Annotated in this window: 209 protein-coding genes and 1 pseudogene (1 of these 210 only partly in view); 145 read left to right on the top strand and 65 right to left on the bottom strand. The window is 73.1% G+C overall.

What is annotated here, in order from left to right:
* The 26 genes from IF30_RS0113525 to IF30_RS41385 form a co-directional block, all read left to right on the top strand.
* Positions 1-626, top strand: partial view of a ParB N-terminal domain-containing protein gene (locus IF30_RS0113525; protein ID WP_051710154.1) — the 3' portion only. It extends 337 nt beyond the left edge of the window; 626 of the gene's 963 nt are visible here — the last part of the coding sequence; the start codon falls outside the window, past its left edge; its stop codon occupies positions 624-626.
* Positions 623-1,312 carry a hypothetical protein gene (locus IF30_RS0113520; protein WP_030236806.1) on the top strand — a complete coding sequence of 230 codons (690 nt, stop codon included), beginning with the start codon at positions 623-625 and terminating at the stop codon, positions 1,310-1,312. Before IF30_RS0113525 ends, IF30_RS0113520 begins: the two co-directional genes overlap by 4 nt.
* Entirely contained in the window at positions 1,309-2,892 is a 1,584-nt protein-coding gene (locus IF30_RS0113515) for a hypothetical protein (protein ID WP_051710152.1), read from the top strand. The genes IF30_RS0113520 and IF30_RS0113515 overlap by 4 nt, the downstream gene beginning before the upstream one ends.
* Before the next feature lie 105 nt (positions 2,893-2,997).
* Positions 2,998-3,330 (top strand): hypothetical protein, encoded by a 333-nt coding sequence (locus IF30_RS0113510; RefSeq protein WP_030236801.1) that lies wholly within the window; start codon positions 2,998-3,000, stop codon positions 3,328-3,330.
* A gap of 199 nt (positions 3,331-3,529) precedes the next feature.
* Entirely contained in the window at positions 3,530-3,769 is a 240-nt protein-coding gene (locus tag IF30_RS0113505) for a hypothetical protein (protein WP_030236798.1), read from the top strand.
* A 112-nt stretch (positions 3,770-3,881) separates the two neighbouring features.
* A complete protein-coding gene (locus IF30_RS0113500; RefSeq protein WP_030236795.1) occupies positions 3,882-4,217 on the top strand; it encodes a DUF1360 domain-containing protein in 336 nt (111 codons plus the stop codon).
* On the top strand, positions 4,214-6,031 hold the full coding sequence (locus IF30_RS0113495) for a hypothetical protein (RefSeq protein ID WP_234322698.1): 1,818 nt from the start codon (positions 4,214-4,216) through the stop codon (positions 6,029-6,031). Before IF30_RS0113500 ends, IF30_RS0113495 begins: the two co-directional genes overlap by 4 nt.
* Positions 6,028-6,240, top strand: coding sequence for a hypothetical protein (locus IF30_RS0113490; protein ID WP_030236790.1), 213 nt, complete (start codon positions 6,028-6,030; stop codon positions 6,238-6,240). The genes IF30_RS0113495 and IF30_RS0113490 overlap by 4 nt, the downstream gene beginning before the upstream one ends.
* Entirely contained in the window at positions 6,233-6,448 is a 216-nt protein-coding gene (locus tag IF30_RS0113485; RefSeq protein WP_030236788.1) for a hypothetical protein, read from the top strand. The genes IF30_RS0113490 and IF30_RS0113485 overlap by 8 nt, the downstream gene beginning before the upstream one ends.
* Positions 6,438-6,653 (top strand): hypothetical protein, encoded by a 216-nt coding sequence (locus IF30_RS0113480; protein WP_030236787.1) that lies wholly within the window; start codon positions 6,438-6,440, stop codon positions 6,651-6,653. The genes IF30_RS0113485 and IF30_RS0113480 overlap by 11 nt, the downstream gene beginning before the upstream one ends.
* On the top strand, positions 6,643-10,527 hold the full coding sequence (locus IF30_RS43485) for a phage minor head protein (protein ID WP_030236786.1): 3,885 nt from the start codon (positions 6,643-6,645) through the stop codon (positions 10,525-10,527). The genes IF30_RS0113480 and IF30_RS43485 overlap by 11 nt, the downstream gene beginning before the upstream one ends.
* 2 nt (positions 10,528-10,529) lie before the next feature.
* Positions 10,530-10,712 carry a hypothetical protein gene (locus IF30_RS0113470; protein ID WP_030236785.1) on the top strand — a complete coding sequence of 61 codons (183 nt, stop codon included), beginning with the start codon at positions 10,530-10,532 and terminating at the stop codon, positions 10,710-10,712.
* Positions 10,713-10,841: 129 nt separating this feature from the next.
* Positions 10,842-12,479 (top strand): major capsid protein, encoded by a 1,638-nt coding sequence (locus tag IF30_RS0113465; protein WP_030236783.1) that lies wholly within the window; start codon positions 10,842-10,844, stop codon positions 12,477-12,479.
* Between the two features lie 84 nt (positions 12,480-12,563).
* Positions 12,564-13,388: a hypothetical protein gene (locus tag IF30_RS0113460; protein WP_030236782.1), complete on the top strand. Its 825-nt coding sequence runs from the start codon at positions 12,564-12,566 to the stop codon at positions 13,386-13,388.
* Positions 13,389-13,398: 10 nt separating this feature from the next.
* The gene (locus IF30_RS0113455) at positions 13,399-13,893 is read left to right on the top strand and encodes a hypothetical protein (protein WP_051710141.1); all 495 of its coding nucleotides are present in this window, start codon (positions 13,399-13,401) and stop codon (positions 13,891-13,893) included.
* A 39-nt stretch (positions 13,894-13,932) separates the two neighbouring features.
* Entirely contained in the window at positions 13,933-17,913 is a 3,981-nt protein-coding gene (locus IF30_RS0113450; RefSeq protein WP_030236778.1) for a hypothetical protein, read from the top strand.
* Between the two features lie 63 nt (positions 17,914-17,976).
* On the top strand, positions 17,977-19,077 hold the full coding sequence (locus tag IF30_RS0113445; protein WP_030236777.1) for a hypothetical protein: 1,101 nt from the start codon (positions 17,977-17,979) through the stop codon (positions 19,075-19,077).
* Between the two features lie 9 nt (positions 19,078-19,086).
* The gene (locus IF30_RS0113440; RefSeq protein ID WP_030236774.1) at positions 19,087-20,964 is read left to right on the top strand and encodes a hypothetical protein; all 1,878 of its coding nucleotides are present in this window, start codon (positions 19,087-19,089) and stop codon (positions 20,962-20,964) included.
* 9 nt (positions 20,965-20,973) lie between these two features.
* Complete coding sequence (locus tag IF30_RS0113435) at positions 20,974-21,513, top strand: hypothetical protein (protein ID WP_030236772.1); 540 nt, start codon at positions 20,974-20,976, stop codon at positions 21,511-21,513.
* A gap of 221 nt (positions 21,514-21,734) precedes the next feature.
* Positions 21,735-24,278: a hypothetical protein gene (locus IF30_RS0113430; protein ID WP_030236770.1), complete on the top strand. Its 2,544-nt coding sequence runs from the start codon at positions 21,735-21,737 to the stop codon at positions 24,276-24,278.
* A gap of 10 nt (positions 24,279-24,288) precedes the next feature.
* A complete protein-coding gene (locus IF30_RS47695; RefSeq protein ID WP_030236767.1) occupies positions 24,289-24,477 on the top strand; it encodes a hypothetical protein in 189 nt (62 codons plus the stop codon).
* A gap of 167 nt (positions 24,478-24,644) precedes the next feature.
* Positions 24,645-25,346, top strand: coding sequence for a hypothetical protein (locus IF30_RS0113420; RefSeq protein WP_030236764.1), 702 nt, complete (start codon positions 24,645-24,647; stop codon positions 25,344-25,346).
* Positions 25,346-26,023: a hypothetical protein gene (locus IF30_RS0113415; protein ID WP_051710131.1), complete on the top strand. Its 678-nt coding sequence runs from the start codon at positions 25,346-25,348 to the stop codon at positions 26,021-26,023. The genes IF30_RS0113420 and IF30_RS0113415 overlap by 1 nt, the downstream gene beginning before the upstream one ends.
* A 3-nt stretch (positions 26,024-26,026) precedes the next feature.
* A complete protein-coding gene (locus IF30_RS0113410) occupies positions 26,027-26,830 on the top strand; it encodes a hypothetical protein (RefSeq protein ID WP_030236759.1) in 804 nt (267 codons plus the stop codon).
* A gap of 36 nt (positions 26,831-26,866) precedes the next feature.
* A complete protein-coding gene (locus tag IF30_RS0113405; protein ID WP_030236756.1) occupies positions 26,867-27,460 on the top strand; it encodes a hypothetical protein in 594 nt (197 codons plus the stop codon).
* A complete protein-coding gene (locus tag IF30_RS41385) occupies positions 27,457-27,834 on the top strand; it encodes a hypothetical protein (RefSeq protein ID WP_037899876.1) in 378 nt (125 codons plus the stop codon). The genes IF30_RS0113405 and IF30_RS41385 overlap by 4 nt, the downstream gene beginning before the upstream one ends.
* 16 nt (positions 27,835-27,850) lie before the next feature.
* Here IF30_RS41385 and IF30_RS0113395 read toward each other — a convergent pair whose 3' ends face one another.
* Complete coding sequence (locus IF30_RS0113395; RefSeq protein ID WP_030236754.1) at positions 27,851-28,123, bottom strand: hypothetical protein; 273 nt, start codon at positions 28,121-28,123, stop codon at positions 27,851-27,853.
* Between the two features lie 149 nt (positions 28,124-28,272).
* On the opposite strand from IF30_RS0113395, the gene IF30_RS0113390 reads away from it, so the two are divergent.
* From IF30_RS0113390 to IF30_RS0113350, 9 genes are read left to right on the top strand one after another with little or no spacing between them, the layout of a single operon-like run.
* The gene (locus IF30_RS0113390; protein WP_030236752.1) at positions 28,273-28,794 is read left to right on the top strand and encodes a hypothetical protein; all 522 of its coding nucleotides are present in this window, start codon (positions 28,273-28,275) and stop codon (positions 28,792-28,794) included.
* Between the two features lie 26 nt (positions 28,795-28,820).
* Complete coding sequence (locus tag IF30_RS0113385; RefSeq protein WP_030236750.1) at positions 28,821-29,042, top strand: hypothetical protein; 222 nt, start codon at positions 28,821-28,823, stop codon at positions 29,040-29,042.
* 56 nt (positions 29,043-29,098) lie between these two features.
* Positions 29,099-33,322, top strand: coding sequence for a hypothetical protein (locus IF30_RS47690; protein WP_051710128.1), 4,224 nt, complete (start codon positions 29,099-29,101; stop codon positions 33,320-33,322).
* A 1-nt stretch (position 33,323) separates the two neighbouring features.
* On the top strand, positions 33,324-34,589 hold the full coding sequence (locus IF30_RS0113375; RefSeq protein ID WP_030236744.1) for a hypothetical protein: 1,266 nt from the start codon (positions 33,324-33,326) through the stop codon (positions 34,587-34,589).
* A 7-nt stretch (positions 34,590-34,596) separates the two neighbouring features.
* Complete coding sequence (locus IF30_RS0113370) at positions 34,597-35,745, top strand: hypothetical protein (RefSeq protein WP_030236741.1); 1,149 nt, start codon at positions 34,597-34,599, stop codon at positions 35,743-35,745.
* A 9-nt stretch (positions 35,746-35,754) separates the two neighbouring features.
* Entirely contained in the window at positions 35,755-36,213 is a 459-nt protein-coding gene (locus IF30_RS0113365; protein WP_030236738.1) for a hypothetical protein, read from the top strand.
* Positions 36,206-37,126 carry an N-acetylmuramoyl-L-alanine amidase gene (locus IF30_RS0113360; protein WP_030236735.1) on the top strand — a complete coding sequence of 307 codons (921 nt, stop codon included), beginning with the start codon at positions 36,206-36,208 and terminating at the stop codon, positions 37,124-37,126. The genes IF30_RS0113365 and IF30_RS0113360 overlap by 8 nt, the downstream gene beginning before the upstream one ends.
* Positions 37,127-37,142: 16 nt before the next feature.
* Positions 37,143-37,364 (top strand): hypothetical protein, encoded by a 222-nt coding sequence (locus IF30_RS0113355; RefSeq protein ID WP_030236732.1) that lies wholly within the window; start codon positions 37,143-37,145, stop codon positions 37,362-37,364.
* Between the two features lie 3 nt (positions 37,365-37,367).
* Positions 37,368-37,754: a hypothetical protein gene (locus tag IF30_RS0113350; protein ID WP_051710125.1), complete on the top strand. Its 387-nt coding sequence runs from the start codon at positions 37,368-37,370 to the stop codon at positions 37,752-37,754.
* A 65-nt stretch (positions 37,755-37,819) separates the two neighbouring features.
* Here IF30_RS0113350 and IF30_RS43480 read toward each other — a convergent pair whose 3' ends face one another.
* Entirely contained in the window at positions 37,820-38,695 is an 876-nt protein-coding gene (locus IF30_RS43480; protein WP_051710122.1) for a hypothetical protein, read from the bottom strand.
* 266 nt (positions 38,696-38,961) lie between these two features.
* On the opposite strand from IF30_RS43480, the gene IF30_RS0113340 reads away from it, so the two are divergent.
* The 3 genes from IF30_RS0113340 (at position 38,962) to IF30_RS47685 (ending at position 40,066) form a co-directional block, all read left to right on the top strand.
* Positions 38,962-39,333: a hypothetical protein gene (locus IF30_RS0113340; RefSeq protein WP_030236723.1), complete on the top strand. Its 372-nt coding sequence runs from the start codon at positions 38,962-38,964 to the stop codon at positions 39,331-39,333.
* Entirely contained in the window at positions 39,330-39,782 is a 453-nt protein-coding gene (locus tag IF30_RS0113335) for a hypothetical protein (protein ID WP_030236719.1), read from the top strand. The genes IF30_RS0113340 and IF30_RS0113335 overlap by 4 nt, the downstream gene beginning before the upstream one ends.
* A 122-nt stretch (positions 39,783-39,904) precedes the next feature.
* Positions 39,905-40,066: a hypothetical protein gene (locus IF30_RS47685; RefSeq protein ID WP_158834969.1), complete on the top strand. Its 162-nt coding sequence runs from the start codon at positions 39,905-39,907 to the stop codon at positions 40,064-40,066.
* A 33-nt stretch (positions 40,067-40,099) separates the two neighbouring features.
* Here the strand turns inward: IF30_RS47685 and IF30_RS0113325 are convergent, their stop codons facing one another.
* Together IF30_RS0113325 and IF30_RS0113320 are read right to left on the bottom strand one after the other, a co-directional pair.
* Positions 40,100-40,651, bottom strand: a complete 552-nt coding sequence (locus IF30_RS0113325) for a GNAT family N-acetyltransferase (protein ID WP_051710119.1) — start codon at positions 40,649-40,651, stop codon at positions 40,100-40,102.
* Between the two features lie 15 nt (positions 40,652-40,666).
* The gene (locus IF30_RS0113320; RefSeq protein WP_030236711.1) at positions 40,667-41,971 is read right to left on the bottom strand and encodes a hypothetical protein; all 1,305 of its coding nucleotides are present in this window, start codon (positions 41,969-41,971) and stop codon (positions 40,667-40,669) included.
* A 674-nt stretch (positions 41,972-42,645) separates the two neighbouring features.
* Here IF30_RS0113320 and IF30_RS0113310 point away from each other — a divergent pair.
* The 17 genes from IF30_RS0113310 to IF30_RS0113230 all read left to right on the top strand — a co-directional run bounded on the left by IF30_RS0113310 (position 42,646) and on the right by IF30_RS0113230 (position 53,135).
* Complete coding sequence (locus tag IF30_RS0113310) at positions 42,646-43,053, top strand: hypothetical protein (protein WP_030236708.1); 408 nt, start codon at positions 42,646-42,648, stop codon at positions 43,051-43,053.
* Positions 43,050-43,610, top strand: coding sequence for an ATP-binding protein (locus IF30_RS43475; RefSeq protein ID WP_051710117.1), 561 nt, complete (start codon positions 43,050-43,052; stop codon positions 43,608-43,610). Before IF30_RS0113310 ends, IF30_RS43475 begins: the two co-directional genes overlap by 4 nt.
* A gap of 235 nt (positions 43,611-43,845) precedes the next feature.
* Positions 43,846-43,989: a hypothetical protein gene (locus IF30_RS47680; RefSeq protein WP_158834966.1), complete on the top strand. Its 144-nt coding sequence runs from the start codon at positions 43,846-43,848 to the stop codon at positions 43,987-43,989.
* Positions 43,986-44,354, top strand: coding sequence for a hypothetical protein (locus IF30_RS0113295; protein ID WP_030236702.1), 369 nt, complete (start codon positions 43,986-43,988; stop codon positions 44,352-44,354). The genes IF30_RS47680 and IF30_RS0113295 overlap by 4 nt, the downstream gene beginning before the upstream one ends.
* Before the next feature lie 503 nt (positions 44,355-44,857).
* A complete protein-coding gene (locus IF30_RS0113290) occupies positions 44,858-45,364 on the top strand; it encodes a hypothetical protein (RefSeq protein ID WP_158834963.1) in 507 nt (168 codons plus the stop codon).
* A gap of 102 nt (positions 45,365-45,466) precedes the next feature.
* Complete coding sequence (locus tag IF30_RS0113285) at positions 45,467-45,691, top strand: hypothetical protein (RefSeq protein WP_030236699.1); 225 nt, start codon at positions 45,467-45,469, stop codon at positions 45,689-45,691.
* Between the two features lie 106 nt (positions 45,692-45,797).
* Positions 45,798-46,322 (top strand): NUDIX domain-containing protein, encoded by a 525-nt coding sequence (locus IF30_RS0113280; RefSeq protein ID WP_030236697.1) that lies wholly within the window; start codon positions 45,798-45,800, stop codon positions 46,320-46,322.
* On the top strand, positions 46,322-46,591 hold the full coding sequence (locus tag IF30_RS0113275) for a hypothetical protein (RefSeq protein ID WP_030236694.1): 270 nt from the start codon (positions 46,322-46,324) through the stop codon (positions 46,589-46,591). Before IF30_RS0113280 ends, IF30_RS0113275 begins: the two co-directional genes overlap by 1 nt.
* A gap of 119 nt (positions 46,592-46,710) precedes the next feature.
* Positions 46,711-47,289: a hypothetical protein gene (locus IF30_RS0113270; protein WP_030236691.1), complete on the top strand. Its 579-nt coding sequence runs from the start codon at positions 46,711-46,713 to the stop codon at positions 47,287-47,289.
* Positions 47,290-47,417: 128 nt separating this feature from the next.
* The gene (locus tag IF30_RS0113265) at positions 47,418-48,401 is read left to right on the top strand and encodes a radical SAM protein (protein ID WP_199807864.1); all 984 of its coding nucleotides are present in this window, start codon (positions 47,418-47,420) and stop codon (positions 48,399-48,401) included.
* Entirely contained in the window at positions 48,394-49,152 is a 759-nt protein-coding gene (locus IF30_RS0113260; protein ID WP_030236684.1) for a hypothetical protein, read from the top strand. Before IF30_RS0113265 ends, IF30_RS0113260 begins: the two co-directional genes overlap by 8 nt.
* A 72-nt stretch (positions 49,153-49,224) precedes the next feature.
* Complete coding sequence (locus tag IF30_RS0113255) at positions 49,225-50,034, top strand: ribonuclease H-like domain-containing protein (protein WP_030236681.1); 810 nt, start codon at positions 49,225-49,227, stop codon at positions 50,032-50,034.
* On the top strand, positions 50,007-50,618 hold the full coding sequence (locus IF30_RS0113250) for an AAA family ATPase (protein ID WP_030236679.1): 612 nt from the start codon (positions 50,007-50,009) through the stop codon (positions 50,616-50,618). Before IF30_RS0113255 ends, IF30_RS0113250 begins: the two co-directional genes overlap by 28 nt.
* Before the next feature lie 38 nt (positions 50,619-50,656).
* The gene (locus IF30_RS0113245) at positions 50,657-51,139 is read left to right on the top strand and encodes an NUDIX hydrolase (protein WP_234322697.1); all 483 of its coding nucleotides are present in this window, start codon (positions 50,657-50,659) and stop codon (positions 51,137-51,139) included.
* A complete protein-coding gene (locus tag IF30_RS0113240) occupies positions 51,132-51,473 on the top strand; it encodes a MazG-like family protein (RefSeq protein ID WP_030236673.1) in 342 nt (113 codons plus the stop codon). Before IF30_RS0113245 ends, IF30_RS0113240 begins: the two co-directional genes overlap by 8 nt.
* Before the next feature lie 361 nt (positions 51,474-51,834).
* Entirely contained in the window at positions 51,835-52,707 is an 873-nt protein-coding gene (locus IF30_RS0113235) for a Bax inhibitor-1/YccA family membrane protein (protein ID WP_030236671.1), read from the top strand.
* An 83-nt stretch (positions 52,708-52,790) separates the two neighbouring features.
* Positions 52,791-53,135, top strand: coding sequence for a hypothetical protein (locus IF30_RS0113230; RefSeq protein WP_030236667.1), 345 nt, complete (start codon positions 52,791-52,793; stop codon positions 53,133-53,135).
* A gap of 142 nt (positions 53,136-53,277) precedes the next feature.
* Here the strand turns inward: IF30_RS0113230 and IF30_RS0113225 are convergent, their stop codons facing one another.
* The 3 genes from IF30_RS0113225 to IF30_RS0113215 form a co-directional block, all read right to left on the bottom strand.
* Positions 53,278-54,219 (bottom strand): hypothetical protein, encoded by a 942-nt coding sequence (locus IF30_RS0113225; RefSeq protein WP_051710114.1) that lies wholly within the window; start codon positions 54,217-54,219, stop codon positions 53,278-53,280.
* Between the two features lie 290 nt (positions 54,220-54,509).
* Entirely contained in the window at positions 54,510-55,730 is a 1,221-nt protein-coding gene (locus IF30_RS0113220; RefSeq protein WP_030236660.1) for an acetyl-CoA C-acetyltransferase, read from the bottom strand.
* 66 nt (positions 55,731-55,796) lie between these two features.
* Positions 55,797-56,891, bottom strand: coding sequence for an SGNH/GDSL hydrolase family protein (locus IF30_RS0113215; RefSeq protein WP_051710111.1), 1,095 nt, complete (start codon positions 56,889-56,891; stop codon positions 55,797-55,799).
* Positions 56,892-57,130: 239 nt separating this feature from the next.
* Between IF30_RS0113215 and IF30_RS0113210 the strand changes: the two genes are divergently transcribed.
* From IF30_RS0113210 to IF30_RS0113200, 3 genes are all read left to right on the top strand, one after another.
* Positions 57,131-58,531 carry a cystathionine beta-synthase gene (locus IF30_RS0113210; RefSeq protein ID WP_030236653.1) on the top strand — a complete coding sequence of 467 codons (1,401 nt, stop codon included), beginning with the start codon at positions 57,131-57,133 and terminating at the stop codon, positions 58,529-58,531.
* A 443-nt stretch (positions 58,532-58,974) separates the two neighbouring features.
* On the top strand, positions 58,975-59,310 hold the full coding sequence (locus tag IF30_RS0113205; protein ID WP_030236649.1) for a hypothetical protein: 336 nt from the start codon (positions 58,975-58,977) through the stop codon (positions 59,308-59,310).
* 186 nt (positions 59,311-59,496) lie between these two features.
* Complete coding sequence (locus IF30_RS0113200; protein ID WP_051710101.1) at positions 59,497-60,777, top strand: L,D-transpeptidase; 1,281 nt, start codon at positions 59,497-59,499, stop codon at positions 60,775-60,777.
* A gap of 12 nt (positions 60,778-60,789) precedes the next feature.
* On the opposite strand, the gene IF30_RS0113195 is transcribed toward IF30_RS0113200, so the two are convergent.
* Positions 60,790-61,152, bottom strand: coding sequence for a cupin domain-containing protein (locus IF30_RS0113195; protein ID WP_030236644.1), 363 nt, complete (start codon positions 61,150-61,152; stop codon positions 60,790-60,792).
* A 146-nt stretch (positions 61,153-61,298) separates the two neighbouring features.
* Positions 61,299-61,964, bottom strand: a complete 666-nt coding sequence (gene msrA / locus IF30_RS0113190; protein ID WP_030236641.1) for a peptide-methionine (S)-S-oxide reductase MsrA — start codon at positions 61,962-61,964, stop codon at positions 61,299-61,301.
* A 137-nt stretch (positions 61,965-62,101) separates the two neighbouring features.
* On the opposite strand from msrA, the gene IF30_RS0113185 reads away from it, so the two are divergent.
* Positions 62,102-63,256 carry a cystathionine gamma-synthase gene (locus IF30_RS0113185; protein WP_030236638.1) on the top strand — a complete coding sequence of 385 codons (1,155 nt, stop codon included), beginning with the start codon at positions 62,102-62,104 and terminating at the stop codon, positions 63,254-63,256.
* Positions 63,257-63,267: 11 nt separating this feature from the next.
* Here the strand turns inward: IF30_RS0113185 and IF30_RS0113180 are convergent, their stop codons facing one another.
* Positions 63,268-63,807: a MarR family winged helix-turn-helix transcriptional regulator gene (locus IF30_RS0113180; protein WP_051710098.1), complete on the bottom strand. Its 540-nt coding sequence runs from the start codon at positions 63,805-63,807 to the stop codon at positions 63,268-63,270.
* A gap of 123 nt (positions 63,808-63,930) precedes the next feature.
* Between IF30_RS0113180 and ilvA the strand changes: the two genes are divergently transcribed.
* The 3 genes from ilvA to IF30_RS0113165 all read left to right on the top strand — a co-directional run bounded on the left by ilvA (position 63,931) and on the right by IF30_RS0113165 (position 67,290).
* Positions 63,931-65,142 (top strand): threonine ammonia-lyase, encoded by a 1,212-nt coding sequence (ilvA, locus tag IF30_RS0113175; protein ID WP_030236630.1) that lies wholly within the window; start codon positions 63,931-63,933, stop codon positions 65,140-65,142.
* Between the two features lie 200 nt (positions 65,143-65,342).
* Entirely contained in the window at positions 65,343-66,431 is a 1,089-nt protein-coding gene (locus IF30_RS0113170) for a daunorubicin resistance protein DrrA family ABC transporter ATP-binding protein (RefSeq protein WP_030236627.1), read from the top strand.
* Position 66,432: 1 nt separating this feature from the next.
* Positions 66,433-67,290, top strand: a complete 858-nt coding sequence (locus IF30_RS0113165; protein WP_030236623.1) for an ABC transporter permease — start codon at positions 66,433-66,435, stop codon at positions 67,288-67,290.
* A gap of 172 nt (positions 67,291-67,462) precedes the next feature.
* Here the strand turns inward: IF30_RS0113165 and greA are convergent, their stop codons facing one another.
* Both greA and IF30_RS0113155 read right to left on the bottom strand, forming a co-directional pair.
* On the bottom strand, positions 67,463-67,963 hold the full coding sequence (greA, locus tag IF30_RS0113160; RefSeq protein WP_030055385.1) for a transcription elongation factor GreA: 501 nt from the start codon (positions 67,961-67,963) through the stop codon (positions 67,463-67,465).
* A gap of 258 nt (positions 67,964-68,221) precedes the next feature.
* Positions 68,222-68,635: a DUF4307 domain-containing protein gene (locus tag IF30_RS0113155; protein WP_030236618.1), complete on the bottom strand. Its 414-nt coding sequence runs from the start codon at positions 68,633-68,635 to the stop codon at positions 68,222-68,224.
* Between the two features lie 240 nt (positions 68,636-68,875).
* On the opposite strand from IF30_RS0113155, the gene mca reads away from it, so the two are divergent.
* Together mca and IF30_RS0113145 are read left to right on the top strand one after the other, a co-directional pair.
* A complete protein-coding gene (mca, locus tag IF30_RS0113150) occupies positions 68,876-69,781 on the top strand; it encodes a mycothiol conjugate amidase Mca (protein ID WP_051710225.1) in 906 nt (301 codons plus the stop codon).
* A 49-nt stretch (positions 69,782-69,830) separates the two neighbouring features.
* On the top strand, positions 69,831-70,022 hold the full coding sequence (locus IF30_RS0113145) for a hypothetical protein (protein WP_030236613.1): 192 nt from the start codon (positions 69,831-69,833) through the stop codon (positions 70,020-70,022).
* 53 nt (positions 70,023-70,075) lie between these two features.
* On the opposite strand, the gene IF30_RS0113140 is transcribed toward IF30_RS0113145, so the two are convergent.
* Positions 70,076-72,340, bottom strand: coding sequence for a catalase (locus IF30_RS0113140; RefSeq protein ID WP_030236611.1), 2,265 nt, complete (start codon positions 72,338-72,340; stop codon positions 70,076-70,078).
* A gap of 502 nt (positions 72,341-72,842) precedes the next feature.
* Between IF30_RS0113140 and IF30_RS0113135 the strand changes: the two genes are divergently transcribed.
* Positions 72,843-74,882 (top strand): thioredoxin domain-containing protein, encoded by a 2,040-nt coding sequence (locus IF30_RS0113135; RefSeq protein WP_030236610.1) that lies wholly within the window; start codon positions 72,843-72,845, stop codon positions 74,880-74,882.
* Positions 74,883-75,072: 190 nt separating this feature from the next.
* Entirely contained in the window at positions 75,073-75,933 is an 861-nt protein-coding gene (locus IF30_RS0113130) for a GNAT family N-acetyltransferase (protein ID WP_030236607.1), read from the top strand.
* Between the two features lie 17 nt (positions 75,934-75,950).
* Here the strand turns inward: IF30_RS0113130 and IF30_RS0113125 are convergent, their stop codons facing one another.
* Positions 75,951-76,913, bottom strand: a complete 963-nt coding sequence (locus IF30_RS0113125; RefSeq protein ID WP_420791142.1) for a hypothetical protein — start codon at positions 76,911-76,913, stop codon at positions 75,951-75,953.
* Between the two features lie 233 nt (positions 76,914-77,146).
* On the opposite strand from IF30_RS0113125, the gene IF30_RS0113120 reads away from it, so the two are divergent.
* The 3 genes from IF30_RS0113120 (at position 77,147) to IF30_RS46580 (ending at position 79,638) form a co-directional block, all read left to right on the top strand.
* Positions 77,147-77,821, top strand: a complete 675-nt coding sequence (locus IF30_RS0113120) for a papain-like cysteine protease family protein (protein WP_030236601.1) — start codon at positions 77,147-77,149, stop codon at positions 77,819-77,821.
* Between the two features lie 8 nt (positions 77,822-77,829).
* Positions 77,830-78,708 (top strand): hypothetical protein, encoded by an 879-nt coding sequence (locus tag IF30_RS0113115; protein WP_037899866.1) that lies wholly within the window; start codon positions 77,830-77,832, stop codon positions 78,706-78,708.
* 309 nt (positions 78,709-79,017) lie between these two features.
* A complete protein-coding gene (locus IF30_RS46580) occupies positions 79,018-79,638 on the top strand; it encodes a hypothetical protein (protein ID WP_030236599.1) in 621 nt (206 codons plus the stop codon).
* Here the strand turns inward: IF30_RS46580 and trhA are convergent.
* Positions 79,609-80,301: a PAQR family membrane homeostasis protein TrhA gene (gene trhA, locus IF30_RS0113105; RefSeq protein ID WP_030236598.1), complete on the bottom strand. Its 693-nt coding sequence runs from the start codon at positions 80,299-80,301 to the stop codon at positions 79,609-79,611. The genes IF30_RS46580 and trhA overlap by 30 nt on opposite strands.
* 285 nt (positions 80,302-80,586) lie before the next feature.
* Here trhA and IF30_RS0113100 point away from each other — a divergent pair, with 285 nt between their 5' ends.
* Positions 80,587-82,428 (top strand): phosphoenolpyruvate carboxykinase (GTP), encoded by a 1,842-nt coding sequence (locus IF30_RS0113100; RefSeq protein WP_030236597.1) that lies wholly within the window; start codon positions 80,587-80,589, stop codon positions 82,426-82,428.
* 155 nt (positions 82,429-82,583) lie between these two features.
* On the opposite strand, the gene IF30_RS43470 is transcribed toward IF30_RS0113100, so the two are convergent.
* Together IF30_RS43470 and IF30_RS0113090 are read right to left on the bottom strand one after the other, a co-directional pair.
* Complete coding sequence (locus tag IF30_RS43470) at positions 82,584-83,144, bottom strand: RICIN domain-containing protein (RefSeq protein WP_051710093.1); 561 nt, start codon at positions 83,142-83,144, stop codon at positions 82,584-82,586.
* A gap of 199 nt (positions 83,145-83,343) precedes the next feature.
* Complete coding sequence (locus IF30_RS0113090) at positions 83,344-84,558, bottom strand: pyridoxal phosphate-dependent aminotransferase (RefSeq protein WP_030236592.1); 1,215 nt, start codon at positions 84,556-84,558, stop codon at positions 83,344-83,346.
* A gap of 261 nt (positions 84,559-84,819) precedes the next feature.
* On the opposite strand from IF30_RS0113090, the gene IF30_RS41370 reads away from it, so the two are divergent.
* Complete coding sequence (locus tag IF30_RS41370; RefSeq protein ID WP_051710091.1) at positions 84,820-85,533, top strand: prepilin peptidase; 714 nt, start codon at positions 84,820-84,822, stop codon at positions 85,531-85,533.
* Between the two features lie 230 nt (positions 85,534-85,763).
* Here the strand turns inward: IF30_RS41370 and IF30_RS0113080 are convergent, their stop codons facing one another.
* Positions 85,764-87,299, bottom strand: a complete 1,536-nt coding sequence (locus IF30_RS0113080) for a chitinase (protein ID WP_030236589.1) — start codon at positions 87,297-87,299, stop codon at positions 85,764-85,766.
* 511 nt (positions 87,300-87,810) lie between these two features.
* On the opposite strand from IF30_RS0113080, the gene IF30_RS0113075 reads away from it, so the two are divergent.
* The 4 genes from IF30_RS0113075 (at position 87,811) to IF30_RS0113060 (ending at position 93,520) form a co-directional block, all read left to right on the top strand.
* The gene (locus IF30_RS0113075; RefSeq protein WP_199807863.1) at positions 87,811-88,605 is read left to right on the top strand and encodes an isoprenyl transferase; all 795 of its coding nucleotides are present in this window, start codon (positions 87,811-87,813) and stop codon (positions 88,603-88,605) included.
* Between the two features lie 247 nt (positions 88,606-88,852).
* Positions 88,853-90,187, top strand: a complete 1,335-nt coding sequence (locus tag IF30_RS0113070; RefSeq protein ID WP_030236583.1) for a PhoH family protein — start codon at positions 88,853-88,855, stop codon at positions 90,185-90,187.
* A 431-nt stretch (positions 90,188-90,618) separates the two neighbouring features.
* A complete protein-coding gene (locus IF30_RS0113065) occupies positions 90,619-91,368 on the top strand; it encodes a transglycosylase SLT domain-containing protein (RefSeq protein WP_199807862.1) in 750 nt (249 codons plus the stop codon).
* Positions 91,369-91,900: 532 nt separating this feature from the next.
* Positions 91,901-93,520 carry an AI-2E family transporter gene (locus IF30_RS0113060; RefSeq protein WP_063752615.1) on the top strand — a complete coding sequence of 540 codons (1,620 nt, stop codon included), beginning with the start codon at positions 91,901-91,903 and terminating at the stop codon, positions 93,518-93,520.
* Positions 93,521-93,602: 82 nt separating this feature from the next.
* Here the strand turns inward: IF30_RS0113060 and IF30_RS0113055 are convergent, their stop codons facing one another.
* Together IF30_RS0113055 and IF30_RS0113050 are read right to left on the bottom strand one after the other, a co-directional pair.
* A complete protein-coding gene (locus IF30_RS0113055) occupies positions 93,603-94,145 on the bottom strand; it encodes an alkyl hydroperoxide reductase (protein WP_030236574.1) in 543 nt (180 codons plus the stop codon).
* A gap of 3 nt (positions 94,146-94,148) precedes the next feature.
* Positions 94,149-94,700, bottom strand: coding sequence for a peroxiredoxin (locus IF30_RS0113050; RefSeq protein ID WP_030236570.1), 552 nt, complete (start codon positions 94,698-94,700; stop codon positions 94,149-94,151).
* A 197-nt stretch (positions 94,701-94,897) separates the two neighbouring features.
* Between IF30_RS0113050 and IF30_RS0113045 the strand changes: the two genes are divergently transcribed.
* Positions 94,898-95,842, top strand: coding sequence for a LysR substrate-binding domain-containing protein (locus IF30_RS0113045; RefSeq protein WP_030236569.1), 945 nt, complete (start codon positions 94,898-94,900; stop codon positions 95,840-95,842).
* 83 nt (positions 95,843-95,925) lie between these two features.
* Here IF30_RS0113045 and IF30_RS41365 read toward each other — a convergent pair whose 3' ends face one another.
* The 3 genes from IF30_RS41365 to IF30_RS0113030 form a co-directional block, all read right to left on the bottom strand.
* Positions 95,926-97,773 (bottom strand): ATP-binding SpoIIE family protein phosphatase, encoded by a 1,848-nt coding sequence (locus IF30_RS41365; RefSeq protein WP_107054389.1) that lies wholly within the window; start codon positions 97,771-97,773, stop codon positions 95,926-95,928.
* A gap of 171 nt (positions 97,774-97,944) precedes the next feature.
* Positions 97,945-98,709 (bottom strand): class I SAM-dependent methyltransferase, encoded by a 765-nt coding sequence (locus tag IF30_RS0113035; protein ID WP_234322695.1) that lies wholly within the window; start codon positions 98,707-98,709, stop codon positions 97,945-97,947.
* 483 nt (positions 98,710-99,192) lie between these two features.
* Positions 99,193-102,153: an AfsR/SARP family transcriptional regulator gene (locus tag IF30_RS0113030; protein WP_030236566.1), complete on the bottom strand. Its 2,961-nt coding sequence runs from the start codon at positions 102,151-102,153 to the stop codon at positions 99,193-99,195.
* A gap of 212 nt (positions 102,154-102,365) precedes the next feature.
* On the opposite strand from IF30_RS0113030, the gene IF30_RS47675 reads away from it, so the two are divergent.
* Entirely contained in the window at positions 102,366-102,647 is a 282-nt protein-coding gene (locus IF30_RS47675; RefSeq protein WP_030236564.1) for a hypothetical protein, read from the top strand.
* A 236-nt stretch (positions 102,648-102,883) separates the two neighbouring features.
* On the opposite strand, the gene IF30_RS41360 is transcribed toward IF30_RS47675, so the two are convergent.
* Positions 102,884-103,102, bottom strand: a complete 219-nt coding sequence (locus IF30_RS41360; RefSeq protein WP_051710089.1) for a hypothetical protein — start codon at positions 103,100-103,102, stop codon at positions 102,884-102,886.
* A 137-nt stretch (positions 103,103-103,239) separates the two neighbouring features.
* Here IF30_RS41360 and IF30_RS0113015 point away from each other — a divergent pair, with 137 nt between their 5' ends.
* Complete coding sequence (locus tag IF30_RS0113015) at positions 103,240-103,998, top strand: GntR family transcriptional regulator (protein WP_030236562.1); 759 nt, start codon at positions 103,240-103,242, stop codon at positions 103,996-103,998.
* Positions 103,999-104,119: 121 nt separating this feature from the next.
* On the opposite strand, the gene IF30_RS0113010 is transcribed toward IF30_RS0113015, so the two are convergent.
* Positions 104,120-105,787 (bottom strand): fumarate hydratase, encoded by a 1,668-nt coding sequence (locus tag IF30_RS0113010; protein ID WP_199807861.1) that lies wholly within the window; start codon positions 105,785-105,787, stop codon positions 104,120-104,122.
* A 146-nt stretch (positions 105,788-105,933) separates the two neighbouring features.
* On the opposite strand from IF30_RS0113010, the gene IF30_RS0113005 reads away from it, so the two are divergent.
* Both IF30_RS0113005 and IF30_RS41355 read left to right on the top strand, forming a co-directional pair.
* On the top strand, positions 105,934-106,776 hold the full coding sequence (locus IF30_RS0113005; RefSeq protein ID WP_324605633.1) for a DUF1707 SHOCT-like domain-containing protein: 843 nt from the start codon (positions 105,934-105,936) through the stop codon (positions 106,774-106,776).
* A gap of 337 nt (positions 106,777-107,113) precedes the next feature.
* Entirely contained in the window at positions 107,114-107,473 is a 360-nt protein-coding gene (locus IF30_RS41355; protein WP_051710218.1) for a WhiB family transcriptional regulator, read from the top strand.
* Between the two features lie 128 nt (positions 107,474-107,601).
* Here the strand turns inward: IF30_RS41355 and glpX are convergent, their stop codons facing one another.
* The gene (glpX, locus tag IF30_RS0112995) at positions 107,602-108,642 is read right to left on the bottom strand and encodes a class II fructose-bisphosphatase (RefSeq protein ID WP_030236553.1); all 1,041 of its coding nucleotides are present in this window, start codon (positions 108,640-108,642) and stop codon (positions 107,602-107,604) included.
* A gap of 212 nt (positions 108,643-108,854) precedes the next feature.
* Here glpX and IF30_RS0112990 point away from each other — a divergent pair, with 212 nt between their 5' ends.
* Entirely contained in the window at positions 108,855-109,391 is a 537-nt protein-coding gene (locus IF30_RS0112990; RefSeq protein WP_234322694.1) for a DUF4245 domain-containing protein, read from the top strand.
* A 70-nt stretch (positions 109,392-109,461) separates the two neighbouring features.
* On the opposite strand, the gene IF30_RS0112985 is transcribed toward IF30_RS0112990, so the two are convergent.
* From IF30_RS0112985 to IF30_RS0112970, 4 genes are all read right to left on the bottom strand, one after another.
* A complete protein-coding gene (locus tag IF30_RS0112985; RefSeq protein ID WP_030236550.1) occupies positions 109,462-110,064 on the bottom strand; it encodes a malonic semialdehyde reductase in 603 nt (200 codons plus the stop codon).
* Between the two features lie 175 nt (positions 110,065-110,239).
* Positions 110,240-110,497 carry an exodeoxyribonuclease VII small subunit gene (locus IF30_RS0112980; RefSeq protein ID WP_051710084.1) on the bottom strand — a complete coding sequence of 86 codons (258 nt, stop codon included), beginning with the start codon at positions 110,495-110,497 and terminating at the stop codon, positions 110,240-110,242.
* 105 nt (positions 110,498-110,602) lie between these two features.
* Positions 110,603-111,838, bottom strand: a complete 1,236-nt coding sequence (xseA, locus tag IF30_RS0112975) for an exodeoxyribonuclease VII large subunit (protein WP_030236546.1) — start codon at positions 111,836-111,838, stop codon at positions 110,603-110,605.
* A gap of 10 nt (positions 111,839-111,848) precedes the next feature.
* Entirely contained in the window at positions 111,849-113,261 is a 1,413-nt protein-coding gene (locus IF30_RS0112970) for an APC family permease (protein ID WP_030236538.1), read from the bottom strand.
* Between the two features lie 109 nt (positions 113,262-113,370).
* On the opposite strand from IF30_RS0112970, the gene IF30_RS0112965 reads away from it, so the two are divergent.
* On the top strand, positions 113,371-114,345 hold the full coding sequence (locus tag IF30_RS0112965; protein ID WP_030236536.1) for a 4-hydroxy-3-methylbut-2-enyl diphosphate reductase: 975 nt from the start codon (positions 113,371-113,373) through the stop codon (positions 114,343-114,345).
* Between the two features lie 130 nt (positions 114,346-114,475).
* Positions 114,476-115,222 carry a polyphosphate--glucose phosphotransferase gene (gene ppgK, locus IF30_RS0112960; protein WP_030236534.1) on the top strand — a complete coding sequence of 249 codons (747 nt, stop codon included), beginning with the start codon at positions 114,476-114,478 and terminating at the stop codon, positions 115,220-115,222.
* 96 nt (positions 115,223-115,318) lie between these two features.
* Here ppgK and IF30_RS0112955 read toward each other — a convergent pair whose 3' ends face one another.
* Positions 115,319-115,798: a DUF6542 domain-containing protein gene (locus tag IF30_RS0112955; RefSeq protein WP_051710083.1), complete on the bottom strand. Its 480-nt coding sequence runs from the start codon at positions 115,796-115,798 to the stop codon at positions 115,319-115,321.
* Between the two features lie 430 nt (positions 115,799-116,228).
* On the opposite strand from IF30_RS0112955, the gene ychF reads away from it, so the two are divergent.
* From ychF to IF30_RS0112940, 3 genes are all read left to right on the top strand, one after another.
* On the top strand, positions 116,229-117,302 hold the full coding sequence (gene ychF, locus IF30_RS0112950) for a redox-regulated ATPase YchF (protein ID WP_030236530.1): 1,074 nt from the start codon (positions 116,229-116,231) through the stop codon (positions 117,300-117,302).
* 177 nt (positions 117,303-117,479) lie between these two features.
* Entirely contained in the window at positions 117,480-117,761 is a 282-nt protein-coding gene (locus IF30_RS0112945) for a type II toxin-antitoxin system Phd/YefM family antitoxin (protein ID WP_030236529.1), read from the top strand.
* Positions 117,758-118,012: a Txe/YoeB family addiction module toxin gene (locus IF30_RS0112940; protein WP_030236528.1), complete on the top strand. Its 255-nt coding sequence runs from the start codon at positions 117,758-117,760 to the stop codon at positions 118,010-118,012. Before IF30_RS0112945 ends, IF30_RS0112940 begins: the two co-directional genes overlap by 4 nt.
* A 274-nt stretch (positions 118,013-118,286) precedes the next feature.
* Here IF30_RS0112940 and IF30_RS0112935 read toward each other — a convergent pair whose 3' ends face one another.
* Both IF30_RS0112935 and IF30_RS50785 read right to left on the bottom strand, forming a co-directional pair.
* Entirely contained in the window at positions 118,287-118,958 is a 672-nt protein-coding gene (locus IF30_RS0112935; protein ID WP_030236527.1) for an HAD-IA family hydrolase, read from the bottom strand.
* 55 nt (positions 118,959-119,013) lie between these two features.
* Positions 119,014-120,155, bottom strand: a pseudogene (locus IF30_RS50785) (dihydrofolate reductase family protein).
* 164 nt (positions 120,156-120,319) lie between these two features.
* Between IF30_RS50785 and IF30_RS0112920 the strand changes: the two are divergent.
* From IF30_RS0112920 to IF30_RS0112830, 19 genes are all read left to right on the top strand, one after another.
* Complete coding sequence (locus IF30_RS0112920) at positions 120,320-121,138, top strand: methyltransferase domain-containing protein (RefSeq protein ID WP_030236523.1); 819 nt, start codon at positions 120,320-120,322, stop codon at positions 121,136-121,138.
* A gap of 212 nt (positions 121,139-121,350) precedes the next feature.
* The gene (locus IF30_RS43465) at positions 121,351-122,826 is read left to right on the top strand and encodes a DUF4190 domain-containing protein (protein ID WP_051710078.1); all 1,476 of its coding nucleotides are present in this window, start codon (positions 121,351-121,353) and stop codon (positions 122,824-122,826) included.
* A 166-nt stretch (positions 122,827-122,992) separates the two neighbouring features.
* Positions 122,993-123,196 carry a hypothetical protein gene (locus IF30_RS0112910; protein WP_030236517.1) on the top strand — a complete coding sequence of 68 codons (204 nt, stop codon included), beginning with the start codon at positions 122,993-122,995 and terminating at the stop codon, positions 123,194-123,196.
* A gap of 18 nt (positions 123,197-123,214) precedes the next feature.
* Positions 123,215-123,697 carry an NUDIX domain-containing protein gene (locus tag IF30_RS0112905; RefSeq protein WP_078891361.1) on the top strand — a complete coding sequence of 161 codons (483 nt, stop codon included), beginning with the start codon at positions 123,215-123,217 and terminating at the stop codon, positions 123,695-123,697.
* A 139-nt stretch (positions 123,698-123,836) separates the two neighbouring features.
* Positions 123,837-126,581 (top strand): SpoIIE family protein phosphatase, encoded by a 2,745-nt coding sequence (locus tag IF30_RS0112900; RefSeq protein WP_107054387.1) that lies wholly within the window; start codon positions 123,837-123,839, stop codon positions 126,579-126,581.
* Positions 126,582-126,904: 323 nt separating this feature from the next.
* Entirely contained in the window at positions 126,905-129,514 is a 2,610-nt protein-coding gene (locus IF30_RS0112895; protein ID WP_078891360.1) for a SpoIIE family protein phosphatase, read from the top strand.
* 92 nt (positions 129,515-129,606) lie between these two features.
* On the top strand, positions 129,607-131,427 hold the full coding sequence (locus IF30_RS0112890; protein ID WP_078891359.1) for an ABC transporter family substrate-binding protein: 1,821 nt from the start codon (positions 129,607-129,609) through the stop codon (positions 131,425-131,427).
* A 237-nt stretch (positions 131,428-131,664) separates the two neighbouring features.
* The gene (gene typA, locus IF30_RS0112885; protein ID WP_030236502.1) at positions 131,665-133,569 is read left to right on the top strand and encodes a translational GTPase TypA; all 1,905 of its coding nucleotides are present in this window, start codon (positions 131,665-131,667) and stop codon (positions 133,567-133,569) included.
* A gap of 432 nt (positions 133,570-134,001) precedes the next feature.
* Positions 134,002-135,636, top strand: a complete 1,635-nt coding sequence (locus IF30_RS0112880) for a peptide ABC transporter substrate-binding protein (RefSeq protein WP_030236499.1) — start codon at positions 134,002-134,004, stop codon at positions 135,634-135,636.
* A 141-nt stretch (positions 135,637-135,777) separates the two neighbouring features.
* Positions 135,778-136,704 carry an ABC transporter permease gene (locus IF30_RS0112875; protein ID WP_030236496.1) on the top strand — a complete coding sequence of 309 codons (927 nt, stop codon included), beginning with the start codon at positions 135,778-135,780 and terminating at the stop codon, positions 136,702-136,704.
* Positions 136,697-137,644 carry an ABC transporter permease gene (locus tag IF30_RS0112870; RefSeq protein WP_030236492.1) on the top strand — a complete coding sequence of 316 codons (948 nt, stop codon included), beginning with the start codon at positions 136,697-136,699 and terminating at the stop codon, positions 137,642-137,644. Before IF30_RS0112875 ends, IF30_RS0112870 begins: the two co-directional genes overlap by 8 nt.
* Positions 137,645-137,663: 19 nt before the next feature.
* A complete protein-coding gene (locus tag IF30_RS0112865) occupies positions 137,664-138,716 on the top strand; it encodes an ABC transporter ATP-binding protein (RefSeq protein ID WP_030236489.1) in 1,053 nt (350 codons plus the stop codon).
* Complete coding sequence (locus IF30_RS0112860) at positions 138,709-139,725, top strand: ABC transporter ATP-binding protein (RefSeq protein ID WP_030236486.1); 1,017 nt, start codon at positions 138,709-138,711, stop codon at positions 139,723-139,725. The genes IF30_RS0112865 and IF30_RS0112860 overlap by 8 nt, the downstream gene beginning before the upstream one ends.
* A 172-nt stretch (positions 139,726-139,897) precedes the next feature.
* Complete coding sequence (locus IF30_RS0112855) at positions 139,898-141,523, top strand: peptide ABC transporter substrate-binding protein (protein ID WP_030236483.1); 1,626 nt, start codon at positions 139,898-139,900, stop codon at positions 141,521-141,523.
* A 108-nt stretch (positions 141,524-141,631) separates the two neighbouring features.
* Positions 141,632-142,558: an ABC transporter permease gene (locus tag IF30_RS0112850; RefSeq protein ID WP_030236480.1), complete on the top strand. Its 927-nt coding sequence runs from the start codon at positions 141,632-141,634 to the stop codon at positions 142,556-142,558.
* A gap of 76 nt (positions 142,559-142,634) precedes the next feature.
* Positions 142,635-143,549, top strand: a complete 915-nt coding sequence (locus tag IF30_RS0112845) for an ABC transporter permease (RefSeq protein ID WP_030236478.1) — start codon at positions 142,635-142,637, stop codon at positions 143,547-143,549.
* A gap of 16 nt (positions 143,550-143,565) precedes the next feature.
* Entirely contained in the window at positions 143,566-144,618 is a 1,053-nt protein-coding gene (locus IF30_RS0112840) for an ABC transporter ATP-binding protein (RefSeq protein WP_030236476.1), read from the top strand.
* Positions 144,608-145,729: an ABC transporter ATP-binding protein gene (locus tag IF30_RS0112835; RefSeq protein WP_051710075.1), complete on the top strand. Its 1,122-nt coding sequence runs from the start codon at positions 144,608-144,610 to the stop codon at positions 145,727-145,729. The genes IF30_RS0112840 and IF30_RS0112835 overlap by 11 nt, the downstream gene beginning before the upstream one ends.
* 163 nt (positions 145,730-145,892) lie before the next feature.
* Complete coding sequence (locus tag IF30_RS0112830; protein ID WP_051710073.1) at positions 145,893-146,942, top strand: ABC transporter ATP-binding protein; 1,050 nt, start codon at positions 145,893-145,895, stop codon at positions 146,940-146,942.
* Positions 146,943-146,975: 33 nt separating this feature from the next.
* Here the strand turns inward: IF30_RS0112830 and IF30_RS0112825 are convergent, their stop codons facing one another.
* From IF30_RS0112825 to IF30_RS0112805, 5 genes are all read right to left on the bottom strand, one after another.
* A complete protein-coding gene (locus IF30_RS0112825) occupies positions 146,976-148,694 on the bottom strand; it encodes an ABC transporter family substrate-binding protein (RefSeq protein ID WP_051710069.1) in 1,719 nt (572 codons plus the stop codon).
* A gap of 120 nt (positions 148,695-148,814) precedes the next feature.
* Positions 148,815-151,208, bottom strand: coding sequence for a peptidoglycan binding domain-containing protein (locus IF30_RS0112820; RefSeq protein ID WP_030236465.1), 2,394 nt, complete (start codon positions 151,206-151,208; stop codon positions 148,815-148,817).
* Between the two features lie 243 nt (positions 151,209-151,451).
* Entirely contained in the window at positions 151,452-151,907 is a 456-nt protein-coding gene (locus IF30_RS0112815) for a DUF6113 family protein (protein ID WP_234322693.1), read from the bottom strand.
* On the bottom strand, positions 151,904-152,812 hold the full coding sequence (mshB, locus tag IF30_RS0112810; RefSeq protein WP_030236458.1) for an N-acetyl-1-D-myo-inositol-2-amino-2-deoxy-alpha-D-glucopyranoside deacetylase: 909 nt from the start codon (positions 152,810-152,812) through the stop codon (positions 151,904-151,906). The genes IF30_RS0112815 and mshB overlap by 4 nt, the downstream gene beginning before the upstream one ends.
* A gap of 31 nt (positions 152,813-152,843) precedes the next feature.
* The gene (locus tag IF30_RS0112805; RefSeq protein ID WP_030062563.1) at positions 152,844-153,038 is read right to left on the bottom strand and encodes a DUF2304 family protein; all 195 of its coding nucleotides are present in this window, start codon (positions 153,036-153,038) and stop codon (positions 152,844-152,846) included.
* Between the two features lie 312 nt (positions 153,039-153,350).
* Between IF30_RS0112805 and IF30_RS0112800 the strand changes: the two genes are divergently transcribed.
* The 5 genes from IF30_RS0112800 to IF30_RS0112780 all read left to right on the top strand — a co-directional run bounded on the left by IF30_RS0112800 (position 153,351) and on the right by IF30_RS0112780 (position 159,223).
* A complete protein-coding gene (locus IF30_RS0112800) occupies positions 153,351-155,531 on the top strand; it encodes a S9 family peptidase (RefSeq protein WP_030236454.1) in 2,181 nt (726 codons plus the stop codon).
* A gap of 215 nt (positions 155,532-155,746) precedes the next feature.
* A complete protein-coding gene (locus IF30_RS0112795; RefSeq protein ID WP_030236451.1) occupies positions 155,747-156,706 on the top strand; it encodes an ABC transporter ATP-binding protein in 960 nt (319 codons plus the stop codon).
* Positions 156,703-157,425: an ABC transporter permease gene (locus IF30_RS0112790; protein ID WP_030236449.1), complete on the top strand. Its 723-nt coding sequence runs from the start codon at positions 156,703-156,705 to the stop codon at positions 157,423-157,425. Before IF30_RS0112795 ends, IF30_RS0112790 begins: the two co-directional genes overlap by 4 nt.
* 8 nt (positions 157,426-157,433) lie before the next feature.
* Complete coding sequence (locus tag IF30_RS0112785; protein ID WP_234322692.1) at positions 157,434-158,855, top strand: sensor histidine kinase; 1,422 nt, start codon at positions 157,434-157,436, stop codon at positions 158,853-158,855.
* 14 nt (positions 158,856-158,869) lie between these two features.
* Positions 158,870-159,223 (top strand): hypothetical protein, encoded by a 354-nt coding sequence (locus tag IF30_RS0112780; protein ID WP_030236444.1) that lies wholly within the window; start codon positions 158,870-158,872, stop codon positions 159,221-159,223.
* A gap of 99 nt (positions 159,224-159,322) precedes the next feature.
* Here the strand turns inward: IF30_RS0112780 and IF30_RS0112775 are convergent, their stop codons facing one another.
* Positions 159,323-159,859 (bottom strand): GNAT family N-acetyltransferase, encoded by a 537-nt coding sequence (locus IF30_RS0112775; protein WP_051710066.1) that lies wholly within the window; start codon positions 159,857-159,859, stop codon positions 159,323-159,325.
* Entirely contained in the window at positions 159,853-160,797 is a 945-nt protein-coding gene (locus IF30_RS0112770) for a MerR family transcriptional regulator (protein WP_030236439.1), read from the bottom strand. The genes IF30_RS0112775 and IF30_RS0112770 overlap by 7 nt, the downstream gene beginning before the upstream one ends.
* Before the next feature lie 64 nt (positions 160,798-160,861).
* Here IF30_RS0112770 and IF30_RS0112765 point away from each other — a divergent pair, with 64 nt between their 5' ends.
* Complete coding sequence (locus tag IF30_RS0112765) at positions 160,862-161,491, top strand: response regulator transcription factor (protein WP_030236435.1); 630 nt, start codon at positions 160,862-160,864, stop codon at positions 161,489-161,491.
* 18 nt (positions 161,492-161,509) lie between these two features.
* Here the strand turns inward: IF30_RS0112765 and IF30_RS0112760 are convergent, their stop codons facing one another.
* Both IF30_RS0112760 and IF30_RS0112755 read right to left on the bottom strand, forming a co-directional pair.
* On the bottom strand, positions 161,510-162,382 hold the full coding sequence (locus tag IF30_RS0112760) for a transglutaminase-like domain-containing protein (protein ID WP_030236432.1): 873 nt from the start codon (positions 162,380-162,382) through the stop codon (positions 161,510-161,512).
* 157 nt (positions 162,383-162,539) lie between these two features.
* Positions 162,540-163,553, bottom strand: a complete 1,014-nt coding sequence (locus tag IF30_RS0112755; protein ID WP_078891356.1) for a GNAT family N-acetyltransferase — start codon at positions 163,551-163,553, stop codon at positions 162,540-162,542.
* A 130-nt stretch (positions 163,554-163,683) separates the two neighbouring features.
* Here IF30_RS0112755 and fdxA point away from each other — a divergent pair, with 130 nt between their 5' ends.
* Together fdxA and dapC are read left to right on the top strand one after the other, a co-directional pair.
* Complete coding sequence (fdxA, locus tag IF30_RS0112750) at positions 163,684-164,010, top strand: ferredoxin (RefSeq protein WP_030061559.1); 327 nt, start codon at positions 163,684-163,686, stop codon at positions 164,008-164,010.
* Between the two features lie 95 nt (positions 164,011-164,105).
* Positions 164,106-165,197 carry a succinyldiaminopimelate transaminase gene (gene dapC, locus IF30_RS0112745; protein ID WP_030236426.1) on the top strand — a complete coding sequence of 364 codons (1,092 nt, stop codon included), beginning with the start codon at positions 164,106-164,108 and terminating at the stop codon, positions 165,195-165,197.
* A gap of 129 nt (positions 165,198-165,326) precedes the next feature.
* Here the strand turns inward: dapC and IF30_RS49255 are convergent, their stop codons facing one another.
* Positions 165,327-166,130: a hypothetical protein gene (locus tag IF30_RS49255; protein ID WP_051710064.1), complete on the bottom strand. Its 804-nt coding sequence runs from the start codon at positions 166,128-166,130 to the stop codon at positions 165,327-165,329.
* Between the two features lie 303 nt (positions 166,131-166,433).
* Complete coding sequence (locus IF30_RS0112735) at positions 166,434-167,519, bottom strand: hypothetical protein (RefSeq protein WP_078891355.1); 1,086 nt, start codon at positions 167,517-167,519, stop codon at positions 166,434-166,436.
* A 166-nt stretch (positions 167,520-167,685) separates the two neighbouring features.
* Here IF30_RS0112735 and dapE point away from each other — a divergent pair, with 166 nt between their 5' ends.
* The gene (dapE, locus tag IF30_RS0112730) at positions 167,686-168,762 is read left to right on the top strand and encodes a succinyl-diaminopimelate desuccinylase (RefSeq protein ID WP_030236419.1); all 1,077 of its coding nucleotides are present in this window, start codon (positions 167,686-167,688) and stop codon (positions 168,760-168,762) included.
* Positions 168,763-168,886: 124 nt separating this feature from the next.
* The gene (locus IF30_RS0112725) at positions 168,887-169,696 is read left to right on the top strand and encodes a TIGR00730 family Rossman fold protein (protein ID WP_051710056.1); all 810 of its coding nucleotides are present in this window, start codon (positions 168,887-168,889) and stop codon (positions 169,694-169,696) included.
* A 43-nt stretch (positions 169,697-169,739) separates the two neighbouring features.
* On the opposite strand, the gene folP is transcribed toward IF30_RS0112725, so the two are convergent.
* Positions 169,740-170,552 (bottom strand): dihydropteroate synthase, encoded by an 813-nt coding sequence (gene folP, locus IF30_RS0112720; RefSeq protein WP_051710213.1) that lies wholly within the window; start codon positions 170,550-170,552, stop codon positions 169,740-169,742.
* A 181-nt stretch (positions 170,553-170,733) separates the two neighbouring features.
* On the opposite strand from folP, the gene IF30_RS0112715 reads away from it, so the two are divergent.
* Positions 170,734-171,174: a DivIVA domain-containing protein gene (locus tag IF30_RS0112715; protein ID WP_063752613.1), complete on the top strand. Its 441-nt coding sequence runs from the start codon at positions 170,734-170,736 to the stop codon at positions 171,172-171,174.
* Complete coding sequence (locus IF30_RS0112710; RefSeq protein ID WP_037899856.1) at positions 171,171-171,764, top strand: DNA-3-methyladenine glycosylase I; 594 nt, start codon at positions 171,171-171,173, stop codon at positions 171,762-171,764. Before IF30_RS0112715 ends, IF30_RS0112710 begins: the two co-directional genes overlap by 4 nt.
* A gap of 60 nt (positions 171,765-171,824) precedes the next feature.
* Here IF30_RS0112710 and IF30_RS0112705 read toward each other — a convergent pair whose 3' ends face one another.
* Positions 171,825-172,625 (bottom strand): enoyl-CoA hydratase-related protein, encoded by an 801-nt coding sequence (locus IF30_RS0112705; RefSeq protein ID WP_030236407.1) that lies wholly within the window; start codon positions 172,623-172,625, stop codon positions 171,825-171,827.
* A 318-nt stretch (positions 172,626-172,943) separates the two neighbouring features.
* Between IF30_RS0112705 and IF30_RS45095 the strand changes: the two genes are divergently transcribed.
* Complete coding sequence (locus tag IF30_RS45095; RefSeq protein WP_014137929.1) at positions 172,944-173,111, top strand: DUF3117 domain-containing protein; 168 nt, start codon at positions 172,944-172,946, stop codon at positions 173,109-173,111.
* 172 nt (positions 173,112-173,283) lie between these two features.
* Here the strand turns inward: IF30_RS45095 and IF30_RS0112695 are convergent, their stop codons facing one another.
* Entirely contained in the window at positions 173,284-173,919 is a 636-nt protein-coding gene (locus IF30_RS0112695; RefSeq protein ID WP_030236404.1) for an O-methyltransferase, read from the bottom strand.
* 288 nt (positions 173,920-174,207) lie between these two features.
* Between IF30_RS0112695 and sigE the strand changes: the two genes are divergently transcribed.
* From sigE to IF30_RS0112675, 4 genes are all read left to right on the top strand, one after another.
* Complete coding sequence (sigE, locus tag IF30_RS0112690; RefSeq protein ID WP_051710212.1) at positions 174,208-174,939, top strand: RNA polymerase sigma factor SigE; 732 nt, start codon at positions 174,208-174,210, stop codon at positions 174,937-174,939.
* Positions 174,940-175,049: 110 nt separating this feature from the next.
* Positions 175,050-175,946: a zf-HC2 domain-containing protein gene (locus IF30_RS43455; protein ID WP_158834960.1), complete on the top strand. Its 897-nt coding sequence runs from the start codon at positions 175,050-175,052 to the stop codon at positions 175,944-175,946.
* Between the two features lie 156 nt (positions 175,947-176,102).
* Positions 176,103-176,537 carry a sec-independent translocase gene (locus tag IF30_RS0112680; protein WP_030236396.1) on the top strand — a complete coding sequence of 145 codons (435 nt, stop codon included), beginning with the start codon at positions 176,103-176,105 and terminating at the stop codon, positions 176,535-176,537.
* Positions 176,538-176,757: 220 nt separating this feature from the next.
* Positions 176,758-177,426 carry a hypothetical protein gene (locus IF30_RS0112675; protein ID WP_030236395.1) on the top strand — a complete coding sequence of 223 codons (669 nt, stop codon included), beginning with the start codon at positions 176,758-176,760 and terminating at the stop codon, positions 177,424-177,426.
* Positions 177,427-177,535: 109 nt separating this feature from the next.
* On the opposite strand, the gene IF30_RS0112670 is transcribed toward IF30_RS0112675, so the two are convergent.
* The 4 genes from IF30_RS0112670 to IF30_RS0112655 form a co-directional block, all read right to left on the bottom strand.
* Positions 177,536-178,696 carry an Mrp/NBP35 family ATP-binding protein gene (locus tag IF30_RS0112670; protein ID WP_030236394.1) on the bottom strand — a complete coding sequence of 387 codons (1,161 nt, stop codon included), beginning with the start codon at positions 178,694-178,696 and terminating at the stop codon, positions 177,536-177,538.
* A 56-nt stretch (positions 178,697-178,752) separates the two neighbouring features.
* A complete protein-coding gene (locus IF30_RS0112665) occupies positions 178,753-179,349 on the bottom strand; it encodes a DUF1003 domain-containing protein (RefSeq protein ID WP_420791141.1) in 597 nt (198 codons plus the stop codon).
* 49 nt (positions 179,350-179,398) lie between these two features.
* Entirely contained in the window at positions 179,399-180,697 is a 1,299-nt protein-coding gene (locus IF30_RS0112660; RefSeq protein ID WP_030236392.1) for a magnesium transporter MgtE N-terminal domain-containing protein, read from the bottom strand.
* Between the two features lie 127 nt (positions 180,698-180,824).
* On the bottom strand, positions 180,825-181,364 hold the full coding sequence (locus IF30_RS0112655) for a hypothetical protein (protein WP_037899855.1): 540 nt from the start codon (positions 181,362-181,364) through the stop codon (positions 180,825-180,827).
* 94 nt (positions 181,365-181,458) lie between these two features.
* Here IF30_RS0112655 and IF30_RS0112650 point away from each other — a divergent pair, with 94 nt between their 5' ends.
* A complete protein-coding gene (locus tag IF30_RS0112650; RefSeq protein ID WP_078891354.1) occupies positions 181,459-182,424 on the top strand; it encodes a DMT family transporter in 966 nt (321 codons plus the stop codon).
* A gap of 3 nt (positions 182,425-182,427) precedes the next feature.
* Here IF30_RS0112650 and corA read toward each other — a convergent pair whose 3' ends face one another.
* Positions 182,428-183,549, bottom strand: a complete 1,122-nt coding sequence (gene corA, locus IF30_RS0112645) for a magnesium/cobalt transporter CorA (RefSeq protein ID WP_030236384.1) — start codon at positions 183,547-183,549, stop codon at positions 182,428-182,430.
* Between the two features lie 451 nt (positions 183,550-184,000).
* Here corA and IF30_RS0112640 point away from each other — a divergent pair, with 451 nt between their 5' ends.
* On the top strand, positions 184,001-184,642 hold the full coding sequence (locus tag IF30_RS0112640; RefSeq protein WP_078891353.1) for a suppressor of fused domain protein: 642 nt from the start codon (positions 184,001-184,003) through the stop codon (positions 184,640-184,642).
* Positions 184,643-184,764: 122 nt separating this feature from the next.
* On the opposite strand, the gene IF30_RS0112635 is transcribed toward IF30_RS0112640, so the two are convergent.
* From IF30_RS0112635 to IF30_RS0112615, 5 genes are all read right to left on the bottom strand, one after another.
* Positions 184,765-185,625, bottom strand: coding sequence for a PHP domain-containing protein (locus IF30_RS0112635; RefSeq protein WP_030236379.1), 861 nt, complete (start codon positions 185,623-185,625; stop codon positions 184,765-184,767).
* 83 nt (positions 185,626-185,708) lie between these two features.
* The gene (locus tag IF30_RS0112630) at positions 185,709-186,347 is read right to left on the bottom strand and encodes a DUF6758 family protein (RefSeq protein WP_063752611.1); all 639 of its coding nucleotides are present in this window, start codon (positions 186,345-186,347) and stop codon (positions 185,709-185,711) included.
* Between the two features lie 304 nt (positions 186,348-186,651).
* Positions 186,652-186,810 carry a hypothetical protein gene (locus IF30_RS47670; protein WP_158834957.1) on the bottom strand — a complete coding sequence of 53 codons (159 nt, stop codon included), beginning with the start codon at positions 186,808-186,810 and terminating at the stop codon, positions 186,652-186,654.
* Positions 186,811-187,188: 378 nt separating this feature from the next.
* Positions 187,189-188,064: an alpha/beta fold hydrolase gene (locus IF30_RS0112620; RefSeq protein WP_030236373.1), complete on the bottom strand. Its 876-nt coding sequence runs from the start codon at positions 188,062-188,064 to the stop codon at positions 187,189-187,191.
* 227 nt (positions 188,065-188,291) lie between these two features.
* A complete protein-coding gene (locus IF30_RS0112615) occupies positions 188,292-190,331 on the bottom strand; it encodes a DEAD/DEAH box helicase (protein ID WP_234322691.1) in 2,040 nt (679 codons plus the stop codon).
* A 698-nt stretch (positions 190,332-191,029) separates the two neighbouring features.
* Between IF30_RS0112615 and IF30_RS0112610 the strand changes: the two genes are divergently transcribed.
* Complete coding sequence (locus IF30_RS0112610) at positions 191,030-191,758, top strand: ferritin-like fold-containing protein (RefSeq protein WP_030236366.1); 729 nt, start codon at positions 191,030-191,032, stop codon at positions 191,756-191,758.
* 6 nt (positions 191,759-191,764) lie between these two features.
* Here IF30_RS0112610 and IF30_RS0112605 read toward each other — a convergent pair whose 3' ends face one another.
* The 3 genes from IF30_RS0112605 to IF30_RS0112595 all read right to left on the bottom strand — a co-directional run bounded on the left by IF30_RS0112605 (position 191,765) and on the right by IF30_RS0112595 (position 193,244).
* Complete coding sequence (locus IF30_RS0112605; RefSeq protein ID WP_030236363.1) at positions 191,765-192,091, bottom strand: hypothetical protein; 327 nt, start codon at positions 192,089-192,091, stop codon at positions 191,765-191,767.
* Positions 192,092-192,225: 134 nt separating this feature from the next.
* Positions 192,226-192,453, bottom strand: a complete 228-nt coding sequence (locus tag IF30_RS0112600) for a DUF3107 domain-containing protein (protein ID WP_030236361.1) — start codon at positions 192,451-192,453, stop codon at positions 192,226-192,228.
* Between the two features lie 131 nt (positions 192,454-192,584).
* Positions 192,585-193,244, bottom strand: coding sequence for a TetR/AcrR family transcriptional regulator (locus IF30_RS0112595; RefSeq protein WP_030236358.1), 660 nt, complete (start codon positions 193,242-193,244; stop codon positions 192,585-192,587).
* A 220-nt stretch (positions 193,245-193,464) separates the two neighbouring features.
* Between IF30_RS0112595 and IF30_RS0112590 the strand changes: the two genes are divergently transcribed.
* From IF30_RS0112590 to moeZ, 5 genes are all read left to right on the top strand, one after another.
* Complete coding sequence (locus IF30_RS0112590; RefSeq protein ID WP_030236357.1) at positions 193,465-194,361, top strand: alpha/beta fold hydrolase; 897 nt, start codon at positions 193,465-193,467, stop codon at positions 194,359-194,361.
* 411 nt (positions 194,362-194,772) lie between these two features.
* Complete coding sequence (locus IF30_RS0112585; protein WP_051710047.1) at positions 194,773-196,377, top strand: DUF3492 domain-containing protein; 1,605 nt, start codon at positions 194,773-194,775, stop codon at positions 196,375-196,377.
* Positions 196,377-197,468, top strand: coding sequence for a hypothetical protein (locus tag IF30_RS0112580; protein ID WP_051710045.1), 1,092 nt, complete (start codon positions 196,377-196,379; stop codon positions 197,466-197,468). Before IF30_RS0112585 ends, IF30_RS0112580 begins: the two co-directional genes overlap by 1 nt.
* 121 nt (positions 197,469-197,589) lie before the next feature.
* Positions 197,590-198,597, top strand: a complete 1,008-nt coding sequence (locus IF30_RS0112575; RefSeq protein ID WP_030236348.1) for an NAD-dependent epimerase/dehydratase family protein — start codon at positions 197,590-197,592, stop codon at positions 198,595-198,597.
* 243 nt (positions 198,598-198,840) lie between these two features.
* Positions 198,841-200,019 carry an adenylyltransferase/sulfurtransferase MoeZ gene (gene moeZ, locus IF30_RS0112570; RefSeq protein WP_030236346.1) on the top strand — a complete coding sequence of 393 codons (1,179 nt, stop codon included), beginning with the start codon at positions 198,841-198,843 and terminating at the stop codon, positions 200,017-200,019.
* Positions 200,020-200,137: 118 nt separating this feature from the next.
* On the opposite strand, the gene IF30_RS0112565 is transcribed toward moeZ, so the two are convergent.
* Positions 200,138-202,972 carry a lysylphosphatidylglycerol synthase transmembrane domain-containing protein gene (locus IF30_RS0112565; protein ID WP_234322690.1) on the bottom strand — a complete coding sequence of 945 codons (2,835 nt, stop codon included), beginning with the start codon at positions 202,970-202,972 and terminating at the stop codon, positions 200,138-200,140.
* 134 nt (positions 202,973-203,106) lie between these two features.
* On the opposite strand from IF30_RS0112565, the gene IF30_RS0112560 reads away from it, so the two are divergent.
* From IF30_RS0112560 to IF30_RS0112545, 4 genes are all read left to right on the top strand, one after another.
* The gene (locus IF30_RS0112560; RefSeq protein WP_030236340.1) at positions 203,107-203,499 is read left to right on the top strand and encodes an MGMT family protein; all 393 of its coding nucleotides are present in this window, start codon (positions 203,107-203,109) and stop codon (positions 203,497-203,499) included.
* An 83-nt stretch (positions 203,500-203,582) separates the two neighbouring features.
* On the top strand, positions 203,583-207,026 hold the full coding sequence (locus IF30_RS0112555) for an ATP-dependent helicase (protein WP_051710042.1): 3,444 nt from the start codon (positions 203,583-203,585) through the stop codon (positions 207,024-207,026).
* Between the two features lie 32 nt (positions 207,027-207,058).
* Positions 207,059-210,322 carry an ATP-dependent DNA helicase gene (locus IF30_RS0112550; protein WP_030236335.1) on the top strand — a complete coding sequence of 1,088 codons (3,264 nt, stop codon included), beginning with the start codon at positions 207,059-207,061 and terminating at the stop codon, positions 210,320-210,322.
* Positions 210,323-210,516: 194 nt separating this feature from the next.
* On the top strand, positions 210,517-211,698 hold the full coding sequence (locus IF30_RS0112545) for a PP2C family protein-serine/threonine phosphatase (protein ID WP_051710039.1): 1,182 nt from the start codon (positions 210,517-210,519) through the stop codon (positions 211,696-211,698).
* Positions 211,699-211,707: 9 nt separating this feature from the next.
* On the opposite strand, the gene IF30_RS41345 is transcribed toward IF30_RS0112545, so the two are convergent.
* The gene (locus tag IF30_RS41345; RefSeq protein ID WP_063752609.1) at positions 211,708-212,679 is read right to left on the bottom strand and encodes an endonuclease/exonuclease/phosphatase family protein; all 972 of its coding nucleotides are present in this window, start codon (positions 212,677-212,679) and stop codon (positions 211,708-211,710) included.
* 183 nt (positions 212,680-212,862) lie between these two features.
* On the opposite strand from IF30_RS41345, the gene IF30_RS0112535 reads away from it, so the two are divergent.
* The 6 genes from IF30_RS0112535 (at position 212,863) to IF30_RS0112510 (ending at position 220,914) form a co-directional block, all read left to right on the top strand.
* The gene (locus IF30_RS0112535; protein WP_030236327.1) at positions 212,863-213,510 is read left to right on the top strand and encodes a PadR family transcriptional regulator; all 648 of its coding nucleotides are present in this window, start codon (positions 212,863-212,865) and stop codon (positions 213,508-213,510) included.
* A 70-nt stretch (positions 213,511-213,580) separates the two neighbouring features.
* Positions 213,581-214,345: an ABC transporter ATP-binding protein gene (locus IF30_RS0112530; protein WP_030236325.1), complete on the top strand. Its 765-nt coding sequence runs from the start codon at positions 213,581-213,583 to the stop codon at positions 214,343-214,345.
* On the top strand, positions 214,342-217,275 hold the full coding sequence (locus IF30_RS0112525) for an ABC transporter permease (protein ID WP_030236323.1): 2,934 nt from the start codon (positions 214,342-214,344) through the stop codon (positions 217,273-217,275). The genes IF30_RS0112530 and IF30_RS0112525 overlap by 4 nt, the downstream gene beginning before the upstream one ends.
* Positions 217,276-217,426: 151 nt before the next feature.
* Positions 217,427-218,830 carry a dipeptidase gene (locus IF30_RS0112520; RefSeq protein ID WP_030236321.1) on the top strand — a complete coding sequence of 468 codons (1,404 nt, stop codon included), beginning with the start codon at positions 217,427-217,429 and terminating at the stop codon, positions 218,828-218,830.
* Positions 218,831-218,902: 72 nt separating this feature from the next.
* Positions 218,903-219,853 (top strand): NAD(+) diphosphatase, encoded by a 951-nt coding sequence (nudC, locus tag IF30_RS0112515; protein ID WP_030236319.1) that lies wholly within the window; start codon positions 218,903-218,905, stop codon positions 219,851-219,853.
* A 221-nt stretch (positions 219,854-220,074) separates the two neighbouring features.
* Positions 220,075-220,914, top strand: coding sequence for a GntR family transcriptional regulator (locus IF30_RS0112510; RefSeq protein ID WP_030236316.1), 840 nt, complete (start codon positions 220,075-220,077; stop codon positions 220,912-220,914).
* Positions 220,915-220,945: 31 nt separating this feature from the next.
* Here IF30_RS0112510 and IF30_RS0112505 read toward each other — a convergent pair whose 3' ends face one another.
* A complete protein-coding gene (locus IF30_RS0112505) occupies positions 220,946-221,203 on the bottom strand; it encodes a mycoredoxin (protein ID WP_030236313.1) in 258 nt (85 codons plus the stop codon).
* Between the two features lie 164 nt (positions 221,204-221,367).
* Here IF30_RS0112505 and IF30_RS0112500 point away from each other — a divergent pair, with 164 nt between their 5' ends.
* The 4 genes from IF30_RS0112500 to IF30_RS50565 all read left to right on the top strand — a co-directional run bounded on the left by IF30_RS0112500 (position 221,368) and on the right by IF30_RS50565 (position 225,307).
* The gene (locus IF30_RS0112500; protein ID WP_078891351.1) at positions 221,368-223,635 is read left to right on the top strand and encodes an ATP-dependent DNA helicase UvrD2; all 2,268 of its coding nucleotides are present in this window, start codon (positions 221,368-221,370) and stop codon (positions 223,633-223,635) included.
* A gap of 282 nt (positions 223,636-223,917) precedes the next feature.
* A complete protein-coding gene (locus IF30_RS43450; RefSeq protein WP_051710035.1) occupies positions 223,918-224,376 on the top strand; it encodes a hypothetical protein in 459 nt (152 codons plus the stop codon).
* Between the two features lie 167 nt (positions 224,377-224,543).
* Positions 224,544-224,912: a WhiB family transcriptional regulator gene (locus IF30_RS0112490; protein WP_420791139.1), complete on the top strand. Its 369-nt coding sequence runs from the start codon at positions 224,544-224,546 to the stop codon at positions 224,910-224,912.
* Positions 224,909-225,307: a hypothetical protein gene (locus IF30_RS50565; RefSeq protein WP_324605632.1), complete on the top strand. Its 399-nt coding sequence runs from the start codon at positions 224,909-224,911 to the stop codon at positions 225,305-225,307. The genes IF30_RS0112490 and IF30_RS50565 overlap by 4 nt, the downstream gene beginning before the upstream one ends.
* 154 nt (positions 225,308-225,461) lie before the next feature.
* Here the strand turns inward: IF30_RS50565 and IF30_RS0112480 are convergent, their stop codons facing one another.
* Together IF30_RS0112480 and IF30_RS0112475 are read right to left on the bottom strand one after the other, a co-directional pair.
* Positions 225,462-226,832, bottom strand: coding sequence for an ABC1 kinase family protein (locus tag IF30_RS0112480; RefSeq protein ID WP_030236298.1), 1,371 nt, complete (start codon positions 226,830-226,832; stop codon positions 225,462-225,464).
* Positions 226,833-227,047: 215 nt separating this feature from the next.
* The gene (locus IF30_RS0112475) at positions 227,048-227,770 is read right to left on the bottom strand and encodes a TetR/AcrR family transcriptional regulator (protein WP_030236297.1); all 723 of its coding nucleotides are present in this window, start codon (positions 227,768-227,770) and stop codon (positions 227,048-227,050) included.
* A 155-nt stretch (positions 227,771-227,925) separates the two neighbouring features.
* Between IF30_RS0112475 and IF30_RS0112470 the strand changes: the two genes are divergently transcribed.
* Positions 227,926-229,494: an MFS transporter gene (locus tag IF30_RS0112470; protein WP_078891350.1), complete on the top strand. Its 1,569-nt coding sequence runs from the start codon at positions 227,926-227,928 to the stop codon at positions 229,492-229,494.
* Positions 229,495-229,725 lie beyond the last annotated feature (231 nt).

Raw genomic sequence — 229,725 nt, 5'->3', positions numbered from 1 at the left:
CCCTCAAGCAGCTGTACGACGCCATCGAGGACGTCGACTGGCGGGCCTACTCCGGCCTGGACGACGACGTGCTCCAGCTCCTCGCCGAAGTCTCCCCCGAGGGCCTGTCGGAGGCGAACCTCGACTTCGCCACCGTGAGCCTCGTGTTCCTGCCGTCCGAGCTCGAAGCGGCCCGCGAAGCCTTCGACCTCGCCCGCCTCAGCCAGAACGTCTCCTGGCTCGCCGCCCGGGCCGACTACGCCCAGACCCTCGACACGCTCGCCTCCACGCACGCCGCCCACAAGGTGGGCAACGTCGCGACCGCGCTCCACGCCATCCTCGCGATCGTCGAGCAGCACCTCACCGACTTGCAGGCCGGCTACCAGACCCCCGCCTGGGAAGCGCTGCACAACGGGCAGGTCGGCCTGGAGACCGTCATCGGAGCCCGCCACCTCCCCGCCACCGCCGCCGTCACGCTGAACAAGGCGATCGCCGCAGCGGAGGGACGCGGCGAGATCCCGCAGGGCAAGGGCTACCTGCTGCTGGAGCGCCTGGCCGGCGAGTACCTGTCCGGCAGCAACTGGGAGCCCAGCACGGTGCCCGCCCAGCCCGACGCCCCCGCCCCGCAGGGTGACGCCCAGCCATGAGCACCGCACAGCCGATCACCCTGACCGCCACCCTGGACCCCTGGGAGCGTCAGCCCGGAGAGTCAGCCCGCAAACACGGGCAATTCGTCACGTACCGGGACCTCGGCCGCGCCCGCACCCTGGTGAAGGCTGCGGAGAAGCTGACACTCGCGCCCGGGCACGTGAGGAACGTCGCGGCGGAGTTCCGCTGGCGCGAGCGCGTCGAGGCGTGGGACCGGCACCTGGACCGGCTCTACGAGGCGACGTGGCTGGAGGAGCGGCGCAAGGCCGCCGAGTCGGACGCGAAGATCTTGGGCGCAGCGATCGGCAAGCTGGCGCAGCGCCTGGGCACCCTGCGGGCCGACGACCTGAGCCCCGGGGACTTCATCCGCCTGCTGGACGTGACCATGCGCCAGCGCCGGGTGCTGTTCGGCGATCCGACGGAGACCATCGCCATCACCGGCGGCCAGGGCGGGAACCCGCTGGCGGCGCAGCTCGCGGCGTTCGCGCAGATGCCGGAGGAGCAGCGCCGCAAGCAGCTCTCGGATCTCGCCGAGTCCGTGAACCGCCGGCTCGCCGCGATCGACGGCGCCGATGACGAGGACGACCAGGTCGCGGCCGTCGGTGGCGGCCAGGCCGACGAGGACGACGAGGAGACGTACCCGGCCGGGCCGGACGGCGACGACGAGGACCAGGGCGCCGAGTGAGGACACGGGACGCCGCCGACGGGCTGGAGCATCTGGACGACGCCACGGTGCTCCAGCGGCTGGAGGCCGCGAAGAGGGCGATGAGCCGGGACCTGCTGCGCGACCCGGTCACCCTGGCACGCGGCCTCGACCCGACGTTCCGGATGCGCCCGCACCTGCGGCTGATCGGCGATGCGCTGGCCGGCGTCACCCGGGGTGAATACGACAGGTTGATGATCTTCACGCCGCCCCAGGTCGGCAAATCGACGTCGGTCGGTGAGTGGTTCCCGTTCTGGTGGCTGTGCCTGTACCCGGCGGACGCGGTCGTGGTGACGTCGTACGGCGACGACCTGGCGCTCAAGCGCGGCAAGACGATCAGGTCGTACGTCGAGGAGTACGGCGACGAGTACGACCTGCGGATGAAGGCCGGGTCCGGGGCGATGCAGGACTGGTCGGTGACTCTCGGCGGCGGCGTCCGCTCGGTGTCGGTCGGCAAGGGCCTGACCGGCCACAGCGCGAACCTGCTGATCATCGACGACCCGCACAAGGATCGCGCCGACGCGGAGAGCGAGGCGTCCCGCACCGCCCTGCACGACTGGTACTCGTCCACGGCCCTCAAGCGCTTGCAGCCGGACCGGAACGCGGTCGTCGGGATCCAGACCCGCTGGCACCCGGACGACTGGGCTGGGCGGCGCCTGGAGGACGAGGGGCGGCTGGAGGACGGCGGCCGGTGGAAGGTCATCCACCTGCCCGCGATCGCGAATCCGAGCAAGTTCGGGCCGGACCCGCTCGGGCGCCGCGACGGCGACCCGCTGCCGCACCCGAAGATCCGCACCAGGGACCGGCGGGCGCTGCTGGCCTGGTGGGCGGACATGAAGAAGACGTCGATCGTCCGGGACTGGCACTCGCTCGCGCAGGGCGACCCGCAGCCGGCCGAAGGCGCGCTGGTGTCGTGGGAGCTGCTGCGGCTGATCCGCGACCACGGCAGCGGGGTGACGCCGCAGAAGATCGCGGTGTCGATCGACCCGTCCGGCGGCGGCCGGGACACCGCGGGCGTCGTCGCCGGGTTCCTCGGCGACGACAAGCGGGTGTGGATCACGCACGACGTGTCGGCGCCGATGTCGTCGGCCGCGTGGTCCACCGCGGCGTGCAAGCTCGCCCACGAGCAGAACGCCTCGATCATCTACGTGGAGTGGAACTTCGGCCGGGACATGGCCGTCCTGGCGATCTCGAACTCGTGGGAGGCGTTGCAGCGGGCCGGGGAGATCCCGGAGACCGAGCTGATGCCGGCGATCCTGCCCGTCCGCGCGAAGCAGGGGAAGCTGCTCAGGGCGGAGCCGGTGGCGCAGCTGATGGTGCAGGACCGGGTGCGGCTGCGTGGGGTGTTCACCGACCTGGAGAAGGAGTGGGCGACGTGGATGCCGACCGACCCGGACTCGCCGGGCCGGATCGACGCCTCGTGCGTCCTGGCGTACGGCCTGATCCCGGAGGCCAACAAGGGCGCGATCGTGCACGCGCCGCTGCCGACCGCCCCGCAGCCGACCGGCAGCGGGCAGCAGAGCCCGGCGGCGGGCCTGTACGGGCGGCGGATCGGCCGGTGACGGGCGGCCGGGGCGCACCCCAGCCCCGGCCCGCGCCTCGCTGCGCCCCCCGGTGCCTGGCTCAACCCCGGGGTGCCGCCCCGCCTGCCGAAGGAGACTGACCGCATGACCGAACACGACAAGACCACCGACCCGACGTGGGCGTACTTCGGGCCCATCCCCGGGCCGGTGACGAAGACCGGGCCGGACGGCAAGACGTACCGCCGCCGCTGGGCCCTCACCGGCAGCAGGCCGACTGTCGCCGGGAACGCGCAGTTCGAGTCGGCGTACGTCCTCGACGACGGCACGGCGGACGGCGAGGTCGTCCACGAGTGGCACGAGGCGGACGGCATGCTCCCGGCCTACCTGTCCGTCACCGGCTGGACGTACTGGTCCTGCCACCTGGCGTACGAGCGGCTGTGGAAGGAGCGGCAGGAGGCCGCGGCGGCGTCCCGGTGACGGCGCTAGGGTCGGCGGCCCGCCCGGGCCTGGAGCGTCTTGGCCGGCTGACCGGGGACGGCGGCCACCGAGTGCGGATCAATCTCGGCGCTTCCCATGGGCACTGGCGTCAAGCCGACCGCCGTCCCCGGAGGCGGGAAGCATAGCGGTCGGCCGGACGCGGCTGTACTCGCTGCGCCCGGCCGGTCACACTGCGGATGTGAAGCTGCCCCGGGTGAAGTGCCCAAGTTGCCCCAAGGACGTCGCGGTTGGGCCGGTCGCCGGACGACCGTCCAAGGGCCGGCTGTGGCGGCACGACGCCCCGGACGAGCGCCGGGTCGGCGGCGTGCTGGTGTCCTGCAAGGAGTCGCTGGAGATCATCGACATGCCGGGCCCCGGGGCGCAGCTGGAGATCCCCGGTGTCGAGCCCGAGCCGGACGAGCCGACGTCCCTGTTCTGACGTCCGATCACGCCCGAATTGCAGCGTGATCGTTCGTTTCTGACGGGATTTCGCTGTTTGCCCTACGATGCCCCCTCGTTTTCGGAGGAACCCGACCCGAGGGGCGAACCCCATGCTGAACCTGGCCGAGCTGGGAGTGCTCGGTTTCGCCTGCTACCGCGGCACCCAGCTGATCGTCCATGACACGATCCTCGACCCGCTCCGGGACCAGGTCATCGACTGGCGCGTGAAGAAGCCCGAGTCGAACGTCCGGGACCTGCTGCTCACCCTGATCTCCTGCGTCTACTGCACCGGATGGTGGGTGGCCGGCTTCCTGCTCGCCACCTACCTGCTCGCCTCCGGCCAGTGGGCGCAGGCCCCCGTTCTCGTCCACGGCATCGAGTGGCTGGCCGTCGCCGGCGCCGGGGTGGTCATCAATCGCTGGGACGACACCCGGAACGACCAGTGAGCGCCCCCACGCGCAAGCCCAGGCCCAAGGCCGAGCCGAAGCGGGCGCCGGTCCCGGTCCGCGTCGAGTCCATGTCGCTGACGGCTGCCGCGGCCCGCTACACCGGCCGGAAGATCAGCCGGGCCAAGCCCGTCGACCAGTCGTGGCAGCTGGCGGCCTGGAGCTACTACCGCACCGTGCCCGAGGTGCGGTTCGCCGGGCGCTGGATGGGCAACGCGATGTCCGGCGTCACCCTGTATGCGGGCTACCGGGCCGACGACGGCTCGATCGAGCGGCTGCCCCCCGAGCACCCGGCCAGCCAGTACGTCGCGCAGATCGCGGGCGGGCCCGACGGCCAGGCCGAGCTGATGGGCAAGTTCGGGCCGCACCTGACGGTCGCCGGCGAGGGCTGGGTCATCATCCTGCCCGCCCCCGAAAGCGCCTCGGTCCAGGACCCGGCGGACCTGTGGCGGGTGCTGTCCGTCAAGGAGGTCCAGCAGCAGTCCGGGAAGCTGACCGCGATCATCGACGGCGAGCCGGTGGAGATCCCGCCCGCCGACCCCGAGGGCCCGCTGGACGACTCGATCCCGGCCGCGATCCGCGTGTGGGAGCCCAGCCCGGACGTCTACCTGGAAGCGGACTCGGCGGTCCGCTCCAGCCTCGACCAGCTCGAATCGCTGGCGCTGCTGAACGCGGCGGTGAAGGCCATCGCGCGCAGCCGGATCACCGGCCGCGGCATCCTGCTGGTGCCGAAGGGCACCCGCTTCCCGACAGCGCCCGGCCAGGCCGCCGCCGAGGACGACCTGATCGAAGTCCTGATGGTGATCGCCGAGACGGCGATCAAGGACCCGGAGAGCGCCGCCGCCACGGTGCCGATCGTGCTGGAGGTCCCGGCCGAGACGATCCCCGAGTTCAAGCTGATCCGCTTCGACAGCGACTTCGACGAACTCGCGATCAAGCTGCGCGACGAGGAGATCCGCCGCTTCGCCACCGGCCTGGAGATCCCCGCCGAGGTGGTCTTGGGGCTCGGCGACGTCAACCACTGGGGCCAGTGGGCTCTGACCTCCGAGGCGATCCGCCTGGGAGTGGAGCCGAAGGCCAAGACGGTCTGCCGCGCGTTCACCACGCAGTGGCTGCGCCCGCTCCTGGAAGCCGACGGCGTCGAGGACGCCGGGCGCTGCCTGGTCTGGTACGACTCCAGCCCGCTGCGGGTGCGCACCAACCGGTCTGAGACCGCGTTGAAGCTGTTCGAGCTCGGCGCGATCTCGGCGGCGGCGCTGCGCCGCGAGACCGGCTTCGACGAGGACGACGCCCCCAACGCCGACGAGATCGCGGCCCGGTCCAAGCAGCCGCAGGACCAGCCGCAGGACCAGGTGCAGGAGAAGGCATCCGGGCCGCTGCCCGTCGACGAAACCACCGCCGAGCCGGACACCCTGCCCGCCTCCGCCGCGACCACCGCGGCGGACATCGACCTCGCCGGGCTCCTCGCCGCCGCCGACGGCCTGATCTGGGGCGCACTGTCGGCCGCCGGCGAGAAGCTGCTCCGCACCCCGGCCTGCCCCCGCTCCGAACGCGCCCAGGCCCGCGAGACGACCCCGGCGGCCCTTCACGCGCTGCTGGCCGTCGACGCCGACCAGATCGACCAGTGGCGGCTCCTCGCCGGGGCGTGGGTGCGCGTCCCCGAGATCGCCAACCGGTACGGCGTCGACCCGGAGTGCCTGACCGCGAGCCTGGACGACTACTGCCGCGAGCTGATCGCCGCCGGCGTCGCCCACAGCTACGACGTCGTCCCGGCCGCGATCGCCACGTGCGCACCCCTGGCGGTGGCCGCGTGAGCGCCCGCCGCCAGGCCATGGCCGCCGTGGTCACCACCGGAACGCCGTGGGAGCTGTGGTGTTCCGGCTGCCGGGCCTTCACCCTGCTGGCCGCCGAGCTGCTGCTCCTCGCGCCCGACGGGGTGTCGGTCCTCGACGTCGTCCAGTGGTGCGAGGTCTGCGACGACCTAGACCACCCGCCCCGCCCGAGGAGGACCGACCGTGCCTGACCGCCCGCCCGAGCAGCTGCACCGCGTTGGGCTGTGCCCGCACTGCGGCGGCCTGGAAGCCACCGTCCTCCAGCGGGTCCCCGGCCTCCACTCGCTGACCATCCACACCGGCCTCGGCACGCAGACCCTCGTCCCGTCTGCGATGTACATCGGCCCGATCCCGGAGCCCTGCCCCGAAGCTGTCCTGGAGGCCCCCGTTGGCGAGTGAGCCCGAGGAGCCGGCCCTCGAAGTCGGCTTGGAGTGGCGGCACCACACCGGCCAGCTGTGCGCGGCGTGCGAGACGGACTCGCTGGACCTCGTCACCGTCGACGTCAGCCTGGGAGACGAGAAGAAGCCCGCCGGAGGGTTCGCGGTGTGCCTGAACTGCGGCGCGACCCCGCACCCCACGATGGAGGTCCCCCGTGGCCAGTGACCGCGAACTGGACCAGGCCGAGCAGCAGATCGCCGACGCCGTCGCCCAGGCGCTCGCCGAGGTCGCCGACGAGTTCGCCGCCGAGCTGCGGAACGCGACGGAGATCGTCGCCGCCCGCTTCTCGGTCTCGCGGATCGCCCGGATGTGGCGCAGCAGGGTCGGCGGCATCATGCGGCGCCTCCTCGGCACCGCGGAGACCGCCGCGAACGACGCCGCCGACTCGGTCGACGCCGAGCTACCCGCTGGCTGGGACGACCTGCCCGGCCGGTACGACGACGGCCGGGCCCTGCCCCGCTCGCTGGGCGACTACGTCACCGTCACCGAGCGGCTGCTGAACTCGGTCGGCGACCGCCTGGCCGCCGCTGCCGCCCGGGACCTGGCCGAAGGCGTCGCCGCCGGTGAGGACGTCGACCAGCTGCGCGCCCGCCTGCGGGAGACCTTCGCCCGCGAGGGGGCGCAGCTCGGCGACGCCCGCGAAGAGCGGATCGCCCGCACCGAGGCCACCCGGGCCTGGAACACCGCGACGGAGGCAGCCGGCCGGGACCTGACCGGCCCGGACCGGCCCCTCGTCAAGCAGTGGATCACCCGCCACGACGAGCGCGTGCGCGACGCCCACCAGGAGACGGACGGTCAGATCCAGCTGCTCGGCGAGCCGTTCACCGTCGGCGGCGTCAGCATGGCCGTCCCCGGCGACCCGACCGCCCCGCCCGACCTCACGATCAACTGCCGGTGCCGGATTGCTTTGGCACCGCAGCCCCGCACGGCCGCCTTCGAAGTTCAGGAGCCCCCTCGGGCGGCGTTTTCAGATCGAAGGGAAACCGATGTGGACCCGGACGTGACCGCTGCCGCCGACGGCAGCCACCTGAGCGGCGCGATGATCGCCCTGATGCCCACCGCGGCCGACGCCGAACGCCTGGCGTTCCCCGGCGGCGAGGACGTCGGCGAGCTGCACCTGACCCTCGCGTTCCTCGGCGAAGGCGCCGACTGGACCCCGGAGCAGCGCAACGAGCTGATCGCCGAGGTCCGCGCCTTCGCCAAGACGGTCGGCGGCACGATCGCCGGCCGCGCCTTCGGCGTGAACCACTGGAACCCGGGGTCGGCCTCCCCGTCGTGGGTGTGGGCCGTCGGCGACGACCGCGACCGCCCGGCCGGCGCCCCCGTGCTGGAGGACGCCCACGACGCCGCCCTGATGGCGTTGGAAGGCACCCACGACCATCCGGAGCTGCCCGTCCAGCACTCGCCCTGGGCGCCGCACGTGTGCGGGATCTACAGCCCCGAGGGCTGGCCGCTCCAGGAGATGACCGACCGGCTCGGCCCGGTCACCTTCGACCGGCTCCGCGTCGCCTTCGCGGGCGAGTACGCCGACATCCCGCTCGGCACCACCGAGGAGGAAACACCGATGGAACCCGCAGACGCCACGGCCGCCGGAATCGAGACCCGCGGCTGGTCCACCCCGGACGACACCGCGTTGGCGTTCGAGAACGAACAGACGGGCGATGGCAGGGTCTTCGCGAAGGGCTCGCTCTACTGGTCCGACGGCCCGTGGCCGCTCCAGTACGCGGAGCAGATGCTCGGCGGCCACGAGGGCGCCGAGCTGATCGGCTCCATCCAGGAGCTGAACCGCACCGGCGACCGGATCGGCGGCAGCGGGGTCCTCTACCCGGCTCGCCCGGCCGCCGCCGACGCGGTGCTGCTCCTCGACGAGGGCGCCCCGCTCGGCGTCAGCGTCGACCTGGACGACGCCGAGGTCGAGTTCGTCGACCGCACCTACAACCCGGCCGACCAGGTCGCGGAGGAGGACGACGGCTGGTACGGCCTGGCCGCCTCCGCGCGCCTCGCCCACGCGAGCTTCCTGCGGCTCGACGACGGCTCGTGGGCGATCACCGCCACCGCGGCCGGCGACTGGACCGCCTCCGGCGTCACCATGTCCCGGACGCAGCACCAGGTGCAGCTCATCACCGGCCCGGACGGGAGGATCAGCGGCGACGCGCTGCGCGCGGCGTTCGGCGGGACCGGCGTCCTCACCCGCCCGACCGGGGAGCCGATCACCGCCTCGGACGTCGAGCTGATGCAGATTCCGCTCCAGGAGGAGCGGGCCCGCACCGCGGCGGCCGGCGACCCCGACACCGACGAGGGCCTGGTCATCCACTCCGAGAAGTCCGGGGACTTCCTGATCCGGGTGACCCGGGCGCGGCTGCGCGGTGCGACCCTCGTCGCGATGCCCGCCTACAACCGGGCCCGGATCGTCCTGGACCCGGTCGGAGAGCTGGCGGCGTCCGCCGTCGGCGACCTGGCCCTGCCGGTCCACGACGACCCCGAGGCCCGCTGGGACGGCCCGGGTGCGCAGAAGCGGATCCTGGCCTACGCGACCGGCGACGACGGCGCGGTGGACCCGAAGAAGCTCGCCGCCGGGTTCCTGTGGCGCGACGACGAGGCGGACCCGGCGACCGCCAGCGCGTACAAGCTGCCGTTCGCGGACGTCTTCGACGGTGAGCTCCACATCGTCCCGGCCGGGGTCTACGCGGTCGCGTCGGTGCTCCAGGGCGGCATGGGCGGCGTCGACCTGCCGGAGAAGGACAGCGACGCCGTCAAGGCCAACGTGGAGAAGCTGTACGCGCGGATCGCCGAGGAGGTCGACGGCGCCCCGGACGCGCCGCCGTGGGTCGAGGAGGAGACCGCTTCGGCCACCGCGGCGGCGGACGACAGCGGCGTCCACGACCAGGTCGTGGTGTTCGTGTGCTCCTCGCCGGTGCCGGTCGGCGCGAGCGACGTCGCGAAGGCCCTGGGCCTGCTGGTGTCCACCGTCCGCAACCACCTCGCCCAGGCCGTCGAGTCCGGCCGGCTGGTGCGCCTGGCGCGCGGCGTCTACGTCGGCCCGTCCAGCCACCCGGAGGGCCCCGTCACCGCGTCCGCCGACATCTCCGACGAGGACCTGGTGGCGTCGGCGTGGACCGCGTTGCAGGGGCTCCCGCCGATGCCCGCTGCCTGGTTCGTCGAGCCGACCGTGGAGGAGCTGCCGCCCGGGTCCGGCGGCGTCCACTACGCGAACGGCCGGATCTACGGCTGGGTCGCGCAGGCCGGAGAGCCGCACGCGGGCATCCCGGGGAAGAAGGTGACGATCGAATCGCTCGGCGAGATCGACCTGAGCCACTTCCTGCGGAAGAAGTTCCCGCTGGACGACGGCGGCAGCGTGAAGGCCGGTGCGCTAACCATGAACGTCGGCCACCACCGCGACGGCGCCGAGTGCGAGACCGCGAGCTGCCAGTTCGACGACACCCGGACCGTGGCGGGGATCGTGACCGTCGGCATGAACGAGCGGGGCATGTGGTTCAGCGGCGCGGCCGGGCCGTGGCTGTCCGACTGGGACCGTCTGGTGTTCGCCGCGTGCCAGCCCAGCTACCACCTGCGGCAGAAGCGGCGGGGCGGCCAGTGGGAGCTGCGCGCGGTGCTGTCCGTGCCGGTGCCCGGGCACTCCTCGCCGCTGCTGGCGTCCGCCGTCGCCGAGCGCTCGAACCTCGCCCTCGCGGCCTCCGCCGTCCTCGCGGACACGGCGGACACCGTGTCCGGACACGTCCCGGACATCCCGGCGGACGTGTCCGCCATCGCCGAGGACATCCACCCTGACCTGGGCGGACACCGTCCGGACACCGTGTCCGGACACGGGGCGGACACGTACGTGTCCGTGTCCGTCGAGGACGTCGCCGAAGTCGTCGCCGCGGCCATGTCCGACCCCGGATTCGTCGACCGTCTCGCCGAGGCCATGGAGCAGCGCCAGGCGGCCCGCGCCGAGGTCGCCGAGCTGGCCGCCGCGCTCGCCCCGATTCGCCAGAAGACCACCGCCGGCATGTCCGGCACCACCGAGAACGGAGTTTGACCATGGCCTGCGGATGCAACAAGGGCGGCAGCAGCAACCAGTGGGAGGTCGTCGCCGACGGCGGCAACGGCAAGGTCCTCTTCCCGGGCGGCACCCAGGCGACGGCGAAGGCGGTCGCGCTCCGCTACCCGGGGAGCATCGCCCGGCCGAAGGGCAGCACGGAGATCGCCCCGAAGACGGCCTGACCGTCGCGGCCCGCGCCGCGCACCTGCTTGACAGGAGCCGCCCCCGGAACCCGGGGGCGGCTACTATTTCCGGGAGCGCTGCTGGTTTTGGGCCGGGCCATCTCTCCGACTGATCTGGAGACACGGCCGATGGACCCGTTCGAGCTCCCCGAGAGCTACAGCGCGCTGACCGACGACGAGCTCGGCGCACTCCTGGACGCGGCGGTCGCCGCGTTCGACTCCCGCTCCAACAGCACCAGCATCAGCCAGGACGACCTGGCCGAGATGCGCGCCATCGCGGCGGCCGTCAACGACATCCGCGCCGAGCAGGCGTCCCGGCTGGACGCGGCGCAGCAGGCCGCCGCCGAGATCGATGCTCTCGCCGCCCAGGTGCGCGGCCAGGCTGAGGAGCCCGCCGCCCAGGTCGAGCCGGAGGCCGAGACGGAAACCGAGGCGACCGCGTCCGACGAGCCCGAGCCGGAGCCGGAAGCGGCGGCGACCGCGGCCGCGACCCCGCCGGCGAGGCCCCGTCTGAACCTCAGTGCGGTCCGCGCGGGCCAGCGCCGCGTCCTCCCCGAGGAGAACAAGCCGGCGACCCGCATCACCGCGTCGGTCGACGTCCCCGGCCACAAGCCGGGCAGCACCATCAACTTCGACGACCTGACCGCAGGTGTCATCGCCCGCGCGAACGCCCTCAAGACCATCAACGGCGGCAGCAGCCAGGTCGCCAGCTACTCGCACCCGTACCCGGACGAGCTGATCGTCACCGACGCCGGCTCCATCCCGGAGGGCACCTCGGTGACCCTCACCGCCTCCAACCAGCGGCGCCTGCCGAAGGGGGACTTGGTCGCGTCCGGCGGCTGGTGCGCGGTGTCGGAGATGGTCTACGACATCGCCGACGTGGCCTGCCCCGACATGCTGTGGGACCTGCCGGAGACGCAGCTCGCCAGGGGCGGTATCCGCTACTACAAGCCGCCGACGCTGGACGTCGCCGCGATGACCTGGGTGCACACCGAGGCCGACGACATCGCGGGCGCCACGAAGCCGTGCTTCAAGATCCCGTGCCCGCAGCCGCTGGAAGTCCGCTGCGAGGCGGTCGGGATCTGCCTGGAAGCGGGCATCCTGACGCAGCGGCACTTCCCGGAGCTCGTCGCCTGGTACCTGCGCAACCAGATGGTCGCGCACGAGATCCGCATCAAGCAGGAGCTGTTCGAGCAGGCCGTGGCCACCGCGACCTCGGTCGCACTGACCGCGACGATGGGCACCGTCTCGGCGCTGCACGGCGCCGTCGCCCTCACCGCGGCGGACATGATCGAGCGTCACTCGCTCTGCGAAGGAACCGCGCTCGAGGTCGTGTTCCCGTGGTGGAGCAGGAACATGATGTTGGCCGACCTGGCGCGCCGGAACGGCGTCGGGCTGGACCAGGTCGACATCGGCATGGTCCAGGACCTGTACACGCCGCTCGGCACCCGGATCCAGTGGGCGCGCGGTCTGACCCCGGCGCAGCCGGGTGAGATCGGCGGCGCGACGCCGGCCACCGCGTGGCCCGACGAGGTCAGCTTCCTGATCTACCCCGCTGGTTCTCTCCAGGCTGGACGTGGCGCGGAGATCAACCTCGGCGTGGTCCACGACTCCGTGAAGTTCAGCAAGAACGACTACACGGCGACCTTCAGCGAGGAGTGCGTCGCTCTCGTGGACAGGTCGGTCGACACCCGCCTCGTCACCGTGCCGGTCTGCGCCGACGGCTCGACCGGTGCGCAGAAGACCCTGTCCTGCCCCGTCGCCTGACGGCCCCGCACGCGGTGCGCCCGGGCCCGGCTCTGCTCCGTGCCGGGACCGGGCGCACCGTCCTGACGACGATGGAGGCCCGCAATGCCCGACGCCGGGCTACGCAAGTACGTGACCGCCGCCCCCGGGGAGCCGCTGCCCTACGGCCTCCTCGGTGGCTGCACCGAGATCATCGACTCCGCCGACCCGCACGAGATGCTGGGCACCGACTGGCGGCCCCTCAGCTGCGCCGACGCGCACGACACCACCTGGTGCCCGCCCGAAGGGGAGCCCGAGCCCGGCGACGTCGTCTACGACAAGCCGGGGACCTGCTCGGCCGCGCCGGTGACGATCGTGTCCGGCACTGAGTGCACGACGATCGGCTACCCGTACGAGGAAGCCGTCGCGCACGTGAAGGAGTCGCTTCGGATGGGCGCCCAGCGCGCCCTGGAGGAGTGGTTCCTGCGCGACGTGCTGTGCCCGATGGCCGAGGACCAGACCCCGGCGGCCGGGGCGGTGACGGTCGCTCAGGGCATCGGGATCCTGGAGACCTGGCTCGGCACCGAGTACGGCGGCGCCGGCGTGCTGCACATCCCGGTCGGCGCCGGCGCGCTGCTGTCCGAGCGCTCCGTCATCATCGGCGTCGACACCGGCGGGCCCCGCACCCTCGCCGGGTCCTGCGTCGTCCTCGGCGCCGGCTACAGCGTCAACGTCGGCCCGCCCGACTGCACCACCGCGGACCCGGGCGAGGCGTGGCTGTACGCCACCAGCCCGGTCCGGGTCCGCCGGGACGAAGTCGAGGTCGTACCGCTCAAGGACGCGGAGAGCGTCAACCTGCGCACCAACGACCGCCGGGTCCAGGCCCAGCAGACCTTCGTCGTCGAGATCGCCTGCTGCCGCGCCGCGGCGGTCCGCGTCACCCTGTGCTGAGGAGCCACCTGTGAGCAGCAACCTGTCCATCCAGCCCGCCGCCGAGCTCCGGCAGCCGTTCGCGGCCTGGGCGGTCGCCCAGCGGCCGAAGCTCCGCACCGTCGGCCCGTCGTCGTTCGGCGTACCCGCCGCACTGTTCGCCGACGTGCCCGAGGAGCTGCTGCTCGGCGCCCTGGTCGACGGGCAGCCGTACGTGCCGCGGCAGGACGCGGCGGCCCCGGCCGAGACGGAGCCGGGCAGCGCGCCGCCCGAGACGGCGCCGGGCGCCGAGCAGGAGTCCGGACCCGGCGAGGCGCTGCCCGAGCTTCCCCCGGAGGCGCACGAGCCCGACGCGGTCCCGCTCGACGGGCCGGACTTCGCGCCGCTGGAGGACGTCCCGGTCGAGGAGCAGCCCGCCACCGAGGACCAGGACGACGCTGCCGAGTTCGTCTGCGCGGACTGCCAGAAGTCGTTCAGCGGCGACCGCGGCCTGGCGATGCACCGCACCCGCGTGCACGGAGGCTGACGTGCCGACGACCCCGCCCAACTCCTCCAGGAGGATGCCGTGACGACTCCGCCGTTCCAGCCGCAGCCGTGCGAGGGAGGGGGTACGGGGGCGGCCGGTGTCGACGTCGAGCAGACGATCCTCTGCGACACCCTGCCGGACGGGACCATTGCCGGTACCGCGATGGCGGTGTGGGAGTACGACGCTGCCGGCGCCCCGATGGGCCCGCCAACCTTCGTGGACCCGGCGACGGGCATCGCGTACGTGGCGCAGGGCACCCTCATGCCGTGCCCTGGCGAGACCGGCTGCCTGGAGCCCGTGGCGTTCCACCGCACGACTACGGCGACGGGGCCCGTCGACCACCCCGGCCGGCAGTACGACATCACGCTGCCGATCAACCCGGGGTTCGCGGTCCAGAGCTTGCAGGTCGACCAGGTCACGAACGCCGCGAACATCGTCTGGGACGTGGCCGACCCGGACGGAGAGCAGTTCCGGCAAGACCTGACCGCCTTCATCGAGGGGCGCGTCCCGGCATCGGCCACGGTCACCATCACGAACCCGAACGCCGGACAGACCATCTGCGGTACCGCCGCGCCGATGCAGATCCACATCGAGTGCCTGCGCCTGGACCAGTCCCCGCCGGACCTGATCGAACTGGTCTACAACGGCGGCCAGGACATGATCATCAACCCGGCGTACAACGAGACGCCGCCGCTCAACCCGCCTGTTTCGCAGGGCAATTACGGCTTCCACCTCCTGGCCCGGCAGGACGACCCCGGGCCGTTCCCCGGCTTCCCGCCGTCCGGCCGGGCGAACTGCACCAACGTCGCGAACTCCGGGTGGGAGACCAACGACGTCGGGCGCACCTTCGAGATCTGGGGCCGGGACGTCGCGGATGGCCAGAGCACGACCCCGACGCCTCGCGGTACCCCGGTCCAGGAGATCACTTCGGACGGGCCGCCGCCCGGTGGCCGCTCGACCATCTGGCAGACCTTCACCGCTCCGGCCTCGGCGAACTTCATCATCCGCGTCGTCCACGGTGCCCGCGACAACGGCGAGCAGCACCGGATCACCCTGGACAACGGCGACACGGACGACGCCCAGAACGGCGACCTGATCGATGACGTCAGCAACCCGCCGTCCGTCACCAACAGCGGTGGCCCGAACCCCTGGACCCAGTTCAGCCAGACGATCCCGCTGACCGGCGGCAGCACCTACACCCTGGCGCTGTCGACGAACAACCCGGTCGGCGGTGCCCGCGGCGGCCTGTTCACCGACATGCGCGCCTACATCGACCGCCCGGACCAGCGCGCCACCGCGACCACGGACGACGACACCTGCGTCGTCACCGTGGACGAGACCACCACCGTCTGCGAAGACGAGCTGTGGTCCCCGATCTGCGAGACCGGGACGATCCACTCGTGGCAGAACGCCGAGACCGGCGCCATCCTGACGAACTCGGCGTTCTGGGGCCAGGCCCCGGCGCCGACCCCCGGCCCGTGCCCGGCCGCCGCGGCCGGCGGCGACGGCGGCTCCGTAGCCGCGAACCTCGTGCACACCTACCCGGTGTGCGCGACGATCGGCGGCGTCCGGACCAACCTCCAGCGCGTCGTCATCACCGACGCCTCCGGCGGGGTGCTGGCGGACTCCTTCGTCGGTCCCGATGGCGGCCCCGTGGCCGCGCCGTCCAGCTACACCATCGGCTCCTGCACGGACACCGCGTTCATGGGCGACCAGGTCCTCTGCGACGACAGCGGGCCCTTCCTGCGCAAGTACGTCCAGGCCGTCAGCGACGTTGGCCAGCCCCAGGTCAAGGCGCACAGCGACTTCACCCTCGACGGAGCGGCGTACACCCCGGTCGGCACGGTCGGTACCTGCGCGGGCGCGGACGTCCTCGGGCCCATCTGTTTCAGCGATCCCGCTACCAGCCTCCAGCGCCAGGGGTTCCTGACCCGGGACGCGGACGGCACCGCCCATGTCTACACCCTGTCCGGCGTCGAGGTCGTCCCGTTCCCGGTCATCCTGATCTGCGCGGAGAGCGCCTTCTTCGAGGAGGTCCTGTGCGACCAGGGCGCGGGCGGGCACCAGTTCCTCCGCCGGTACGTCGGCAGCCCGATCGCCGGCACCAACGACGCCCTGTGGGACTTCGAGCTCGACGGCGTCACGGTCTACGCCCCGGTCGGCCCCGTCCAGCTCTGCCAGCCGGACGCCGCCGACCGCGAGGCGATCTGCTACACCCTGACGTCTACCGGTACGGCCCTGCACGCGGGTTGGGCGCGGCACCAGGACTCGATCCCGGCCACCCCGCAGACCCCGAACGGGATCGGCTTCTTCGACGCGCTCGGCAACGCCCTCGACCCGACCGCGGACGGCTTCACGGTCGTGCCGTGCGCCAGTGGCGGCACCGACGCCGAGGTTGTGCAGCTGTGCGACTTCACGGGCGACCCGCCCGTCATCGCGGCGACGGCGGTCGGCCAGGCACCCAACCCGCCCGGGAACGCCCCGATCCCGGCCGTGGCCGACGTCAACGCCTGGGTGACCGGCGCCTCCCCGTCGCTCACGGTCCCGACGTGGGGGACGAACCCGCCGACCTCGCGGTTCTTCAACGTCCAGTACGCCCTGGTGCCCCCGGGAACCGCGCCGTGCGGGCCGCCGACCACGGTGCACATCCGGCACACGTTCAGCGTCCGGAACACGGGCCAGGGCTCGCCTTCGAGCGGCACGGTGGGCATCAGCCTCCGCAACGGCGCGGCGACCGTCGACTCCCAGACCATCGGCCCGTTCCCGTCCGGTACCACCGTCGCGGTCACGCTGGAGGCCGATGTCCCGTACGCCGACCTCGCCGCCGGGGCTATCACCGTCCACCACTCCTACCTGGTGTGGCAGCCGACCACGCACCCCGAGTACCTGCTGACGAGCTACAGCATGGTCGTCACGGACGCCGCCCCGAACCCGGCGTGCATCAGCGACGAGTCGACGCCGTTCCTGCGGCACTTCGTCTACGGGGTGGACGGGAGCATCGCCGGGCACTACGACACGACGTTTGACGGGTCGCTGTACACCGTGACCGGGACGGTCGGCGTGTGCCAGCCCGCCAGCCCCGGGGACCGGGTCGACGCCGAGTCGCAGATCCTCTGCGACTCCAACGGCACCCGCTTCCTGCGCACCTACGCCTACGACGCGGCCGGCGTCGTCAGCAGCTTCACGGACCGGACCCTCGCGGGCGCAGCGTTCGCCCCGGTCGGCGCGGTCGGCACCTGCGGGACGGGCACGGGCGTCGACAGCGAGTCGTTCATCCTCTGCGACAGCGCGGCCACCCCGAACCGGTTCATCCGGACCTACACCTACGGGACGACCGGCGCGGTCACCGGCTTCACCGACACCACCCTGGCCGGCGCGGCGTTCGTGCCCACGGGCGCGGTCGGGGTCTGCGCCCAGACGGTGCAGGCGGACACGGACTTCGTGGAGGAGGTGCTGTGCGACCAGAACGGCACCGCGTTCATCCGGCTGTTCCGCTTCAACTCGCTTACGGGCGCCCTGGTCTCCACCACGAACACCACCCTGGCCGGTGCAGCGTTCGCCCCGGTCGGCACGGTCGGCATCTGCTCCGACTGCTGCCCGCAGGTCCTCGCCGATGACCTGTGCACCAACACAGGCAGCGGCCGGGCGACGGCCATCCGGAACACCAACGGCACCGTGACGCTGGTCGACTCGGTGACCGGGGCGGCGGTCGCCAACGCGAACATCGTGGCGTGCGTCAACGACGACACGGTCCGCACCCTCACGGCCCAGGCGCGCACCCTCACCAACGGCACGCCGTGGACCCCGGGCGGTGACGTCGCGGGCACGCTCACGAGCCTCACCGTGACGGGCGTCTCCGGCCTGTGGGACCTGGTGGACGCGAACGGGACGGCGGTCACCGGGCTCCCGGCCGGCCTGACGCTCACCTGGAGCGCCCAGGACGACAACACGCTCACGGGCCCGACCAGCATTACCCCGCAGGCCGGGGCGACCGTGATCGCGAACTGGACCCAGCGCTAGGAGCCGGCGCCGGGCGGGACGACCCACGAGGGCCGTCCCGCCCGGTCTAAGAGAGGTGAGCCCATGGCGGTCCCCTGCAACTGCTGCCCCGTGGGGTTGGCCTCTGCGTGCGCGCTGGTCGGCGTCCAGTTCACCGGGGTCGCCGAGACGGCGTCACAGGCCGGATGGACCCAGACGAACCTGGCCCTGACGGCTGACGGCGACACGACCTCGACCGTCAACTCGGGGTACACCACGACGGTCGGGAACACGCCGAGCACGACGCTGCGGGTGGAGTACACCCTCAGCACCCCGCACAACCGGGTGCGGGGCCTCAGGCTGTGGAACCAGGGCGGCAGCCTGCTGACCGACTCCGACGGGCTGAACCGCTTCACCGCCGAGTTCTACGCCGGGGCGACGCTGCTGACCACGGCGACGTTCCAGGGGGTGAACGGCGCGGGTCCCACCACGCACACGCTCCCTCTCGGGCTGGAGCTGACCGGGGTGGACCGGGTGGTCCTGCGCACCCTGGACAAGCAGATCGGCGGGGCGATCGCCCCGCTGTGGCGGGAACTCCAACTCCTCACCTTCGAGCCGGTGTTCGCATGTCGGCGGGGGACCACGCTGGAGTGGTACGACCAGTACGGCAACCTCGTGGCGAACGCGGACGTGGTGTCCTGCGACCAGCCCACGCCGTTCATCACGCCCACGCTCACCATGAACTCCAGCGCCTTCGGGGACGACCCGTCCGGCACGGCGGAGAACATGTGCAACGTCGTGCCCACCCCGTCCTCCGCCACCGGGTGGACGCTCACCGGGGCCTGCTACGACCCGACCACCGGCACGCCGTCCTTCACCTGGAACGGCGTGAGCGCGGTGGAGATGAGCTTCGGCGACAACGGGAACGGTCAGCCCTCCGGCGCCGCCTTCATCTCCTTCACGGCCTCCGGGTCCCCCGCGATCACCTGGCCCACCAACCTGACCGGCATGGACATCGGCGAACAGCGCCTCTCGAACGTCTTCGGGGGCGGACACCGCGCCCGCCTGACGTACGTGTCCGGGCCGCCGCAGTCCGCCTCGTCGGGGACGGTCCGGATGAACGGGGGGAGCACGATCGCCCTGCACTTCAACAACGTGTCGGTGCAGCCCCCGATCCGGTTCCGTCTCGAACTCCTCAACGCCTAAGGGAGAGCGATGTCCACCTCCGGTAGCTTCACCCCGCCGACACAGGCGGCGTGCCCGGGCCCGATGACGGCCGCGGCGCTGCGCGCCCTGCGGGACGCGGGCGGCCTCGACCCCCAGTGCCACTACGTGCTCACGGACTTCACCCAGGGGGCGACCCTGGCCGGCCCGAACCTCGTGGAGCTCCACGCCGTCAACGCCTCCACCCTCGCCCTGGAGGCGAAGGTGTTCACCCCGTACGACAACAACGGGTGGGCGGGCCTGTACGACATCGACCGCGGCGCGGTCGGCCAGCTCATCGAGCTGCGGGACAACCTCAACAACGTCGTCCGGGACTCGACCGGCACGTCCCCGATCCTCGGCACCTTCCCCTGGGGCACCGCGCTGTGGTCGGAGAACGAGTTCGACTCGGTGACGCTGACCGCCCCGGCGACCGCGCGCGTGGTCACCGGCAACCGGGTCGCGAACAGCACGCTGGACATGACCGGCTGGGCCAGCGGCAACATGACCGCGAGCAAGATCGAGAACAGCAGCGTCGTCACCACGGGCAACGTGATGTCGATCACGAACTCGCACCTGCACGGGACGACCGTGACCGGCGCGGCCACCGGCTCCATCCTCATCCAGGCGTCGTCCCGGCTGTTCTCCTCGTCGGTCATCAATGACCCGGGCAGCTTGAAGACGGTCAGCATCGGCACGTCGGACCTACGGGGCGTGACCCTGCGCGGCCAGGCCGGGACCGTCGCGGCCAGCTTCTCGGTCTCCACGTCCAGGCTGCGCGGCGCAGCGGCCGGGGGCAGCATCACCAGCCTCGGTGACACCACGGTCGCCATCACGCGCTCAGACATCGCCTTCGGCATCCTATGGACCGTCGACGGGGTGAACGGCTCCAGCGTCAACGTCACCGACGCGACGATCGACAACATCATCGTCACGCGCGGCCCGGCCGCGGGCCGCATGGACATCACGGCCGGCTACTACACCGGGACCACGATCGACCACCAGGGCAGCGGCACCATCCAGCTCTCCGGGTCCTGGACGAAGAGCGGCACGCTGCGCCTCGCCGCCGGGTCCTCCGGAAGCCTGAGTCTCCAGAACGGCACCCTGGAGAACGGCACGATGGTCGTGACGTCCGTGCGCTCCCTGTCCATGGGCGTCGGTTCCTACGTCGGCGGCCTAGCCACGGTCACCGAGTCCGGCACCACCGCGGCGGCCATCGCCTCAATCGGGGACCGGCTCGACCAGTCCCGGATTGAGGGCGGCGCCCAGGTGACGTTCTCCACGACGACCGGCACGAACGCCAACCAGATCAGCCGATCCGTGGTGCGCGGTAGCTCCGTGGCCGGTGAGGGCGTCATCACGATCACCGGGACGACGGACGGCGCGGTCATCGACGGCTGCGACATCCTCGGCGGCATCGTCACGATCAACAACGCCTCCAGCGGCCTATCCGGGCAGACCGCGTTCACGGACAACCACGTCGACGGCGGTTCCACGATCACCTACACCGGGGGCGACGCGACCGCGAAGCAGGTCCGGAACAACCGGATCGAGGGCCTGTCGACCCTCACCCTGACCGGCCTCACCGGCTCCGCTGGCGGCGGCGTGGGCGACGTCTACGGGATGAGCGTGCGCGGGCAGTCGACGCTGACCGTCGCGGGCGCCCGGGTCGCCGGTCAGCCGGTCCGGGACTGCACGGTTGAGCAGGGCTCGACGCTGAACCTCCCGGCGGGCGGAGCGGCGCAGCGGTGCCGGGTCGCGGGCGGGGCGACGGTCAACGGCGGCGCGTTCGTCCACACCGACACGGAGGTGAGCCTCGTTGCGGTGAAGACGCTGACGGCAGCGAACGCCGGGCGGCTCGCCAACAAGTCCTTCGACGACACCCTCTGAGGGGCCATCATGAGCCTGCACGACACCGACGCGCTGATCGTCGAAGCGTCTACGGCCACGGAGTCCCTGCCGGACCCGACGACCGTCTCCGGCCGGACGCACGACCTCACGAACACCTCCGCCGCCTCCGCGGTGTGGTCCTCGACGGGGGCGACGCCGTTCCTGGTCGACGGCGTACCGACCGCGACGCTGACCGTCCTGGCCGGCCGGGCGCGGAGGGTGCAGTCGGACGGCACCCGGTGGGTCGTCGCCCCGACCGCGGCCCGCCGCGTCTACGCCGGGACGGCCGTCTCGGACGGCTCCGGGAACGCCACCTTCACGTTCACCCCCGCGTTCCCCGCTGCGCCGGTCACGAGCGTCGGCCTGGCGACCACCAACAACAACGTCACCGAGGCGCGCGTCACGGCCCTGTCCGGTGCCTCCTGCACGGTGAACGTCCGTCAGAGTCCCGGCGTGGTGATCCTCGGGATCAGCGTCCTCCAGGTCCCGCAGCCCCTCTCGGGGGCGACGGTCCACCTCCTGGCGATCGAGGCCGGCCAGGGCGTGTGAGCGGCCGGGCGGCCCGGCCTACTCCTCCGGGCCGCCGGGCGGGCCGTCGCTAGACTGGGCGCAGCGCTGCTGGTGCTAGGCCGGGCCTCCTTTCTGCGCACGCCGTAGAGGCGTGAGGGGAGCGCCCCATGGCGACCTGCTGCCGCACTACGTGCTCTTGCGTCCTCCAGGCCGGTAGCCGCGTCACGATCACCGGGAACGGGTCGGCGGGTTCGCCGTACGTGATCAGCGCGGACCAGACGATCGTCCAGGTCACGGACACCGACACGGTGGACATGACGATCAGCGGGAACGGGTCGGCCGGCTCGCCGTACGTCATCAGCAGCGCGGTGAAGCTGGACTCGACCCCGCCCGGCGGCGGGACGAACCTGATCAAGTCGAACGCCGAGGGCCTGTACCTGGAGTGTGCGCAGGTCAGGACGTGCATCTCCGAGGGCCCGGGGATCGACTACAACCCCGCAACCGGTGTGATCTCCGCTCAGATCAGCGGCCTGCCCGGCAACGTGACGACGATCGGCGGAGACGGTGGGATCTACACCGCGTCCTCCGGGCAGCTCTCCGTGGTCGACACCTCCACGGTCGACCACACCCTGACCGGCACCGGTACCGCGGCGAACCCGTACGTGCTGAGCAGCACGGTGAAGCTCAACCCGACCCCGCCCGGCGGCGGGACGAACCTGATCCAGACCTCGGCGACCGGCCTCTACCTGGAGTGCGCGCAGGTCAGGACGTGCCTGAGCGAGGGCCCGGGCATCGACTACGACCCGGTCACCGGCGTCATCAAGGCGCAGATCAGCACCCAGCCCGGGAACACGACGAGCATCGGCCCGGACGGCGGGATCCTCACCCCCGTGTCCGGCCAGGTGACGGTGCAGGACACGAGCACGGTCGACATGACCCTCACCGGCACCGGCACGGCGGCGTCGCCGTACGTGGTGAGCAGCGTCGTGAAGCTGGAGCCGGCCCCGCCGGGCGGCGGCACCAACCTCATCAAGACCGGTGCGAACGGGCTCTACCTGGAGTGCGCGCAGGTCAGGACGTGCATCAGCGAGGGCCCGGGCATCGACTACGACCCGGCCACCGGCGTCATCAAGGCCCAGATCAGCACCCAGGCCGGGAACGTCACCAGCATCGGCCCGGACGGCGGGATCTACACCTCGTCTTCCGGGCAGCTCACGGTGCAGGACACCAGCACGGTCGACCACACCCTCACCGGCACCGGCACGGCGGCGTCGCCGTACGTGCTGAGCAGCGTGGTGAAGCTCGACCCCACCCCTCCCGGCGGCGGCACCAACCTCATCAAGGCGGGGGCGAACGGCCTCTACCTGGAGTGCGCGCAGGTCAGGACGTGCATCAGCGAAGGCCCCGGCATCGACTACGACCCGGCCACCGGCGTCATCAAGGCGCAGCTGTCGGCGGACGGCGGGAACTCGCTGACCTTCGGCACGGACGGCGGCCTGTGGGCCCCGGTCGGTGGCGGCGGCGGCGGGACGATCGTGCAGATCCTCGACACCTCCTCGGTGGACATGGCGATCACCGGCACCGGGGCGGCCGGCGACCCGTACGTGATCAAGTCGGACGTCAGGCTCGACCCGACCCCGCCGGGCGGCGGCACGAACCTGATCAAGCTCAACAGTGACGGGCTCTACCTGGAGTGCGCGCAGGTCAGGACGTGCATCAGCGAGGGCCCGGGCATCGACTACGACCCGGCGACGGGCGTCATCAAGGCCCAGATCAGCACCGACGCGGGGAACACGACCGTGATCGGCACCGACGGCGGCCTGTACACCCCGGCCAGCGGCGGCGGTGGGAGCACCGTCGTCACGGCCGGGGACACCCCGACGGTCGACAACACGGTGACGGGCGCCGGCACCGCGGCGTCGCCGTACGTGGTGAGCAGCGTGGTGAAGCTCGACCCGGCCCCGCCGGGCGGCGGCACCAACCTCATCAAGGCGGGGGCGAACGGGCTCTACCTGGAGTGCGCGCAGGTCAGGACGTGCATCAGCGAGGGCCCCGGCATCGACTACGACCCGGCCACCGGCGTCATCAAGGCCCAGATCAGCACCGACGCGGGGAACCAGACGAAGATCGGCACGGACGGCGGTCTCTTCTCCCCGGCTGCGGCGGCGCTGGTGACCGGTTGCGGCCTTGACGGTGTCGGCACGGCGGCGGACCCGCTCGTCGTCGTCCCGGAGGCCGGCCAGGAGGCGTGGTCGGCTACCTGGACCTGCGACGCGCCGACGCACTCGACCCTCAAGTGCGACCCGACCACGGGCAAGCTGTGGACCCCGCCGGAGCACTACTCCGCCGAGGACCACATCTACGTGGACCACTTCACCGGCGGGTTCCTCACCCCGATCGGCCCGTCCGGCGGCTGGAGGCTGGTCGACGCGGGCGCGAACCAGCAGTTCAACCTCCCGGCGAACTTCGTCGGGAACGACTGCCGGACGTACGGCTACGTCGTCGGCAACACCGGGAACTTCGACATCGAGTACACCACCGGCAGCGTCTTCGACGTCGGGCTCGTCGTCGTCCAGGACGGCAACGTGTCCGTCCGGCCGCTGTGGGGCGAGCTGAGCAGCGCACCGAACGGCCGGCGCATCCGCCGCAACGGCAACGTCTACGTCACGAACTGGAACATCCCGGCGGGTACGCCGTCCTCGATCGCGATCTACCCGGCCGTCAACGTGACGTCCGGTCAGATCACGCGGATCAACCAGTGGACCTCGGACGCCTTCATCATCTACACCACGAACACCCCGTAAGGAGGCCCCGATGGCGGCCAAGTTCTACGTCTCCGAGAGCGGCACATCCCTGATGCGCACCGGCGGCGTCCTGCCGGTGCCGGACGGCTGGAGGGAGATCAGCGAGGAGGAGTACCGGGAGCAGCAGGCGGCGGCCGGGCTGGAGCCGCCGGTGGTGAACCTGGCCGGCGTCCTCGCGGGCCTTCCCGCGAAGGAGTAGCCGAAGGGCTGCTGAGAGGGCGTCGGGGGCCGCCCTGACGCCCTCTCAGCACGTCCACCGCCCTGCGGCCGTTCCTGCCCCCTCCGGGCCCGCTGCGCCCCCTATGCTGGGTGGTAGCGCTGCTGGTTCTGGGCCGGGCCTACCAACACTCACCGTTGGAGGGCCCCATGGGTTGCCCCTTGACCGCGGAAGCGAGCACCATCCGCCTCACGAAGGTTGACGGCTGCGGCCGTCCTGTCTGCGCCAACGACTCCGGGTACGTGTTCGACTGCTTCTCGACGCTCGCGATGAACGTCAACACCACGGACGGCACGGACATCGAGTACAAGGCGGCGAACGGCCGCCAGTGCGGCTTCAAGCGCGGATGCCCCACGTTCAACGGCTACGACCTCGAGTTGCACTTCTTCTCGCTGGCGCCGGAGTTCATCGACATCGCCACCGGGAACCCGGTGTACTTCGGCTACGACGGCAAGCCGATCGGGTACGACGACTGCTCGGTCCAGTGCAACTCCGGTTTCGCGCTGGAGATTTGGACCGAGGTCATCAGCGACGAGTGCGCGGTGGGCGCGACCGGGCAGTGGATGTACTTCCTGCTGCCGTGGGTGACCAACGGCCTGCTCGGGGACATCGAGCTCGGCAGCGAGGCGGTCGACCTCACCCTGACCGGTGCGACCCGGGCGGGCGGGAAGTGGGGCGTCGGCCCCTACAACGTGCAGGCCAAGGACGCGGCGAACACCGCGGGCACGATGCTGACGCCGCTCGGCTCGACCTGCCACCGGCGTACCTTCCTGACGACGATCGCCCCGCCGGCCGCGGTCTGTGACTACGTGGCCGTCACCGGCGGCGTCTGCCTTACCCCGGTGCCGTAGTGGCCCGGGCCAAGACAGCGGCGGCTCCGCGCCGTCCGGACCTCGTCGTCCCGGTCCGGGTCGGGGCCGCCCCCGAGCTGCTGCGGTACGCCGCGCGCTCGTGGGCGGCCCACCTCCCGCACGACAGCCTCTTCGTGGCCGGCCGGTGGCCGGGGTGGCTGGCCAACGCCGTCTTCCTCGACGCGGACCCCGACGCCGGCACCGCGGGGGTGCTGCGGGCCGCCGTCGAGGACTCGGCAATCTCGGACCCGTTCCTCTTCGCCGGGCCGGGCACGGTCACCCTGACGCCCCTGGGCGGGGACGTGCCGGTGATGCACGGCGGCCCGGCCCGCGACGTCGAGGACCAGGCCGAGACCGTCGCGCGCCTCGCCGAGCTCGGCCACCCGGACCCGGTTGTGTACGAGAACGGGCTGCTCCTGGTCGACAAGGCGGGCGCCCTGGCCGCCCTCGACGCGGCGCAGGGCCTGGCCCGCCCGTACGTGCGCACCCTGTACGGCAACCTGGCCGGCCTCGGAGGGGAGCCGGCCGGGAAGGCCGTCGTCGAGTACCGCGGGCCCAGGTTCCCGCTGGACGCGCCGGTCCTGTCGGTCGGCACGGACGCCTTCCGGCACGGGTACGTGGGGGCGTTCCTCCGGGAGGCGTTCCCGACGCCCAGCCCGTACGAACTGGAGGTCTGACGGGTGCTCCAGCCTGACGTGTGCTCACCGTGGCCGGTGAAGCTGTGCTGCGACACCGAGGGTGTCGAGCAGGCCGACATCGACCGGTGGACGGCAGTCGCCTCGCAGATCCTGTTCCGGCTGTCCGGCCGCCGGTGGGGGCCGTCGTGCCCGTACACGGTCCGGCCGTGCCGCCGTTCCTGCCTGGACGACTACCCGCTGACCGTCGGCTGGAGCCGGGGCATCGTGGGCACCCCGTGGATCCCGTACATCGGCACGGACGGGGCGTGGCGGAACGCCTCGGTCTGCGGGTGCTCCACGGACTGCTCGTGCGGCGAGCTGTGCGAGCTCTACCTGCCCGGGCCGGTGTACGACATCGTCTCGGTGCAGGACGGCACGGTGGCGCTGGAGCCGGAGGCGTACCGCGTCGACAACGGCAGCCTGCTGGTGCGCACCGACGGGGCGTGCTGGGACGGCTGCTACGACCTCGCCGCCCCGTGCGGCACCGAGGGGACGCTGTGCGTCACCTACCGGGTGGGGCTGCCGCTGGACGAGTCTGCGATCGCCGCCGTCAGCGAGCTGACCTGCCACCTGCTCAAGGGCTGCGGCGGGAAGGGCTCGTGCGGCTGCCGCGCGAACCAGAACGTCACGCGGATGGTCCGGCAGGGCGTCGAGATCGAGAAGGCCGACCCGACGCTGATCTACAGCGAGGGCCGGACCGGCCTGGCCGTCGTGGACATGTGGCTCGCGGCGGTGAACCCGTACCGGCTCACGTCCCCGAGCCGCGTCTACTCGCCGGACTTCAAGCGGCCCCGGCTGACGACCTGACCGGGGTGTTCCCGGCCCGACCGAAGGAGTCCCCTGGTGGCTCTGCCCGTGCTCGCGATCCACGAGCTGACGGAAGCCGTCCTCGGCTGCGTCTGCGCGGCCCTGGAGGCCACCTCCGCCGAGGTGGAAGGACAGCCTGGCTGCCCCGACTGCCGGACGTGCGTCGTGCCGGGCCAGGTGGCGTGGGACGGCTGCGAGGACCCGTGCACGGGCGACACCGGCGGGCAGCTGTCGGTCAGCGTGGTGCGGCTGTACCGGTCGACGCTGGAGGACTTCCCGACCGAGACCTCGATCGTGCTGGGCGTGCGCGGCTGCGTCCCGCCGCAGATCACCGCCGTCGAGCTGGCCGTCACCCTGCTGCGCTGCGCCCCGTCGGTCACGGAGGAGGGCTGTCCGCCGTCGTGCGATGAGCTGGCGGCGGCGGCGAAGGTCCTCCACGTCGACGAGGCCACGGTCTACAACGCGATGCTGTGCTGCCTGCCGGACACGCTGGGCCTGCCGCGTGCGCGCAGGTTCTCCGTGGGTACGCAGAAGACGGTGGGCCCGCAGGGTGGCTGCGTCGGCCTGGAGCAGCGGGTGACGGTGGCGCTGGTCGACTGCGCGTGCCCGGCGGAGACGGAGGGGCCGTGAGCGTTGAGGTGACGATCGATCAGGGCCGGATCGCCCGGTTCCTGCGGCTGCGCGGCGGCCTGGCGGAGAAGCGCCTGCGGGCGCGCACCGAGCGGGTCGCGGCCATCGCCCGCCGCGAGGCGCCGGGGACGATGCCGGCCTACATCGAGACGCGGGTAGACGAAACGCCCCGCGGCCTGCAAGGCGTCGTGTCGTGCGACCACCCGGCGACGCTGTTCGTCCTGAACGGGACCAGGCCGCACGTCATCCGGCCCCGGCGGGCGAAGGCGTTGCGGTTCGAGGTGTCCGGCCACGTCGTCTTCGCGGCCCGGGTCAACCACCCGGGCACCCGGGCGAACAACTTCCTGGGGCGGGCACTGCGCGAGGGCGCCTGAGCTGCTGGGCCACCCCTCAATCGGTGGGGTAGTTCCACTCCTCTTCGGTGGTGTAGAGCTCGGCGAACGGATGGCCGGCTTCCTTGCGCAGCCTGTGCCGCTCGCCGGCCCACCACGCCTCATCCCGGGTGATGAACGCGCCGCGAGAGTGCCCGCCGCACTCGCAGCGCCAGTAGTGCCAGGTCCGAATGCGGGGCGTGGGCGCCGGCCTGCGGGCTGCCGTGCGCCGCTGCGCCGCCACCCCGGCGGCCACCAACCCGAGGACCGCGCCCGCCAGTTTTCCGATCACGCCTGGACGGTAGTGGCGGCCGGGGCGACGGGGCAACAGCTGAGGCCAGGAGCGAAGCCCGGGGGTCGGGCGTCCGACCGCTACCCTTTCCGGTGCACGTCTGCTGGTTGTGGGCCGAGGCGATGCACGCGGGAGATGAGGAGCCACCCGTGGCCACGCGCACCTTTGCCCTGAACACCGTCCCCCATGTCGCCGAGATCGGGCCGCACAAGCTCAGCTTCGAGCCCGAGGTCTACGGCGACGAGTTCCTGGACGCCTACGAGAAGCTGCGGAACTCGCAGGCCGAGCTCGGCGTCGACCTGAACGACCTGGGCAACGTCGAGCCGGCGAAGCTCCGCCAGGTCGTCGGCTCGCTGCGGGTGTTCCTGGCGAGCCTGATGCTGCCGGAGTCCGCCGCGGTGTTCGCCCGGTGGGACGTCGTCGCCGGCGGGGTCGCCGTCGGCTCGTACAGCGAGCCGGGCCTGGCGGCGAAGGCGGCGGCCGAGCAGGAAGGCGCGACGGTGAAGGACGAGTCGCTGCGCCTGCCGGACCGCGTCCTGGTCGAGCTGCTGGAGTGGGCGGTCGAGCTGTACGGAGGCGGGGCGCGCCCTACTGGGTTGTCCAGCGGCTCTGCGCAAGCATCGCCGAGTCGTGGGACTCGTGGGAGGGCGGCCTTGCCCTCCAGGGGGTAGACGTCCACGCCTGGCCGCTGCGGGTCATGTTGTCGGCGGCCGAGGTGTCGATGGACCAGGGCGCCGAGGACGACGCGCAGCGCAAGCGCAACCGGGCGAAGCTCTGGCAGCCGCCGCACGGCTTCCGCCCGCCACCCGGTCAGCGCGTGCGCGTCCCAGGCTCGGGCATGACCGCGAACCGCGCCCAGCAGCTAATGCAGGAGATGGCGGCGGAGGACGCACGGGTCGCCGGGATGCGCACCCGCTAATCTGGGATCGCCGCTGGTGCTAGGCCGGGCAACCGATCGCTCACGCGAGGTTGCCAGTGGCCACCGAAGAGGACTTCGGAGTCGGCGTCGTCCGGATCGTCCTGGACGACTCCGAGGCCGTCGCCGACGCCCGAAGCCTCGGGCAGCGGATCCAGCGAGCCCTCGACCGCAGCACCCGCGGCATCGGTGCCGCGATCCGCAGCAACATCGAGCGCGGCCTGCGGGCCGCGATCTCGGTCCCGATCGTCCCCGACGTCGAGAGCTTCGCGGCGGCGATCGAGCGCAGCACCAGGACGCTGGCGGCCGTCTCCATCCCGGTGGTGCCGGACGTCGACCGGTTCGACACGGCGCTGCGGCGGGCGCTGGTCACCGGCGACGAGATTCGGGTCCGAGCGGTCCCGGACGTCGACCGGTTCGACGCCGAGCTACTGCGGGCGGTCTCCAACGGAGACCAGTTCGAGGTCCACACCGTCCCGGACCTGGACGGCTTCGAGACGGCCCTCCAGCGGGGCCTGCGCTCCCTCCGGGACGCCGTTGTCTCGGTCATCCCGGACGTCGACGGGTTCGACGCCGAGCTCCGGGCAGGGATCGGCCGCCTGGCCGACGCGCAGGTCAACGTCGCGCCGGACTTGTCGGGCTTCGACGCCTCGCTGCGCGCCGGGCTCAGCGGCTTGCCGGACGCCACGGTCAACGTCGCGCCGGACCTGTCGGGCTTCGACGCCGCGTTGCGCGCCGGGCTCAGCGGCTTGCCGGACGCGCAGGTCAACGTCGCGCCGGACCTGTCGGGCTTCGACGCCTCGCTGCGCGCCGGACTGACCGGCCTCCCGGACGCCACGGTCAACGTCGTCCCGGACCTGGCCCGGTTCGACGCCGCGCTGCTCAGCGGCCTGCGGTCGATCGACAGCATCGACATCCGGGTCGCGCCGGACCTGACCGGCTTCGACACGCGGGTGCGGGCCGCGCTCGCCGGCGACGACATCTCGATCCGCGTCGTTCCGGACCTGAGCCGGTTCGATGCGGCGCTGCTCGGCGGCCTGCGGGGGCTGGACAGCATCAACCTGCCGGTGGCGCCGGACATGTCCGGCTTCATGGACCGCGTCCGCGCGGCCGTCGCCGACGAAGAGGTGTCGATCCGGGTCGTCCCGGACATGTCCGGCTTCGACCGGCGGGTACGGGAGCACAACGCCCCGGACGTCCAGGTGAACACGGACGTCGACCGCGACCGGTTCTCCCGGGCGCTGGCGGGGCTGAGTGGCATCGCCTCCCGGGCGGGCACCGCGCTGGCCGGGCTGCTGCGGTTCGGCGCGGTCGGCATCGCGGCCGCCGGCGCCGCGCAGGGCGTTGCGAGCCTGGTGGCTGCGCTGGCCCCGGCGGCCGGGATCATCGCCGCGGCCCCGGCGGCGATCATCGGGTTCCAGGCCGCCCTGGGGACGCTCAAGCTCGCGGTGCTCGGCGTCTCCGACGCGCTGTCGGCGGCGCTCACCGGCGACACCAAGGCGTTCGAGGAGGCCATCAAGGGCCTTGCCCCGGCGGCGCAGCAGGCGGTCACCGCGGTCCGCTCGCTGGCGCCGGAGCTGAAGGCAGTTCAGCAGGCCGTCCAGCAGTCGTTCTTCGCCCAGTTCGCCGGCGAGATCGGCGGGGCGATCAAGAACCTGCTGCCGTTGCAGTCCGGCCTCCAGGGCATCGCAACGGAGTTCGGCAAGGCCGCCCAGGAGGGCTTGAAGTTCGCGGCGTCGCAGCAGGCGCTGTCCTCGTTGCAGGGGATCCTCCAGGGCACGCGGGACGCCGTCGGCGGGCTGCAGGGGGCGATCCAGCCGGTCGTCAGCGGCCTGCTCAACGTCGCCTCGGTGGTGGCCCAGGCGTTCGGGTCGGAGCTCGGCTCGGGCATCAACGGCCTGGCCACCAGGTTCGGGGACTTCCTGAACCGGATCGCGTCGGGCGGGCAGGCCGTGGCGTGGGTCGACGGCGCGCTGAACGTCTTCGGCCAGCTCGGCGGGATCCTCCAGAACGTCGGCGGCATCCTGTCGAGCGTCTTCGCGGCGGCGAACTCGTCGGGCGGCGGGCTGCTCGGCAACATCCAGAAGATCACCGCGAGCTTCGCGGAGTTCGCGAAGTCGGCGTCCGGCCAGCAGGCGCTCAGCAACGTCTTCGGGACGATCGCCCAGATCGCGGCGCAGCTCGGGCCGATCATCTCGGCGCTGGTGGCGCAGCTCGGCGGCATCGCCCCGGCACTCGGGCCGATCTTCACGTCGCTGGGCCCGGCGCTGGTCTCGCTGGTCAACTCGCTGGGCCCGGCGCTGGCCGCCATCGCTCCGGCCCTGGCGACGATCGGCGGCGCCCTCGCTACCGGGCTGGCCGCGATCGGCCCGAGCCTCGGCCCGGTCGGCGTGGCGATCGCGGCGATCCTGACCGCGCTGGCGCCGCTGCTGCCGCTGCTCGGCCAGGTCGTCGCGGCCGTGGCCACGGCGCTGGCCCCGGCGCTCCAGCTCCTGGTCGGCCTGTTCGCCCCGATCATCTCGGCGCTGTCCGGCGCCCTGCTGCCGATCCTGCCGCTGGTGGCGCAGGCGTTCGCGCAGCTGGTCACCGCGCTCCAGCCGCTGGCGACCGGGATCGGCCAGGCCGTGGCGCAGGTGATCGCCGCTCTGGCGCCGGTGCTCACGTCGGTGGCGCAGCTGCTGGTGCGGGTCGTCGCCGCGGTGACTCCGCTGATCACCGCGCTGGTCGGCGCGCTGCTGCCGGTCCTCCCGCCGATCATCGAGGCGTTCAACGCCCTGGTGCAGGCGCTGCTGCCGGTGCTGCCGCCGATCGCCTCGCTGGTCGAGGCGCTGGCGCCGCTGCTGGTGATGGTCGTTCAGCTCCTGGCGCCGGTCCTCCAGGTCGCGGCGGCGTTCGTCGGCTGGGTGGCCATCAAGGCGGCGGTGCCGTACATCCAGCTGGTCGTCAGCGAGTTGACGTTCCTGGTCAACGGGATCACCTCGGTCGTCCAGTTCATCACGGCGCTGCCCGGCCAGGTCGCTTCGGCGTTCTCCTCGCTGTCCAGCTCGGCGGGCTCCGCGCTGGACTCCACGGTCGCGTTCTTCCAGGCGCTGCCGGGCCGGATCGTGGCCGGCCTGGCGACGCTCGGTGGGCTGCTCGGCGAGTTCTTCACCGGCGTCGGCGCGACGATCTCGACGGCGGTCTCGACGGCGATCGACGCGGTGGTGGCGTTCTTCGTGGCGCTGCCGGGGCGGATCGTCGCCGGCCTGGCGGCGCTGCCCGGGCTGCTGGTCGACGCCTTCGTCAACGCGATGGCGGCGCTGGGCATCGCGCTGCTGACGGCCCTCGCGGCGGTGATCTTCCTCTTCTACAACCTGCCGATCAAGATCGCCGACGCGCTGGCGTCGCTGGCGATCACGCTGGTGACGCTGTTCGTCGACGCCTTCAACGCGACGGTCACGGCGATCGGCAACTTCATCACCGCGACGATCGCGTTCTTCACCGCGCTGCCGGGTCAGATCGTGGCGGCGGCGACCAGCCTCGGGGTGTTCCTGCTCTCGGTGTTCACCAGCGCGTTCAACTCCGCGACGGCGGCGACGACGTCGTTCATCAACTCGACGATCGCGTTCTTCGTGGCGCTGCCCGGCCGGATCGTCTCGGCGGTGGCCTCGCTGGCCGGGCTGCTGTCGGGCCTGTTCACGTCGGCGGGGAACTCGGCGATCAACGCGATCAGCTCGTTCATCAACAGCGCGGTGTCGTTCTTCTCGGGCCTGCCGGGCCGGATCGGCTCGGCGCTGTCGTCGATCGGATCGCAGATCGCCTCGGCGTTCTCCTCGGCGGTGAGCTCGGCGACGAGCGCGGTGAACGGGCTGATCAGCTCGATCGTGTCGCTGTTCTCCACGCTGCCCGGGAAGATCATCAACGCCTTGGGCGACATCGGCTCGCGGATCGTCTCGAAGATCAAGTCCGGCCTTCCGGCTGCGGTCCGGGCGGTGCTGCCCTTCGCGAACGGCGGCATCGTCACGAGCCCAGTCGTCGGCTTGGTCGGCGAGGCCGGGCCGGAGGTCATCATCCCGCTGTCCCGGCCGCAGCGGGCGGTCGAGCTGGCGGCGCAGTCCGGCCTGCTGAGCCTCCTGGCCAGGCAGGGCGCGATCGGGCCACCGCGGCGGGCGGGCGGGTCGTCGGGCGGGCCGGCACCGGTCTCCAACGTCACGCACAACTGGCACATCAACAGCAGGGTCGACGACTCGGCGGTCCTGGCTCAGCACCTGTACGGGCGCGTGGCCCGAGCAGCGGGGGTGTGACGTGATCTTCGACTATGCCGACTTCGCCTGCACCGAGATCATCAACTCGGTCCGGGCGACGACGTACGCGCAGCTCTACTGCCTACCGATCGAGTGCGACGCCTGCCCCGAGCTGCCGTGCGCGCTCGACCACGGCGACCTGACGAAGGACCCGTACACGCCGTACGTCGACCCGGCGACGGACGAGGCGCCCTGGTACGACGAGGCGGTGCCGGAGTCGGCGAACGTCCTGGGCTTCATGGGCCTGGACGTCACGGGCTTCCAGAAGTCCACGATCTCGCGGACGCCGATCCCGCTGGTCGGGGACGGCTCGGCACTGGGCATCGCGCGGCGTGCGCACCGGATCATCACGTACACGGTGCTGATGATCGTCCGGGACGAGTGCGCGCTGGAGTACGGGCTGTCCTGGCTGGCGGCCTCGCTGTCCGGCTGCTGCGACGACGGGTGCGTCGGCTCCACCCTCGGCGTCTTCGCCTGCTGCCCGACGTGCGAGGGCTGCGACTCCATGCGCTACCTGTACAACGTCGGGCTGCTGGAGGGCCCGGACGTCGAGTCCCTGGAGTACCTGACCGACGGCATCCTCGCCCGAGTCACCTTCTCGCTGATCGCCGGGACGCCGTGGATCTACCGGAACCCGCTGACCGTGAGCGAGACGTGGCACGACCTCACCGCGGGCACGACGGTGGTCACGGACCCGGACGCGGCCTACGACGACTGCGTGCAGCCGGCCGACTGCTTGGAAGACCCGGAGTGCCCGTCGCCGACGCTCCCCAACCGGGTGCCGATCCCGGTGGACCCCTGCTACCCGACCGGCACGGACACCTTCCTGCGGACGGTCATCTCGATCCCGGTGACCGACGTCCCGAACCGCCTGGACATGGTCCCGGTGCTGGAACTCGAGGTCGGGTCGACGGACCTGCGCCGCATCGTCGTCCGCTTCCGCGCGTCGCTCACCGGGACGGACTGCAATGACCCGCTCGCCGACCCGTGCGGGATCTGCACCGACCTCCAGACCCCGTACCTGCCGGCCGGGTCGGTCCTCACCGTCGACGGCCGGACGCAGCGGGCCGAGCTGGAGTGCTCCACCGCCGGGATCGGCTCCGCCACGGCGCACCCGCCGCTGTACGGGGCGCAGGGTGGCGCGTTCCAATGGCCGGTCTTCGGGTGCCCGGAGGGCATGTGCATCGAGATCCTGACCACCAAGGCGTCGACCGGGGCGGGCACGCGGGCGCGGGTGCTGATGGTGACCCGCACGGACGCGGGGTGATGCGGCGATGACCGGCGTGCTCGGGTGTCCTCAGCAGTACTCGGCGGTGATCCACTGGCGGGGCGGCTCCAGGCCGTTCACCTCGCCCGGGGTGTCCGGGCTGACCGGGCTGGCGTGGAACCGGACGATCAACGACACCAGCGAGGCGTTCATCACGATCGCCAAGGGCCGGGCGCCGGACTGCTGCGGGCAGCTCGGCGACATCGAGCCGTACATCCACGAGCTGAGCATCTACCGGGACGGCGACCTGGTGTGGCAGGGCCCGGTGACGCGCACCGTGGAGTCGCGGGACACCTTCCGGGTGGAGGCGAAGGACGTCACCGAGTGGCTGAACCGGACCATGAACACGGAGGTGCTGCGGTACGTCAACGTCGGCGACCCGGCGAAGCCGGCCGCGCCGGTGCAGCAGATCGCGGAGTCGATCATCTCGCTGAACGTCAACAACGTGGTGTTCAGCTTCCCTCCGGACTGGTGCAACATCATGCCGTTCATCGTCCGCAACGACTCCGCGACCATCACGCGGTTCGAGAAGGACGGCTCCGATGACGCCTCGATCTGGATCGTGCCCGTCCTCAAGATCATGAATGAGGAGCTGGTCCCCCGCGGCCTGGAGTACACCACCGTGGGACGGCGGATCATCCTGGGGCGGCCGCAGCTCGCCGGTGACCGGGCGCAGGCGACGCTGACGCTCGATCACATCGCGGGCGACGTCGAGATCATCAAGGACGGCGCCTCCGGCAGCGCGATCATGTGGGCGACCAACCAGACCCGGGACGACCTCACCGACGCCGCCTGGGGCGTGTCCGGGTTCCTGAACACCCCGTACGGGCGGCTCGACTCCCTGGTGTTGTCGCAGGCGGAGAACATGTCCGGCTACGACCTGCTCCAGCTTGCCCAGGCGTCGCAGGTCGGCCGGTACCCGGTGCCGATCGGGCTCAGCGTGCCGAACGGCTCCCGGCTCACCTCGGACGCCCCGGTGACGATCGATCAGCTGGTGGCCGGCTCCCGCTTCAACGTCATCACGACCGGCATGTGCAGCAACGTCACGGTGGCCTACCGGCTGACCGACGTCGACGTGGAGTGGGGCGACTCCGGCGAGCAGGTCGCCGTCAGCTTCGTGCCGCTCGGCAACGACCCCGCACCCCCGACCCCGTAGGAGGACCAGGTGGCTCCGCAGTCCATCCAGCGCGCCGTCCAGCGGCCGGTGCAGGCCGCGATGGCGGCGCAGCGCGCCCTCGGCCGGGCGGTGACGACCAACGTCGGCGACACCAAGCCGCCACACGGCGTAGCGATGCTCAACGGCCAGTACTACCGGGTCGACCTGAGCGGGCCGGTGCCGAAGCTCGTGCCGTGCGATCCCATCGGCCTGCCGAAGCCGGCCGAGGAGGGCGGCGGACAAGATCCGGACACGGTGTCCGGACACGACGGACACGACGCCCCGGACACGGCGGACACCCTTGCCGACGTGGCCGGTGACCTGCACGGACACCGTCCGGACACGGTGTCCGTGGACGTGTCCGTAGATGTCCGGGCGGACACGGGCGCGGACAGCCCGGAGGACTTGGGGGGCACGGCGTCCGGACAGTGTCCGGACAGCGAGAAGGAGGTGCACGGCGATGAGTGACCCGCTGAGCGCAGACCGGTTCCTGGCTGCGCTGCGTGACGAAGGCTTGGACGTGGTCGAGGGCCCGTCCTGGCGGACGTGGAACCGCAACGCCAAGGGACCGTGGGGCCCGGTGAACGGGGTGGTGATCCACCACAGCGTCACCCGCGGCACCGACCAGACGGTGCAGATGTGCCACGACGGGTACGAGGGCCTGCCCGGGCCGCTGTGCCACGGCGTGATCGCGAAGTCCGGGGTGGTGTACCTGATCGGCTACGGCCGGACCAACCACGCCGGCCTGGGCGATCCGGCCGTGCTGGACGCGGTCATCGCGCAGCGCTCCCTGCCGGTCGACACCGTCGCCACGGTCGACGGGAACAGGCACTTCTACGGGTTCGAGTGCGAGAACCTGGGCGACGGCCGGGACCCGTGGCCGGAGGCGCAGCTCGACGCGATCGTGAAGGTGTCGGCGGCGCTGTGCCGGGCGCACGGCTGGAACGCCGCGAGCGTGATCGGCCACAAGGAGTGGCAGCCGGGGAAGATCGACCCGTCGTTCGCCATGGCGCCGATGCGGGACCGGATCGCGGCCCGCCTCGGGCAGGGCGGCCCCCGGCGTGGGACGCCGACCCCGGCCCGCCCGCAGGTGTCCCTATCGAAGCTGATCGAAGCTGCCCGGACGAACCCCCAGATGGCCGGGACGCCGGTCACGTACGCCGGCGTCGTGACGGTCGAGGCCGCCCTGGTCGACGAGGGCCTGCTGTCGAAGGTCTTCCAGGACGGCCACTACGGGACCAGCACGGTGACGGCGATGTCCGGCTGGCAGGAGCGCTGCGGGTACCGCGGGCGGGCGCCCGGCCAGGCCGCCGACGGCATCCCCGGCCGGGACTCGCTGACGAAGCTCGGCGCGAAGCACGGCTTCGACGTCGTCAACTGAGAGAGAGGGGAATTCCATGGCCAAGCACCGCGTGGAGACGAAGGTCAAGGCGGGGGCGGCCTTCGCCTACTTGGGAACGACCGGCCTGCTCGCCGTGCTCGCCGAGGCGCAGGACAACGCCCGGCTGCTCGACTGGATGCCGGACAGCATCAGCCCGTTCATCCTGTCGATCATCCCGGGGACGGCCGCGTTCGTGGCCGGCTGGAAGGCCCGGCACTCCCCGCGTCAGGAGGAGTGAGCGGTGGACAGCACCGGAGTTCCGGCGGTGGATGTCTTCCTGATCTGGGGTGGGGCGCTCACCCTCGCCGCGGCGGTCGGTGCCCTCGCGTGGAAGGCCGTACGCGGGGCGCTGCGCCTCGGCGGGAAGATCGAGCAGTTCATCGACGACTGGAACGGCGAACCCGAACGGCCGGGCGTCCCGGCCCGCCTCGGCGTGATGGAGCGCGTCGGCGGGATCGAGGACCGGATGGCCGGGATCGAGAACCGCGTCGCCCGGGTCGAGGAGCAGATGAACCCGAACCACGGCAGCAGCCTGCGGGACGCGGTCGACCTGGCAAACCGCCGCCTCTCGCAGCTCTGCCCGGCCGAGGCCGACTGCGACCCGCCGCCGGCACCGTCGGCTCCCTGAGCGGACCGCCCGCCCCCATGGCTCCGGGGGCGGGCGGTCCTTTCGTTCGTGGCTGTCCGCCACGGTCACCGGCACATCACGTACAGGTCGGCGCTGGAGGGGTCGTAGAAGGTGCTGGCCTGGGCCCACCAGCCGTCGCGGACGGCCCCTTCGCGGGCGAGGGCGGGCCTGGTCGAGGTCAGGGCCGCGGTGTCGCCGTTCGCCGAGGCTCCGCCGCCCATGACGGTCTTGCCGGTCGGGCAGGCCAGGAGGCCGCCGACGGGATTGTTAGAGGTGGTGGTGTGGCTCGCGACGGTCATGTACTGGACCGGGGCGGCGCAGAGCGCGTAGGTGGTCATGTCGGCCGTGATGGTCTGGTCGTTGTAGCCGCCGACGGCCCACTGGTTCGGCAGGCCCGTGGTGACCGGGGCGGGGTAGGACTTGCTCAGCCCGGTGTAGCCGCCCATGACCTCGCCGCCGCCGCCGGTCACGATCTTGCCTGCCGGGCAGGTGAGGGTGCTGGTCTGGCCCCGGGGGACGGGCGTCTCGCCCTTCGTGAGGACCTCGTATCCGGACGGGCGCTCGGCGCAGACCGCGTACACCGTGACGGTCAGGGGGTCGGAGGTGTAGGTGCGCGCGTTCGCCGTCCAGCCGGTCGCATCGCCGCGCTCGATGACGGGGAAGCTCCCGACCAGGGACAGGGTGTCGCTGCCCGGGTTCCAGCCGATCGACGCCTCCCCGCCGCCGCCGATGGCGACGGTGCCGGGCGGGCAGAACACCATCTGCCGCTCGAAGTTGTCGACCTTGCCGGTCTGCTTCACGACCTGGAGTCCGTAGAGCGGGGCGCCGGGGGCCTGCGGGCCGTCCGCGTGCGCGGCCTGCCCGGGGCCGGCCACCACGAGCAGCATCCCGGCCGCGACCGCCGCCGTGGCGGCGGACCTGAGCCTCTTCAGTGCACGCATGAGATCTCTCCAGTTGAAGGGTTTTGCACAACGGCAAGTGATCATGCCATGACTCTCTGCACTCAATTCACTGTTCGATTGAGCGCGGGGTGCAGCCGGTGACAGCCGTCAGCGCGACCAGGTCACTTCGGTGGCCGCCCGTCCCGGCAGGACGAACATGACCGAGTCACCGGCGAATACGCGGCGGCCCGCGCCGGTCCTTCGTCGGCGGCGGTCGGGCGGTTTGTGCCATCCTGTCCGGCCGTAACCGCGAGGAGGATCTACCGATGACGTCTCTGCACCTGGGTCCCGAGGACTACGAAGGGGTGGTCCACGACCACACCGGGCGGATCAGGCTGGACTTGACCGATGCCGGCACGCAGCGTCTTGCTGGGGCGGTCCGGCAGTTCGACGCGGCGCGGCGAGAGCCGGGGCAGCGTGCGGAGTGGCTGCGGTCGCTGCCGGACGTGGAGCTGGTCGAGCTGGCGACCGGCCGGTGGGGCGGGCCGGAGGACGACGTCCTCGAGGAGGCGGTGCGCCGCCTCCAGGTCCTCGCGGAGAAGCTGCGCCCGGCGGTGGACGCGGTGCGCGCGGTCGGCCTCGTGGACCAGGCCGCCGAGGAGCCGGAGACCCGCGGCGCCGCAGGGGGCGAGGCGTGAGCATCCTCGGGGGCGACGCGCCCTGCCTGCCGCAGCCGGAGTTCCCGTACCCGCTCGGCCACGCCAAGGCCGGGTGCGTGCGCTGGTCCTGCCCCGAGCGGTGCGGCTGGCACCACGACGAGTGGCCGGGCCTGGAGCCCGGCCGGATCGAGCTCCCCGCCCGCCCCGGCGCGGCCGAGGGACAGACGCTCGGCGAGGCGCTGGCGGCGTACAGCCCGGAGGAGATCAGCCAGTCCCTCACGGCGTCCGCCAACCGGCGCGAGGCGGCCCGCAGGGAGCGCGTGGCGGCCGCTCTGGAGGAGCATCGGCGAACCGTGCACAACGATCACGCTTCGGGGGCAGACTCGTTGTCACCCCAGCCGGTCAACCCCCCATCGGCTGGGCACCGCGGTGCCCTGCCGGTCTCCCCCCCATCGGCAGGGCACCGCCATGTCGGGGGTGCGCTGTGAGGCCGTACACCGTGGCGAACCGGCGCCCGTACCCGCGGCTGGACCGGGCCCGCCGCCAGATTGAGCGTGTGGCCCGGCTGCGGCCGTGCCCGATGTGCCAGCACCCGGAGCGGGAGCACGCGGTGGAGGGTGAGCACCGGGTGTGCAGCCGGGGCGAGGGCGTGCGGATCTCCTGCCGGGTGTGCGCGGAGTTCTGGGCCCGGATGCCGGTCGTCGCGGCCTTCACCGAGTTCGCCCGGGTGCTGTCGACCCCGCCGCGCCCGAGTTCCTTCGTCCTGTCCTGACGGGTGGTGAGCCGGCGGGCGCTGTCCGCCGGCTCAGAGGGTGATGGGCCGGAACATGGAGACGTAGCGGGGCGAGCCGGGGTGCTGGATGATCCCCATCTTCACGTAGCCCCACCGCTCGTAGAGGGCCCGCACCCGGGGGTGCTCCTCCTCGACCAGGAGGTGCACTCGCTCCTCGGGGCGGTGCGACAGCAGCTCCTCGTGCAGGGTGTGGGCGATGCCGGTCCCCCTGAACTCAGGGAGGACCATGATCTCGCAGAACGCGAACGTCCTGCTGTCGGTCTCCGTGAGGTCGGCGCCGGGCTCCGTCTCGATCAGGCCGCCCCACTGGTAGTCGGCGGTGCGGGCGAATCCGTAGGCGTAGCCGATCGGCCGGCCGTCGACCTCTCCGAGGGTGCAGCCCCAGCGCGGACTGGCGGTCTGGCGGCGGAGGCGGCCGGTGAACGCCTCCATGGTGAAGAACTCGTCCCCGGCCTTCTCCTCGGCGTAGATCCGGTCGTAGAGGTCGAGCAGTACCGGCTCGATCTCGGGCAGGTCCTCGGCGGTGTAGTAGGTGACGGTCAGGGTCGGTCCGGGGGCGGCCACGTTGCTGCTCCTGTCCTATGCGGCGGTGACGGTGTCGTAGCGTTCCACGAAGGCGGTCCCCTCGGGAAGATCCATCCCGGACAGCTTGTCCCGGACCGTGCCGAGGTGGACCGCCCAGCGGGGGCAGTTGACGGTCGGGTAGAGGTCGAGCGCTTCACCGGCCATGCTGATCCCGCGCTCGACCTGGCCGTCGGCGATGTAGCACTGCGCGAGGTGGACACTCGTCGCGAACTGGTTCCGCCGGAACCCCGGGGGGCGCAGCGCCATCGCCTGCTCTTCCTGGCGCGCGGCCTTGTCGGGCTGGCGGAGGCTCATGTACGCCAGCGCCCCGGCCGACAGGACCTCTCCGGCGCCGACGAAGGCGAGCCACGGGTGGACCGGGTCGGGGCCGACTCGGTCGAGGACGGTCTCGGCCTTCGCCAGGGCGTTGCCGGTCTGTGCCTTCTGCCCGGAGGCGGCGTAGCCGAGGGCGAGGCGGCCGTGCAGGAGGGCGGTCAGCCGGTGGTCGCGGCTGTTGCGGGTCGCGTCGAGCGCCAGGCGGGCGATGGTGATGGTCTCGGTCGCCCGGCCGAGGGCCCAGGACTGGCGGGACATGTACGCCCAGATGCGGGCCTGGAGGTGCTTGTCGCCGGAGAGGAGGCCGGCGCGGAGCCCGCTGTCGAAGTTGCGGCTTGCGCGCTCCTGGTCGCCGCTGTCGAACGCGAACCACCCGGCGCTGGCGTGCAGCTCGCCGATGACGCGGTACAGCGCTTTCTCGACGTTCGGCCCGTAGAGGCACCGGGCCATCGCGCCCTCGATCTGCCGGACGAACTCCTCCGCGATGTCGGCCAGCTGGTCGCCGCCGTAGAGGTCGTCCACGGCGTGCAGCTTGGTGATGGTCTCGCGGATTCTCTCGACGTCGCTTGCTCCTATCCGGCCGCCGCTCGGTAGCGGGGCGAATGCGAAGCTGATCAGGTTGCCGGTTGCGGCGAGCATGAAGGAGCGTCGGCGCACGTGGTCCTCCTCCTGGTCGGGGGTGTCCACAAGCAGCGTAGAGGTCGGCTGGAACGCCGCAAGATCACGCAGTCTTTTACCCGAAAGCGTGAAGCCCAAGGCGTCGCCGGACAGGTTGAACACGTCCATCAGGCCGACGAGGGAGGGGACGCGCGGCTGCGCCGTCTCCCCGGACAGCCAGCGGCGGACCTGTCGGCCGGTGGTGTTCCCCGGCTTCTCGAACAGCCTCTCCTCTGCGGCGTTGACCGCCTTCGCCACGTCCTCCGCGGACAGCTTGGCGCTGTCCATCAACCCTCTGAGCACGTCGTTCGGGCGGACCTCTGCCATGGGCGCTCCTCAGTCCGGGAAGGCGACCCCCTCGCCATCCTCGTGCCGTCCCCCCGCTCGGAAATGTCCTAGGGGCGTGAGGACAGCGCCCCCAGAATGTCCTATCCCCGGTTGCGTGACTACCAGTTCACTGAATGTCAGCAGCCGGTGAGCAGCACGAGGAACATCGCACACCGGTCGCTCCGCACCCCCGCAACGGCGCGGTGGTACGGTCCTGCGCCCCGCCCGGGGGCCTCACGGTTCCTGGGGGCGTTTCCACACTGACGCCGCCTCGGCGGCCCACCAGGAGGTACAGGCCCATGAGCAACAACAAGCACGGCAGCGGGAACAACGACCACCAGACCGACGGCGGCGAGGGCGGCAACAACGACAGCGCCGGTAGCTCGGCCGGCGGCGACGAGTAGTCAGCCCCGCACGTAGCAGGGCCCCGGGCGCACCCCTTCGTCGAGCGCCCGGGGCTCTCCCCCCTCGCGGAAGAGTCAGCGCCCCTGACCGCCGAGCGTCCCCCGACGTGACCGGCTGTCAGACCAGGCGGGCACCCGCACGAGCTTCACCGCGGGCCCCGGATTCCCAGTGGCGCACCACGCTCCCCTCCGAGCTGCCGAGCACGGCCCCACACCCCTGTAGGGACCGGGCACGGCGACCGACTGTGTCGTCCACACAGGAGCCTCCCCATGCGCACCGCCGTCACCTACCTCTGCACCAGCGACACCCTCAGCCTGGACCTCCTCACGGGATGGTGCGAGCAGCGCGCCACCTCCGAGAACATCCCGGTGTCCGAGAACATCGTCGACACCGACGAACTCCTCCCGGCGGCCGAGCGCCCCGGCTGGCAGCGCGTGATGGCGCTCGTGGCTGGCGGCGACGTCGTGATGGTCGTGACCCTCGACCGCACGATGCTCTCCATCTGCCGCAAGGGCTGGGACGACTTCGCGGGTGAAGTCGCCGCGCACAGGGCCGTTCTGATTACCCATCGGACCCCCGTGCCGCCGATCCCGCCCTCGGACGGGGTGCGGAAGCTCCCGCCCGCCCCTGCGGCTCCCCCCGCGCTGGAGCGGGTCGACGCCGGGGCGCAGCGGTGAGCGGGCGGAGGGGGCGTCTCGGCCGGGTCTACCGCCTGGCGATCGACGCGACGGACCCCGACCTTGAGGTACGTCTCGGCGTCGTCGGCCCGGTGCGGGAGAAGCTGGACAACACGCTCAAGGACTGGGGCATCGGGCGCGCCGACCGCGGCGACATGATGTGGATCGCGCACGAGCTGGTGGCGAACGCGCTCCGGCACAGCCCGCCCGGCCGGCATCTGGTGAGCCTGTTCCTGTTCCCCGGGGGCGACCGCCTGGTGGTGGCCGTCCACGACGGCAGCAGGGCGAAGCCGTACCTTCCGGCGGACGCGGTCGGCAACGACGGTGCCGAGTCCGGCCGAGGCATGCTTCTGGTCGCCGGGCTCGCCGAGAAGTGGCAGGCCGACCTGACCCCGCACGGGAAGAAGGTGTGGGCGGTGCTGGCCCTCCAGCAGCCGGTGCCGCCGCTGAACCTGGCGTCGATCACGTCGCAGGCCGTACGGCGTGCGGCCGTCATCGCCGCGGTGGCCAGCACCTCCCGCTTATGCGCGGTCCGGCCCAGCCGGGCGGTCGCGTAGGCACCACAGCCCCCGGGGACTCGTGCCCCCCGGGTGTCCGCCGGTCCCGCCCGGCGGACGATCGGCGCGCTGCCGAGGCGCGCCGGGCCTCCCGTCCTCATGGGTCGGGTGAGGGAGGCCGCCACGGAGACCCCGCGGGCGGTGACGCCTCCCGCCGGCGGGGTCTCTGCCCAGCTCCTCCCCGATCTGACCGACGACACGGACCGGGGAGTCCCAACCTGCTTCGGAGGACGTCGTGCAGCCCACCCCTGACGAGCCGATCCGGCTCGACTCCCCGGCCGGCGCCGCGGCGCTGGACCGTGTGAGCCAGCTCGCCCGCGACGCGGGCCCTGGTGAACTCGCTGACGGCCTGCCCGTGCCGCCGGTGGTGGCAGCGTGAGGGGCCGCTGGGCGTACCGCAAGGCGTACAGCCCGACCCTGCGCGCCTACTTCTCCCGCGAGGAGAGGGACTTCGGCCAGGAGGTCGATGCGCAGGTGGAGGCGGAGGATGCGGCCCTGGAAGCGTCCGTCGCGTTCCTGCACGGCCAGCCGGAGGCGCTGGAGGCAGGCCGGCTGCTCCTGGCCGAGCTGGAAGGCGCGAAGGCGTCGATCCGGGCGGTGACCGAGACGTACAAGAACGAGCGCGAGAAGTTGGCCGCGCAGGCCGACGAACTGCTCGCCCTCGTTACCGGCATCTTCGCCCAGCTGCAGCAGCAGGCGGGCCACGGCCACGGCCGCCGCCCGCGAGGGCACGGCCACCACTGAACTTCCCCGTCCGGGGCGCGAACAGCACGCCCCGGACGGGGAGCACTACCCCGCGGCTTCCGCCGCGGTGCATACCCCGGGCCCGGTCTTCGCCCGGGGAGCGGGAGCTGCCTCGGTCTCCTCCATCTACGGGGCAGCTCCCGCCGTGAACTCCCCGCCCTGCTGCTGGGCGGGGGAAGGCCGGCTGACACTCCTGCCCCGGTCCCCGCTGCCGGGACGCGCACCACTCCCCGCTCGTCCCGGGGAGCCGCGGGCAGGAGCGGCGGCGGGCCGCCGCGCCGCACCCCGTTCCGCGAGTGGCTGCGGGTACGCGCGGCACCCCGGGTTCCCTCCCCGTCCACGGCGGGGCGCGGGGAGGGGCCCCGGGACGAACCCGGTGGCCGGGCCGTCCGGCCACCGGGGGCAGCCGCGGCCTGACCCTCCGCCAGGGACAGGCCGGGCAGGACGAACAGTCCCAGCCGAGGAGGTCGGCAGCGCCGACCCGGTGTGAAGTGGAGTGGGAAGTGCGCACCACCGACAGCAAGATGCTCGACATCGCTCCTGTCGACCCCGCCCTCCTGCTCTGGCGCGAAGACCAGATGGTGCCCCTGTACGACCGCATCCCCGACAGTTACCTCGCGGCCATCGCGCACCGGGGCGTGCGTGAGGTGTCCCTCGGCGTCGGCTCCGGCTCCGACGTCGTCCTGCACGCCATGGGCAAGGCGTTCGATCGGGCGACCGTCGCCTCCGTCACCCGCCGCCTCCTCACCGCCGGAATCGTCGTCACCGCGCATTTCGCCGTTGGCCACCCGAACGAGGAGGACCGGGACTGGAAGTGCACCACCAACCTGATCGACCACCTGGTCGCGGCCGCCGATAACCGTCCCGGCTGCTTCCGCGCCACCGCCGTCCCCTACGCCTCCCACCTCGCCGCCCGCCCCGCCGTCGCCCGCCGCTGCGCCTCCATCACGAAGGCGCAGCGGGCACGGGACCGCGCGGCCGCCTACATCCCGGCGGATGCCAGGTGGTGAGCGGCCAGCAGAGCTCACGGAAGCGGCACCGCCCCCGGCCCGGGGCGGCAGGCACACCGGGTGCCAGCGGGCCGACCGCCACACCGACCGAACGGAAGTGCCGTGTACGTCAGCAACCTCGTCCTGTTCGCCGTCTGCCTGTACTACCTCGTCACCGGGTTCTCCTTCACCCGCGGACGGCCGCTGAACCCCGCCCCGGAGCGGCCGGAGGCCGAGCGCCGCGGCCGCCTCCTCCACGTCCGCGTTCGGGGCAGCCGGATGGTCGAGGTGTGGGTGCGGCGCTGGCCGCCCGGCTTCCAGGTCAACGTCACCGACATCAAGCCGTGAACCCGCTACCGGCCACCGCGGCCTGACCATCCGCCACCCACAGACTTCCGCTGCCACCGGCGGCGGAGCAAGCCCGGCGACGGACGCCGGGACGAAGGAGGGGACCATGACCACAACCATCGACAGCGGCCGCGCCGCATGGCGGGCCGGACGGCCCGTCGGACTCGGCACCAACGCCCTCGTCGTGCAGACCGGCCCGGACGGCGCCGCCCGCTATCTCCTCATCAACCGGGCGCGGAAGGCCGGTGACCCAATGGGCATCCCTGGCGGGAGCGTGGAGGAGGGGCAGGCTCCGCGCGACGCCGTCACCGCGCACCTGGCGCAGAAGGTCGGCATCACCGCCTCGGCCGGCCTGCGTCTCCTCGGCACCGACCACACCACCGCGCGGCCCGGACAGGGCCAGGTGGAGCGGCACAACTGGTTGTACGGCGTCTCGGTCCCGGCGGACGCCGTGCCCCAGCTCGCCCCGACCTCCGGGTACGACCGGATGCAGTGGGCGACCGAGGAGGAGGCGCGCGGGCTGCTCACCGGCAACTCCCTCGCCCGCTTCACCCACGTCCTGGCGGCGTGGAACACCGGTACGCCGGTCGAGCTGCGCGACAGCAAGCCGCTCCCGGGGGTCGTGGCGTAGTGGGCCGGAAGAAGGCCGAGGAGCCCAAGGACCAAGGCCAGGGCGAGGAGCGCACTTTCTCCGTCACCGGCCTCGTCCGCAGCCTCAACAAGCCTGCCAAGCCCATCGCCGGCCTCGTCCGAGCGTCGAGCCCGGAGGAGGCCCGGCAGAAGGGACAGCGGGCCCTGGAGAGGAAGGCCGGCGCGAAGGTCGAGATGGGCAGCGTCCGCGAAGGCGGCAGCGGCGGCCCGGTCGAGCCGCAGAAGCCCAGGCGCTGGGGACTCTTCTGACCCCCCGCACGCACACCCCCGCCCGCCGCGCGAAGCCGCGTCCGGGCACCAGCACCGACTGACGATCCAGCACGTCCGGCCCGGGCCACGGCGGCCCGGCCGGAGGAGGAGAGAGAACGATGCCCGAAGACCCGCGCGGACGCGGCCCGGTGGACCGGCCGCCGATCGTCGACGCCGAGGGGCTACGCACCGCGCTGGAGCTGCTCGGCTACACCCTCCCGGACGGCATGACGTTCAGCAGGGCCCGGCTGCTCGGCATGCTCCGAACCTGGGTCGAACTGATCGCGCTGTTCGACCTTGACCGCGTGGACGTGGACGAGGCCCGCATGGGCACGATCCACGCCCTGGTCTCCGGGGCGTCCTGGGCTCGCGGTCGCACCCCGTTCTGGACCCCGGTCACCCAGACGTCGCCCGGCACGAACGCCGACGCGAACCTCCTGTACGGCGAGCTGATCCACCACCGGCTGAACTCCACTCTCCTCGACCTGGAAGAGCTGGCCCCGAAGGAGGACATGGAGCTGAGCTTCCAGCCCGCCGTCCTCTCCCTGATGCGCGCCCTGTGCAGCATCGTCCCCTTCGCCAACCGCCCCGGCTACACGACCACTTGGGCCGAGGTCGGCAAGGCGGCCAAGGCCGCGCTCAAGCACCTGGCCGCGGGCCGGCAGACCCTCCACTACGTGGCGAAGCGGACGACCTGACCGTCCCCGCCTCGCACTCGAACTCCCGCCAGGCGCCGCTGACACTGCGGCGGACTGGCGGGCCGCCAGCCGCGGCGGTCGCACCGCCGGACCGCCACGCACCGCCCACCCATCCGGAAGGAATGAACGTGACGACCAGCCTCGGTCTCCCCATCGTCCCGCAGCGCACCAGCACCCCCGTCGGCACCAGCGGCATCAGCTTCGGCGCGGGCCACCACTTCACCGCCGACCCCACTCTCGACCTCGACGCCCTGGTGGCCGCCTCCACGGTGCCGCTGTCCGTGATCGTCCAGGTGACGAAGCGCTGCAACTTCGACTGCTCGTTCTGCTCCGAGACGCTCCAGCTCCCCGACCCGTCCCTCGCCCAGCTCGAAACCATGTACCGCCACCTCGCGGGCGTCGGCCGCGTCTTCCTCTCCGGCGGCGAACCGCTCTTGCGCGAGGACTTCGGCGACGTGGTGGACATGTTCGCCGAGGGCCACGTGCTGGCCGTCCCCACCAACGCGACCAAGGGCATCCAGCACGCGAAGCGGATCGCCGGGAAGATCGCGTTCGCCAACATCGGCCTGGAGGGGCCGAGGGCGACGACCAACCGCGTCCGGGGCGACTACGACCAGGTGATGGCGGGCGTGCGCGCCCTCCAGGAGGCCGGGATTCCGCTGTCCCTGTCCGCCGTCGTCTACCGCTCCACCCTCGACTCGCTCCCCTTCACCTACCAGATCGCGGACGTCCTCGGCGCGGGCAAACTGAAGCTGATCATGCCTCTGCGCAAGGGCAACGCGCTCGACCTGGACGAGAACGAGTTCATCACCGAGGACGAGGCCGGCAACCTCTTCGACCGCCTCACCGCGCTGCGCTCCACCCACCAGTGGAGCCCGGCCCTGCGGCTGACGACCTGGACGCCGGAGAACGAGGGGCACATGATCGTGGTGGAGCCGACGGGCGCCGCGTCCGCGTGGCCCGTCTACGACGCCAAGGACCTGTTCGAGCCGCTGGGGAACCTCCTGGAGGAGCCGGTCACCGAGATCTGGGGGCGCTACCGGTTCAAGCGCAACCACTACGCGAAGTACCTCGGCCGCTCGATCCGCACCGCGGGGGCGACCCGTGCTTGACCTCACCAATCTCGGCTGGCCCGACACCCCTTACGGTGCGGGCAAGCGCCCCTTCCCCCGTGCCGTTCACCTCCTCACCGGCCTGGCGGTGCAGTGGGCGGACAACGGTTCCGAGGCTCTGCCCGTGGCTGCCGCCGCGGTCTTCCTCCCTGTTCACCGCACCGCTGCCCTCCCTCTCGCCACCCAGACCTTGAACGTCGGCTACCGGGTGGTGGTGGCACAGGAGGACGGCGAGGCGCCCGCCCTCGTCGCCTTCCTGGATGGCGTCCTCGTGCAGGGCCGGCGGCACTCCGCGGGTCTCGCCTGGCACTCCTACGCCGACGACCGGGACGCCCTCACCCGCCACGCCTCCGGCCGGATGCCCGGCATCACGGCGGTGGGCGAGGGGTGGGCCGACCGGACGGTGCGCGAGCGCGGCACCGCGTGGCTCACGGACACGGCCCACGACCTCGGTGTCCCCGGGTGGACCCTGGATCGGGCGATGGAAGCGGAGCGGGTGGAGTGCCCGACGGGGACCAGCGGCATCCTCTCCGCCCCTGCCCTCCAGTTCGCCTACGACCGCGCACAGTACGACCCGGCGGCGGCCCTGGATCTCGGCGCCTCCGCCCTGCACCAGGCGCTCGCCGTCGCCCTCCTCGGAGCCCGGGCCCGGGAGCGCGCCCGCTGGGAGGAGCCCCTGTCCGTCCCGGCTGTTCTGCGCAGCGTGGCCTGGGACCACTTCCCTGCCCTCGCTGAACCGGCCGGCCGGTAGCCCGTGCGCGAGTAGCGTCACGTGCGGTGCCCCAACTCCGGGGCACCGCACCACCCATGGAGAACACGACCCGTGATCGTCACCACCAACCTGCCTGACCCCCTGCGCCTGCCCGGCCGCCGTACCGGCACCGTCCGCGTCGCCTCCCTCGACGCGGAGTGGACGAAGAACCGGCGGATCAAGAACGGGAACAAGGTCTTCTGCTACTCGCTCGTCTGGCTCGACCTGCGCCCCGGCGACGAGCAGCCGCTCACCGCCGCACCGTTCCACTACCTCTCCGCCTACGTGGAGGAGACCGAGGAAGCCGCGGCGCTGGTGCAGCACGCCGCCCGCACCGTCCGCGCCGCCCTCGACACCTCCGATCTCCTGACCGGCCACCAGCTCTGCGCCGACCTCGCTGTCCTCAACACCGAGCACGCCACGGACGAGGTCACCCGGGCCCGGGAGGTGTGGCACCGGCGCCGCGCCCCGGCCGAGGACGACGTCCGGCTCCTCGACACCCGCTACGACGCCGGGCACCTCCTCACCGACCGCTCCCGCCGCCTGGTCGACGTCTGCACGGAGTTGGGCCTCGACGTCACCCAGCCAGAGCTGCGCGGCACCTCCATGACCGCCCTGCACCGCCGCTGGCTGGAGAAGGGCGACCCGCAGGCCCGGGAGCGGATCTCGGTGCTCAACCTGCGCCACTCCCTCTCCACCGCCCTCGTCGCCGCCCGAGCCGAGCAGATCACCGCCTGGCCGACTGCCGGCCTCAACGTGAACCAGCTCCTCGCCGACCAGCTCCTCGCCGACCGCGCCGACGAGGCGTGGCCCTGGCTCAACTCGCCCACCTTCACCGGACTCCTGGGGGAACCATGTCCATCCGCACCTGCACCGTCGTAGCCGTCGAGGGAACCGCGGCCGCCGGGAAGACCACGCTGGTCCACGCCCTCACCTCCTACTACCGCGAGAGGGGGGTCAACGTGGCGTGCACCGGGGAGCCCGCCCGGGTGAACCCGTTCCTGGAGGAGATCGTCTTGCACGGCCAGGGGACCTTCGACCTCACCGCCGAACTCGACGCCTTCGCCGTCCAGCTCTCCACGATCCTGCGCGGATCGCGGCACCACACCCTGCTCATCACGGACAAGACGCCGGCCAACGTCCTCGCGTACGCCCGCCTCGTCCTCGACCGCACCGACCCGGTGAACCACGCGGTCATCGCGTCGATGGAGGCCATGTGCCGGGCCTGGATGCCCGCCTCCGTCGACTTGATCGTCCACTGCCGCGACCGGTTCGACCAGCGCTCCGGCGGCGACCGGATGCGGGAGAAGGTGATCGACCTCCAGGACGCAACCGCCGCGGCCGTCCATGAAGCCTGCGCCGCGACCGGCGTGAAGATGGTGGATCTTCCGACATCCTTGGACACACAGTCCCGGGTGCGGTGGATCGCCGACCGGGTGAGCGAACTGGGGCTCCTCGCGGCCTGACCCCGCCCGGGCCCCGCCCGTACGGAAGGCGCAGCGCGGTGGCAGCACCCCAACTCCCGGTTGTCGACGTCATGGTGATTCTCGAACGCGACGACGGCCAGGTCCTCCTGGCCGAGCGGGCGAACACCGGCTACGGCGACGGGATGTTCAACCTCCCCTCCGGCAAGGTCGAGGAGGGGGAGAGCGTCACGGAGGCCGCCGTCCGAGAGGCGGAGGAGGAGGTCGGGGCGGTCATCGACCCCGACGACCTCCGCACCGTCCACGTGATGCACCACCGCGCGCCGGAGGGGCACACCCGCATCGGCTGGTTCATGGCCACCAGCAGGTGGAAGGGCGAGCCGGTCAACCGTGAGCCGGAGAAGTGCGCCGGCCTGCTCTGGGTCGAACCGTCCGCTCTCCCGGAGAACACGGTGCCGTACAACGCCGACGGCATCACTGCGTACGTGAAGGGCGAGCCGCACAGCGTCAACGGCTGGCCGGATGCCCCGTCCGAACCGCACGAGAGGAACTGGCATGGATGAAGACCCGGCGTGGAAGCAGGTGGAGTCGCTGGTCGGCTGGCTGGACGACGCGGTCCCTGCGGGGATGTCGCGTAGCGAGGTCCAGCTACTCCGCATCCTCAAGATCACCGAAGAGGCCGGCGAGGTCGCCGAGGCGGTGACCGGGGCGATGGGTGGCAACCCCCGCAAGGGGCGGTCTCACACCTGGGAGGACGTCCAGGAGGAGCTGGCCGACGTCGTCGTGACCGCCATGGTCGCGCTGCACACCGTCTCCGGGGACGGGGAGACCGCGCTCAACGACAGGTTGCGTCGCCTCGTGTCCCGGGCGGGCCTGGCGCCCGGGCCGACGACCTGATGACGCTCCCGATCCGGCCCCGGCGGTTCTCCGCCGGGGCCGTTGTGCTGCCGGGACTCGGGAGCCGACCGCGAGCCGCGTGGGCGGTTTCCGGCCAATCATCAGAGGCGGCGTCTGGAATGCCGGGCCGATTCGGGGAGATGCGGGGAGATTCGCGCAGGCCACGGCATCGCCGCAGGTCAGAGGGGGCGACCTCGGCGGTTCGAGTCCGGCTCCGGGCACCGACCGACGGCGGGGGCTCCGACGGCGCCCCCGCCGGGCGTCGTTCACCGGATCCTCCTCGCGGCGTATCCCGGAATTTTTGCCAAGCCATTACCCTTGTACGCGGGGCGGTGCAGTGCCGCCACGGAGGGAATGAGCAATGAGAAGCAGCAACCCGGTCTTCTCGCGGGAGGGGTCCTTCTCCCGCGACTCCGGCTACGCGGGTTTCGGCAGCACCGCGCAGGCCGGGGGCCCGCCCGGCGCCAACCCCTACGCCGGCACCCCGTACGCCCAGCAGCCGCAGGGCCAGGGCTCGCTGACCGACGACCAGCTGTACCTGATGTACAACGGCCCGACGGCCGGCCCGGCGGCCACCGGGCGGATGACGCTCGACGACGTGGTCGCCCGCACCGCCATGACGCTGCTGACCCTCGTCGCGGCCGGGGCCGTGGCCTGGTTCGCGCTGCCGTTCGAGAACTACGGGTACGCGGCCGCGGCCTCGGTGGTCGCCTTCGTCGTCTACCTGGTCATCGCCTTCAAGCGCAGTGTCAGCCCGCCGCTGATCCTGGCGTACGCGGCTCTCCAGGGCTTCGCGATCGGCGCCGTGTCGCACGTCTTCAACACGGTGCTGAACGGCATCGTGATCCAGGCGGTGCTGGGCACGGCGGCGGTCTTCGGGGCGATGCTGTTCGCCTACAAGAGCGGCCGGATCCGGGTCACCCCGCGCTACACGAGGATCGGCATCGCGATCGCGATGGGCTTCGTGCTGCTGATGCTGGTCAACCTGGTCGCGATGGCGTTCGGCGCCGACATGGGGCTGCGCTCCGGCCCGCTGGGCGTCGTGGTCGGCCTGGTCGGCATCGGTCTGGGTGCGTTCTTCCTGTCGCTGGACTTCGCGGCGATCGAGGAGGCCATCGCCCAGGGCGCGCCGCAGCGCGAGTCGTGGCGGGCCGCCTTCGGGCTCACCCTGTCGCTGGTCTGGATCTACGTCGAGATGCTGCGGCTGATCGCGATCCTGCGCGGCGACGACTGACGCACCCCGCCGTGAACCACTGCCGCCGGGCCCCGGAGCGACTCGCTCCGGGGCCCGGCGGCTTTTCGCCTAGGCTCGCTGCCATGCATGACGTAGAGCCCCTGGTCGAAGCCGTCGACTCCCTGGCGGACCGGTTCCGCTCCCTGCCGCAGAGCAAGCTGCTGGGCGCCGTGCCCGGACACGAGTCGCGGGCGGCCGCCGCGCTGGAACTGGCCCGGCGGTTGGCCGCGCTGGCGCTGGTGGCGGAGGGCGGGCCGGCGCGGGAGTTCCCGGACGCCGGGGCCTTCGCGGTGGGGGACCAACTGGCCGTCGCCGGGCACGACCTGGCTGCCGCGCTCGCGGCGCTGCCGGACGGGCCGGCCGCGGCCGGCGAGGTGCTGGCAGCGGCGGTGGCGGCGGTGCGGGAGACGGCGGCGCTCTGCGCCTGACGGCTGCCGCGGCCGGACGCGCCGAAGGCCGGCCGGGTCGGTAACCCCTTGACCCGGCCGGCCTTCGGCGCGCTGTGCGGTGCTGCTGGTGCGGTGCGGTGCGGTGCGGTGCTGCTGGTGCGGTGCTGTTCGTGGTCCGGCGTCAGATGCTGGCGACGACACGGTCCGCGAGCACGTAGACGGCCTCGTCGTCGGTGGAGAAGGTCAGCGAGTACGAACCGGAGAAGCGCGAGCCGCCGAGCAGTCGGACGTGTTCGCCGGCACGGACCGCGTCGATCAGCCGGTAGGCGGCCTCCCGGTCGCCCGGGGCCACGCAGAGGGTGGTGCCGTCGGCGAAGCCGTACACGTCCAGGGTGCCCAGCGGGCCGGGGCGGACGTCGATCAGTGCGACGGCCTCTTCGGCGAGGGCGGCCAGCCGGGTGTCGGTCCACTCGCGGGACGGCGCCTGGCTCGGCACGAAGTCCGGGTGCGAGGGGTGGCGGCGCGGGTCGGGCGCGGCGACCGGGACCTCCTCGGCGACCGGGTCGGGGTCCAGCAGCCCGGCCTCCAGGCCGGTGGCCAGCAGGTCGGCCTCGCGGCGGGCCCTGGCGTCCTTCGTGGTCTCGCCCACGGGGTGGCCGGGGCGCAGCGGTGCGCCGCCGTCGGTGCCGGGCTCGGCCGGGCCGGTGCCGTCCTCGCCGATCAGGTCCTCCAGCGCGGAGCGCAGCGCCTCGCCGAACTCCGGGTCCATCGTCCCGGCGTTGTCGGCGGCGTCCTGCGGGCCGGTGGGGCGGGGGAAGAAGAGGGGCCATTCCTCGGCGCCGGAGAAGGCGCCGAGGAACGGGGAGTCGAACAGCGGCGCGTCCTCGGCGGCGCGGGCCTCCTGCTCGGCCCAGAACGCCCGGGCCTCGGTGATCTCCCGCTCGCGGTCGGCGGCGAGGGCCTCGGTGACGGCCCGGCGTATCGCGGCCTCGTCGACCGGCGCGGGCACGGCCGGGGCCGCGGCCCGGGCGTCCAGCCGGCGGGAGAGCCCGCGCAGGCGCAGCAGGACGGCGGTCGACATGGTGATCAGGACCAGCAGCAGGATGGTGTAGACGGCGCTCACGGAACGTACTCCTAGCGAGGAGCGGAACGGGGTTACGTCTCCACACTGCCGCATGCGGGGGAGTTACCGCAGTGGCGAATGTCCAATTCGTCCGTGACTTTCGCTCTTGTCCCCAAATTGTTAGGTAACACCGTTATACGCAGAGGAGTTGATCCGCTCCGCAGTGTCGATTTCCGGGCCGGAAATGAGCGAAAAGAGAGCCGGATCGACCTCGCGGTGTGATCCGGCCCTCAATTACGCACTGTCACTCCAAATGGGTGGTCCAGACCCTTCGGAGGGTGGCGGGGAGGTCAGCTGAGGCGCTCGATGACCATCGCCATGCCCTGCCCGCCGCCGACGCACATGGTCTCCAGGCCGAACTGCTTGTCGTGCCACTGCAGGGAGTTGATCAGCGTGGTGGTGATCCGCGCGCCGGTCATGCCGAAGGGGTGGCCGACCGCGATGGCGCCGCCGTTGACGTTCAGCTTGTCCAGGTCGACGCCGAGGTCGCGGTAGGAGGGGATCACCTGGGCGGCGAAGGCCTCGTTGATCTCGACCAGGTCGATGTCGTCGATGGTCAGGCCGGCCCGCTTGAGCGCCTGCCTGGAGGCCTCGACCGGGCCGTAGCCCATGATCTCGGGGGAGAGCGCGCTGACACCGGTGGAGACGACCCGGGCGAGCGGGGTGATGCCGAGCTCGCGGGCCTTGGTGTCGGACATGATGACCAGCGCGGCCGCGCCGTCGTTCAGCGGGCAGCAGTTACCCGCGGTCACGGTGCCGTCGGGGCGGAACACCGGCTTCAGGCCCGAGACGCCCTCCACGGTGACGCCGGCGCGCGGGCCGTCGTCCGCGCTGACCACGGTGCCGTCGGGGAGCGTGACCGGGGTGATCTCGCGCTGCCAGAAGCCGGCCTCGATGGCGGCTTCGGCGAGGTTCTGGGAGCGGACGCCGAACTCGTCCTGCTCGGCGCGGGTGATGCCCTTGAGCGCGGCCAGGTTCTCGGCGGTCTGGCCCATCGCGATGTAGGCGTCCGGCAGCAGGCCGTCCTCGCGCGGGTCGTGCCACTCGCCGCCGCCCTGCTCGGCCCGCTTGGCGGTGCGGGCCTGCGCCTCGTCGAAGAGCGGGTTCATGGTGCCCGGCATGCCGTCCGAGGTGCCGTTCACGCTGCGCGAGACGGTCTCCACGCCGGCCGAGAGGAAGACGTCGCCCTCGCCCGCCTTGATCGCGTGCAGTGCCATCCGCGTGGTCTGCAGCGACGAGGAGCAGTAGCGGGTGATGGTGGCGCCGGGGAGGTAGTCCATGCCCATCTGGACGGCCACGATGCGGGCCAGGTTGTGGCCCTGCTCGCCGCCGGGCAGGCCGCAGCCCAGCATCAGGTCGTCGATCTCGCGCGGGTCCAGCTGCGGCACCTTGGCCAGCGCGGCCTGGATGATGTGGGCGGTCAGGTCGTCCGGGCGGACGTCCTTGAGCGAGCCCTTGAAGGCCCGGCCGATCGGCGAACGGGCGGCGCTGACGATGACGGCTTCGGGCATGGCGGGCTCCTCGCTGGGTGGCGGCGGCGGACCTGGCGTCCGGGAGGAAAGTTACCGCCTGGTAGGTCAGGCGTCACCCGCAGCAGCGTGTGAGCTGGCCGACGTATTCCCGGGCGCTCCGGGGGCGTCCGGAGGCGGCTCGGGGTGGAGCCCTCCCACCGGGCCCGAGCCGGGCAGCCCGACCCGCAGGCGCCGGCGCAGCAGGGCCCAGCGGTGGCCCGCACCCTCCGCCTCGACGGCCGCCACCTCGGTGCCCGCCCGCCCGGCCGCCGCGGCGGCGGCCACCGCGACCGGCAGCACCGCGTCGCCCGGGAGCGGCGCGCTCGGGCGCTCCTCCTCGGGCCAGAGGCCGAGCGCGGCGCAGACCGAGGGCAGCACGGCCATCGCGGCCGTCGCGTAGCCCTGGGCGGAGGGGTGGTAGCGGTCGGCGGCGAACATCTCCGGGCGCGCGGCGAACTCCGGGCCCAGCAGCGAGCCCAGCGAGACCGTCCGGCCGCCCGCCTCGACCACCGCGATGGTCTGCGCGGCGGCCAGCTGCCGGCTCAGCCGCCGGGCCACCCAGCGCAGCGGCGGCCGCACCGGCTTGATCGTGCCGAGGTCCGGACAGGTGCCGACGATCACGTGGCAGCCGTTCGCGCGCAGTGCGGCGACGGCCTCGCCGAGCTGGCGGACGGCCAGCTGGGCCGGGCTGTGCCGGGTCACGTCGTTGGCGCCGATCATGATCACGGCGACGTCCGGGTGGTACGGCAGCGCCTGCTCCAGCTGGCCGGAGAGGTCGGCCGAGCGGCCGCCGGAGCGGGCCACGTTGACCAGCCGGACGGGGCGCTCGGCCACCGAGGCCAGACCGGCGGCGAGCAGGGCGCCCGGGGTCTCCCGGGCCCGCGCCACCCCGAGGCCGGCCCCGGTGGAGTCCCCGAGGACGGCCAGCACCAGCGGCGGCTGCGGGGCGGCCGCGACGTCCGCGAAGTCCTCGCCGTACACGCCGTCCGCCCTGGGCGGGACGGTCTCCAGCGCGCCGATGGCCTGGATGGCGAGCTTGCTCTCGGTCAGCAGCAGGCCGACCACGCCGACGCCGAGCAGTCCGAGCCCGCCGCCGCCGTACGCCGCCGCGGTCGCGATCCGCCGGGCCACCCGGGCCCGCGAGTCCTGTGCGCCTGGCATCCGGCACCCCCTTCACGTCCTCCTGCCGCCCCTCCCGGGGGCGTACTCCCCTCCTACCCGCGCCGGGGGCGCGAGTACCGGCGGGGGTGGGCCATTGGGGGAGGCCGCGGGGGCCGGGCGGGAGTACGGGGGAGGGCCGGTGGGGGGAGGTGGAGAGGAGGGAGCGCTGGTGCGCGTGCCACGGCCTAGGCTTTGCAGTACCGAATGCACTCGCATGCCCAAAGACCGGGAGGACCCCCGTGCGGTACCACAACTCGATCATCGACCTGGTCGGCAACACGCCGCTGGTCAAGCTGAACAAGGTCACCGAGGGCATCAGCGCGACCGTGCTGGCGAAGGTCGAGTACTTCAACCCCGGCGGCTCGGTGAAGGACCGCATCGCGATGCGCATGATCGAGGCCGCCGAGGCCTCGGGCGCCCTCAAGCCGGGCGGCACCATCGTCGAGCCGACCTCCGGCAACACCGGTGTCGGCCTGGCGATCGTGGCCCAGCAGAAGGGCTACAAGTGCATCTTCGTCTGCCCGGACAAGGTCTCGACCGACAAGATCAACACTCTTCGCGCGTACGGCGCCGAGGTGGTCGTCTGCCCGACCGCCGTCGCCCCCGAGCACCCGGACTCCTACTACAACGTCTCCGACCGCCTGGTCCGGGAGACCCCGAACGCCTGGAAGCCGGACCAGTACTCGAACCCGGACAACCCGGCCTCGCACTACCACTCCACCGGTCCGGAGCTGTGGGAGCAGACCGACGGGAAGATCACCCACTTCGTGGCGGGCGTCGGCACCGGCGGCACCATCTCCGGCACCGGCAACTACCTGAAGGAGGTCTCGGGCGGCAAGGTCAAGGTGATCGGCGCCGACCCGGAGGGCTCGGTCTACTCCGGCGGCACCGGCCGGCCGTACCTGGTCGAGGGCGTCGGTGAGGACTTCTGGCCGACCGCCTACGACCGCGCCGTCGCGGACGGCATCGTCGCCGTCTCCGACAAGGACTCGTTCCAGATGACCCGCCGCCTGGCCAAGGAGGAGGGCCTGCTGGTCGGCGGCTCCTGCGGCATGGCCGTGGTGGCCGCGCTGGAGGTCGCCCGCGGGCTCGGCCCGGACGACGTCGTCGTGGTGCTGCTGCCGGACGGCGGCCGCGGCTACCTGTCGAAGATCTTCAACGACGACTGGATGGCCGACTACGGCTTCCTGCCGTCGTCCACCGACGAGGCGCACATCGGCGAGGTGCTGGCCCGCAAGGAGTCCATCGAGCAGGGCGGCGTCCCGCAGTTCGTCCACATGCACCCGAACGAGACGGTCGCCGAGGCGGTCCGGGTGCTGCGCGAGTACGGCGTCTCGCAGATGCCGGTGGTCTCGCCCGGGGCCGGGCACCCGGACATCATGGCCGGCGAGGTGATCGGCTCGGTGGTGGAGAAGCTGCTGCTGGAGGGCATCTTCGCCAAGGAGATCGAGCTGAGCGACACCCTGGACAAGGTGATGTCCAAGCCGCTGCCGGTGGTCGGCTCGGGCGAGACCGTCACCAACCTGATGACCGTGCTGGAGAAGGCGGACGCGGCCGTCGTGCTGGTCGAGGGCAAGCCGCAGGGCATCGTCACCCGCCAGGACCTGCTGGGCTACCTGACCGGCCGCAGCGCGCACTGACGCACGGTCACCTCGGGGGCCCCGCGGGCGGATCCGCAGGGTTCGCGCACGGGCGAAGTGGTACACCGGCGTCACCTGCCCGCATCACGGGGTTAACACGGCTCCGGCATGGTTGTGGTCAACGGCAGGACGCCGAACGAGGCGACGGCAACCGTCCGGGAGCGGCTCCCCGGGCGACCGCGGTCGGCTCGGACACATCGGGCGGCCCTGACCCGGCCGCTGTGTCCTCCCTCCGCGGGAGGCGCCGTCGTCCCGCCCCTGTCCGGCTCCGGCCGGTCACAGGGTGCGGCGGCTCCCGCGGCCGCACTGCGCCGTACGGCGCGTCCCCGTGGCTCCCGGGTGGGGGAGCCCGAGCGGGGAAACGGTGGGGCCGGCCCTCTTCGGGGGGCCGGCCCCACCGGTGCGTCCGCCGGGCGGCCCGTGCTTCCCGTACGCTCGCACGCATGACCAGCACTGAAACGACCGACCAGGACGCCCCCCGCTACGTCCGGGTCAAGATCGAGCTCATCGCGGAGATCACCGACGAGGGCGCGCTCAAGGCGGCGGCCCTGCAGGCGGTGGCCGAGGACGAGTACCTCGACGACGAGGAGCGCGCCCAGTCCGTCGAGGCCATCGAGGTGGACCCGTCGGGTTCGCTCGCCCACTTCATCGACCCCGTCGCCCTGCTCGGCGAGGTCCCCGGGGTGGATCTCGCCTCGGCGACCTGGGAGTCGGCGCGGACCGAGTTCGACCCGGAGAGCGAGGAGTGGGACGAGTACACGGTGGACGCCGCCGAGTGACGGCCGTGTGCCGTGACGGCTCGTGAACGCCCGGTCTGCTCCTGGCAGGCCGGGCGTTTTGTCCATGTTCAGTGGGAAGTTGGGTCATCTCATACGATCGCTTACCCTTCGGTGGTGGAACCGTGAACGGGCGGATTGCGTTTCTGTATCCGTAAATGCCCGGGATGATCAGCAGGGAGACGCGACGTGACGGCACGGGACGGTCAGGGGCGAGTGGCGGGGGGCAGCTGGAGCCGACGTGGTGTCCTCGCAGGACTGATCGGGGCACCCGTGCTCCTGCTGGCGGCCTGCAACGACAACAGCGGCACCGGCGGCAGCGGCGGCAGCGGGTCCGGCGGCAGCGCGAACGGCACCCCGGGCGGCTCCGGCGGCGGCACCACCGCCCCGAAGACCTCGGCCGCCGTCATCACCGTCACCCCCGCGGACGGGGCCTCCGCCGCCAGCTTCAGCGAACCGGTCAAGGTCACCGTCACCAACGGCACGCTGAGCAGCGTCAAGGTCACCGACTCCGCCGGCAAGGAACTGGCCGGCCAGCTCTCCGCCGACAACACCAGCTGGACGTCGGCCGCCGCACCGGCCAGCGGTACCAAGTACGCCGTCGCCGCCACCGCCTTCGACAAGGACAAGCTGGAGGCGGACTCCAACGCCGTCTTCACCACGGCGACCCCGGCCAACACCTTCGTCGGCTACTTCACCCCCGAGGACGGCTCGACGGTCGGCGTCGGCATGCCCGTCTCGATCAACTTCAGCAAGCCGGTCACCGACCGCAAGGCCGTCCAGCAGGCGATCACCGTGACGGCGGAGCCGGGCGTCGAGATCGTCGGGCACTGGTTCTCCAGCACCCGCCTCGACTTCCGGCCGCAGGAGTACTGGGCCAAGGGCACCGTGGTCACGCTCAAGCTCCGGCTCAAGGACGTCGAGGGCGCCAAGGGCGTGTACGGCACGCAGTCCAAGGACGTCCGCTTCACCATCGGCCGGGCCCAGACCAGCGTCGCCGACCTGGCCACCAAGAAGCTCACCGTCACCACCGACGGCCAGGTCAGCGCGGTCTACAAGATCTCCGGCGGCTCGCCCGAACACACCACCTGGGGCGGCAAGATGGTGATCTCCGAGCAGTACACCCAGACCCGGATGAACTCGCAGACCGTCAACCTCGGCAGCGAGTACGACATCGCCGACGTGCCGCACGCCCAGCGCCTCACCACCTCGGGCACCTTCATCCACGGCAACTACTGGTCCCCGTCGTCGATCTTCGGCGGCCAGAACACCAGCCACGGCTGCGTCGGCCTGCAGGACGCCAAGGGCGCGCAGGACACCGGCACCGACGGCTACAAGTTCTACAAGTCCTCGATGGTCGGCGACGTGGTCGAGGTCGTGAACTCCGGTGACAAGACGGTCGCCCCGGACAACGGCCTCAACGGCTGGAACCTGAGCTGGGCCGACTGGAAGGCCGGCAGCGCCGTCTGACCGCCGGACCGGTCAGCGCTTCGCGTAGTCCGCGAAGCCCTGCCAGTCGACGATCACGCACCGCTCGTCGCCCACCACCCAGGCGTCGTGCCCGGGCGGGCAGAGCATGAAGTCGCCGGGGCCGAACTCGTCCTGCTGGCCGTCGTCCATGACGATCTTCATGCGGCCGGAGATCACGTACCCCAGGTGGGGCGCCTGACAGCTGTCGGTCCCGGCGATCGGCTTCACGTGCTCGGACCATCGCCACCCCGGCTCGAACACCGCCCTGCCGACCGGGCCGGCGTCCAGGTTGACCAGGCGCAGCTCGCCCTTGTCCTGCTCGAACGGGCGGACTTCCTCGGGGGCGTCGAAGCTCTTGCGGACCAGACCGGACATGGCGCACTCCTCTCCACGAGGAACGGCCCGGACGCCGACAGGCGGCCGGGCCGCCCCTGCTGGTCCTTCCAGTCTGCGCCCGGTTCGGGGCGCGGTCACGTGGGGTGGCCGCGCCCCGGAGCCGGCGGCGCCCGCCGGATCCGCGCTCAGCGCCGGGTGCGGGCGACGCCGATCGGGCAGGAGGCGCCGGTGCCGCCGAGACCGCAGTACCCGTTGGGGTTCTTGGCCTCCGACAGGTACTGCTGGTGGTAAGGCTCGGCCGGGTGGAACGGGCCGGCCGGGGCGATCTCGGTGGTGATCGGGCCGTAACCGAGCGCGGTCAGCGCGGGCTGGAAGGCGTCCCGGGAGGCCGCCGCGGCCTCCGCCTGGGCGGGGGAGTGGGTGTAGACGGCCGAACGGTACTGGGTGCCCACGTCGTTGCCCTGGCGGTTGCCCTGCGTCGGGTCGTGCGCCTCCCAGAAGGTCTTCAGCAGCCGCTCGTAGGAGACCACCGCCGGGTCGTACACCACCCGGACCGCCTCGGTGTGCCCGGTCAGCCCGCTGCACACCTCCTCGTACGTCGGGTTGGGCGTGTAGCCGCCCTGGTAGCCGACCAGCGTCGTCCAGACGCCGGGCAGGCGCCAGAACGTCCGCTCGGCACCCCAGAAGCAGCCCAGCCCGAAGTCGGCCACTTCGAGGCCCTCCGGGTAGGGGCCGAGCAGTGGGTGGCCGAGCACGGTGTGCGGCTCGCGCAGCTCGAAGGCCGGGGCCGCCCGGCCGGGCAGCGCCTGGTCGGCGGGGACGAGCGAGGTCTTGTGGCGGTTGAACAGCACGGCCTGCTCCTGCGGGTAGGGAGGGTTGCCACGGATTCAACGCGCGGGGGCGCCCGCGGATTCCGGCGGCGGCCGTTCCCGGCCGCCGTTACCCGTTCCGGCGAGCGCGCCGACGTACGGCCATTAGGCTCGGAGCCATGACCGAGCACCAGCTTCCCCAGGGCTTCGAGACCCTCGCCATCCACGCGGGTCAGGAAGCAGACCCCCAGACCGGGGCCGTCGTCACGCCGATCTACCAGGTGTCCACCTACAAGCAGGACGGGGTGGGCGGCCTGCGGGGCGGCTACGAGTACAGCCGTAGCGCCAACCCGACCCGCACCGCGCTGGAGGAGTGCCTCGCGGCGCTGGAGGGCGGCGCCCGCGGCCTCGCCTTCGCCTCCGGCCTCGCCGCCGAGGACACCCTGCTGCGGACCATCCTCAAGCCGGGCGACCACATCGTGATCCCCAACGACGCCTACGGCGGCACCTTCCGGCTGTTCGCCAAGGTGCTGACCCGCTGGGGCGTCGAGTTCTCCGTGGCCAACACCCAGGACCTCGCCACCGTCCGCGAGGCGCTGCGCCCCAACACCCGCGCGGTGTGGGTGGAGACCCCGTCCAACCCGCTGCTGGGCATCACCGACCTGGCCGCGCTCGCCGGGATCGCGCACGACGCCGGCGCGCTGCTGGTGGTCGACAACACCTTCGCCAGCCCGTACCTGCAGCAGCCGATCGCGCTCGGCGCGGACGCGGTCGTGCACTCCACCACCAAGTACATGGGCGGCCACTCGGACGTCGTCGGCGGTGCGCTGGTGCTGGCCGACGCGGCCCTCGGCGAGGAGGTCGCGTACCACCAGAACGCGATGGGCGCCGTCTCCGGCCCGTTCGACGCCTGGCTGGTCCTGCGCGGCATCAAGACGCTGGGCGTCCGGATGGACCGGCACAGCGCCAACGCGGAGAAGGTCGCCGAGCTGCTGGCGAGCCACCCCAAGGTCAGCCAGGTGCTCTACCCCGGCCTGCCCGAGCACGCCGGCCACGACATCGCCGCCAAGCAGATGAAGGCGTTCGGCGGCATGGTCTCCTTCCGGGTCGCGGGCGGCGAGGAAGCGGCCGTCGAGGTCTGCAACCGCACGCAGCTCTTCACCCTCGGCGAGTCGCTGGGCGGCGTCGAGTCGCTGATCGAGCACCCGGGCCGGATGACCCACGCCTCGGCGGCGGGCTCCCCGCTGGAGGTGCCCGCCGACCTGGTGCGCGTCTCCGTCGGCATCGAGTCGATCGACGACCTGCTGGCCGACCTCAAGCAGGCGCTCGGCTGAGGCTCCCGGCGTTACCGCCGGTCCGGCTGACCCGGCTGACCCGGCTGACCCGGCTGACCCGGCTGACCCGGCTGTCCCTGCTGGTCCGCCGTGTACGACTCCATCGCGTGGTTGAAGCGGGTCAGCAGGGCGCAGAACGCGTGCTGCTCCTCCGGCGGCCAGTCGGCCACCAGGCGGCGGGTCAACTCGGCCCGCCCGTCGCGGACTTCGTCGAGCCGGCCGGCGCCGCGCGAGGTCAGCGCGAGCCGGACGGCGCGGCGGTCGGCCGGGTCCTGCACCCGGCCGACCAGCCCGGCCGCGACCAGCGGAGCGACCTGGCGGGTCACCGTGGAGGAGTCCACCCCCAGGGACTCGGCCAGCGCCTTGACGTTGGCGGGCCCGTGCCGCTCCAGCCGGTCGAGCAGCAGGTAGGCGGCCCGGTCCAGCGTGCCGACCCCACCGCCGGAGGCTCGGACCTGTTCCATGCGGCGCGCCAACACCGCGAGCTGGTACTGGAGTCGGGTGTGCACGGGGTCGGTGCGGTCGGTGGCCTGGGGCGAGGTCGTCGTCATCGCGGCTCACGATCGTCGTGCGGTGAGGGAGGCTCAGAAGCAGCAGCGTACGCGGGCTCGGCGGGCCCGGGAACAGGCCCGGCGTCCCCGGTTGCCCGGGCCGGGGCCTCTACCCTTGGCGGCATGCACACCTGGCCGATCACCCTCGACGACGTCCGCGGCGCCCAGAAGATGCTCGCCGGGATCGCCCGGGTGACCCCGATGGAGGGCAGCCGGCACCTGTCCGGACTGATCGGCGCGCCGGTCCACCTGAAGTGCGAGAACCTGCAGCGCACCGGCTCGTTCAAGCTGCGCGGGGCGTACGTGCGGATCGCGGGACTCTCACCGGTGCAGCGGGCCGGCGGCGTGGTGGCGGCGAGCGCCGGGAACCACGCCCAGGGCGTGGCGCTGGCGGCCTCGCTGCTGGGGGTGCGCTCGACGGTGTTCATGCCGGTCGCGGCGCCGCTGCCGAAGATCGCGGCCACCCGTGAGTACGGCGCCGACGTGCGGCTGCACGGCGCGACCGTGGACGAGGCGCTGCAGGCCGCGCAGCGCTTCTCGGAGGCGACCGGGGCGGTGTTCATCCACCCCTTCGACCACTGGGACGTGGTCACCGGCCAGGCGACCGTCGGGCTGGAGATCCTGGAGCAGTGCCCCGAGGCGCGGACCATCCTGGTCGGCGTGGGCGGCGGCGGACTGCTCGCCGGGATCGCGGCGGCGGTGAAGCCGCTGCGGCCGGACGTGCGGGTGGTCGGGGTGCAGGCGGCCGGTGCCGCCGCGTACCCGCCGTCGTTGGCGGCCGGGCGGCCGGTGTCGCTGGAGCGCTTCGCCACGATGGCCGACGGGATCATGGTCGGGCGCCCGGGGGACATCCCCTTCGAGGTGGTCAACACGCTGGCGGACGGCATCCGCACGGTCTCCGAGGACTCGCTGTCGCGGGCGCTGCTGCTCGGCCTGGAGCGGCTGAAGCTCGTGGTCGAGCCCGCCGGGGCGGCCCCGATCGCGGCGCTGCTGGAGCAGCCGGACTCCTTCGAGGGCCCGGTGGTGGCGGTGCTCTCCGGCGGGAACATCGACCCCCAGCTGATGCAGCGGGTGCTGCGGCACGGGCTGGCCGCGGCCGGGCGCTACCTGTCGCTGCGGGTGCGGCTGGCGGACAAGCCGGGCTCGCTGGCGGACCTGCTGGGCGAGCTGACCGGACTCGACGCCAACGTCCTGGACGTGGCGCACGTGCGGACCGACCCGCAGCTGGGGCTGACCGAGGTCGAGGTGGACCTGCACCTGGAGACCAAGGGGCCGGAGCACTGCTCGGCGGTGGTCGCCGAGCTGCGGGACGCGGGGTACGTCGTCTCCCGCTAGCCGTCCGCCGCGACGGGTGGTGTCAGTCCCCCCTGACAGGATGGCGGAGCGATCTCCCTTGACGCGATATAACGCGTGCTGGAAAACTCGCGATACATCGCGTGTGAGTCCCGCGGGTCGAGAACCGAGTCGCCCGGGTGCCCGAGAACGGGGCAGAGTGGGACAGATCGCTCCATACGTCCGAGGAGATGAGGCAGGCCATGGCGCCAGCCATCCAAGCCGAGAACCTGGTGAAGACCTTCGGCGACGTACGAGCCCTGGACGGCGTCAGCCTCGACGTCCCCGAGGGCACGGTGCTCGGGCTGCTCGGCCCGAACGGCGCCGGGAAGACCACCACCGTACGGGTCCTCACCACCCTGCTCCGCCCCGATTCCGGCCGTGCCGTGGTCGCCGGCGTCGATGTGCTCAAGCACCCCGAGCGGGTCCGCAGCCTGATCGGCCTGTCCGGCCAGTACGCGGCCGTCGACGAGTACCTGACCGGCTTCGAGAACCTGACCATGGTCGGCGAGCTCTACCAGATGCGCACCCGCGCCGCGAAGGCCCGCGCGCTCGAACTGCTGGAGTGGTTCAACCTCACCGAGGCCAAGGACCGCACCGCCAAGACCTACTCCGGCGGCATGCGCCGCCGCCTGGACCTCGCCGCCGCACTGGTCGTCCGCCCGCCCGTGATGTTCCTGGACGAGCCGACCACCGGCCTCGACCCGCGCAACCGGCTCGCGCTCTGGGAGGTCATCGAGACCCTGGTCGAGCAGGGCACCACCCTGCTGCTCACCACCCAGTACCTGGAGGAGGCCGACCGGCTCGCCCACGACATCGCGGTGGTCGACCACGGCCGGGTGATCGCCCGCGGCACCGCCGACCAGCTCAAGGCGCAGATCGGCGGCGAGCGGATCGAGGTCGTGGTGCACGAGCCCGGCCTGGTCGCCGACGCGGTCGCCGCGCTGTCCGGCTACGCGCTGAGCGAGCCCTCGGTGGAGAAGAACACCCGCCGGATCACCCTGCCGATCAGCGGCGGCGCCCGGGTGCTCGCCGACGCCATCCGCGAACTCGACGCCCGCGGGATCGAGATCGACGACATCGGGCTGCGCCGGCCCACCCTGGACGACGTCTTCCTCACCCTCACCGGCCACGTCGCCGAGCAGGAGGGCGAAGGCGGCGAGGACGGCCCCAAGGGGCGCGGCCGGGGCGGCCGGAGCGGCGCCGAGGGCAAGGGAAAGCCCGGCGGCGCGGAGGACTCCGACGGCCAGGGCCCCGACCAGCAGGCCGTCGCGGCCGGGAAGGAGCGCTGAGATGAGCAGCGCCACCGAGCACGCCATCGGCGCGGCGGTGCCCCGGCAGCGCCGGGGGCTGTCCGCCACCCTGCACGACTCCTGGGTGGTCGCCAAGCGCAACCTGCGCCGGATGACCCGCATCCCGGAGATCGTCGTCTTCGGCCTGATGCAGCCGGTCATGTTCGTGCTGCTGTTCTCGTACGTCATGGGCGGGGCGATCCAGATCCCCGGGACGGGCTCCGGCTCCCACACGTACATCCAGTACCTGATGGCCGGCATCTTCGCCCAGACCGTCACCTTCGCCACCGCCGGGGCCTCGGCGGGCATCGCGGAGGACATGACCAAGGGCCTGGTGGACCGCTTCCGCTCGCTGCCGATGGCCCGCTCGGCGGTGCTGGTCGGCCGCACCCTGGCGGACCTCGTGCAGACCGCGTTCATCGTGGTCGTGCTGGGCCTGGTCGCACTGCTGGTCGGCTGGCGGATCCACGACGGGGTGCTCAACGCGCTCGGCGCCTTCGGCCTGCTGCTCCTGCTCGGCTACGCCTTCTCCTGGATCGGCGCGCTGATCGGACTGTCGGTGCGCAGCCCCGAGGCGGCCACCTCGGCCGGGCTGATCTGGCTGTTCCCGCTGACCTTCGTGTCCAACGCCTTCGTGCCGGTCAGCTCGATGCCGGGCTGGCTGCAGGGGATCGCGTACTGGAACCCGTTCAGCGCCACCGTGCAGGCCTGCCGGGTGCTGTTCGGCAACCAGGTCGGGCCGGTGGACGAAGCCTGGCCGATGCAGCACGCGGCGCTGGTCTCGGTGCTCTGGTCGGTCGTCATCACGGCGGTGTTCTCGTGGCTCGCGGTGCGCAAGTACCGCTCGTCCACGGCCTGAGCCGAAGCTGCTGCCCGGGCCGAAGCGCTGCCCGGGCCGGGCCGGCGCCTGAGCCGAAGCGCTGCCCGGGCGGGGCCTGAGCCGGGTGCCGCTTCCGCTGCGGGGTGAACGCGGGAGGGCGGCCGCGGAGTCCCAGGGACTCCGCGGCCGCCCTCGGGCAGTGGGGGCCGGATCAGCCGGCGTGCGGCACGACCTTGACGATCTTCACCATGGCCGGCTTGCCGTTCGGCAGGTCGTAGGTGGCCTCGTCGCCGATCTGCTTGCCGTCGATCGCGCGGCCCAGCGGCGACTGCGGGGAGTAGACGTCCAGGTCGTCGGCGCCCGCGACCTCGCGGGAGGCGAGCAGGAACTCCATGAGGTCGTCCTCGTCGCCGTCGAACGCGACCGTGACGACCATGCCCGGGGCCACCACGCCGGAGTCGGCCGGCGCCTCGCCGACCTTGGCGCGCTCCAGCAGCTGGGTCAGCTGGCGGATGCGCAGCTCGTACTTGCCCTGCTCCTCCTTCGCCGCGTGGTAGCCGGCGTTCTCCTTGAGGTCCCCCTCCTCGCGCGCCGCCTCGATCTTCTGGGCGATCTCGATGCGCCAGGGCCCGGTCAGATGGTCCAGCTCGGCCTTGAGCTGGTCGTAACCGGCCTGAGTGAGCCAGGTCACGTTTTCACTGGTCTGGGTCACGGGTGCTCCTCGTAGGTGCTGGGGCTGTGCTGAGGGTGTGAGTCGTCAGCAGGGTTGGTGGTGATATCGGTCTCAACTACAAAGCAACGCCCGCTCCCGTACCATCCGGTGCGGAAGGGGCGAAACCACGAGCCTAACAACTCCTGCCGACAAGCGGGAGAGGCGCCGACGCGACATCGACGGGGGTGTTGCGCCTCGGTGTCCAGGACGAAACGGGGACCTTCTACGGATGCCCGCTCGCCGGAGCGAATATGCGGCCTACCGGGCCGGCGTGCAGCCCAGCAGTTCGGCCGTGGTGCCGCGGGACGTCGTGCGCAGGGTGACCACCGCGTCGTAGCTGGAGCCGGCCGCCGGGACGGGGAAGTCGGCCACCCCGACCACCGCGTGGTCGTCGCCCTGCGAGCGGACCGTACAGGTGCCGGCCTGCCCGTCGCTCTTGCTCACCGTGAGGTGCAGGCGGACCTCGGAGTCGGAGAGCACCTGGAAGGTCGGCACCGAGCCGTTGATCTTCGTCTCGCGCAGCAGGTAGGAACCGCCCAGCCAGGCGACCACGCCCAGGCCCAGCACGCCGCAGACCGCTCCGACCACCTTCAGGCGGCGGTCCGAGTCGCGGTCCCCGCTCCTGCCGTAGCGCCCCTCGGGCAGCGTGGCGGCGGTGGTCTCTGCAGTCATCGGACTCGTCCTTCCCTGGGGAGGGGCCGCGCGGGGTGGAACGGGGGAATGCGGCGCTCCTCCAGTCCGTCACTATAGGAGGGGCACGCCCGCGGCCGGTCCGGCGGGGGCAGGGCTCGGCCGTGTCGGCGACATCCGCGGGCCGGCCCCGCGGCGACGCGGTCCCGAAGTGAGCGGTTCGTACGGTGGGCAGACCCGGACTTCGCGGAACGCCCGAGGATGTGGAAGGAACGCAAGGCGTTGACTGAGCAGTTGCGACTGATGGCGGTGCACGCCCACCCGGACGACGAGTCCAGCAAGGGCGCGGCCACCATGGCCAGGTACGTCGAACAGGGTGTGGACGTGCTGGTGGCCACCTGCACGGGGGGCGAGCGCGGGTCGGTCCTCAACCCCAAGCTCCAGGGGGATCCGTACATCGAGGAGAACATCCACGAGGTCCGGCGCAAGGAGATGGACGAGGCGCGGGCGATCCTCGGCGTCAAGCAGGCCTGGCTGGGCTTCGTGGACTCCGGCCTGCCCGAGGGCGACCCGCTGCCCCCGCTCCCGGAGGGCTGCTTCGCCCTGCAGGACGTGAAGGAAGCGGCCGAGCCGCTGGTCCGGCTGATCCGCGAGTTCAAGCCGCAGGTCGTCACGACCTACGACGAGAACGGCGGCTACCCGCACCCGGACCACATCATGACCCACAAGATCACCATGCTGGCCTTCGACGCCGCGGGCGATCCGGACGCCTACCCCGAGGCCGGTGAGCCCTGGCAGCCGCTCAAGCTGTACTACAACCACGGCTTCCCCATGGGCCGCATCCGGGCGCTGCACCAGTACCTCACCGAACACGGCCACGACTCGCCGTACGGCGAGTGGATCGAGGGCTGGGAGAAGAGCGGCCGCAAGGAGCGCGAGATCACCACCCGGGTCCGCTGCGACGACTGGTTCGAGACCCGGGACCGCGCGCTGATCGCCCACGCCACCCAGATCGACCCGGACGGCCCGTGGTTCCGCGTCCCGCTGGAGGTCCAGCGCGAGGTGTGGCCCACCGAGGACTACGAGCTCGCCCGTACCCTGGTCGACGTGGACCTGCCGGAGGACGACCTGTTCGCCGGCCTGCGCACCCCCACCCTGGCGGCCGAGGCCGCAGACACGCGCGACTGAACCACCCCCCGATGGCCCGGCTCCCCGTGAGCCGGGCCACCATAGAGATATGAGTGCCCCCGTGAACCTCGTCCACCTCGCCGCTGACCTCGCCGTCGACGACGCCAAGGTCACCCCCGGCCTCCTCGGCTTCGTCGTCTTCGCCGCTCTCGGCGTGGCCACGTGGTTCCTGGTCAAGTCGATGAACCGGCAGTTCAAGAAGGTCGACTTCGTCGAGGAGCCGGAGGCTCCGAAGGAGTGACGCCCGGCCGCCGGGGCCCGGGCCGGGCGCACCGGTGAGACCCGACCGGACTCCTACGGCCGGGCACCGGGAACCGGGAAGCGGTCCCACACGCGGTGGGCACCCAGGAAGCCGACGAGGCCGGCCAGCACCTCGTCCAGATCCTCGCTCGTCAGGACGCCGGGAGCCTGGGGGTCGACGCCCGCAGCCGCCCACACGGCACGGGCGGCGGGGTGGCCGCCGACCGGCTTGGCATGGCGGTAGGCCTCGTTGACGAGCAGCGCCACCCGGGAGTCGACCGGCGACGACCCGTTGGACTTGGCGTCCCGTGCGCCGTGGTCGTCGGCCCCCGGCGCCGGCGCGCCGAGGACGTAGAGCGCGTCGAACTCCACCGAGCGGGCGGCGGCGAACGTGCGCTGGACCGGGAGGTCGTCGGCCAGGGGCGCGGCGGTGGGCGCGATGATCAGGGGCGTCATCCCGGCGCCGCGCACCGCATCCCGGGCCGCCCGTACGACGCCCGTGTCGCCGGTGGAGTCGGTGACGATGCCGACCACGCGGCCGTCGGCCGGCCAGGACGCGCCGAGCTGCGAGAGGGCGGGGCTGGGCCGCAGGTCCGGTGCCGGGGCGGTCGGCTCGGGAGCCGGCAGGCCGAGCCCCGCGGCCACCTCCGCGCACAGGGTGGGGTCGATGTTGGCGAGCACGCCCAGCGTCCGCTCCCTGATCGCCACTTCGTACACCTTGGACAGCTCGAAGGTGTACGCGGCGATGACGTGCTGCTGCTCGACCGCGGTGAGGCTGAGCCAGAACTGACGCGGCTGGCTGAAGTGGTCCGCGAACGACGCGGGGGCCTCGCGCACCTTGGCCGCCGCGGCGACCGGGGTGGGGTACTCCACGAACGCGTGCTCGCCGGCGCCGGCGAAGAACGGGCAGCCGCCGTCCAGCGAGTTCGGCTTGTAGGGGGCGACCCCGCTGTGGACCGCGTCCTGGTGGAACCCGTCGCGCAGCATGTCGTTGACCGGCGCGTGGGTGCGGTTGATCGGGATCTGCGCGAAGTTCGGGCCGCCCAGACGCGTGATCTGGGTGTCGAGGTAGGAGAACAGGCGGCCGCTCAGCAGCGGGTCGTCGGTGATGTCGATACCGGGAACGAGGTGCCCGGGGTGGAAGGCCACCTGCTCCACCTCGGCGAAGAAATTGGTCGGGTTGGCGGTGAGCGTCATCAGCCCGATCGGCCGGACGGGGGCCAGCTCCTCGGGCACGATCTTCGTCGGATCGAGCAGGTCGATCCCTTCGAACGTCTGCTCCGGGGTGTCCGGGAAGGTCTGGATACCGAGCTCCCACTGCGGGAACGCGCCGGCCTCGATCGCGTCGTAGAGGTCACGCCGGTGGAAGTCCGGGTCCATGCCGCCGATCAGCTGCGCCTCCTCCCACACCAGGGAGTGCACGCCCAGCTTCGGCTTCCAGTGGAACTTCACCAGCGTGCTCGCGCCCTCCGCGTTCACCAGGCGGAAGGTGTGGACGCCGAAACCCTCCATCATCCGGTACGAACGGGGGATGCCGCGGTCGGACATGTTCCACAGCGTGTGGTGGGTCGCCTCCGTGTGCAGCGACACGAAATCCCAGAACGTGTCGTGCGCGCTCTGCGCCTGCGGGATCTCCCGGTCCGGGTGGGGCTTCGCGGCGTGCACCACGTCGGGGAACTTGATCGCGTCCTGGATGAAGAACACCGGGATGTTGTTCCCGACCAGGTCGAAGACGCCCTCCCCGGTGTAGAACTTCGTGGCGAAACCGCGGGTGTCGCGCACGGTGTCCGCCGAGCCGCGCGAGCCCAGCACGGTGGAGAAGCGCACGAACACGGGCGTCTCGACGCCCTCGGCCAGGAAAGCGGCCTTGGTGACCGCCCCGGCCGTGCCGTAGCCGCGGAACACGCCGTGCGCGGCGGCGCCGCGGGCGTGCACCACCCGCTCGGGGATCCGCTCGTGGTCGAAGTGCGTGATCTTCTCGCGCAGGTGGTGGTCCTGGAGGAGGACCGGACCGCGCGGGCCGGCCTTCAACGAATGGTCGCTGTCCGACACGCGGGTGCCTTGAGCCGTGGTCAGGTAGCCACCGCTCTGCGACCGCACGTCCGCCGCCCCGCCACCGCGGCCCGTCGCCGACACGACGGTGGGTGCGCCCTGGTCGGGCTTGGGCGGCAACGGCGCGCGCGGCTCGGTGGGCTCCGCCACCGGAACCGGCTCCGCACCGGGCGCCCCCGGCACCTCCGGCCGTCCGCGGTCCTTCCTGTCGGACACGGCGTCAGCCACGGTGTCCACCAGCTTCTGCACGGGGTTGGACTTGGTCATTGGTCCTCCGGATCCAACAGCGGTCCACCCGCATCAGGGGGCGGACCGTTCGGCTGCATACACACACGCGACGTCGGCGCAGTCGGCCGACTCCAAACGGCGGCAACCGCAGCCAAGGGCCCTGGGCTGCCGACGACCGTCTGCCCGGACCGAGGGGCCCTACACGCCTCGACCGATCCGCCGACCGCGGCGCCCGACCCGGGTGGGCAAGAGGCCTTCCCCAGCATCGGCGGCCGTGGCAGGTGCCGCGACGCGGGGCGCCGTTCGGCCTAGCCGCCCCGGGTGCCGGTCGGCCTGGGTGTCCAACGGTTTCGGGGGTGAGCCGTCCCGGGGGTGAGCCGTTCCGGGTGTCAGCCGTTCCGGGGGTGAGCCGTTCCGGGGGTGCCGCCGAGGCCGGGCTCGGCGGGCGCGCCTTCGGCCCAGGGGTGGAACCCCGCCGAAGGGACCACGGGTTCGTGGGGCTTCACGGGCTCGGCCGGGCGGCATGAGTAGGGTGGACCGTATGAACCGGCTGGCTGGTGTGACCTCGCCTTATCTGCTTCAGCACGCTGACAATCCGGTCGACTGGTGGCCCTGGGGACCGGAGGCTTTCGAGGAAGCGCGACGGCGGAACGTGCCCGTGCTGCTGTCGGTCGGCTACGCCGCGTGCCACTGGTGCCACGTGATGGCGCACGAGAGCTTCGAGGACGCCGGGCTCGCCGGGTACCTCAACGAGCGGTTCGTCGCGGTCAAGGTCGACCGGGAGGAGCGGCCGGACGTCGACGCCGTGTACATGGAGGCGGTGCAGGCCGCCACCGGGCAGGGCGGGTGGCCGATGACGGTGTTCCTCACCCCCGACAAGGAGCCGTTCTACTTCGGCACCTACTTCCCGCCGGAGCCCCGGCACGGCATGCCGTCCTTCCGGCAGGTGCTGGAGGGCGTGGACGCGGCCTGGCGGGACCGGCGGCAGGAGGTCGCCGAGGTCGCCGGGCGGATCCGGGCCGACCTCGCCGAACGGGCCGCCGTCTACTCGGCCGGAGCCCACCACCCGCCCGGCGAGAGCGACCTGCACCAGGCTCTGGTGACGCTCAGCCGGGAGTTCGACCAGGCCCGCGGCGGCTTCGGCGGTGCCCCCAAGTTCCCGCCGGCCATGGTGCTCGAGTTCCTGCTGCGCCACCACGCGCGCACCGGCTCGGAGGCGGCCCTGGAGATGGCCGTCCGCACCGGCGAGGCGATGGCCCGCGGCGGCATCCACGACCAGCTCGGCGGCGGCTTCGCCCGGTACGCGGTCGACGCCGGCTGGGTGGTCCCGCACTTCGAGAAGATGCTCTACGACAACGCCCTGCTGCTGCGCGCCTACCTGCACCTGTGGCGGGCCACCGGATCCGCGCTCGCCCGCCGGGTCGCGCTGTCGACGGCGGACTTCATGCTGCGCGAACTCCGCACGCCCGAGGGGGCGTTCGCCTCGGCGCTGGATGCCGACAGCCTGGACGAGGAGACCGGGAAGACGGCCGAGGGCGCCTACTACGCGTGGGAGCCGGGGCAGTTGGTCGACCTGCTCGGCCCCGCCGACGCGGCCACCGCCGCCCGGCTGTTCGCCGTCACCGCCGAAGGAACCTTCGAGCACGGCACCTCCGTCCTCCAACTCCTCAGCGAACCCGAGGACTTCGCCGAGTACGAGGCGATCCGCGCCCGGCTGTTCGAAGCCCGTGCGGCGCGGCCCGCACCGGCCCGGGACGACAAGGTGGTCGCCGCCTGGAACGGCCTCGCCATCGCCGCGCTCGCCGAGACCGGCGCCCTGCTGGAGCGGCCCGACCTGGTCGACGCCGCCGAGCGCGCCGCCGACCTGCTGCTCGCCGTCCACCTCACCCCCGACGGCCGACTGCTGCGTACCTCCCGGGACGGCCGGGCCGGCGCCAACGCGGGCGTGCTGGAGGACTACGCGGACACCGCCGAGGGCTTCCTCGCGCTGTACGCGGTCACCGGCGCGACGGAGTGGCTGCAACTGGCCGGCGGTCTGCTCGACACCGTCCTCAAGCACTTCACCGACGTGCCCTCCGGCGCGCTCTACGACACCGCCGACGACGCCGAGGAACTGATCCGCCGCCCGCAGGACCCGACCGACAACGCCACCCCCTCCGGCTGGACGGCCGCCGCCGGCGCCCTGCTCACGTACGCCGCGTACACCGGCTCCGACCGGCACCGGACGGCCGCCGAGCGGGCCCTCGGCGTGGTCGGCGCGCTCGCCGGGCGGGCGCCGCGGTTCATCGGCTGGGGCCTCGCCGTCGCCGAGGCGCTGCTCGACGGGCCGCGCGAGGTGGCCGTGGTCGGCCCGGCCGGGGATCCGGCCACCGCGGCGCTGCGGCGGGCGGCGCTGCTCGGGACGGCGCCCGGGGCGGTCGTCGCGGTGGGAGAGCCGGGGGAGCGCGAGGTGCCGCTGCTGGCGGACCGGCCGCTGGTCGGCGGGGCGCCCGCGGCGTACGTCTGCCGGCACTTCACCTGCGACGCGCCGACCACCGACCCGACGGCGCTGGCGGAGCGGCTGGGCGCGGCGGTCGGGTAGCGGCGGGCAGCTGACCACCCGGGCAGCCGAGCAGCCGGGCAGCCGGGCAGTCGGGCAGACGCGTAGCCGGGCAGACGCGTAGCCGGCAGTCGCGTAGCCGGGCAGCCGGGCATCGGGCAGACGAGTGGACGGCGGTCGGCGGGGCGAATAATCGTTGGCGGGCGCGGCCGGGCCGGGGCGAACATGGGCCATGACCTGGACTTTCAGTACGTCCCTCGACGAGTTCCGGGAGCAGGCGGGTGCCTTCCTCGCCGCCCGTCCCGCCGCGAACACCGTCCTGCTCACCGTCACGCACCGGCTGGCCGAGGCCGGGCTGGACGTGTTCGGTCCGCGACCGGTCTTCGGCTGGTGGCGGCCGGCGGAGGGCGCGCCGGTCGGCGGGGCCTTCCTGCAGACGCCGCCGTTCGCCCCCCGGCTCTCCTTCATGCCGGAGGAGGCGGCCGAAGAACTGGCCGTCGGGCTGGCCGCCGCCGGGCCCGGGTTCGCCACGGTGACCGGGGTCGGTGGGGCGGCGGACACGGTCCGCGCCTTCGCGGCGGCCTGGACGGCCGCCACCGGCACCGGACAGTCCGTGCGCGTCGAGGAACGGCTCTACCGTCTGGGCGGGTTGACCGGGCCGCCGCGTCCGCCCGCGGGCCGCCACCGGCTCGCCGAACCGGCCGAGCGCGAGCTGGTGATCCGCTGGTACGAGGAGTTCCTGGCCGAGGTCGAGGTGATGCTGCCCGACGTGCCGCGGGCGGTGGACGACAAGATCGCGGTCGGCGGGCTCCACCTGTGGGAGGACGGGGGCAGCCCGGTCGCCCTGGCGGGCAGCAGCCCGGTGGTCGCCGGGATGTCCCGCATCGGCCCGGTCTACACGCCCGCCGAGCACCGGGGCCGCGGCTACGGAAGCGCCGTCACGGCCGCCGTCTCCGCGCACCTCCTCTCCCGGGGGGTGGAGGAGGTGCTGCTCTACACCGACCTCGGCAATCCGACCAGCAACTCGATCTACCAGCAGATCGGCTACCGGCCGGTGGAGGACTGCCTGGTCGTGGACTTCCTGACGCGGTAGGGGGATTCCCGGCCACTTCACTCCCAGTCCCAGCGGATGCCCAGGATGCACGGCCGCAGCGCGGTGGCGACCAGGTGGACGCAGTGGTGGCCGTCGAGGGTCAGCTCCTCGGTCTCGTAGGGGGCCCCGCCCGGGGAGTGGAGGGCGAAGCGGTGGCAGCGGACGGGCAGGGCGGCGGGGTGGAAGGTGACCTGGAGGACGTACTGGCCGGCCCCGGAGTTGAAGCCGCGGACGTACTCGCAGCTGGGCTCGGGGGAGGGCGCGTCGTCGAAGCCGTAGCCGAGCAGGTGGGTGTCGCCGGCGCGGAGCCGGCGGTCGAGGAGGAGTTCGGCGGCGAGCAGGTGGTGGGCCCGGTCGCGGCGGATGCGGCCGGGGCGGCAGTTCTCCTCGGCGCGGACGCCGACCAGCCCGATGTCGCTGCCGGGGTCACCCTGGTAGAGGGCGAGGTAGCGGTCGATGCCGTCGCGGTGGGCGCGCAGGGCGTGCTGGGAGTCGCGGCGGGTGAGCCGGCGGTCGGGGCCGAGCCGGATGCGTTCGATGTGGGTGACGGTGTGCAGGCCGGTGTCGCGCGGCCCGGCGAGGGCGGTGAGCAGATCGTCGACGGCGGCGGCGGGGGAGATGAGGTCGCGGTAGGGCCGGACGGGCGGCCCGGCGGGGGTGGCGAGGGCGGCGCGGCGGGGGCCGAGCAGCCGGGTGAGGGAGTGCTCGGGCAGGTCGAGGACGTCCTCCAGGGTGGCGACGGCGCGCAGTGATTCGGGGCGTTCGGGCCGGCGTCGGCCCTGCTGCCAGTAACTGAGGCTGGTGAGGCCCACGTTGACGCCGCGCAGGGCGAGGCGGCGGCGGATCCGGTGGAGGGTGAGGCCCCGAGCGGCGATGGCGGTGCGCAGGGCGAGGTGGAAGGGGCCGGTCCGCAGGGCGGCGGCGAGGTCGGCGTGGTCGGTGCGGTGGATGACGGCCTCCTGGGTGGGGGACGCGGGCAGACCGTGTTTGACCGTGAATATTCACATCCGGACGGTGGTTTGTCACCGGTCCGGGCCGGTGACGCGGGGGTTCGCCGGATGGCGTTCACATCTGCGCCCGGCCGTTCACACCCGGTCCGGGCCGCCGCCAAAGCCGTTGACCGGCCTCCGACAACGGCGCCATGCTCGGGGCGCGATCCGGACCGCGCCCCCACACAGCACCTCGCTCCATTCGCGCAAGGAGGCATCCCCACATGCCAGTTCCACGGATACGGCTGCGCCGCGCGGTCTCGCTGCTCGCCCTCGGCGTGCTGGGCCCGGCGCTCACCGCCGCGGTCGCGACGCCTGCGGTCGCCGCCCCCGCCCAGGACCGGGCCCCCCACCAGGTCCGGGCCTCCCACCAGGTCCGCCAGGCCGCCGCGCCCGGCAGTACGGCGGACCTCGCCGGCACGTACAAGAAGCTCAACATCACCATGCAGCAGCAACAGCAGACCAACTGGTGCTGGGCGGCGAGCGGGAACACCATCGCCACCTGGTTCGGCTACGACTACAGCCAGAACCAGTTCTGCAACGCTGCGTTCGGCCGAGCCACCGACTCCGGCTGCCCCAACAGCCAGGCCACGCTGGCCGACGTGCAGAACGGGCTGAGCCGGATCGGCATCACCCCTGGCTCGTACGTCACCGGCTACCTGCGCTACACCACCGTGCAGGCCGAGGTGGACGCGAACCGGCCGGTCGAGACCCGCATCCAGTGGAGTTCGGGCGGCGGGCACATGCACGTCGTGTACGGCTACGACACCGGGAGCAACTGGATCTACTGGGGCGACCCGTGGCCGTCCAACTACCGCTACAACTGGGCGGATTACTGGTACTACGTGAACAACGACACGTTCTCGTGGACCCACTCCCTGTACCGGATCGGCGCGTGAGGACGACCATGACCGAGTTCACCAGCCTCCGTCGCGCCGCCGCCGGCGCCCTGCTCACCGCCGGCCTCGCGCTGGCGCTCGCCCCGGCCGCGCACGCCGACGCCCCGGCCGCCCCGGCCGGCGCCCCGGCCCCGCTGGCCGCCGACGACCTCGCCCAGGCCCGCAGTGCCGTCCAGGCCCCCGCCGTCCTCGACAAGGTCGGCCACTTCTTCGCCCGTAAGGGCGTCCCGCCGACCCAGCAGCTCACCATCGGCGCCGCCGAGGAGGCACGGGCGGCGAGCGCGTCGGCGCCGCGACTGGCCGGCGACACCGTGCCGGTGTACGTCCTGGACCCCGGCTTCGTGGCCGGCACCCCCGGTGCGCCGGTGGCGAAGGCGGAGTTCACCGCCAGCAAGGTGGTCGCGGCGGACGGGCAGACCGCCTCGGTCTGGACCGTCCGGCAGGGCGACGCCTGGCGGGTGGTCAACATCGCCTCGGGCGGCGACGAGAGCGACTACGCCGCGAAGGCGGCGAGCAACGGTGGCACCGCCTTCCGCGAACCGCAGGTCAACGCCTGGTACGTGGTGCGCGACGGCCGGGTGCTGCCGTTGGACGACGAGGCCACGCGCTCGGTGGGCGCGGGCGGGGTGTCGCTCGCCGCGTACCAGCAGCTGGTGCACCAGCGGTACGGGGACAAGCTGCCCGGCTCGGCCTACGACCGGGCCGGCGAGGGCGGCGGCTACCGGGCCGACGCCGAGCCGCAGCCGGTGGTGGCGGCGGCGGCGGAACCGGCGGCGGGCGGCGGTTCGGCGCTCCCGGCCGTGACGGCGGCCGCCGCCCTGGGCGCCACCGCGCTGGTCGGCGCGGGCGCGGTCCTGCGGCGGCGGACGGGCGACCGCCGCGGGTGACGGCGAAGCGGGGCCCGGCCGAGCGGGCCGGGCCCCGCTGCCCCACCCGCGGGGCCACGTGCCGGCCCGGGCGGAGCGCCTGGGTGGACGGTTGACACCAGAGAGTGATGTGTCCTCGAAGTGCTCCTGCCGCACGAGGAATTGACGCAACGTTGATCTGTCGTTCGCTGCCCTGGGGCAGTCGGAGGTGACTGACGGTAGATAGGATGTGGCAATCGGTCAGTGCTGGCCGACGTGTGCCGAGAGCGGGAGAAGGGGTGGGGCGGCGGGAGCCGACCACGAGCCCGGCACCGGGAAAGGGGAGCCGAAGTGGCCGACACGGATGACAAGCAGGCGGGTGCCCAGGCGTGGGGTGCGGCGGCCGTGGTGGCCTCCGCACTGGCCGTGGTCGCGGCCTATCTGATCAACGGCGCCGCGCTGGTCCTGGCGGTCGCCGGGGTCGAGACCGTGCTGCTGATGGTCTACGTCGGCCGCCGCTGGCGCGCGCTGCACGGTCGGCCGCCCCTGGTCCGGCGCCGCCCGCGCCGCGGGATCCCGGACGCCGCGCACTGCGAGCGCTGCCGCCGGGCCCGTGAGGCGCTGGACGCCCGGCAGGCGCGGGGCCGCTCCGCCCGCCCGGTGTGGCCGACGCCGTGGGCGGAGTTCTCGGCGCACGACGAGCACCGTGCGCACGACGAGTACCTGACGCGCGACGGGCAGCGGGCGCACGACGGGCAGCGGGCGCGCCACGAGCACGAGGGCCCGGAGGGGGCCGTCCCGCAGTCGGAGTCCGGCGCGGCCGACCACGCTGCGTACTCGCGCCGCCCGCAGGGCCGTGGGTCGTACGAGCGGCCCTGGACGGCAGAACGGGCGACCACCCGGTCCGTGGACCGGGCGGTCGCCCGCCGGGGGGCTCCGGGTTCAGCCGGCCGTGCTGTACGCCACCAGTGAGACGCCGACGTACTGCACGATGAACGCGCCGAGGGTGAAGGCGTGGAACACCTCGTGGAAGCCGAACCAGCGCGGTGAGGGATCGGGCCGCTTGAGCCCGTACACCACGCCGCCGATGCTGTAGAGCACCCCGCCGACGATCATCAGCACCAGGACGGCGACGCCGCCGGTGCGCAGGAAGTCCGGCAGGAAGAACGCGGCGGCCCAGCCCAGCGCTATGTACACCGGGGTGTACAGCCAGCGCGGCGCGCCGACCCAGAACACCCGGAACGCGATCCCGGCGAGCGCGCCGCCCCAGACCGCCCAGAGCAGCAGCTGCTGGTCGGCGCCCTTGAGCAGCAGCATCGTGAACGGTGTGTAGGTGCCCGCGATGATCAGGAAGATGTTCGCGTGGTCGAGGCGGCGCAGCACGGCGTCCCCGCGCGGGCCCCAGTCGAAGCGGTGGTACACCGCGCTGATCCCGAACAGCAGCCAGGCGCTGACCGAGTAGATCGCGCAGGCGATCTTGGCGGGTGTGGAGTCGGCCAGGCAGATCAGCACGATTCCGGCGGCCACCGAGGCGGGGAACATTCCGGCGTGCAGCCAGCCGCGCCACTTCGGCTTGCTCTCCCTGATCCCGGCAGGTTCGTCCGCGGGGCTGTCCGCGAGCACAGCAGCAGTCATGCGCAGCATGCTACCCGCTACCTACGGATCCGTAGGTTACTGGCGCGTAGGAAAGTGGCGATCATCACTCTTAGACGTTTTGGAGTATTTGAAGTGTGGCGCCGCGCACTCCGGCCCTGACGTGCGCGACCTATTACCGGCCAGTAATCATACTTACCGTAGTAAAAGATGCGTCAATTTCGACGCTTCGCCGCGTTCCGGGCTTGAGGCCGGAGCTACGCTGCAAGCACCCTCAGACCCCCGCTACGCCGTCTCCTCGCCGAGATGGCGTGAAACGGAGCGATCGTGTCGTACGAGATCTCTGCTCTCAGCGCATCCGCGCCCACCCGCCACAAGCAGCTGCTCGCTTGGGTGAGCGAGATCGCCGAGCTCACCCAGCCGGACCGCATCGAGTGGTGCGACGGTTCCGACGAGGAGTACCACCGCCTCGCGGACCTGCTGGTGACGCAGGGCACCTTCAAGAAGCTCAACGAGGAGAAGCGCCCCAACTCCTACTACGCCGCCTCGGACCCGACGGACGTGGCACGCGTGGAGGACCGCACCTACATCTGCTCCGAGCAGGAGAAGGACGCCGGACCGACCAACAACTGGAAGGCCCCCGCCGAGATGCGGGAGATCTTCCAGGGCGAGCAGGGCCTGTTCCGCGGCGCGATGAAGGGCCGCACGATGTACGTCGTGCCCTTCTCGATGGGCCCGGTCGGCTCCCCGCTGGCCGCGTACGGCGTCGAGATCACCGACTCCGCCTACGTCGCCGTGTCGATGCGCGTGATGACCCGCATGGGCCAGGCCGTGCTGGACCAGCTCGGCGAGGACGGCGACTTCGTCAAGGCCGTGCACACCGTCGGCGCCCCCCTCGCCGCCGGCGAGGCGGACGTGCCGTGGCCGTGCAACAGCACCAAGTACATCTCGCACTTCCCGGAGACCAAGGAGATCTGGTCCTTCGGCTCGGGCTACGGCGGCAACGCCCTGCTCGGCAAGAAGTGCTACGCGCTGCGCATCGCCTCGACCATGGCCCGCGACGAGGGCTGGCTGGCCGAGCACATGCTCATCCTGAAGCTCACCCCGCCGGCCGGCTCCGCGGGCGAGGCGGAGCCCAAGTACGTCGCGGCCGCCTTCCCGTCGGCCTGCGGCAAGACCAACCTGGCCATGCTCCAGCCGACCATCCCGGGCTGGAAGGTCGAGACGATCGGCGACGACATCGCCTGGATGCGTTTCGGCGCCGACGGCCGCCTGTACGCCATCAACCCCGAGGCCGGCTTCTTCGGCGTCGCCCCCGGCACCGGCGTGGACACCAACGCCAACGCCATCGAGACCCTCTGGGGCAACACCGTCTTCACCAACGTCGCCCTCACCGACGACGGCGACGTGTGGTGGGAGGGCCTCACCGAGGAGCCCCCGGCGCACCTGACCGACTGGCGCGGCAACGACTGGACCCCCGAGTCCGGCACCCCGGCCGCCCACCCGAACGCCCGCTTCGCCGTGCCGGCCGCGCAGTGCCCGACCATCGCCCCGGAGTGGGAGGACCCGGCGGGCGTGCCGATCTCGGCGATCCTGTTCGGCGGCCGCCGCGCCACCGCCGTCCCGCTGGTGACCGAGTCCTTCAACTGGCAGCACGGCGTCTTCCTCGGCGCCAACATCGCCTCCGAGAAGACCGCCGCCGCCGAGGGCACGGTCGGCGAGCTGCGCCGCGACCCGTTCGCGATGCTGCCGTTCTGCGGCTACAACATGGGCGACTACTTCGCCCACTGGCTGAAGATCGGCGCCCAGGCCGACGCCGCCAAGCTGCCGAAGATCTACTACGTCAACTGGTTCCGCAAGAACGCCGAGGGCGCGTTCGTCTGGCCCGGCTACGGCGAGAACAGCCGTGTGCTCAAGTGGGTCGTCGAGCGTCTGGAGGGCACCGGCGAGGGTGTCGAGACCCCGATCGGCGTGCTGCCGACCGTCGACGGCTTCGACCTCGGCGACCTGAAGCTGTCCCAGGAGGACCTCGACCTGCTCTTCACCGTGGACGCCGACATCTGGCGGCAGGAAGCCGCCCTGGTGCCGGCCCACCTGGAGACCTTCGGCGACCACACGCCGAAGGAGCTGTGGGACGAGTACCGAAGCCTGGTCGCGCGTCTCGGCTGAGCCTGAGTCTCAACCGAGCGAGAGGCGGCGCGCGGCACGAACCGAGCGAACCGCCGAGTGACAGGACGGCCGGAGTTCCGCCTGGCGATCTTTCCCCGACCAAGGAGATCGCCCGGACCGGGACTCCGGCCGTAGTGCTTTCCCGGGCCCAGCCGTCAGAGCCGGGTGATGGCGGTGATCCACGCCTGGTTGGCCTGGGGGACGCCCACCGTGGACCCGGGCCACTGGCGGGCCGGGGCGCCGTCGTCGGTACGCCAGTCGGCGATCTCCAGGAGGAACGCCGAGTTGAGGTTGGACAGGCCGAGTTCGTTGTGCGGGCCGATCGAACCGGCGTAGTTCCAGTGCTGGTTGGCGCCGCCGGTGCATCCCCACTGGCGGGCCTCGGCGCCGTAGTCCCGGCTCCAGTCGGCGATCTCCAGGCACTTGCCGGAGTTGTGGTTCACCAGGCGGAAACCGCCGCTGTCGGGCACGTAGTCCCAACGCTGGTTGGCGCCGCCGGTGCATTCCCACTGGCGGGCCGGGGCGCCGTCGTCGGTGCTCCAGTCGGCGATCTCCAGGCACTTGCCGGAGTTGGCGTTCACGACGGTGCTCGACGTCGGCGGACGGAAGCCACCGGCGGCGGCGGGCGTGGCCGGCAGGGCGGTGGTCAGCGCGATGGCGGCGCCGACGGCGGCCGCAGCGGCGCGGGCAGGGGTGAGCGGAATGCGGAGGGTCAAGACGGACCAGTCCCTTGCGGTGGAGTGGGGGCAGGGGAGCGGACCCTTCCGAGGCGGTCGCGCGCTCCGGTGGCCGCGTCGGGCCCAGGCCCCGGCACACCGCCGACCGGCCCGTCCCCCCTACGGTCCGGGGAGGAACCCGGGCCGCCGACGCGCCGGAATCCTACAGTCCGGTCGGTGGGTCGGGGTCAAGGGGAGATCACGGCTGGGCGTAGCCCCCCAGGAACTCGCCGATGCGGGTCACGGCGTCGGTGATCTCCTCCGGGTGCGGCAGGGTCACCAGGCGGAAGTGGTCCGGCTCGGGCCAGTTGAAGCCGGTGCCCTGGACCAGCAGGATGCGCTGGGAGCGCAGCAGGTCGAGGACCATCTGCGCGTCGTCCTTGATCTTGTAGACCTTGGGGTCCAGCCGGGGGAACGCGTACAGCGCGCCCTTGGGCTTGACGCAGCTGACCCCGGGGATCTCGTTGAGCAGCCGGTGCGCGGCGTCGCGGGAGGCGAGCAGCCGGCCGCCGGGGAGCACCAGGTCGCGGATCGACTGCCGGCCGCCGAGCGCGGCAGCCACCGCGTGCTGGGCGGGCATGTTGGCGCACAGCCGCATCGAGGCGAGCACGGTGAGGCCCTCGACGTAGCTGCGGGCGCGGTTCCGGTCGCCGGAGAGCACCATCCAGCCGGAGCGGAAGCCCGCGACGCGGTACGCCTTGGACAGTCCGTTGAAGGTGACGCAGAAGAGGTCCGGGGCCAGGGTGGCCAGCGGGATGTGCTCGGCGTCGTCGTAGAGGATCTTGTCGTAGATCTCGTCCGCGTAGACCACCAGCTCGTGCCGGCGGGCGATCTCGACGATGCCCTCCAGCACCTCGCGCGGGTAGACCGCGCCGGTCGGGTTGTTCGGGTTGATCACCACGATGGCCCTGGTGCGGTCGGTGACCTTGGCCTCGATGTCGGCGAGGTCCGGGTACCACTCGGACTGCTCGTCGCAGCGGTAGTGCACGGCGGTGCCGCCGGCCAGCGAGACGGAGGCGGTCCACAGCGGGTAGTCCGGGGCCGGGACGAGCACCTCGTCGCCGTCGTCCAGCAGTGCGGTCATCGCCAGCTGGATCAGCTCGGAGACGCCGTTGCCGAGGAACACGTCGTCCACGGAGAGGCCGTGCAGTCCGCGCTCCTCGTAGTGCATGACCACCGCGCGGCGGGCGGAGAGCAGACCCTTGGAGTCGCCGTACCCGTGCGCGTTCGCGAGGTTGCGCAGGATGTCCTGGAGGATCTCCGGGGGCGCCTCGAAACCGAAAGTGGCCGGGTTGCCGGTGTTGAGCTTGAGGATGCGGTGGCCCTGTTCCTCCAGCCGCATCGCCTCCTCCAGCACCGGGCCGCGGATGTCGTAACAGACGTTGGCGAGCTTGCTGGACTGGATGACCTGCATGCCTGCCTACTTTAGGGGTACGAGAGGCCCTTCGGCGGACCGTCCCGAGGAGGCTCCGGGGGCGCTCGGAGAGGCGTCCTTGGATCGGCAGGCGGGCGTGTCGGCGGGCCTTCCAAAGGGGGATCCCGGTGTCCGGAATGCTCACGTATGCGAGGAACGACGCCAGAACACGGACCGGTTCCGATCCGGAACGAGACGGACGGCACACCGCCTCCCGCGGGAGGATGGGGCCGGTACGTCGATCGAGGAGGGGGTGCGCCGGTGGTGCCGGTCGTGGTCGCGGCGGTGCTGGTCGGTCTCCTGTCGGCTCCGCTGCTGCGCGGGCTGGTCGCCCGGTTCGCCGTGCCGGAGGGCGAACCGTGGTGTGAGGCCTGCCCGTCGTGCGCGCGCGAGGTTCGGCTGCTGCCGCCGACCGGGCGCTGCCCGGGCTGCCGGGAGAGGCTGGGCGCGGGCCCGGGAACGGTGGAGGCGGTCGCGGTGGCGGTCGCCTTCGCGGTGGGGTGCGCGGCGGACGGGCCGGCGGCCGGGGCACTGGGCTGGGCGGCCGCGCTCGGGGTGGCACTCGGCTTCGTCGACGCGCGGGTGCGCCGGCTGCCGTACCGGCTGACCCTGCCGCTGCTCGGCGGGGTGGCCGCGCTGCTGGCGCTGGCGGCGCTCGCAGAGGGGCGCCCCGGGGTGCTGCTGCGCTGCCTGCTGGCGGCGTTCGCGGTCGGGGCGGTGCTCGAACTGGCCGTCTGGGTCGGCGCGTTGGGGCCCGGCGACTCCCCGCTGGGATTCACGCTGGGCGGGCTGCTCGGTTGGTATGGCTGGTCGGTGGCCCTCGGAGGGTTGGTCGCGGCGGTGGTGCTCGCCGGGGTGTGGGCGGTGCTGCGGGCCGGCGCCGCCCTGGCCCGCAGGCGCCCGGTGCGTGGACTGGACGTCCCGGTGGGTCCGTTCCTGCTGCTCGGCGCGCTCACCGCCGTGCTGGCGAGGTAGCCGCCCGGGCGCCTGGGGGCTGCGCCGCGGCGGGACGGTCTGAGCGCGGAGGGGCCCGCCGCACCGGGGAACCGGTACGACGGGCCCTGCCGCCGGCGCGCGGGCCCCACCCTCAAGGGGCGGCGCGCCGGGGGAGGTGAGGCCTGACGGCACGAGGCCTTGTGGCGCGAGGTTCACGGCGCGAGGTTCACGGCGCGAGGTTCACGGCACGAGGTTCACGGCACGAGGCCTTACGGCATCTTGTGGACGAACGGGCCGACCGCGCCCGAGAACGCGTTGCCGTTGTTGGCGTCCCAGTTGGTGGACCAGGTCATCGCGCCGCGGATGGTGGGCCACTTCGCCGGCGGGACGAAGCTGCCGCAGTTGTTGCCGGTGGCCAGGCAGTCCAGGGCGTTGTTGACCACGGCGGGCGGGACGTAGCCGCCGCCCGCCGCCTTGGCGGAGGCCGGCACGCCGATGCCGACCTGGTCGGGCCGCAGCCCGCCCTGGATGTGGGTGCAGACCTGCGAGGTGATGAAGTCGATGGTGCCCTGGTTGTAGACCTTGCCGTCGCAGCCGTTCATGCCGCCCGAGTTGTAGAACTGGGTGTTGACGACGGTGAGGATGTCCTTGGTCTTCAGCGCCAGTTGGAAGTAGGCGCCGGCGGTGCTGTACATCCCGATGGTCTCCGGCGCCATGGTCAGGACGAAGCCGGGGCCGACCTTGGCCTGCAGGGAGTGCAACGCGTCACCGAGCGGTCCGGCCTGGACGCCGTTCTCCAGGTCGACGTCGATGCCGTCGAAGCCGTAGTCCTTGATGATCGAGTAGGCGCTGTCGGCGAAGCTGGCGCCGGCGGTGGCGTCCCCGACGGTGATCGCGCCGTTCTGGCCGCCGATGGAGAGGACGACCTTCTTGCCGGCGGCCTGCTTGGCCTTGATGTCGGCCCGGAACTGGGCGTCGGTGTAGCCGCCGAGCGCCTTGGAGAGGCCGGGGTCCAGGGTGAAGCTGATCGCGCCGGTCCGGGTCGGCACGGCGTCGGCGAAGGAGACCGCGATGATGTCGTACGCGCTCTGGACGTCGCTCAGCCGCTGCGGGGTCGAGTTGTTGTCGAAGTTCTGCCAGTACCCGGTGACCACGTGCGCGGGCAGGCCGGTGGCCGGCGGGGTGGTGCCGGTCGGGGTGGGGGTGGGCGTGGCGGTGGGGCTCGGGGTCGCCGTCCTGGTGGGGGTCGCGGTGGGCGACGGGGTCCCGGTGCCGCCGGGGCCGGCCAGCGCGACGTCGTCGGCGAGGTAGGCGCCCTGGCCGTACCAGCCGTGCAGGTAGACGGTGACGCTGGTGGCGTTCGCCCCGGTGGTGAAGGTGGTGGACAGCTGGTTCCAGCCGGTCTGGTTCGACCAGGTCGACGGGTCGGTGCCGCCGGTGCCGCGCGCACCGAGGTAGACGTACGGGCCCTGGACCCACGCGCTCAGCGTGTAGCTGGTGCCGGGCAGCACGCTGACGGTCTGGGAGCACTCGGCGGTGTCGGCGGCGCCCGGGGTGGCCTGCAGCGCGCCGGTGCCGGAGTGGACCGGCGAGGAGACGGCGGTCGCGGCGCCGGTACAGCTCCAGCCGCCCAGCCCGCTGTCGAAGCCGCCGTTGGAGACCAGGTTGCCGACGGCCGCGCCGGCGCCGCCGGCGAAGAGGGCGAGGCCGCCGCCCGCCAGGGCGAGGGCGGTGGCACCGGCCGCGACGGCCGGGAGGGGGCTGCGCCGGCGCTTGTGCGCGGGCTGGTTCGGCGTACGGGCCATGGGCGACGCTCCTGGGGGAGGAGCGGCCGCCGCGGTGGGGGGCGCGGCGGCCGCGTGTGGGGGAGGGGAGGTCCGAAGTGGGCCTGTGGGGACGGGAAGGGCGACGCTTCCGTCCCGGGTTCACAAGCTGGACTAGACCATTGCCGGCCGTCAAGCATCGGGCCGACGGCTTACGGTTCCGTTAAGGATTCGGAGACCGTTCCGTGTCCGCGGCCCGTGCCGCCCCCGGACCGGCCCCCCGGGAAGTCCCGGCCCGTGCCGGGACCGGACGCGAACCCGTGCCGGGACCGGACCCGTACCGGACCCGGACCGGACTCGGGCCGCTTCCCGCGCAACCGCCCGTCGGCGCCCCCGGCCGTGCGCAGAACCCCGACACGCCCGCCGTGACAGGCTTCGCACAGGACCGTGACCAGACCGCTACCTGCGGCTTTACCGTGCGCGTGCGGGCGGGAGTAGGCTGCGCCGGGGCGGTGACGCACCAGCTGAACGAGCACGGAGGGGTCCGGGAAACATGGGTCTGCGCGATGTCGCCGAACGGACGCCGGGGCTGCGGACCCTGCTGGGCGGGATGTACGGGCTCTACGGCCGCCGGGTGGAGGTCCACCTCGCGCGCACCCCGCACCACATCGGCGTGATCCTGGACGGCAACCGCCGCTGGGCGAAGGCGACCGGAGGCTCCACCGCGTACGGGCACCGGCGCGGCGCCGACAAGATCACCGAGTTCCTCGGCTGGTGCGACGAGACCCACGTCAAGGTCGTCACCCTCTGGATGCTCTCCACCGACAACCTCGACCGCCCGGCCGACGAACTCGTGCCGCTGCTCGGCATCATCGAGGACGCCGTCACCGGCCTGGCCGCCGCCCGCCGCTGGAAGGTCCACCCGGTCGGCGCGTTGGACCTGCTGCCGCAGCACACCGCCGACGTGCTCAAGCGCGCCGCGGAGGAGACCGCCGACATCGACGGCATCACCGTCAACGTCGCGGTCGGCTACGGCGGCCGGCACGAGATCGCCGACGCCGTCCGCTCGCTGCTCCAGGAACAGGCCGGCCGCGGCACCTCGATCGAGGAACTGGCCGAGGTCCTGACCGTCGAGCACATCTCCGAGCACCTCTACACCCGCAACCAGCCCGACCCGGACCTGATCATCCGCACCTCGGGCGAGCAGCGGCTGTCCGGTTTCCTCCTCTGGCAGAGCGCGCACAGCGAGTTCTACTTCTGTGAGGCGTACTGGCCGGCCTTCCGCAAGGTCGACTTCCTGCGCGCCCTGCGCGCGTTCGAGCAGCGCCACCGGCGGATGGGGCTCTGACTGCCCTTCGGGCCCCCGGCCCGGTGAGCGCCCGGCCGGGCGCGGGGCGAAGTGACCGCCGTAGGGCTGGCCTACCCGGTGCCCGGGCGAGGCCAAACGTTCACCGGCAATGATCCGTCAGTTCGCCGGGGGCGCGAATGCACCGCCCCCCGCCTGGGAATACTCCAGTCAGTCCGGTCCCGGGGCCACCGGGGCAGCGGGGCCGGCTTGCCGCGGGTGACGCAGGGTCATCCGCTCTGGAGGCCTAGTGGTCAGTTCCAAGAGCCGCCGGACACCAGACCGGCGCACGTACGTTCTCGACACCAGCGTGCTCCTGGCGGACCCGCTCGCCATGACCCGCTTCGAGGAGCACGAGGTCGTCCTTCCGGTGGTGGTCGTCACCGAGCTGGAGGCCAAACGGCACCACCCGGAGCTGGGTTACTTCGCCCGCCAGGCGCTGCGACTGCTCGACGACTACCGCATCCGCCACGGCCGGCTCGACGAGCCGATCCCGGTCGGCGAGCTCGGCGGCACCATCCGGGTCGAGCTCAACCACTCCGACGTGTCGATACTGCCGGCCGGATACCGGGCCGGCGGCGGCGAGGCGGACACCCGGATCCTGGCGGTCGCCCGCAACCTGCAGGCCGAGGGCTACGACGTCACCGTCGTGTCCAAGGATCTGCCGCTGCGGATCAAGGCCAGCTCGGTGGGCCTGCTCGCCGAGGAGTACCGGGCCGAGCTCGCGATCACCTCCGGCTGGACGGGCATGTCCGAACTGCACGTCGCGGCCGACCGGGTCGACGCGCTGTTCGCGGCCGGCCACGACGCCGCGGTGGAGCTCGACGGGGCCGACGAGCTGCCCGTCCACACCGGACTGGTGCTCACCTCGGAGCGGGGACGGGCGCTCGGCCGGGTCACCGGCGACGGCCGGGTCCGGCTGGTGCGCGGAGAGCGCGAGGCGTTCGGGCTGCGCGGGCGCAGTGCCGAGCAGCGGGTGGCGCTGGACCTGCTGCTCGACCCGGAGATCGGCATCGTCTCGATGGGCGGCCGGGCCGGGACGGGCAAGTCGGCGCTGGCACTGTGTGCGGGTCTGGAGGCGGTGCTGGAGCGGAGGCAGCACCGCAAGGTGATGGTCTTCCGGCCGCTGTACGCGGTCGGCGGCCAGGAGCTCGGCTACCTGCCGGGCAGCGAGGCGGAGAAGATGGGCCCGTGGGCCCAGGCGGTCTTCGACACGCTCTCGGCCGTCACCACCCCGGACGTGATCGAAGAGGTCATCTCCCGCGGGATGCTGGAGGTGCTGCCGCTGACGCACATCCGGGGGCGCTCGCTGCACGACGCCTTCGTCATCGTGGACGAGGCGCAGTCCCTGGAGCGGAACGTCCTGCTGACGGTGCTGTCCCGGATCGGCCAGGGGTCGCGGGTGGTGCTCACCCACGACGTGGCGCAGCGGGACAACCTCCGGGTGGGCCGGTACGACGGCGTGGTGGCGGTGGTGGAGAAGTTGAAGGGGCATCCGCTGTTCGCCCACATCACGCTCACGCGCTCGGAGCGGTCGCCGATCGCGGCCCTGGTCACGGAGATGCTGGAGGACATCAACCCGTGATCCGTCCCTGATCGGGACATTGTCGGACAATACGGTCAACTCAGGTCTGGGGGCCCGTTCCTGACGGAGCGGGCCCCATCCGTTTCATCACATCGAGTGCTTTCCGTCCGGGGAACTCCCGGCCGGTGAATGTGACATGCGCCACGCAGGGGGGAATTGCGTCGACGGTGCCCGGTGCGGCATGGTGAGGGTTCTGTCAGGCCCCGCGTACGGCGCGGCAGGGCTTCCGGACTCCGGAAGTCAGGCCCGGAAGGTCCGCCAACTCCGTTCGGTGGACGCACAATTGAAGACCGAGAGCCGTACGCCGCCCGATTCCAACGCCCGGTCGCCTCACCTCGGCCGGACGCCGGGCCAGCACCTCCCGTGACCAGAGCACCGTGCGGAGGTCCGTGCCAAGGGGCATGTTGCGCCCGCACGGTCACGCGTGGGCGATGCTGGAAGGAATCCATGTGACTCGGATCTCGGTCCGGGGAGTTGCTGTGGCCTCCGCCACCGCCGTCACCGCTGTCGGTGCCGTCGTGGGTATGGCCTCGGGCAGCGAGGGCAAGACGACGCAGACGGTCGATGTCGCCGGCGCGACCCTGCTTGCCGAAGTCCCCTCTGGCGCCCAGGCGCAGACCATCAGTGACAACATCGGCCAGCAGGCCACCGCGCAGCAGGCCTCCGCCGACGCGGCCGCCAAGGCCGCCGCGGAGCAGAAGGCTGCCGAGGAGGCCGCGCGCCAGAAGGCCGCCGCGGACGCCCAGGCCAAGGCCGATGCCCAGGCCAAGGCCGACGCGGACGCCAAGGCCGCCGACGACGCGCGCAAGGCCACCGAGGCCGCCAACCGGTCCAAGGCCCGGTCGGCGATGACCGCCGTCGACGACAGCGCGCCGGCCGTCTCGGTCAGCCCGGGTTCCGTCCAGGACCTCGCCCGGCAGATCGTCGGCAACGACGCCCAGTTCCAGTGCTTCAGCCAGATCGTGAAGCGCGAGAGCGGCTGGGACTACACGGCGACCAACAAGGGCTCCGGCGCTTACGGCCTGGTCCAGGCTCTGCCCGGCTCGAAGATGGCGTCGGCGGGTGCCGACTGGCGCACCAACCCGGCCACCCAGATCAAGTGGGGCCTCAGCTACATGAACAGCCGCTACGGCAGCCCCTGTGGCGCGTGGTCGTTCTGGCAGGCGCACAACTGGTACTAGGAGAGGCTGCCGCTCCGGCGGCGCACTCCCACCGGCCCCCGGCCGCTCGCCCTTCCCGGGCGGGCAGCCGGGGGCCGTCGCCTTTTGCGATCGGGCCGGGCCGTGCCGTGGACCGCCGGTCCCGGAAGGTGGGGCCGCCCCGCCCGTGCTGCGCTGACCACGGCGCGCTCGGGCGGTGCGGCTCCGGGTGCGGACGCGGGGCGCGGGAAGGGGTCCTGGTTGCTTCCCGCACCGGCCGGTCCGCCGGCGGATGGCTTCTGGGGGGGGCGGGCTCTCGGGGCGGATCCGAAGGGTGGCGGGGGCGCTGCCCTCCGGGGTCCTCGTCCCGTCTCCTCCCCAGCGAAGTGCGTCCGAAACCAGGTGAAACACGGCGGTTCGCCCGGAATCTCCGGGCTGATCGGCCGGGGCGAACCCACCGGCGGTCGGACTCGCCGCCCCCTTGCCCGGTAGCGTCATCCCTGACGGCCGCGGCAGGAACCCGCGGCGTACCGCCGGGCACGGCGGGTCGGGTCGGGGAGCGGTGGTAGCGAGGATGGCGCGGGGCGGAAAGGCCTTCAAGGCCGTGGCCAAGGGCATGGCCGTGGTGGCGAGCGCGGCCGCCGTGATCGAACGGCGCCGGCGCGCCGCGATGGCGGCCGACCCGCACGAACTCGTCGTACCCCTGCTCGCGGACGGCCACGTGCCGGCGCTCGCCGAGGCGCCCGGCCCCGCCCCGGTCCCCCGGGCCGACCCCGCCCCGGTGCCGCCGGGACCGGCGGCACCGGTGGCGTCGGCGGTGCCCGCCGGCTCCGGGGTCGCCCGGGCCACGGCGGTCACGGAGACCGCCGAGGCCTCCCCGCCCGCCGCGCCGACCCCGCCCGCACCCGCCGCCCACGCGGGTCTCGGCCGCGAGTACCACCCCGGTCGGCCCGCCACCCCCGCCGAGGCGGTGCCGTGGGGGCTGCGGGTGGCCGCCGAGTCGACCTGGCGCCTTCTGTTGCTCGGCGCCGCGCTCTACGTCGTCTTCTACGTGGTCGACATGCTGCGGCTGGTCGCCTTCTCGGTGCTGGCCTCGCTGTTGATCACCGCGCTGCTGGAGCCCTCGGTGTCCTGGCTGCGCCGGCGCCGGGCGCCGCGCTCGCTGGCCGCGGGCGGGGTGTTCCTGAGCGGCCTGGCCGGGATCGGGCTGGTCGGCTGGTTCGTGGTCTGGCAGGTGACCACCAACCTGACCACCGTCACCAACCAGGTCAAGACCGGTGTGAACCAGCTGAAGGACTGGCTGGTCACCGGGCCGCTGCACCTGACCCAGCAGCAGATCACCGACTTCGCCAACCAGATCACCAAGGCGATCACCACCAACACGGACCAGCTCACCTCCGCCTCGATCACCGGCGCGCAGATCGCCGTCGAGCTGCTGACCGCGGTGCTGATGACCTTCTTCACCACCTTCTTCTTCCTCTACGACGGCGAGCGGATCTGGAACTGGGCGCTGCGCGGACTGCCCCGGCACTCCCGCTTCGCGATGGCCGGCGCCGGACCGAAGGCGTGGGCGACGCTCACCGCCTACGTGCGCGGCACCGTCTGCGTGGCCTTCATCGACGCGGTCTGCATCGGGATCGGCATCGACCTGCTCGGCGTGCCGCTGGCGATGCCGCTGGCCGTGATCATCTTCCTGGGCGCCTTCGTCCCGCTGGTCGGCGCGCTGGTCACCGGCACCGTCGCGGTGCTGATCGCCCTGGTCACCCAGGGGCCGTGGACGGCGCTGATGGTGCTGGTGGTGCTGATCGCGGTGATGCAGGTCGAGAGCCACATCCTGCAGCCGCTGATCCTCGGTCGGGCCGTCCGGGTGCACCCGCTGGGCGTGGTCCTCGGCGTCGCGGCCGGCGGCATCATCGGCGGCATCGGCGGTGCGGTGGTCGCCGTCCCGCTGATCGCCGTCACCAACACCGTGATCACCCACCTGCGCCGCCGCAACGAGGCGGGCCAGGCCGTCTTCACCGCGCTCGAAGCCGCCCGCGAGGCCGCCGAGCGGACGGCCGCGACCCACCCGGGTGCGCCCCAGGCCGCCCCGACCCAGGCCACCCCGACCCAGGCCACCCCGACCCAGGCCACCGTCCAGAGCCCCGTGGCCCCGCACCCCGCCGCGCCGACCGTCCGACCGGCCACGGACTGACCGCCCGGGCGGAGAACGGCAGCGGGCCCCTCCCGGACGTGGTGTCCGAGAGGGGCCCGCGGGGTGCCGGGTGCCGGGTGCGTCAGGCGGTGGCGGCGGCGAGGGCGGCCTCGGAGTCGAGGACGCCGGCCACGGCCTGCAGGACGGCGGCGATCTTCATCGAGGCCTGGACGACCTCGCGCTCGACGCCGGCCTTGCGCAGGACGGCCTCGTGCGAGTCGAGGCACTGGCCGCAGCCGTTGATGGCCGAGACCGCGAAGCACCAGAGCTCGAAGTCGACCTTCTCGACGCCCGGGGTGCCGATGATGTTCATCCGCAGACCGGCCCGCATCGTGCTGTACTCCTTGTCGGAGAGCAGGTGCAGCGTCCGGTAGTAGACGTTGTTCATCCCCATGATCGCGGCCGCGCCCTTGGCGGCGGTGTACGCCTCGGGGGAGAGGTTGGCCTTGGCCTCGGGCTCCAGCTCGCGCAGCAGACCGGGGCTGCGGGTGGCCATCGCGCAGGACAGCACGGTGCCCCAGAGCTGCTGGGCGGGGAGGTCGGAGTTGCCGATGACCGAGCCCAGGTTGAGCTTGAGGTCCTTGGCGTAGTCCGGGAGGGCGGCCTTCAGGTCGTCGAGGGCCATGGGTCAGCCCGCCAGCAGGGCCTGGGCGTCGAGGGTGTCCTCGCCCTTGGTCCAGTTGCACGGGCACAGCTCGTCGGTCTGCAGGGCGTCCAGCACCCGCAGGACCTCCTTGGGGTTACGGCCGACGGAGCCGGCGGTCACCATGACGAACTGGATCTCGTTGTTCGGGTCCACGATGAAGACGGCGCGCTGGGCGGTGCCGTCCTCGCCCTCGACGCCGCAGGCGCGCATCAGGTCGTGCTTGATGTCGGCCAGCATCGGGAAGGGCAGGTCGCGCAGGTCCTTGTGGTCCTTGCGCCAGGCGTGGTGCACGAACTCGGAGTCACCGGAGACGCCGAGGATCTGGGCGTCGCGGTCGGCGAACTCGTCGTTCAGCTTGCCGAACGCGGCGATCTCGGTCGGGCAGACGAAGGTGAAGTCCATCGGCCAGAAGAAGACGATCTTCCACTTGCCCTCGTAGGTCTTGTGGTTGATGTCAGCGAAGGCGTTCGCGGCGTCCAGGTCGACACAGGCCTTGAGGTCGAACTCGGGGAACTTGTCACCGATCGTGAGCACGTTCGCTTCTCCTGAAGTCAGTTGAGGGGAGCTTTGTCCGGATTCCGGACACCGATCACGATTCCACATCGTGGACTGATCGGGGAAATAGCTAGACTGGATGTGTCTGATCGGAGATTGCTATCAGTACTGAATCCCCCACGTCGCAGCCGCGCCCCCGCCGGGGCACCCCCGCCAAAGCCGGCCGGACTGTGGCGATCACCACAGCCCGCAGCCCGCGCACCCCGACGGTCGCCCAGCTGCGGGCCTTCGTCGCGGTGGCCGAGCACCGGCACTTCCGGGAGGCGGCCGCAGCCACCGGGACGAGCCAGCCGGCGCTGTCCGGCGCCGTCGCGGCGCTGGAGGAGTCGCTGGGCGCGCAGCTGGTAGAGCGTACGACGCGCAAGGTGATCGTCACCCCGCTGGGGGAACGCGTGCACCAGCATGCACGACGGGTGCTTGCTTCGCTACAGGCGCTCACCGAGGAGGTCGAGGCCGCCCGCCGCCCGTTCACCGGGCCGCTGCACCTCGGCGTCATCCCGACCGTCGCGCCCTACCTGCTGCCCACCGTGCTGCGGCTGGTCCGCGACGTCTTCCCGGAGCTGGAGCTGCACGTCCACGAGGAGCGCACCCCCTCGCTGCTGGAGGGCCTGGCCGCCGGACGCCTCGACGTCCTGCTGCTGGCGCTCCCGGCCGGCGGGCCGTCGCCCACCCTGGACATCCCGCTGTTCGACGAGGACTTCGTCCTGCTCACCCCGCCCGGACACCCGCTCGCCGGGCGGATCGACGTCCCGCGGGACGTCCTGCTCGACCTGGACGTCCTACTGCTGGAGGAGGGCCACTGCCTGCGCGACCAGGCACTGGACATCTGCCGCGAGGTCGGCGCCGACCCGGCGGGCTCGACCACCCGCGCAGCCGGGCTGTCCACCCTGGTCCAACTGGTCGCCGGCGGCCTGGGGGTGACCCTGCTGCCCGCCACCGCCCTGGACGTCGAGGCCGGGCGCGCCGATCGGCTCGCCGCCGTCCGCTTCGCCGATCCGGCGCCCGGCCGCCGGATCGGACTCGCCGTCCGCCCGGGCTCGGCCCGCGGTGCCGAGTACCAGCGCTTCGCCGCCGCGCTGCGCGAGGTGCTGGTGGAACTGCCGGTACGGATCGTGTCCTGACGGGCCGCGACAGGCAGAGCCGGGCCGGGCTGGACACGGTCGGCCGGCTCCGGTCGGCCGACCCGGCCGGTCGGCGTCGGGCGCTAGACCTGCGGCGGCAGCCGCTGCTCGAACCAGACCACCTTGCCGGTGCCCAGCCGGGTCGCACCCCAGCGGTCCGCGCACCGGGCCACTATCTGCAGCCCGCGCCCGCGTTCGTCCTCCGGCCCGGTACGACGCGGGCGCGGCAGCAGCGGGCTGTCGTCGCCCACCTCGCAGCGCAGCCGGGTGGTGCGCACCAGGCTCAGGGTGACCGGCCGGGTCGCGTGCTGGACGGCGTTGGTCACCAGCTCGCTGACCATCAGCTCGGTCGCCTCGCTGAGCTCGTCCAGCCCCCAGCGGCGCAACGTGTGCGCGGCCAGCCGACGGGCCCGGCCCGGCGTCTCGTTGCGTGGCTGCAGGTACCAGTGCGCGACGTCCCCGGCCGGGATGCCGTCGAAGCAGGCGCCGAGCAGGGCGATGTCGTCGCCGCGGTCGCCGGGCGGCAGGATCCGAAGCGCCTCCTGGCACAGCTGCTCGGGGGACTGCCAGCGGGCGGCGGCGATCCTGGCGCGCAGCACCTCCAGGCCGTCGCTGATCGGGCGGCTGCGGGTCTCCACCAGGCCGTCGGTGAACAGCAGCAGCGCCGACCCGGGCGGCGCGGGCAGCTCCACCGAGTTGAAGTCCACCCCGCCGACCCCGATCGGCGCCCCGGAGTCCAGCTCCACCAGCTCGGCCGTCCCGTCCGGTCGGACCAGCACCGGCGGGACGTGGCCGGCGTTGGCCAGCACCACGCGGTTGGCGATCGGGTCGTAGACCGCGTACACGCAGGTGGCCAGGTGCTGTTCGCGGCCGAGCCGCTGGGCCTGTTCGTCCAGGTGGTACAGCACCTCGTGCGGCGGCAGGTCGAGTGCGGCCAGCGTCTGCGCGCTGGTGCGCAGTTGACCCATGATGGCGGCCGAGGTGAGCGAGTGCCCCATCACGTCGCCGACGATCAGGGCGACCCGGTTGCCCGGCAGGGGGACGGCGTCGTACCAGTCGCCGCCGACCTGGGCGCCGCGCTCGCCGGGCAGGTAGCGCTGGGCGAGCCGGACGCCGTGCGGCTGCGGGAGGCGCAACGGCAGCATGCTGCGCTGGAGTTCGTTGGCTATCTCCCACTCGCGGGCGTACCGCAGTGCGGTGTCCACGGCCAGCCCGGCCTGGGTGGCGAGGTGCGCCGCGGTCGCGGTGTCCGCGGCGTCGAAGACCGGACGGCCGGTGCGTTCGGGAGGGCGGCGGATCAGCACCAGCAGCCCGAGCACGGCCTTGCGGCCGCGCAGCGGCAGGGCCAGGACGGAGGTGCCGGCCGCCAGCCGGGCCACCCCGCGGGTGCCGTACAGCTCGCGCAGCAGCACCTCGGTGCGCTCGGCGGCGGGGGTGCCGAGAACGGCCGGCTCGGCGGGGCGGCGGCTCAGCAGGGCGTGCGCGAGCGCTCCGCCGCGGGTCACCGGGGTGGCCGGACCGCTGTCGGCGGTCGATCGGGCGCCGTAGCGGGAGCGGCGCCGGTCGTCGAAGCCGCCCGGGCGGCCGCGGCGGCCGATCCGCGTGCCGGTGCTGTGGTGGATCCGCAGCTCCTCCGGGAAGCCGGGTTCGCGTTCGACGTTGGGCAGCGGGTCGCGCAGGTGGACCACGGCGGCGTCGGCCAGCGTGGGGACCAGCACCCGGCCGATGTTGCGCAGCGTCGCGGCGAGGTCCAGGGCGCTGTTGATGCGCCGGGTCGCCGAGTCCAGGTAGGCGAGGCGGTCCGCCACGTCGGCGCGGTCCGGCCGGGCGGCCGGGGGCTTCTTCGGAGCCTTTGCCCGGGTCGGGACCTGGCGGCGCTGGCCCGGGACGGCGGACGGCTGCTCCGCCTCGGTCTTGAGCTGGTCGCGCACGGCTGCCTGTCCTGGATTCGGTGGGGTCGGTGAGCTGTTCGGTCGGGACTGTCGGATCTGCTGTGTCTGTCGGGGCTGTTGTGTCTGTCGGGTCTGTCGGTCTGTCGGTCTGTCGGGTCTGTTGTGAAGGCCGCGACGGCCGTGGTGCGGCCGGTCTGCCCGGGGGTCCGTTCAGCCGACGCGTCGACAGCACAGGAACAGCTGTTCCTCCGGCGGCAGCGTGGTACTGGCCGGCGCGTACGGATGCCCCGAGCACTCCTCGACGGCGAAGCCGGCCGCGACCAGAACCCGTTCCAGATCCTCCCTCAGGTACCCACTGATCCGCAGCTCTCTGCCAAGGAACGGAAGCGGAACGTGATCCAGGTCCGCCTCGACCATACCGAGTGCCAGCAGCCCGCCCGGTCGCAGGAGTTCGCGCAGCCGCCCCAGGACGGCCGGGATCTCGTCCTGCGGCAGCAGGATCAGCGAGAAGAACGCGGTGACGGCGGCGAAGGCGCCGTGGCCGTCCGGCCCGAGCCCGGGGGCGTTCCAGACCCGGTCCGCGCGCTCGGTGGCCAGATCGTACAGGTCGATCCGATGGAACACCGGCGGGAAGTCGCCGGGGTGGGCCGCCTGCCGGGCCAGCGTGAGCATCACGTCGGAGAGGTCCACGGCCGTCACCCGCAGCCCGCCCTCGACGAGCTGGCGCACGGTCGGCTCGCCGGTGCCGCAGCCGACGTCCAGCACCCGGGCGCCGGGTTCGAGGCCGGCGAGCACCTTCCGGCCGCAGGCCAGCTGGCCGTCCTTGGCGGGAAAGGCCTCGCCGTACGCGGCGCCGATGGTGTCGAAGGCGACCGCCTGCAGGGCCCGGGCCGCCCGGCGCCGCCGTACCTCGGGCTCGTCGTCCCCCGCGTCCTCGCCGACGGGGAAGGCGTCGGATATCTGTCCGGTCGTCACGTTGAGAGGCACCCTTCCACCCGTGGCCTCCGGTCGGCTCCTCGGCGGCCTGGCGGGCCGCGGCCGGTGGCGGTGTGTCACGCTCCCCGCATCACACGGACGGACTGCACCCCGACGCTTCGCGGCAGACACTCGTGTGCGTACTGGAATCCTGAGAATATGCGTGATCACTGCGCCGTGGGGTCGGTTTCCGGCCAACTCGTCGCACTCGGGCCGGGGTGGCCGGGGCCGCGGAAGCACGGCGGGTCGGGGCGGGGTGGTGCGCGGGGCCCCGCACGCCGGACGGCGCGCCGGGCCGGCCGCCGCTGACCTGCGGTTTCTCCGGCCGTCGGGCTGAAAATCAGACGTTTATCAAACGTCAATCGGTCCGGTGCACAGTGGAGCCCAGCGCCGGGGAAGCGTTGAGGGCGCTCCCGCAGCCGGGGGGCTGCGGGAGCGCCGACGCGCAGATCGGGGGAGGCCCTCCGTGGGGGAGCGGAGGCCTTACGGCGCGGGGGGAAGGAAGGGCTCGGTGTGCTGCCGGGAGATGAGGTCCGCCACGGGGGAGGCCTCGGGCACACCGAGCCGCGTGAAGATCGCGTGCGCCTCCCGGAGGCACGCGAGCCCGCGCGCGGGCTGGGCGAGGGCCAGCAACGCCTCGCCCAGCGCGGCGTTGGCCAGGCCCTGGCAGTAGGGCGAGTCGAGCTCCTGGGCGATCGCCAACGACTCGCCGGCCGTCTCGGCGGCCTCGGTGGGCTGCTCGGCGCCGAGCAGGGCCGAGGCCAGGCGGGCGAGGGTGTAGCCCTCCCAGAGCCGGTTCTGCTGGGATCGGTACAGTCGGTGGGCCTCCCGCAGGTGCGGTACGGCCTCGTACCCGGAGAGCACCACGCCCAGTTGGTAGAGGGTCTGGGCGAGCAGCGGGCCGTTCTTGGACGCCCGAGCGGCGGCGACGCCGTCGTCGGCAGAGCGGATCGCCGTCTCGGTCATGCCCAGCCGGTGCTGCACCCGGGCCATGTTGCTGACGATCCGGGCCTCGGCGATCGGAGTGCGGACGGCCCGGCTGGTGGCCCGAGCCTGTTCCAGGAACGACAGGGCTTCGGCTGGGCGGTTGCCCACGCTGAGGATCACGCCCAGCATGTTGGCCGTGGCAAGCAGCAGGACGGTCGGCTCGTCCGGTGCCTGGTGGTCCAGGCTCCGGCGGAAGGACTGTTCGGCCCCTTGGAAGTCGCTGGTGACGGATTGCAGCGCGCCGAGGGCGAAGTGCACCCGGGCGAGCGCGGCGCAGTCGCCGCGTCGTTCCGCCTCACGTCCGATGGTCTCCAGGAACGGTTGCACCTGAGGCCCGTGGGTGGGGTCCGGGCCGACGCCGTACAGCAGGATCAGCAGGTCGATCGCTGCGTGTTGGGAGGCGCGGGGTCCGCTCGCCGCCGCGGCCATGGCACTGAGCAGCAGGGCGCCCTCGGTCCGGAGCCAGTCCTGGGCGGAGTTGTTGGTCGACAGCCCGATCCCCGGTGAGGACGGCGTGGTCAGCAGCTCCGGCTCCGGATCGTCCGGCTCGATGGTCCGGGCCGCGTTTCGGACGGTCGGGATCAGCAGGTCGAGCAGCCGCAGCACCGCCCGCTGCTGCTCGCCAGTGTCCCCTATCCGCTCGTTCTGCCGCTGGGCGTAGAGCCGGAGCAGGTCGTGGTAGCGGTAGCGGCCAGGGGTGAAGCACTCCAGCATGTTCGCCTCGACCAGCGCCTCGGCGAGGTCCTCGGCCGTGTACTCGTCCACGCCGAGCAGCGCCGCGGCGGCCGCGAGCGGGATGTCGGGGGAGTCGATCAGGGCGAGCAGCCGAAAGGCACGGGCCTCGTCCGCGGACAGCTGCCCGTAGCCGAGCCCGATGGTGGTCTCCACGGCGAGGTTGCCGAGCTGGAGTTCGTCGAGCCTCCGGCGCTGGTCGGCTAACCGACTGGCCAGGTCGGAGACGCTCCAACGTGGACGGCTGGCCAGCCGGGCGGCGGCGATGCGGACGGCCAGGGGGAGGAAGCCGCAGGCGGTGACCACCTTCATGGCGGCCTCCGGCTCGTCGGCGACCCGTTGCTGGCCGACGATGGCCGAGAACAGTGCCAGCGCCTCGGTCGGGGTCAGTTCCTCGACGTCGAACAGTTGTGCACCCGGGATGCCGGCCAGCCGGGATCGGCTGGTGGCGAGCACGGCGCACCCGGAGACGCCGGGGATGAGCGGCCGGATCTGGTCGGCATCGCGGGCGTTGTCGAGGAGGATGAGCATCCGTCGGCTGGCCAGCAGCGAGCGGTAGAGGGCGGCGCGCGGTTCGAGCGCGTCAGGGCTCTCGGTGACGCCGAGCGCGTGCAGGAAGTCACCCAGGACGACCACCGGGTCAGCCGGCGAGGCGCCGGCTCCGCGCAGGTCGACGTACAGCTGCCCATCCGGGAACTCGGCACGGACGCGGTGGGCGACGTGCACCGCGAGGGTGGTCTTCCCGACGCCGCCGATGCCGGCCAGCGAAGTGACCACCACGGCCTGGCCGGTGGCGTTCATCAAGATCGTGGAGAGATCCTCCACCAATTCCGATCGGCCACTGAAGTCCGGCACGTCGGCGGGGAGTTGGGCCGGCGCCGGGGGTTCGGTCGGGTTGTCCTCGCGGGCGGTGGGCACAGGTACCGCGGGGAGGACGAGCGTCGGGTCGGCGGCGAGGATGCGGGTGTGCATCGCGGACAGGCCGGCGCTCGGTTCGACCCCCAGCTCCTCGACCAAGAGCTTTCGAGTGTCGGTGTAGACGCCGAGCGCCTCGGCCTGGCGCCCGCAGCGGTACAGCGCCAGCATCAGCAGTTCGCGCAGACGCTCGCGCAGCGGGTGTTCGGCCGTCAGGTTGTTGAGTTCGCCGACGATCTCGGCATGCAGGCCGACGTCGAGGGCGACGGCGCACAGCTCCTCGGCGGCGGCCGCCTGGCGCTCGGCGAGCCTCGACCGCTGGGAGTCGGCGTAGGGTCCGGGGATGCCGGTCAGCGGGCGACCCCTGAACAGGTCCAGTGCTTGAGCCAGTAGCCGGTGTGCCTCGTGCTTGTCGCCTGCGCTCCGGGCGGCCGCGGCCTCGGCGGAGAGCCGTTCGAAGACCGTCAGGTCGAGGGCCTCGCCCGGGATGCGCAGGGCGTAGCCGTCGGCGACCGAGACCAGCAGCTCGGCGGGCCGGCGCACCTCCCGCCGGGGCTCGATGACGGAGCGCAGACGGGACACGTAGGTGCGGAGCGCGGCCACGGCCTGGGCCGGGGGCCGCTCGCCCCACAGGGCGTCGACCAGGTCCTGCGTGGTGACCGGGCGTCCGGAATGCAGCAGAAGGGTGGTCAGGACAGCCTGTTGCTGGGGGGAGCCGAGGGAGAGGGGTTTGCCGTCGAGCCAGGCTTGGACCGGACCGAGGACTTGGAAGCGCAGCGCAGAGGTCTGCGGCGTCTCCCGAAACTCCATGAAGTCCCCCGATGGCCTGTGGTCGGATCCGTGAAAGGGCGCTCGGCGGTCCGCCGCGGTGCTTCAGCTTAGGCGGAGGCCCGACTCTGCCGGGCGGCGGTGCAAGCCGCACGATGTTTATCGGACATTTAATCAACCCTACGATACTGTCCGCGCGCCCGCGCCATGGAGGTCGGGCCGGACACATTTGATGACCGAAAGGCGGCCGCCTCATGGCCAACGACCAGAGCGAGACCCCGGTGGCGTCGGCGCCCGAGACCGAGACGAAGGCCGAGGCCCCGGCCGCCGCTGTGGAAGCGGGCCACACGGTGGAGGCCGCGGTGGCCGCGTCCTCCAGCCCGGCGTACACCGCGCCGACCGACGCGCACCAGGCCGAGATCGAGAACGACCTCTTCGGCGACGAGGCCGAGCACGTGGTGGAGCCCACCCCGCCGGCCACCGGCGAGCCCGGCAAGAAGTACGTGCCGGAGAGCATCGTCGGCGGCCACCCGTAAGCCGTTCCGGCCGAGCGCCCCCGTGTCCCCGTCAGGGCGCGGGGGCGCTGTCGGTTATGTGCGTGCCAATTCGTGGGGGGATCCACCGGGTGGCCGATTCCCGCCCTCGGTGCACGCATGGTGACCGGCTTTATCCGTAACGTGCCCGGCGGTCAGGGGATGACGTTCCGGAATTACGGATTCACTGGGGATTGCCGGGCTCCTGAATGCCGGGGTTCGCGTGGTTTTCGCCGCAATTACCACGGATGATCGTATTCGTCTGATCCGCGGGGCCCGGGAACGGGCGAGACGTGGTTCGGTTCGGCCGTCCATTCCCGGCCGCCGCCCTCGGGGCGCAGGTAGTGCTCGCCGCCGATGGTTCCCATGTAGATGCCGGTGCGTCCGGTCCTCCGGTCGAGGACCAGCTCGCCCACCTGTGGCCGGTAGGCCCGGGTGTCGTGCTGTCGAATGGTCACCGTGCTGCTCCTCGCTCCGGTAGGCGACTGGCCAGCATCTCTAGAGAAGCTAATATCTCTAGAGATGTCAATGGTCGTATCGGCTTACTGGCGGGCGCGGGCGCGCCTACGATTTGTCCGAGGCAGAGGGAGCGGCGATGACCGGCAGCAGTGGCGACAAGCAGCCCAAGTACCAGCGGATCGCCGACGCGCTGAAGGCGGCCATCGACACCGGCCGGTACCGCGCGGGCGACCGGCTGCCCGGCGAGAACGACCTCATGGACGAGTACGGCGTCGCCCGGATGACCGCCCGCCAGGCGCTGGGGGTGCTGCGGAGCGAGGGCATCGCCGAGGCGCGCCGGGGCGCCGGGGTGTTCGTCCGGGACTTCCGGCCGCTGCGCCGGCGGGGCATCCAGCGGCTGGCGCAGGGGCAGTGGGGCTCCGGCCGGTCGATATGGTCGGCGGACATCGACCGCCGCAGCCTGGTGGTCGACCAGGTTTCCGTCACCGAACAGGGCGCCCCCGAGCACGTGTCCCGGGTCCTCGGGGTCGACCCGGGCTCCCCGATGTGCGTACGGCACCGGCGGTTCGTCCTGGACGGCAAGCCGGTGCTGCTCTCGACCTCCTACCTGCCCGCCGTCCTGGTGGCGGGCACCGCGATCACCCGCGAGGACACCGGCCCGGGCGGCACCTACGCCCGGCTGGCCGAGATCGGCGCCAAGCCCGTGCACTTCCGCGAGGAGGTCCGCTCCCGGATGCCCAGCGGGGAGGAGTCCACCCGCCTGGAGCTGTCCGCCGGCACCCCGGTGATCCTGATCTGCCGCACCGCCTTCGCCGACGAGGGCCAGGTGGTCGAGCTCAACGAGATGATCCTGGACGCCGCCTCCTACGTCCTGGAGTACGACTTCGACGCGTAGCGGCCGGTGCAGGTCGCCAGTGGCAGCGGCAGTGGCGGCGGCCGTCGTGGACCGGAAGACCGCCCCGGTCGCGGGCGTGGGTTCCACGCGGCCGGGGTGGTCCTGCCGGGGCGGGGCGGGACTACTCCTTGGAGCGGACCCGGAGGCTGGTGATCAGCGGGCCCTCGGTGGTCTCGCGGAAGAAGTCGTTGCCCTTGTCGTCGACCACGATGAACGCCGGGAAGTCCTCGACCTCGATGCGCCAGACGGCCTCCATGCCGAGCTCGGCGTACTCCAGGACCTCGACCTTCTTGATGCAGTCCTGGGCGAGGCGGGCCGCCGGGCCGCCGATGGAGCCGAGGTAGAAGCCGCCGTGCGCGGCGCAGGCGTCGGTGACCTGCTTGCTGCGGTTGCCCTTGGCGAGCATGACCATCGAGCCGCCGGCCGCCTGGAACTGGTCGACGTACGAGTCCATCCGGCCGGCCGTGGTGGGGCCGAAGGAGCCGGAGGCGTAGCCCTCGGGGGTCTTGGCCGGGCCCGCGTAGTAGACCGGGTGGTCCTGGAGGTACTTGGGCATGCCCTCGCCGGCGTCCAGACGCTCCTTGATCTTGGCGTGGGCGATGTCGCGGGCGACGACGAGCGTGCCGGTGAGCGAGAGCCGGGTCTTCACCGGGTACTTGGAGAGCTCGGCGCGGATCGCGGACATCGGCTGGTCGAGGTCGACGCGCACCACGTCGTCGTCCAGGTGCTCGTCGGTGGTGTCCGGCAGGTACTTCGCCGGGTCGGTCTCCAGCTGCTCGAGGAAGACGCCCTCGGCGGTGATCTTGCCGAGCGCCTGGCGGTCGGCGGAGCAGGAGACGGCCATGGCGACCGGCAGCGAGGCGCCGTGGCGCGGCAGTCGCACGACGCGCACGTCGTGGCAGAAGTACTTGCCGCCGAACTGGGCGCCGATGCCGATCTTCTGGGTCAGCTCGGTGACCTTGGCCTCCAGCTCCAGGTCGCGGAAGCCGTGGCCGGTCTTGGCGTTGCCGGAGGTCGGCAGGTTGTCGAGGTAGTGCGCCGAGGCGTACTTGGCGGTCTTCAGCGCGAACTCGGCGCTGGTGCCGCCGATCACGATGGCCAGGTGGTACGGCGGGCAGGCCGCGGTGCCGAGGGAGCGGATCTTCTGCTCCAGGAACGAGAGCATGCTCGCCTCGTTCAGGATGGCCTTGGTCTCCTGATACAGGTACGACTTGTTCGCGGAGCCGCCGCCCTTGGCCATGAAGAGGAACTTGTACGCGTCGCCGTCGGTGGCGTACAGCTCGATCTGGGCCGGCAGGTTGTTGCCGGTGTTCTTCTCGTCCCAGGTGGTCACCGGGGCCATCTGGGAGTAGCGCAGGTTGAGCCTGGTGTACGCGTCGAACACGCCGCGCGCGATGGCGGACTCGTCGCCGCCCTGGGTGAGCACGTTCTGGCCGCGCTTGCCCATGACGATCGCGGTGCCGGTGTCCTGGCACATCGGGAGGACGCCGCCGGCCGAGATGTTGACGTTCTTCAGCAGGTCCAGCGCGACGAACCGGTCGTTGGGGCTGGCCTCCGGGTCGTCCAGGATGCGGCGCAGCTGGGCGAGGTGGGCCGGGCGCAGGTAGTGCGAGATGTCGTGCATCGCCTCGGCCGTCAGCAGCCGCAGCGCCTCGGGCTCGACCTGGAGGAAGGTCCGGCCGCCGGCCTCGAAGGTGGAGACACCCTCGGAGGTCAGCTTGCGGTAGGGGGTCGGGTCAGCGCCCAGGGGGAGCAGGTCGCTGTACTCGAAGTCTGGCATGGGAGCCATCGGGGCGGTCCTTAGCTATCCAGTGGTCCGGCTGCGTCGGCGAAGCACCATCCAGGGTAGGACCCGGTCGAGGTGGCCCCGCGGACAGGGCAGCCTTGCGTGACCGGGCTCACTCGGGCTGGAGTGCGAGCGACTAGGGTGGACCCGTGGACAACTCGCCGTCGCACGACGATCCGGGGCAGCCGGTGCCGGCGCCCGTACCGATGACCAAGTCCGAATCCGGGCCGGAATCCAGGCCGGACGAAAAGCCCGAGACGAAGCCCGGCGAAAAGCCCGAGGCGAAGCCCGAACCCACGCCCGAACCCAAGCCCGAACTCACGCCCGACGCACGGCCGCGGGCCGGATCGCCGGTGGCGCACCCGCCGGTGGCGGAGGCGGAGCTGCGGGTCTCGGACGCCGACCGCGAGCGCGTCGCGGAACTGCTGCGGGACGCCTACGCCGAGGGCCGGCTGGACGCCGACGAGCACGCGGAGCGCATCGAGGCCGCGTACGCCGCCAAGACGTTCGGCGACCTCGTGCCGCTGACCAGGGACCTGCCCGCTCGTCCGCTGTCCTTCGAGAAGCAGCCGCCGGCCGCGCCGACGGCGCCCCAGCCGCCCGCGCGCCAGGAGTCGCCGGCGGTGGTGGCGGTCTTCGGCGGCGCGTCCCGCAAGGGCCGTTGGCGGGTGGGCTCGCACCTGAGGGCCTTCGCCGCGTTCGGCGGCGTGGAGATCGACCTGAGTGACGCCGTGTTCGAGTCTCCCGAGGTGGAGATCGTGGTCGTGGCGGTGTTCGGCGGGGTCGAGGTCCGGGTGCCGGAGAACGTCAGCCTGCAGGGTGCCGGGGTGGGCCTGTTCGGCGGCTTCGACGTCCGGGAGCAGACCGCGGCGGACCCGTACGCTCCGGTTGTCCGGGTCAAGGGCCTTGCGCTGTTCGGCGGTTGCACCGCCAAGCCGCGCCGGGGAAAGAAGCTCCGGGAGTGGGCTCGCCGCCAACTCGGCACCGACTGAGGCGCGTTGGCGGACGGAAGCGCCCGGCCGGGAGTCAACTCCCGGTCGGGCGCTCGGCGTTGCGGCGGGTGCACTCCGTAGTCGATTGCGTGCAGTGTGCATGAATCGCGGCCGGGCGGGGTAGTTCCTTCCGCACATCGCTTCTCGTACGGCTGCGCACCGGAGGCGGCCCAGCGGCCGTTCCGGAGGGTTGGACAGCGGGGGCTCGCAGCCGCCAGGGGAGCGAGGGTTCCCCGTGTCCGAGAGCCTCGTCAGGAGTACGGCCGTGCTGCATCCGATCGAGTCCCGCCCCACCTCGCCCGTCGCTGCCGCGCAGTTGCTGGAGCGCCGTCCCGAAGTGCGTCCGCAGCCGCAGCCCCGGGGCGGCCGGCCGGGCGCCGGCGGGGGAGAGGACGACCCCTGGCACACCGGTGCGGCGTGTCGGCGGGACGAGGTGGGGCTGTTCTTCGCGCCCTCCAAGGAGCCGACGGCGGCCCGGCTGTCCCGTGAGGAGCAGGCCAAGCAGGTGTGCGCCCGCTGTCCGGTGCTGCTGGAGTGCCGCGAGCACGCGCTGGCCCAGCCGGAGCCGTACGGGGTCTGGGGCGGGCTGACGGCCGCCGAGCGGCGGGTGGTGCTGGCCCGGCGCCGCCGCCGGGACGCGGAGCTGCGCGAGGCGGCCCGGGTGACGTCGGCGGCCGCGCGCCGGATAGCCGGTTGACGGCCGGGCGGAGAGCCCGGCGTCGCGGGCGGGGCCGAAGACCCGGGTCCGGACGCACCGCGGCCCCGGCGGAGGATTCCGCCGGGGCCGCGGTGTGCTGTGCGTGGGCGCCCTGGCCGTCGGGCGCGTCAGTTGGCGCGGTCGAAGTCGATCGCGCTGTAGGCCCGCAGCTTCGCGAGCTTGTGGGTGGAGTTGATCTCGCGGATCGTGCCGCTCTTGGAGCGCATCACCAGGGAGCTGGTGGTGGCGGTCTCCGAGCGGTAGTGCACACCGCGCAGCAGTTCGCCGTCGGTGATGCCGGTGGCGACGAAGAACACGTTCTCGCCGCTGACCAGGTCGTTGGTGGTGAGCACCCGGTCCAGGTCGTGGCCGGCGTCGAGGGCCTTCTGCCGCTCGGCGTCGTCCTTGGGCCACAGCCGGCCCTGGATCACGCCGCCCATGCACTTCATCGCGCAGGCCGCGATGATGCCCTCCGGGGTGCCGCCGATGCCCATCAGCAGGTCCACGCCGGTGCCTTCGCGGGCGGCCATGATGGCGCCGGCCACGTCGCCGTCGGAGATGAACTTGATCCGGGCGCCCGCCTCGCGGATCTCCCGGACCAGGCCGTCGTGGCGCGGGCGGTCGAGCACGACGACGGTGACGTCCTCGACGGCGCTGCCCTTGGCCTTGGCGACCCGGCGGATGTTGACCGCCGGCGGGGCGGTGATGTCGACGAACTCGGCGGCCTCCGGGCCGGCCACCAGCTTGTCCATGTAGAACACGGCGCTGGGGTCGAACATGGTGCCGCGGTCGGCCACGGCCAGCACGGCCACGGCGTTGTTCATGCCCTTGGCGGTGAGGGTGGTGCCGTCCACCGGGTCCACGGCGACGTCGCACTCGGCGCCCGTGCCGTCGCCGACCCGTTCGCCGTTGTAGAGCATCGGGGCTTCGTCCTTCTCGCCCTCCCCGATGACGACCACTCCGTTCATCGAGACGGTCGAGACGAGGGTGCGCATCGCCTTGACGGCGGCGCCGTCCGCGCCGTTCTTGTCGCCGCGTCCGACCCACCGGCCGGCGGCCATCGCGGCCGCCTCGGTGACCCGGACGAGCTCGAGCGCGAGGTTCCGGTCCGGAGCCTCGGGCGCGACCTCCAGGGCGCTGGGAAGATGGTGCGGGTACTGCGTGGTCATCGTCGTTACCTCTCTGTACGCGACGGCCAGTAAGCGCCCGACTACTGCCTGGTCGAACGCCGTGGTGAGGGTCCTGCGATCGTATCTGTCCACGAGATGACTGTCTGTGGCGCAGGTCGCCGTGCGGGCGGAAACCGCCCCTTCCTCCCGGTTCACCCGGACGTGGACCCCCGGGTGGCCGGGCCGCAACGGCGATGAGTCACCATGTGGGGGTGGCTGCAGAGAGCAAGGGCATGAGAGGCCGCCAGACCGTACGGGACATGGTCCTGTCGATGCTGGCGGTCGGTTTCGTCGTCTGGATCGGGTACCTGTTCCTCCCGCACGACGCCGACAGCGATCCGGTGCACGTGGTCGAGTACAAGGTGGCGGCGGCCAGCGCCAAGCGTGCCGCGCCCTACCCGCTGCTCTCCCCGGACGGGCTGTCCGACAAGTGGCGGGCCACCTCGGTCAGCTACCGGCCGGCGGACCAGAGCAACGGCAAGGGCAACGTCTGGCACCTGGGCTTCGTGACGCCCTCCGGCCAGTACGCGGCGGTCGAGCAGAGCGACGCGCCGCGCGACTCGCTCCTGGCCGACAAGGTCGCGGGCGGCGAGCCGGACGGCACCTCCGAGGTGGCCGGCCACGCCTGGGACCGGGTGCGGGGCGAGAAGGCCCGCGCGCTGGCCACCCAGACCGGCTCCGGGACCACCCTGCTCACCGGCACCGCGTCCTACGAGGAACTGGCCGAGCTGGCGCAGGCGCTCAAGTAGCGCGGCCGCAGGAACGCCGAAGGGCCCCGCACCGGTGCGAACCGGTGCGGGGCCCTCTCGCATGGGCGGGTCAGACCGTGGTGACGACCTGGTCGTACGCCAGGCGCGGCGAACGCGGGAACCAGGCGTCGTCGCCCGGCTTGCCGATGTTGACCACGGCCAGCACGGAGTGGTCGCCGTCGCCGAAGAACTCCTTGTCGATGCCCTCGGCGTCGAAGCCGGTCATCGGGCCCGCGGCCAGGCCGGCGGCGCGCACGCCGATGATGAAGTAGGCGGCCTGCAGGGCGCCGTTCAGCGAGGCGGACTGCTCGCGGACGGCACGCTCCGAGAAGAAGACGTCCTTGGCCTGCGGGAAGTGCGGGAACTGGGTCGGCAGCTCCTCGTGGAACTCGTTGTCCGCGGCCAGGATGGCGACCAGCGGCGCGGCGGCGGTCTTGGCCTTGTTGCCGTCCGCCAGGTGCCGGACGAGGCGCTCGCGGCCCTCGGCGGAGCGGACCAGGACGACGCGCAGCGGCTGCTGGTTGAAGGCGGTCGGGCCGAACTTGACCAGGTCGTAGATGGCCTGGATCTGCTCCTCGGAGACCGGCTCGTCGGTGAAGGTGTTCGCGGTGCGGGCCTCGCGGAACAGCAGGTCCTGAGCGGCGGCGTCGAGTACCAGGGCGTCGGTGGTCATGCTTCTGCACCTCATGCGGGAGGGGGTTCGTCGGAGTGGCCGGCCGGGGCCGATCACTCCCTCCAACATAGGTGAATTTTAAACGATTCCCCAAGGCAATGTGACCCGCATCACGCCGCCGGTGCGCCGCTCTCGGGCGGCTGTCGAGCGGCTTCGCGTGCGCCGCACGGTCGCCTCACCCACCGCCCGGGGCCCCGCCCTCCTCGGCGGCCAGCGCGGCGTCCAGCCGGGCTCGGGCGCCGTCCAGCCAGCGCTGGCACACCTTCGCCAGCTGCTCGCCGCGCTCCCACAGGGCCAGCGACTCCTCCAGCGACGTGCCGCCGTTCTCCAACTGCCGGACGACCTCCAGCAGCGCGTCCCGGGCGTGCTCGTAGCCCAGCGCGTCGTCCGGTGTCGGGGCCGCCGCGTCCTGCTGCTCCTGCTGCTCTGCCATGCGAGCCAGCGTAGGGGCTCGGACCGACAGCGGCGGCGCTCCTCGACCCCGCCCGGCCCCCGCTCGGCGCTCCTCGACCCCGCCCGGCGCTCCTCGACCCCCCTGCTAACGCTCCTCGACCGCCGCCTGCCCCTCCTCCGCCACCGTCACCGGGAAGCCGCCGCCCGCCACCCGGGCGCGCAGCCCCTCGCCGGGCGCGACCTGCGCCGGGTCGGTCACCACCGTGCCGTCCGTGCGCTGGAGCACCGCGTAGCCGCGCTCCAGGGTGGCCGCCGGGGAGAGCGCGACGACCCGCGCCAGGGTGTGCCCGAGATCGCTCTGCGCGTGGTCCAGCCGGTGCCGCAGGGTGCGCCGGGCCCGCTCCAGCAGTCCCTCCACCTCCTGCGCGCGGCCGTCCAGCATCCGGTGCGGGGCGGCCAGCGCCGGGCGGCTGCGCAGCCCGTCCAGCCCGTGCTGCTCGCGCTCGACCCGGGCCAGGACGTGCCGGCGGGCGCGGTCGCGCAGCTGGCGGACCTTGGCCAGCTCCTCGCCGACGTCCGGAACCACCCGTTTGGCGGCATCGGTCGGGGTGGAGGCGCGCAGGTCGGCGACGAAGTCCAGCAGCGGCTGGTCCGGCTCGTGCCCGATCGCGCTGACCACCGGCGTACGGGCGGCCGCGACCAGCCGCACCAGGCCCTCGTCCGAGAACGGCAGCAGGTCCTCCACGCTGCCGCCGCCGCGCGCCACGACGATCACGTCCACCTCGGGGTGCTCGTCCAGCTCCCGGACGGCCGCGCTCACCCGCTCCACCGCGCTGACCCCCTGCACCGGCACGTTGCGCACCTCGAAGCGGACGGCCGGCCAGCGCCGGCGGGCGTTCTCCAGCACGTCCCGCTCGGCCGCCGACCCGCGCCCGGTGACCAGGCCGACGCACTGCGGCAGGAACGGCAGCGGCCTCTTGCGCTCGGCCGCGAACAGGCCCTCCCCGGCGAGCCGCCGCTTCAGCTGCTCCAGCCGGGCCAGCAGTTCGCCCAGGCCGACCGGCCGGATCTCGGAGGCCCGCAGCGACAGCTGGCCGCGTGCCGCGTACCACTCCGGCTTGGCGTGCACGACGACCCGCGCGCCCTCCTGGACGACGTCCGCGACCTGCTCGAACACCGAGCGGAAGCAGGTCACCGTGAGCGACACGTCCGCCTGCGGGTCACGCAGGGTCAGGAACACCACGCCCGCCCCGGGCCGGCGGCTGAGCTGGGTGATCTGCCCCTCCACCCACACCGCGCCGAGCCGGTCGATCCAGCCGCCGATCAGCGCGGAGACCTTGCCGACCGGGAGCGGGGCTTCGGGGGAGCTGGTGTTGGCCATGCGTACGAGGCTAGCGGCGCCCGCCGACACCGTCGCCGCCCCGGCCGCCGCCGTCCCCACCGTCGCCGCCCCGGTCGGCGGTGCCCCGGCCGGCGGCGCCCTGGACGCCGAGCACCACCAGGCCGACCGCCAGCCAGACCAGTCCGACGAGCTGCGCGGTGGTCGAGGCCTCGTAGACCACCGCGCCGATCACCACGATCCCCAGCACGGGTACGACCACGTGCCGCAGGCGGTCCCGCGAGCCGTGCCGCACCGCGTACCAGCCGATCACGGAGGCGTGCAGCAGCGCGAAGGCGGTCAGCGCGCCCACGTTCACGACCGACGTCAGCTGGTCCAGGCCGTCGTCGCGGTCGGCCGCCCAGACCGCCGCCGCCATCGTGATCACCGCGGCCGTCAGCAGGGCGCGCCGCGGCACCGCGCTGGCCGGGTCGACCGAGCCGAGGACGCGCGGCAGCCGCCCGTCCCGGGCCATCGCGAAGACCAGCCGCCCGGCGGCCGCCTGCCCGGCCAGTGCCGCGAAGGCCGCGCCGACGGCCTTGCTGGCCGCCACCAGCACGTGCAGCCAGTGCCCGACGCCGGTCTCCACGGTGTCGTAGAAGGCCGAGCCCTGCGCCGCCGGGGTGGCGGCCAGCTGCTGCGGGCCCATCGGTTCCAGCACCGCCGCCAGGTAGGTCTGCGCGACGAACAGCACTCCGGCCAGGGCGAGGCACCAGAGCACCGCCCGGGCCACCGCCGCGGAGGCGCCGACCGCCTCCTCGACGAAGGTCGCGATCGCGTCGAAGCCCAGGTAGGAGAGCACCGCGACGGAGACCGCCGAGACCACGGCGGTCAGCGAGAAGCCGCCGACGGCGGTGAACGGGGTGTCCCAGCCGCGCCGGGCGCCGTCCTGGGCCAGCGCCACCACGGCCGCGACCGTGAACACCGCCAGGACGGCGATCTCCATCGCGAGCACCGCGAAGCCGACCGCCGCTGCCGTCCGCACCCCGGCCAGGTTGAGCGCGGTGGTCACCACGACCGCGATCGCCGTCCACAGCCAGCGCGGGACGCCCGGCACCAGCGAGTGCAGGGCGATGCCGGAGAACAGGTAGGCCACCGCTGGGATCAGCAGGTAGTCGAGCATCGCCATCCACCCGGCGACGAACCCCGGGCCCTCGCCCAGCCCGGCCCGCGCGTAGGCGAACACCGAGCCGGTCTGCGGCACGGCGCGCACCATCTGGGCGTACGAGAAGGCGGTGAAGCCCATCGCCACCGTGGCCGCCAGGTAGACCGTGGCGACGGCGCCGTGGCTCTTGGCGTCCAGCACGCCGAACACGCCGACCGGGGCCATCGGGGCGATGAACAGCAGCCCGTAGACCATCAGATCGCGGACGCTCAGACTGCGGCGCAGGCCGCTCGGCGTCGCCTGCTCGCTCACTGCGCTCATAGACACAGCATTTGAGCACTCGTGACCGGGCCTGTCCGGAAAGCGCCCGCCGTCGGCGCGGCTCCCCGTCCCGGGCGGCGCCGCACGCGGTCGCCCGTACGATGGAGCCATGTCCAACACCGCGCAGCGCCGTGTCCTGCTCGCCGCCCCCCGGGGCTACTGCGCGGGCGTCGACCGCGCCGTGATCGCCGTGGAGAAGGCCCTGGAGCAGTACGGGGCCCCCATCTACGTCCGCAAGCAGATCGTCCACAACAAGTACGTGGTGCAGACCCTGGAGAAGAAGGGCGCGATCTTCGTCGACGAGACGGAGGAGGTGCCCGAGGGCTCGATCGTGGTCTTCTCCGCGCACGGCGTCGCCCCGTCCGTCCACGACGAGGCCCGGGCCGGCAAGCTCGCCACCGTCGACGCCACCTGCCCCCTGGTCACCAAGGTGCACAAGGAGGCCGTCCGCTTCGCCGACGAGGGCTACGACATCCTGCTGGTGGGCCACGAGGGCCACGAGGAGGTCATCGGCACCATGGGCGAGGCCCCGGACCGGATCCACCTGGTGGACGGCGCCGAGGACGTCGCCAACGTACGGGTCCGGGACGAGTCCCGGGTGGTCTGGCTGTCCCAGACCACCCTGTCGGTGGACGAGACCATGGCCACCGTCGGCGAGCTGAAGAAGCGCTTCCCGGCGCTGGTCAGCCCGCCCAGCGACGACATCTGCTACGCGACCCAGAACCGCCAGGTCGCCGTCAAGCAGCTGGCCCCCGAGACCGACCTGCTGATCGTGGTCGGCTCCAAGAACTCCTCCAACTCCGTCCGCCTGGTCGAGGTCGGCCTGGAGTACGGCGCCAAGGCCGCCCACCTGGTGGACTTCGCCGAGGAGATCCAGGAGGAATGGCTGGAGGGCGTCGCCACCGTCGGCCTGACCAGCGGCGCCTCGGTGCCCGAGATCCTGGTCGACGGCGTGCTCGAATTCCTGGCCGCACGCGGTTACGACACGGTCGAGACGGTCAAGACGGCCGAGGAGCACCTGATCTTCTCGCTGCCCAAGGAACTCCGCCGCGACCTGCGCGCCGAGGCGGCGGGCAAGCTCTGACGCCTCCGCGGAGCCCGGTGTCCCGCGCGGGACACCGGGCTCTCTGCTGTGCGGAGCCGTGCGCCCTCTCGTATTTTTGTTCACAGGCTGTGGACAAGCGGGTCCGCGGGCACGGCGGAGGGTGGACGTGATGACGGCGGTATTCGGCGTGGACATCGGCGGCTCGGGGATCAAGGGCGCGCCGGTCGACCTCGCCCGGGGAGCGCTCACCGAGGAGCGCTACAAGGTGCTGACCCCGCAACCGTCCGCCCCCGAAGCCGTGGTCGCCGCAGTCCGCGAGGTGGTCCGCCACTTCGACCACCAGGGCCCGGTCGGGCTGACCTTTCCCGGCGTGGTGGTCGGCGGCCGGACCAGGACCGCCGCCAACGTGGACAAGGGCTGGATCGACCTGGACGCCGCGGGGCTCTTCCGCGAGGCGCTCGACCTGCCCACGACCGTCCTCAACGACGCGGACGCGGCCGGCCTCGCCGAGGTGACCCACGGCGCCGGGCGGGACCAGGCCGGCGTGGTCATGGTGCTCACCTTCGGCACCGGCATCGGCAGCGCCCTCCTCGTCGACGGCGTGCTGGTGCCCAACACCGAACTGGGCCACCTGGAACTGCGCGGCAAGGACGCCGAGCGCCGGGCCTCCTCCGCGGCCAAGGACCGGCACGAGCTGACCTGGGAGCAGTGGGCCGGGCGGGTCGACGAGTACCTGGACCACGTGGAGATGCTGTTCTCGCCGCAGCTGATCGTGATCGGCGGCGGCGTGAGCCGCAAGCACGACAAGTTCCTGCCGCTGCTGAAGGACCGCGAGGCGCGGGTGGTGCCGGCGGAGCTGCGCAACGACGCGGGCATCGTCGGGGCCGCCATGGCAGCGGCCCGGGCGGCGGGCTGAGGTCCGGGCGCCCCGGGCCCCGGGCGGTCGCATGCTCCGGGTGGGGCGGGCGGTCCGGGTGGGTCGGACGGTCCGGGTGGGTCGGACGCTCCGGCCTCAGCGGGAGCGGTGGATCCGGCGCTGGGCGACGAAGCGGGCCAGCACGATCAGCGCGGCCAGCCCGGTGCCGGAGAACAGCCAGCCGGCCCGCAGCGCCAGCCCGGTCGCCAGCGTGACCACCTGCGCGGTGAAGCCCGACGAGCCGACCGGCGCGAGCAGCAGCAGCGCCAGGGCGAAGGCGATCGGCCCGCTGATCGGCGCGGCCAGCAGGTCGGCGAAGCGGACGCGGACGGCCAGCTGGAAGCAGACCACCAGGTAGCCGAGGCCGAACAGCCAGCCGAGATCGTCGAAGAGCAACCGGTCCGCGCCCGCCACCGCGACCGTGGCCAGGGTGGCGACCACGCCGGTGCCGACGGCCGTCAGCCGGGTCGGCCGGCCCGTCCGGCGCCGCCCGTACAACTGCGCGCCGCCGCGCCCGCGCAACGGCAGGCGCAGCCGCGGGGCGGCCGGACGGACGGCGTCGGGCGGGCCGGCCACCGGGCGCAGCCGGGACGAGGGAGCGGGCCTCGCGGAGGCCCCGCCGGTCTCGGGAGCCCGGCCTGGACCGGGGACGGCGGCTGCGGCCGCGCCGTTCGGCGGACGGCGTCTGGGCCCTGGCGGCTGGGTACGGATCCTCTGCTCCACCCGCCCAACGTACGGTCCGATCATCGCCACACTGTGTAATGGACCGTTCAGGTCCTGGTCCGTGTCTCCGGACGGCGTAGTCGTGTGATCGTCGCTCGGACGGGTCGTCCTGCTCGGCCACCGGCCGCTTCCACACCGCCGGCAGGCCCGGCGACCGGCCCGAACCGCCGGGCCCCGGGCGGTGTCGACCGACGAGTCGGGCCCCGCGGGCGCTGCCCGTAGACTTGGGGGTCGGCCCGCACGGTGCCGACCCAACTCCTCCAAGCCCCCGGGACTGCGCTTCATGTCGCTCACGATCGGAATCGTCGGCCTGCCGAACGTCGGCAAGTCGACCCTGTTCAACGCCCTGACCAAGAACGACGTGCTGGCGGCCAACTACCCGTTCGCCACCATCGAGCCGAACGTCGGCGTGGTCGGCGTCCCGGACGCGCGGCTGGCCAAGCTCGCCGAGATCTTCGGCTCCCAGCGCATCCTCCCGGCCACCGTCGACTTCGTCGACATCGCAGGCATCGTGCGGGGCGCCAGCGAGGGCGAGGGCCTGGGCAACAAGTTCCTCGCCAACATCCGCGAGTCCGACGCGATCTGCCAGGTCGTGCGCGCCTTCACCGACCCGGACGTGGTGCACGTGGACGGCAAGGTGTCGCCCAAGGACGACATCGAGACCATCCACACCGAGCTCATCCTCGCCGACCTCCAGACCGTCGAGAAGGTCCTGCCGCGGCTCCAGAAGGAGGCGCGCCTCAAGAAGGACACCGCCCCCGTGCTGGCCGCCGCCGAGGCCGCGCAGGCGATCCTGGAGACCGGCAAGACCCTCTTCGAGGCCGGCTTCGACACCGCCCCGATCCGCGACCTGCACCTGCTGACCGCCAAGCCCTTCCTCTACGTCTTCAACGTCGACGAGGAGGAGCTGGCCGACGAGGACTTCAAGAACGCCCAGCGCGAACTGGTCGCCCCCGCCGAGGCGATCTTCCTCAACGCCAAGATCGAGTCCGAGCTGATCGAGCTGGACGACGACGAGGCCCTCGAACTCCTCCAGTCCATGGGCCAGGAGGAGCCCGGCCTCGCCACCCTCGCCCGGGTCGGCTTCGACACCCTCGGCCTGCAGACCTACCTGACGGCAGGCCCCAAGGAGACCCGCGCCTGGACCATCAAGAAGGGCGCCACCGCCCCCGAGGCCGCCGGAGTCATCCACACCGACTTCCAGAAGGGCTTCATCAAGGCCGAGGTGATCTCCTTCCACGACCTGGTCGAGGCCGGCTCCATCGCCGAGGCCCGCTCCAAGGGCAAGGCCCGCATCGAGGGCAAGGACTACGTCATGCAGGACGGCGACGTGGTCGAGTTCCGCTTCAACGTGTGAGCGTTTGATTACTTTGAGATAGATCGATCTGTCAAACGAGCAGGTCGGACGGGGCCCACCTCCCTTGAGGTGGGCCCCGATCCCTTTTCCGTGCTGACTTGGTGCTGACTTCTTCGGCCCGTCGCATTCACTTGAGTGGTACGTTATGTGGTACTAGTCGTGGAGGGAGTTCAGTCGATGTCGATCACTGCCAGCGAGGCGCGCAAGGCTCTCTTCCCGTTGATCAAGAAGGTCAACGACGATCACGAGGCCATTGAGATCGTCTCCAAGCACGGAAATGCCGTGCTCGTCTCGGCCGAGGACTATGCCGCCTTGCGTGAAGGCTCCTACCTGTTGCGCTCTCCCGTGAATGCCCGCCGCTTGCTCAAGGCGTATGAGAACGCCCTTGGCGGCATAGGGCTTTCCGAGCGGGAGCTCATCCACCCTGATGCGGCGGATGGCGAGAAGGGTGCCGCGTGAGGCTCGTCTTCGAGGAGACCGGCTGGGAGGACTACACCTCCTGGCTCAAGAGCGACCGCAAGATGCTCGCTCGGATCAACAAGCTCATCGAGGACGTGTTGCGCGACCCGTTCACTGGCATTGGCAAGCCCGAGCCACTGAAGTACCACTTGCCCGGGGCCTGGTCGCGGCGGATCGACGACGAGCACCGTCTCGTCTACTTGGTGACGGACCGGGAGATCATCGTTCTGGCCGCCCGCTACCACTACTGATGGCTGGCTGCGAGTTCGAGTCACCGTGCTGATTCTGTGCTGACTTGGGCCGCCGGGATCGGCATCTTCGCAGGTCACAGCCTTGTGATGGACGTTCCGCTTCAATATGTGATCAGTTCGCTACTTCGTGTCACTTGATCTGGCAAGTGTGCAGGTCGGGGAGGGTCGGACTCCATGGAGCCCGACCCTCCCCCACTCGCCGGTGAACGCCCGCCGGCTGCTCGGGGCGTACGAGAACGTCCTCGGCGGCATGGTTTCGAAGGCGGTTCGGTGTTCATTCCCCGCAGTCGACGGTGATGGTGAGCAGGCCGTCCGGGGTTGCGGTGACGGTGACGGCGGTGAGGGTGTCGGCGTGGGCGTCCGGGTGGTGGGCGGCGGCGCGGGGGCCGATGCCGAGGACGCGCGTTCCGGCGGCCCTGGCGGCGGCGATGCCGGCACCGGAGTCCTCGAGGGCGAGGCAGTCGGAGGGGGCGAAGCCGAGGGCGGCGGCGCCCTTGAGGAAGCCTTCCGGGTCCGGCTTGCTGGCGCCGACGGACTCGGCGGTGACCAGGACGGGCGGCAGGGGCAGGCCGGCGGCGTGCATCCGGATCCGGGCGAGCGGCTGGTCGGCGGAGGTGACCAGGGCGTGCGGGAGGCCGGCCAGTGAGGCGAGGAAGGCGGGCGCGCCGGGGATCGGGACGACGCCTTCGGTGTCGGCGCGTTCCTCGTCGAGCATCCGCTCGTTCTCGGCGAGGTTGACCTCGGCGGGGCGGTCGGGCAGGAGGGCGGCCATGGTGGCGTGGCCCTGGCGTCCGTGGGCGACGGCGAGCACCTCGGCCGGCTCCAGGCCGTGCCGCTCGGCCCAGCGGCCCCAGCAGCGTTCGACGACGGCGTCGGAGTTGACCAGGGTGCCGTCCATGTCCAGGAGGAGGGCGCGGGCGGTCAGCCGGACGGGGGCGGCGGGCATGGGGGCTCCTGGGTGGGACGAACGCGAGCTGTTTGTTCCTTAATGATACAAAACATCAGCCGAGCAGGTGGGCGTTGACCGCACGGGCCTCCGCGGCCAGCTCCGGCAGCTCCACCACCTCGACGCCGGCCGCCTCCAGCAGCGCCGTCCCCTGGCAGGCGGCCACGAACAGGTCCGGCTCGCGCCAGGCGACCACCACGCGCGGGACGCCCGCCGCGATGAGCAGCCGGGCGCACGGGACCGGGCGCGAGGCGCGCTGCCCGCAGGGCTCCAGCGAGCTGTAGACGGTCGCCGTGCGCAGCCGGGGGTCGCCGGCCGGGAGCTTGGCCAGGGCCGCCTCCTCGGCGTGGTCGTGCGCGTCCGCCTCCCGGCTGTACCCCTGCGCCAGCACCTCGCCGTCGGCGCCGACGATCACCGCGCCGACCGAGAAGGCCGTCCCGGACGGCGGGCAGCGGCGGGAGAGTTCGACGGCCCGGCGCAGGTGGTCGAGGTCGGTGGTCGTGTGGCGGTTCACGGCGCGGGCTCCTTGGGGGCGTACCTGAGCAGGACGACGTCGCCCACGGTACGTGCCTCCAGCAGTCGCATCCGCCGGGTCGGCCCCCCAGGGAACGCCGCCGGGCGGACGAACCGGGGCGCCTCGGCCTGGCCGACCAGCAGCGGGGCGACGGCCAGCTGCAGCTCGTCCGCGAGGCCCCGGGCGAGGAACTGGGTGTGCACGCCCCCGCCGCCCTCGACCATCAGCCGCCGCACGCCGCGCGCGCCGAGGTCGTCCAGCACCGCGCCGAGGTCCACCGCGCCGCCGAGCGCGACCACTTCGGCCAGCCCGTCCAGCCGGGGGCGCAGCGCGGTCGCCCCGGCGTCGGTGGTGTAGACGACCTTGGCGCCGCCGGTGTGCCAGAACCGCAGCTCCCCGTCGAGGGCGCCGCTCGCGCTGAGCGTCACCTTGAGCGGGTGCTCGGGCCGGCCGGCGGCCAGTCGGGCGGCCCGGCGAGCGGGGTCGTTGACCAGCAGGCGCGGGTTGTCGGCGCGCAGGGTGTTGCCGCCGACCAGGACCGCGTCGGCGGCCGCGCGCTCCCCGTCCACCCGGTCGAAGTCGGCGGCGTTGGAGAGCAGCAGCCGGTCGGCGGAGGCGTCGTCGAGGTGGCCGTCGAGCGAGACGGCGGCGCTCAGCAGGACGAAGGGGCGCGGGCCGGGCATGGGCGGGGACCGTTCTGTCGGGGGCGCCTCCACGGTACGGCGGCCGGGGGCGGGTGGCGCCTCGGATGGTCGACAGGTGAGACGGATCTTCTCGGCATGCGGGACGAGGAGTAGCGTCGGAGGCCTCGGAGCACGGAAGGCCGACCACACCCCAGGGGGATCCCATGTCCGGACCGCAGCCCGCCGCCGTCTACACCCACGGCCACCAGGAGGCCGTGCTGCGCTCGCACCGCTCCCGTACCGCCGCCGACTCGGCCGCCTACCTGCTGCCCGAACTGCGCCCCGGCCAGGCGCTGTTGGACATCGGCTGCGGACCCGGAACGATCACCGCCGACCTGGCCGAGCTGGTCGGCCCGGACGGCCGGGTGGTGGCCGTGGACACCTCTGCCGAGGTGCTGGAGCAGGCCGCCGGACACGTGGCCGCGCGCGGCCTGTCCAACGTCGTCTTCGAGCGCGCCGACGTCCGCCGACTGCCCTACCGGGACGGGGAGTTCGACGTCGTGCACGCCCACCAGGTGCTGCAGCACGTGGCCGACCCGGTGGCCGCGCTGCGCGAGATGCGGCGGGTGGTGGCCCCCGGCGGGGTGGTCGCGGCGCGCGACGTCGACTACGCCTCGATGACCTGGTTCCCCGAGGTGCCCGCGCTGGACCGGTGGCTGGAGCTGTACCGGCGGACCGCCCGCGCCAACGGCGGCGAGCCGGACGCCGGTCGGCGGCTGCTGTCCTGGGCGCGTGCGGCCGGCTTCGCCGAGGTCACCGCGGGCGCCACCACCTGGACGTATGCGACGCCCGAGCAGCGCGCCTGGTGGGGCGGGATGTGGGCGGACCGGGTGACCGGCACGGCGCTGGGCCGGACGGTGGTGGAGCGGGGCTACGCGGACCCGGGCGAGCCGGAACTGATCGCGGCCGGCTGGCGGGAGTGGAGCACCGCCGGTGACGGCTGGTTCTCGATGCTGCACGGTGAGATCCTGGCCCGCGGCTGATGCCGGGGCCTGGGGCCTGGGGCTGAGGCCTGAGGCGGGGCATCGGCCTGAGCGCTGAGCGCTGAGCGGACGGCGGGGGCCGGGTGGGCGCGGGCAGGCGTTCGGAAAGATCGGGTAAAGTCGCGCGACCGTTCACATCGGGCCCGTTCGGGCCCGAGCCATGGCGCCGAACGCCGAGCCGATGCCCGCTCCGGCGGGTTGGGGGAGTCCACGTGTCCAAGCCTGAGCCCGAGCTGCTCGCCCCGGCGGCGGACGAGCCCGCGCGGACGGGGCCGGATTCGGGGCCGCACCCGGGTACGGACACCGGCGCGGGCCCGGCGGCGGGCCAGGACCCCCGGGTGGACTTCCGCAAGGAAGCCGTCGATCCCGCGCAGGCCCCTGGGACGACGCCCGTCGACACCCCGCCGCCCGCGCCCGCGCCCGCGCCCGCGCCCGCACCCGTCGACCCCTGGGCCGCCCCCGAGCCGCCCGCTCCCGCGCCCCCGCAGGCCGTCCACCCGCAGGCCGTGCACCCGCAGGCCGTCCCCCTGCCGTCGTCGGCTCCGCCCCAACCGCCGCACCCGCTGCCCGCGGGCGGCTGGGCCTCCGTCACACCCGCCGCGCAGTCCGGCTTCCGCCCGGGCCCCCCGTACGGTCCGGGCTTCCCCCCGGCCGCCGCCCCCAGCAACGGCTTCGCGATCGGCTCCCTGGTGACCGGCCTGGTCCTGGTGGCGCCGCTGGCCCTGGTGTTCGGCATCGTGGCGCTGGTCCAGATCAACCGCCGCAAGGAGCGCGGCTTCGGCATGGCGGTGACGGGTCTGGTGCTCGGCACGATCGGCACGCTGCTGCTCGCCCTGCTCCTCGGGGCGGGGGACTTCGGCTCCGCCCGCCCCGGCCGGTTCGGCCAGGCCCCGCACGCGCCGGCCGGCTCCGTCCACTGGTCCGCGCTCAAGGCGGGCGACTGCTACAGCTCCCCCGAGGGCGGTTCGGTGACCGGCGGGGACGGCGACGAGACGGTGTACTGGGTGCGCCGGGTCGCCTGCTCCGAGCCGCACCACGGCGAGGTGGCCGGCACCGCCGGGCTCCCGGTCAGCAACGGCCCGTACCCGGGCGAGGGCGAGGTCCGCGAGTCGGCCGTCCAGTTGTGCCGCAAGGTGCTGGACGACTACGCCCTGGACCAGTGGGCCGTCCCGGACGGCATGGGTGACGTCTACCTGTACCCGACCGCCGTCAACTGGGCGGCCGGCGAACGGTACGTCACCTGCGGCTTCGAGGACCGCGAGGACCAGCACCGGGGCACGGTCCGCACCGACCGGGGCAGCCTGACCGCGCCTCAGCTGGCCTACCTGGAAGCCGTCCGGGGCTTCGACGGCACCTTCCTGGACCAGCCCAAGAAGGACGTCTCCGCCGCGGAGGCCGACTACCGGGCCTGGGCCGGGCGGATGGCCGCCGCCTCCCGCACCGAGGCCGCCGCGCTGGGCGGGTCGGCCGCGAGCTTTCCGGCCGACGTCCAGCCGAAGATCGCCAAGCTGGCCGACGCCCAGTCGCAGGCGGCCGCCGTCTGGGACGCCGCGGCCTCCGGCCACGACCTGGACGGTGACCTGCGCCGGGCCAGGACGCTGGTGGCCAAGACGGTGCCGATGTCCGTGGAGATCCGCCGCACGCTCGGCCTGCCCACCGGCGAGCAGGCGCCCGACCTTCGGGTCTGAGCCGCCGCGGCCGCGGTTACCGGCCGTTAACCGCGGCCGTACCTGCCGGAAGCGCGCCCGGCGTAGCGTCCCCGTCGTGCCCCCGGCCCGACCCCCACGCGAGCCGGGGGCGCGACGGCGTCCGGAACCGGCCCCACGCCCGGTGCGCGCCGGATACCCTCCCGCCATGGGCACCTACCGGGTGATGCGGCAGGACGACAGCGGCAACCGGTTCCTGGTCGCGGCGGACCTGGACCGGGCCGGGGCGCAGCGGCTGGCCGCCGAGTTCGAGGCGCGCGGCCACAAACAGCTGTACTGGGTCGAGGAGGCCGGGGCGGCGCGGCCGGCCCGGGTGGCCGGCTCCGACGACGGCGCACCGCGCAACGCCTGAGGCCGTAGGGTCGGGCCCATGGACGCCACGCACGCCACGCACGCCGCACAGCCCGTGGAGCGGGCCGCCGACCGCCCCGCGGAGCCCCGGATCGTGGTCGGCGGCGCTCTGGTCCGCGACGGCCGGGTGCTCGCCGCCCGCCGCAGCGCGCCGGAGGCGGTGGCCGGGCGGTGGGAGTTCCCGGGCGGGAAGGCCGAGCCCGGCGAGACCGAGGCGCAGGCGCTGGAGCGCGAACTGCTGGAGGAACTGGGCGTCCGGGCGCGTGCGCTGTCCCGGCTGCCCGGCGCGTGGGCCGTGCGCCCCGGCCTGGAGCTGCGGTTCTGGGCCGCCGAACTGCTGGCCGGCGAGCCGCGTGCGCTGCAGGACCACGACGCGCTGCGCTGGCTGGGCCCGGACGAGCTGGACGCCGTCGACTGGATCGATCACGACCGGGACGTGCTGCCGCACGTCGCCGGGCTGCTGACCAGGCCGGGAACGGGCGACGCGCAGTCCGCCGGGTAGGTCAATCGGACAAGTGGAGTCGACGGCCGGGATAGCCTGGGTTCTGCTGGGTATGTCACTTTTCGGCACTATTCGTCACCATCGGTGAGCCGTCCCCAGCCGGCGACGCCGATCCCGACCAGAGCCGGAGGCCTCCTCGGTGTCGAGTACCGGGAACGGCGGCGGGGGAGAGCGGCGGGCAGGCAGCGCGGGGAGCGCCGCCGCCCGCGCCCGGCTGCGCCGCGCCGCCCGTCCGGCCGCCTCCCAGCCGTCGACCGGGCGCCGGCGGGGCACCGTCACCGCCCCCGAGGCCGCGCGGCCCGCCCAGCCGGCGCCGACCCTGGCGCTGCCCGAGGCGGGAGCCCGGAGCGGCCTGCGCAGCCGCCCCGGCCGGCCGTTCCCCGGCGGGCCCGGCGACACCCCGAGCGGCCTGGGTGCCCCGGCGGAGGGCAGCCTGCTCGACATGCTCAAGGTCGCCATCGCGATCCTGGACACCGCGGGCCGGGTGGTGCTCTGGAGCCCGGCCGCCGAGGAACTGCTCGGCTGGCCGAACGAGCTGCTGGTCGGCCGCCGGATCGACGAGCTGATCGCCGACCAGGAGCAGGTCGGCCGGATCCGCGCCGCGATCCAGGACACCCTGCGGAACGGGCGCTGGGCCGGCCACGCCGAGCTGCGCGACCGGGACGGCGTGCCGATCGCCGTGGACGCCCGGATCTCCCTCCTGGTCGACGGGGACGGCACCCCGTTCCTGCAGGTCAGCCTGGCCGAGGAGGAGGCCGTACGGGCCATCGAGCGGGACCTCGCGGTGCGCGACGCACTGTTCGAGCAGTCCCCGCTCGGCATCGCCATCCTGGACACCGGACTGCGCTACACCGCCGTCAACCAGACCCTCGCCGAGATGAACGGCGTCGCCCTGGAGGACCACGTCGGCCGCACCACCGGCGAGACCCTGCCGGAGCGGGCCGCCGACGAGATCACCGCCATCCAGCGCCAGGTGCTGGCCACCGGCGAACCGGTCATCGACGTCACCCTGGCCTCCCCGGTCACCACCCGGGCCGGCTACCGCTCGATCTCCTACAGCCGGATGACCGACCGCTCCGGCCGGGTGCTCGGCATCTCCGGCACCGTGATGGACGTGACCGAGCGCTACCGGGCCGTCGCGAAGGTCGAGCACGCCCGGCGCAGGCTCTCGCTGCTCAACGAGTTCGGCTCCCGGGTCGGCGACCTGCTGGACGCCTCCCGGATCGCCCAGGAGCTCGCCGGCTCGGTCGTCCCCCGGCTCACCGACCACTCGGCGGTGATCCTCCTCCAGGCCGTCGCGCACGGCGACGACCTGCCCCGGCACGGCCACGACCGGCGCACCTCGCTGCTCCAGCTCGGCACCGCCTCCGTCCAGGACGGCCCCGAGGTCGACGTGATGCTGCGCCGCGGCGCCCGGATCACCTTCGCCGAGGACTCCGCCTGCGGCCGGGTGCTGCGCACCGGTGTGCCCGAACTGCTCTCCGGCGCCGACCAACTGGACGACGTCACCTACCCCGGCGACCCCAAGATGCAGGCCGCCCGCGACCTCGGCGTGCACTCGATGCTGGTCGTCCCGCTGCGCGCCCGGGGCATCGTGATCGGTCTGCTGCTGGTCAGCCGGGCCGGCTACCGGGAGGGCTTCGACCGGGACGACCTCGCCTTCACCGTCGAGCTGGCCGACCGGGCCGGCAGCTCGCTGGACAACGCCCGCCTCTACGCCCGCGAGCGCACCGCCGCGCTCACCCTGCAGCGCACCCTGCTCCCGCAGCAGGTCCCGCAGCCCACCGGCGTCGAGGTGGCCTACCGGTACGTGCCCGGAAGCAGCGGCACCGAGGTCGGCGGCGACTGGTTCGACGTCATCCCGCTGCCCGGCGACCGCACCGCCCTGGTGGTCGGCGACGTGATGGGCCACGGCCTGCGGGCCGCCGCCACCATGGGCCGGCTGCGCACCGCCGTCCGGGTGCTGGCCGCCCTCGACCTGCCGCCGGACGTCCTCCTGCGGCACGTCCACGAGCTGGCCGACGACCTCGCCCAGGGCCCCGACGAGGCGCTGCTCGCAACCTGCATCTACGCGGTCTTCGACCCGGCGACGGCCAGGCTGACCGTCGCCAAGGCCGGGCACATCCCGCCGGTGCTGGTGGTGCCCGGCGAGGAGCTGAAGGAGCCGACCCGCACCGGTGGCCCGCTGCCCGGCGGCGCCGGCCGGATCCTCGACCTGCCCTCCGGCGCCCCGCTCGGCGTGGGCGGAGTGCCGTTCGAGTCGATCGAACTGAAGATCCCCGAGGGCAGCCTGCTCGCGCTGTGCACCGACGGCCTGGTCGAGTCCCGGGACAAGGACCTGGACGTCGGCCTCGGCCGGCTGCTCACCGTCCTCCAGCAGTCGCACGCCTCCATCCAGGCCGCCTGCGAGGCGGTGCTCGACACCATGGAGCAGGGCCGTGAGCCGGACGACGTCGCGCTGCTGCTGGCCCGGCTGGGCCACGGCCAGGCCGGCACCCCGACCGCCGGCTGGACCCTGCCCGCCGAGCCCACCGCCGTCTCCCGGGCCCGCCGGCTGGTCCGCTCCACGCTCGCCGAGTGGCACGTCGAAGCGCTCACCGACACCGCCGAGCTGCTGGTCAGCGAGCTGGTCACGAACGCCGTCCGGTACGCCAGCGCCCCGATCGGGGTGCGGCTGACGCTCGGCGAGACGCTGCTGGTCGAGATCTCCGACCCGCTGCCCGACCCGCCCCGGGAGCGGCACGCGGCCGAGGCCGACGAGGGCGGCCGGGGCCTGGAGCTGGTCCGCCGGCTGGCACTGCGCTGGGGAGCCCGGGCCGAGGGGATCGGCAAGGTGGTCTGGTTCGAGCAGGCGCTGGAGGGTAGTGAGCCCGACGAGTCGTGAGCCGCGAGCCGCGAGCCGCGAGCCGCGAGTCGCAGGCGGGCGGCCGTGAGCGGTGAGCCGTCAGCCGTCAGCCGTCAGCCGGGAGCCGAAGAGGGCCGGCCGGAGCGCCAGGAGAGCGGTGCCGCATATGCCATCGGGGGCCCGGGGGGAGCGCACGCTCCGGCAGGGGGCGCGAGCGTGGCATTGTGGTTGCGCGGGCGATAGGACAAAAACCTTCGCCCGATCTGATGTTGTGATGTTGAGGGCGTGTGAACGTACCCCTCGATGATGAATACTCGGTCTTCTCGACATCCGGACGGTCGCGGGTTGGAGGGGTCGGTCCGTTGAACAGCACTCCGGCGCGGAGCGCGCCGAGCAGCAGCGGTCATGCCGCCGTACCCGGGCAGGCCGGTTCCCCGCACCTGCCCGTGCCGGCGGCCCTGCCCGGCGGCGACGCCGTGCGCCGCGGCGGCCACCCCGCCGCCGAGGCCCGGTCGTGGGGCGCGGGCGACCCCGGCTCGATCTACGACTACATCCGGGTCGCCACCTTCGCGATCGGCCCCGACGGGCGGATCAGCCAGTGGAGCGAGCGCGCCGCCGAGTTCTTCGGCGTCCCCGCCGCCGAAGCCGTCGGCGCCGACCCGATCACCACCTTCGTCCCCCGTGAGCTCTGGCAGCGCGGCCGCGCCCGGCTGGAGCGCACCCTCGCCGGCGAGGAGTGGGTCGGCACCGCCCCCTACCGGGAAGCCGGCGGCAGCGAAGGCCTCGCCGAGCTCTACCTGATGCCCGACAGCGCCCTGCCCACCGCGGGCGCCACCTGCCTGGCCGTCGACCTCGGACGGCTGCGCCGGATCGAGACCGACCTCGCCGCCTCCGAGGCCGTCTTCGGGCAGACGCCCACCGGCTTCGTGCTGTTCGACGACCGGCTGCGGCTCCAGCGGGTCAACGACGCCTTCGCCTCCGGCATGGGCCTCGTCCCCGCCGACCTGGAGGGCCTCACCGCGCACGACCTCTTCCCGTCGTCCGAGGCCGACCGGCTCGCCGCCGCCCTGCGCAAGGTCCTCGCCACCGGCGAACCCGTCTTCGACCTGCGCTTCCACGCCGCCGTCCCGACCCGCGAGGGCAACCGGCTCTGGGCCGTCTCGCTCTACCGCCTCAACGGCGCCGCCGGGCAGCCCACCGGCGTCGCCGGGCAGGTCTCCGACGTCACCAGCCGGCACGTCGCCGAGCGCGAGGCCGACGGCGTGCGCCGCAACCTCGCCCTGCTCAACGAGGCCAGCGCGCACATCGGCTCCACCCTCGACCTGGAGACCACCGCCAAGGAACTGCTGGACGTCGTCGTCCCCCCGTTCTGCGACCTCGCCACCGTCGACCTGTACACCGCGCTGCTCTCCGGCGAGACCGTCCCCAGCGCCGGCCGGCTCGGCGACACCGTGCTCACCGACGGCAGCGGCGAACTGCGCCGGGTCGCCGTCTCCAGCGTGATCGGCGGCGCCTCCTCGGTGCTCGGCTCCGTCACCGGCCTGCCCATCGCCGAAGCCGGCGGCACCCTCTGTTACCCGCGCCGCTCCCCGCACGCCCGGGCGCTGCGCACCGGCCGCAGCGTCGTCCCCGAGCCCGGGCGCGACCCGCTGCTGCGCTCCACCCTGATCGTCCCGCTCGTCGCCCGCGACCAGGTGCTCGGCCTCGTCCAGCTTTCCCGCGCCATCGGCAGCGAGCCCTTCGACGCCCGCGACGTCGCGATCGCCGAGGAACTCGTCGCCCGCGCCGCCGTCTGCATCGACAACGCCAGGCTCTACCGCCGCGAGCACGAGCGCGCGCTGATCCTCCAGCGCAGCCTGCTGCCCCCGGGCAACCCGGCCGCCAGCGGCCTGGAGATCGCCTGCCGCTACCTGCCCAGCAACAACAACACCGAGGTCGGCGGCGACTGGTTCGACGTCATCCCGCTGCCCGGCAACCGCACCGCGCTGGTCATCGGCGACGTGATGGGCCGCGGCCTGCGCGCCGCCGTCGCCATGGGCCAGCTGCGCACCGCCGTCCGCACCCTCGCCATGCTCGACCTCGACCCCGCCGAGGTGCTCGGCGCCCTGGACGAGATCGCCCGCGGCCTCGGCGACGACTCCGTGCCGGCCGGCCCCCCCACCCCGTACGGGCGGCTCACCTCGACGGCCGACGAAGAGGCCCGCGAGGTCTACCTGGCCACCTGCGTCTACGCGGTCTACGACGCCGTCACCCGCCGCTGCGTCTTCGCCAACGCCGGCCACCTGCCGCCCGTCCTGCTCAGCCCCGGCGAGAGCGCCCGGACGCTCGACGTGCCGCCCGGCCTGCCGCTCGGCGTCGGCGGCGAGCCCTTCGAGGAGGTCGAGTTCCTCCTCCCGGACGGCGCCGTGCTCGCCCTCTACACCGACGGCCTGGTGGAGAGCCGCAAGCACCAGCTCGACGAGGGCCTGCGGGCCTTCCGCGCGGCGCTCTCCGCCGAGGGCAAGGGCCTGGAAGACCTCTGCGACCACGTGCTCGGCGAGCTCAACCCGCACCACGGCGAGGACGACATCGCCCTGCTGATGGCCCAGGTCCACGGCTTCCCCGAGGACGCCGTCGGCCAGTGGTTCCTGCCCCCCGAGCCCACCTCCGTCGCCAAGGCCCGCGAACTGGCCTGCAGCTGGCTGCTGGCCCGAGGGCTGGACGAACTGGTCGACACCACCGAACTGCTGGTCAGCGAACTGGTCACCAACGCGCTCAAGCACGGCCGGGGCGAGATCCGGCTGCGGCTGCTGCGCGATCGCGGCCTGGTCTGCGAGGTCTGGGACGACGGCTACGCCCAGCCCCGGCAGCGGCGCGCCCAGGAGACCGACGAGGGCGGGCGCGGCCTGCAACTGGTCAGCCTGCTGGCCGAGCGCTGGGGCAGCCGCCGCACGCCCAAGGGCAAGATCGTCTGGTTCGAGCTGGCCCTGTAGCCACCCGGCCGGTGGGCCGAACGGGTGCAGTCACCCACGGCCCACCGTGTCGATCCGGGCCCGGCCGACGGGCGCGGCGTTCGATGGCCGCCATGCGCGTCCGCCAGCTCACCGCCGCAGCCGCCGCGCTGCTGATCGCCGCCGGCCTCGGCGGCTGCTCCGACGGGCACACCCCCGCCCGGACCCCCGCCCCCGTACCCGTCCGGGCCGACCCCACGGCCCGCACCGGGGACGTCACGCCCGCCGACCGCACCGCCGTCCGGGCCGGCGGAACGCTGCGCTGGGCGGTGGACCGCACCCCGGCCACGCTGAACGTCTACCAGGGCGCGGCGACCGCCGACTCGGCACTGATCGCCCACGCGCTGTACCCCTCGCTGTTCCGGCCCGACGAGCACGGCCGACTCGCCCCCGACCCGGACTACCTGGCCGGCGCCGAGTCCACCCCGCCCGGGCAGCAGCCGCAGGTCGTCACCTACCGGCTCAACCCGCGCGCCGTCTGGAGCGACGGCACCCCGCTCAGGGCCGCGGACCTCGCCGCGCAGCGGGCCGCGCTCTCCGGCCTGGACCCGGCCTACCGGGGCGGGCACCCCGCCGGGTACGACGCCATCGACTCGATCACCCAGGGCGCCGACCCGCACGAGGTACGCGTCACCTTCCGGCGGCCCTACGCCGAATGGCGCTCGCTGTTCGCGCCGCTCTACCCGGCCGCCGACACGGCCACGCCCGACGCCTTCAACCGGGCACTGACCGGCGGGACACACCCCAGCGCCGGGCCGTACAACCTCTCCCGGTACGACACCGAGGGCGGGCGGGTCAGCCTGGAACGCAACCCGCGCTGGTGGGGCGACGTGCCCAAGACCGACCGGATCGACTTCCTCTCCACCCAGCCCGAGCAGCGGCTCGACGCGCTCGACCGGAACCGGCTGGACATCGCCCCGCTCACCACCGCGGTGGACCGGGCGGCGGCGCCGGCGCCCACCACGGCCACCCCGGGCGCAGGGCCCACCACGGCCACCCCGGGCGCAGCGCCGCCCGCGGCCGCGCCCGAGGCATCGGCGCAGGCCCTGCGGCGGGCCCAGGCCCTGCCCGGCATCACCGTGCACCGGGCCGCCGCGGCCTCACTCACCCAGCTCACCGTCAACGCCGCCCGGACCCCGCTCACCGACCCGGCGGTCCGTCGGGCGCTGGCCCGGGCCGTCGACCGGCGGCGGATCGCCGAGGCCGCGCTCACCCCGCTCGGCCTGCCCGCCGTGCCGCTCGGCAACCACCTGCTCGCCGCGGACCAGGACGGCTACCGGGACAACAGCGCGGCGGCCGGACCGCCGGACGCGGCCCGGCAGCTGGACGAGGCGGGCTGGAAGCGGCCCCCGGGCGGGGGCACCCGGACGAAGGACGGCAGGGAACTCGCGCTCACCCTGCTCGTCCCGGCCGGCTCGGCGACCGCCAAGCGCACCGCCGACGCGCTCACCGCCGTCCTCGCCGAGTCCGGGATCGCGGTCAGCCCGGTGACCGCGCCCGCCGAGACCTTCGTCCGGGACCGCCTGGCCGCCGGCGACTACGACCTCGCACTCTTCTCCTGGCCCGCCGGCCCCAGCCCGGCGAGCGAGCAGCGCCCCGCCTACGCCAAACCCCGCCCCGACCTCGACGGCGCGCTCGACCCGGGCACCAACTACGGCCGCAGCGGCACCGACGAGATCGACCGGCTCTTCGACCGGGCCGGCGCCGAGCCGGACCCGGCGGCCCGGCTGGACCTGCTGCAGCAGGCCGACGTACGGATCTGGCAGCTCGGCCACTCGGTGCCGCTGTACCAGCGCCCGGAGCTGGTCGGCGTGCGGAACGGCGTGACGGGCGCGGGCGCCTTCGGCTTCGCCTGGCCGCGCTTCCAGGACCTGGGGTGGGCCCGGGCCTCGTAGGGCGCCCCGGAGCCGGACGACGGGCGCCCACCTGTGATCTTGATCCCGCCCGACCTGCTCGTTTCCGCCCACCTGGGGGCTTCCCCGTACGATAGGAGGAAGCCGAGGCATGTCCATATGCCCGGCGGGTGGACCGGTAGTAGCAGGCGGAACGGGCGGCGGCGATCGACAGGGATCGCAAGTGCGCGTCACGCAGCCGGGCGCCGCAACCCACGATTCCGGGAGAATCCGCAAGGCATGCCCACGCGCAACGACATCCGTAACGTCGCCATCGTCGCCCACGTAGACCACGGCAAGACCACGCTGGTCGACGCCATGCTCAAGCAGGCCGGCGCCTTCGCCGCCCACCAGCACCTCGACGACCGCATGATGGACTCGAACGACCTGGAGCGCGAGAAGGGCATCACCATTCTCGCGAAGAACACCGCGGTCAAGTACCACCCGAAGGATGGTGGCGCGCCGATCACCATCAACATCATCGACACCCCGGGCCACGCCGACTTCGGTGGCGAGGTCGAGCGCGGCCTGTCGATGGTGGACGCGGTCGTCCTGCTGGTCGACGCCTCCGAGGGGCCGCTGCCGCAGACCCGCTTCGTGCTGCGCAAGGCGCTGAGCGCGCGGCTGCCCGTCATCCTCTGCATCAACAAGACCGACCGTCCGGACTCCCGGATCGACGAGGTCATCAACGAGACCTACGACCTGTTCCTGGACCTGGACGCGGACGAGGACCAGATCGAGTTCCCGATCGTCTACGCCTGCGCCCGTGACGGCGTCGCGTCGCTGACCAAGCCGGAGAACGGCACCGTGCCGGCGGACAGCACCAACCTGGAGCCGTTCTTCTCCACCCTGCTGGAGCACGTCCCGGCCCCGGCGTACGACGAGGACGCCCCGCTGCAGGCGCACGTCACCAACCTGGACGCCGACAACTTCCTCGGCCGCATCGCGCTGCTGCGCGTCGAGCAGGGCGAGCTGCGCAAGGGCCAGACCGTGGCCTGGATCAAGCGTGACGGCACGATGCAGAACGTCCGCATCTCCGAGCTGCTGATGACCGAGGCGCTCACCCGCAAGCCGGCCGAGGTGGCGGGCCCCGGTGACATCTGTGCCGTCGCCGGCATCTCCGACATCATGATCGGCGAGACCCTGGCCGACCCGGAGAACCCGGTCGCGCTTCCGCTGATCACGGTGGACGAGCCGGCCATCTCGATGACCATCGGCACCAACACCTCGCCGCTGGTCGGCCGTGGCGGCAGCGGCAAGGGCGCGGACGCCAAGTCCGGTGCCAAGGTGGACCGCAAGGTCACCGCCCGCCAGGTGAAGGACCGCCTGGACCGCGAGCTGATCGGTAACGTCTCGCTGCGCGTGCTGGACACCGAGCGCCCGGACGCCTGGGAGGTGCAGGGCCGCGGTGAGCTGGCGCTGGCCATCCTGATCGAGACCATGCGCCGCGAGGGCTTCGAGCTGACCGTCGGCAAGCCGCAGGTGGTCACCAAGGAGGTCAACGGCAAGACCCACGAGCCGGTCGAGCGCCTCACGGTGGACGTGCCGGAGGAGCACATGGGCGCGGTCACGCAGCTCATGGGCATCCGCAAGGGCCGGATGGACAACATGTCCAACCACGGCTCGGGCTGGGTCCGGATGGAGTTCGTCGTCCCGTCCCGCGGTCTGATCGGCTTCCGGACCGAGTTCCTCACCAACACCCGCGGCACCGGCATCGCGCACTCGATCCACGAGGGCCACGAGCCGTGGTTCGGCACCCTGACCACCCGCAACAACGGTTCGCTGGTCGCCGACCGGGCCGGCGTGGTGACCGCCTTCGCGATGACCAACCTGCAGGAGCGCGGCGTGCTCTTCTGCGAGCCGGGCACCGAGGTGTACGAGGGCATGATCGTCGGTGAGAACTCGCGTGCCGACGACATGGACGTGAACATCACCAAGGAGAAGAAGCTCACCAACATGCGGTCGTCGAACGCCGACGTGGCCGAGTCGATCGTCCCGCCGCGCAAGCTCTCGCTGGAGCAGTCGCTGGAGTTCTGCCGCGAGGACGAGTGCATCGAGGTGACTCCGGAGACGGTTCGCATCCGTAAGGTCGTCCTCGACCAGAAGGACCGCGGACGCACTGCCTCGCGCGCCAAGAAGGCGTGATCCGGACGCACTGAACGGCCATTGGCCGGAATGATTCGCCCCCCTTTCCCATGGAGAGGGGGGCGAACTTTTTCAACTACTCCAAGTTGTCGGGGCGGCTATTAACGGAATAGCGCTCATCACGTCGGGGTGTCCGCTGAGCGGACGTGACAGTTCGTCATCCGTGACGACTGTCCGTTTGGTGCCTGTCTGGCTATGTCTCAAATGTCCGGTTTTCGAAACTTACCGACTGTTCATGTGACCTAATTGAGATCGTCACTGGTCACTTTCGTGTCCGTGCGTGACGGATAGTGGGTTCAGTCAGGCTCGGGTCAAGGGTGAACGCGCAGGGGTGCGCGCCGAAACCACGAGCGCGGACGGCACAGCGGGCCAGGTGACAAACCGTTCCGCGGTGCTCTCCTCGTTGCAACGTCGAATTCAGGAGGCACACCGATGCGTGGTGGGAGCCAGGCCAAGTGGGTTGTCGCAGCTGTTGCGGTCGCCCTTGCCGCGACTGCTTGTAGCAGCAGCAGCGACTCCTCCAGCGGGGGCAGCTCCGATGGTGCGGTCAACGCCCAGGGCGTGTTCAGCTACCAGAGCGCCGAGCCGCAGCGTCCGCTGCAGCCGGCGAACGCCATGGAGAACCAGGGCGGCCGTATCGTCAAGCAGCTCTTCACGGGCCTCGTCGACTACGACCCCGCGACCGGCGCACTGCGCAACCAGGTGGCCGACAAGATCGAGACCACCGACTCGAAGACCTTCACCGTCACGCTGAAGTCCGGCTGGACCTTCCACGACGGCACTCCGGTCACCTCCCAGTCCTTCGTGAAGTCCTGGAACTGGTCGGCCAACCCGGCGAACAACCAGATCAACTCGGACTGGTTCTCGGACATCGTCGGCTACGACGCCGTGCACCCGGACAAGGGTGACCCGACGGCGAAGGAGATGTCGGGCCTCAAGGTCATCGACGACACTCACTTCACCATCGAACTGGCCAACCCCGTCTCGTACTTCACGTACAAGCTCGGCTACTCGGCCTTCTTCCCGCTGCCCGAGGGCTTCTTCGCGGACCCGAAGGGCTACGGCGAGAAGCCGGTCGGCAACGGCCCCTACAAGTTCGTGTCGTGGGAGCACAACAAGGCCGTCACCCTGGCCGCCTACGACAAGTACACGGGCACCAACAAGGCGAAGAACGGCGGAATCGTCTTCCGCAGCTACACCTCGCCCGAGGCCGCGTACAAGGACCTGATGTCCGACACCCTGGACGTGCTGGACCAGGTCGACTCGACCGACCTGCCCAAGTACAAGGACGACCTGGGCAAGCGCGCCGTCGACCAGGCGCAGGGCGCCATCCAGAACATCTCGTTCGCGCTGTACAACGCGGACTGGAACGCCCCGGAGAAGGCCAAGGTCCGCCAGGGCCTGTCGATGGCCATCGACCGTGACACCATCACCAAGACCGTGCTGAACGGCACCCGCCAGCCCGCCGACTCGTTCGTGGCGCCCGGCGTCATGGGCTACAAGGCCGGCACCTGCGGCGACGCCTGCAAGTACAACCCGGAGAAGGCCAAGCAGCTGATCCAGGAGGGTGGCGGCGTTCCCGGTAACAAGATCACCATCCTCTACAACTCCGATGGCGGTCACAAGGAGTGGGTCGACGCGGTCTGCAACTCGATCCGCCAGGCCACCGGCGTCGAGTGCCTCGGCGACCCGAAGCCGGACTTCAAGACCTCGCGTGACATCGTCACGAAGAAGCAGGTCCCCAGCATGATGCGCACCGGCTGGGTGCAGGACTACCCGCTGAACGCCAACTTCCTGCGGGACGTCTACGGCACCGGTGCCGCCGCGAACGACGCCAGCTACTCCAGCCCGGAGTTCGACAACCTGGCGAAGCAGGCGGACGCCGCGACCTCGGTCGAGAAGACCGCCGAGCTCTACCAGCAGGCGGAGGCCGTTCTGGCCAAGGACATGCCGGCCATCCCGCTCTGGTACTACAAGACCAGCTCCGGCTACTCCAACAAGGTCCAGAACGTGAAGTTCAACTCCTTCGGCGACCCGGTCTACACCGACGTCGAGGTCAAGAAGTAATCGGTCGGCACCGCCTGACCTGGTGACAACGGCCGGTGCCCGTCCCATCCCCACAAGGGCGAGGACTGGCACCGGCCGTTGGCACGCCGACTTATCTCTGGCCGGGTTGACGGGCCCGGCAGAGTCATACATGGAGGCACGATGGGGCGCTTTGTCGCGAGGCGACTGCTCCAGATGATCCCGGTGTTCCTCGGAACAACCGCACTCATCTTTTTCATGGTGCACTTGCTGCCCGGCGACCCGCTGGCAGCGCTGTGGGGCGACAAGGCGCCGGACCCGGTGCAGCTGGCCGCGCTGAAGCACCAGCAGCACCTGGACCAGCCGCTGGTCCAGCAGTACCTCTCCTACATGGGGGGTCTGCTCACCGGGGACTTCGGCACGGCATCGGACGGCCGTCCGGTGCTCGACAAGATCCTCGAGGCACTGCCGGTCACGGTCCGGCTGGCGCTGTTCGCGTTCGCCATCGAGATCGTGCTCGGCATCGGCATCGGCCTGTTCGCGGGTCTGCGCCGCGGCAAGATCTTCGACAAGGGCGCGCTGGTCTTCACCCTGCTGCTGATCTCGATCCCGGTCCCGGTGCTGGGCTTCCTCTTCCAGACGATCTTCGGCACCAACCTCAAGTGGGTCACGCCGACCGTCCAGAACAGCAACGACATCACCCAGCTGGTGCTGCCGGCCGTCGTGCTCGGCTCGCTGTCGCTGGCCTACGTCGCGCGTCTCACCCGTACCTCCATAGCCGAGAACATCAAGGCCGACTACGTCCGCACCGCGACGGCCAAGGGCCTGCCGCGCCGGAGGGTCATCGGCACCCACCTGCTGCGCAACTCGCTGATCCCGGTGGTCACCTTCCTCGGTACCGACCTCGGCGCCCTGATGGGCGGTGCGATCGTCACCGAAGGCATCTTCAACGTCCAGGGTGTCGGCCACGCGCTCTACCAAGCGATCAACATGAAGGAGGGCGCGACCGTCTCCGGCTTCGTGGCCTTCCTGGTGATCGTGTACCTGGCCGCCGGCCTGATCGTTGACCTGCTTTACGCGGTCCTGGACCCGAGGATCCGGTATGCCTGACCTGACAGAGAAGAAGACCGCCGGGGACAACATCCCGGCCCAGCGCACCGCCGACGTCCCGGCGGCCAAGCCGGAGAAGCCGCGCAGCCTCGGCTCCGACGCCTGGCACGACCTGCGCCGCAAGCCGATCTTCGTGATCTCCGCGCTGCTGATCCTGCTGCTGATCGTGATCGCGATCGCCCCCGGGCTGTTCACCTCGGTGGACCCGCGGGCCGGCGACCTGCGCACTCACTTCCACACGCCGCCGAACTACAGCCACTTCTTCGAGGGGGACTGGTTCGGTTACGACGGCCAGGGCCGCAGCATCTACGCCCGCGTCGTCTACGGCGCCCGCGCGTCGGTCGTGGTCGGCATCACCGTCACCGTCGGTACGACCGTCCTCGGCGGCATCGCCGGCATGGTCGCCGGGTACTTCGGCGGCTGGGTCGACACGATCATCTCCCGCATCACCGACATCTTCTTCGGCATCCCGCTGCTGCTCGGCTCGCTGGTGATCCTCAACGCCTTCGCCACGCGCACCATCTGGAGCGTGGTCTTCGCCCTGGTCGCCCTGGGCTGGACCCAGATGACCCGTGTCATGCGCGGTTCGGTGATCACCGTCAAGCAGTCCGACTTCGTGACGGCGGCCAAGGCGCTCGGCGCCGGCACCAGCCGGATCATGTTCAAGCACATCCTGCCGAACGCGATCGCCCCGGTGATCGTCGTCGCCACCATCGCTCTCGGCGGCTACATCGCCCTGGAGGCGACGCTGAGCTTCCTCGGCATCGGCCTGCAGGACCCGACCATCTCCTGGGGCATCGACATCAACTCGGCCCAGAAGCTGATCCGTACGGCTCCGTTCGCCCTGTTCTTCCCGGCAGGCATGCTCAGCCTGACCGTGCTCGCCTTCATCATGCTCGGCGACGCGGTGCGCGACGCCCTCGACCCGAAGCTCCGCTGAGAGAAGAGGTGACGACCCGATGACCACCGTGATCGAGAACAACAGCCAGAAGAGCGACCGTCTCGAAGTTGGCACCCCTCTCCTGGAGGTGAAGGACCTCCACGTGGAGTTCCACACCCGGGACGGGATCGCCAAGGCCGTGAACGGCGTCAACTACTCCGTCGCGGCCGGCGAGACCCTCGCCGTCCTCGGCGAGTCCGGCTCCGGCAAGTCCGTGACGGCGCAGACCATCATGGGCATCCTGGACATGCCCCCGGGCAAGGTGACCCAGGGCCAGATCCTGTACCGCGGCCAGGACATGCTCACGATGGGCAACGAGGAGCGCCGGAAGATCCGCGGCCAGAAGATCGCGATGATCTTCCAGGACGCGCTCTCCGCCCTCAACCCCGTGCTCAGCGTCGGCTACCAGCTCGGCGAGATGTTCCGGGTGCACCAGGGCGCCTCCAAGAAGGAGGCGAAGGAGAAGGCCATCGAGCTGATGGACCGGGTGCGCATCCCCGCCGCCCGGCAGCGGGTGAACGACTACCCGCACCAGTTCTCCGGCGGCATGCGCCAGCGCATCATGATCGCCATGGCGCTCTCCCTGCAGCCCGACCTGATCATCGCGGACGAGCCCACCACCGCCCTGGACGTCACCGTCCAGGCCCAGGTGATGGACCTGCTCGCCGAGCTTCAGGCCGAGTACAACATGGGCCTGATCCTGATCACCCACGACCTCGGCGTGGTCGCCGACGTCGCGGACAAGATCGCCGTGATGTACGCGGGCCGGATCGTGGAGACCGCCCCGGTGCACGAGCTGTACGCGAACCCCGCGCACCCGTACACCAAGGGCCTGCTCCGCTCCATCCCGCGCCTGGACCAGAAGGGCCAGGACCTCTACGCGATCAAGGGCCTCCCCCCGAACCTGCTGAAGGTCCCGGCCGGCTGCGCGTTCAACCCTCGCTGTGAAATCGCCACGGACCTGTGCCGCACGGAGATCCCCGCGCTGCACCACGTGACCGACAAGGACGGCAAGGAGCTCACGGGCCGCCGCAGCGCGTGCCACCTCTGGAAGGAGACCCTCCATGGCTGAGAACATCCTGGAGGTCAAGGACCTGGTCAAGCACTACCCGCTGACCCAGGGCGTCCTCTTCAAGAAGCAGGTCGGCGCCGTCAAGGCGGTCGACGGCATCTCCTTCGAGCTGAAGAAGGGCGAGACGCTCGGCATCGTCGGCGAGTCCGGCTGTGGCAAGTCCACGCTGGCCAAGGTGCTGATGAACCTGGAGCGGGCCACCTCCGGCCAGGTGCTGTTCAAGGGCGAGGACATCTCCCAGCTGAACGGCGCGGCCCTCAAGGCCGTCCGCCGCAACATCCAGATGGTGTTCCAGGACCCGTACACCTCGCTCAACCCGCGCATGACGGTCGGCGACATCATCGGGGAGCCGTTCGAGATCCACCCCGAGGTGGCGCCGAAGGGCGACCGCCGCAAGGCCGTCCAGGACCTGCTGGACGTCGTGGGTCTGAACCCGGAGTACATCAACCGGTACCCGCACCAGTTCTCCGGCGGCCAGCGCCAGCGCATCGGCATCGCCCGCGGCCTCGCGCTCAAGCCCGAGATCATCATCTGCGACGAGCCGGTCTCCGCGCTGGACGTGTCCGTCCAGGCGCAGGTGATCAACCTGCTGGAGCAGCTGCAGGAGGAGTTCGGCCTCTCCTACATGTTCATCGCGCACGACCTCTCCATCGTCCGGCACATCTCCGACCGCGTCGGCGTGATGTACCTGGGCAAGATGGTCGAGATCGGCTCGGACGAGGAGATCTACGAGAACGCCACCCACCCGTACACCCAGGCGCTGCTGTCCGCGGTGCCGGTGCCGGACCCGGCGGCGCGCGAGTCGCGGGACCGGATCATCCTCAGCGGCGACATCCCCTCGCCGGCCAACCCGCCGTCCGGCTGCCGCTTCCGCACCCGCTGCTGGAAGGCGCAGGAGCGCTGCGCCGAGGAGATCCCGCTGCTCGCGGTGCCCTCGGTGCTGGAGGGCCCGGCCGCGCACGACTCGGCCTGCCACTTCCCCGAGGTCCGGGAGCAGGCCGCCGCCTGATCCCCCGGCACTCCCAGGAAGGGCCCGTGGCTTCCCCGCCACGGGCCCTTCCGGCGTTCCGTCAACTCCGCAGCGCGTCGAGGCACCCGTCCGGGTGCCCCCGACTCGCGCCGTCGCCGGGGCGCGCTTCTCATGGGGTGTGATGCGACACACACCCTGAGGAGGGACCTTCATGCCCGTAGCCGCCCGCGCTCGCCTGGTCCTCGCCGCTGCGACGTCCGTGGTCCTGGTGGCCACCGGGTGCAGCAGCAGCGGCGGCGGAGGAGGCAGTAGCTCGTCGGACGCCACCAAGACCTTCAGCTACCAGAGCAACGAGCCGCAGAACCCGTTGCAGCCCGCCAACGCGAACGAGGTCGGCGGCGGTCGCATCATCCAGAACCTCTTCAAGGGCCTGGTCGACTACGACCCCACCAACGCCAAGATCCGGATGCAGGTCGCGGACAAGATCGACACCAGCGACTCGCAGACCTTCACCGTCACGCTCAAGGACGGCTGGAAGTTCCACGACGGCACCCCCGTGCACGCCAAGAACTTCGTCGACGCGTGGAACTGGGGCGCCAACCCCGCCAACAACCAGATCAACAGCTCCTGGTTCTCCGACATCGAGGGCTACCAGGACGTCCACCCGACCTCCGGCAAGCCGACCACGGACAAGATGTCCGGCCTGACCGTCACCGACGACCTGCACTTCACCGTGAAGCTGAGCCACAAGGTCTCGTACTTCGAGTACAAGCTCGGCTACATCGCCTTCTCGCCGCTGCCGGACGGCTTCTTCAACGACCCGGCCGGGTACGGGCAGAAGCCGGTGGGCAACGGCCCGTACCAGTTCGTCAGCTGGTCGCACAACAGCCAGGTGGTCACCAAGGCCTTCCCGGACTACCAGGGCGTGGACAAGCCGAAGAACGGCGGCATCGTCTTCAAGATGTACACCACGTCCGAGGCCGCCTACGCCGACCTGCAGTCCAACAACCTGGACGTGATGGACCAGGTGCCGCCGTCCGCGCTGGCGACGTACAAGAACGACCTCGGCGACCGGGCGGTGGACGCCCCGCAGGGCGCCATCCAGAACATCGGCTTCACGCTCTACCAGGCCGACTGGGCCTCGCCGGACAAGGCCAAGGTGCGCCAGGGCCTGTCGATGGCGATCGACCGCGACACCATCACCAAGACGGTGCTGCAGGGCTCCCGCAAGCCGGCCACCGCCTGGGTCGCCGAGGGCGTCGAGGGCTACAAGGACGGCGCCTGCGGGGACTTCTGCAAGTTCGACGCGGCCAAGGCCAAGCAGCTGATCCAGGACGGCGGCGGCGTCCCCGGCAACAAGCTGCTGATCACCTACAACGCGGACGGCGGCCACAAGGAGTGGGTCGACGCGGTCTGCAACTCGATCCGGCAGAGCACCGGAGTCGACTGCCTGGGCGACCCGAAGCCCGACTTCAAGACCGCACGGGCGGCGATCACCGGGCACCAGCTCAACGGCGCCTTCCGCACCGGCTGGGTGCAGGACTACCCGCTGAACGCCAACTTCCTCGCCGACGTGTACCGCACCGGCGCCGCCTCCAACGACTTCGGCTACAGCAGCCCGCAGTTCGACGACGCCGCCACCAAGGCCGACGAGGCCGCCAGCGTCGCCGACACGGTGACCGGCTACCAGCAGGCCGAAGCCGTGCTGCCGAGCGGCATGCCCGCCATCCCGCTCTGGTACTACCGCACCAACTCGGGCTACTCGTCCAAGGTGCAGAACGTGAAGTTCGACTCCTTCGGCAACCCGGCCTGGACGCAGGTCGAGGTCAAGGGCTGATCCCGGGCCCTGATCCCCGCGCCGGCCCCGCCCTCCCCGCACGGAGGGCGGGGTGCGGTCTCCCGGCCGACCGGCCCGCCCGGTCGGGCACCTAGGAAGGAGGCTCGGATGGGCAGTTACGTGCTGCGCCGGGTGCTGCAGATGATCCCGGTGTTCTTCGGCACCACCCTGCTGATCTTCGTGATGGTCTACACCCTGCCGGGCGACCCGGTGGTCGCGCTGTTCGGCGACAAGGCCGCCGACCCGACCGTGGTCGCGAGCATCAAGCACACGTACTACCTGGACCAGCCGCTCTGGAAGCAGTACCTGCACTACATGGGGAACCTCTTCCAGGGGGACTTCGGCACCAGCTTCACCGGCCGACCGGTCTCCGACATCATGGCGGACGCCTTCCCGGTGACCATCCGGCTGGCACTGCTGGCCTTCGCCTTCGAGCTGGTCGTGGGACTCGCCTTCGGCGTGCTCTCCGGACTGAAGCGCGGCAGCATCGCGGACACCCTGGTGCTGATCCTGACCCTGGTGGTGATCTCGATCCCGGTCTTCGTGCTGGCCTACATCGCGCAGACCGTGTTCGCCACCAACCTGGGCTGGGTCACGCCCACGGTGCAGGACAGCTACGACCTCACCCAGCTCATCCTTCCGGCAGTCGTCCTGGGCTCGCTCTCGCTCGCGTTCGTCGCCCGGCTCACCCGGACCTCCATCGGGGAGAACCTGCGGGCCGACTACATCCGCACCGCGACAGCCAAGGGCCTGCGCCGGCGGACCATCATCTCCCGGCACCTGCTGCGCAACTCGCTGATCCCGGTGGTCACCTTCCTCGGCACCGACCTCGGCGCGCTGATGGGCGGGGCGATCGTCACCGAGGGCATCTTCAACGTGCAGGGCATCGGCAACGTCCTGTACCGGGCGATCAACCAGAAGGAAGGCCCGACCGTGGTGGGCATCGTGACCGTCCTGGTGATCATCTACCTGGTCGCCAGCCTGCTCGTCGACCTGCTCTACGCGGTCCTGGACCCGAGGATCCGCTATGCCTGACATCCACGACGAGGACTCGTACCGACCCAACCCCAAGCCGGGCATCTCCCGCCTCGACTACGCGGGGGAGCAGGGCATGGCCGTCGAACAGGAGACCCTGGTCGAACCCGACGCGGAGAAGCGGGAACAGGCCCGCAGCCTCTGGGGCGACGCCTGGCGGGACCTCCGCCGACGGCCGATCTTCCTGCTCTCGGTGGTGCTGATCCTGCTGCTGGTCGTCATGGCAATCTTCCCCTGGGCCTTCACCGACGCCAACCCGCGCAAGGCCGACCTGGTGCACGACTACCTCAAGCGGCCGGACTGGACGGACTTCTTCGGCGCGGGCTGGTTCGGCTACGACGCGCAGGGCCGGTCGATCTACGCCCGGGTGGTCTACGGCGCCCGCGCCTCGATCACCGTCGGCATCTTCGTGACCGCGGCGGTCACCCTGCTCGGCGGGCTGACCGGCATGGTCGCCGGGTACTACGGCGGAGCAGTCGACGCGGTGATCTCCCGGATCGTCGACATCTTCTTCGGCATCCCGCTGCTGCTCGGCGCCCTGGTGCTGCTGAACGCATTCACCATCCGCACGGTGTGGACCGTGGTGTTCGCCCTGGCCGTCCTCGGCTGGACCCAGATCGCCCGCGTCATGCGCGGCGCGGTGCTGACCGTCAAACAGTCCGACTACGTGGTGGCCGGCCGGGCGCTCGGGGCCGGGACGGGGCGGCTGATGTTCCGGCACATCCTGCCGAACGCGGTCGCACCGGTGATCGTCGTCGCCACCATCGCGCTCGGCGGCTACATCGCCACCGAGGCGACGCTGAGCTTCCTCGGCATCGGCCTGCAGGACCCGACCATCTCCTGGGGCATCGACATCTCCTCCGCCCAGAAGGTGATCCGAACGGCGCCCTACGTGCTGTTCTTCCCGGCCGTGGCGCTCTCCATCACCGTGCTGGCCTTCATCATGATGGGCGACGCCGTGCGCGACGCCCTCGATCCGAAGCTTCGCTGAGCGAGGGGAGCGCATCGTGAGTACAGCGATCGACACCACCGGGCACGAACGGGCCGCGGCGTACCAGGGGCCGCTGCTCGACGTGCGGGACCTGCACGTCGAGTTCGTCACCAGGGACGGCGTCGCCAGGGCCGTGAACGGGGTCGACTACTCCGTCTCGGCCGGCGAGACGCTGGCAGTGCTGGGCGAGTCCGGCTCCGGCAAGTCGGTGACCGCGCAGGCGATCATGGGCATCCTGGACACGCCGCCGGCCCGGATCCCGCGCGGCGAGATCCGCTACCGGGGCCAGGACATGCTCACGATGGGCAAGGAGGAGCGGCGCAGGATCCGCGGCCAGAAGATCGCGATGATCTTCCAGGACGCGCTCTCCGCGCTCAACCCGGTCCTCACGGTGGGCTACCAGCTCGGCGAGATGTTCCGGGCGCACCGAGGAGTCTCCCGCAAGGAGGCCACCGACAAGGCCGTCGAGCTGATGGACCGGGTGCGCATCCCGGCGGCCAAGCAGCGGGTGAACGACTACCCGCACCAGTTCTCCGGCGGCATGCGCCAGCGCATCATGATCGCCATGGCGCTGGCGCTGGAGCCGGACCTGATCATCGCGGACGAGCCCACCACCGCCCTGGACGTCACCGTCCAGGCCCAGGTGATGGACCTGCTCGCCGAGCTGCAGTCCGAGTACCACATGGGGCTCATCCTGATCACCCACGACCTGGGCGTCGTCGCGGACGTCGCGGACAAGATCGCCGTGATGTACGCCGGCCGGATCGTCGAGACCGCCCCGGTGCACGAGCTGTACGCGCGGCCCGCGCACCCGTACACCCGCGGCCTGCTGGACTCCATCCCGCGGCTGGACCAGAAGGGCCAGGAGCTCTACGCCATCAAGGGCCTGCCGCCCAACCTGCTGCGGATCCCCAAGGGCTGCGCCTTCAACCCGCGCTGCCCCCGCGCGAAGGACGTCTGCCGGACCGAGGTGCCCGAACTGTTCGAGGTCATCGAGGACGACGGGACACCACTGGAGGGGCGCGGCAGCGCCTGCTTCTTCTGGAAGGAGACCCTCCATGACCGGTAACGGGGCCAGCGCACTGGGCGCGGTGGTGCCGGAGGAGGCCGCCTTCACGCAGGAGGTGCCGCGCGGGGAGCCCATCCTCGAAGTCCGGGACCTCGTCAAGCACTTCCCGCTGACCCGGGGCGTCCTGTTCAAGAAGCAGGTCGGCGCCGTCAAGGCGGTCGACGGGGTCAGCTTCGACCTGATGCAGGGCGAGACGCTCGGCATCGTCGGCGAGTCCGGCTGCGGGAAGTCCACGCTGGCCAAGGTGCTGATGAACCTCGAACCGGCCACCGGAGGATCCGTCCGCTACAAGGGGGAGGAGATCTCCCGGCTCTCGGGATCGGCGCTGAAAGCCGTCCGGCGGAACATCCAGATGGTGTTCCAGGACCCGTACACCTCGCTCAACCCGCGCATGACCGTCGGCGACATCATCGGGGAGCCGTTCGAGATCCACCCCGAGGTGGCGCCCAAGGGCGACCGCCGCAAGGCCGTCCAGGACCTGCTGGACGTGGTCGGGCTCAACCCCGAGTACATCAACCGGTACCCGCACCAGTTCTCCGGCGGCCAGCGCCAACGCATCGGCATCGCCCGGGGGTTGACGCTCAAGCCGGAGATCATCATCTGCGACGAGCCGGTGTCCGCCCTCGACGTGTCGGTGCAGGCGCAGGTGATCAACCTGCTGGAGCAGCTGCAGGGCGACTTCAACCTGTCGTACATGTTCATCGCGCACGACCTCTCCATCGTCCGGCACATCTCGGACCGGGTCGGCGTGATGTACCTGGGCAGGATGGTCGAGATCGGCAGCGACGCGGAGATCTACGACCACGCCACCCACCCGTACACCCAGGCGCTGCTCTCCGCAGTGCCCGTACCGGACCCGACGGCGCGCGAGTCGCGGGACCGGATCGTGCTCACCGGGGACGTGCCCTCGCCGGCCAATCCGCCCTCGGGCTGCCGCTTCCGCACCCGCTGCTGGAAGGCGCAGCAGCGGTGCGAGGTCGAGGTGCCGCTGCTCGCGGTGCCGAGCTGGCTGCAGGGGGCGGCGGCCCATGACTCGGCGTGTCACTTCGCGGCGGAGCGCGAGAGTCGACAAGGCGCGGCGGAGCGCGAGGGCGGGCCGGACCCCGGCTGATCGGTTTCCGCTCAAGGGCGTGTCCCCGTACGGGGGCGCGCCCTTCGCCGTTCGTCCCGTGATGGAAAAGTGATCTGCCGCAGGGTCGCCAAGTGCGGTCCGGTCCTTGATAGTTGCTCTGCGCCTATCGGTGGTCGCTGCTGCGCTGAGGAGGACTGCTCACATGGACGCGGTGGAGGTGATCGGCGGCGGTCGGGAGAGCCTGGTACCCGGAACCCCGTTGCTGGAGGTCGAGGACCTGCACGTGGAGTTCCACACCCGGGACGGCGTCGCGAAGGCCGTCAACGGGGTGAGCTACGCGGTGTCGGCCGGTGAGACGCTGGCGGTGCTGGGGGAGTCGGGGTCGGGCAAGTCGGTGACCGCGCAGGCGATCATGGGCATCCTGGACATGCCGCCGGGGCGGATCACCGCTGGGAGGATCCTGTTCCGCGGCGAGGACCTGCTGACCATGGGCGCCGGCGCCCGGCGGGCCGTCCGGGGCCGGCGGATCGCGATGATCTTCCAGGACGCGCTGTCCGCGCTCAACCCGGTGCTCAGCGTCGGCTACCAGCTCGGCGAGATGTTCCGGGTGCACCACGGCGTCTCGCGCAAGGAGGCGAAGGAGAAGGCCGTCGAGCTGATGGACCGGGTGCGCATCCCGGCCGCGCGGCAGCGCGTCGGCGACTTCCCGCACCAGTTCTCCGGCGGCATGCGCCAGCGCATCATGATCGCGATGGCGCTGGCGCTGGAGCCGGACCTGATCATCGCGGACGAGCCCACCACCGCCCTGGACGTGACCGTCCAGGCCCAGGTGATGGACCTGCTGGCCGACCTGCGGGCCGAGTTCAACATGGGCCTGATCCTGATCACCCACGACCTCGGCGTGGTGGCGGACGTCGCGGACCGGATCGCGGTGATGTACGCGGGCCGGATCGTGGAGACCGCACCGGTGCACGAGCTGTACGCGCGCCCCGCGCACCCGTACACCAAGGGCCTGCTCAGCTCCATCCCGCGCCTGGACCAGAAGGGCCGGAACCTGCACGCCATCAAGGGCCTGCCGCCGAGCCTGCTGCGGATCCCGGAGGGCTGCGCCTTCAACCCCCGCTGCGACCGGGTGCAGGACCGCTGCCGCTCCGAACTGCCGCCGCTGGCGCCGGTGACGGGCGAGCACGGGGAGGAGCTGGCGGGCCGCCGCAGCGCCTGCCACTACTGGCGCGAGACGCTGCACGGCTGAGCGGGCCCGGCCGCTACTGCACGGAGCCGGCCGCTACTTCACGAAGCCGACGTTCTCCCAGACGATGTCGGACAGGCCCTGTGCACCGATGTTGGCGAGGTCGGCGCGGGCTCCGTAGAGCTGTGGGCGCTGGTAGAGCGGCAGCACGCCGGCCACCTTCCAGAGTTCGCCGTCGGCCTGGTTGATCGCCTCGGAGGCGGTGGCCGCGTCGGTTGCGGCGGCGGCCCGGTCGAGGGCGGCGTCGACTGCCGCGCTGCCGGCGCCGGCGTGGTTGGTGCCGCCGTTCTGGACGAAGTTGGCGCGGTTGCCGCTGGCCGGGAACGGGGTGCCGAGCAGTGAGTAGGCGGTGATGTCGAAGTCGTCGCGGTTGATGTACTTGTCGAAGAACTCGTTGGCGGGGGCGGTCACCGTGCTGACCTTGATCCCGACGTCCTTGAGCATCCTGGTGGTGTTCGCGGCCTCGTTCTGGGCCTGGGTCACGCCGGCCGGGATGACCATCCGCAGGTTGAGCTCGCGGCCGTCCTTCTTCCGTACGTCGCCGTCGAGTTTCCAGCCGGCCGAGTCCAGCTTGCGGGCGGCCTCGGCCGGGTCGTAGCGGGCCAGGCCCAGGGAGTTGTCGCGGTAGCCGTTCTGGTTGGCGACCAGCAGGTGGTTGTTGAGCGGGACGGCGGGCCAGTCCAGGCCGTTGAGGTCGGCGCGGATGACGGCGTCCCGGTTGATCGCCTGGAACACGGCCTGGCGCACGGTCGCGTCGCCCAGTGCGGGGGTGTGGGCGTTCAGGGTGAACTGGCGGAAGTCGGGGCCGCCGGCCCGGCGCACGACGGCGTCCTTGGTGTTCCTGATGGTCTGGTAACCAGCCACGTCGGGACCGATGTTGACGAGGTCCAGCCGGCCCTTGGCGAAGGCTGCGGCCATCGCGTCGGGGAGCATCGCGTGGAAGACGAGCTTGTCCAGCATCGGCTTGTCGCCCCACCAGGCCGGGTCGGCGACCAGGGTGACGGTCTGCGCGGCGCGGTCCAGCTGCTCGACCTTGAACGGGCCGGCGGTGACCGGGATCGCGTCCAGGTAGGCGGTGTTGAACAGCTCCGGGGTGGATATCCGGGAGGCCGGCAGCAGCGGGGCGTTGCCCGCGCCGTTGAACAGCGACTGCCACTCGGAGAACGGGCGGTCGAAGGTCATCACGGCCTGGAAGTCGTCCTTGCCGCGCTCGACGGACGAGACCAGCTCGAAACCGGTGCTGCTGGAGGGCTTGTAGGCCGGGTCCTTGCCGTTCAGGGCACGCCAGTTGGCCTCGATGTCGCGCCAGGTGATCGGGGTGCCGTCGGACCAGTGGGCCTTCGGGTTGAGCGTCCAGGTGACCACCTGCCGGCCGTCCCTCAGGTCGGCGTGGGCCTCCTGCAGGTAGGCGGGGTTCACGGTCTGGGTGCCGGCCGCGTCGGAGCGGAAGAAGGTCGGCAGCAGCGGCTTAGTGACGGCGACGGTCGAGGACTCGCTGCCGTCCTCGTGGATCGGCGACCACTGGCGGGAGAACTGGGCGATCGCCAGGTTCAGGGTGCCGCCCTGGCGCAGCTGGGCGCGGTCGTGGGGGTTGATGTCGACCGAGGTCAGCTTGGGCGAGGCGGGGGCGGACGGCAGCGCCCCGGCGCCCGCGTCGCCCTGGCCGGAGGCGCAGGAGCACAGCGCCAGGGAGAGGGTGAGGGCGGTGAGGCCGGCGAGCAGGGCCGTCCCGTGGTGCTGGAGGCGGCGGCCCATCGGCGTGCTCCCCGAGGTGGATGTGACGGAAGGTGTGGCGTCACATCTTGCTGACCGGGGGTGGAGTTGTCGAGGGGCGGGCCCGGATGAGGACCCGCCCCTCGACGGGGGGCCGGTGCGTCAGACCGCGAACTTGACGGTGCGGTCCTTGTCGCCGGTCTTGTCGAAGACCGAGCCGACGCCGTCCGCGACGTCCTGCGGGGTGATTGCGACGAGCTGGCCGTTCTTCTTGATCTTCACCTTGTCGAACACGGTGCCCAGCTGGGCGGTGAGCGCGTCGATGTCCCACTTGGGCACGATCTTGCCGGAGGCGTCCGGGACGAGGGTGAGCGCCTTGGAGGCCGTCTTCGCGCCGAAGTCCCAGGACTTGGTGCCCGCCAGGACGTGCACCTTGCCGCTGGCGATCTGCTTGCCGAGGCCGTCGGCGGCCGCCTGCAGGGCCTGGGTGGAGACCTTGGGCTGGGCGGCCGTGACGGCGAGGGCGATCGGCTGGTCGGCCTTGCCGGCCGCACGGTCGCGGTAGGCCTGCTCGACCACGTCGAGCGCGCTCGACGAGTCGACGGCCTGGCCGGCCCGGCCGGGGACGACGACCGGGTCGCCGTTGTCGCCGAACTTGACGTAGCCCTCCTGCAGGCCCTGGCCGGAGCCCGCCGCCAGCGTGTCGAGGGCGGCCTTGAGCTTGGCCCGGTCGACCTTGACCTCCGGTGCGACGGCCTTGCTGCCGCCCTTGAGCGACGTGATGACGTCCACCGGGTTGTAGCTGTGCTGGGCCAGGCCGTCCACCGTGGCGGTGGTGTCGAAGCTCAGCCCGGCCACGGTCGGGTCGAGGTCCACGTTCTGGTCGCCGATCTTCAGCTTGAGCGGCTGCTGGCCGGCCTTGCCGACCGACTCGTCCAGCGAGTGGATCGCCTGGTCACGGCTGTTGCCGCCGATGTCGGTGCCGAGGACCACGGTGCCCTTGGGCACGTCGGACTGGTTGAGCATCAGGCCGGTGCCGTACGCGGCGGCGCCGAGGAACAGCACGGCGCCGATGCCGTAGACGCCCAGCTTGACCAGCTTCCTGCCGCCGCCGCGCTTGGCCTTGGCGGGCACGGACTTCGCGGGAGCCGGTGCCGGGGCGGGCGGGGCGGCGGCCGGGGCGCCCTGGGCGGCCTCGGGCCGGGCGCCGGGCGCCGGGGGCGGCAGCGGGGTGAACTCGGTGGCCTCCGGGTCGTGGCCGGACGGCTGGGGGCGGCCGGCCTGCGGGCCGGCGCCGGGCGTGCCCGGGAAGAGCCCGCCGGGGCCCGCCGGGGCGGCGGGGACGTCCTGGCCGGGGGCGGCCGGGCGCTGGGTGGCGAACGGGTCGGTACCGGCCGGCGCCGAGGCGAACAGGCCCGGCTGCGAACGGCCGTCGGTACCGTGCGGGGCGCCGTTGCGAGGCAGGCCGGATATCGCGGCGGGCGGCGGGGTGTCCTCGCGGATCGGCCGGAAGCCGTCGACGGAGGTGTCCTCCGGGCTGGGCTCGGCGGCCGGCGCACCCTGCGGGCGGGGGCCGTTCGGCTGGAAGCCGTTCTGCGGGCCGGGCTGCTGCCGGTTCTGTTGCGGGCCGTTCGGCCGGGGGCGGTCGGGCCGCTGCCGCTCAGGCCGGCCACGGCCCTGCTGCCGGTCCTGCTGCCGGTCCTGCTGCCGGTCCTGCTGGGGACGGCCGCCGCGCGGGCCGCGGGTACCGGCGTCGGGGCCGGGGGTCGGCGCGAACGGGTCGGCCACCGGGGCGAAGGGGTCGGCGGCGGGCGCGAACGGAGCGGCGGCCTCGTAGACGCCGGGCTCCTCCGCCGGGGCCTCGGCGCGGCGGGGCGCGGCGGACGGCGTCGGGGCGCCCGGGTTCGGCGACTTGCCCTGGGCGGGCACCGGACGGCCGTTCGGGGCGCCGTTGGCGCGGGCGGCACCGCCGGCCGGGCGGCCTGCGGCCTGCGGCCGGGGCTCGGCGACGGGCGCGGCCTTCGCGGCGCCCGGGGCGCCGACCGGCACCGCGGCCGGGGCGGGCTCGGCGGTCTGGGCCTTCTTCTGCCGCGGCCGGAACCAGGCGCCGGTGGACTCGGACTCCGAGGTCGCCGGCGGGATCGGCGGGACCTGCCACTCCGGCGGCAGGTTCGGCGGGGTGGAGGTGCCGCCGCCGTCCATCACGCCGAGGACGGGCGAGGCCGGCGCGGAGCGGTGCCGCGGGCCGCCCGGCTCGGGGGCGGCGGCCGGCGGCTCCTCCGCCGGGCCGTCCTCGTTCTTGACGGCGCTGCGGACGACGACCGGCGGGATCGGGCGCGAGCCGGGGATGTTGATCCGGACCCGGGTGGTCAGGGTGGTCTCGGTCTTCGGACCGTCGTCCTCGCCGCCCGACGCGGCTCCCTGGCCGGCGCCGGCCGCGGCCCGGTCGCCGCCGGGCAGCCCCGGTGTGCCGTAGGGCGGGGTGCCCGACGGGTAGGCGTCCGGACCCGTGCGCCGGGGCGTCGGGTGGGCGTTGTCAGATTCGCGGCTGCTCAATGCTGCTCTGCTCCGGGTTCGCGGGCGGGCCGTGCGGCGCGACCGCGGTTCGTGGGCGCCGGGCCCGGCTGGGGCGGGCGGCGGTCGGGTACGGCGTTCTGCGGGACCACCATACTGGGAAGAACTGAGCGGTGAACGGCTTCGGACAGATCCTGATACGTCCGGTTCCTCCGGTATGAGAGTAAGGCCGTGCGCTCCTGACTGCGCGTCGTACGAGGGGCCGTGCGCCGCAGGCGGGCGGGGTCAGCGCGGGCCGGGCACCCCGGGGAACCAGCTGGTGCGGGTGGGCAGGGTGGCGCAGATCACGCCGAGCACCGAGCCGGCGAACAGCCAGGCCAGTGAGGTGGCGTTGGACCACAGCACGTTGTCGCCCTCCGGCCGGGGCACGATCAGCAGCAGCATCGCCAGGAACCAGCCTGCCGCGGGGGCGCCCGCGCCCAGGCGGGTGCCGGTGACCCGCAGGCCCGCGTAGAAGGTGGCGGCCGTCGCGGCGAGCGCCAACAGCACTCCCACGGGCGGCCACAGGGCCTGCACAAAGGATCCGCAGACCGACACGGCGATGCCGAGCAGGAAGAACAGGACATACGCCGCGATCCGGGCGGCGCGCGGGGGTTGGGGCTCGGCCAGCCGCTCCTCGCGGGTGCCGAGGACGGCCGCCGGCACGGACCGGCGCGGCGGCTGGGCGGCGGGCTTGCTCATCGGGCGTCCTCCTCGGTGTCCGCGGACACGGTGTCGAGGCCCGCGAACAGGTCGTCCTCCGGTTCGCCCGGGCCGGCCTGGCCGCGCGCCAACTGGTAGTACTCGGTGGCGAGCAGGGGCTGGCCCAGGTCGTTGGACAGCGCGAAGAAGGCGCCGTCCACGGTGATCTGGGTGGCGTGCGCGGCCATCGCGGCGGCCTTGCGCCCGGCGTACGCGGCGCCGTCCAGCACCGTGGTGACGACCTCGTCGGCGACCACGCCGGGGACGTCGGACGGCTGGGCGACGCCCGGGAAGGAGGCCTTGGCGGCGGCCTCGGCGAGCCCGGCCTCGATCACCGAGCGGGGCATCCGGTTCCAGTACACCTTGGCGATCCGCCAGGGCCGGCCCGACTCGGGGCGGTACGCCGGGTCGGCGGCCAGCTCGTGGGCGCGCATCGCGACCCGGTGCGCCTGGATGTGGTCCGGGTGCCCGTAGCCGCCGTTCTCGTCGTACGTGACCAGCACCTGCGGGCGCACCTCGCGGATCACCGCGACCAGGTGGCCGGCCGCCTCGTCCACGTCGGCCCGCCAGAAGCAGCCGGGCACGTCGTTGTCGGGCACGCCCATCATCCCGGAGTCGCGGTAGCGCCCCGGGCCGCCGAGGAAGCGGACGTCGGTGACGCCGAGAGCGCGCATCGCCTCGGTCAGCTCGCCGATCCGGTGCGCGCCGAGGGTGTCGTCCCGATCGGCCGTCAGGTGGGCCAGCTCCGGGGGGATCACCTCGCCGCCCTCGCCGAGGGTGCAGGTCACCAGCGTGACCCTGGCGCCCTCGGCGGCGTACCGGGCCATGGTGGCGCCGTTGCCGATCGACTCGTCGTCGGGGTGCGCGTGCACCAGGAGGAGTCGGCGGCCGGTAGTCGCGGTCATGGGAGGAAGCCTAACGACCGCCGTCGCGGGGTCAGAGCTTCAGGCCGTTGATCATCCCGGCGAGGTTGCTGGTGACCTGGCTGATCGACGGGGCGATCGAGCTGGAGGCCAGGTAGAAGCCGAGCAGCGCGCAGACGATCGCGTGCGCCAGCTTCAGGCCGGAGCGGCGGATCAGCACCACCACGATGACCAGCATCAGCACGGCTGCGGAGATGTTCATGGCCATGTCGGCTCACACCCCTTCTCGGGCGCCGCCGTCCTGGGAGGGCGGCGGTGGGACGGCGCGGGACTGGAGTCTGCGGGTGACCGGGGTCCGGGACGGGGCCGACGATCACTCGCTCGACAAGTCATACCCGATGGGTAAGGGGAGCATTACGTTCGGTGAGTCCCGGCGTGCCGGGGCGCGCGGGGCGCAGGAGGCGCCCGGGCCGGTCGGAGGGGGTCCGGAAGCCGTGGGGACGCACTCGGGGGCGATGCTCCGAACGAGTGATCACCAGCCTCCCGACGGCGGCAGTCCCGCGTCGTAGGGTCTGGTGCCATGACCTCCCACACCCCTGCGGACACCTTCCCCCGGCAGTACGCGCGGACCCTGCGCTACACCGTCGGCGCGCCCCGCTCCTTCTCCGTCACGCCGGACGGCTCGCGGGTCCTCTTCCTCCGCTCCCGCCCCCGGCACTCGGCCGACGGGACCTCCACGGGCAGCGACCGGGCCAACCTGCTCTGGACCCTCGACACCGCCACCGGCGAGGAGCGGATCGCCGCCGACCCGGCCGTCCTGCTGGGCGGCGGCGAGGAGGACCTCTCGCCGGCCGAGAAGGCCCGCCGCGAGCGCAGCCGGGAAGGCTCGGCCGGCATCGTCGGCTACGCCCTGGACGCGGCCGGCACGCTGGCCGCGTTCGCGCTCTCCGGCCGCCTGTTCACCGCCGACCTCACCACCGGTGCCACCGCCGAACTGCCCGCCCAGGGGCCGCTGTTGGACCCGCGGCCGTCGCCGGACGGCGCGTACGTCGCCTACGCCAACACCGCCGGCGAACTGCGGCTGACCCGGACCGACGGCAGCGGCGACCGGGTGCTCGCCGAGCCGGACGGACCGAACGTCACCTGGGGTCAGGCCGAGTTCATCGCGCAGGAGGAGATGGACCGCGACCGGGGCTTCTGGTGGTCCCCGGAGAGCGACCGGCTGCTGGTCGAGCGCGCCGACGACGGCCCGGTGCGCCGCTGGTGGATCGCCGACCCGGCCAACCCGGACCGCGAGCCCGCCGAGGTCGCCTACCCGGCGGCCGGCACCGCCAACGCCGAGGTCGGACTCTGGGTGCTCGACCTGCGCGGCGGGCGCACCGAGGTGGTCTGGGACCGCACGGCCTTCCCGTACCTGGGCCGCGTGCACTGGTCGTCGGGCGGCGTGCCGCTGCTGCAGGTGCAGTCCCGCGACCAGCGCCGCCAGCGGATCCTCGGCCTGGACGTGGCCACCGGCGCCACCGAGGTGCTGCACGAGGAGGAGGACGGCGCCTGGCTGGAGCTGTTCCGGGGCGTCCCGGCGTGGACCCCGGACGGCAAGCTGGTGCGGATCTCGGACGAGGGCGGCACCCGGGCGCTGGTGATCGGCGACCACGCCGTCACCGGGGCCGACCTGCACCTGCGCTCGGTCGTCGCGGTCACCGACGACGAGGTGTTCTTCACCGCCTCCGGCGGCGCCACCGAAACCGACCCGGAGCCCGGCTGGGTCGCCGTCGGACGGATCAGCCACGACGGCAAGCGGCTCGGCTGGGAGTCCGCCAACGGCCGGCCGTTCACCTCCGTCACCAGCGCGGTGCACGCCGGCGGGATCACCGTCCGGGCCACCGCCGAGCCCGACCTGCCCGGCACCCTCGTGCAGGTCGCCCGGGACCTGCCCGAGGGCGTGGTGGTCGACGACGTCGCCACCATCGCCTCGTACGCCGAGACCCCGGTCATCACCGCGCGCCCGGTCTTCCGCTTCGCCGGCGAGCGCCGCATCCCCGCCGCCGTCTTCCTGCCCACCGGCTACGACCGCGAGCGCGACGGCCTGCTGCCCGTCCTGATGGACCCGTACGGCGGCCCGCACGGCCAGCGCGTCGTCCAGGCGCACAACCCGCACCTCAACTCGCAGTGGTTCGCCGACCAGGGCTTCGCGGTGGTCGTCGCCGACGGCCGCGGCACCCCCGGGCGCGGGCCGGCCTGGGAGAAGTCGATCGCCCACGACTTCGCCGGGGCGACCCTGGACGACCAGGTCGAGGCGCTGCAGGCGCTCGCCGAGGAGTTCCCGCTGGACCTCGGGCGGGTCGCCATCCGCGGCTGGTCGTACGGCGGCTACCTCTCCGCCCTCGCCGTGCTGCGCCGCCCGGACGTCTTCCACGCGGCGGTGTCCGGCGCGCCGGTGACCGACTGGGCGCTGTACGACACCCACTACACCGAGCGCTACCTGGGCGACCCGGCGGAGCGGCCCGAGGTGTACGCGGCCAACTCGCTGAGCGGCTACGCGGCCGGGCTGGAGCGCCCGCTGATGATCATCCACGGGCTCGCCGACGACAACGTGGTGGCCGCGCACACCCTGCGGCTCTCCTCGGCGCTGCTCGCCGCCGGGCGCCCGCACACCGTGCTGCCGCTGTCCGGGGTCACCCACATGACACCGCAGGAGGAGGTCGCGGAGAACCTGCTGCTGCTCCAGGTCGACTTCGTGAAGCGCGCGCTGGGCCTGTGACGGGACGGTGAGGGAGGCCGTCACGGGCCCGACGACCGCTCCTCACCAGCCCGTCCGGCGGCCGGTGCCCCTGATCCGGGTACCGGCCGCCGCCATGACATCCGTCATACCGAACGCACGACGGCGGACACTGCCGCCGCCACCCGCCCGCGCGGGACTCTGAGGTGGTGCGAACAGCACCGGACGCGACACCATCAGGGAAGAGGAGCCGGGCGATGGACACCGAGGTGGCCGCCTTCCGCGGCGTGGGCAAGAGCTACGGGCGGGTGCGCGCCGTGGACGGGCTGGACCTCGTGCTGCGGCCGGGCGAGACCGTCGCCCTGCTCGGCCCGAACGGCGCCGGCAAGTCCACCAGCCTGGACCTGCTGCTGGGCCTGCGGGAACCCGACCAGGGCAGCGTGACGCTGTTCGGCGGCGCCCCGCGGGCGGCGATCGCGGCCGGCCGGGTCGGCGCGATGCTGCAGAGCGGCGGACTGATGTCCGACGTCAAGGTGCGCGAGCTGGTCCGGCTCGCCTGCGACGTGCACCCCCGCGGTCGGTCGGTCACGGGGGTGCTGGCCGACGCGGGGATCACGGAGCTGGCGGAGCGCCGGGTCGACAAGCTGTCCGGAGGCCAGGAGCAGCGCGTGCGCTTCGCCCTGGCGATCGCCGGCGACAACGACCTGATCGTGCTGGACGAGCCCACCACCGGCATGGACGTCAGCGTCCGGCAGGCGTTCTGGGCGAGCATGCGGGCGCAGGCCGACGCCGGGCGCACGGTGCTGTTCGCCACCCACTACCTGGAGGAGGCCGACTCGATCGCCGACCGCGTCCTGGTACTGCACCGGGGCCGGCTGATCGCCGACGGCAGCTCCGCCGAGATCAAGGCGCGGGCCGGCGCCCGCCGGATCGCCTTCGAACTCCACGACACGGACGGCCGGTTCGAGGACGCCGTGCTGCGCAGCCTGCCGGGCGTGCAGTCGCTGGACGTCACCGCCCGCGTCGCCGGGGTCCGGACGGTGCGGATCCGGACGGCCGACGCCGACGCGAGCGTGGCCGGGCTCTACCGGGCGGGCCTGTACCCGCGCGGCCTGGAGGTCACCGGCGTGGGCCTGGAGCAGGCCTTCCTGACCATCACCGGCGAGCTGGACCGCGAGGACGCCGCCCACGGCGCCGAGAAGGAGAGCGTGCGATGACCACCCTGATCAAGCTGGAGATCCTGCGGACCCTCCGCAACCGGCGCTACCTGTTCTTCACCGTCGTCTACCCGGCGCTGATGTACGTCTTCTTCATCCACGCCTACGGCGCCGCCAACCAGGCCGGCGGCCTCCCGGTGAAGACCTACTTCATGGTCTCGATGGCCACCTTCGGCGCGGTCGGCGCGGTGCTGACCGGCAGCGCGCAGCGGATCTCGCTGGAGCGCAAGAGCGGCTGGACCCGGCAGCTGCGGCTGACCGCGCTGCCCGGCCGCGCGTACACCGTCGGCAAGATCGCGGCGAGCGCGGTCACCACCCTGCCGGCGATCCTGGTGGTCTTCGCGGTCGGCTTGGCCCAGGGCGTCACGCTCTCCGCGGCCCAGTGGGCCGGTCTGGCCGTCGCGCTGTGGCTGGGCAGTTTCGTCTTCGCGGCGCTCGGCGTGGCACTCGGGTACGCGGCGGCGCCGGACGCCGTGCAGCCGATCGTGATGATCACCTACATGGCGATGGCGCTGCTCGGCGGCACCTGGTTCCCGGTGAGCGGCTCGATGGAGAAGTTCGCCCGCTTCAACCCCGTCTACCTGTACAACCACCTGGCCACCTTCACCCAGCCCGGGCACTCCCTGGACACCGTCGCGGTCGCCGGGCTGGCCGGCTTCCTCGCGGTGTTCGTCGTCGCCGCCGCGGCCCTGTACCGCCGCGACACCCGCCAGGCATGATGATCGACATGAGCGACACGCGCCAGACCCACCGATCCGACGAGCAGCCGGAGGCGGGTCCGGCGCGTACGTCGTTCATGAACATCCCCGGCTCCCCGGTGGAGACCCGACGGCAGATGCTGGTCAAGGTCGCCTGGATGCTGCTGTGGATGCTCTACCTGGCCTACCCGGCGACCGACCTGCTGAACGGGAACCACAGCCCCGGGGGGCGGGCGTTCGGCTGGACCTGCCTGGTGGGCTTCATGGTGGCCTACGTCCTGCTGGTGGTCTTCCGCTCGCAGTCGGGGATGCGGCCCCGGGCCTGCCAGGTGATCGTCGCGACGATGGTCGTGCTCGCGGTCGCCGCCTCCTTCGTCCTCGGCGCCGCGTTCCTGACCCTGTTCATCTACACCGCGGTGTGCGTCGCCATCATCACGCCGCTGCACCACGCCGTCCGGGCGCTCGCCGCGGTGGCCGTGCTGACCGCCGGAACGGGCGTGCTGGTCCACGCCGGGGCCGACAACATCGCCACCTTCACGCTCAGCGCCTTCCTCTCCGGCGTCGCCATGACCGGCCTGCAGCGGCTGGTCGCCGCCATGAAGGAACTGCGCGAGGCCCGGGCCGCCGTCGCCCACCTGGCCGCCTCCGAGGAACGGCTGCGGCTCGCCCGCGACCTGCACGACCTGCTCGGGCACTCGCTGTCGCTGATCACCCTCAAGAGCGAACTGGCCGGGCGGTTCATGGACGCCGGCAAGGACGAGGCCGCGCGGGCCCAGGTCGCCGACATCGAGCAGGTCGCCCGGCAGTCGCTGATCGACGTCCGGGAGGCGGTGACCGGCTTCCGCCGCCCGACCCTTCCGGTCGAACTCGCCGCCGCACGCACCGCGCTGGCCGCCGCCCAGGTCCGGCTGGAGGCCGCGCCGGAGCTCGCGGAAACCTGGCCCGGCCTGGCCAACGAGGAGGCGGGCGCGCTCGCCTGGGCCCTGCGCGAGGCCGTCACCAACATCGTCCGGCACGGCGAGGGCGCCACCGTCTGCACGGTGACGGCGGACGAGAGCTGGGAGGCGAGCGGTGAGCGCTACGCCGTCCTGGAGATCGCCGACGACGGGCGCGGGCCGGGCAAGTCCCAGCCGGGGAACGGGCTCTCCGGGTTGCAGGAGCGGCTGGCGCTGGTCGGCGGGCGGCTGGAGAGCGGGCCGGGGGAGCGGGGGAAGGGCTTCCGGCTGCGGGCCTCGGTGCCGCTTCGGACGGTGTCCGGCCCGGGGCCGGAGACAGGGCCGGAGTCAGGGCCGGAGACGGGGCCGGAGACGGGGCCGGAGACGGGGCCGGAGGCCGAGTCGGAGGCCGTGGCGGCGGAGAAGGCCGCGCCGGGCGCGAACGAGTCCCGGGCGGAGGGCGGTGCCAGGGCGAAGCGGACCCCGCGCGGTCAGGAACCCTCCCGGCGGGGCTGATCGTCAGGAGAGGCATGGCTACTGTCCTCATCCTGGGCTTCGACCCGCACACCATCCCCGGCATGGACGGCGACGGCCTGCGGGCCGTCCTCGACGCCGAACTCGCCCGCTTCGCCGAGCACGGCATCGACGCCGCCATGACCCTCGTCGCGCCCGACGACACCGCCGAGCCCGCGATCGTCGCCGCGCTCGCCGGGCGCGGCTGGGACGTCGTCGTCATCGGCGGCGGCATCCGCAAGCCCGAACCCGCCCTGCCCTTCTTCGAGCTCGTCGTCAACCTCGTCCGCCGCCACGCCCCCCAGGCCGCCATCGCCTTCAACACCAGCGGCGCCGACAGCGTCGAAGCCGCCCAGCGCTGGCTGGAATAGCTCCCGCCCTTCCCCGGGGCCGACTTGGGCCCGAGCCGGTGCTGCGGCCGAGCCCCGGGGAGGAGGGGGAGGCGACGCCGCCGGTACGACCGGCGGGGCCTATGTGCGGAGCGGGAAGTCGGCCCGGCCGACTTCCCACTCCGGCGGCCGGAGGTCGTCGAGGCTGCGGCGGAAGGAGAGGGCGGGGCGGTCGTCGAGGAGGATCTCGGCGGTGGAGCGGAAGCCGTTGCGGGCGAGGACGGCCCGGGAGGCGGAGTTGTCCACGGTGGTGGCGGCGGTCAGGCCGGTCAGGCCGTAGGCGGTGGCGGCGAGGCGGCAGACCTCGGCCACGGCGGCGGTGGCGATGCCGCGGCCGGTGGCGGATTCGGCGATGCGGTAGCCGAGTTCGGCACTGCCGGCGACGAGGTCGACCAGGTTCACCCGGCCGACGAGCTCCCCGTCGGCGTCCCGGATGACGTGGAACCGGCAGATGCCCGCGGCCTGTTCGGCGAGGAGGGCGGCGTGGCGGGCGGCGAACCCGGCGAAGTAGGCGTCGCCGCGGTCGGGGATGGTGCGGGCGAAGTGGGCGCGGTTGACGCGTTCGAAGGCCAGGAGGGCCTCGGCGTGGTCGGGCCGCAGGGGTTCCAGGGTCAGCATTCCGGCAGTCTGGCGCGCAGGGCCTCGGCGAACCACTGGAATACCTCGGCCAGGCTCTCCGGGACGGGCCAGCCGTTGATCACCGCCAGCAGCTGCCAGTAGCGCTCGGCGCGCGGGTCGTCGGCGGTCTCCAGGCGGGTGAGGAGCCAGCGCCGCAGGGCCTCGTCGTCGGGGCGGTGGAAGGTCTCGGCGTACGCGGCGGTGAGCCGGGCGACGACCGGGTCGGCGTCGGTGGAGCCGGGCGCGGTGCCGTCCGCCAATGCCCTGCCGACCACGGACTTCACGGTCTCGGTGAGCGCGTGGTGCAGGCCGCTGCGGTCCCCGTCGGCCCGTTCGGCGGCCTGGTGCTCGGCCATCTTCCGTACGGCGGCGCGGAAGTCCCGGTCCTGGACGAGTTCGCCGAGTTCGACCCAGGCCTCGACCTGCTCCGGCCGCGGCTCCTCGGGGAGTTCGGGCATGGCGGAGCGCATCATGGCGACGAACTCGGGGTTGGCGTCCAGGCCGCCGAACGCCTCGTCGATGAAGTCGTGGACGAGGCGCCGGCGTTCGGCGTCGGAGAGCTTGGCGAGCTTGTGCATGAGTCCCATCTCCTCTGGGGTGGAGCCGCGTTGGGCGACGGCGAGCAGCACTGCCCGGCGCAGCCGGAGCGTCCTGATCTGGACCTCCAGCGCCTCGGCGTGCGCGGCGGCGACCTCGGGCAGCGGGGCCTCCCGTTCCAGCACGCGCCGGATGGCGGGCAGGTCGAGGCCGAGTTCGCGCAGGGTGCGGACGAGGTCGAGCCGGGCGAGCGCGTGGACGTCGTAGCGCCGGTAGCCGGCGGGTGTACGGCCGGTGGGCGGGACGATGCCGGTGTCGGCGTAGAACCGGATGGCCTTGACCGTGAGCCCGGTCCGCCGGGCGAGGTCGCCGATCGAATAGCTGGTGTCGTCTCCGTCCATGGGCACCACTGTGCGGTCTCCCCCCACCGGAGACTCAAGACCGTTTCCCTCTAAGGTCGGGGCCATGAGTGACACAGACAACGGGGCCTCGATCCGCGTACTGCTGGCCGAGGATCAGGGGATGGTCCGGGAGGCGCTGGCCGCGCTGCTCGGGCTGGAGGGGGACATCGACGTCGTCGCGCAGGTCGGGCGCGGGGACGAGGTGGTGGCGGCGGTGCTGGCGAACGACGTGCGGGTCGCCGTGCTGGACATCGAGATGCCGGGGATGACGGGCATCGAAGCCGCCGCCGAACTGCGCCGGCGGGCGCCGCAGACCAAGGTGGTCATCGCGACGACCTTCGGCCGCCCCGGCTACCTGCGCCGGGCGATGGAGTCGGGCGCGGACGCGTTCCTGGTGAAGGACGCGCCCGCCTCCGAACTGGCCGAGGCGATCCGCCGGGTGCTGCGCGGCGAGCGGGTGATCGATCCGGCGCTGGCGGCGGCTGCGCTGGCCGAGGGCGCCAACCCGCTGACCCCGCGCGAGCGGGACGTGCTGGGGGCGGCCGCCGACGGCGCGGTGAACGCGGACATCGCCAGGCGGCTGCACCTGTCGGAGGGGACGGTCCGCAACTACCTGTCGATGGCGATCCAGAAGACGGACGCCCGCAACCGCACCGAGGCCGTCCGGATCGCCCGGGAGAAGGGCTGGCTCTGACGGCGGGGCCCGGCCGGTTCAGTTGAGCCGGTGCCGTGCCGCCCGCGCCTCCTGGCGGACCTCGGCGGCGCCGTCCGGGTCGAAGGCGTCGAGGATCTGCGCGTACGCGTCCATCTCCGCCGCGCCGCCGAGGAAGTCCCCGGTCCGGACGAGGAGTTCGGCCCGTTCGAGGCGGAGCTGGGCGGGGTGCCGGGGCAGCAGCAGGGCGAGTTCGGTGGCCCAGAGCTGGGTGCGGGCGTGCTCGGGCCGGTCGGCGGCCCAGACGCGGATGTTGCCGAGCACCCGCAGCACGATGTCGAGGGGCTGGGCCGGGGTGAGCATGGCGGGCGTGAAGTCGTGCCCGGCGGCGGCGACCAGGCCCTGGACGTCCTCCGGGTCGAGCAGCCGCCCGCCGTGGAACGGGTCGGCCAGGACGTAGTCGTCGCCGCCCGAGGGGCCGCCGACGGCGACGATGAAGTGGCCGGGCAGGGCGATGCCGTGGACGGCGAGCCCGGCCCGCCGCCCGACGGCCGTCCACACCAGGGAGAGCATGATGGGCAGCCCGCGCCGCCGACGCAGCACCTCGGGCAGCAGCGAGGACTCCAGCCGCCGGTAGTCCGCCTGCCGCCCGTGGAAGCGCTCCCGCCCGCCGAGGACGGCCGCGAGCAGGGCGGCGGTCTCCTCCGGCCCGGCGGGGGCGCGCTCCGCCACGGCCAGCCGGACGGCGGCCGCGTGCCGTTCCAGTGCGGCCTCGCAGGCGGCGAGCAGGGCGTCCACGCCGGGGGGCTCGCCGGGGTCGCCGGGGTCGAGCGCCGGGCCGTGTTCGGCGGCGGCGAGCACGCACAGCAGCACCGGGTCGGGCTGCTCGGCTCGGGCGGCGGTCCGGAAACGGTCTCTGCTCTGCTCGGTCACGGTGACGGCGACGGCTTTCGTACGGCGGAGGGACGAGTTGGCGGGACGGACGTGAGGGTGGGGCGGGCCGGTCGACAGGCGGACATGGCGACCGGCCGGCGGACAAGCGGACAAGCGGACAAACGAAGAGCGGAAAACGGACAAAGCGACCCGACTGCTACTCCTGGGGAAGACGGGCATAGTGGTAAGTGTGACTGGTCGTGAAGCCGAGTCCGTCATAGAGCGCGATCGCCCCCGTGTTCTCCGCCTCGACCTGCAGGTATCCGCCGCTCGCCCCCTCCTCGGCCGCGCGCGAGGCGAGTACCGCCATGACCGCCGTCCCCAGCCCCGCCCGCCGGGCGTACGGCTGGACCTCGATCGCGCCGAAGCAGGCCCAGGAGCCCTCGATGACGCAGCGTCCGATCGCGAGCGGCGGCTGCCCGGGCGCGCCCGGCACACTGGCGAACCAGACCGACGGCCCGCCGTGCAGGACTTCCAGCGCCGCCTCCTCCACGGCCGGGTCGCCGGTGACCCGCCGGTACGCCGACAGCCATGCGGCGTCGGCCGTCCGCGCGAGCCGCACCCGGTCGTGTCCGGTGCCGGCCCGGGCGAGTAGGGCCAGCGGGGCGGTGAGGACGAGGGTGGGCGCGTACCCGGCGCCCAGCCGGTCGAGTTCCGCGACGAGCCGGTCCGGGGAGCCGGGGGAGACCACCTCGACGTAGGCGGGCAGCCCGCGTGCCGCGTACCAGGCCCGGACGGCGGCCAGCGCCTGCGGCAGCGGCACCCCCGGGTCGCCGAGCGCCTGGACGGAGTTGGCCCGCCGGGTGAACCCGGCCGCGGCGCGCAGCGTCCACTCGCCGAGCGGTTCCTGCTCCACGGCCGGCCAGCCGCGCCCGGCGATCCGCTGCAGCTCGACCGGCGCGACGACCGGCAGGGGAGCGCGCCGAGCGGGGAACGGCGGCACGACCTTGCCCGCGACCAGCAGTTTCTCCGGCACGTGGACCGGGCCGCCGGACCGCGGTACGACCGTCAACCCCTCGTCGTCCCACGATGTGAGCACGCCGATCGAATCCCGGAAGACCGGGCGGTCGTCCACGAACTCGGCCAGGCGCCGGACGGACACGCGTCGTCCCACGTCAGAGCGATCTATCCGGACCTCCGGACGGTCCTCGACCGGGCTGCCCGTCGTCATCAGGCCACCTCCTGTGCATTTGCGGTCTCCGACCCGCGATACTAGGGGCGGGCATCGACGACGCCGCGCTCACCGCGCACGCGAGCAGAACAGAACGGGCCGCCAGGCCCTTCCGAGGAGGAACGACAGCGTGACCTACGTCATCGCGCAGCCTTGTGTCGACGTGAAGGACAAGGCGTGCATCGAAGAGTGCCCGGTTGACTGCATCTACGAGGGTGAGCGATCGCTCTACATCCACCCGGATGAGTGTGTCGACTGTGGCGCTTGCGAGCCGGTCTGCCCGGTCGAGGCGATCTTCTACGAGGACGACACTCCCGAGGAGTGGAAGGACTACTACAAGGCGAACGTCGAGTTCTTCGACGACCTGGGTTCGCCCGGTGGCGCCTCGAAGCTGGGCCTGATCGAGCGTGACCACCCGTTCATCGCCGCTCTGCCGCCGCAGAACGCCGACCACTGACGATCGGTGGCAACGAAGCTGTGAACACCGACAGCACGCGCGCGCCGTTCCCGGGCCACCCGGGGGCGGCGCGCCGCCATTCAGACCGGGGCAGGCTGTCCGACCTCCTGCCGGACTTCCCCTGGGACAGGCTGGAGCCGTACAAGGCGACCGCCCTGGCCCACCCGGGCGGCCTCTGCGACTTCTCCGTCGGCACTCCGGTGGACCCGGTCCCCGAGGTGGTCCAGAAGGCGCTGGCCGCGCACTCGGACACGCCCGGCTACCCGACCGTGTGGGGCCCGCTGGAGCTGCGCGAGGCGATCGCCGGCTGGCTGCGCCGGCGCGTCGGCGCCGAGATCGGCCCGCAGGCCGTCCTGCCGACCGTCGGCTCCAAGGAACTGGTGGCCTGGCTGCCGACCCAGCTCGGCCTCGGCCCCGGCGACCAGGTCGCCTACCCGCGCCTGGCCTACCCGACCTACGAGGTCGGCGCGCGCCTGTGCGGCGCCGAGCCGGTCGAGTACGACTCGGTGGACGAGCTGGACGGCTCCCGGGTGCGCCTGCTCTGGGTGAACTCGCCGTCCAACCCGACCGGCCGGGTGCTGGACGCGGACGAACTGCGCCGCGCCGTCGAGTGGGCCCGGGAGCACCGGGCGCTGCTGGTCAGCGACGAGTGCTACCTGGAGCTGGGCTGGGAGGCGGAGCCGGTCTCCGTCCTCCACCCGCAGGTGTGCGGGGGCGGCCACGAGGGCCTGCTGGCCGTCCACTCGCTCTCCAAGCGCTCCAACCTGGCCGGCTACCGCGCCTCCTTCGTCGCGGGTGACCCGGTGGTGGTCAAGGAGCTGCTGGAGGTGCGCAAGCACGGCGGCATGATCGTGCCCGCCCCCGTCCAGGCGGCGACCGTCGCCGCGCTCGCGGACGACGCCCACGTGGCCGAGCAGCGCGAGCGGTACGCGGCCCGGCGCTCGGCGCTGCGGGCGGCGCTGGAGGCGTACGGCTTCCGGATCGAGCACTCCGAGGCGAGCCTCTACCTGTGGGCGACCCAGGACCGGCCGTGCTGGGAGACCGTGGCCGAACTGGCGGGGCTGGGCATCCTGGTGGCGCCCGGCGACTTCTACGGGCCGGCCGGCGAGCGCTTCGTCCGGGTCGCGTTCACCGCGACCGACGAGCGGGTCGCGGCGGCCGTGGAGCGGCTGGGCGCCGCGCGCTGAGCGGACCGACGAAGGGGGCCGGTGTTCCGAGGAGGAACACCGGCCCCCTTCGTCATCAGGGCTCCGGCACGCGGATCACGGCACTCGTACCACCGCAGGGACCACCGCGTGGGGACCGCGGCACGCGGACTACAGCGGCAGGCCGCTGATGCTGCCGCCGTTCACGCCGCCCAGCAGGCCGCCGACCGGGCCGAGCGCGCCGGTGAGGCCGGACAGCGGGTTGTTCGGGCCGAGGTCGGCGCCGCCGAGGCGGTTGGCCGAGCCGTGCTCGGCCAGCCCCAGGGCGTCCGTGCCGGGCAGGCCGGCCGGCAGGGTGTGCTCGACCGAGCCGAGCGGCAGGGCGCGCTCGACGGAGCCCAGCGGCAGGGCGTCGGTGACGGCGTTGGTGCCGGGGAGGGCACCGGAGAGCTTGTCGGCGCCCGGGACCGCCTGGGCGACGGAGCCCGCCTGGGCGAGTCCGCCGACCGGGCTGGCGCCGGCGTTGGCGCTGCGGGTGCCCATGCCCTTGCCGGTGACGGCCTCGCCGAGCTTGCCGGCCAGGGCCGAGGCGACCTTCGGGGTGACGGCCGAGAGCTGGCCGGTGGTGGCGGCGGTCTGGTCGACCGGCGCGGTCAGCGAGCTCGCCTTCTCGTTCGCCTCGGGGAGCTGGTGGGCGACGATGTTGCCGGCGGCGTCGGCGGAGGCCGGTACGCCTGCGGCGACGGTGGCCGCGCCGGTGGTGCCGGCGGCCTGGCCGAGCTGGTGGGTGGTGTGCTGGAGGGTGGAACCGGTGTCGTTGTTGGTCAGCTGGCCCAGTGGCGCCGCGAGGTCGCTCTTGGGCAGCAGGGCGTCCCCGCCCAGGGCGGACGCGGAGCCGGCCGCGACCAGCGGGGTCGCTCCGGCGGCCACGATGAGCGCGGCCTGGGCGATCCGGCGCGTGAGGGGGTGAGACATGGGGCTCCTCGAAGGGGTCTGGGTCCGTCCCGTCCGCCCATGGGACCGGGCGTGGACGACCGGGCGGACGACGTTGTTACCGCTTGAGAAGCCAGAAGGTTTCGGCCCGTGCAAGGAAAGTGCCTGACCGACGATCGGATCGTACGACTGCGGGAACGGCCTTCCCCGGGCCCGCCGGAGGCCGCCGGACCGGGCCCCGCCAAGGGGAGTGACGGTTCTCCGTCCCGCCCCGCCGGAGCGGGCCGCCGGTCCACCGGGGTTGACCGGAATCACCCGTCCGGCGGCAACCCGAACACCCGTGCGTCAACCCTTGCCGGACGGCGCCAAGGTGACCAGGACGAGCTTGGTCGAGGTGCCCGAGGTCTGCGGCTGCCAGCCGTCCTCGGACTTGGTCTTGCGCCAGATCTTCCCGTCGTAGGCGACCGTCGCGATGCCCAACTGCTGGGCCTGGGCGACCGCCCAGTGGGCCACCTCCCAGCCGCTGGCCCGCTCGGCGCCCACCCCGCCGTCCGTGCCGGAGTCCGACGAGGAGGTCAGCGCGGCGGTCGCCGGGTCCGGGGTCAGCGAGACGGCGTTCTCGGCGCCCTTGATGGTCGAGGCGTAGCCGGTGGCCGGGGTGACGGTGCGGCCGAACTCCCGGCGCACCCGGTCGGCCAGCACCTGGGCCCGGTCCGGCGCCGCGGCCGGGGACGCGGTGGCGCCGGCGGGGGCGCCCGCGGCCGGGGAGCCGGCGGTCGGTGAGGCGGAGTCCGCCGGGTCCGGCTTGGCGTAGTCGTGCACGATGCAGGAGAACGAGGCGGGCTCCCGGCCGGCCAGCGCCGAGGTGAGCAGCGTCGCCTTCGTCTCGTGCTTGGCGTAGGCCTGCGGGTAGCCGCTCTTCTGCACCGCCTGGGCGGCGTCGGTCAGCGGCAGCCGGGTGTAGCCGGGGACCTTGACCAGGCCGTCCAGGAACTTGTTGGTCGCGTACACCGGGTCCGCGATCTGGTCCGGCGTGCCCCAGCCCATCGAGGGCCGCTGCTGGAACAGGCCGATCGAGTCCCGGTCGCCGCCCGCGAGGTTGCGCAGCTTGGACTCCTGCATGGCGGTGGCCAGCGAGATCGCGGTGGCCCGGTCCGGCAGCCCCCGCGAGCGCGCCACCGCGGCGATCGTCGCGGCGTTGGCGGCCTGTGGGAGCTCCAGGGTGCCGTTGCCGGCCGCGGTCTTCACCGAACAGCCCTCGGACTCCCCGGGCTTGAAACCGAACCACCAGATGCCCACCACGGCCAGGCCCGCGACCAGCGCCAGGCCGAGCAGCCCGACGATCACCAGCAGCAGGGCGCGCAGCGGCCCGCGGCGGCGGGCGGGCGCCGTCTCGTCGCCCAGCTCCTCGCTGCTCCTTCTCCTGGCCACCGTCGCCCCTCTCGCACCTGCACCTAGATCCGACACCGTACCCACTCGGACGGGTGTGCGGCGCCGCCGGTTGCCGCCACCCACCCGTTCGCCCCCGCCGGACGGTCCCGTCGGGGCCGCCCGTCGGCCCCCGCGGCGCACCGGCCCCGCGGACTAGGCTGACGCCATGAGCAGCCCGAACCCGACGCCCCTGGACCTCACTCTCGACGGCGGCGCGCTGACCGCCCGACTCGTCGACTTCCCCTCGGTGAGCGGCGACGAGCAGGCGCTCGCCGACGCCGTGGAGGCCGCCCTGCGCGGCTACCCGCACCTCACCGTGGACCGGTACGGCAACAACGTGGTCGCCCGCACCCACCTGGGCCGCGCCGAGCGGGTCCTCCTGGCCGGCCACCTGGACACCGTACCGATCGCCGACAACCTGCCCTCGTACGTCGACGGAGACCTGCTCTACGGCTGCGGCACCTCCGACATGAAGTCCGGTGTGGCCGTCCAGCTGCGGCTCGCCGCCACCCTGCCCGAGCCCAACCGCGACCTCACCTTCGTGTTCTACGACTGCGAGGAGGTGGAGGCCCACCGCAACGGCCTCGGCCACCTCGCCAAGGAGCGCCCGGAGTGGCTGGCCGCCGACTTCGCGGTGCTCATGGAGCCCAGCGGCGGCATGGTCGAGGGCGGCTGCCAGGGCACCCTGCGGGCGCAGGTCCGGCTCACCGGCGTGCGCGCCCACGCGGCCCGCAGCTGGCTCGGTGACAACGCCATCCACCACGCCGCCGAGGTGCTCACCCGGCTCGCGGACTACCGGCCGCGCCGGGTGGAGATCGACGGCCTGGAGTACCGCGAGGGCCTGAACGCGGTCCGGATCGACGGCGGCGTGGCCGGCAACGTGATCCCGGACGAGTGCGTCGTCACGGTCAACTTCCGCTACGCGCCGGACCGCAGCGAGGCCGAGGCGGAGAAGCACGTGCGCGAGGTCTTCGACGGCTTCGAGCTGACCGTCACCGACTTCGCCGCGGGCGCCCTGCCCGGCCTCGCCCAGCCCGCCGCGCAGGCCTTCCTGGCGGCCACCGGCGGCCAGGCCCGGGCCAAGTTCGGCTGGACGGACGTGGCCCGGTTCAGCGCGCTGGGCGTCCCGGCGGTCAACTACGGCCCCGGCGACCCGAACCTCGCGCACAAGCGGGAGGAGCACTGCTCGTTGAGTGCCATCGCCGAGACCGAGGAGCGGCTGCGCACCTGGCTGACCGGCTGAAACCACGGTCGGGCGCCGTCGACCGGACGCTGATCCGATCAACCGTCGAACGCCACCTTCCGGTTGCCCAACCGACCTTCCCCCGTTGCCTGAAAACGGGGGAAGGCGGGCGTAGGGTTTCGTCATGACAGGCACAGGAGACGAAAAGCACTACGGACACGGCCCCGAGCAGGTCGGCGTGCCGCGGAAGCGGAAGGCCTGGCCCGAGAAGCAGAAGGGCCCGGTGCTGGTGCGCCGGGACCAGGTCGGCACGAGCACCACGGACCAGCGCCTGCTGGACACCACCGGCCCCACAGACTGGCTGCACACCGACCCGTGGCGGGTGCTGCGGATCACCTCCGAGTTCGTCGAGGGCTTCGGCGCCCTCGCCGAACTCCCGCCCGCGATCAGCGTCTTCGGCTCCGCCAGGACCCCGGTCGACTCACCCGAGTACGAGGCCGGCGTGGCCATCGGCCGGGCCCTCGCCGAGGCCGGCTACGCGGTGATCACCGGCGGCGGCCCGGGCGCGATGGAGGCCGCCAACCGCGGCGCCTCCGAGGCCGGCGGCCTCAGCGTCGGGCTCGGCATCGAGCTGCCCTTCGAACAGGGCCTCAACGAGTTCGTCGACCTCGGGCTGAACTTCCGTTACTTCTTCGTCCGCAAGACGATGTTCGTGAAGTACGCGCAGGGCTTCGTCGTCCTGCCGGGCGGCCTCGGCACCCTGGACGAGCTGTTCGAGGCGCTCACCCTGGTGCAGACGAAGAAGGTCACCCGCTTCCCGGTGATCCTCTACGGCACCGCGTACTGGGGCGGCCTCTTCGAGTGGCTGAAGAACACCCTCGTCGCGCAGGGCAAGGCGGCCCCGCACGACCTGGAGCTGTTCCACATCACCGACGAGGTCGACGAGGTCATGAAGATCCTCGCCGACACCCGCCGGCCCGGCAACGAGATCTAGGGCCCGACGCCGCGCCGGCCCGACGCCGAGTCGGCCCCCGGCGTCACGCCAGCCCCCGGCGGGCGACCGCCGGGGGGCGGGTGCCCCGGATCGAGGCGACCATGTCCAGCACCTCACGGGTCTGCGCGACCTGGTGGACCCGGTAGACCTGCGCGCCCAGCCAGGCCGAGACCGCCGTGGTCGCCAGCGTGCCGAGCAGCCGCTCGTCCACCGGCTTGTCCAGGGTCTCCCCGACGAAGTCCTTGTTGGAGAGCGAGACCAGCACCGGGAAGCCGGTCGCGGTCATCTCCGGCAGCCGCCGGGTGGCCTCCAGCGAGTGCCGGGTGTTCTTGCCGAAGTCGTGCCCCGGGTCGATGATCACGGCGTCCCGCCGCACGCCCAGCTCCACCGCGCGCTCGGCCAGGCCCACGGTCACCCGCAGGATGTCCGCCATCACGTCCTGGTAGCCGGTGCGGTGCGGGCGGGTGCGCGGCTCGACGCCTCCCGCGTGGGTGCAGACCAGTCCGACGCCGTGCCGGGCGGCCACCTCGGCGAGCCTCGGATCCACCCCGCCCCAGGCGTCGTTCAGCAGGTCCGCGCCCGCCTCGCAGACCGCCTCGCCGACTTCGTGCCGCCAGGTGTCCACGCTGATCACGGCCTCGGGGTGGCGCTTGCGCAGCTCGGCCACGAAGGGCACGGTGCGCCGCAGTTCCTCCTCGACCGTGACCTCGTCGCCCGGCCCGGCCTTCACCCCGCCGATGTCCAGGATCGCCGCACCCTCGGCCACCGCCCGGTCGGCGGCGGCGAACGCGGCCTCGTCGGCGAAGGTCGCGCCCCGGTCGAAGAACGAGTCCGGAGTCCGGTTGACGATCGCCATGATCACCAGCTCGTCGTCACCGAATTCCCGCGGTCCCAGGCGCAGTGCCACCGATGTCTCCTCCAGAGCTCCTGCGGGTGCGATGATGGCCCCCGGCCTCACTAGGGGACCATGCTGTCATGATCAGTCTGGTTCCCCGGCACTTCGACGAGGACCGTCCGGGAGTTCGGGAGGACAGCTCGTGTTCTGGGTGATCGTGGTCGCCATGGCCGTGGTGGTCGGCGGCGCCGCCCTGGTGGCGCTCGGCGGAGGCGGCTCGATGCCGGAGGCGGTACCCGACCGCCTCTCGGCGCGGCTGCCGCAGGACCGCCCGCTGGGCAAGTCGGACGTGGACGAGCTGCGTCTGCCGATGGCCCTGCGCGGCTACCGGATGGACGAGGTGGACGACGTCCTGGACCGCCTCGGCGCCGAGCTCGCCTACCGCGACGCGCGGATCGCCGAGTTGGAGGCCGCCGCCCACCTGCGCGGCGCGGTCGATGCGACCGGCGGCCCCGACCCGGCGGCCGAACCGCTGCCCGGCCTGGAGCAGTTCGCCAAGGTGGTCGAGCCGGCCGTCGCGCTCACCAAGCCGCAGGCCGAGGAGCCGGCCGCCGAGGACGCGAAGCCGGCGGCGGAGCAGTGACGGTGCCCGTCGACGGCGCGGTGCTCGGCGCGGACGGGCTGCGCCGCTGTGCCTGGGGCGACTCCACCGACGACTACCGCGTCTACCACGACACCGAGTGGGGCCGCCCCGTCCACGGCGACGACGCGCTGTTCGAGCGGGTCTGCCTGGAGGCCTTCCAGTCCGGGCTGTCCTGGCTGACCATCCTGCGCCGCCGCGAGGGCTTCCGGGCCGCGTTCGCCGGCTTCGAGATCGCCAAGGTCGCCGAGTTCGGCGAGGCCGAGAAGGAGCGGCTGCTCGCCGACCCCGGCATCATCCGCAACCGGGCCAAGATCGAGGCGGCGATCGCCAACGCGCGGGCCGCCCGCGACCTGCCGGGCGGACTGGACGCGCTGATCTGGGGGTTCGCCCCCGGGCCGGGCCGGCCGGCCCCCCGCACGCTGGGCGAGGTGCCGGCCGTCACACCCGAGTCGACGGCACTGGCGAAGGCGCTGAAGACGGCGGGCTTCCGCTTCGTCGGCCCGACCACCGCCTACGCCCTGATGCAGGCCTGCGGCCTGGTGGACGACCACCTGGCGGACTGCCACGTCCGCACCGGCGCGAAGCGCTGAAGCCGCCTTCCCCACGGCCTGGCGGCTCCAGCGGCCCCGCGCGTTCAGCGGCCCACGTGCTCAGCGGCCCACGTACCGGGGCTTCTCCTTGGCGATGAAGGCGCGCACCGCGATCCGGTGGTCCTCGCTCTCCCCGGCCAGGGTCTGCAGCTCGTCCTCCTTGTCGAGGAGTTCGTCCAGCGAGTGCGAGGCGCCGTACGCCAGCGACGCCTTGATGGCGCCGTACGCGACGGTCGGGCCCTCGGCCAGCTCGCGGGCGAAGGCCCGTGCGGTGGCGGCGAGTTCCTCGGCCGGCACCACCTTGGTGGCCAGGCCCAGCTCCATCGCCTCGGCGGCCTTCACCGTCCGGGGCAGCATCAGCAGTTCGGTGGCCTTGGCGTGCCCGACCAGCCGGGGCAGCGTCCAGGAGGCACCCGAGTCGGCGGTCAGGGCGATCCCGGCGAAGGCGGTGTTGAAGCCGGCCCGGTCGGACAGGATCCGGAAGTCACAGGCGAAGGCGAGCGAGGCGCCCGCGCCGGCGGCGACCCCGCCGACCGCGGCGACGGTCGGCTTGCGCATCCCGGCCAGCGCCCGGGTCAGCGGGTTGTAGTGCTCGGCGACGGTCCGCAGCGCGCCCTCGCCGGTCTCCTCGGCCCGCTTCAGCAGGGTCAGGTGCTCGTTCAGGTCCTGCCCGACGCAGAACGCGCGCTCGCCGGCCCCGGTCAGCAGCACCGCCCGCACCGCCGGGTCCTCGGCCGCGGCGACCACGGTGTCGCGCAGGGCGACCTTGGTGGCGACGTCGAGGGCGTTCATCGCCTCCGGACGGTTGATGGTGATGACGGCCAGGCCGCCGTCCAGGTCGTACAGCACGGAGTCGGACATCGGTGAGGGCTCCCCGGGTGATCGTCGCGGTGTCGGTCGCGGTGTCGGTGTCGGTGTCGTGTGCCAGGATGCCGGAGCACGGGGCGACCTGGGGAGTGTGAGGTATCGCACCTTCCATCGGAGTCCGCATCGCCGCCACGCCGGGGCTTATGACATGAATTACGGCGGTTGGGGGCGGTCCGGCCGCGGTTGCACCGAGAGTGATGTTGGTCATCAGCCCGTGGCATGCGGGATAATGGCTTCCGATCAATGCGTTCGATACCGGCGGTGGACGGACTTCCGGTGCGTAGCTGAGCGGTTGCAGGAAGGGGAACGAGCATGGCGGCCATGAAGCCGCGGACGGGTGACGGCCCGCTCGAAGTCACCAAAGAGGGGCGGGGCATCATCATGCGCGTTCCGCTCGAAGGCGGCGGACGCCTCGTGGTGGAGCTCACGCCTGACGAGGCCGACGCCCTCGGCGAGGCCCTGAAGAAGGCCTGCGGCTGACCGCAGTAGGTGTGCTCGCCATCTCCTGGAGATGCGCCGCCGGGCCCGGGTACGACGTCATGTCGACCCGGGTCCGTGCGTTTTCCGAACGCCGGGGCGCCGGGGCGCCGGGGCGCCCGGACGCCTGTCCGGACGCCCGCCGGCCCGGTCGGGCGGCGGGTCACGGGCGGGGCTACGGGCGCTTGACCGCGCAGAGCAGGCCGTCCGAGACGGGCAGCAGGGCCGGCAGCAGGGCCTCGCTCTCCCGGACGTCCCGGACCAGGTCCCGCACCGCGCCGGTCTGCGGGTCCTGCAGCTCCGGCTCGGCCAGCCGGCCCTCCTGGAAGACCCCCTCGAAGCAGACCATCCCGCCCGGCCTCAGCAGCCGCAGCGACTCCAGCAGGTACTCGCGGGACTCGGCCGGATCGCCGTCGCAGAACACCAGGTCGTACTGGCCGTCGGCGAGCCGGGGCAGCACCTCCAGCGCCCGGCCCGGTATGAAACGGGAGCGGTTGGCGGCGAAGCCGGCCGCGTGGTACGCCTCGCGGGCCAGCTGCTGGCGCACCGGTTCCGAGTCGACCGTGGTCAGCACGCCGTCCGGCCGCATCCCGCGCAGCAGGTAGACCCCGGACACACCGGTGCCGGTGCCGATCTCGGCGACCGCCTTGGCGTCCAGGGCGGCCGCCAGGAGCCGCAGGCAGGCCCCGCCGCTCGGCCCGATCGCGCGTATGCCGGTTCGCGCGGACTGCGCCCGGGCGTAGGTGAGCACCGCGTCCTCGCCCACGTAGGTGTCGGCGAGGGCCGCGTGCGCGGGCCCGAACTCGCTGATGGCTGCCTCTTTCGGAGCCCCGGGTGGCGGCCCGGTGCCGGGGGATGTCGATATTTCCTGGCACAGATTACTGGCCTGCCGGGAACCGCGTACGGCGGCGGGCCGTTGTCATGACGGACCGGGTACGGGAGAGCTCCCGGGCACTTTTATCCGGGCTTGACGGGTGAGGTGGATATGGTGGTGGCCCTGCTGGGCAGAAGAGCCGACCGAGGAGGTGTGGCCGAGGGCGACGTCCCCGTGCGGCGGCACTTCCGCGGCACCGCGTCGGCCCGTACGCCGAAGCCCGTGATGAACCAGCCTGCGCACTCCGACCTGGACCAGCCCGCCGCCCGGACGCCGGCCGCGGGCGCCACCGAGGCCCCCGCCCTCGCGACCTTCACCGAGGGTTCCGACGCGCAGACCTGGACTCCGCCCACCTGGGAGGAGATCGTCGAGGCGCACAGCGCCCGCGTCTACCGGCTCGCCTACCGTCTGACGGGCAACCAGCACGACGCCGAGGACCTCACCCAGGAGGTCTTCGTCCGGGTGTTCCGTTCGCTGTCCACCTACACCCCCGGCACGTTCGAGGGCTGGCTGCACCGGATCACCACCAACCTGTTCCTGGACATGGTCCGCCGCCGTCAGCGCATCCGCTTCGACGCGCTCGGCGAGGACGCGGCCGAGCGGCTCCCCTCCCGCGAGCCCAGCCCGGCACAGCACTTCAGCGACACCCACTTCGACGCCGACGTCCAGCAGGCGCTGGACACCCTCGCCCCGGAGTTCCGCGCCGCCGTGGTGCTCTGCGACATCGAGGGCCTGTCGTACGAGGAGATCGCCGCCACGCTGGGCGTCAAGCTCGGCACCGTCCGCAGCCGCATCCACCGCGGCCGCTCCCACCTGCGCGCCGCGCTCAAGCACCGCGCCCCCGGCTCGGCCCCCGGCCGGGAGCGCCGCGGCGGCTCGGAGGAGCCGGTGCCGGTCGGCGTCGGGGCGGTCGAGGCCGCGGTCGCGCCCGGTGGGCGCGGACGGAGGCGGTCGTGAGCGGAACCAGCCGGTCCGGCTCGGACCGGTCGGATTCGTCCGGCCGGTCCTTGACCCGGCGGAGCTGGGCCCTGCCGGGACGTCGCGGTACCGGCGAACCCGGTGAGCCCGTGCTGCCCGCCGACACGGAGCTGCGCGCGCTGCCCGTACGGGCCGCCGAGCCCGCCGCCGAGGAGCACCACCTCGGCGAGCGGCTGTCCGCCTTCCTCGACGGCGAACTCGGCCACGACTCGCGCGACCGCGTCCAGGCCCACCTGGCGACCTGCCCGCAGTGCCTCGCCGAGGTCGACGAGGGCCGCAGCGTCAAGCACCTGCTCACCCGCAGCGGCACGCCCGACCCGTCCGCCTCGCTGATGGCCCGGCTGATGGCCGTCGGCAACCTCCCCGAGGACGGCCCGGCGGAGCCCGCACGGCCGACCGGGCGCGGGCGCCACGACGGCGACGACGACCGGCCCGGCGGCGGCGTCGCGGCCACCGGAACGCTCGGCGGCAGCCGGCTCACCGGCGGCACCTTCGGCCGCGGCGCCGGTGCCTCCTTCGGCGCGGGCGCGCTCGGCGCCGACACCCCTCTTCCCGGGGTCGACCCGCGCGCCTTCGGCCGCGGCACGGTGCTCCGGCCACTGATGGGCCGGCGCTCCGCCCGTCCCGAGGCCGCCGCCGGACCGGACGGCGCCGCCCGTCCGCAGCCGTCCGCAGCCGCCGTCCGCCCGGCCGCCCGCGGGCGCCGCCTGGTCTTCGCCGCCGCCGGCGCCTTCTCCGTCGCCGCGGTCACGCTCGGCAGCGTCGGGGGGCTCACCCCGCAGGGCGAGGACCGCCGGGGCACGACGGTCAGCCCGGTCGGCGGCAACGCCGGCACCGGCCGCAGTGGCGGCCTGGTCCCGATGACGGCGCAGGTCCCGGTGGACTTCCCGGGCCGCGCGGTCGCCGCGACCCGTGAGGCGTCCCCGCCGCCGCTCCCGCAGCGCTACCCCGGCGACGTCGCCGCACTCCGTCAGCAGACCCGCTAGAGCGGCCCTGGAGGGCCCCGGCATCCGGAGCACGGCGGCCCCCGCGGGTCCGGCCACCGGCAGGTCTTTACCACGGCTTCATCGCAGCGTGGGCCAGGGACTCGCCGGTGGCCATTACCCTGTAGGAACCGTCGTCCGACGAGCTAGGGAGCAAAGGTGTTCAGCGACGTAGGTGGGCTGGAGCTCCTGACCCTGGTCGTGATGGCGATCATCATCTTCGGTCCGGACAAGCTCCCGAAGCTGATCCAGGACACCATGGGCTTCATCCGGAAGATCCGCGCCTTCGCCGACAACGCGAAGGAGGACATCCGCAGCGAACTCGGCCCCGAGTTCCAGGACTTCGAGTTCGAGGACCTCAACCCCAAGAACTTCGTCCGCAAGCAGCTCATGGGCGGCCAGGACGACCCGCTGGGCCTCAAGGAGATGAAGGACTCGCTGGACATCCGGTCCGTCCTGGACGACAAGCCCGCGACGCCGGTGAACGGCCGCGGCGGCAGCGTCAGCTTCGACAAGTCCGGCCCGGCGCCCGCCTCCGCCGGTGCCCCGCTGGCCCCCGGCGAGCGGCCCCCGTTCGACCCCGACGCGACCTGAGCCGCGCTCCGGCACGACGCCCGGCAGCACGCCACCGCCCCGCCCGGCCGCCCGGCTGAGCGGGGCGGCGGCGTGTGCGCCGCTATTGTGCTGATTGTTCCCGCTGAGCCGTCCGTCACATCGCGCGCCGTCGCGGACGGGAACGGCTCCCGGGAACGCCGCGGTACGCCACCATGGGAGCGCGCCACGGCAGGCAACGTGTGTTTGAGGAGGCCCGGGGATGGACGCGACGAGTCAGGCGGGAGGGGCGACGGCCACGGCCGGCGGCCCGGTGGTCGGCGGGCAGGCCGGCCCGGCGGACCCACTGGTGCCCTACCTGTCCGCCGACTTCCCCTGGTACGGCCTGGACGAAGGCTGGACCGGCCGCCGCTACCTGATGCAGGCCGGCGCCGGCCTGCGGGCCGCGGGCAGCATCGACTACGGCTCGCTCGGCCACGGCGACGAGCCGGCCAAGCAGTACGAGCCGCGCGACATGCGCAAGTTCGCGGCCGTGGTCACCATGGCCCGCCGGGACAGCCGCCGCAGCGCCGACAACACCGGCACCCTGGAGGCGACCTCCGCCTCGTCCGCCGCCTGGCTGGCCGGCTCCGGCCTGCTCGCCGCGACCTGGCCGGGCCAGCTGGACCGCGCGCTGCGCCAGGACTGGCTGGACCAGCAGAGCAGCCTCGCCTGGGACCTCGCCGACGACCTGGCCGGCCCCGGCTGGTCGACCCTGAGCCTGCCGGTCAACGGCCTGCCGCAGCCCTTCCGCTACCGCGAGTCCGAGTACGGCTGGGTGCTGGCGGGCGAGGCCCCCGGCGTCCTGCTGGGCGCCTACGGCCGGGGCGTCAGCGCGTACGGCGTCGGCTTCGCCACCGTCCCGGACCTGGCCGACTACACCCGGCCGTAGGGCCCGCCGCGACGACGAAGGGGCCGGGCGGTGCGGATCGCACCACCCGGCCCCTGCCGCTGTCCGCCCCGGCCGCCCCGGGCCGAGGGCGCGGCGGGCGGCTACCGGCTCAGAACTTGTTCTTGGGCGTCAGCCCGAGCGACATCCCGGACAGCCCGCGCTGGCGGCCGCCGAGCTTGCCGGCCACCGCGCGCAGGGCGGCGCCGGCCGGGGAGTCGGGCGCGGCGAGCACGACCGGGCGGCCGTCGTCGCCGCCCTCGCGCAGCCGTACGTCGATCGGGATCGAGCCGAGCACCGGGACGGTGGCGCCGACGGTGCGGGTGAGCGCGTCCGCGACGGTCTGGCCGCCGCCGGTGCCGAAGACGTCGATCATCTCGTCGCAGTGCGGGCACGGCATGCCGGACATGTTCTCGATCACGCCGACGATCTTCTGGTGGGTCTGCACCGCGATGGTGCCGGCCCGCTCGGCCACCTCGGCGGCGGCCATCTGCGGGGTGGTGACGATCAGGATCTCGGCGTTCGGCACGAGCTGCGCGACCGAGATCGCGATGTCGCCGGTGCCGGGCGGCAGGTCCAGGAGCAGGACGTCCAGGTCGCCCCAGTAGACGTCGGCGAGGAACTGCTGGAGCGCGCGGTGCAGCATCGGGCCGCGCCAGACCACCGGGGCGTTGCCCGGGGTGAACATCCCGATCGAGATGACCTTCACACCGTTCGCCTGCGGCGGCATGATCATGTCCTGGACCTGGGTGGGCCGGCCCTCGACGCCCAGCATGCGCGGCACGCTGTGGCCGTAGATGTCGGCGTCCACGACGGCGACCTTCAGGCCGTCGGCGGCCATCGCGGCCGCCAGGTTGACCGTCACCGAGGACTTGCCGACGCCGCCCTTGCCGGAGGCGACGGCGTACACGCGGGTCAGCGTGCCGGGCTTGGCGAACGGGATCTCCCGCTCGGGGGCGCCGCCGCGCAGCAGCTGGGAGAGCTCCTTGCGCTGCTCGTCGCTCATCACGTCGAGCTCGACCTCGACGCCGCTCACACCGGGGACCTTCCCGACCGCCTCGCGGACCCGGGTGGTGATGGTGTCGCGCATCGGGCAGCCGGAGACGGTCAGATAGACCGCGACGCGCACCGCGCCGCCCTCGGCGATCTCGACCGATTTCACCATGCCGATGTCGGTGATCGGGCGGTTGATCTCCGGGTCGTTGACGGTCGCCAGTGCCTCGCGTACGGACTCCTCCGTGACGCCGGCCGCGACCTCTGTCTCGTTGGCCATGCCTTGATGGTACGGCGCCGGGCGAACCGGTTGACCCGTCGGTAGCGTGCCGAGGGTCACAGCGGCTCGGAGGCCTCCCGGCGCTCCTCGATCTCCTTGAGCAGGGACTGCAGTTCGGAGCGGATGCCGCTCATCTCGGACGTGATGAAGGCGCGGGTGGCGACCTCGCCGAGCCCGTGCCGCAGGGCCGCGACCTCGCGGGTCAGGTACTCGGTGTCGGCGATGTTGCGGTCGCTGCGGGCCCGGTCCTGCTCCATGTTGACCCGGTCCCGGTTGTCCTGGCGGTTCTGCGCCAGCAGGATCAGCGGGGCCGCGTAGGAGGCCTGCAGCGACAGCGCCAGGGTCAGGAAGATGAACGGGTACTTGTCGAAGCGCACGGCCGCCGGCAGGAGCGTGTTCCACCCGATCCAGATGACGACCACCACCGTCATCCAGACGATGAACCGGCCGGTGCCGAGGAAGCGGGCGATCCGCTCGGACAGGACGCCGAAGGCCTCCGGGTCGTACGAGGGCAGCGAGAGCAGGCCGGGCCGGGCGGTGCGCGGCTGGTCGAGCCGGGTGCGGCCGGTGCCCGTGATCGGGGCGGTGTCCGCGCGCCGCTCCCGGTTGCCCTCGCGGGTGCGCAGCTCGCGCAGCCGGCGCAGCTGCCGCAGCTCGCCCTGCAGGCGTCGGCGCGCGGGGTCGTCGGGCCGGCCGTTGCGGTCACCGTCCACCGGTCACCCCTTCCGTCTCGTCGTGTCGGGCGTCGTCCTGGGTGTGCAGCGCGGCGTCGCGCCAGTCGTCCGGCAGCAGGTGGTCGAGCACGTCGTCGACGGTCACCGCGCCGAGCAGGTGGTCCGCCTCGTCCACCACCGGCGCGGCGACCAGGTTGTACGTCGCCAGGTAGCTGGTGATCAGCGACAGCGGGGTGTCCGGCGGCAGCGGGTCCAGGTCGTCGTCCAGCAGCGATCCGACCAGCACGTACGGGGGTTCGCGCAGCAGCCGCTGGAAGTGCACGGTGCCCAGGTAGCGGCCGGTCGGGGTCTCGTTGGGCGGTCGGCAGACGAAGACCTGCGCGGCGAGGGCGGGCTTGTGGTCCCGGACCCGGACCCGGGCCAGCGCCTCGGCGACCGTCGCGTCCGGTTCCAGGACGACCGGCTCGGTGGTCATCAGACCGCCCGCGGTGTCCTCCTCGTACGTCAGCAGGCGGCGCACCGGCGCGGCCTCGTCGGGCTCCATCAGCTGGAGCAGCCGCTCCGCCTCGTCGCCGGGCAGTTCGGAGAGCAGGTCGGCGGCGTCGTCCGGGTCCATCGCCTCCAGGACGTCGGCGGCGCGCTCCTCCTGGAGCTTGCCGATGATCTCGACCTGGTCGTCCTCGGGCAGCTCCTCCAGGACGTCGGCCAGCCGCTCGTCGTCCAGGGCGGCGGCCACCTCGGCGCGGCGCTTGGCGGACAGGTGGTGCATCACGCTGGCGAGGTCGGCGGGGCGCAGCTGCTCGAAGGTGGCGAGCAGGTTGGCGGCGCCCTGGTCCTGCTCGGGCAGCGAGAAGCCGGTGACGTCCTGCCAGTCCAGGGTGAGGCGTTCGCCCTTGGCCTTGCGCAGCCGGCCGGCCCGGCCGACCTGGACGAAGACCTTGCTGATCTCCCACTCGCGCAGCCGGGTCTGCACCATGCCGACGTCCAGCACGGTGACGTCCTCGCCGGTCTTGGACCAGGTGACGGTGCGGTCCAGCAGTTCGGCGAGGACGAGGGTCTCGGAGGGGCGCTGTTCGAAGCGGCGCAGGTTGATCACGCCGGTGGTGAGTACCTGGCCGGACTCCAGGCTGGTGACCCGGGTCATCGGCAGGAAGATCCGGCGCCGGCCGACCACCTCGACCACCAGGCCGAGCACGCGCGGCGGGCGGCCGCCGAGCCGCAGTGAGACGACCACGTCCCGGACCCGTCCGACCTGGTCGCCGTTCGGGTCGAAGACCGCGATGGCGGAGAGGTGGGAGATGAAGACCCGGGTGCCTGGTCCTGCCATGGACTCCCTCGACTCGTTCGACGCCGTGCGTGGTGCCGGGGCGCACCCGCCGCCAAGGCTACCCGCTGGTGCGGAGCCCGGCCCGACGAGGCACGGTAGCGGCCGCAGGGGTCCTCGGCGTGAACCTTTAACGGCGCTTGAACAGCAGTTTGGGCAGGCCGGCCGGGATCGGGCGGCGGGTGGTGACGGGGGTGGGCATCGGCTCGGCGGCGTGCGAGCCGTCCGGCATGGCGCCCGGGTGCTCGGTGAGCGGGCCGGCCGGCTCCAGCCGCAGCACCCGGCACTCGCGGGCCCAGCGCCCGGCGATGGCGTCGGTGTCGGGTGCGTTCAGCCGCTTGCCCTTCAGCTCCTCGACGGCACCCCGCCAGGCCTCGCTGTCCGGCGCCGGCTCGACCACCCGGGCGCGCCAGCCGGTCAGCCGGCCGCCCTTGTCCTTGCTGCGGACCGTCACCACGGCGCCGGCGCCCGGGGTCAGGCCGTGCAGCGGCTGCTCGGCGCCGCCGCCGACCACCACGACCGCGCCGTCGTGCCAGGCGTGCCACAGCGGCCGGGCCTGCTCCTGCCCGTCCGCGCGCACCCAGAGCAGGCCGGACTTCTTCGCGGCCTCCTCCAGCAGGGCCTGGTCGAGGAAGGCGTCGGCGGTCGCGGCGGCGGGCGTACGGTCCATGGCGGACAGCGTACGGCTTTCCCGTCGCTCCCCGTCCGCCGGATGTCTCAGCTCCCGGGCGACAGTTCCTTTGGCGCGCCACGGGCCTTACCGTATGAGCGCCCACCACCCCGACCCGCAGAGGAGTGCCGTGCCCGCCGCCCGGCCCGCGACCGCCCCCGCCCCGGCCTCCGCCGCCGACCCCCGGCCCTCGCACCCGCTGCCCACGCTCGACCTGCTGCTGCTCGCCGTCTCGATCGGCGGCATCTCCATCTCCGGACCGCTGATCAGTGCCACCGCCGCGCCCGCCCTGGCGATCGCCTTCTGGCGCAACGTCATGTCGGTCGGCGTCCTCGGCCCGTACGCGCTGCTGCGCCACCGCGCCGAGCTGCGGGGGATCGGCCGCCGGGCGCTGCTGCTCGCGGTCGCGGCCGGCGCCCTGCTGGGCGTGCACTTCACGCTCTGGATGCCCAGCCTGCGGATGACCTCGGTGGCCTCCGCCACCGCGCTGGTCACCACCACCCCGCTGTGGACCATCCTGCTGATGCGGCTGATGGGCGTCCGGGCGCCGCGGATGGTGTGGCTGGGTACGGTCGTGGCCTTCGCCGGCGTGCTGGTGCTGACCGGGGTCGACCTCTCGCTCTCCCCCCGCGCGCTGCTCGGCGACGCGCTCGCCCTCGCCGCCGGCCTGGCCGCGGCCGGGTACATGCTGCTGGGTGCGGAGGTCCGCAGGACCGTCAGCACCATCGGGTACACGCTGGTCTGCTACACCACCACGGCGGTGGTCCTGCTCGGGATCTGCCTGGTCGCCGGGACGCCGCTGGCCGGCTGGCCCGCCGGGGTGTGGTGGCAGATCGTGCTGCTGATGGTCGCCGCCCAACTGCTCGGGCACTCGCTGAGCAACCGGGTGGTGCGCAGCCTCGGCCCGTCGGTCACCTCCACCGCGATCCTGCTGGAGACGCCGGGGGCGGCGCTGATCGCCGCCCTCTGGCTGGGCCAGTGGCCGCCGGCGGCCGCCTACCCGGCGGTGGTGCTGATCCTGCTCGGGCTGGTGCTGGTCGCCCGCGGCGGGCGCAGGTAGCGGTCAGAGCCAGCCGTTGCGGCGGAAGCCCCGGTACATCCCGACGCAGATCAGCGCGATCGCGCCGAGCACCATCGGGTAGCCGTACTTGTGGTGCAGCTCGGGCATGTACTCGAAGTTCATGCCGTAGACGCCGGTGATCATGGTGGGCACCGCGAAGATCGCCGCCCAGGCGGTGATCTTGCGCATGTCCTCGTTCTGCGCCACCGACACCTGCGCCAGGTTGGCCTGCAGCAGCGAGTTCAGCAGTTCGTCGAAGCCGTGCACCTGCTCGGCGACCCGGGCCAGGTGGTCGGCGACGTCCCGGAAGTACTTCTGGATGTCCGGGTCCACCAGGCGCTGCAGCGGCTCGGACAGCTGCTGCATCGGGCGCAGCAGCGGTACCACGGCACGCTTGAACTCCAGGACCTCGCGCTTGAGTTGGTAGACCCGGCCGACATCGGAGCTGCGGCCGCCCTTGGCCGAGAAGACGCCGTACTCGATCTCGTCCACGTCGTTCTGCAGCCGCTCGGCGACCAGCAGGTAGTTGTCCACGACGTGGTCGGCGATCGCGTGCAGCACCGCCGCCGGGCCCTTGGCGAGCAGGCCGGCCTCGTCCGCGTCGGCCTCCAGCCGGTGGCGCAGCTCCTGCAGCGAGCCGTGGCCGCCGTGCCGCACGGTGATCACGAAGTCCGGCCCGGCGAACACCATCAGCTCGCCGGTCTCCACCACCTCGCTGGTGGGCGTGAGCTGGTCGTGCTCGACGTAGCGGATGGTCTTGAAGACGGCGAACAGCACGTCGTCGTAGCGCTCGACCTTGGGCCGCTGGTGCGCGTGCACCGCGTCCTCGACCGCCAGCGGGTGCAGCCCGAAGCGCTGGGCGATCCCCTCGAACTCGGCCTCGGTCGGCTCGTGCAGCCCGATCCAGCTGAACGAGCCCACGCCTTCCGGCAGTTGCTTCTCGGCCTTGACCCGGCGGACGGCCTCGCGCGGGCTGCAGGTCTCGCCCTTGCGCTTGCCGTGCTGGTAGACCGCGCAGTCCACGACCGCCGAGCCGGCGTCGTCGGAGGCGACGTCGTACACCCCGGCCGCGCCGCGACGGCGGTTGGTGCGGACGGCGGCACGCAGGCTGTTGATCATCGACATGGCAGGCTCCCAGGGGCAGGAGCCGTCACACAGCGGCACGGAATGAGGAAACGTTCGGCCGCGGTACGACGGCGAAGAACACCGGTGAAGAGGGGATGAAGGTGCTCTCCCGGCCGTTCGTCCGCCGTGAGGCCGGCGCTCGGGGCTACTGCGGCTGGATCAGCCGGTTGGGCCTGCGGAGCGCGGGGTACGGAGGAGTCGGGGCCGGGCAGAGCTGCCGGTACTGCATGGTCGGCCGGTATCCACCGCAACCACCTCCTTCGCGCCGCCGCCCCGGAACGGAACCATCCCGGTGGCCAGTCGCTCACCCTAACAGCTGACCGGCCATCGGCGCCGGGGGGTTGCCCAGGGCTTTCCGAAGCCTTTACGGGCGGCGGCGGCCGGCCGGGCCGCCCGGGAGCGGCTCGGCCCGCCCGGAGCCGGCCCGCCCCGGCGGGTTACGCTCACCGCCATGGCCCACGACTTCCCGCTCTTCGGCGACCCCCACGGCGGCAGCTCCCCGGAGCTCTCCCGGGAGGCGGTGCTGGCCGCCGTCGAGGCCCGGCTGATCTCCACCTTCGGCGAGCCGAGCGGCCGCGCCGCCGTCACCTTCCTCGGCACCGACCGGATCGAGGTGCTGCGCTTCGGCCCCGACACCGAGGGCCTGGTGCGCTACGCCACGCTCGGAATGGCCGCCGCGCCGATGGCCGACCCGACCGCCGCCGTCGCCGACCAACTGCGCGGCCCCCGCGTCGAACTGGTGCTGACCGTCCGCGGCGGGCGCGACAGCGTGCTGCGCAGTCTGGCCACCTTCGCCGCGACGCCTCAGGTCGAGGGCCTGGTGGTGGCCCCGGGCGGCTCGCTCGACCTCGGCGCCCCGCTCTGGGACGGCGCCCCCTTCACCTCGGTGCTGGCCGCCGAGCCGGGCGGGCTGGTCGAGGACCTGGACCTGGCCGAGCCGGCCGAGGCGGTCCGCTTCCTGCCGCTGCTGCCGATGACGCCCAACGAGGCGGGCTGGAAGCGGGTGCACGGCGCCGCCGCGCTCCAGGAGCGCTGGCTGGACCAGGGCACCGACCTGCGCGACCCGGACCGGCGCGGCGTCCGGCTGGACTGACGGCCGCTCAGGCAGGCGCGTACGGCGAGCCCGCGCCCTCCAGCCGCGCCCCGCACGCCCCCACCGCGCCCTGCGCCCCCGCGCTCCGAACCCTGTGCGCCGGAGCGCGGTGGCCCGTGCCCTCAGCGCTCGATCGGCTTCGCGCCGACGGCCTGCGCCAGCAGCGCCTCGTACACCGCCGGGTCGGTGGTGTGCTCGCCGAGCCGGACGCTCTTGCGGGTGCCGTGGTAGTCGCTGGAGCCGGTGACCAGCAGGCCGAGTTCGCCGGCCAGGCCGCGCAGCCGCGCCCTGGCCGCCTCGTCGTGGTCGGTGTGGTCGACCTCCAGCCCGGCCAGTCCGGCCGCCGCGAGGTCGGCGATGACCGCGTCGGGGACGGTCCGGCCGCGCTTGACCGCGCCCGGGTGGGCGAAGACCGGCACCCCGCCGGCCGCCCGGACCAGCCGGACCGCCTCGACCGGATCGGTCTCGTGCTTGCGGACGTCCGCCCGGCCGCCGTTGGCCAGCCACTCGGGGGTGAAGGCGTCCGAGACGGTCGCCACCACGCCCGCCTCGACGAGCGCGCTGGCGATGTGCGGCCGGCCGACGGAGCCGGCGCCCGCGATTCTCTGCACCTGCTCCCAGCTGATGTCCGCGCCGAGCTCCCGGCAGCGCTCGACGACCGCCTGCCCGCGCCGGAACCGGTCGGTGCGCACCAGCTCCCGCTCGCGCGCGAACTCCGGCTCCTCGGGGTCGAAGAGGTAGGCCAGCAGGTGCATGCTGACGCCGTCCACGACGCAGGACAGCTCCGCGCCCGGGACGACCGTCAGCCGGGTGCCGCCCGGCAGGGCGCGCACCGCCCCGGCCGCTTCGGCGTGGCCGGCCACGGTGTCGTGGTCGGTGAGCGCCACGACGTCGAGGCCCGCGGCGACGGCCGCCGCGACCAGCTCGGCGGGGCTGTCGGTACCGTCGGAGGCGTTGCTGTGGGCGTGCAGGTCGATGCGCACGGATCGGGCTCCCGGGGGCTCGTGGATGCCGCCAGGATAGGCCGTCCGGGCGAGCCGGCGGGGTTCAGCCGAGCAGTCGGGCTTCAGCCGAGCAGTCGGGGGGAGGGCGCCCCGCAGGGCAGCAGGTCCAGCTCGGCGCCGGCGTCGCGCAGGTCGGTGAGCACCAGTTCGTCGTACATCACCAGTGCGGACTGCTCGGGCCAGGCGATCGCCCACAGCCACAGCCCCCGGGCCTCGCCGACGAACACGGCGCGGTCGGCCGGCGCGTCCGGCACGTGGAACATCGGGGTGGGCCGGCCGGCGGCCATCAACTTGGCGTCGGCGGGCTTGTAGAGGCCGACGGAGTCGCCCGGGTCCGGCCCGGGGAGCCCGGCGTAGCGGGCGCCGAGCCCGACGCCCAGCTCTTCGGCGACCAGCACCAGCTCGCCGAAGCCGCCGAGCGGCGCCGGTCCGGAGCAGGCGACGGCGGTGGCCCGGGCCCCCGAGACGTCGTCGCCGACGTGCGCGATGCCGGTGTAGAGCCAGCCGACCGGGAGCGGCCAGGGCAGCCAGACGGGGACCTGGGAGCGGGCGACGGCGACGCCCAGGGCCTCCACGCTCGGGGGCAGTACGGGCTGCATCGGGTGCACCGCTCCGTGCCGGTCGCACTGCCAGGTGTCTGAGAACAGACCGGGGGCGCGGACCCGACCGGCGCACCTCGGGCAGCTGGGCTCGCCCCTCATAGCCGTCAACGCTCCTCCCTCCGGACCGCCGCGTCAAGGACGATCACCCGTACGGAGGGCTCGGCGGAACCTGTCGGTGGCGGACGCCCGGCGGCGCCGGGAGGGCGCGGCGCGAGCGGTTCCCGTTGGGGGATGTCCCGTGGCGGGCGGCGGCAAACGTCCCCGGCCCGGCCCGAACGCACTGACGCCCCGCCATCCGCGCTTGCGGTGACGGGGCGTCAGTCGGGTATCGGAACGTCCGGATCGGACTCCCCCGGCTCGTCTGCGGCGGGTGAGGGCCCCCGGTCGGGGGCGCCGCGCTGGATCAGACGGTCGGGCACGGCCGGATGAGCAGGCGTTCGCCGGTGCGGGCGGCGGCCTGGACGTGCTCGCGCACGGTGGCGGCGTCGGCGATCAGGCGGTCGGTGGCGGAGCCGTTGGTGTCGTCCAGGCGGACGATCTCGAAGCGCATGGTCTTCGTCATGGGCGTCTCCTTTCCTGGCCCCGTCGAGCGGGGCGGTTGCGGCTGAGTCGGTATCAGCTCTTTCGGTGTCCTTCGGATCCGGCGAAGCGGCCGGACCGGGCGGGTCGTGCGTGCGGCGGTCTGCTGCGGCAAGGGCTCCCCCTGCTTGCCTGGTGCGTCCAGTGCCTCATGGGCCACGGTGCCGTGGCGGTGCTACCGGGCCGTTGCCCGTCCGTGAAGTCCGGGTTTCGGGTGACGCGAGTCGGCGTCGAGGCGCGATGATTCCCGGACAGAATCAAAGATTACCGTAACTAACGACTTTTGTCCTGTGCGAAAGCGGTCGAAGTTTCCAGAAGTGGTACAGACCACTACCGGGGAGCGGGGCCGGAGCGGGTCAGATCAGGCCCAGAACGCGGCCAAGGCCCCGGCGGTCTCGGCCGGCCGCTCGGCGTTGGGGGAGTGGCCGGCGTCCGCGACCAGCACCCGGCGGGCGCCCAGGCGCTCGGCCATCGCCGTCTGCTCGGGGACCGGCCAGGCGTAGTCCCGCACCCCGGACAGCACCAGCACCGGCAGCCCGGCGGTGGCCGCGGCCAGCTCGTCCACCCGGTCCGGCGCGGCGACCAGGTGGCCGCCGGTGACGGACAGCGCCTGCGGCACGTTGGCCAGCCAGCGGCGGTGCAGGAACTGCGCGACGGCCGGGTCCAGGCTCGGCTGCGGCTGCCCGCTGTCCGCCTCCATCTGCCGCATGACCTGCCAGATCTCCTCCAGGCTCATCACCTGCAGCGCGTCCAGCAGCAGCTTGGTGCGGGCCGCCTCGGCCGGGTCGATCGCGCCGGGCCCGGTGGACACCAGGGTCAGCGACCGCCACGGCAGCGGGCCCCGCGCGGCGGCGGCGAGCACCGCCTCGCGCACCACCTGGCCGCCGAAGGAGTGCCCCAGCAGGTGCAGCGGCCCGCCCTCCGCCGCCAGCGCCCCGGTGAGCGCCAGCACGTCCTCGCCCAGCGCCTCGACGGCGTAGGCCCGCGGATCGTCCGGCCCGCCGGTCTCGTACTGCCCGCGCTGGTCCACCGCCGTCACCCGGTACCCGGCCGCCGCCAGCGGCTCCAGCAGCCCGATGAAGTCCTCCTTGCTGCCCGTGAACCCCGGCACCAGCAGCGCGGACCCCCGCACCACCCCGTCCGGCTCCGCCCGCAGCACCGCGAACTCCCCGCGCCCGGTCACCACCCGCTCGGCCCGGGCGCACCCGGGCAACCTCAGAAACGGCGGCGTGCTCATGGACGTTCTCCCTGCTCTCCGGCCCGCGACTCCCGACCTCCCGAGCTTAGGCCGTGCCCGGGGCCCCGGACCGGGCAGGACGCGGCGGGGAATCGCGAGGGCCGGGCCCGAGCGCCGCAGGGCGCCCGGCGCCGCTGCGGGCGACCCGCCAGGGCCCGGACGGGAACGCCCGAGGGGGCGGGCCCGGCCGAGTGGCCTGGCTCGCCCCCTCGGGGAGACCGGACGCGTCAGCTCTCCGGGGTGGCCTCCACGGCGGCGGCCTTGCGGGTCCGGGTGCGCTTGCGCGGGGCCGGGACCTCGCCCGCGGCCTCGGCGGCCGGGGCCTGCGGGGCGGTCTCCGCGGTGGCGGCGGCCTTGCGGGCGCGGGTCCGGGTGCGGGTGGCGGGCTTCGCCTCGGCCGGGGCCTCGGTGACGACGGCCTCCGCGGCGGCGACGACCTCGGCCGCGACGGCCTCCGCCTTCGGCTTGCGCGTCCGGGTACGGGCGGCCGGCTTCTCAGCCGGTGCCTCCGCCGGTGCCTCCGCGGCGGCCGCCTCGACGGCCTCCGCCTTCGGCTTGCGGGTGCGGGTCCGGGTGGCAGGCTTCGCCTCGGCCGGAGCCTCGGTGACGACCGCCTCGGCGGCCACGACCTCGGCGACGACCTCGGCCGCGACGGCCTCGGTGGCCACGGCCTCCGCCTTCGGCCTGCGCGTCCGGGTGCGGCCGGCCGGCTTCTCGGCGGCCGGCTGCTCCACGGCCGGAGCCTGCGCGACGACGGCCGCGGCGACGATGGCCTCGGCGGCCTCGACGACCTGAGCCGTCCCGGCCGCGGCCGGAGCCTCGCCGTTGGCACCGCGCGAGCGGCGGCGGCGACGGCGCGGCGCGGCCTCGCCCTCGGCGCCCTCGACCGCCGGAGCCGCGGCGGCCTCGGTCGCGGCGCCGCCCTCGCCCTCGACCACCGAACCCCGGCGGGTGCGGCGGCGCTCACGGGTGCGGCGCGGCTTCTCCTCCTCGGTCTCGACCGGGGCGGCGGCGGCCGGGCGGCCCGGGGCGGCCTTCGCGCCGCGCCCGCGGCCGGAGCGTCCGCCGCGTCCGCCGGTCTCGCCGAGGTCCTCGACCTCCTCCGCGCCGAGGCCCGCGCGGGTCCGCTCGGAGCGCGGCAGGACACCCTTGGTGCCCGGCGCGATCTTCAGCAGCTCGTACAGGTGCGGCGAGGTGGAGTAGGTCTCCTCCGGGTCGTTGAACGTCAGCTCCAGCGCCTTGTTGATCAGCTGCCAGCGCGGAATGTCGTCCCAGTCGACCAGGGTGACGGCGGTGCCGGAGGCGCCGGCCCGGCCGGTGCGGCCGATCCGGTGCAGGTAGGTCTTCTCGTCCTCGGGGCACTGGTAGTTGATGACGTGCGTGACGCCCTCGACGTCGATGCCGCGGGCGGCGACGTCGGTGCAGACCAGCACGTCCACCTTGCCGTTGCGGAAGGCCCGCAGGGCCTGCTCGCGGGCGCCCTGGCCGAGGTCGCCGTGGACGGCGCCGGCCGCGAAGCCGCGCTGGGTCAGCTGGTCGGAGACGTCGGCGGCGGTGCGCTTGGTGCGGCAGAAGATCATCGCCAGCCCGCGGCCGTCGGCCTGCAGGATGCGCGAGACCATCTCGACCTTGTCCAGCGAGTGCGCACGGAAGATGTGCTGCTCGGTGTTGGCGACGGTCGTGCCGGTGTCGTCCGGGGCGGTGGCCCGGATGTGGGTCGGCTGGCTCATGTACCGGCGGGCGAGGTTGATCACCTGGCCCGGCATGGTGGCCGAGAACAGCAGGGTCTGCCGCTTGGCCGGCAGCATGGTGATGATCTTCTCGACGTCCGGGAGGAAGCCCAGGTCGAGCATCTCGTCGGCCTCGTCGAGGACCAGCGCGCGGACGGTGGACAGGTTCAGCTTCTTCTGCCCGGCCAGGTCGAGCAGGCGGCCCGGGGTGCCGACCACGATGTCGACGCCCTTGGTGAGCGCCTCGACCTGCGGCTCGTACGCCCGGCCGCCGTAGACGGCGAGGACGCGCACGTTGCGCACCTTGCCGGCGGTCTGCAGGTCGTTGGTGACCTGGGTGCACAGCTCGCGGGTCGGGACGACGATCAGCGCCTGCGGGAACTCGGAGAGCTGCTCCTCGGTGGCCCGGCCGGCGTCCACGTCGGCGCGCACGACGACCCGCTCGATCAGCGGGAGGCCGAAGCCGAGGGTCTTGCCGGTGCCGGTCTTGGCCTGGCCGATGACGTCGTGGCCGGTCAGCGCGACCGGGAGGGTCATCTCCTGGATGGGGAAGGGGTGGACGATGCCGACGGACTCGAGCGCCTCGGCGGTCTCCGGAAGGATCCCCAGGTCCCGGAAGGTCGTCTTGATGGGTTCAGCGGTGGTGGACAGGGTGCTGCCTCTTCCGTGTGGAGGGGCCGAGAGCGAGCGGCGGGCGGGCAGCCGCGCGGCTGCGTACGGGCCTGTGCGGCCCCGATTACAGCTGCGCGGACGCACAACCGCGCCGGTCCCTGCGGCCGGCCGGTGCGCGCTGCCCCGGTGCGGGGGCGCGTCGCCGGCGGCGTCGGGGAGGGTTTCCCGTGAGGGACCTGCGCGGGACCTCCGCCATGGGGCGGGGTCTCGGCGGCCCTCGCTCGGCCACTGATGCGGTGCCAAGGCTTGAGGTCCAAGCCATGGTCGGAGCCGATCGGCTCTCCGACCGGGCATCCGCGTACGTGAGTACCCGTGCCTCCGGTGCGGACACGTCCGGCTGGACGGTGCCGCTTCGGAGCGGGCTTGCGCGGGTTACCGAGACGGCGGTGACACCACGCGAGCACGACGGGGCTCCGTACCACCATACAGTCAGGCGACGACTCGAACACGTGACGCGTCTGACATTGCCCCCGGCCGCCGGGGCCGGAGCGGGCGATCCGGCCGGTCACCCGGGTGCCGCGGGTGGTGGGGCGGCCGGGCGCGCGGGACTAAGGTGGCGGGTCATGGAGACCCATGGTGAGACGCAGGACGCCGCGGCCGGCTCGATCGGCGACTGGGCCGCGTGCGCGTCCGACCCCGGCTACCGGGCGGCGGTGCTGGACCTGCTCGGCGCACTCGCGTACGGCGAGCTGAGCGCCTTCGAGCGGCTCGCCGAGGACGCCAAGCTGGCGCCCGGCCTCGCCGACAAGGCGGCCCTGGCCCGGATGGCCTCCGCCGAGTTCCAGCACTACCAGCGCCTGCACGACCGGCTCGCCGAGATCGGCGCGGACCCGCAGGAGGCGATGCGCCCCTTCGTCGAGCCGCTGGAGCTGTTCCACCGGATGACGGCGCCCTCGGACTGGCTGGAGGGCCTGGTCAAGGCCTACGTCGGCGACGCCATCGCGACCGACTTCTACCGCGAGGTGGCCGTCCGGCTGGACGACGACACCCGCGACCTGGTCCTCGGCGTCATGTCCGACACCGGCCACGCCCAGTTCGCCGTCGACAAGGTGCGCGAGGCGATCGAGGCCGACCCGCGGGCCGGCGGCCGGCTCGCGCTGTGGGGCAGGCGGCTGATGGGCGAGGCGCTCAGCCAGGCCCAGCGGGTGGTCGCCGAGCGCGACGCGCTGTCCAACCTGCTGGTCGGCGGCGTGCGGGTGCAGGGCTTCGACCTCGTCGAGGTCGGCAAGATGTTCAACCGGATCACCGAGGCCCACACCAAGCGGATGGCCGCCCTCGGCCTGGCCAGCTGAGGCTCGTCAGGCCGGCCGGTGCCGCCGCGGCGCGCGGTGTGCGCCGGACCGGTGCGGGTGGTGCCGGTGCGCCGGGGCCCGCCCGGCGGCGAGGTCCGGCCGGGCCAGCAGCGAGGTGAGCACGCCCGAGGCCAGCGCGGAGGCCGCGACCGCCACCGGCGGGTAGCGCCCGTCCAGGCAGAAGTGCGCGATCACCCCGCCGACCAGGGCCGCCGCCAGCGCCGTGCCCACGGTCAGCGCGCGGGGCGCCCGGAAGTACGAGGGCAGGGCCAGCAGCGCGGTGCCGCCCGTGACCAGCCCGACCAGGGCGAAGACGATCGACTCGACCAGCAAGGTGCCTCCCGGGGGACGGGCCTGCGGCGCCGGTGCCGCACCTGTCGCCGTACCCCGCCCCGCCCGGCCGTACACGCAGCGGTGCCCCGCTCCCTGACGGGAACGGGGCACCGGAACGACCGGCTCGGGGCGCCTCAGAGGGTGCCGAAGCCGACCTTGCGGACGGCCGGCTCGCCGATCTCCACGTACGCCAGGCGCTCGGCCGGGACGATGACGCGGCGGCCGTGCTCGTCGGTCAGCGCCAGGAGCTTCTCCGAGCCCTCCAGCGCCTTCGCGACCGCGCTCTGGACCTCATCGGCAGTCTGCGAGCTCTCGATCACGATCTCGCGGGGCGCGTTCTGCACGCCGATCTTGACCTCCACGGCTTCCGTCCCTCCGGGGTTGCAGCCTCCACGCACGGGCGCCGCACCGCCTGGGACAAGCGTTCGCGGCGACCGCGCCGTACGGCTTCACCATAGAGCACCGGATCACCGCCCCGGCGAAGGTCTGCGGATCACTCCTGGTGGGCGGCCTCGCCGGACTGCTCGCCCGGGTGCATCGGGAAGCCCTTCAGGCCGCGCCAGGACAGGCTGGCGACCAGCCGCACCGCCTCGTCGCGCGGGATCTCCAGGCCCTGGGAGAGCCAGTACCGGGCCGTGATCTGGGCCAGGCCGCAGACCCCGGCGGCGAGCAGCTTGGACTCCGCCTCCGGCAGGTCGGTGTCCTCCTGGATGACCTTGCTGACCAGCGTCGCGCTCGCCTCGGAGGCCCGCTCGACCCGCTCGCGCACGGCCGGCTCGTTGGTCAGGTCCGACTCGAAGACCAGGCGGAAGGCGCCGGACTCGCTGGAGACGTAGTTGAAGTACGCCTCCATGGTGTTGGCCACGCGCTGCTTGTTGTCGACGGTCGTCGACAGCGCCTCGCGGGTCGACTCGACCAGGGCGTCGCAGTGCTTGTCCAGCAGCGCCAGGTAGAGCTCCAGCTTCCCGGGGAAGTGCTGGTACAGCACCGGCTTGCTCACCCCGGCTCGGTCGGCGATGTCGTCCATCGCGGCCGCGTGGTAGCCGTGCGCGACGAACACCTCCTGGGCGGCACCGAGCAGTTGTTCACGGCGGGCGCTTCGCGGCAGGCGGGCACCGCGCGGGCGCTCCTGCGCCTCCTGGATGGCCGTCACGGCGCTCCTCACTTCGGGTCTGTTCGGGGCTGGCAAGATGGCCGATTCTACTTTTCGGTAACCGCGCCCGGAGTCGGCGAAGGCGGGAAAAGCTGGTCGTCCTGGTTGTCAGGAGCCCACAATACGGCGCTGACCTCGGCCTCGGCAGGGGTGTGACGAGGGAGGGGACGGCCGGGCCACCCCCGGTGCCCCCCGCCCGGGCTCACTACCATCGTCCACCATGAGCGGCGCCGAGCAGCGGGTACGTACGGTCGAGGTCCCCGGCGCGGTGCTCGCGGTCCACCGGCCCGCCCCGGGCGGGGCCGCCGGCGAGCCCGGCCTCTTCGTGCACGGCCTCGGCGGCTCGGCCGCCAACTGGACGGCCCTGATGGAGCGGCTCGGCGGCCTGGTCGACGGCGAGGCCGTGGACCTGCCCGGCTTCGGCCGCTCGCACCCGCCCGCCGACGGCGACCTCACCGTCTCCGGGCACGTCCGCGCGGTGATCGGCTACCTGGAGGCCTCCGGGCGCGGCCCGGTCCACCTGTTCGGCAACTCCCTCGGCGGCGCGGTCGCCGTGCGGCTGGCCGCGCTCCGCCCCGACCTGGTGCGCAGCCTCACCCTGGTCTCGCCGGCCCTGCCCGAACTGCCCCCGCAGCGTTCCGCCTGGCCGACCGGCCTGCTCGCGGTGCCGGGGGTGCCCGCGCTGCTGCGCCGGCTGTCCGCGAACGGGCGCGACGCCGAGGCGGCCACCGAGGACCTGCTGCGGCTGGTCTACGGCGACCCGGACGCCCTGACCCCGGCCGCCCGGGCCGAGGCGGTCGCCGAGTACCGGCGCCGGCTGGAGGTGCCGCACGCGATGCGGGCGCTGACCGGCTCGGCCCGCGGCATCGTCTCGGCGTACACCCAGCGCGGCGAGCAGGCGCTGTGGCGGCAGGCCGGGCAGGTCGCGGCGCCGGTGCTGCTGGTGTACGGGCTGCGCGACAAGCTGGTCGCCTACCGGTCGGCCCGCCGGGCCTGCGCGGCCTTCGCGGACGCCCGGCTGCTGGTGCTGCCGGAGTCGGGGCACGTGGCGATGATGGAGCACCCCGACGCGGTCGCCCGCGCCGTCCGGGAGCTGATCGCGCACGCCACGGGCTGAGCAGGACGGGCTGAGCGGGGCGAGCTGAGCAAAGGGCCGGCGGCCGGCGCTCCGCGGGGCGGCCGCGCGGAGCGCCCGGTAACGGCCCGGTTCGGGCCGAGGTCACGGCGGTTCACTCGATCAGGTGGCAGCCAGGCATGCGACCGATGGATTGCCCGGGGCCGGTCCTACCTTTCTGCTGTCGGACCGAACAGGTGTGGGGGAGTCGCGGCCGCCGGAGAAGACCGGAGGGCGGGCGTCCGGGGAAACGGGACGCGGCGCCGGCCGTCCCCGCCGCCGTGCGGGCGCGCCCCCGGCCGCCGCCCGGGCCGCTCGGCCGTCCGTCGCCCCGTCCGTTGAACCCGCCCCGAAATCCGCCCCCGGATCCGCTCCGGATCCGCTCCCGAATCCGTTCTGCCCTGGAGGTCTCCCGTGCGCGTTGCCCTGATCACCGAGGGTGCCCGTCCGCAATCCCAGCGTGGCGCGGGAGGGTGGTGCGACCGGCTGGCCGCGGGCCTGCCGGAGCACGAGTTCGCGCTGTACCTGCTGACCGGGCCGCAGGGCCCGGCCGCCGCCGAACCGCCGTCGCCCGCCTGGCGCGGCACGCACGGCCTGGCGCTGTGGGGGCGCCGACCGGGCGGGCGGACGCCCGGCGCGCTGCGCAGACGCCGGTACGCCGGGGCGTACGAACAACTGGTACGGGCGCTGGTGCTCCCCCGGGAGCGGGCCGCCTTCGGCGCAGGGCTGTACCGGCTGGCCGCGCAGGCCCGGGAGGACGGCACGCTGCCCGCCTTCCTGGCCTCCGCGCACGCCCGCCGGATAGTCGAGCGGACCTGGCGGCTGCCCGGCGCGGACACCTCCGCCGGGCAGCCGCTGGTCCGCGACGTACTGGTCGCGACCGACCTGCTCGAACAGTGCCTGCGCCCGCTGTCCGCGCCCTGGTACGGCACCGGCCCCGGCGGCCTCGGCGCCGCCGACCTGTGCCACGTGGTCGGCGGCGGGCTCGCCGCGCTGCCCGCCCTGGTGGCCCGGCACCTGCACGGCGTGCCGTTCGTCGTCACCGAACACGGCCTGCACCTGCGCGAGCAGTACCTCGGCTACCGCGAAGCGCCGTACCGGTGGCCGGTGCGGGCGCTGCTGCTGTCCTTCTTCCGCGCGCTCACCGAGGAGACCTACCGGCAGGCCGCCGTCCTCACCCCCGGCAGCGCCCACGACCGGCAGTGGCAGCGGCGCTGCGGCGCCGACCCGGCGCGCACCCGGGTGGTGTACGAGGGCACGCCGGCGGTGGACCGCCCGGCCGCCGGGCCGGAGCCGGCCGCGCCGACGCTGGTGTGGGCCGGCGCGCTGGAGCCGGGCCGGGACCCGGAGCTGATGCTGCACGCCTTCGCCCGGGTGCACGCCGAACTGCCCGGCGCCCGGCTCGTGCTGCACGGCGAGGAGGCGGCGCCCGGCTACCGGGCGCACTGCGCCGCGGTGGCCGAGCGGCTGGGGGTGGCCCCGGCGGCCGACTTCGCCGGGCGGCCCGGCCCGCTCGCCGAGGTGTGGGAGACCGGCACGGTGGCCGTCTTCTCGGCGCTCTCCCAGCGCCGCCCCCGGCTGCTTGCGGACGCCATGCTCAGCGGCCGCGCGGTGGTGTCGACCGATGTCGGCGTGGCCCGCGAGGTGCTCGGCCCGACCGGGCTGCTGGTGCCCGCCCGCGACCCGGGCGCGCTGGCCGGCGCCTGCCTGGCGCTCCTGCGCGACGAGGAACGGCGGGCCCGGCTCGGGCTGGCGGGGCGGCTGCGGGCGCAGGAACGCTTCGCCGTGGAACCGGTGATCGGCGCCTTCCGGGAGATCTACCTGGAGCTGGTCTCGCAGTACCCGGCCTTCCCCGGCGGCGGGGGCGGCGGCGAAGGCGGCCGGGCTCCGCGCCCGTTCGCCCGGCCCGCCGAGTACTGGCTCGCCGACGGCCCGCGCGGCGGCCGGGACGGCGCCCCGGAGGGCGGCCGCGAGGCCGCCGGTGTCCGGGTGCCGGCCGAGTTCGCGGAGGCCCTCTGATGACCGGCGGCGCGGCGCTCGGCAGCAGCGCGGACCCGGTGCGCGAGCTCATGGCGGAGCACCGGGAGCTGTGCGAGCGCGCCGTCGACCCGCTGGAGATCGCCGCCGGACTGGAGGAGGCCGGGCTCGGACCGGACGCCGCCGCCCGGTGCCGGCACGCCGACCTGTTCTCGCTCGCCGAGGAGCTGTACGCCCGGGTGCCCCGCCGCTTGCCGGAGCCCCGGCCGGAACCGCCGCGGCGGTGCGGGGCCGACGCCCGGGCGGCGCTGACCGCCGCGGCACTGGCCGCGCTGCCCTGCGCGGCGGTGGTGGCGCTCGGCGCCCGCTGGCCGGTGCCGGCGGCGGCCGTCGTGCCGCTGGTGCTGCTGCCCGCGCTGACGGCGCCGCCCCGGGCCGTGCCCGGCCCGCCGTCCGCCGGGCCCACCCGTCCGTGGGACGCCCTCGGGCCGCGGTGGCGGCCCCGGGAGCGCGACGGCTCCCGGTACGGCCCCGCCGCCCTCGGGTACGGGCTGGGCCTGGCCGGACTGCTGCTGCTCCCGGCGGCCGTACCGGGCGGGGACCGGCCGCTGGCGGCCGCGCTGGTGCCGGCGGCGGCGCTGTCGGCCGGCTCCGCCGAGCGGGTGGCCCGCTGGTACCGGCAGGTCGGCCGCGGCCACCTCGGCGCGGCGGCCACCACGGCCGAGTTCCGGGCCCGGATGCGGCCGGTGCTGCCGGTCGCCGTCGCCCTGCACCTGGCGGTGCTCGCGGCGCTGACCTTCGCCGCGCTGGCCGTCCTGGCCGTCGTCGCGCCACGCCCCGGGCCGGGCCACGGCGGCGGGCTGCTGCACGCGGCGGCCGAGCGGGCCGGCCCCGCGCCGTGGGCGGTGCAGGGCGTGCTGGGCCTGCTGCTGGTGCTGCCCGCCCTGCTGGCGCGCTGCGGTCGGCCGACGGCCGCGGCGCTGGGGGCGTCGGCCGGGCCCGCCGCGACGCTCGGGCTGCTCGCCGTGGGCCGCCCCCTGTCGTCGGCCCTGCTGCTCGGCGGCGGCGCCGTCGCGGCGGTGCTGCTGGCGTACGCCTGGGCGGTGCTCGGCCGGGCCGACTCGTACCGCTGACCGCCCTGCGACCCCCTTTCCGACCGCCTTCCGATCCCTTCGTGATCCTCCGTTTCGTCCGTTCGTTGATTTCAGACCGCCAGGTCGTCCCCCGACCTCGCTTCGTGGAAGGACACCCCCGATGAGGGTGCTGCTGCTGGGCGCCGACGGCTTCATCGGCCGCCGGGTCACCGACCGTCTGCTGATGGACCAGGAGTTGCAGGTGACGGTGCTCGGCCGGCGCGACTCGGCCGACATCCGCTTCGACCTGACCACCGGGAGCCCGGGCGCGCTGGCCCGGTTCCTGGACGCGGTCGCGCCGCAGGTGGTGATCAACTGCGCGGGCGCCACCTACGGCAGCTCGCGCACCCTGATCCGGTCGAACACGTTGGCCGTCGCGACGGTCTGCGAGGCGATCCGGCGCAGCCGGGAGCCGGCCCGGCTGGTGCACGTCGGCTCGGCCGCCGAGTACGGGCCGGTGCCCGGCGGGGTGCCGGTCTCCGAGCAGGCCGAGCCGCGGCCGGTCGGCCCGTACGGGGTGTCCAAGCTGGCCGGGACGGAGCTGGTGCTGGCCTCCGGCCTGGACGCGGCGGTGCTGCGGGTGTTCGACGTGGTGGGGCCGGGGGCGCCGACGGCCTCGCTGTTCGGGCGGCTGGCCGAGGGGCTGCGGCGGGCCCTGGAACGGGACGAGAGCACGGTGCGGATGCCGGACCTGTCCGGATACCGGGATTTCGTGGACGTGCGGGACGTCGCGCGGGCCATCCAGGCGGCCGCGGTGTCGGCCGCCACCGGGGTGGTCAACATCGGCAGCGGGCACGCCGTCCGGGCCCGGGACGCGGCCCAACTGCTGGTGCGGGCCTCGGGCTTCGAGGGGTCCATCGTCGAGGAGAACCGGCCGGTCCTGCTGCCGGCGCAGGTCGGCGCGGCGGGGGGCGACCACCCGCACGGCCATCACCACCAGCCCGGCCCCTACCTCCCGGGCCACCGGGCGGAGGGACTGCGGCCGGAGGGCCGGGCGGTGCCGGGCGAGCCGGTGCCGTGGCGGCAGGCGGACGTCCGCACCGCCCGGGACCGTCTCGGATGGCGGACGCAGGTGCCGCTGGAGGAGTCCCTCGGGGACGTGTGGCTGGAGACGGCCTGCCGGGTCTGAGGAGGTTCGGAGGAGGCTCCCGAGGTGCCGCGGGGCCCGTGGGACACGGGTTCGGGGCGCCTCCGGGGGCCCGGCGCCCGGTCCCACGATCCGGCGCCACCCGTCTCGCCCATCGGACGGGCTGTCTCGGAATAGTGGAGGGGCGTGACACTGTTGGCCTAGAGAGCCACCCGAGTGGTGGAGCAACAACCCCACGAAGAGGCTGGCCCAGGCCACCCGAACAAGACACCCATCGGAGTCCCCGTGTCGTTGCCACCCCTGGTCGAGCCGGCCGACGAGCTCACCGTCGATGAGGTCCGCCGGTACTCCCGCCACCTGATCATCCCCGACGTGGGCATGGCCGGGCAGAAGCGGTTGAAGAACGCCAAGGTGCTGTGCGTGGGCGCCGGCGGCCTGGGCTCGCCCGCCCTGCTGTATCTGGCCGCCGCCGGTGTCGGCACGCTGGGCATCGTCGAGTTCGACGTGGTCGACGAGTCGAACCTGCAGCGCCAGGTGATCCACGGTCAGTCGGACGTGGGCCGTTCCAAGGCGGAGTCGGCGCGCGACTCGGTCAAGGAGATCAACCCCTACGTCGACGTGGTCCTGCACGAGGAGCGCCTCGACAACTCCAACGTCATGGAGATCTTCTCCGGCTACGACCTGATCGTGGACGGCACCGACAACTTCGCCACCCGCTACCTGGTGAACGACGCGGCGGTGCTGCTCGGCAAGCCGTACGTGTGGGGTTCGATCTACCGCTTCGACGGCCAGGCCAGCGTCTTCTGGGCGGAGCACGGCCCCTGCTACCGCTGCCTGTACCCGGAGGCCCCGCCGCCGGGCATGGTCCCCTCCTGCGCCGAGGGCGGCGTGCTGGGCGTGCTGTGCGCGTCCATCGGCTCGATCCAGGTCAACGAGGCGATCAAGCTGCTGGCCGGCATCGGCGAGCCGCTGCTCGGCCGACTGATGATCTACGACGCCCTGGAGATGAACTACCGCCAGGTGAAGGTCCGCAAGGACCCGAACTGCGCGGTCTGCGGGGAGAACCCGACGGTCACCGAGCTGATCGACTACGAGGCCTTCTGCGGCGTCGTGTCGGAGGAGGCGCAGGCCGCCGCCGCCGGTTCGACCATCACCTCGGCGCAGCTCAAGCAGTGGCAGGACGACAAGGAGGACATCTTCCTCGTCGACGTCCGCGAGCCCGGCGAGTACGAGATCGTCAACATCCCCGGCGCGGTGCTGATCCCGAAGAACGAGTTCCTGATGGGCGACGCGCTGGAGAGGCTGCCGCAGGACCGGAAGATCGTGCTGCACTGCAAGTCGGGCGTGCGCTCGGCCGAGGTGCTGGCCGTGGTGAAGTCCGCGGGCTTCGCCAACGCCGTCCACCTGGGCGGCGGCGTGCTCGGCTGGGTGAACCAGATCGAGCCGCACAAGCCGGTCTACTGAGGCACCGGTCTTTCCCCTCAAGGGAGTTCACGGGAGTTCAGGGCAGTCCGCGGAGGCCGCGGAGCGCATGACGAAGGGCCCGCCGGACGGCGGGCCCTTCGTCATGCGCCGGGGCGGTTCAGAGCGCGTGCCTGCGCTGCAGCACGTTGTAGGCGATCCACCCCGGCAGCACCGGCAGCCAGAAGGTGAGCGCCCGATAGAGGAAGACCGCGGGGGTGGCGACCGTGGGGGAGACGTCCGCGACGGTCAGGGCGCCGATCAGAGCGACCTCGACCGGGCCGATGCCGCCCGGGGTGGGGATCGCCGAGCCGGCCGCGTTGGCGGTCAGGAAGACCACCGCGACGGCCGAGAAGCTGACGTCGCCGCCGAAGGCCTGCACCGAGAAGTCCAGGCAGGCGGTGAAGGACAGGGTCAGCAGCAGGATGCCGCCGAAACCGGTGACGAGCTTGCTGGGCGTCTGCATCAGGTCGAGCATCCGCGGCACCACGCCGAAGAACAGCGAGCGCAGGCGGCCCAGGACGAACCGGCGCAGCGGCGCGACGGCGGCCACCACCAGGGCGAGCACGGCGGCGGTCAGCACGCCGATGATCACCGCGCGGGAGGCGGAGAGGTCGCCGTTGGTCTGGCTGCCGGTGATCAGGCCGAAGCTGAACAGCAGCAGCAGGTGCCCGGCCAGGCCCGCCAGCTGGGAGGCGCCGACCGAGGCCACGGCCTGGCCGGAACGGATGCCGGCCCGCTGCAGGTAGCGGGTGTTGAGGGCGATGCCGCCGATCGCCGCGGGGGCGACCAGCTTGACGAAGGAACCGGCCAGCTGGGCGGCGACGGTGCGCCGGAACGGCAGCCGCTCGGGGACGAAGCCGGTCAGGCTCATCGCGGCGGCGACGTAGCTGAACGCGGCCGCGAGCAGGGCGGCCGCCGCCCAGGCCCAGTTCATCTGGGAGAGCTTGAGCTGGGCCGGCTTGATGGTGGTCAGCGCCAGGTAGGCGGCGAAGGTGAGCGCGATGACCATGATCAGGGTCTTCGGCTTCAGCCGTTCCAGCTTGGCCGGCTCCATCGGCGCCTCGGGGGCGATCTGCAGGATCTGGCCGCGGATGCGGCTCAGCAGGTCCTCGCCGGCCGCCGCGATGTCCTCCTCGGCCTGCTGCTGGGTGCGCTCGCCGGCCGCGACCTGCTCCAGCGCCTTGGCGCGGGCGGCGGCCTTGCGCTCCTTGCCGAGCTTCGCCAGCTCGATCCTGGTGGAACGGCTCATCCCGACCGGCTGGAGGAGCGGCAGCGCCTGCGCCACCCGCTCGGCGCCGAGCACCGCGTTGGCGGCGGCGACGGCCCGCTCCGGCCCGATCCGCAGGGCGAAGGTGGTGAGCAGCTGGGCGACGTCGATGCGCAGCGTCAGGTCGGTGGCGGCGATGTCGCCGCCGGAGAGGTTGACCAGGCAGCCGGTCTCCCCGTCCACCACCAGCAGCGACTCGCCGGTCAGCCGCCGGTGGGCGATCCGGCGCTCGTGCAGGGCGGCCACGGACTGCCAGACCGAGGCCATCACCCGGTCGGTGACCTCGTCGTCGGCCAGCTCGTCCAGGGCGCGGCCCTCGACGTTCTCGTACACCAGGATCGCGGCGTCCGGGCCCAGTTCGGAGGTGGCGACCAGCTGCGGCGCGCAGGCGCCCGAGGCGGCCGCCGCGTACGCGATCAGGGCCTCCTGCTCCAGTGCCTGGCGCAGCGACTGCGGGCTGCGGCGCACCGCGACCGAGCGCAGCCGCAGCCGCCGCCAGGCCCGGTAGAAGAAGCCGGAGGCCTGCTGCTCGCGGTCGATGATGTGGACGTCCAGGGGCGGGCCGCCCTGCTGGGTGACGTAGTAGCGGCGGGTGCCGCCGGGGGCGTCGGGGGCGCGGTGGGCGCCGTCCGGGGTGAAGCCGACCTTGCGCAGGCCGATCATCATGTGCTGGCCGGTGGGCCGGATGTTGGGGGAGCCGATCGCGTACAGCGTGCCGTAGGCGACGGACCAGCCGATCAGCACGGTGAGCATCAGCGACAGCGGGGTGGTGTAGCCGCCGAGCAGCTCGGTGACCCCGCTGAAGACCACCACCACCCACAGGGCGACCCGCCAGCGCGGTCTGCTCGACATGCCGACGGCGGTCATGTAGGCGATCACCGGCGCGAGGTAGCCGTGCACCGGGTCGGTGAGGGTGCCGTTGCTGTCCAGCGGCAGCCTGGTCAGCGCCTCCCGGATGTGGTCGGAGGCGCCTTCGGCGACCCACCAGTCGATGCCGAGCGAGACGCCGTACGCGAGCACCGAGGCGAGGACGCCGTCGGCGACCCGCAGGCCGTCGCGTTTGATCAGCCGCTCGACGGCGAAGGCCAGCGGCACGGCGAGGACCGCGACGCTGGAGACCAGGCCGGTGATGGTGGCGAGCACCGCGGAGAAGTGCGGCGCGTTGGTGGCGATGTCCTGCTCGATGCCGGTGGTGGTCGAGGTGGCGATGCCGGCCAGCACGAAGACGGCGACGATCCCGAAGACGCCGGTGAGGAAGCGGAGCAGGTCGGACGGGCGGTGCGCGCGGGCGGCGAGCAGCGGCTCGTCGACGTCCAGGTGCGGGGCGTCGTCCAGCGGGTCCTGGTAGTCGGGCAGCGGTGCGGGGGCCTCCGGCGCCGGGGTCTCCGGGGCGGGGGTCTCCGGGGCGGGGGCCTCCGGGGCGCCGGGCCGGGCGGGCGCCGCGGGCTCTTCGGCCTCTTCGGGCTGATCGGGCTCTTCGGGCTGTTCGGCCTGGTGGGCCCGGTCGTCCTGGTCGGGGGCGCGGGTGGGCGCGGGGGTCTTGATCGTCCGGTCCTTGATCAGGGAGACTTCCGGGGTCGGCCCCGGTGCGGGCAGGCCTTCGTCCCCGCCACCGGTCGGCGGGGGCACGGCGGCAGCGGACTCGTCGGAGTCCTTGTCCACGCCCACGTCAGCCGTCCCGGTCATCTGGTCTTGTCCTCGTATCACCACTCACCGCCCCGAAGATGGTGGCATGCCCCGACGCCCCGTGCCGGACAGGGGGCGGATCGGGCGCGGCGTCCCGTTCGTACGGCACCGGGGTCGCGCCGCCGTGAGGAAGAATGCCGCAGGTGACGGACGCAACAGACGACGGCCCGCCGGACGCCCTGCCGCCCTTCGCCGAACTGGTGCTCGACCTGACCGAGCGGATTCCACCCGGCCGGGTGATGACCTACGGCGACGTCGCCGAGTACCTCGGCCAGGGCGGACCGCGGCAGGTCGGCCGGGTGATGGCCCTGTACGGCGGCTCGGTGCCCTGGTGGCGGGTCATCCGCGCGGACGGCCGCTTCCTGCCCGGCCACGAGCGGCGCGCCCTCGCCCACTACGGCGAGGAGGGCACCCCGCTGCGCGAACTCGCCGACCCGCCCCGGGTCGACCTCAAGCGGGCCCGTTGGGACGGGGAGCCGCCGCAGCCCCCCGAGGACGCCGGGAACGCCCCGCCCGGGCGGGATTGACGGAGGAGGACCGTAGGCTCGATGCGGGCGGGCCCCCGGCGGGGCCCGCCCGGCCATGCCCTGTTCGACCCCGGGACCAGTCCGTGAACTCCCCCTACCGGCTCGTGCGCAGCCCGCTCGTCCAGCCCGACCCACCCGTGCTGGACGCCTACCAGCGTGCCGTCGTCGAGCACACCGGCGGCCCGCTGCTGGTCCTGGCCGGGCCGGGCACGGGCAAGACCACCACGCTCGTCGAGGCCGTCGCCCGGCGGATCGAGGACGGCACCGACCCCGAGCGGATCCTCGTCCTCACCTTCAGCCGCAAGGCCGCGACGGAACTGCGCGACCGGATGGCCGGCCGGCTCGGCAGCACCGCCGCCGCCCCGCAGGCCACCACCTTCCACTCCTTCTGCTACGCCCTGCTGCGCGCCCACCAGGACCCGAAGGACTACGCCGAGCCGCTGCGGCTGCTCTCCGGCCCCGAGCAGGACGTCATGGTCCGCGAACTGCTCGCCGGCGGCGCCGAGGACGCCCGCCTCGGCAGCTCCCGCATCCCGTGGCCGCTGGACCTGCGGGCCTGCCTGACCACCCGCGGCTTCGCCGACGAGGTCCGCGCCGTCCTCGCCCGCAGCCGGGAGCTCGGCCTCGGCGAGGACGAGCTGAAGCGCTTCGCCCAGGGCGTCCAGCGCCCCGACTGGGCCGCGGCCGCCCACTTCCTGGCCGACTACCTCGATGTGCTCGACCTGCGCGGCGTCCTCGACTACGCGGAACTCGTCCACCGCGCCGTGCTGCTCGCCGAGCGCCCCGACGTCGGGCAGGAGCTGCGGCAGCGCTACGACGCCGTCTTCGTCGACGAGTACCAGGACACCGACCCCTCCCAGGTCCGGCTGCTGCGCCGGCTCGCCGGCGGCGGGCGCGACCTGATCGCCGTCGGCGACCCCGACCAGTCGATCTACGCCTTCCGCGGCGCCGACATCAACGGCATCCTCGACTTCCCGCAGACCTTCCGCCAGGCCGACGGCAGCCCCGCCGAGGTCAAGGTGCTGCGCGTCTCCCGCCGCTCCGGCGCGCTGCTGCTCGCCGCCTCCCGGGAGATCGCCCGGCGGATGCCGATGGGCCGCCTGCCCGCCGACAAGCTCGCCCAGCACCGCGCCCTGCTGCCCTCCCGCGAGGGCGGCCGGGTCGAGGTGTACACCTACCCGACCCCGGGCGCCGAACTCGACTCGATCGCCGACCTGCTGCGCCGCGCCCACCTGGAGGACGGCGTGCCGTGGGGCGAGATGGCGGTGCTCGTCCGGGCCGGCGCCCGCTCGATCCCCGGCGTGCGGCGGGCGCTCGGCGCGGCCGGCGTCCCGCTGGAGATCGACGGCGACGACCTGCCGCTGCGCGAGGAGCCCGCCGTCGCCCAGCTGCTGCTCGCCCTGCGGGTCTGCGCCCAGCAGGCGTCCCGGCAGGCCGCCCGCGACCGGTACGGCGACCCGGACGCCGTGGACGCCGTGGACGCCGTGGACGCCGTGGACGCCGTGGACGCCGAGGACGCCGAGGGCACCGGCGACGCCGTGGACGCCGTTGCCCCCCGCGCGGACGGCACGGCCGCCGCCGACCCGCTCACCACCGAGCTGGCCCACGCCCTGCTCACCGGCCCCCTCGGCGGCCTCGACGGCTCCGACCTGCGGCGCCTGGGCCGCGCCCTGCGCGAGGAGGAACGCGCCGCGCTGCGCGCCGAGGGCCGCCCCGGCACGGCCCCGCGCCCGGCCGACGAACTGATCCGCGAAGCCCTCGCCGAGCCCGAGCGGCTGGTCGCCCTCGACCCCGCGTACGCCCGCCGGGCCCGCGACCTCGGCACGCTGCTGCGCAAGGTCCGCGAGATGCTGGCCGGCGGCTGCACCGCCGAGGAGGCGCTGTGGGAGCTGTGGGACGGCAGTCGCCGCTGGCGCGAGCGCCTGGAACGGGCCGCGCTGCGCGGCGGCGCCGCCGGCCGCAACGCCGACCGCGACCTGGACGCGCTGTGCGCCCTGTTCGAGACCGCCGCCCGCGCCGAGGAGCAGGTCACCGGTCACCGCAGCGCCCTCGACCTGCTCGCCGAACTCGAAGCCCAGGACATCGCCGCCGACACCCTCACCGTCCGGGCCGTGCGCCCCGAGGCCGTCCGGCTGATGACCGCCCACCGCTCCAAGGGCCTGGAGTGGCGCCTGGTCGTCGTCGCCGGCGTCCAGGACGGCCTCTGGCCCGACCTGCGCCGCCGCGGCTCCCTGCTGGAGGCCGACCGGATCGGCCGCGACGGCCTCGCCGAACCGCTCTCCCCGGCCGCCCTGCTCGGCGAGGAGCGCCGCCTCTTCTACGTCGCCGCGACCCGCGCCAGGGAGCGGCTGATCGTCACCGCCGTCAAGGCCCCCGCCGACGACGGCGACGAGCCCTCCCGCTTCCTGCGCGAGCTGTACCGCGAGGACGTCGACCCGCGCACCGGCAAGGTGCTGCGCCGCACCCCGCCGGTCACCGTCGAGGACGTCACCCACCGCCCGCGCCGCCCGCTGTCCGTCGCCGCGCTGGTCGCCGAACTGCGCGCGGTCACCGTCGACCCGGCCCGCTCGCCCGAACTGCGCCGCGCCGCCGCCGAACGGCTCGCCGTCCTCGCCGCCGCCACCGACGAGGACGGGCTGCCGCTGGTGCCCGCCGCCCACCCGGACCGCTGGTGGGGGCTGGACGAACCGACCGCCGCCCCCGAGCCGCTGCGCAGCGCCGACCTGCCGGTCCGGCTGTCCGGCAGCGGCCTGGAGCAGTTGGAGAACTGCTCGCTGCAGTGGTTCCTGGACAAGGAGGTCAAGGCACGCGGCGCGGGCTCGGCCGCCCAGGGCTTCGGGAACGTGGTGCACGCGCTCGCCGACGAGGTCGGCTCCGGCCGCACCCCCGCCGACCTCGCCGTCCTCATGGAGCGCCTGGACACCGTCTGGGACGCGCTGGCCTTCGACGCGCCCTGGAAGTCCCACCAGGAGAAGACCGAGGCCCGCGCCGCCCTGGAGCGCTTCCTCAACTGGCACGTCCTGGAACGCGGCCGGGACGTCGTCGCCACCGAGCACGGCTTCGACGTCACCCTCGACGTCGGCGGCGTCTCGGTGCGCATCCGCGGCTCGATGGACCGGGTCGAGAAGGACGGCTCCGGGCGCGCCTACGTGGTCGACTTCAAGACCGGCAAGCAGCTGCCCAGCGACAGGTCACTGCCCGAGCACAAGCAGCTCGCCGTCTACCAGCTCGCCGTGCGGGCCGGCGCCCTGGGCGAGCTGCCCGGCTTCGCCGAGCACCCCCCGGCCACCGGCGGCGCCGAACTGGTGCACCTGCGCGAGCCCGCCGCCAAGGCCGCCCCGGACGCCCCCAAGGTCCAGCGGCAGGACCCGCCGCAGGGCGAGCCCTGGATCGAGAACCTGCTCGCCGAGGCCGCCGGGAAGGTCCTCGCCGAGCGCTTCGTCCCGCAGACCGGCGGCGGCTGCGACCGCTGCACCTTCCGCCGCAGCTGCTCGGCCCAGCGGGACGGCGCCCAACTCGTCGAGTGAGAGTTGTCCGCGGCTCCGGTTACCGTTGCGGGGTGACCGCCGTGCTCAGCCATCCCGACCAGCTCAAGGAGCTGCTGGGGATCCCGTTCAACCGGGAGCAGATGGCGGCCGTCGGCGCCCCCCTCGAACCGGCCGTGATCGTGGCCGGCGCCGGCTCCGGCAAGACCACCGTGATGGCCGCCCGGGTCGTCTGGCTGGTCGGCTCCGGCGCCGTACGGCCCGAGGAGGTGCTCGGCCTCACCTTCACCAACAAGGCCGCCGGCGAACTCGCCGACCGCGTCCGCACCGCCCTGCGGGTCTGCGGACTGGGGACGGCCCCGGCCGACGACTGGGGGAGCGCCGCCGGCCGGGACGCCGCCGAACCGCTCGGCGAGCCGGAGATCTCCACCTACCACGCCTTCGCCGGCCGCCTCCTCAAGGAGCACGGCCTGCGGATCGGCATCGAACCGGACGTACGGCTGCTCGCCGACGCCACCCGCTTCCAGCTCGCCGCCAAGGTGCTGCGCACCGCCCGCGGCCCGTTCCCCGCGCTCACCGGCACCTTCACCAACCTGGTCGCCGACCTCACCGCGCTGGACGGCGAGCTCGCCGAGCACCTCGTCGAGCCGCAGGCCCTGCGCGACTTCGACGAACGGCTGCTGGACACCCTCGCCACCGTCAAGCTGACCAACGACGACCTGCGGGCCGTCCCGGCCGCCGCCCGCGCCCGGCAGGAACTGCTGCGCCTGGTCGAGGAGTACCGGCGCCGCAAGCGCTCCGCCGGGCTGATGGACTTCGGCGACCAGATAGCCGCCGCGGCCCGCCTCGCCCAGCAGCGCCCCGAGGTCGGCGAGCTGCTGCGCGGCCAGTTCCGGGTGGTGCTGCTGGACGAGTACCAGGACACCTCCGTCGCCCAGCGCCTGATGCTCGCCGGCCTGTTCGGCGCCGGCCCCGACGGCGTCCCCACCGGCCACCCGGTGACCGCCGTCGGCGACCCCTGCCAGGCGATCTACGGCTGGCGCGGCGCCTCGGTCGCCAACCTCGACGAGTTCCCCCGGCACTTCCCCAAGGCCGACGGCCGCCCCGCCGACCGCTACGCGCTCAGCGAGAACCGCCGCAGCGGCGGACGCCTGCTCGCCTTCGCCAACACCCTCGCCGCGCCGCTGCGCGAGATGCACGAGGGCGTCGAGGCGCTGCGCCCGGCACCCGGCGCCGAACAGGACGGCTTCGTGCGGGCGGCGCTGCTGCCCACCCACGCCGAGGAGATCGACTGGCTCGCCGACTCGGTCGCCCACCTGGTGCGCACCGGCACCGCGCCCGGGCGGATCGCCGTGCTGTGCCGCGGCGGCGCGGCCTTCCCCGACATCCACGCGGCGCTGGTCGCCCGCGAGGTGCCGGTCGAGGTGGTGGGCCTCGGCGGACTGCTGCAACTGCCCGAGGTGGCCGACCTGGTGGCGGTCTGCGAGGTGCTGCAGGACCCGACCGCCAACGCCGCGCTGGTGCGCCTGCTGATCGGCCCGCGCTGGCGGATCGGCCCGCGCGACCTCGCGCTGCTCGGCCGGCGGGCCGCCGAACTGGTGCGCACCGCCCGGCCCGAGGGCGTCGACGCGCTGGCCGCGGCCGTCGCCGAGGCCGATCCGACCGAGGTGGTGTCGCTGGCCGACGCGGTGGAGAGCTTCCTCGACGGGCCGTCCGGCGAGGGGGGCGGGGGCGGGCCCGACGGGCTGCCGTTCTCCGCCGAGGCGCGGGTGCGCTTCGCCCGCCTCGCCCAGGAGCTGCGCGACCTGCGCCGCTCGCTCGCCGACCCGCTGATGGACGTGCTGCACCGGGTGCTGGCCGTCACCGGCCTGGAGGTCGAACTCGCCGCCTCCCCGCAGGCACTGGCCGCCCGACGCCGGGAGACCCTGCACGCCTTCCTGGACGTCGCCGCCTCCTTCGCCGACCTCGACGGCGATCCGGGCCTGGCCGCCTTCCTGGGCTTCCTGCGTGCCGCGCAGGAGTACGAGCGCGGCCTGGACAGCAGCCTGCCCGGCGGCGAGGACACCGTGAAGGTCCTCACCGTCCACAAGTCCAAGGGCCTGGAGTGGGACGTGGTGGCCGTCCCCGGCCTGGTGCGGGGCGCATTCCCCTCCGCCACCCCGCGCGAGCGGTGGACCAGCGCCAAGCGCGTGCTCCCGCACGCCCTGCGCGGCGACGCGGCCACCCTGCCCGACGTGCGCGGCGGCTGGACCGGCAAGGCGATGACCGCCTTCAAGAAGGAGCTGGCCGAGCACTCCGGCACCGAGGAACGGCGCCTGGGCTACGTCGCGTTCACCCGCCCGCGCTCGCTGCTGCTGGCCTCCGGGCACTGGTGGGGGCCGAGCCAGAAGACCGTCCGCGGCCCGTCCGCCTTCCTGGAGCAGCTGCGCGAGCACTGCGAGCAGCCCGGCGCGGGCGAGGTCGAACACTGGGCCGAGCGGCCGGAGGAGGGCGCCGAGAACCCGGCGCTGGCCGCGCCCGTGGAGCGCCCCTGGCCGCTGCCGCTGGACCCGGCGGCGCAGCACGCCCGGCGCCGGGTCGCCGAGGTGGTGCACGCCCGTTTGGCCGGGCTCCCGGCGCCGGAGCCCGAGCCGATGGCCGCCGAGGACCAGCGCCAGGTGGCCTCCTGGGACCGCGATCTGACCGCGCTGCTCGGCGAGTTGGAGCGGTCCCGGCGCACCGCGCGCGACGTGCCGCTGCCCGCCGCGCTGTCCGCCACCCAGCTGCTGCGGCTGGCCGCCGACCCGGACGGCTTCGCCCGCGACCTGGCCCGCCCCATGCCCCGCCCCCCGCAGCCCGCGGCCCGGCGCGGCACCCGCTTCCACGCCTGGGTGCAGTCCCGGATCGAGCCGCTGCTGCTGGTCGAGCCCGGCGCGCTGCCCGGTGCCGACGACGACGGCATCGAGGACGAGCAGGACCTGGAGCGGCTCAAGGAGGCGTTCCTGCGCACCCCCTACGCGCAGCGCAAGCCCCACCGGGTCGAGGCGCCGTTCCAGCTGGTGCTGGCGGGGCGGGTGGTGCGCGGCCGGATCGACGCGGTCTACCGTGACGCTGACGCCCTGTCGGAATCCGGTGGTGCGTCACGCTACGAAGTGGTGGACTGGAAGACCCACCGCGAGGAGACGGCGGATCCGCTGCAGCTCGCGGTCTACCGACTGGCCTGGGCCGAGCAGGCGGGCGTCGACCCCGAGCAGGTCACGGCTTCGTTCCTGTACGTCCGCAGCGGGCGGATCGTCCGTCCGGCAGGACTTCCCGACCGAAAAGAGTTGGAACGGCTCCTGATCGGGAACAGTGACTAATGAGTCACGCAGAGCATCCAAGTCATCACGCCAGTGCCCGAAACCTGTGCGTCATGCACGTTTCGCGCATATTGTGGGGTCGGTAACCGGTCAACCCCCGTGCTCCGGCCGCCAGCGAGGCCCGCATTCCCTGACCCTCAGTCATCACCGCAGGTGCCTTCGGGCATCGGCGTCTTCTGCTGGAGAGACCGAAGTTGAGCGCGACCGGATGGATCAGAGAGCGGTTCACCGGGCCGACCCCGGGACCCGCCCCGCGCGCGACCGGCACCTGGCCGAGGACGGCGCTCGCGCTGCCCCTCCTCGGCATGGTGCTGATCGTCGCCCTCGACTACCTCAGCGGCACCGAGGTGACGGTCGAACCCGCCCTCACCGCCGTACCCGCGCTGGCCGCCGTGGTCAGCCGCCGCACCTGGTACCCGCTCGTCATCGGCCTGTGCACCGAGGCGGCGGCCTTCCTGATGGCCTTCCGCAGCGACACGCTCGGCGAGTCCGTGCACGCCGCCAGCGTCATCGCGATCCTGCTCGTCGCCACGATCGGCTGGGTCAGCGCCACCCTGAGACTGCGCCAGGAACGGGCCCTGGCCGACGCCCAACTGGTCGCCTCGATCGCCCGCCGGGTGCTGCTGCGGCCCGTCCCCGAGCGGGTCGGCACCGTCCGGGCCGCCGTCCACTACGAGGCCGCCGCCGCGCACGCCCGCATCGGCGGCGACCTCTACGAGGTGGTCAACACCCGGCACGGCGTGCGGGCCGTGGTCGGGGACGTGCGCGGCAAGGGCCTCGGCGCGGTCGAGACGGCCGCCGCCGTGCTCGGCGCCTTCCGCGAGGCCGCCCACCAGGAGGCCGCCCTGGACCGGGTGGCGGGCTGGCTCGCCGTCAGCCTCGACCGCGCCCTGCACGAGAACGACCACCCCGGCGTGGAGGAGGAGTTCGTCACCCTGGTGCTGATCGGCGTCGGGCCCGACGGCGCCGCCGAGATCGTCAACTGCGGCCACCCCGCGCCGCTGCTGCTGCGCGGCGGCGAGGTCAGCCCGCTCGAACTCGCCGAGACCGTACCGCCGCTGGGCGTCCTCGACCCGGCCGACGTCCGCCCGCCGGTGCACCGGGTGGCGCTGCGGGACGACGACCGGGTGCTGCTGTTCACCGACGGGGTGATCGAGGCCCGGGACCGGGCGGGCGCCTTCTACCCGCTCGCCGAACGCTTCCCGCGCTGCGCCGACGGCCGCCCCGCCGACGTCCTGCAGCGCCTCCACGAGGACGTGGTGCGCCACGTCGGACGCCAACTCGGCGACGACGCGGCCATGCTGCTCCTGCAGTACGCCCCCGCGCCGTCGGCCGTCCACGTCCCGCAGCAGGCCGGGGTCCTGACGCGGCAGTGACCCCACCCGCTACAGCGACACCTCGACCAGCAGCGGCCGGTGGTCCGACACCGCCGCGTGCGGCGCCGACGCCGGGCCCACCGCCGTGCGCGGCACGCCGATCGCCAGCACGTGGTCGAACTGCACCGCCGGCCGGTGCGAGGGGTACGTCGGCGTGCGCGCCAGGTCGTACCAGCCCTGCAGCCGGGCCCGCGGCTCGCGCACCCGCCGACGGCGTTGCCCGGCCGGCTGCGGCCGCGCCCGGCGGGCCGCGCGCAGCTCGCGCACCCGCACCCGCGGCCCGGTGCGCTCCAGCGCAGTCGCCCCGCCGAGCACCGTGCGCGGCACCGCGCCGACCAGGTTGAAGTCGCCCAGCACCAGGTACGGCTGCGGCAGGTCGGCGATCCAGCGCCGGATGCCCGCCAGCTGCGCCATGTTCCAGCCCGGCACGAAGGACAGGTGCGTCGCCACCACGGTGAACGGCCCGCGCTCGCCCTCCAGCACCGCCGCCAGCGCCGTCCGCGGCTCGTCCGGCACCGGGGTCAGCCCCCGCCGCCCCGCCACCCGCAGTGGCAGGCCGAACGGCGCCGGGGCGAACCGCCGGGCCCGCCAGTGCCGCACCGGCAGCCGGGTCAGCAGCGCCGTCCCGTACGAGGGCGGGGCGTCGTCGCCCACCTCGGCCGACCCGTACACCCGCAGGCCGTCGGGCCCGGACGGATCCCGCACCCAGCCGGCCACCGGCGCCGGGCGTCCGTGCAGCGCGGCGGCGAACCGCCAGTCCTTGGCGCCCATCGCCGCGGCCGCCACCGCGGCCTGGTCGGTGCCGCCGGAGCGCGCCTGGTGCCGGTCCACCTCCTGGAGGGCCAGGACGTCGGCGTCCAGCGCGGCCACGGCCTCGGCCAGCGGCGCGCCGGCGTCGGACGGGTAGGGCCGCGGCGCGCCGTCGGGGGCGAGCGGCTGACCGTGCAGCAGGTTGAAGGTGGCGATGCGCAACTGGCTCACACCGCACGACGGTACCCGGTCGCCGGGAGGGGGCGCGGCTCCGGGCGGGAGGGGGAGCGGTCCGAGGCGGGGGAGGTTCGCGGCCTGTGGAGGGGCGGCGCCGGGGTGAGGGGGGTGGCGCCGGTGCGAGGGGGGAGCGGCCCGGCTTGAGACGCGAGGGCATACCGGGTATACATACCGAGTATGTCCATCCGTCACGGTCTGCTCGCCCTGCTCGACCAGGGCCCGCGCTACGGCTACCAGCTGCGCACCGAGTTCGAGGCGCGCACCGGCGCCACCTGGCCGCTCAACGTCGGGCAGGTCTACACCACGCTGTCCCGACTGGAGCGCGACGGCCTGGTCGAACCCGCCGGGGAGGACGAGGACGGCCACCAGTTCTACGCCGTCACCGACGCCGGCCGCTCCGAACTGCGGTCCTGGTTCGACACCCCGGTGCCCCGGACCAGCCCCCCGCGCGACGAACTGGCGATCAAGCTCGCCATGGCCGTCACCGTCCCCGGCGTCGACGTCTCCGCCGTCGTCCAGGGCCAGCGCCGACACAGCATCAAGGCACTGCAGGACTACACCCGGCTCAAGGGCCGCGCCCTGGCCGGAGCCCCGCAGCCCGGCGACGCGGACCGGCCCGGCACCGTGCCCGCCACGAGCAACGACCTCGCCTGGCTGCTCGTCCTCGACCAGCTGATCTTCCAGACCGAGGCCGAGATCCGCTGGCTCGACCACTGCGAGACCCGGCTCGCCCAGCAGGCCGAACTCCTGCAGGCCCGCGCCGCCGAAACCGCCCGCGACGGCGGCGCCGCACCGGCCAGGCGCAGCCGCCGCCTGCGCACCTGAGCGCCACGGGCGCACCGAACCACCGGCTCGGACCCGACCCCGAGCCCACACCCAGTACGAGGGGGGAATCGTGTCCCACACCGAAGAAACCCGGCCGACGCCGGTACTGCACCTGGAGAACGTCACCCGGGTCCACGGCCACGGCGCCGCCGAGGTCCAGGCCCTGCGCGGCGTCGACCTCAAGGTCCACCCCGGCGAGTTCGTCGCCGTCATGGGGCCCTCCGGCTCCGGCAAGTCGACCCTGCTCACCCTGGCCGGCGGCCTCGACACCCCGAGCACCGGCCGGGTCCTGGTCGAAGGCGTCGCCCTCGGCGACCTCAACCGCAAGAAGCTCGCCCAGGTCCGCCGCCGCTCCGTCGGCTACGTCTTCCAGGACTACAACCTGATCCCGGCGCTCACCGCCGCCGAGAACATCTCGCTGCCGCGCGAACTCGACGGCCTGTCCACCCGCGCCGCCCGCCGCGAGGCACTCGCCGCCCTGGAGGAACTCGGCATCCCCGAACTCGCCGACCGCTTCCCCGACGACATGTCCGGCGGGCAGCAGCAGCGCGTCGCCATCGCCCGCGCACTCATCGGCGACCGCCGCCTCGTCCTCGCCGACGAGCCCACCGGCGCCCTCGACTCCACCACCGGCGAAGCCGTCCTCGCCGTCCTGCGCGCCCGCTGCGACGCCGGCGCCGCCGCCATGATGGTCACCCACGAGGCCCGGCACGCCGCCTGGGCCGACCGCGTCGTCTTCCTGCGCGACGGCCGCATGGTCGACGAGTCCGTCAGCCAGGACGCCGCCAGCCTGCTCGTCAGCGCGGCCACCAACAGCATGAAGGTGGACGAGTGAAGCTCAGCGCCTGGCGGGTCGCCCTGCGCGTCGCCCGCCGCGACGCCCTGCGCGCCAAGGGACGCAGCGCCCTCGTCATAGCCATGGTCGCGCTGCCCGTCCTCGGCGTCACCGGCGCCGACGTGGTCTTCCGCAGCGCCGACCTCTCGCCCGCCGAACGCTCCGTACGCATCATGGGCCGGGCCGCCGCCGAACTGGAGATGGTCGAGCGCGGCTCCACCGTGGTGCAGGCGCCGGACCCGGACCAGGGCTACACCGTCGAGAACCCGAAGGACCCGAAGGGCTCCAAGGGCCCGAGGAACCCCGCGGACGCCAACGACACCCCGGACGCCAAGGACACCGCGAACGCCGGTGCCGACCCGAAGTACACCCCCGCGCAGCAACGCTCCCTGGACACCGAACCCGCCGAACTGGCACGGCAGTTGCTTCCGGCCGGCGCCACCCTCGTGCCCGAACGCCAGGGCCCGTACACCGCGACGAGCAGCACCGACGGCCTGCTCGCCACCCGGGTCTCCGAAGCCGACCTGAACGACCCGGTCTGGGACGGCCGCGTCGACCTGGTCAAGGGCCGCGCACCCGCGAACGACCACGAGGCCGCCGTCACCCCGGACTTCCTCAAGCGCTCCGGCCTCAAGGTCGGCGACCGCACCGCCGTCCGCGGCCTGGAAGCCACCCCGTTCACCATCACCGGCGTCTACGAGTACCCCGGCGAGCTCAGCGCCACCGAACTCTTCGCCCCGCCCGGCACCCTGATCGACCGGCTCGCCAAGGCCCCCGGCGCCACCCGAGGCCCGGGCTCCGGCACCGGCGAGCCCACCACCTGGCTGGTCAGACTCCCGGACGGCGCCGCCCTCGACTGGCACAAGGTCCTCGAACTCAACCAGTACGGCTTCCACGTCACCTCCCGCGCCGTCCTGATCGACCCCCCGGCCCGCGCCGACGTCCCCTACTTCCTCGAACAGGACCGGCACGGGTTCGGCGACACCTCGTACTTCAACCGCACCTCCGTCGTCATCCTCGCCACCGTCGTCGGCATGGCCCTGCTGGAGATCGTCCTCCTCGCGGGCCCCGCCTTCGCCGTCGGGGCCCGGCGCTCCCGGCGGCAACTCGGCCTGCTCGCCGCCGCGGGCGGTGACCGCGCCAACGTGCGCGCCGTCGTCCTCGGCGGCGGCATCGTCCTCGGCGTCACCGGCGCCGCGGTCGGCCTCGCCCTCGGCGTCGGCCTGGTCGCCCTGCTGCGCACCCAGGCGGAGCAGTACTCCGGCCGGCGCTTCGGGCACTTCGCCCTCCAGCCGTTCGACCTGCTCGGCGTGCTCCTGGTCGGCCTGGTCACCGGCCTGCTCGCCGCCGTCGCCCCCGCCGTCCAGGCCTCCCGCCAGGACGTCGTCTCCGCGCTCACCGGCCGCGACTCGCTCAAGCCGCCGAGCCGCAAGCTCGCCGTGCTCGGCCTGCTGATGCTCGGCGGCGGCGCGGCGCTGGCCCTGCTCGGCGCCACCGGCGGTTTCGGCAGCCGCAGCCTGGCCGTCCTCGGCGGCTCGGCCGTCGCCGAACTCGGCATGGTCGCGCTCACGCCCTACCTGGTCGGCCTGTTCGGCCGGCTCGGCCGCTGGCTCTCGCTCGGTCCCCGGCTCGCCCTGCGCGACTCGGTGCGCCACCGCGCCCGCACCGCGCCCGCCGTCGCCGCCGTCATGGCCGCCGTGGCCGGCTCCGTCGCCGTCAGCGTGTACACCGCCAGCTTCGAGGAGCAGTACCGCAGCGAGTACCTCGCCCACGGCCCCTCCGGCGCCGTCATGCTCGGCAGCGGCTGGCTCAGCGGGGCCGACGGCAAGCTGCTGCCGCAGATGCGGGAGGCCGTCGAACGCGGCATCCCCGACCTCGGCCCCCGCGCCGACGTCCAGGCCGCGCACTACAAGGGCGACTGCTCCGACGGCGGGGCGTGCGGCTACATCAGCGTCGACCTGCCCAAGGAGATCCGCTGCCCCGTCCTGGACCTGGACCGCGAGTTCGGCCCCGGCGAGGCGGACCGGATCCTGGAGACGGACCGGCGCTGCCAGGCCGACAACCGCGTCGGCAGCCCCTACGGCCCGCTGGCGGTCGGCGACGCCACCCTGCTGCGCAACCTCTACGGCGTCACCGACCCGGCCGCCGGCCAGGCACTCGCGGCCGGCAAGGTCGTCGTCTTCGACGACCGCTACCTCAAGGACGGCAAGCTCGCCCTGCAGTACAGCGAGCCGGTCGACTACACCGCGAACGGCAGTGCTTCCCACAAGCCCGTCCGCCACGAGATCGCCGTCGACGCCGTCCTCGCGCAGGCCGCGGTGCGCGCACCCGGGCAGGCCGTGCTCAGCCCGGACACCGCCGCCAGGCTCGGGTTCACCACCTCGGCGGCCGGCTCGGTGTGGCTGCCCGGCTCCGCGCCCTCCGACAGCGCCCAGCAGAAGGCCGACGGGGCGCTGGCCAGGATCACCGACCGCGACCTGCTCACCGTCGAGCGCGGCTACCAGTCCCACGCCGACCTCATCACCCTGGGCCTGACCGCCTTCGCCGGCCTGGTCGCCCTCGGGGCGGCCGGCATCGCCACCGGACTGGCCGCCGCCGACTCCCAGCGCGACCTGACCACCCTCGCGGCGGTCGGCGCCGAGCCCCGCATCCGGCGCTCGCTGTCCGGCTTCCAGTGCGGCGTGATCGCCGCCATGGGCGCCCTGCTCGGCGTGGTCTGCGGCATCGTGCCGGGCGCGGCGCTGCGCAAGGTCGAGGGCGCGGCGAGCAACTACCCCGGCCTGAGCCCCGAGGAGCTCGCCCACCGGGCGTCCGTGGTCGTCCCGTGGCCGACCATCGCCGCCACCGTCGTGGTGCTCCCGCTGCTCGCGGCCGCCCTCGCGGCGGTGCTCACCCGCTCGCGGATCACGATGCTGCGCCGCTCGGGCTGACGCCGCCCGCCGGGGCCGAGGCCCGTCCGCCGCTCCGCCACCCCCGCCGCAGCCGTACCGCGGTGGGGGTGACGGACGTTACAGCCCCGGGGGCGCCCGGCAGCCGGACGTCCGGGGCGGGCACCCGTACGGGCGAACTACAGTCGTCGGTATGACGAGAACCCCGGACAGCGCCGTCCGCTCCTACATCGACCGGCACCAGGCCGCCTTCCTCGCCGACCTCGCCGAATGGCTGGCCATCCCGTCGGTCTCCGCCGATCCGGCCCGCGCCGGCGAGGTGCGGCGCTCCGCCGAGTGGCTGGCGGCCAAGCTGCGCGAGACCGGCTTCCCGGTCGCCGAGGTGTGGGAGACGGACGGCCTGCCGGCGGTGTTCGCCGAGTGGCCCTCGGGGGACGCGTCCGCGCCGACCGTGCTGGTCTACGGGCACCACGACGTGCAGCCCGCCGCCAGGGAGGACGGCTGGGACACCGAGCCGTTCACCCCGACCGTGGTCGACGGCCGGCTGTACGCGCGCGGCGCCGCCGACGACAAGGGCCAGGTCTTCTTCCACACCCTGGGGGTGCGCGCCCACCTGGACGCCACCGGCCGCACCGCGCCGGCCGTCAACCTCAAGCTGCTGATCGAGGGCGAGGAGGAGTCCGGCTCGCCGCACTTCGCCGACCTGGTCCGCCGCGAGGCCGACCGGCTGGCCGCCGACGTCGTCGTCATCTCGGACACCGGCATGTGGTCGGCCGACACACCGACCGTCTGCACCGGCATGCGCGGCCTCGCCGACGCCCAGATCGACCTGTACGGGCCGGACACCGACATCCACTCCGGGTCCTTCGGCGGCGCCGTCCCCAACCCGGCGCAGGTCGCGGCCGAGCTGGCCGCCGCCCTGCACGACGCCGACCGCAAGGTCGCGGTGCCGGGCTTCTACGACGGCGTGGTCGAGCTGACCGACCGCGAGCGCGAGCTGTTCGCCGAGCTGCCCTTCGACGAGGAGCAGTGGCTGCGGGTCGCCAAGTCGTACGGCACCCGGGGCGAGGCCGGGTACACCACCCTGGAGCGGATCTGGGCCCGCCCGACCGCCGAGGTCAACGGCATCTGGGGCGGCTACACCGGCCCCGGCGGCAAGACCATCGTGCCCGCCTCGGCACACCTCAAGCTGTCCTTCCGGCTGGTCGCCGGGCAGGAGGTGGAGAAGGTCCGCGAGGCGGTGCGGGCCTGGGTGGCCGAGCGGGTGCCCGAGGGCGTCCGGTACGAGCTGGTCTTCCCGGGCGCGACCCGGCCCTGCCTGACCCCGCTGGACCACCCGGCGCTGCAGTCCACCGTCCGCGCGATGGGCCGGGCCTTCGGGCAGAGGATCCTGTTCACCCGCGAGGGCGGCTCCGGCCCGGCCGCCGACCTCCAGGACGTGCTGGGCGCGCCGGTGCTGTTCCTCGGCATCTCGGTGCCCTCGGACGGCTGGCACTCGGTCAACGAGAAGGTCGAGCTGGACCTGCTGGCCAAGGGCGTGGAGACCGCCGCGTACCTGTGGGGCGACCTGGCCGAGAACTTCCGGCCCGGCGCGTGACCCGCTCCGTGGACACCATGGCCAGTCCGATCACCCATCCGGTCACCCATCCGGATGATTCACCACGTGGGGATGGAACCTGTGAGCACCGTGCCTGAGACCGAGCGCCCGCTGCACCTGGCACTGGCCCGGGCCGGGGTGGAGCGCGCGGCCGAGCACCGCTTCGACGAGCCCTGGCTGGCGGCGGCCTGGAGCCACCCGGCCACCCGGGTGCTGCCGATCGCCGGCGGCGAGGCGTTCGTGGTCGACACCGCGCAGGGCACCGAACTCGTGCTGCTGCCCTCCTTCGAGGCGCCGCAGACCGGCGACCGCTACTTCCTCGGCACCGACGAGGACGGCGTCTCCTACTTCGCGCTGGCCGGCGAGAGCCTGCCCGGGCGCCTGGACGGCGACGCCCGCCCGGCCGGGCTGCGCGAGGTCGGCGCGATGCTGTCCGACCGGGACGCCGGGCTGCTGGTGCACGCCGTCGCACTGGAGCACTGGCACCGGCTGCACAGCTTCTGCTCGCGCTGCGGGCACCCCACCGAGAAGGCCGGGGCCGGCCACGTGCGGCGCTGCACCTCCTGCGCGGCCGAGCACTACCCGCGCACCGACCCGGCGGTGATCATGGTGATCACCGACGAGCAGGACCGCTGCCTGCTCGGCCGCCAGGCGCTGTGGCCGGAGGGCCGCTGGTCGACCCTGGCCGGCTTCGTCGAGCCGGGGGAGTCCATCGAGCAGGCGGTGGCCCGCGAGGTGCACGAGGAGGCGGGCGTGCGGGTCGGCGAGGTGCGCTACGTCGCGAGCCAGCCGTGGCCGTTCCCGTCCAGCCTGATGCTCGGCTTCGAGGGCAAGGCGCTGCCCGGGGGAACCGAGATCACCGTGGACGGCGAGGAGCTGGCCGAGGCGCGCTGGTTCTCCCGCGAGGAGCTCCGGGCCGGGATGGAGGCGGGCGAGATCCTGCCACCGTCCGGCATCTCGATCGCGCGGCACCTGGTCGAGCTCTGGTACGGCGAGCCGCTGCCCTCGGCGGCGCGCTGGTAATTCCGTCCGGTGCTTCCCGGGAACGGGGGCGTGCGGCTTATGCCGCGCGCCCCCGTTTTTCTTCCCAAACCCTTCCCTGATCCGCCACGACCATCTGTTCGTGGCCGGACGGGCCAGTTCTGCTACCGGAAGACACCTCCGGATCCCCGTCGTCAACCCACCCGGACGACATTGCCGGAAACGGCTGAAACCGTGTCACCGCGCTCGCTACATTCACTCGGGTGACAATCCCCCGGGGCACCGCCCAATCCCCCAAATACCAGCGCCTCGCCGCCGACCTGCGCCGCCGGATCGCCGAGGGCGAGTTCACCTCCGACGCCGCCCTGCCGGTCGAGAGCGAACTGGAACGCCAGTACGGCGTCGCCCGCAACACCGTCCGCCTCGCCGTCGACGTCCTGGTCAACGAGGGCCGCCTGGTCCGCCTCCAGGGCAAGGGCACCTACCTGCGCGAACACCCCGTCCTGGACCACCGCGCCTACGGACCCGGCCCGGCCCCCACCCCCCGCGACTGCCTCGCCGCGCCCTCCGACGTCTACCTCCGCGAAGCCGCCGACGCCGGACGCGAACTCGGCACCGACTTCGAGATGATGATCGTCCGGGCCCGGGTGGACATCGCCGAACGGCTCGGACTGCGCCCCGGCGAAGCCATCGTGGTCCGCCGCCAGCTGCGCCTGCTCGACCGCGAGCCGTACTCCATCGAGGAGAGCCACTACCGGGCCGGCCTCGCCGCCGGCACCCCGCTGATGGAACCCGACCCCGTCGAGGGCGGCGACGAAGCCGTGCTCGCCACCCTCGGACGCACCGAGATCGGCGCCGTCGACCACCTCGTCGCCCGGATGCCCGGACCGGAGGAGGCCCAGTGGTTCCAGGGCGGCCCCGGCGTGCCGCTCGTGGTGCAGACCCGCGTCACCTACGACCGGCGCGGGCCCGTCCGGGTCATCGAGACCCGCTACTCGGCCGACCGCAGCCGGCTCGTCTACGGCCTCGGCGACCTCGGCGCGCGCACCACCCTGCCCGCGCCCGCCGCACCCGTCGACCCCGCCCGGGCCGACGCGCCCTGACGCGCGCCGGCCCCGGGCGGCCCCGGCCGGGTCAGGCCGCCAGGGCCTTCTTGACCTGCAGCAGGCTCGGGTTGGTCATCACGACCCGCTCGCCGCCGCCCACCGGCGTCACCAGCACCGTCGGCACCGTCTGGTTGCCGTTGTTCACGGACTCGACGAAGGACGCCGACGCCGGGTCCTCCTCGATGTTGATCTCGGTGTAGCCGATGCCTTCACGGTCCAGCTGGCTCTTGAGCCGGTTGCAGTACCCACACCAGGTCGTGCTGTACATCGTCACGGTGCCGGACATCGAGGGGACTCCTTCGGAAGAGGGGTGCGTACGGTCTCACGACGCAACGCCCACCGGGCGGCGGGCATTCCGGCGCCCCGGCGGCCGACGGCCGGAGCGATCATCCTGCGATCACACCGGGCCTGTGGACAACCCCACCCGCGCTGTCCCACCGGGCTGAGAAGATGGAACGCATGCAGGAAGACCTCTTGAGCGGCAGCCCCTACGACGGCCCCCACGGCTCCCCCTGGGCCGACCCCGGCGCCGCCACGGGCCCCGACGCCGTGCTCGCCGGGCTCGACCCCGAACAGCGCGCCGTCGCCACCGCCCTGCACGGCCCCGTCTGCGTCCTCGCCGGCGCCGGCACCGGCAAGACCCGCGCCATCACCCACCGCATCGCCTACGGCGTGCGCAGCGGCGTCTACCACCCCCAGCAGGTCCTCGCTGTCACCTTCACCGCCCGCGCCGCCGGCGAGATGCGCGGCCGCCTGCGCCAGCTCGGCGCCGACGGCGTCCAGGCCCGCACCTTCCACGCCGCCGCCCTGCGCCAGCTCCAGTACTTCTGGCCCCGCGCCGTCGGCGGCCCCGTCCCCCAACTCCTCGAACGCAAGGTCCAACTCGTCGCCGAAGCCGCCGGCCGCTGCGGCCTGCGCGTCCAGCGCACCGAACTGCGCGACCTCACCGCCGAGATCGAATGGGCCAAGGTCACCCAGACCGGCCCCGACGACTACCCCGCCGCCGTCGCCAAGTCCGGCCGCGACGCCCCCCGCGACCCGGCCGAGACCGCCCAGGTCTACCGCGTCTACGAGGAGACCAAGAGCCGCCGCGGCAACATCGACTTCGAGGACGTCCTGCTGCTCACCGCCGCCATCCTGGAGGACCGCCCGGACATCGCCGACCAGGTCCGCTCCCAGTACCGGCACTTCACCGTCGACGAGTACCAGGACGTCTCCCCGCTCCAGCAGCGCCTGCTCGACCAGTGGACCGGCCCCGACGGCGGCGCCAGCCTCTGCGTCGTCGGCGACGCCAGCCAGACCATCTACTCCTTCACCGGAGCCACCCCCGACTACCTGCTGAACTTCCGCGCCCGCCACCCCGAGGCCACCGTCGTCAAGCTCGTCCGCGACTACCGCTCCACCCCCCAGGTCGTCCACCTCGCCAACGGACTCCTCGCCCAGGCCCGCGGCGAAGCCGCCCGCCACCGCCTCGAACTCGTCTCCCAGCGCGAAGCCGGCCCCGACCCCGTCTACACCGAGTACGAGGACGAACCCACCGAAGCCGAGACCACCGCCCGCCGGATCAAGGACCTGCTCGCCGCCGGCGTGCGCGCCAGCGAGATCGCCGTCCTCTTCCGCACCAACGGCCAGTCCGAGGTCTACGAACAGGCCCTCGCCGACCTCGGCGTCCCCTACCAGCTCAAGGGCGCCGAACGGTTCTTCGAACGCCCCGAGGTCCGGGACGCCGGCGTCCTGCTGCGCGGCGCCGCCCGCGCCGCCTCCGACCCCCTCACCGACGGCGCCCCAGACCTCGCCGGCCAGGTCCGCGCCGTCCTCGCCACCCGCGGCTTCACCGCCGAACCCCCCGCCGGCTCCGGCGCCGTCCGCGACCGCTGGGAGTCCCTCGCCGCCCTCGTCCGCCTCGCCGAGGAGTTCGAGCGCACCCGCACCGCCGCCGGCCAGGACGCCGACCTCGCCGCCTACGTCGTCGAACTCGACGCCCGCGCCGCCGCCCAGCACGCCCCCGCCGTCGAAGGCGTCACCCTCGCCTCCCTGCACGCCGCCAAGGGCCTCGAATGGGACGCCGTCTTCCTCGTCGGCCTCACCGAGGGCACCCTGCCGATCATCTACGCCAAGACCGACGAGCAGGTCGAGGAGGAACGCCGCCTCCTCTACGTCGGCGTCACCCGCGCCCGCAAGCACCTCAGCCTCTCCTGGGCCCTGGCCCGCTCCCCGGGCGGCCGCGCCGGCCGCAAGCCCAGCCGCTTCCTCGACGGGCTGCGCCCCGGCTCCGCCGCACCCGGCGCACGCACCGGCGCCCGCGGCGGGCGCGGGGGCGTCGAGGCCGGCGAGCGCTCCGCCGCCCGAAGGGCCCGCGGACCGGTCAAGTGCCGGGTCTGCGACAAGGCGCTCACCGAGGCCGTCGAACGCAAGCTGCGCCGCTGCGAGAGCTGCCCCTCCACCATGGACGAGGCGCTCTACGAGCGGCTGCGCGAGTGGCGGGCCCGGCAGGCGAAGAAGCAGGGCGCCCCGGCCTACGTGGTGTTCACCGACGCCACGCTCATGGCGATCGCCGAGGACGTGCCGGCCGACCGCCGGGACCTGGCCGCGATCTCCGGGGTCGGCGCGATGAAGCTGGACAAGTACGGGGCCGCCGTGCTCTCGTTGTGTGCGGGGGAGGAGCCCGAGGAGGATCCGGACGGCGTCGAGGACGACGGTCCGGTCGATCCGGCGTGAGCCGGCACGGGCGCGGTCCAGGGGACTGCTCGGGGTACTTCGCCGCCGGCCGCGGGGCCGCCGCGGAACTCGCGGGGGAACACGCCGCGGAACTCGCCGCGAAAAATAGTTTGCGCGGCATACCGGGAGCGCAATAGCCTGCCGGGGCGGTCAAGGGGACGCGGTCGCACGGGGTCACACCTGTGCCGGTTCTCTGCACCCACAGCTTCACCGAGACAGACATCCGAACATTCGGAGCCGGGGAAACCCGGCTCCGCGAGACGCCGAGAGGAGGCGAAGACAGTGGGAAACATCATGATCACCAAAATGACTGGCCAGACCGTTGTCGCTGCCTCCCTGCGTGCCGCCCGCCTGCGGGCGCTCGCCGAGCTCGGTGGAACCGGTCTGGGTCTCGACACCACCGGTGTCTCCGTCGTCCCCGCTGTCAGTGGTCCCGGACACACTGATCTGTGCCTCAAGGGCAGCAGGAGCGTCGAAGGCATCTCCGTCGAGACCGGTCTGTCCCGTGGCTGGGCGTCGTTCGGCACGTCGCGCTCCCTGCGCGATGAGCGACCGACCCAGGCACCGAAGGCGGCCGTAGCCGCCGCCATGCATGGCGGCTATGCGCAGGTCATCGGTGCCGGAAACACCCAGAAGCAGAACGAGCAGCTGATCAACCAGGCCACGGCCGCCCTCACCGGCGCCGAGGCCGTCCGGATGCGGGCCTTCCGCGGGCCTGAACCCTGGAGAGAACGAACCTGAGCCAGCCTCAGGTCGGCACCTCCAGGGCCGCGGAACCCGTCACACCGGGATCCGCGGCCCTTCTGTTTTGTCCGGTACGCAAGACCACCCAGGCCCCCCGGGGCCTCCGGCCCAGCACCACCAGTCACCTGGGCCGGAACCACTGAGAAGACGAGGAAGACGCCACAGTGTCCACGGTCATCACACCGCCCACCCCGTCCGTACCGCCGACAAGCCAGATCACCAAGGCCGACCAGGCCGACCCCCCGGAGGTTCCTTCCATGCAGATCAGCTCCATCGAGCAGGCCGAAGCGCTCGGTCTCCCCATCCCGTGCCGCGCCTTCGACCCCGAGGTCTTCTTCGCCGAGACGCCCGCCGACGTCGAGTACGCGAAGTCCCTCTGTGGCACCTGCCCGGTCAAGGACGCCTGCCTCACCGGCGCGCTGGAGCGACGCGAGCCGTGGGGCGTCTGGGGCGGCGAGCTGTTCGTCCAGGGAGTCGTCGTGGCCCGCAAGCGGCCGCGTGGCCGCCCGCGCAAGACCGAGGTCATGGCGTGAACCCCGCCGTCGAGGCCAGGGCCGTCCGCAGGGGAGAGCAGCCCCCGCTGGACAACGCCCTCCGCCGATCCGTGCGGATCGCCGCCGCCAAGGCCGACGCCGCAGCCCGTAACCCATTTCCGAGCACGCACCACGAGCAGGACCACGACATGACCCCCGCCGCCATCGATCCCACCGCCCGCGCCGAGCAGGCCACCGAACGTCAGACCCAGAACAGGATCCTCGAAATGCAACTCCTCCACGAATCCCTGGCCCGGGCCCATATGCAAGACAGGCTCCACGAGGCCGAGAACCAACGCCTCGTCAGCCGGGTCGTCCGGGCCCGCAAGCTCAAGCAGCGGGCCGAGCGGGCCTCGATGCGGGCCCGCAAGGCGCTCGCCGTGGCGCTGATGTAGCGTCCCGCCCCTCTGCTTGACCCCCGTCGCGCCGCAGGCCGCTCCCCGTTGGTGGGGAGCGGCCTGCGGCCGTCGATGGAAGTGCGGTGGAAGCGCGGTGGCTGCCGGCGCGGTGCCGCCCCGGGCGATCCCGTGCGGTTCGGCGCGGGGGCCGTCAGCTCTTGCCGGGCTCGGCCGGCCGCTTCGGCCCGGTCGGCCGGTCGGCGAACTCCGGCAGCCACTCCAGCATCTCCGCGCGGAACGGCGCCTTGGCGCCCAGCTGGCACAGCACGCCGATGGTGCTCAGCGTTACCCGGTGGATCAGCAGATACGCGGGCGGCAGGTTCAGCTGCTTGCCCAGGTTGTAGGCGGGGGATCGCGGGTCCGCGATCCGGGCCGCCTGGGCGCGCATCCAGGCCCGGGTGAAGTGGAACGTGTCCACCGCCGCCGGCTCGATGATCGGAAGCAGGTAGTCCAGCACCGCGTCCGGATCCAGCCGCACCGAGGGCTTCACAAAGCCCTCCTCGCGCAGCATCCGCAGCACCCCCGCCGCGTCCCCGGCCAGCGCCATCCGCAGCGACGCCCCGATCGGCGCGGGCAGCCCGCCCGGCAGCCGGTCCACCGTACCGAAGTCCAGCACGCCCAGACGCCAGCCGGACACCGGGCCGTCGTCCTTCAACAGCCGGAAGTTGCCGGGGTGCGGGTCCGCGTGCAGCAGACCGGTCCGGGACGGGCCGGCGAACAGGAACCGGGCCAGCAACTGCCCGGCGCGGTCGCGCTCCTCCTGGGTGCCGCCCGTGATCACCTCGGCCAGCGGGGTGCCGTCCATCCACTCGGTGACCAGCACCTGGTCGGCCTGCGCCACCACGCCCGGCACCGCGATGTCCGGGTCGCCCGCGAACTCCTCGGCGTGCCGGCGCTGCGCCTGCGCCTCCAGTTCGTAGTCGAGCTCCTCCGCGACGCGCTCGCGCAGCTCGGTGATCAGCGGCTTGATGTCCAGGCCGGGGATCAGCGGACCGAGCAGCCAGGCCACCCGGCTCAGCTGGGACAGGTCCGCGAGCAGCGCGTCCCCCGCTCCCGGGTACTGCACCTTGACCGCGACCCGGCGGCCGTCGTGCCAGACCGCCCGGTGCACCTGGCCGATGGAGGCCGCGGCTGCGGGGCGGTCGTCGAACTCCCGGAACAGCTCGCGCCAGTCATCCCCGAGGCGCTGGGCGAGCGCGGTGTGCACCTTGGCGGCGGGCATCGGCGGAGCGGCGTCCTGCAGCTTGGTGAGCGCCGCCCGGTACGGGCCGGCGACCTCCTCGGGCAGCGCGGCCTCGAAGACGGACAGCACCTGCCCGAACTTCATCGCCCCGCCCTTGAGTTCGCCGAGGACCTTGAAGAGCTGGTCGGCGGTGGCCTGTTGGAGCTCGGCGGTGACCACCTCGGCGGACCGGCCGCCGATCCGCCGGCCCAGGCCGAGCGTGGCGCGGCCGGCTATCCCCAGCGGCAGCGCGGCGAGCCGTGCCGTGCGGGTCACTGCCTTGCGCGGAAGATCGCTCACCCGGGCCTCCAATCCCTGGCCCCCCGACACCGGACGGCCGACCATCACTACGCCATTGTGCCCGCTCCCCGCCCCGACCCCGGCGGAATTCTGCGGGCGGGGGCGGGGAGTGCGGTCCCTTTGCGGGGAGTTGGGCGGCTTGGTCCGGTGGGATCGGCGGCCCGGCCCGGCCCGGCCCGGCCCGGCCCGGCCCGGCCCGGCCCGGCGGGCAGCGGTCAGCGGGGCAGACGCAGGGCGAGGCCGTCCAGGACGACCTCCAGGCCGTACGAGAACTTGGCGTTCCGGAGCTCGGCGGGGTCGGCGAGCGCGGCAGCGGCCGGGTAGGCGTCGGTGAGGTGGGCGTACCCGGCGGTGGCCTGCTGGGCGGCGGGCATCAGGCGGGCGATGAAGTCGGCCTCGCTCTCCCCGGCGCGGGCGACGGTGGTGAGCCAGGCCGCCTCGGTGGTGCTCATCCCGACGACGTAGGAGATGAGCGTGTCGATCGCACGGCCCGGCTCGGGGAAGCCGACGGCCGTGAAGAAGGCGGTCAGCCGCTCGCCGTAGGACGCCAGGTTGGGGCCGAGGTAGGCCAGACCGGCCTGGCCCAGGACGGAGGACAGCCAGGGGTGGCGCAGGGCCGTCGTACGGAAGGCCTCGGCGGCCTCGGTGGCGGCGGCGCGCCAGTCGGGGCTGTCGGCGGGTGGCAGGGCCATCTCGCCGAAGACCTCGTCCACCGCGAGCTCCATCAGCTCGTCCTTGGTCGCCACGTGCCGGTAGAGGGAGGTGGCGCCCGCGTTGAGGCGGGTGGCGAGCTTGCGCATGCTCAGCGCCTCGATGCCGTCGGCGTCCAGCACGGCGATCGCCTCGCGCACGATCGCGGCCCGGCTCAGGGCGGGTTGGTCGGGCTCCGGCTGTCGGCGGGCCCAGACGGACGGGATCGGGTTCGGTCGGGCGGCCATGGCGGCTCCTCCTCCTACAGGTTGCGTACACCGTTCGCATCGAGCGTACAGGAGCCTGCTGTTGCGCACACTGTTCCGATGTGCGTACAGTGTTCTCAACGACGGAACGCAGTGCGCATCGCGGAACGGTGTGCGCAGATGGGGAGGGGTGGCTGATGTCAGCCGACAACGTGGCCGGGGCCGGAGAACGCAACCCGCACCGGTGGTGGATCCTGATCGTGCTCTGCCTGAGCTCGCTCGTCCTGGTGGTCGACAGCATGGCCCTGACCGTCGCGGTGCCCTCGATGACCGCCGACCTCGGCGCGAGCGCCCAGGACACCCAGTGGATCCTCGACTCCTACGTCCTGGTCTTCGCCGGCCTGTTGCTGACCTCCGGCAGCCTCGGCGACCGCTTCGGCCGGCGGAAGATCATGATCATCGGACTGCTGCTCTTCGGGGTGGCGTCACTCGCGGCGACCTTCTGCGCCGACCCCGGCCAGGTGATCGCGGCCCGGATCGCGATGGGCGTCGGCGGAGCGCTCATCATGCCCTCGACGCTGTCGATCCTCATCACCGTCTTCGACGGGGAGGAGCGCAACAAGGCGATGGCCGCCTGGGGTTCGGTGGCGATGCTGGGCCTGGTCGGCAGCCCGGTGCTCGGGGGCGTGCTGATCGACCACTTCTCGTGGCACTCGATCTTCTTCATCAACGTCCCGGTGGTGGCGCTGGCGATCCTGGCGGGCCTGCTGCTGATGCCGGAGTCCAAGGGGCCGTGGCAGAAGCCCGACCCGCTCGGCGCGGTGCTGTCGGCCGTCGGCATGACCGCCCTGATCTGGTGGATCATCGAGATCCCGCAGCACGGCGCGTTCTCCGGGCGCTCCCTGGTCACCCTGGCCGTCGCGGTGGTCGCCCTCGTCGGATTCGTGGTGTGGGAGAACGTCACCGCCGCGCCGATGGTGCCGCTGGTGCTCTTCAAGGCCCGCAACTTCAGCGGGGGCTCGCTGTCGCTCACCCTCGTGCAGATCGGCAACGGCGGACTCCTGCTGGTGCTCACCCAGTACCTGCAGTTCGTGCTCGGGTACTCGCCGGTCAAGGCGGGCGTGGCGTTCCTGCCGCTGGCCGTCGCGGCGCTGATCGGCAACGGGGCCGGCGCCAAGCTCGCGGCGAAGATCGGCAACCGACTGCTGATCCTCGCGGGGATGATCGTCATGGCCTCCTCGTTCGCGCTGCTGACCACCGTCTCGGCCGACACCGGCTTCACCGTCCCGGCGACCGCGCTCGGCCTGCTCGGCCTCGGGGCGGGCCTGGCGATGCCGGCCGCGGTGGGCGCGCTGATGGGGACGATCCCGCCGGAGCAGGCGGGCGTCGGCTCGGCGCTCAACGACACCATCCAGCAGGCGGGCACCGCGCTCGGCATCGCGATCCTGGGCTCGCTGCTGTCGAGCGGCTTCGCCGACGGGATGCCGGCCGGGACGCCGGAGCAGGCGAAGCACTCCATCGCCGGGGCGCTGGCGATCGCCGGCGGGGACAGCGGGCTTGTCCGGACCGCCCGGGAGGCGTTCACCGGGGCGATGACGACGACCTTCACGGTCAGTGCGATCGGTGTGCTGGCGGCGGCGCTGCTGGCCGCGCTGGTGATGCGGGACCGGAAGACCGAGGCAGGTGCCGGCCCGGATGGCGACGGCGCGGGCCCGGAGGGCGACGGCGCGGGGGAGAACACCGGCGAGCCGCTGATCGCGGCCTGACCTCTGGACTGGTCAAGCAGTCAGTCAGTCGGCTGGTCAGTCGGCTGACCGGCCGGTCGGATGGCCGGTCGATGAGCAAGCCGAGAAGGCCGGCGCCCTTGGGGCGCCGGCCTTCGGTGTGTCCTCGGTGGTGGTGCGGTGCGCTGGAAGTCGGCGGGGCCGACTTCCAGCGTGGGCGGTGGGGCTCCGGGTCGGTTCCTGACACTTCGGGGGGCCCTCCCCCCCCTCCCC

It is taken from the genome of Streptomyces sp. NRRL S-350 (genome assembly GCF_000719705.1).
Classification (GTDB): Bacteria; Actinomycetota; Actinomycetes; order Streptomycetales; family Streptomycetaceae; genus Kitasatospora.
This window is presented reverse-complemented; position numbering and strand designations above follow the sequence as displayed.

What these genes read in the sequence shown, in the direction of transcription:
- IF30_RS0112660 (WP_030236392.1), bottom strand. Translation starts at nt 180,697, where the DNA reads ATGGCAGGACCAGGCACCCGGGTCTTCATCTCCCACCTCTCCGCCATC.
- IF30_RS0113170 (WP_030236627.1), top strand. Translation starts at nt 65,343, where the DNA reads ATGGCGCCAGCCATCCAAGCCGAGAACCTGGTGAAGACCTTCGGCGAC.
- IF30_RS0112675 (WP_030236395.1), top strand. Translation starts at nt 176,758, where the DNA reads ATGGACGCGACGAGTCAGGCGGGAGGGGCGACGGCCACGGCCGGCGGC.
- IF30_RS0112830 (WP_051710073.1), top strand. Translation starts at nt 145,893, where the DNA reads ATGGACGCGGTGGAGGTGATCGGCGGCGGTCGGGAGAGCCTGGTACCC.
- IF30_RS0112640 (WP_078891353.1), top strand. Translation starts at nt 184,001, where the DNA reads ATGGCCCACGACTTCCCGCTCTTCGGCGACCCCCACGGCGGCAGCTCC.
- IF30_RS0113440 (WP_030236774.1), top strand. Translation starts at nt 19,087, where the DNA reads ATGTCCACCTCCGGTAGCTTCACCCCGCCGACACAGGCGGCGTGCCCG.
- IF30_RS0113165 (WP_030236623.1), top strand. Translation starts at nt 66,433, where the DNA reads ATGAGCAGCGCCACCGAGCACGCCATCGGCGCGGCGGTGCCCCGGCAG.
- IF30_RS0113195 (WP_030236644.1), bottom strand. Translation starts at nt 61,152, where the DNA reads ATGTCCGGTCTGGTCCGCAAGAGCTTCGACGCCCCCGAGGAAGTCCGC.
- IF30_RS0112590 (WP_030236357.1), top strand. Translation starts at nt 193,465, where the DNA reads ATGAGCGGCGCCGAGCAGCGGGTACGTACGGTCGAGGTCCCCGGCGCG.
- IF30_RS0112615 (WP_234322691.1), bottom strand. Translation starts at nt 190,331, where the DNA reads ATGACCCTCCCGGTCGCGCTGACCGGCCACGACGTCATCGGCCAGGCC.
- IF30_RS0112785 (WP_234322692.1), top strand. Translation starts at nt 157,434, where the DNA reads ATGAGCGACACGCGCCAGACCCACCGATCCGACGAGCAGCCGGAGGCG.
- IF30_RS0112470 (WP_078891350.1), top strand. Translation starts at nt 227,926, where the DNA reads ATGTCAGCCGACAACGTGGCCGGGGCCGGAGAACGCAACCCGCACCGG.
- IF30_RS0113310 (WP_030236708.1), top strand. Translation starts at nt 42,646, where the DNA reads ATGCGCACCGCCGTCACCTACCTCTGCACCAGCGACACCCTCAGCCTG.
- IF30_RS0112575 (WP_030236348.1), top strand. Translation starts at nt 197,590, where the DNA reads ATGAGGGTGCTGCTGCTGGGCGCCGACGGCTTCATCGGCCGCCGGGTC.
- IF30_RS0112860 (WP_030236486.1), top strand. Translation starts at nt 138,709, where the DNA reads ATGGCTGAGAACATCCTGGAGGTCAAGGACCTGGTCAAGCACTACCCG.
- IF30_RS0113060 (WP_063752615.1), top strand. Translation starts at nt 91,901, where the DNA reads ATGGCGCGGGGCGGAAAGGCCTTCAAGGCCGTGGCCAAGGGCATGGCC.
- IF30_RS0113115 (WP_037899866.1), top strand. Translation starts at nt 77,830, where the DNA reads ATGACCGAGTTCACCAGCCTCCGTCGCGCCGCCGCCGGCGCCCTGCTC.
- IF30_RS0112985 (WP_030236550.1), bottom strand. Translation starts at nt 110,064, where the DNA reads ATGACCACCGACGCCCTGGTACTCGACGCCGCCGCTCAGGACCTGCTG.
- IF30_RS0112945 (WP_030236529.1), top strand. Translation starts at nt 117,480, where the DNA reads ATGTCGATCACTGCCAGCGAGGCGCGCAAGGCTCTCTTCCCGTTGATC.
- IF30_RS0112560 (WP_030236340.1), top strand. Translation starts at nt 203,107, where the DNA reads ATGCCGCAGGTGACGGACGCAACAGACGACGGCCCGCCGGACGCCCTG.
- IF30_RS0112770 (WP_030236439.1), bottom strand. Translation starts at nt 160,797, where the DNA reads ATGGACGGAGACGACACCAGCTATTCGATCGGCGACCTCGCCCGGCGG.
- IF30_RS0112755 (WP_078891356.1), bottom strand. Translation starts at nt 163,553, where the DNA reads ATGACGACGGGCAGCCCGGTCGAGGACCGTCCGGAGGTCCGGATAGAT.
- IF30_RS0112775 (WP_051710066.1), bottom strand. Translation starts at nt 159,859, where the DNA reads ATGCTGACCCTGGAACCCCTGCGGCCCGACCACGCCGAGGCCCTCCTG.
- IF30_RS0113250 (WP_030236679.1), top strand. Translation starts at nt 50,007, where the DNA reads ATGTCCATCCGCACCTGCACCGTCGTAGCCGTCGAGGGAACCGCGGCC.
- corA (WP_030236384.1), bottom strand. Translation starts at nt 183,549, where the DNA reads ATGTCGATGATCAACAGCCTGCGTGCCGCCGTCCGCACCAACCGCCGT.
- IF30_RS0112580 (WP_051710045.1), top strand. Translation starts at nt 196,377, where the DNA reads ATGACCGGCGGCGCGGCGCTCGGCAGCAGCGCGGACCCGGTGCGCGAG.
- IF30_RS0113235 (WP_030236671.1), top strand. Translation starts at nt 51,835, where the DNA reads ATGAGAAGCAGCAACCCGGTCTTCTCGCGGGAGGGGTCCTTCTCCCGC.
- IF30_RS0113520 (WP_030236806.1), top strand. Translation starts at nt 623, where the DNA reads ATGAGCACCGCACAGCCGATCACCCTGACCGCCACCCTGGACCCCTGG.
- IF30_RS43480 (WP_051710122.1), bottom strand. Translation starts at nt 38,695, where the DNA reads ATGCGTGCACTGAAGAGGCTCAGGTCCGCCGCCACGGCGGCGGTCGCG.
- IF30_RS47675 (WP_030236564.1), top strand. Translation starts at nt 102,366, where the DNA reads ATGGCCAACGACCAGAGCGAGACCCCGGTGGCGTCGGCGCCCGAGACC.
- IF30_RS0113510 (WP_030236801.1), top strand. Translation starts at nt 2,998, where the DNA reads ATGACCGAACACGACAAGACCACCGACCCGACGTGGGCGTACTTCGGG.
- IF30_RS45095 (WP_014137929.1), top strand. Translation starts at nt 172,944, where the DNA reads ATGGCGGCCATGAAGCCGCGGACGGGTGACGGCCCGCTCGAAGTCACC.
- IF30_RS0113130 (WP_030236607.1), top strand. Translation starts at nt 75,073, where the DNA reads ATGACCTGGACTTTCAGTACGTCCCTCGACGAGTTCCGGGAGCAGGCG.
- IF30_RS0112610 (WP_030236366.1), top strand. Translation starts at nt 191,030, where the DNA reads ATGGAGACCCATGGTGAGACGCAGGACGCCGCGGCCGGCTCGATCGGC.
- trhA (WP_030236598.1), bottom strand. Translation starts at nt 80,301, where the DNA reads ATGACTGCTGCTGTGCTCGCGGACAGCCCCGCGGACGAACCTGCCGGG.
- IF30_RS0113420 (WP_030236764.1), top strand. Translation starts at nt 24,645, where the DNA reads ATGGGTTGCCCCTTGACCGCGGAAGCGAGCACCATCCGCCTCACGAAG.
- IF30_RS0113385 (WP_030236750.1), top strand. Translation starts at nt 28,821, where the DNA reads ATGTTGTCGGCGGCCGAGGTGTCGATGGACCAGGGCGCCGAGGACGAC.
- IF30_RS0113230 (WP_030236667.1), top strand. Translation starts at nt 52,791, where the DNA reads ATGCATGACGTAGAGCCCCTGGTCGAAGCCGTCGACTCCCTGGCGGAC.
- IF30_RS49255 (WP_051710064.1), bottom strand. Translation starts at nt 166,130, where the DNA reads ATGTCTCACCCCCTCACGCGCCGGATCGCCCAGGCCGCGCTCATCGTG.
- IF30_RS0113090 (WP_030236592.1), bottom strand. Translation starts at nt 84,558, where the DNA reads ATGCAGGTCATCCAGTCCAGCAAGCTCGCCAACGTCTGTTACGACATC.
- IF30_RS0112520 (WP_030236321.1), top strand. Translation starts at nt 217,427, where the DNA reads ATGACGAGAACCCCGGACAGCGCCGTCCGCTCCTACATCGACCGGCAC.
- IF30_RS0112535 (WP_030236327.1), top strand. Translation starts at nt 212,863, where the DNA reads ATGTCCATCCGTCACGGTCTGCTCGCCCTGCTCGACCAGGGCCCGCGC.
- IF30_RS0112705 (WP_030236407.1), bottom strand. Translation starts at nt 172,625, where the DNA reads ATGTCCGACTCCGTGCTGTACGACCTGGACGGCGGCCTGGCCGTCATC.
- IF30_RS0113075 (WP_199807863.1), top strand. Translation starts at nt 87,811, where the DNA reads ATGGGTCTGCGCGATGTCGCCGAACGGACGCCGGGGCTGCGGACCCTG.
- IF30_RS0112815 (WP_234322693.1), bottom strand. Translation starts at nt 151,907, where the DNA reads ATGAGCAAGCCCGCCGCCCAGCCGCCGCGCCGGTCCGTGCCGGCGGCC.
- IF30_RS0113320 (WP_030236711.1), bottom strand. Translation starts at nt 41,971, where the DNA reads ATGGCAGAGGTCCGCCCGAACGACGTGCTCAGAGGGTTGATGGACAGC.
- ilvA (WP_030236630.1), top strand. Translation starts at nt 63,931, where the DNA reads ATGCACACCTGGCCGATCACCCTCGACGACGTCCGCGGCGCCCAGAAG.
- IF30_RS0112980 (WP_051710084.1), bottom strand. Translation starts at nt 110,497, where the DNA reads ATGGCAGAGCAGCAGGAGCAGCAGGACGCGGCGGCCCCGACACCGGAC.
- IF30_RS0113220 (WP_030236660.1), bottom strand. Translation starts at nt 55,730, where the DNA reads ATGCCCGAAGCCGTCATCGTCAGCGCCGCCCGTTCGCCGATCGGCCGG.
- IF30_RS0113030 (WP_030236566.1), bottom strand. Translation starts at nt 102,153, where the DNA reads ATGGAGTTTCGGGAGACGCCGCAGACCTCTGCGCTGCGCTTCCAAGTC.
- IF30_RS0113180 (WP_051710098.1), bottom strand. Translation starts at nt 63,807, where the DNA reads ATGACGACGACCTCGCCCCAGGCCACCGACCGCACCGACCCCGTGCAC.
- IF30_RS0113065 (WP_199807862.1), top strand. Translation starts at nt 90,619, where the DNA reads ATGCTGGAAGGAATCCATGTGACTCGGATCTCGGTCCGGGGAGTTGCT.
- IF30_RS0112905 (WP_078891361.1), top strand. Translation starts at nt 123,215, where the DNA reads ATGGACGCCACGCACGCCACGCACGCCGCACAGCCCGTGGAGCGGGCC.
- IF30_RS0113185 (WP_030236638.1), top strand. Translation starts at nt 62,102, where the DNA reads ATGACCGAGCACCAGCTTCCCCAGGGCTTCGAGACCCTCGCCATCCAC.
- IF30_RS0112630 (WP_063752611.1), bottom strand. Translation starts at nt 186,347, where the DNA reads ATGAGGGGCGAGCCCAGCTGCCCGAGGTGCGCCGGTCGGGTCCGCGCC.
- IF30_RS0113435 (WP_030236772.1), top strand. Translation starts at nt 20,974, where the DNA reads ATGAGCCTGCACGACACCGACGCGCTGATCGTCGAAGCGTCTACGGCC.
- IF30_RS0112835 (WP_051710075.1), top strand. Translation starts at nt 144,608, where the DNA reads ATGACCGGTAACGGGGCCAGCGCACTGGGCGCGGTGGTGCCGGAGGAG.
- IF30_RS0112565 (WP_234322690.1), bottom strand. Translation starts at nt 202,972, where the DNA reads ATGACCGGGACGGCTGACGTGGGCGTGGACAAGGACTCCGACGAGTCC.
- glpX (WP_030236553.1), bottom strand. Translation starts at nt 108,642, where the DNA reads ATGACCACGCAGTACCCGCACCATCTTCCCAGCGCCCTGGAGGTCGCG.
- IF30_RS0112935 (WP_030236527.1), bottom strand. Translation starts at nt 118,958, where the DNA reads ATGCCCGCCGCCCCCGTCCGGCTGACCGCCCGCGCCCTCCTCCTGGAC.
- IF30_RS0112620 (WP_030236373.1), bottom strand. Translation starts at nt 188,064, where the DNA reads ATGAGCACGCCGCCGTTTCTGAGGTTGCCCGGGTGCGCCCGGGCCGAG.
- folP (WP_051710213.1), bottom strand. Translation starts at nt 170,552, where the DNA reads ATGGCGATCGTCAACCGGACTCCGGACTCGTTCTTCGACCGGGGCGCG.
- IF30_RS0113140 (WP_030236611.1), bottom strand. Translation starts at nt 72,340, where the DNA reads ATGACCAAGTCCAACCCCGTGCAGAAGCTGGTGGACACCGTGGCTGAC.
- IF30_RS0112845 (WP_030236478.1), top strand. Translation starts at nt 142,635, where the DNA reads ATGGCCGTCGAACAGGAGACCCTGGTCGAACCCGACGCGGAGAAGCGG.
- IF30_RS0112965 (WP_030236536.1), top strand. Translation starts at nt 113,371, where the DNA reads ATGTCCAACACCGCGCAGCGCCGTGTCCTGCTCGCCGCCCCCCGGGGC.
- IF30_RS0112870 (WP_030236492.1), top strand. Translation starts at nt 136,697, where the DNA reads ATGCCTGACCTGACAGAGAAGAAGACCGCCGGGGACAACATCCCGGCC.
- mshB (WP_030236458.1), bottom strand. Translation starts at nt 152,812, where the DNA reads ATGACCGCGACTACCGGCCGCCGACTCCTCCTGGTGCACGCGCACCCC.
- dapE (WP_030236419.1), top strand. Translation starts at nt 167,686, where the DNA reads ATGAGCAGCCCGAACCCGACGCCCCTGGACCTCACTCTCGACGGCGGC.
- IF30_RS0113205 (WP_030236649.1), top strand. Translation starts at nt 58,975, where the DNA reads ATGACCAGCACTGAAACGACCGACCAGGACGCCCCCCGCTACGTCCGG.
- IF30_RS0113145 (WP_030236613.1), top strand. Translation starts at nt 69,831, where the DNA reads ATGAGTGCCCCCGTGAACCTCGTCCACCTCGCCGCTGACCTCGCCGTC.
- IF30_RS0112825 (WP_051710069.1), bottom strand. Translation starts at nt 148,694, where the DNA reads ATGGGCCGCCGCCTCCAGCACCACGGGACGGCCCTGCTCGCCGGCCTC.
- IF30_RS0112800 (WP_030236454.1), top strand. Translation starts at nt 153,351, where the DNA reads ATGACCTCCCACACCCCTGCGGACACCTTCCCCCGGCAGTACGCGCGG.
- xseA (WP_030236546.1), bottom strand. Translation starts at nt 111,838, where the DNA reads ATGGCCAACACCAGCTCCCCCGAAGCCCCGCTCCCGGTCGGCAAGGTC.
- IF30_RS0113500 (WP_030236795.1), top strand. Translation starts at nt 3,882, where the DNA reads ATGCTGAACCTGGCCGAGCTGGGAGTGCTCGGTTTCGCCTGCTACCGC.
- ychF (WP_030236530.1), top strand. Translation starts at nt 116,229, where the DNA reads ATGTCGCTCACGATCGGAATCGTCGGCCTGCCGAACGTCGGCAAGTCG.
- IF30_RS0112920 (WP_030236523.1), top strand. Translation starts at nt 120,320, where the DNA reads ATGTCCGGACCGCAGCCCGCCGCCGTCTACACCCACGGCCACCAGGAG.
- IF30_RS0113010 (WP_199807861.1), bottom strand. Translation starts at nt 105,787, where the DNA reads ATGGCTCCCATGCCAGACTTCGAGTACAGCGACCTGCTCCCCCTGGGC.
- IF30_RS0113280 (WP_030236697.1), top strand. Translation starts at nt 45,798, where the DNA reads ATGACCACAACCATCGACAGCGGCCGCGCCGCATGGCGGGCCGGACGG.
- IF30_RS0112875 (WP_030236496.1), top strand. Translation starts at nt 135,778, where the DNA reads ATGGGGCGCTTTGTCGCGAGGCGACTGCTCCAGATGATCCCGGTGTTC.
- IF30_RS0113055 (WP_030236574.1), bottom strand. Translation starts at nt 94,145, where the DNA reads ATGGCCCTCGACGACCTGAAGGCCGCCCTCCCGGACTACGCCAAGGAC.
- IF30_RS0113445 (WP_030236777.1), top strand. Translation starts at nt 17,977, where the DNA reads ATGGCGGTCCCCTGCAACTGCTGCCCCGTGGGGTTGGCCTCTGCGTGC.
- IF30_RS0113135 (WP_030236610.1), top strand. Translation starts at nt 72,843, where the DNA reads ATGAACCGGCTGGCTGGTGTGACCTCGCCTTATCTGCTTCAGCACGCT.
- IF30_RS0112795 (WP_030236451.1), top strand. Translation starts at nt 155,747, where the DNA reads ATGGACACCGAGGTGGCCGCCTTCCGCGGCGTGGGCAAGAGCTACGGG.
- IF30_RS0112670 (WP_030236394.1), bottom strand. Translation starts at nt 178,696, where the DNA reads ATGGCCAACGAGACAGAGGTCGCGGCCGGCGTCACGGAGGAGTCCGTA.
- nudC (WP_030236319.1), top strand. Translation starts at nt 218,903, where the DNA reads ATGGAACCTGTGAGCACCGTGCCTGAGACCGAGCGCCCGCTGCACCTG.
- IF30_RS47695 (WP_030236767.1), top strand. Translation starts at nt 24,289, where the DNA reads ATGGCGGCCAAGTTCTACGTCTCCGAGAGCGGCACATCCCTGATGCGC.
- IF30_RS0112855 (WP_030236483.1), top strand. Translation starts at nt 139,898, where the DNA reads ATGCCCGTAGCCGCCCGCGCTCGCCTGGTCCTCGCCGCTGCGACGTCC.
- typA (WP_030236502.1), top strand. Translation starts at nt 131,665, where the DNA reads ATGCCCACGCGCAACGACATCCGTAACGTCGCCATCGTCGCCCACGTA.
- IF30_RS0112475 (WP_030236297.1), bottom strand. Translation starts at nt 227,770, where the DNA reads ATGGCCGCCCGACCGAACCCGATCCCGTCCGTCTGGGCCCGCCGACAG.
- IF30_RS0113340 (WP_030236723.1), top strand. Translation starts at nt 38,962, where the DNA reads ATGACGTCTCTGCACCTGGGTCCCGAGGACTACGAAGGGGTGGTCCAC.
- ppgK (WP_030236534.1), top strand. Translation starts at nt 114,476, where the DNA reads ATGACGGCGGTATTCGGCGTGGACATCGGCGGCTCGGGGATCAAGGGC.
- IF30_RS0112650 (WP_078891354.1), top strand. Translation starts at nt 181,459, where the DNA reads ATGAGCGCCCACCACCCCGACCCGCAGAGGAGTGCCGTGCCCGCCGCC.
- IF30_RS0113215 (WP_051710111.1), bottom strand. Translation starts at nt 56,891, where the DNA reads ATGCCAGGCGCACAGGACTCGCGGGCCCGGGTGGCCCGGCGGATCGCG.
- IF30_RS0112880 (WP_030236499.1), top strand. Translation starts at nt 134,002, where the DNA reads ATGCGTGGTGGGAGCCAGGCCAAGTGGGTTGTCGCAGCTGTTGCGGTC.
- IF30_RS0112765 (WP_030236435.1), top strand. Translation starts at nt 160,862, where the DNA reads ATGAGTGACACAGACAACGGGGCCTCGATCCGCGTACTGCTGGCCGAG.
- IF30_RS0112780 (WP_030236444.1), top strand. Translation starts at nt 158,870, where the DNA reads ATGGCTACTGTCCTCATCCTGGGCTTCGACCCGCACACCATCCCCGGC.
- IF30_RS0113360 (WP_030236735.1), top strand. Translation starts at nt 36,206, where the DNA reads ATGAGTGACCCGCTGAGCGCAGACCGGTTCCTGGCTGCGCTGCGTGAC.
- IF30_RS0113240 (WP_030236673.1), top strand. Translation starts at nt 51,132, where the DNA reads ATGGATGAAGACCCGGCGTGGAAGCAGGTGGAGTCGCTGGTCGGCTGG.
- IF30_RS0112970 (WP_030236538.1), bottom strand. Translation starts at nt 113,261, where the DNA reads ATGAGCGCAGTGAGCGAGCAGGCGACGCCGAGCGGCCTGCGCCGCAGT.
- IF30_RS0113460 (WP_030236782.1), top strand. Translation starts at nt 12,564, where the DNA reads ATGCCCGACGCCGGGCTACGCAAGTACGTGACCGCCGCCCCCGGGGAG.
- IF30_RS0112790 (WP_030236449.1), top strand. Translation starts at nt 156,703, where the DNA reads ATGACCACCCTGATCAAGCTGGAGATCCTGCGGACCCTCCGCAACCGG.
- IF30_RS0113080 (WP_030236589.1), bottom strand. Translation starts at nt 87,299, where the DNA reads ATGGCCCGTACGCCGAACCAGCCCGCGCACAAGCGCCGGCGCAGCCCC.
- IF30_RS0113470 (WP_030236785.1), top strand. Translation starts at nt 10,530, where the DNA reads ATGGCCTGCGGATGCAACAAGGGCGGCAGCAGCAACCAGTGGGAGGTC.
- IF30_RS0113465 (WP_030236783.1), top strand. Translation starts at nt 10,842, where the DNA reads ATGGACCCGTTCGAGCTCCCCGAGAGCTACAGCGCGCTGACCGACGAC.
- IF30_RS0112890 (WP_078891359.1), top strand. Translation starts at nt 129,607, where the DNA reads ATGCGCGTCCGCCAGCTCACCGCCGCAGCCGCCGCGCTGCTGATCGCC.
- IF30_RS47670 (WP_158834957.1), bottom strand. Translation starts at nt 186,810, where the DNA reads ATGACGAAGACCATGCGCTTCGAGATCGTCCGCCTGGACGACACCAAC.
- IF30_RS0112805 (WP_030062563.1), bottom strand. Translation starts at nt 153,038, where the DNA reads ATGGCCATGAACATCTCCGCAGCCGTGCTGATGCTGGTCATCGTGGTG.
- IF30_RS0112655 (WP_037899855.1), bottom strand. Translation starts at nt 181,364, where the DNA reads ATGGACCGTACGCCCGCCGCCGCGACCGCCGACGCCTTCCTCGACCAG.
- IF30_RS0112500 (WP_078891351.1), top strand. Translation starts at nt 221,368, where the DNA reads ATGGAACGCATGCAGGAAGACCTCTTGAGCGGCAGCCCCTACGACGGC.
- IF30_RS0112725 (WP_051710056.1), top strand. Translation starts at nt 168,887, where the DNA reads ATGACAGGCACAGGAGACGAAAAGCACTACGGACACGGCCCCGAGCAG.
- IF30_RS0113120 (WP_030236601.1), top strand. Translation starts at nt 77,147, where the DNA reads ATGCCAGTTCCACGGATACGGCTGCGCCGCGCGGTCTCGCTGCTCGCC.
- IF30_RS0113370 (WP_030236741.1), top strand. Translation starts at nt 34,597, where the DNA reads ATGACCGGCGTGCTCGGGTGTCCTCAGCAGTACTCGGCGGTGATCCAC.
- IF30_RS0112505 (WP_030236313.1), bottom strand. Translation starts at nt 221,203, where the DNA reads ATGTCCGGCACCGTGACGATGTACAGCACGACCTGGTGTGGGTACTGC.
- IF30_RS0113015 (WP_030236562.1), top strand. Translation starts at nt 103,240, where the DNA reads ATGACCGGCAGCAGTGGCGACAAGCAGCCCAAGTACCAGCGGATCGCC.
- IF30_RS0113355 (WP_030236732.1), top strand. Translation starts at nt 37,143, where the DNA reads ATGGCCAAGCACCGCGTGGAGACGAAGGTCAAGGCGGGGGCGGCCTTC.
- IF30_RS0112910 (WP_030236517.1), top strand. Translation starts at nt 122,993, where the DNA reads ATGGGCACCTACCGGGTGATGCGGCAGGACGACAGCGGCAACCGGTTC.
- sigE (WP_051710212.1), top strand. Translation starts at nt 174,208, where the DNA reads ATGAACCAGCCTGCGCACTCCGACCTGGACCAGCCCGCCGCCCGGACG.
- IF30_RS0113270 (WP_030236691.1), top strand. Translation starts at nt 46,711, where the DNA reads ATGCCCGAAGACCCGCGCGGACGCGGCCCGGTGGACCGGCCGCCGATC.
- IF30_RS0113155 (WP_030236618.1), bottom strand. Translation starts at nt 68,635, where the DNA reads ATGACTGCAGAGACCACCGCCGCCACGCTGCCCGAGGGGCGCTACGGC.
- IF30_RS0112850 (WP_030236480.1), top strand. Translation starts at nt 141,632, where the DNA reads ATGGGCAGTTACGTGCTGCGCCGGGTGCTGCAGATGATCCCGGTGTTC.
- IF30_RS0112865 (WP_030236489.1), top strand. Translation starts at nt 137,664, where the DNA reads ATGACCACCGTGATCGAGAACAACAGCCAGAAGAGCGACCGTCTCGAA.